The organism is Caulobacter sp. FV1ye6ST (genome assembly GCF_058681225.1).
On record NZ_CM178733.1, the window covers coordinates 1,729,568 to 1,952,184 of the forward strand.

General features: G+C 67.3%; 227 protein-coding genes, 2 tRNA genes, 3 pseudogenes and 1 riboswitch (1 of these 233 cut by a window edge). Of the genes and pseudogenes, 131 read left to right on the forward strand and 101 right to left on the reverse strand.

All coding sequences use genetic code 11. The annotated features are described in order from the left end of the window. Window positions 1–2: 2 nt before the first annotated feature. The 5 genes and pseudogenes from ACW175_RS08670 to ACW175_RS08690 form a co-directional block, all read right to left on the reverse strand. A pseudogene (locus ACW175_RS08670) lies at window positions 3–135 on the reverse strand (hypothetical protein). Window positions 136–225: 90 nt separating this feature from the next. Further along, window positions 226–411, reverse strand: a complete 186-nt coding sequence (locus ACW175_RS08675; RefSeq protein ID WP_492104166.1) for a hypothetical protein — start codon at window positions 409–411, stop codon at window positions 226–228. Between the two features lie 127 nt (window positions 412–538). Further along, window positions 539–1,537 carry a DUF2891 domain-containing protein gene (locus tag ACW175_RS08680; RefSeq protein WP_492104167.1) on the reverse strand — a complete coding sequence of 333 codons (999 nt, stop codon included), beginning with the start codon at window positions 1,535–1,537 and terminating at the stop codon, window positions 539–541. Further along, entirely contained in the window at window positions 1,534–2,490 is a 957-nt protein-coding gene (locus ACW175_RS08685) for a DUF979 domain-containing protein (RefSeq protein ID WP_492104168.1), read from the reverse strand. The genes ACW175_RS08680 and ACW175_RS08685 overlap by 4 nt, the downstream gene beginning before the upstream one ends. Then, window positions 2,487–3,146 (reverse strand): DUF969 domain-containing protein, encoded by a 660-nt coding sequence (locus ACW175_RS08690; RefSeq protein ID WP_492104169.1) that lies wholly within the window; start codon window positions 3,144–3,146, stop codon window positions 2,487–2,489. Before ACW175_RS08690 ends, ACW175_RS08685 begins: the two co-directional genes overlap by 4 nt. Before the next feature lie 144 nt (window positions 3,147–3,290). On the opposite strand from ACW175_RS08690, the gene ACW175_RS08695 reads away from it, so the two are divergent. From ACW175_RS08695 to ACW175_RS08715, 5 genes are all read left to right on the forward strand, one after another. Next, complete coding sequence (locus tag ACW175_RS08695; RefSeq protein ID WP_492104170.1) at window positions 3,291–4,067, forward strand: class II aldolase/adducin family protein; 777 nt, start codon at window positions 3,291–3,293, stop codon at window positions 4,065–4,067. A gap of 98 nt (window positions 4,068–4,165) precedes the next feature. Beyond that, window positions 4,166–4,855 (forward strand): hypothetical protein, encoded by a 690-nt coding sequence (locus tag ACW175_RS08700; protein ID WP_492104171.1) that lies wholly within the window; start codon window positions 4,166–4,168, stop codon window positions 4,853–4,855. Between the two features lie 115 nt (window positions 4,856–4,970). Next, a complete protein-coding gene (locus ACW175_RS08705) occupies window positions 4,971–6,107 on the forward strand; it encodes an efflux RND transporter periplasmic adaptor subunit (RefSeq protein ID WP_492104172.1) in 1,137 nt (378 codons plus the stop codon). Next, entirely contained in the window at window positions 6,107–9,244 is a 3,138-nt protein-coding gene (locus ACW175_RS08710) for an efflux RND transporter permease subunit (protein WP_492104173.1), read from the forward strand. Before ACW175_RS08705 ends, ACW175_RS08710 begins: the two co-directional genes overlap by 1 nt. A 14-nt stretch (window positions 9,245–9,258) precedes the next feature. Beyond that, the gene (locus tag ACW175_RS08715; protein ID WP_492104174.1) at window positions 9,259–11,622 is read left to right on the forward strand and encodes a thiamine pyrophosphate-binding protein; all 2,364 of its coding nucleotides are present in this window, start codon (window positions 9,259–9,261) and stop codon (window positions 11,620–11,622) included. Here ACW175_RS08715 and ACW175_RS08720 read toward each other — a convergent pair. From ACW175_RS08720 to ACW175_RS08735, 4 genes are read right to left on the reverse strand one after another with little or no spacing between them, the layout of a single operon-like run. After that, a complete protein-coding gene (locus ACW175_RS08720) occupies window positions 11,619–11,975 on the reverse strand; it encodes a nuclear transport factor 2 family protein (RefSeq protein WP_492104175.1) in 357 nt (118 codons plus the stop codon). The genes ACW175_RS08715 and ACW175_RS08720 overlap by 4 nt on opposite strands. After that, window positions 11,972–12,343, reverse strand: a complete 372-nt coding sequence (locus ACW175_RS08725; RefSeq protein WP_492104176.1) for a nuclear transport factor 2 family protein — start codon at window positions 12,341–12,343, stop codon at window positions 11,972–11,974. Before ACW175_RS08725 ends, ACW175_RS08720 begins: the two co-directional genes overlap by 4 nt. After that, complete coding sequence (locus ACW175_RS08730; protein WP_492104177.1) at window positions 12,340–12,693, reverse strand: nuclear transport factor 2 family protein; 354 nt, start codon at window positions 12,691–12,693, stop codon at window positions 12,340–12,342. The genes ACW175_RS08725 and ACW175_RS08730 overlap by 4 nt, the downstream gene beginning before the upstream one ends. Window positions 12,694–12,725: 32 nt before the next feature. Then, window positions 12,726–13,250 carry a c-type cytochrome gene (locus ACW175_RS08735; protein WP_492104178.1) on the reverse strand — a complete coding sequence of 175 codons (525 nt, stop codon included), beginning with the start codon at window positions 13,248–13,250 and terminating at the stop codon, window positions 12,726–12,728. A 279-nt stretch (window positions 13,251–13,529) separates the two neighbouring features. Here ACW175_RS08735 and ACW175_RS08740 point away from each other — a divergent pair, with 279 nt between their 5' ends. The 3 genes from ACW175_RS08740 to ACW175_RS08750 all read left to right on the forward strand — a co-directional run bounded on the left by ACW175_RS08740 (window position 13,530) and on the right by ACW175_RS08750 (window position 14,974). After that, window positions 13,530–14,033 (forward strand): GcrA family cell cycle regulator, encoded by a 504-nt coding sequence (locus tag ACW175_RS08740; RefSeq protein ID WP_492104179.1) that lies wholly within the window; start codon window positions 13,530–13,532, stop codon window positions 14,031–14,033. A gap of 63 nt (window positions 14,034–14,096) precedes the next feature. Next, window positions 14,097–14,309: a hypothetical protein gene (locus tag ACW175_RS08745; RefSeq protein WP_492104180.1), complete on the forward strand. Its 213-nt coding sequence runs from the start codon at window positions 14,097–14,099 to the stop codon at window positions 14,307–14,309. Window positions 14,310–14,446: 137 nt separating this feature from the next. Then, window positions 14,447–14,974: a MarR family winged helix-turn-helix transcriptional regulator gene (locus ACW175_RS08750; protein WP_492104181.1), complete on the forward strand. Its 528-nt coding sequence runs from the start codon at window positions 14,447–14,449 to the stop codon at window positions 14,972–14,974. Between the two features lie 4 nt (window positions 14,975–14,978). Here ACW175_RS08750 and arfB read toward each other — a convergent pair whose 3' ends face one another. The 4 genes from arfB to amaB form a co-directional block, all read right to left on the reverse strand. After that, window positions 14,979–15,401, reverse strand: coding sequence for an alternative ribosome rescue aminoacyl-tRNA hydrolase ArfB (arfB, locus tag ACW175_RS08755; RefSeq protein WP_492104182.1), 423 nt, complete (start codon window positions 15,399–15,401; stop codon window positions 14,979–14,981). After that, window positions 15,398–15,859, reverse strand: a complete 462-nt coding sequence (locus tag ACW175_RS08760) for a YaiI/YqxD family protein (protein WP_492104183.1) — start codon at window positions 15,857–15,859, stop codon at window positions 15,398–15,400. The genes arfB and ACW175_RS08760 overlap by 4 nt, the downstream gene beginning before the upstream one ends. A 37-nt stretch (window positions 15,860–15,896) precedes the next feature. After that, window positions 15,897–15,971, reverse strand: a tRNA-Thr gene (locus tag ACW175_RS08765). Between the two features lie 61 nt (window positions 15,972–16,032). Further along, window positions 16,033–17,556, reverse strand: coding sequence for an L-piperidine-6-carboxylate dehydrogenase (amaB, locus tag ACW175_RS08770; RefSeq protein ID WP_492104184.1), 1,524 nt, complete (start codon window positions 17,554–17,556; stop codon window positions 16,033–16,035). Between the two features lie 96 nt (window positions 17,557–17,652). Here amaB and folD point away from each other — a divergent pair, with 96 nt between their 5' ends. From folD to ACW175_RS08785, 3 genes are read left to right on the forward strand one after another with little or no spacing between them, the layout of a single operon-like run. Further along, entirely contained in the window at window positions 17,653–18,546 is an 894-nt protein-coding gene (gene folD / locus ACW175_RS08775; RefSeq protein WP_492104185.1) for a bifunctional methylenetetrahydrofolate dehydrogenase/methenyltetrahydrofolate cyclohydrolase FolD, read from the forward strand. After that, window positions 18,543–18,899, forward strand: coding sequence for a c-type cytochrome (locus tag ACW175_RS08780; RefSeq protein ID WP_492104186.1), 357 nt, complete (start codon window positions 18,543–18,545; stop codon window positions 18,897–18,899). The genes folD and ACW175_RS08780 overlap by 4 nt, the downstream gene beginning before the upstream one ends. 13 nt (window positions 18,900–18,912) lie before the next feature. Next, on the forward strand, window positions 18,913–20,316 hold the full coding sequence (locus tag ACW175_RS08785; protein WP_492104187.1) for a D-arabinono-1,4-lactone oxidase: 1,404 nt from the start codon (window positions 18,913–18,915) through the stop codon (window positions 20,314–20,316). Window positions 20,317–20,320: 4 nt separating this feature from the next. Here the strand turns inward: ACW175_RS08785 and ACW175_RS08790 are convergent, their stop codons facing one another. From ACW175_RS08790 to ACW175_RS08800, 3 genes are all read right to left on the reverse strand, one after another. After that, a complete protein-coding gene (locus tag ACW175_RS08790; RefSeq protein WP_492104188.1) occupies window positions 20,321–20,806 on the reverse strand; it encodes an Hpt domain-containing protein in 486 nt (161 codons plus the stop codon). A gap of 103 nt (window positions 20,807–20,909) precedes the next feature. Then, complete coding sequence (locus ACW175_RS08795; protein ID WP_492104189.1) at window positions 20,910–21,692, reverse strand: NAD kinase; 783 nt, start codon at window positions 21,690–21,692, stop codon at window positions 20,910–20,912. Window positions 21,693–21,748: 56 nt separating this feature from the next. Continuing rightward, the gene (locus tag ACW175_RS08800) at window positions 21,749–22,837 is read right to left on the reverse strand and encodes a DUF2336 domain-containing protein (protein WP_492104190.1); all 1,089 of its coding nucleotides are present in this window, start codon (window positions 22,835–22,837) and stop codon (window positions 21,749–21,751) included. 160 nt (window positions 22,838–22,997) lie between these two features. Here ACW175_RS08800 and glpK point away from each other — a divergent pair, with 160 nt between their 5' ends. The 3 genes from glpK to ACW175_RS08815 all read left to right on the forward strand — a co-directional run bounded on the left by glpK (window position 22,998) and on the right by ACW175_RS08815 (window position 26,722). Then, on the forward strand, window positions 22,998–24,500 hold the full coding sequence (gene glpK / locus ACW175_RS08805) for a glycerol kinase GlpK (RefSeq protein WP_492104191.1): 1,503 nt from the start codon (window positions 22,998–23,000) through the stop codon (window positions 24,498–24,500). Between the two features lie 69 nt (window positions 24,501–24,569). Beyond that, entirely contained in the window at window positions 24,570–25,604 is a 1,035-nt protein-coding gene (locus tag ACW175_RS08810) for an SMP-30/gluconolactonase/LRE family protein (protein ID WP_492104192.1), read from the forward strand. Next, window positions 25,511–26,722, forward strand: a complete 1,212-nt coding sequence (locus tag ACW175_RS08815) for a Gfo/Idh/MocA family protein (protein WP_492104929.1) — start codon at window positions 25,511–25,513, stop codon at window positions 26,720–26,722. Before ACW175_RS08810 ends, ACW175_RS08815 begins: the two co-directional genes overlap by 94 nt. On the opposite strand, the gene ACW175_RS08820 is transcribed toward ACW175_RS08815, so the two are convergent. Both ACW175_RS08820 and ACW175_RS08825 read right to left on the reverse strand, forming a co-directional pair. Beyond that, a complete protein-coding gene (locus ACW175_RS08820; RefSeq protein ID WP_492104193.1) occupies window positions 26,719–27,396 on the reverse strand; it encodes a uracil-DNA glycosylase in 678 nt (225 codons plus the stop codon). The two genes, ACW175_RS08815 and ACW175_RS08820, sit on opposite strands and share 4 nt — an antisense overlap. 1 nt (window position 27,397) lies before the next feature. Beyond that, window positions 27,398–27,994 (reverse strand): LabA-like NYN domain-containing protein, encoded by a 597-nt coding sequence (locus tag ACW175_RS08825; RefSeq protein ID WP_099577043.1) that lies wholly within the window; start codon window positions 27,992–27,994, stop codon window positions 27,398–27,400. A 48-nt stretch (window positions 27,995–28,042) separates the two neighbouring features. On the opposite strand from ACW175_RS08825, the gene folK reads away from it, so the two are divergent. The 5 genes from folK to ACW175_RS08850 all read left to right on the forward strand — a co-directional run bounded on the left by folK (window position 28,043) and on the right by ACW175_RS08850 (window position 33,879). Then, window positions 28,043–28,531, forward strand: coding sequence for a 2-amino-4-hydroxy-6-hydroxymethyldihydropteridine diphosphokinase (gene folK / locus ACW175_RS08830; RefSeq protein ID WP_492104930.1), 489 nt, complete (start codon window positions 28,043–28,045; stop codon window positions 28,529–28,531). A 93-nt stretch (window positions 28,532–28,624) separates the two neighbouring features. Continuing rightward, window positions 28,625–30,682 carry a M13 family metallopeptidase gene (locus ACW175_RS08835; protein WP_492104194.1) on the forward strand — a complete coding sequence of 686 codons (2,058 nt, stop codon included), beginning with the start codon at window positions 28,625–28,627 and terminating at the stop codon, window positions 30,680–30,682. Between the two features lie 136 nt (window positions 30,683–30,818). Beyond that, on the forward strand, window positions 30,819–31,178 hold the full coding sequence (gene rpoZ / locus ACW175_RS08840) for a DNA-directed RNA polymerase subunit omega (protein WP_099577049.1): 360 nt from the start codon (window positions 30,819–30,821) through the stop codon (window positions 31,176–31,178). Between the two features lie 110 nt (window positions 31,179–31,288). Beyond that, on the forward strand, window positions 31,289–33,508 hold the full coding sequence (locus tag ACW175_RS08845; protein ID WP_492104195.1) for a RelA/SpoT family protein: 2,220 nt from the start codon (window positions 31,289–31,291) through the stop codon (window positions 33,506–33,508). Continuing rightward, the gene (locus ACW175_RS08850; protein WP_492104196.1) at window positions 33,508–33,879 is read left to right on the forward strand and encodes a DUF6869 domain-containing protein; all 372 of its coding nucleotides are present in this window, start codon (window positions 33,508–33,510) and stop codon (window positions 33,877–33,879) included. The genes ACW175_RS08845 and ACW175_RS08850 overlap by 1 nt, the downstream gene beginning before the upstream one ends. Here the strand turns inward: ACW175_RS08850 and ACW175_RS08855 are convergent. Beyond that, window positions 33,876–34,280 (reverse strand): NUDIX domain-containing protein, encoded by a 405-nt coding sequence (locus tag ACW175_RS08855; RefSeq protein ID WP_492104197.1) that lies wholly within the window; start codon window positions 34,278–34,280, stop codon window positions 33,876–33,878. The genes ACW175_RS08850 and ACW175_RS08855 overlap by 4 nt on opposite strands. Window positions 34,281–34,361: 81 nt before the next feature. Between ACW175_RS08855 and pyrE the strand changes: the two genes are divergently transcribed. Then, window positions 34,362–34,943: an orotate phosphoribosyltransferase gene (pyrE, locus tag ACW175_RS08860; RefSeq protein ID WP_492104198.1), complete on the forward strand. Its 582-nt coding sequence runs from the start codon at window positions 34,362–34,364 to the stop codon at window positions 34,941–34,943. 9 nt (window positions 34,944–34,952) lie between these two features. On the opposite strand, the pseudogene ACW175_RS08865 reads toward pyrE, so the two are convergent. Then, window positions 34,953–35,047: pseudogene (locus ACW175_RS08865) on the reverse strand (hypothetical protein); the annotation flags it as partial. A gap of 3 nt (window positions 35,048–35,050) precedes the next feature. Further along, on the reverse strand, window positions 35,051–36,679 hold the full coding sequence (locus ACW175_RS08870) for a M20 family metallopeptidase (protein ID WP_492104931.1): 1,629 nt from the start codon (window positions 36,677–36,679) through the stop codon (window positions 35,051–35,053). 171 nt (window positions 36,680–36,850) lie between these two features. Here ACW175_RS08870 and ACW175_RS08875 point away from each other — a divergent pair, with 171 nt between their 5' ends. The 11 genes from ACW175_RS08875 to ACW175_RS08925 all read left to right on the forward strand — a co-directional run bounded on the left by ACW175_RS08875 (window position 36,851) and on the right by ACW175_RS08925 (window position 47,363). Continuing rightward, the gene (locus ACW175_RS08875) at window positions 36,851–37,609 is read left to right on the forward strand and encodes a pyridoxine 5'-phosphate synthase (RefSeq protein ID WP_492104199.1); all 759 of its coding nucleotides are present in this window, start codon (window positions 36,851–36,853) and stop codon (window positions 37,607–37,609) included. Beyond that, a complete protein-coding gene (acpS, locus tag ACW175_RS08880; RefSeq protein ID WP_492104200.1) occupies window positions 37,606–38,010 on the forward strand; it encodes a holo-ACP synthase in 405 nt (134 codons plus the stop codon). Before ACW175_RS08875 ends, acpS begins: the two co-directional genes overlap by 4 nt. A gap of 189 nt (window positions 38,011–38,199) precedes the next feature. Further along, window positions 38,200–39,045, forward strand: coding sequence for a signal peptidase I (gene lepB, locus ACW175_RS08885; protein WP_492104201.1), 846 nt, complete (start codon window positions 38,200–38,202; stop codon window positions 39,043–39,045). Window positions 39,046–39,066: 21 nt separating this feature from the next. After that, entirely contained in the window at window positions 39,067–39,762 is a 696-nt protein-coding gene (gene rnc, locus ACW175_RS08890; RefSeq protein ID WP_492104202.1) for a ribonuclease III, read from the forward strand. 88 nt (window positions 39,763–39,850) lie between these two features. After that, entirely contained in the window at window positions 39,851–40,453 is a 603-nt protein-coding gene (locus tag ACW175_RS08895) for a DsbA family protein (protein WP_492104203.1), read from the forward strand. Window positions 40,454–40,467: 14 nt separating this feature from the next. Beyond that, window positions 40,468–40,977 (forward strand): GNAT family N-acetyltransferase, encoded by a 510-nt coding sequence (locus ACW175_RS08900; RefSeq protein WP_492104204.1) that lies wholly within the window; start codon window positions 40,468–40,470, stop codon window positions 40,975–40,977. A 47-nt stretch (window positions 40,978–41,024) separates the two neighbouring features. Then, complete coding sequence (era, locus tag ACW175_RS08905; protein WP_492104205.1) at window positions 41,025–41,975, forward strand: GTPase Era; 951 nt, start codon at window positions 41,025–41,027, stop codon at window positions 41,973–41,975. Beyond that, entirely contained in the window at window positions 41,968–42,819 is an 852-nt protein-coding gene (locus ACW175_RS08910) for an arylamine N-acetyltransferase family protein (protein ID WP_492104206.1), read from the forward strand. Before era ends, ACW175_RS08910 begins: the two co-directional genes overlap by 8 nt. Further along, window positions 42,816–43,553 (forward strand): DNA repair protein RecO, encoded by a 738-nt coding sequence (gene recO / locus ACW175_RS08915; RefSeq protein ID WP_492104207.1) that lies wholly within the window; start codon window positions 42,816–42,818, stop codon window positions 43,551–43,553. The genes ACW175_RS08910 and recO overlap by 4 nt, the downstream gene beginning before the upstream one ends. A 122-nt stretch (window positions 43,554–43,675) precedes the next feature. Further along, window positions 43,676–45,955 (forward strand): DNA topoisomerase IV subunit A, encoded by a 2,280-nt coding sequence (gene parC / locus ACW175_RS08920; RefSeq protein ID WP_492104208.1) that lies wholly within the window; start codon window positions 43,676–43,678, stop codon window positions 45,953–45,955. A gap of 10 nt (window positions 45,956–45,965) precedes the next feature. Further along, complete coding sequence (locus ACW175_RS08925) at window positions 45,966–47,363, forward strand: serine hydrolase domain-containing protein (protein ID WP_492104209.1); 1,398 nt, start codon at window positions 45,966–45,968, stop codon at window positions 47,361–47,363. A gap of 67 nt (window positions 47,364–47,430) precedes the next feature. Here ACW175_RS08925 and ACW175_RS08930 read toward each other — a convergent pair whose 3' ends face one another. Further along, window positions 47,431–48,867: a hypothetical protein gene (locus ACW175_RS08930; RefSeq protein ID WP_492104210.1), complete on the reverse strand. Its 1,437-nt coding sequence runs from the start codon at window positions 48,865–48,867 to the stop codon at window positions 47,431–47,433. A gap of 205 nt (window positions 48,868–49,072) precedes the next feature. Here ACW175_RS08930 and ACW175_RS08935 point away from each other — a divergent pair, with 205 nt between their 5' ends. From ACW175_RS08935 to ACW175_RS08950, 4 genes are read left to right on the forward strand one after another with little or no spacing between them, the layout of a single operon-like run. Further along, a complete protein-coding gene (locus tag ACW175_RS08935; protein ID WP_492104211.1) occupies window positions 49,073–50,386 on the forward strand; it encodes a serine hydrolase domain-containing protein in 1,314 nt (437 codons plus the stop codon). Window positions 50,387–50,427: 41 nt separating this feature from the next. Beyond that, the gene (locus ACW175_RS08940; RefSeq protein ID WP_492104212.1) at window positions 50,428–51,390 is read left to right on the forward strand and encodes a quinone oxidoreductase family protein; all 963 of its coding nucleotides are present in this window, start codon (window positions 50,428–50,430) and stop codon (window positions 51,388–51,390) included. An 8-nt stretch (window positions 51,391–51,398) separates the two neighbouring features. After that, the gene (locus ACW175_RS08945) at window positions 51,399–52,334 is read left to right on the forward strand and encodes an NAD(P)H-dependent flavin oxidoreductase (RefSeq protein WP_492104213.1); all 936 of its coding nucleotides are present in this window, start codon (window positions 51,399–51,401) and stop codon (window positions 52,332–52,334) included. A gap of 11 nt (window positions 52,335–52,345) precedes the next feature. After that, window positions 52,346–53,113 carry an SDR family NAD(P)-dependent oxidoreductase gene (locus ACW175_RS08950; protein ID WP_492104214.1) on the forward strand — a complete coding sequence of 256 codons (768 nt, stop codon included), beginning with the start codon at window positions 52,346–52,348 and terminating at the stop codon, window positions 53,111–53,113. 111 nt (window positions 53,114–53,224) lie between these two features. Here the strand turns inward: ACW175_RS08950 and ACW175_RS08955 are convergent, their stop codons facing one another. Beyond that, window positions 53,225–54,064, reverse strand: coding sequence for an arginyltransferase (locus ACW175_RS08955; protein WP_492104215.1), 840 nt, complete (start codon window positions 54,062–54,064; stop codon window positions 53,225–53,227). Window positions 54,065–54,166: 102 nt separating this feature from the next. Further along, on the reverse strand, window positions 54,167–55,066 hold the full coding sequence (locus ACW175_RS08960; RefSeq protein ID WP_099577092.1) for a flagellar motor protein MotB: 900 nt from the start codon (window positions 55,064–55,066) through the stop codon (window positions 54,167–54,169). 11 nt (window positions 55,067–55,077) lie between these two features. On the opposite strand from ACW175_RS08960, the gene ACW175_RS08965 reads away from it, so the two are divergent. Beyond that, entirely contained in the window at window positions 55,078–56,034 is a 957-nt protein-coding gene (locus tag ACW175_RS08965; RefSeq protein WP_492104932.1) for an NAD(P)-dependent oxidoreductase, read from the forward strand. On the opposite strand, the gene bioD is transcribed toward ACW175_RS08965, so the two are convergent. Next, window positions 56,023–56,679 carry a dethiobiotin synthase gene (gene bioD, locus ACW175_RS08970; RefSeq protein WP_492104216.1) on the reverse strand — a complete coding sequence of 219 codons (657 nt, stop codon included), beginning with the start codon at window positions 56,677–56,679 and terminating at the stop codon, window positions 56,023–56,025. The genes ACW175_RS08965 and bioD overlap by 12 nt on opposite strands. Beyond that, the gene (gene bioF / locus ACW175_RS08975) at window positions 56,676–57,818 is read right to left on the reverse strand and encodes an 8-amino-7-oxononanoate synthase (protein WP_492104217.1); all 1,143 of its coding nucleotides are present in this window, start codon (window positions 57,816–57,818) and stop codon (window positions 56,676–56,678) included. Before bioF ends, bioD begins: the two co-directional genes overlap by 4 nt. A 71-nt stretch (window positions 57,819–57,889) precedes the next feature. On the opposite strand from bioF, the gene ACW175_RS08980 reads away from it, so the two are divergent. Both ACW175_RS08980 and ACW175_RS08985 read left to right on the forward strand, forming a co-directional pair. Next, window positions 57,890–59,152, forward strand: a complete 1,263-nt coding sequence (locus ACW175_RS08980) for an adenosylmethionine--8-amino-7-oxononanoate transaminase (protein ID WP_492104218.1) — start codon at window positions 57,890–57,892, stop codon at window positions 59,150–59,152. Between the two features lie 43 nt (window positions 59,153–59,195). Further along, window positions 59,196–60,110, forward strand: a complete 915-nt coding sequence (locus ACW175_RS08985) for a DMT family transporter (protein WP_492104219.1) — start codon at window positions 59,196–59,198, stop codon at window positions 60,108–60,110. Here the strand turns inward: ACW175_RS08985 and ACW175_RS08990 are convergent. Beyond that, window positions 60,100–60,591 carry a hypothetical protein gene (locus ACW175_RS08990; protein ID WP_492104220.1) on the reverse strand — a complete coding sequence of 164 codons (492 nt, stop codon included), beginning with the start codon at window positions 60,589–60,591 and terminating at the stop codon, window positions 60,100–60,102. The genes ACW175_RS08985 and ACW175_RS08990 overlap by 11 nt on opposite strands. A 44-nt stretch (window positions 60,592–60,635) precedes the next feature. Continuing rightward, window positions 60,636–61,172: a superoxide dismutase[Cu-Zn] gene (gene sodC, locus ACW175_RS08995; RefSeq protein ID WP_492104221.1), complete on the reverse strand. Its 537-nt coding sequence runs from the start codon at window positions 61,170–61,172 to the stop codon at window positions 60,636–60,638. A gap of 124 nt (window positions 61,173–61,296) precedes the next feature. Here sodC and gyrA point away from each other — a divergent pair, with 124 nt between their 5' ends. From gyrA to ACW175_RS09025, 6 genes are all read left to right on the forward strand, one after another. Next, entirely contained in the window at window positions 61,297–64,053 is a 2,757-nt protein-coding gene (gyrA, locus tag ACW175_RS09000; RefSeq protein ID WP_492104222.1) for a DNA gyrase subunit A, read from the forward strand. A gap of 30 nt (window positions 64,054–64,083) precedes the next feature. Then, complete coding sequence (gene coaD, locus ACW175_RS09005) at window positions 64,084–64,575, forward strand: pantetheine-phosphate adenylyltransferase (protein ID WP_099577112.1); 492 nt, start codon at window positions 64,084–64,086, stop codon at window positions 64,573–64,575. 79 nt (window positions 64,576–64,654) lie between these two features. Next, window positions 64,655–65,305 (forward strand): glutathione S-transferase family protein, encoded by a 651-nt coding sequence (locus ACW175_RS09010; protein ID WP_492104223.1) that lies wholly within the window; start codon window positions 64,655–64,657, stop codon window positions 65,303–65,305. A 107-nt stretch (window positions 65,306–65,412) separates the two neighbouring features. Continuing rightward, the gene (locus ACW175_RS09015) at window positions 65,413–66,243 is read left to right on the forward strand and encodes a peptidylprolyl isomerase (RefSeq protein ID WP_492104224.1); all 831 of its coding nucleotides are present in this window, start codon (window positions 65,413–65,415) and stop codon (window positions 66,241–66,243) included. 1 nt (window position 66,244) lies between these two features. Further along, window positions 66,245–67,114, forward strand: a complete 870-nt coding sequence (locus ACW175_RS09020) for a peptidylprolyl isomerase (protein ID WP_492104225.1) — start codon at window positions 66,245–66,247, stop codon at window positions 67,112–67,114. A gap of 93 nt (window positions 67,115–67,207) precedes the next feature. Then, window positions 67,208–67,675 (forward strand): peptidylprolyl isomerase, encoded by a 468-nt coding sequence (locus ACW175_RS09025; protein ID WP_492104226.1) that lies wholly within the window; start codon window positions 67,208–67,210, stop codon window positions 67,673–67,675. Between the two features lie 51 nt (window positions 67,676–67,726). Here the strand turns inward: ACW175_RS09025 and ACW175_RS09030 are convergent, their stop codons facing one another. Continuing rightward, the gene (locus ACW175_RS09030) at window positions 67,727–68,710 is read right to left on the reverse strand and encodes an endonuclease/exonuclease/phosphatase family protein (RefSeq protein ID WP_492104227.1); all 984 of its coding nucleotides are present in this window, start codon (window positions 68,708–68,710) and stop codon (window positions 67,727–67,729) included. Window positions 68,711–68,834: 124 nt separating this feature from the next. Here ACW175_RS09030 and queA point away from each other — a divergent pair, with 124 nt between their 5' ends. Together queA and tgt are read left to right on the forward strand one after the other, a co-directional pair. Beyond that, a complete protein-coding gene (queA, locus tag ACW175_RS09035) occupies window positions 68,835–69,932 on the forward strand; it encodes a tRNA preQ1(34) S-adenosylmethionine ribosyltransferase-isomerase QueA (RefSeq protein ID WP_492104228.1) in 1,098 nt (365 codons plus the stop codon). Between the two features lie 2 nt (window positions 69,933–69,934). Continuing rightward, window positions 69,935–71,050 (forward strand): tRNA guanosine(34) transglycosylase Tgt, encoded by a 1,116-nt coding sequence (gene tgt / locus ACW175_RS09040; RefSeq protein ID WP_492104229.1) that lies wholly within the window; start codon window positions 69,935–69,937, stop codon window positions 71,048–71,050. Window positions 71,051–71,059: 9 nt separating this feature from the next. Here the strand turns inward: tgt and ACW175_RS09045 are convergent, their stop codons facing one another. Further along, a complete protein-coding gene (locus ACW175_RS09045; RefSeq protein WP_492104230.1) occupies window positions 71,060–71,797 on the reverse strand; it encodes a hypothetical protein in 738 nt (245 codons plus the stop codon). A gap of 127 nt (window positions 71,798–71,924) precedes the next feature. Here ACW175_RS09045 and ACW175_RS09050 point away from each other — a divergent pair. The 5 genes from ACW175_RS09050 (at window position 71,925) to ACW175_RS09070 (ending at window position 75,511) form a co-directional block, all read left to right on the forward strand. Beyond that, window positions 71,925–71,999 (forward strand) — tRNA-Lys (locus tag ACW175_RS09050). Between the two features lie 289 nt (window positions 72,000–72,288). Then, the gene (cysT, locus tag ACW175_RS09055) at window positions 72,289–73,161 is read left to right on the forward strand and encodes a sulfate ABC transporter permease subunit CysT (protein WP_492104231.1); all 873 of its coding nucleotides are present in this window, start codon (window positions 72,289–72,291) and stop codon (window positions 73,159–73,161) included. Continuing rightward, window positions 73,158–74,012 carry a sulfate ABC transporter permease subunit CysW gene (gene cysW / locus ACW175_RS09060; protein WP_492104933.1) on the forward strand — a complete coding sequence of 285 codons (855 nt, stop codon included), beginning with the start codon at window positions 73,158–73,160 and terminating at the stop codon, window positions 74,010–74,012. The genes cysT and cysW overlap by 4 nt, the downstream gene beginning before the upstream one ends. A 15-nt stretch (window positions 74,013–74,027) precedes the next feature. Continuing rightward, window positions 74,028–75,047, forward strand: a complete 1,020-nt coding sequence (locus ACW175_RS09065) for a sulfate/molybdate ABC transporter ATP-binding protein (RefSeq protein WP_492104232.1) — start codon at window positions 74,028–74,030, stop codon at window positions 75,045–75,047. Window positions 75,048–75,154: 107 nt separating this feature from the next. After that, window positions 75,155–75,511: a PilZ domain-containing protein gene (locus tag ACW175_RS09070; RefSeq protein WP_492104233.1), complete on the forward strand. Its 357-nt coding sequence runs from the start codon at window positions 75,155–75,157 to the stop codon at window positions 75,509–75,511. Between the two features lies 1 nt (window position 75,512). Here the strand turns inward: ACW175_RS09070 and ACW175_RS09075 are convergent, their stop codons facing one another. From ACW175_RS09075 to ACW175_RS09085, 3 genes are all read right to left on the reverse strand, one after another. Then, window positions 75,513–76,490 (reverse strand): transglutaminase family protein, encoded by a 978-nt coding sequence (locus tag ACW175_RS09075; protein WP_492104234.1) that lies wholly within the window; start codon window positions 76,488–76,490, stop codon window positions 75,513–75,515. A 72-nt stretch (window positions 76,491–76,562) separates the two neighbouring features. Continuing rightward, window positions 76,563–77,510: an alpha-E domain-containing protein gene (locus ACW175_RS09080; RefSeq protein WP_492104235.1), complete on the reverse strand. Its 948-nt coding sequence runs from the start codon at window positions 77,508–77,510 to the stop codon at window positions 76,563–76,565. Beyond that, window positions 77,507–79,030, reverse strand: coding sequence for a circularly permuted type 2 ATP-grasp protein (locus ACW175_RS09085; protein WP_492104236.1), 1,524 nt, complete (start codon window positions 79,028–79,030; stop codon window positions 77,507–77,509). Before ACW175_RS09085 ends, ACW175_RS09080 begins: the two co-directional genes overlap by 4 nt. 256 nt (window positions 79,031–79,286) lie before the next feature. Here ACW175_RS09085 and ACW175_RS09090 point away from each other — a divergent pair, with 256 nt between their 5' ends. The 7 genes from ACW175_RS09090 (at window position 79,287) to ACW175_RS09120 (ending at window position 90,934) form a co-directional block, all read left to right on the forward strand. Beyond that, complete coding sequence (locus ACW175_RS09090) at window positions 79,287–81,071, forward strand: autotransporter assembly complex protein TamA (protein ID WP_492104237.1); 1,785 nt, start codon at window positions 79,287–79,289, stop codon at window positions 81,069–81,071. An 83-nt stretch (window positions 81,072–81,154) separates the two neighbouring features. Continuing rightward, window positions 81,155–85,285 carry a translocation/assembly module TamB domain-containing protein gene (locus tag ACW175_RS09095; protein ID WP_492104934.1) on the forward strand — a complete coding sequence of 1,377 codons (4,131 nt, stop codon included), beginning with the start codon at window positions 81,155–81,157 and terminating at the stop codon, window positions 85,283–85,285. A gap of 102 nt (window positions 85,286–85,387) precedes the next feature. Beyond that, window positions 85,388–86,647 carry a hydrolase gene (locus tag ACW175_RS09100; protein WP_492104238.1) on the forward strand — a complete coding sequence of 420 codons (1,260 nt, stop codon included), beginning with the start codon at window positions 85,388–85,390 and terminating at the stop codon, window positions 86,645–86,647. Further along, the gene (locus ACW175_RS09105) at window positions 86,648–87,652 is read left to right on the forward strand and encodes an arginine N-succinyltransferase (protein ID WP_492104239.1); all 1,005 of its coding nucleotides are present in this window, start codon (window positions 86,648–86,650) and stop codon (window positions 87,650–87,652) included. Further along, window positions 87,649–89,100 carry a succinylglutamate-semialdehyde dehydrogenase gene (astD, locus tag ACW175_RS09110; RefSeq protein ID WP_492104240.1) on the forward strand — a complete coding sequence of 484 codons (1,452 nt, stop codon included), beginning with the start codon at window positions 87,649–87,651 and terminating at the stop codon, window positions 89,098–89,100. The genes ACW175_RS09105 and astD overlap by 4 nt, the downstream gene beginning before the upstream one ends. Next, a complete protein-coding gene (gene astB, locus ACW175_RS09115) occupies window positions 89,097–90,437 on the forward strand; it encodes an N-succinylarginine dihydrolase (protein ID WP_492104241.1) in 1,341 nt (446 codons plus the stop codon). Before astD ends, astB begins: the two co-directional genes overlap by 4 nt. Continuing rightward, entirely contained in the window at window positions 90,434–90,934 is a 501-nt protein-coding gene (locus tag ACW175_RS09120) for a GNAT family N-acetyltransferase (RefSeq protein WP_492104242.1), read from the forward strand. The genes astB and ACW175_RS09120 overlap by 4 nt, the downstream gene beginning before the upstream one ends. Here ACW175_RS09120 and ACW175_RS09125 read toward each other — a convergent pair. Next, complete coding sequence (locus ACW175_RS09125) at window positions 90,931–91,731, reverse strand: LytTR family DNA-binding domain-containing protein (protein WP_492104243.1); 801 nt, start codon at window positions 91,729–91,731, stop codon at window positions 90,931–90,933. The two genes, ACW175_RS09120 and ACW175_RS09125, sit on opposite strands and share 4 nt — an antisense overlap. Window positions 91,732–91,866: 135 nt before the next feature. On the opposite strand from ACW175_RS09125, the gene ACW175_RS09130 reads away from it, so the two are divergent. Then, window positions 91,867–93,084: an acyltransferase family protein gene (locus ACW175_RS09130; RefSeq protein ID WP_492104244.1), complete on the forward strand. Its 1,218-nt coding sequence runs from the start codon at window positions 91,867–91,869 to the stop codon at window positions 93,082–93,084. Here ACW175_RS09130 and phhA read toward each other — a convergent pair. Beyond that, on the reverse strand, window positions 93,039–93,923 hold the full coding sequence (gene phhA, locus ACW175_RS09135) for a phenylalanine 4-monooxygenase (RefSeq protein WP_492104245.1): 885 nt from the start codon (window positions 93,921–93,923) through the stop codon (window positions 93,039–93,041). The genes ACW175_RS09130 and phhA overlap by 46 nt on opposite strands. 81 nt (window positions 93,924–94,004) lie before the next feature. Next, window positions 94,005–94,334, reverse strand: coding sequence for a heat shock protein HspQ (hspQ, locus tag ACW175_RS09140; protein ID WP_099577162.1), 330 nt, complete (start codon window positions 94,332–94,334; stop codon window positions 94,005–94,007). A 163-nt stretch (window positions 94,335–94,497) separates the two neighbouring features. On the opposite strand from hspQ, the gene ACW175_RS09145 reads away from it, so the two are divergent. The 9 genes from ACW175_RS09145 (at window position 94,498) to ACW175_RS09185 (ending at window position 104,146) form a co-directional block, all read left to right on the forward strand. Further along, window positions 94,498–95,607, forward strand: coding sequence for a Ppx/GppA phosphatase family protein (locus tag ACW175_RS09145; RefSeq protein ID WP_099577165.1), 1,110 nt, complete (start codon window positions 94,498–94,500; stop codon window positions 95,605–95,607). Further along, entirely contained in the window at window positions 95,604–96,314 is a 711-nt protein-coding gene (locus tag ACW175_RS09150; protein WP_099577167.1) for an RlmE family RNA methyltransferase, read from the forward strand. Before ACW175_RS09145 ends, ACW175_RS09150 begins: the two co-directional genes overlap by 4 nt. Continuing rightward, a complete protein-coding gene (locus tag ACW175_RS09155) occupies window positions 96,311–97,357 on the forward strand; it encodes a potassium channel family protein (RefSeq protein WP_492104246.1) in 1,047 nt (348 codons plus the stop codon). Before ACW175_RS09150 ends, ACW175_RS09155 begins: the two co-directional genes overlap by 4 nt. Window positions 97,358–97,504: 147 nt before the next feature. Further along, window positions 97,505–97,702, forward strand: a complete 198-nt coding sequence (locus ACW175_RS09160; RefSeq protein ID WP_492104247.1) for a hypothetical protein — start codon at window positions 97,505–97,507, stop codon at window positions 97,700–97,702. Between the two features lie 129 nt (window positions 97,703–97,831). Continuing rightward, a complete protein-coding gene (guaB, locus tag ACW175_RS09165; protein ID WP_492104248.1) occupies window positions 97,832–99,295 on the forward strand; it encodes an IMP dehydrogenase in 1,464 nt (487 codons plus the stop codon). 3 nt (window positions 99,296–99,298) lie between these two features. Then, complete coding sequence (locus tag ACW175_RS09170; RefSeq protein WP_099577179.1) at window positions 99,299–99,694, forward strand: MAPEG family protein; 396 nt, start codon at window positions 99,299–99,301, stop codon at window positions 99,692–99,694. Continuing rightward, entirely contained in the window at window positions 99,694–100,971 is a 1,278-nt protein-coding gene (locus tag ACW175_RS09175) for an RsmB/NOP family class I SAM-dependent RNA methyltransferase (protein ID WP_492104249.1), read from the forward strand. The genes ACW175_RS09170 and ACW175_RS09175 overlap by 1 nt, the downstream gene beginning before the upstream one ends. Window positions 100,972–101,013: 42 nt before the next feature. Then, complete coding sequence (guaA, locus tag ACW175_RS09180; RefSeq protein WP_492104250.1) at window positions 101,014–102,573, forward strand: glutamine-hydrolyzing GMP synthase; 1,560 nt, start codon at window positions 101,014–101,016, stop codon at window positions 102,571–102,573. A gap of 316 nt (window positions 102,574–102,889) precedes the next feature. Continuing rightward, complete coding sequence (locus tag ACW175_RS09185; RefSeq protein ID WP_492104251.1) at window positions 102,890–104,146, forward strand: tyrosine-type recombinase/integrase; 1,257 nt, start codon at window positions 102,890–102,892, stop codon at window positions 104,144–104,146. Window positions 104,147–104,205: 59 nt separating this feature from the next. Here ACW175_RS09185 and ACW175_RS09190 read toward each other — a convergent pair whose 3' ends face one another. The 11 genes from ACW175_RS09190 to ACW175_RS09240 form a co-directional block, all read right to left on the reverse strand. Further along, entirely contained in the window at window positions 104,206–104,505 is a 300-nt protein-coding gene (locus tag ACW175_RS09190) for a helix-turn-helix transcriptional regulator (protein WP_492104252.1), read from the reverse strand. A gap of 148 nt (window positions 104,506–104,653) precedes the next feature. Continuing rightward, a complete protein-coding gene (locus ACW175_RS09195; protein WP_012286257.1) occupies window positions 104,654–104,932 on the reverse strand; it encodes an HU family DNA-binding protein in 279 nt (92 codons plus the stop codon). A 54-nt stretch (window positions 104,933–104,986) separates the two neighbouring features. After that, the gene (locus ACW175_RS09200; protein WP_492104253.1) at window positions 104,987–105,454 is read right to left on the reverse strand and encodes a hypothetical protein; all 468 of its coding nucleotides are present in this window, start codon (window positions 105,452–105,454) and stop codon (window positions 104,987–104,989) included. A 187-nt stretch (window positions 105,455–105,641) separates the two neighbouring features. Then, window positions 105,642–105,830 (reverse strand): hypothetical protein, encoded by a 189-nt coding sequence (locus ACW175_RS09205; RefSeq protein WP_125157513.1) that lies wholly within the window; start codon window positions 105,828–105,830, stop codon window positions 105,642–105,644. 52 nt (window positions 105,831–105,882) lie between these two features. Then, window positions 105,883–106,530 carry an alpha-ketoglutarate-dependent dioxygenase AlkB gene (locus ACW175_RS09210; RefSeq protein ID WP_492104254.1) on the reverse strand — a complete coding sequence of 216 codons (648 nt, stop codon included), beginning with the start codon at window positions 106,528–106,530 and terminating at the stop codon, window positions 105,883–105,885. After that, window positions 106,527–106,901: a hypothetical protein gene (locus tag ACW175_RS09215; RefSeq protein WP_492104255.1), complete on the reverse strand. Its 375-nt coding sequence runs from the start codon at window positions 106,899–106,901 to the stop codon at window positions 106,527–106,529. Before ACW175_RS09215 ends, ACW175_RS09210 begins: the two co-directional genes overlap by 4 nt. Further along, the gene (locus ACW175_RS09220) at window positions 106,894–107,214 is read right to left on the reverse strand and encodes a hypothetical protein (protein ID WP_492104256.1); all 321 of its coding nucleotides are present in this window, start codon (window positions 107,212–107,214) and stop codon (window positions 106,894–106,896) included. The genes ACW175_RS09215 and ACW175_RS09220 overlap by 8 nt, the downstream gene beginning before the upstream one ends. A 74-nt stretch (window positions 107,215–107,288) precedes the next feature. After that, complete coding sequence (locus tag ACW175_RS09225; protein ID WP_492104257.1) at window positions 107,289–108,101, reverse strand: sulfite exporter TauE/SafE family protein; 813 nt, start codon at window positions 108,099–108,101, stop codon at window positions 107,289–107,291. Between the two features lie 73 nt (window positions 108,102–108,174). Further along, window positions 108,175–108,891 (reverse strand): sulfite exporter TauE/SafE family protein, encoded by a 717-nt coding sequence (locus ACW175_RS09230; protein ID WP_492104258.1) that lies wholly within the window; start codon window positions 108,889–108,891, stop codon window positions 108,175–108,177. Between the two features lie 10 nt (window positions 108,892–108,901). Continuing rightward, window positions 108,902–109,324, reverse strand: coding sequence for a DUF190 domain-containing protein (locus tag ACW175_RS09235; RefSeq protein WP_492104259.1), 423 nt, complete (start codon window positions 109,322–109,324; stop codon window positions 108,902–108,904). Between the two features lie 38 nt (window positions 109,325–109,362). Then, the gene (locus ACW175_RS09240) at window positions 109,363–110,760 is read right to left on the reverse strand and encodes a voltage-gated chloride channel family protein (RefSeq protein ID WP_492104260.1); all 1,398 of its coding nucleotides are present in this window, start codon (window positions 110,758–110,760) and stop codon (window positions 109,363–109,365) included. Window positions 110,761–110,786: 26 nt separating this feature from the next. After that, a riboswitch (Fluoride riboswitch) is annotated at window positions 110,787–110,865 on the reverse strand. A 581-nt stretch (window positions 110,866–111,446) separates the two neighbouring features. On the opposite strand from ACW175_RS09240, the gene ACW175_RS09245 reads away from it, so the two are divergent. From ACW175_RS09245 to ACW175_RS09255, 3 genes are all read left to right on the forward strand, one after another. Beyond that, the gene (locus ACW175_RS09245) at window positions 111,447–112,550 is read left to right on the forward strand and encodes an ArdC family protein (RefSeq protein WP_492104261.1); all 1,104 of its coding nucleotides are present in this window, start codon (window positions 111,447–111,449) and stop codon (window positions 112,548–112,550) included. 145 nt (window positions 112,551–112,695) lie between these two features. After that, a complete protein-coding gene (locus ACW175_RS09250; RefSeq protein ID WP_492104262.1) occupies window positions 112,696–114,573 on the forward strand; it encodes a ParB/RepB/Spo0J family partition protein in 1,878 nt (625 codons plus the stop codon). 775 nt (window positions 114,574–115,348) lie between these two features. After that, the gene (locus tag ACW175_RS09255) at window positions 115,349–115,675 is read left to right on the forward strand and encodes a DUF736 domain-containing protein (protein ID WP_492104263.1); all 327 of its coding nucleotides are present in this window, start codon (window positions 115,349–115,351) and stop codon (window positions 115,673–115,675) included. An 89-nt stretch (window positions 115,676–115,764) separates the two neighbouring features. Here ACW175_RS09255 and ACW175_RS09260 read toward each other — a convergent pair whose 3' ends face one another. Then, window positions 115,765–116,055 (reverse strand): hypothetical protein, encoded by a 291-nt coding sequence (locus ACW175_RS09260; RefSeq protein WP_492104264.1) that lies wholly within the window; start codon window positions 116,053–116,055, stop codon window positions 115,765–115,767. On the opposite strand from ACW175_RS09260, the gene ACW175_RS09265 reads away from it, so the two are divergent. The 5 genes from ACW175_RS09265 to ACW175_RS09285 are packed head-to-tail and all read left to right on the forward strand — an operon-like array spanning window position 115,970 to window position 119,526. After that, on the forward strand, window positions 115,970–116,677 hold the full coding sequence (locus ACW175_RS09265; protein ID WP_492104935.1) for a type IV secretion system protein: 708 nt from the start codon (window positions 115,970–115,972) through the stop codon (window positions 116,675–116,677). The two genes, ACW175_RS09260 and ACW175_RS09265, sit on opposite strands and share 86 nt — an antisense overlap. Beyond that, window positions 116,677–117,363 (forward strand): conjugal transfer protein TrbF, encoded by a 687-nt coding sequence (gene trbF, locus ACW175_RS09270; protein ID WP_492104265.1) that lies wholly within the window; start codon window positions 116,677–116,679, stop codon window positions 117,361–117,363. The genes ACW175_RS09265 and trbF overlap by 1 nt, the downstream gene beginning before the upstream one ends. Further along, window positions 117,360–118,154 carry a P-type conjugative transfer protein TrbG gene (trbG, locus tag ACW175_RS09275; RefSeq protein ID WP_492104266.1) on the forward strand — a complete coding sequence of 265 codons (795 nt, stop codon included), beginning with the start codon at window positions 117,360–117,362 and terminating at the stop codon, window positions 118,152–118,154. The genes trbF and trbG overlap by 4 nt, the downstream gene beginning before the upstream one ends. Next, complete coding sequence (locus ACW175_RS09280) at window positions 118,151–119,305, forward strand: TraB/TrbI/VirB10 family type IV secretion system protein (protein ID WP_492104267.1); 1,155 nt, start codon at window positions 118,151–118,153, stop codon at window positions 119,303–119,305. The genes trbG and ACW175_RS09280 overlap by 4 nt, the downstream gene beginning before the upstream one ends. Next, on the forward strand, window positions 119,302–119,526 hold the full coding sequence (locus ACW175_RS09285; RefSeq protein ID WP_492104268.1) for a DUF2274 domain-containing protein: 225 nt from the start codon (window positions 119,302–119,304) through the stop codon (window positions 119,524–119,526). The genes ACW175_RS09280 and ACW175_RS09285 overlap by 4 nt, the downstream gene beginning before the upstream one ends. A gap of 4 nt (window positions 119,527–119,530) precedes the next feature. On the opposite strand, the gene ACW175_RS09290 is transcribed toward ACW175_RS09285, so the two are convergent. Together ACW175_RS09290 and ACW175_RS09295 are read right to left on the reverse strand one after the other, a co-directional pair. Further along, window positions 119,531–119,941, reverse strand: a complete 411-nt coding sequence (locus ACW175_RS09290) for a helix-turn-helix domain-containing protein (RefSeq protein WP_492104269.1) — start codon at window positions 119,939–119,941, stop codon at window positions 119,531–119,533. A gap of 91 nt (window positions 119,942–120,032) precedes the next feature. Further along, the gene (locus ACW175_RS09295; protein WP_492104270.1) at window positions 120,033–120,911 is read right to left on the reverse strand and encodes a S1/P1 nuclease; all 879 of its coding nucleotides are present in this window, start codon (window positions 120,909–120,911) and stop codon (window positions 120,033–120,035) included. Between the two features lie 135 nt (window positions 120,912–121,046). Here ACW175_RS09295 and ACW175_RS09300 point away from each other — a divergent pair, with 135 nt between their 5' ends. Further along, window positions 121,047–121,385: an MmcQ/YjbR family DNA-binding protein gene (locus ACW175_RS09300; protein WP_492104271.1), complete on the forward strand. Its 339-nt coding sequence runs from the start codon at window positions 121,047–121,049 to the stop codon at window positions 121,383–121,385. A gap of 21 nt (window positions 121,386–121,406) precedes the next feature. On the opposite strand, the gene ACW175_RS09305 is transcribed toward ACW175_RS09300, so the two are convergent. Next, window positions 121,407–122,303, reverse strand: a complete 897-nt coding sequence (locus tag ACW175_RS09305) for a DUF4238 domain-containing protein (protein ID WP_492104272.1) — start codon at window positions 122,301–122,303, stop codon at window positions 121,407–121,409. Window positions 122,304–122,740: 437 nt separating this feature from the next. Between ACW175_RS09305 and ACW175_RS09310 the strand changes: the two genes are divergently transcribed. Next, window positions 122,741–124,513: a reverse transcriptase family protein gene (locus ACW175_RS09310; RefSeq protein WP_492104273.1), complete on the forward strand. Its 1,773-nt coding sequence runs from the start codon at window positions 122,741–122,743 to the stop codon at window positions 124,511–124,513. Window positions 124,514–124,562: 49 nt separating this feature from the next. Here the strand turns inward: ACW175_RS09310 and ACW175_RS09315 are convergent, their stop codons facing one another. Genes ACW175_RS09315 through ACW175_RS09325 form a run of 3 tightly spaced genes read right to left on the reverse strand, consistent with a single transcriptional unit; the run spans window position 124,563 to window position 126,984 of the window. Next, window positions 124,563–125,912: an FAD-dependent oxidoreductase gene (locus ACW175_RS09315; protein WP_492104274.1), complete on the reverse strand. Its 1,350-nt coding sequence runs from the start codon at window positions 125,910–125,912 to the stop codon at window positions 124,563–124,565. A 12-nt stretch (window positions 125,913–125,924) separates the two neighbouring features. Next, the gene (locus ACW175_RS09320; protein ID WP_492104275.1) at window positions 125,925–126,422 is read right to left on the reverse strand and encodes an arsinothricin resistance N-acetyltransferase ArsN1 family A; all 498 of its coding nucleotides are present in this window, start codon (window positions 126,420–126,422) and stop codon (window positions 125,925–125,927) included. A 58-nt stretch (window positions 126,423–126,480) separates the two neighbouring features. After that, window positions 126,481–126,984: a MarR family winged helix-turn-helix transcriptional regulator gene (locus tag ACW175_RS09325; RefSeq protein WP_492104276.1), complete on the reverse strand. Its 504-nt coding sequence runs from the start codon at window positions 126,982–126,984 to the stop codon at window positions 126,481–126,483. A 115-nt stretch (window positions 126,985–127,099) separates the two neighbouring features. Between ACW175_RS09325 and arsH the strand changes: the two genes are divergently transcribed. From arsH to ACW175_RS09340, 3 genes are read left to right on the forward strand one after another with little or no spacing between them, the layout of a single operon-like run. After that, a complete protein-coding gene (arsH, locus tag ACW175_RS09330; RefSeq protein ID WP_492104277.1) occupies window positions 127,100–127,840 on the forward strand; it encodes an arsenical resistance protein ArsH in 741 nt (246 codons plus the stop codon). After that, window positions 127,837–128,295, forward strand: a complete 459-nt coding sequence (locus ACW175_RS09335) for an MFS transporter (RefSeq protein WP_492104278.1) — start codon at window positions 127,837–127,839, stop codon at window positions 128,293–128,295. The genes arsH and ACW175_RS09335 overlap by 4 nt, the downstream gene beginning before the upstream one ends. Window positions 128,296–128,310: 15 nt before the next feature. Further along, window positions 128,311–128,991, forward strand: coding sequence for an MFS transporter (locus tag ACW175_RS09340; RefSeq protein ID WP_492104279.1), 681 nt, complete (start codon window positions 128,311–128,313; stop codon window positions 128,989–128,991). A 25-nt stretch (window positions 128,992–129,016) separates the two neighbouring features. Here the strand turns inward: ACW175_RS09340 and ACW175_RS09345 are convergent, their stop codons facing one another. Continuing rightward, window positions 129,017–129,232, reverse strand: a complete 216-nt coding sequence (locus ACW175_RS09345; RefSeq protein ID WP_492104280.1) for a hypothetical protein — start codon at window positions 129,230–129,232, stop codon at window positions 129,017–129,019. A gap of 91 nt (window positions 129,233–129,323) precedes the next feature. Here ACW175_RS09345 and ACW175_RS09350 point away from each other — a divergent pair, with 91 nt between their 5' ends. The 5 genes from ACW175_RS09350 (at window position 129,324) to ACW175_RS09370 (ending at window position 133,141) form a co-directional block, all read left to right on the forward strand. Then, window positions 129,324–129,695: an ArsR/SmtB family transcription factor gene (locus ACW175_RS09350; protein ID WP_492104281.1), complete on the forward strand. Its 372-nt coding sequence runs from the start codon at window positions 129,324–129,326 to the stop codon at window positions 129,693–129,695. Continuing rightward, window positions 129,692–130,228, forward strand: a complete 537-nt coding sequence (locus ACW175_RS09355; RefSeq protein ID WP_492104282.1) for an arsenate reductase ArsC — start codon at window positions 129,692–129,694, stop codon at window positions 130,226–130,228. The genes ACW175_RS09350 and ACW175_RS09355 overlap by 4 nt, the downstream gene beginning before the upstream one ends. 36 nt (window positions 130,229–130,264) lie before the next feature. Beyond that, a complete protein-coding gene (gene arsC, locus ACW175_RS09360) occupies window positions 130,265–130,681 on the forward strand; it encodes an arsenate reductase (glutaredoxin) (protein WP_492104283.1) in 417 nt (138 codons plus the stop codon). A gap of 26 nt (window positions 130,682–130,707) precedes the next feature. Beyond that, window positions 130,708–131,748 carry a substrate-binding domain-containing protein gene (locus tag ACW175_RS09365; RefSeq protein ID WP_492104284.1) on the forward strand — a complete coding sequence of 347 codons (1,041 nt, stop codon included), beginning with the start codon at window positions 130,708–130,710 and terminating at the stop codon, window positions 131,746–131,748. Window positions 131,749–131,851: 103 nt separating this feature from the next. After that, entirely contained in the window at window positions 131,852–133,141 is a 1,290-nt protein-coding gene (locus tag ACW175_RS09370; protein WP_492104285.1) for an arsenic transporter, read from the forward strand. A 12-nt stretch (window positions 133,142–133,153) separates the two neighbouring features. On the opposite strand, the gene ACW175_RS09375 is transcribed toward ACW175_RS09370, so the two are convergent. After that, window positions 133,154–134,221, reverse strand: coding sequence for an ArsO family NAD(P)H-dependent flavin-containing monooxygenase (locus ACW175_RS09375; RefSeq protein WP_492104286.1), 1,068 nt, complete (start codon window positions 134,219–134,221; stop codon window positions 133,154–133,156). A gap of 372 nt (window positions 134,222–134,593) precedes the next feature. On the opposite strand from ACW175_RS09375, the gene ACW175_RS09380 reads away from it, so the two are divergent. Then, complete coding sequence (locus ACW175_RS09380) at window positions 134,594–135,433, forward strand: EcsC family protein (RefSeq protein ID WP_492104287.1); 840 nt, start codon at window positions 134,594–134,596, stop codon at window positions 135,431–135,433. A gap of 75 nt (window positions 135,434–135,508) precedes the next feature. Here ACW175_RS09380 and ACW175_RS09385 read toward each other — a convergent pair whose 3' ends face one another. The 7 genes from ACW175_RS09385 to ACW175_RS09415 all read right to left on the reverse strand — a co-directional run bounded on the left by ACW175_RS09385 (window position 135,509) and on the right by ACW175_RS09415 (window position 144,204). Further along, a complete protein-coding gene (locus ACW175_RS09385) occupies window positions 135,509–136,537 on the reverse strand; it encodes an ArsJ-associated glyceraldehyde-3-phosphate dehydrogenase (protein WP_492104288.1) in 1,029 nt (342 codons plus the stop codon). A gap of 14 nt (window positions 136,538–136,551) precedes the next feature. After that, entirely contained in the window at window positions 136,552–139,386 is a 2,835-nt protein-coding gene (locus ACW175_RS09390) for a heavy metal translocating P-type ATPase (RefSeq protein ID WP_492104289.1), read from the reverse strand. A 12-nt stretch (window positions 139,387–139,398) separates the two neighbouring features. Then, on the reverse strand, window positions 139,399–139,605 hold the full coding sequence (locus tag ACW175_RS09395) for a hypothetical protein (RefSeq protein ID WP_492104290.1): 207 nt from the start codon (window positions 139,603–139,605) through the stop codon (window positions 139,399–139,401). 105 nt (window positions 139,606–139,710) lie between these two features. Beyond that, a complete protein-coding gene (locus ACW175_RS09400; protein ID WP_492104291.1) occupies window positions 139,711–140,181 on the reverse strand; it encodes a hypothetical protein in 471 nt (156 codons plus the stop codon). Window positions 140,182–140,230: 49 nt separating this feature from the next. Further along, window positions 140,231–141,970 carry an organoarsenical effux MFS transporter ArsJ gene (gene arsJ, locus ACW175_RS09405; RefSeq protein WP_492104292.1) on the reverse strand — a complete coding sequence of 580 codons (1,740 nt, stop codon included), beginning with the start codon at window positions 141,968–141,970 and terminating at the stop codon, window positions 140,231–140,233. 255 nt (window positions 141,971–142,225) lie between these two features. Next, window positions 142,226–143,371 (reverse strand): inorganic phosphate transporter, encoded by a 1,146-nt coding sequence (locus ACW175_RS09410; protein ID WP_492104293.1) that lies wholly within the window; start codon window positions 143,369–143,371, stop codon window positions 142,226–142,228. Window positions 143,372–143,763: 392 nt separating this feature from the next. After that, entirely contained in the window at window positions 143,764–144,204 is a 441-nt protein-coding gene (locus ACW175_RS09415) for a MerR family transcriptional regulator (protein ID WP_492104294.1), read from the reverse strand. Between the two features lie 85 nt (window positions 144,205–144,289). Between ACW175_RS09415 and ACW175_RS09420 the strand changes: the two genes are divergently transcribed. Both ACW175_RS09420 and ACW175_RS09425 read left to right on the forward strand, forming a co-directional pair. Further along, the gene (locus ACW175_RS09420) at window positions 144,290–144,880 is read left to right on the forward strand and encodes a redoxin domain-containing protein (protein WP_492104295.1); all 591 of its coding nucleotides are present in this window, start codon (window positions 144,290–144,292) and stop codon (window positions 144,878–144,880) included. Window positions 144,881–144,900: 20 nt separating this feature from the next. Beyond that, entirely contained in the window at window positions 144,901–145,644 is a 744-nt protein-coding gene (locus tag ACW175_RS09425; protein ID WP_492104296.1) for a hypothetical protein, read from the forward strand. A 10-nt stretch (window positions 145,645–145,654) separates the two neighbouring features. Here the strand turns inward: ACW175_RS09425 and ACW175_RS09430 are convergent, their stop codons facing one another. From ACW175_RS09430 to ACW175_RS09445, 4 genes are all read right to left on the reverse strand, one after another. Further along, window positions 145,655–146,632: an arsenic resistance protein gene (locus ACW175_RS09430; RefSeq protein ID WP_492104297.1), complete on the reverse strand. Its 978-nt coding sequence runs from the start codon at window positions 146,630–146,632 to the stop codon at window positions 145,655–145,657. 567 nt (window positions 146,633–147,199) lie between these two features. After that, entirely contained in the window at window positions 147,200–147,949 is a 750-nt protein-coding gene (locus ACW175_RS09435; protein WP_492104298.1) for a VWA domain-containing protein, read from the reverse strand. 11 nt (window positions 147,950–147,960) lie between these two features. Continuing rightward, window positions 147,961–148,863, reverse strand: a complete 903-nt coding sequence (locus tag ACW175_RS09440) for a hypothetical protein (protein ID WP_049771801.1) — start codon at window positions 148,861–148,863, stop codon at window positions 147,961–147,963. 8 nt (window positions 148,864–148,871) lie between these two features. Continuing rightward, window positions 148,872–149,525 carry a TerD family protein gene (locus tag ACW175_RS09445; protein ID WP_012286314.1) on the reverse strand — a complete coding sequence of 218 codons (654 nt, stop codon included), beginning with the start codon at window positions 149,523–149,525 and terminating at the stop codon, window positions 148,872–148,874. Window positions 149,526–149,757: 232 nt separating this feature from the next. Here ACW175_RS09445 and ACW175_RS09450 point away from each other — a divergent pair, with 232 nt between their 5' ends. The 17 genes and pseudogenes from ACW175_RS09450 to ACW175_RS09530 all read left to right on the forward strand — a co-directional run bounded on the left by ACW175_RS09450 (window position 149,758) and on the right by ACW175_RS09530 (window position 169,433). Beyond that, entirely contained in the window at window positions 149,758–150,183 is a 426-nt protein-coding gene (locus tag ACW175_RS09450) for a hypothetical protein (RefSeq protein ID WP_492104299.1), read from the forward strand. Window positions 150,184–150,245: 62 nt separating this feature from the next. After that, window positions 150,246–151,508: a TolC family protein gene (locus ACW175_RS09455; RefSeq protein ID WP_012286316.1), complete on the forward strand. Its 1,263-nt coding sequence runs from the start codon at window positions 150,246–150,248 to the stop codon at window positions 151,506–151,508. Further along, window positions 151,508–152,680 carry an efflux RND transporter periplasmic adaptor subunit gene (locus ACW175_RS09460; RefSeq protein ID WP_012286317.1) on the forward strand — a complete coding sequence of 391 codons (1,173 nt, stop codon included), beginning with the start codon at window positions 151,508–151,510 and terminating at the stop codon, window positions 152,678–152,680. Before ACW175_RS09455 ends, ACW175_RS09460 begins: the two co-directional genes overlap by 1 nt. Before the next feature lie 31 nt (window positions 152,681–152,711). After that, entirely contained in the window at window positions 152,712–155,954 is a 3,243-nt protein-coding gene (locus tag ACW175_RS09465; RefSeq protein WP_012286318.1) for a CusA/CzcA family heavy metal efflux RND transporter, read from the forward strand. A gap of 67 nt (window positions 155,955–156,021) precedes the next feature. Next, entirely contained in the window at window positions 156,022–157,344 is a 1,323-nt protein-coding gene (locus ACW175_RS09470) for a calcium:cation antiporter family protein (RefSeq protein ID WP_012286319.1), read from the forward strand. Window position 157,345: 1 nt separating this feature from the next. Further along, entirely contained in the window at window positions 157,346–157,606 is a 261-nt protein-coding gene (locus tag ACW175_RS09475) for a DUF411 domain-containing protein (RefSeq protein WP_012286320.1), read from the forward strand. A 21-nt stretch (window positions 157,607–157,627) separates the two neighbouring features. Further along, window positions 157,628–157,978, forward strand: coding sequence for a DUF190 domain-containing protein (locus tag ACW175_RS09480; protein ID WP_012286321.1), 351 nt, complete (start codon window positions 157,628–157,630; stop codon window positions 157,976–157,978). Between the two features lie 733 nt (window positions 157,979–158,711). Next, a pseudogene (locus ACW175_RS09485) lies at window positions 158,712–160,616 on the forward strand (heavy metal translocating P-type ATPase); the annotation flags it as partial. A 682-nt stretch (window positions 160,617–161,298) separates the two neighbouring features. Next, the gene (locus ACW175_RS09490) at window positions 161,299–161,766 is read left to right on the forward strand and encodes an SRPBCC domain-containing protein (protein ID WP_012286323.1); all 468 of its coding nucleotides are present in this window, start codon (window positions 161,299–161,301) and stop codon (window positions 161,764–161,766) included. A 46-nt stretch (window positions 161,767–161,812) separates the two neighbouring features. Continuing rightward, window positions 161,813–162,157 (forward strand): DUF190 domain-containing protein, encoded by a 345-nt coding sequence (locus ACW175_RS09495; RefSeq protein WP_012286324.1) that lies wholly within the window; start codon window positions 161,813–161,815, stop codon window positions 162,155–162,157. A gap of 65 nt (window positions 162,158–162,222) precedes the next feature. After that, complete coding sequence (locus ACW175_RS09500) at window positions 162,223–162,444, forward strand: hypothetical protein (RefSeq protein WP_150108014.1); 222 nt, start codon at window positions 162,223–162,225, stop codon at window positions 162,442–162,444. Window positions 162,445–162,532: 88 nt separating this feature from the next. Continuing rightward, window positions 162,533–162,904 carry a hypothetical protein gene (locus ACW175_RS09505; protein WP_012286325.1) on the forward strand — a complete coding sequence of 124 codons (372 nt, stop codon included), beginning with the start codon at window positions 162,533–162,535 and terminating at the stop codon, window positions 162,902–162,904. Between the two features lie 56 nt (window positions 162,905–162,960). Then, window positions 162,961–164,190 (forward strand): TolC family protein, encoded by a 1,230-nt coding sequence (locus tag ACW175_RS09510; protein WP_012286326.1) that lies wholly within the window; start codon window positions 162,961–162,963, stop codon window positions 164,188–164,190. A gap of 10 nt (window positions 164,191–164,200) precedes the next feature. After that, window positions 164,201–165,424 carry an efflux RND transporter periplasmic adaptor subunit gene (locus ACW175_RS09515; protein WP_012286327.1) on the forward strand — a complete coding sequence of 408 codons (1,224 nt, stop codon included), beginning with the start codon at window positions 164,201–164,203 and terminating at the stop codon, window positions 165,422–165,424. Further along, on the forward strand, window positions 165,414–165,851 hold the full coding sequence (locus ACW175_RS09520; RefSeq protein ID WP_012286328.1) for a hypothetical protein: 438 nt from the start codon (window positions 165,414–165,416) through the stop codon (window positions 165,849–165,851). The genes ACW175_RS09515 and ACW175_RS09520 overlap by 11 nt, the downstream gene beginning before the upstream one ends. After that, a complete protein-coding gene (locus tag ACW175_RS09525) occupies window positions 165,848–169,090 on the forward strand; it encodes a CusA/CzcA family heavy metal efflux RND transporter (RefSeq protein WP_012286329.1) in 3,243 nt (1,080 codons plus the stop codon). The genes ACW175_RS09520 and ACW175_RS09525 overlap by 4 nt, the downstream gene beginning before the upstream one ends. 1 nt (window position 169,091) lies before the next feature. After that, entirely contained in the window at window positions 169,092–169,433 is a 342-nt protein-coding gene (locus ACW175_RS09530) for a DUF190 domain-containing protein (protein WP_012286330.1), read from the forward strand. 371 nt (window positions 169,434–169,804) lie between these two features. Here the strand turns inward: ACW175_RS09530 and ACW175_RS09535 are convergent, their stop codons facing one another. Further along, window positions 169,805–170,902 (reverse strand): acyltransferase family protein, encoded by a 1,098-nt coding sequence (locus ACW175_RS09535; protein ID WP_012286331.1) that lies wholly within the window; start codon window positions 170,900–170,902, stop codon window positions 169,805–169,807. A 144-nt stretch (window positions 170,903–171,046) separates the two neighbouring features. Continuing rightward, on the reverse strand, window positions 171,047–171,451 hold the full coding sequence (locus tag ACW175_RS09540; protein ID WP_012286332.1) for a MerR family transcriptional regulator: 405 nt from the start codon (window positions 171,449–171,451) through the stop codon (window positions 171,047–171,049). Between the two features lie 67 nt (window positions 171,452–171,518). On the opposite strand from ACW175_RS09540, the gene ACW175_RS09545 reads away from it, so the two are divergent. Both ACW175_RS09545 and ACW175_RS09550 read left to right on the forward strand, forming a co-directional pair. Continuing rightward, entirely contained in the window at window positions 171,519–172,175 is a 657-nt protein-coding gene (locus ACW175_RS09545) for a cation efflux transmembrane domain-containing protein (protein WP_012286333.1), read from the forward strand. 51 nt (window positions 172,176–172,226) lie between these two features. Further along, entirely contained in the window at window positions 172,227–174,185 is a 1,959-nt protein-coding gene (locus ACW175_RS09550; protein ID WP_012286334.1) for a cytochrome c/FTR1 family iron permease, read from the forward strand. A gap of 263 nt (window positions 174,186–174,448) precedes the next feature. Here ACW175_RS09550 and ACW175_RS09555 read toward each other — a convergent pair whose 3' ends face one another. Then, window positions 174,449–174,817: a metal-sensing transcriptional repressor gene (locus ACW175_RS09555; protein WP_492104300.1), complete on the reverse strand. Its 369-nt coding sequence runs from the start codon at window positions 174,815–174,817 to the stop codon at window positions 174,449–174,451. A gap of 106 nt (window positions 174,818–174,923) precedes the next feature. On the opposite strand from ACW175_RS09555, the gene ACW175_RS09560 reads away from it, so the two are divergent. Then, window positions 174,924–175,706 (forward strand): helix-turn-helix domain-containing protein, encoded by a 783-nt coding sequence (locus tag ACW175_RS09560; protein ID WP_049771802.1) that lies wholly within the window; start codon window positions 174,924–174,926, stop codon window positions 175,704–175,706. Here ACW175_RS09560 and ACW175_RS09565 read toward each other — a convergent pair. The 3 genes from ACW175_RS09565 to ACW175_RS09575 form a co-directional block, all read right to left on the reverse strand. Further along, window positions 175,658–176,554, reverse strand: a complete 897-nt coding sequence (locus tag ACW175_RS09565; RefSeq protein ID WP_012286336.1) for a sterol desaturase family protein — start codon at window positions 176,552–176,554, stop codon at window positions 175,658–175,660. The genes ACW175_RS09560 and ACW175_RS09565 overlap by 49 nt on opposite strands. A 90-nt stretch (window positions 176,555–176,644) precedes the next feature. Continuing rightward, entirely contained in the window at window positions 176,645–177,148 is a 504-nt protein-coding gene (locus ACW175_RS09570; RefSeq protein ID WP_012286337.1) for a hypothetical protein, read from the reverse strand. 2 nt (window positions 177,149–177,150) lie between these two features. Next, entirely contained in the window at window positions 177,151–177,363 is a 213-nt protein-coding gene (locus tag ACW175_RS09575) for a hypothetical protein (protein WP_150108017.1), read from the reverse strand. Between the two features lie 120 nt (window positions 177,364–177,483). On the opposite strand from ACW175_RS09575, the gene ACW175_RS09580 reads away from it, so the two are divergent. Next, window positions 177,484–178,053, forward strand: coding sequence for a TetR/AcrR family transcriptional regulator (locus tag ACW175_RS09580; protein WP_012286338.1), 570 nt, complete (start codon window positions 177,484–177,486; stop codon window positions 178,051–178,053). Window positions 178,054–178,069: 16 nt separating this feature from the next. On the opposite strand, the gene ACW175_RS09585 is transcribed toward ACW175_RS09580, so the two are convergent. The 5 genes from ACW175_RS09585 to ACW175_RS09605 form a co-directional block, all read right to left on the reverse strand. Continuing rightward, window positions 178,070–180,421, reverse strand: coding sequence for a heavy metal translocating P-type ATPase (locus ACW175_RS09585; RefSeq protein WP_492104301.1), 2,352 nt, complete (start codon window positions 180,419–180,421; stop codon window positions 178,070–178,072). Window positions 180,422–180,658: 237 nt separating this feature from the next. After that, window positions 180,659–181,921 (reverse strand): hypothetical protein, encoded by a 1,263-nt coding sequence (locus tag ACW175_RS09590; protein ID WP_492104302.1) that lies wholly within the window; start codon window positions 181,919–181,921, stop codon window positions 180,659–180,661. A 1-nt stretch (window position 181,922) separates the two neighbouring features. Continuing rightward, a complete protein-coding gene (locus ACW175_RS09595) occupies window positions 181,923–182,426 on the reverse strand; it encodes a hypothetical protein (RefSeq protein WP_492104303.1) in 504 nt (167 codons plus the stop codon). Next, window positions 182,423–182,707: a hypothetical protein gene (locus ACW175_RS09600; protein ID WP_492104304.1), complete on the reverse strand. Its 285-nt coding sequence runs from the start codon at window positions 182,705–182,707 to the stop codon at window positions 182,423–182,425. Before ACW175_RS09600 ends, ACW175_RS09595 begins: the two co-directional genes overlap by 4 nt. A gap of 130 nt (window positions 182,708–182,837) precedes the next feature. Further along, window positions 182,838–184,760, reverse strand: coding sequence for a multicopper oxidase domain-containing protein (locus ACW175_RS09605; protein ID WP_492104305.1), 1,923 nt, complete (start codon window positions 184,758–184,760; stop codon window positions 182,838–182,840). Window positions 184,761–184,939: 179 nt separating this feature from the next. On the opposite strand from ACW175_RS09605, the gene ACW175_RS09610 reads away from it, so the two are divergent. Further along, window positions 184,940–186,220 (forward strand): type II restriction enzyme NmeDI-related protein, encoded by a 1,281-nt coding sequence (locus ACW175_RS09610; protein WP_492104306.1) that lies wholly within the window; start codon window positions 184,940–184,942, stop codon window positions 186,218–186,220. On the opposite strand, the gene ACW175_RS09615 is transcribed toward ACW175_RS09610, so the two are convergent. The 4 genes from ACW175_RS09615 to ACW175_RS09630 all read right to left on the reverse strand — a co-directional run bounded on the left by ACW175_RS09615 (window position 186,217) and on the right by ACW175_RS09630 (window position 188,045). Next, a complete protein-coding gene (locus ACW175_RS09615; RefSeq protein ID WP_099578356.1) occupies window positions 186,217–186,795 on the reverse strand; it encodes an RNA polymerase sigma factor in 579 nt (192 codons plus the stop codon). The genes ACW175_RS09610 and ACW175_RS09615 overlap by 4 nt on opposite strands. Further along, window positions 186,792–187,232, reverse strand: a complete 441-nt coding sequence (locus ACW175_RS09620) for a Spy/CpxP family protein refolding chaperone (RefSeq protein WP_012286346.1) — start codon at window positions 187,230–187,232, stop codon at window positions 186,792–186,794. The genes ACW175_RS09615 and ACW175_RS09620 overlap by 4 nt, the downstream gene beginning before the upstream one ends. Further along, on the reverse strand, window positions 187,229–187,522 hold the full coding sequence (locus ACW175_RS09625) for a hypothetical protein (RefSeq protein WP_012286347.1): 294 nt from the start codon (window positions 187,520–187,522) through the stop codon (window positions 187,229–187,231). Before ACW175_RS09625 ends, ACW175_RS09620 begins: the two co-directional genes overlap by 4 nt. A gap of 130 nt (window positions 187,523–187,652) precedes the next feature. Then, window positions 187,653–188,045, reverse strand: a complete 393-nt coding sequence (locus ACW175_RS09630) for a DUF305 domain-containing protein (protein WP_012286348.1) — start codon at window positions 188,043–188,045, stop codon at window positions 187,653–187,655. 323 nt (window positions 188,046–188,368) lie between these two features. Here ACW175_RS09630 and ACW175_RS09635 point away from each other — a divergent pair, with 323 nt between their 5' ends. Genes ACW175_RS09635 through ACW175_RS09645 form a run of 3 tightly spaced genes read left to right on the forward strand, consistent with a single transcriptional unit; the run spans window position 188,369 to window position 191,714 of the window. Beyond that, window positions 188,369–190,858, forward strand: a complete 2,490-nt coding sequence (locus ACW175_RS09635; protein WP_099578352.1) for a heavy metal translocating P-type ATPase — start codon at window positions 188,369–188,371, stop codon at window positions 190,856–190,858. After that, window positions 190,855–191,286, forward strand: coding sequence for a Cu(I)-responsive transcriptional regulator (gene cueR, locus ACW175_RS09640; RefSeq protein WP_099578350.1), 432 nt, complete (start codon window positions 190,855–190,857; stop codon window positions 191,284–191,286). The genes ACW175_RS09635 and cueR overlap by 4 nt, the downstream gene beginning before the upstream one ends. Continuing rightward, window positions 191,283–191,714, forward strand: coding sequence for a hypothetical protein (locus tag ACW175_RS09645; protein WP_143324384.1), 432 nt, complete (start codon window positions 191,283–191,285; stop codon window positions 191,712–191,714). The genes cueR and ACW175_RS09645 overlap by 4 nt, the downstream gene beginning before the upstream one ends. 26 nt (window positions 191,715–191,740) lie before the next feature. Here ACW175_RS09645 and ACW175_RS09650 read toward each other — a convergent pair whose 3' ends face one another. Next, complete coding sequence (locus tag ACW175_RS09650) at window positions 191,741–192,100, reverse strand: copper-binding protein (protein WP_099578346.1); 360 nt, start codon at window positions 192,098–192,100, stop codon at window positions 191,741–191,743. Window positions 192,101–192,269: 169 nt separating this feature from the next. On the opposite strand from ACW175_RS09650, the gene ACW175_RS09655 reads away from it, so the two are divergent. After that, a complete protein-coding gene (locus ACW175_RS09655; protein WP_099578344.1) occupies window positions 192,270–192,467 on the forward strand; it encodes a heavy-metal-associated domain-containing protein in 198 nt (65 codons plus the stop codon). Between the two features lie 54 nt (window positions 192,468–192,521). Here the strand turns inward: ACW175_RS09655 and ACW175_RS09660 are convergent, their stop codons facing one another. Beyond that, a complete protein-coding gene (locus ACW175_RS09660; RefSeq protein ID WP_099578342.1) occupies window positions 192,522–192,941 on the reverse strand; it encodes a MerR family transcriptional regulator in 420 nt (139 codons plus the stop codon). A 147-nt stretch (window positions 192,942–193,088) separates the two neighbouring features. Between ACW175_RS09660 and ACW175_RS09665 the strand changes: the two genes are divergently transcribed. Together ACW175_RS09665 and ACW175_RS09670 are read left to right on the forward strand one after the other, a co-directional pair. After that, window positions 193,089–193,436, forward strand: coding sequence for an MFS transporter permease (locus ACW175_RS09665; protein WP_099582283.1), 348 nt, complete (start codon window positions 193,089–193,091; stop codon window positions 193,434–193,436). Continuing rightward, window positions 193,433–193,657: a GDCCVxC domain-containing (seleno)protein gene (locus ACW175_RS09670; protein ID WP_099578340.1), complete on the forward strand. Its 225-nt coding sequence runs from the start codon at window positions 193,433–193,435 to the stop codon at window positions 193,655–193,657. Before ACW175_RS09665 ends, ACW175_RS09670 begins: the two co-directional genes overlap by 4 nt. Window positions 193,658–193,661: 4 nt before the next feature. Here the strand turns inward: ACW175_RS09670 and ACW175_RS09675 are convergent, their stop codons facing one another. The 6 genes from ACW175_RS09675 to ACW175_RS09700 all read right to left on the reverse strand — a co-directional run bounded on the left by ACW175_RS09675 (window position 193,662) and on the right by ACW175_RS09700 (window position 201,596). Next, the gene (locus ACW175_RS09675; protein WP_492104307.1) at window positions 193,662–196,811 is read right to left on the reverse strand and encodes an efflux RND transporter permease subunit; all 3,150 of its coding nucleotides are present in this window, start codon (window positions 196,809–196,811) and stop codon (window positions 193,662–193,664) included. Then, on the reverse strand, window positions 196,808–198,349 hold the full coding sequence (locus tag ACW175_RS09680; protein WP_099578336.1) for an efflux RND transporter periplasmic adaptor subunit: 1,542 nt from the start codon (window positions 198,347–198,349) through the stop codon (window positions 196,808–196,810). The genes ACW175_RS09675 and ACW175_RS09680 overlap by 4 nt, the downstream gene beginning before the upstream one ends. After that, entirely contained in the window at window positions 198,346–199,569 is a 1,224-nt protein-coding gene (locus ACW175_RS09685; protein ID WP_099578334.1) for a TolC family protein, read from the reverse strand. Before ACW175_RS09685 ends, ACW175_RS09680 begins: the two co-directional genes overlap by 4 nt. Before the next feature lie 148 nt (window positions 199,570–199,717). Next, on the reverse strand, window positions 199,718–199,963 hold the full coding sequence (locus tag ACW175_RS09690; RefSeq protein WP_099578332.1) for a hypothetical protein: 246 nt from the start codon (window positions 199,961–199,963) through the stop codon (window positions 199,718–199,720). A gap of 123 nt (window positions 199,964–200,086) precedes the next feature. Continuing rightward, window positions 200,087–200,458, reverse strand: a complete 372-nt coding sequence (locus ACW175_RS09695) for a hypothetical protein (RefSeq protein WP_012286360.1) — start codon at window positions 200,456–200,458, stop codon at window positions 200,087–200,089. Window positions 200,459–200,492: 34 nt separating this feature from the next. Further along, window positions 200,493–201,596, reverse strand: a complete 1,104-nt coding sequence (locus ACW175_RS09700) for an acyltransferase family protein (RefSeq protein ID WP_099578330.1) — start codon at window positions 201,594–201,596, stop codon at window positions 200,493–200,495. Window positions 201,597–202,065: 469 nt separating this feature from the next. On the opposite strand from ACW175_RS09700, the gene ACW175_RS09705 reads away from it, so the two are divergent. The 13 genes from ACW175_RS09705 to ACW175_RS09765 all read left to right on the forward strand — a co-directional run bounded on the left by ACW175_RS09705 (window position 202,066) and on the right by ACW175_RS09765 (window position 211,827). Further along, window positions 202,066–202,416, forward strand: a complete 351-nt coding sequence (locus ACW175_RS09705; protein ID WP_199170589.1) for a hypothetical protein — start codon at window positions 202,066–202,068, stop codon at window positions 202,414–202,416. Window positions 202,417–202,554: 138 nt separating this feature from the next. Then, window positions 202,555–203,016, forward strand: a complete 462-nt coding sequence (locus tag ACW175_RS09710; RefSeq protein ID WP_099578328.1) for a heavy metal-responsive transcriptional regulator — start codon at window positions 202,555–202,557, stop codon at window positions 203,014–203,016. Further along, the gene (locus ACW175_RS09715; RefSeq protein WP_233206672.1) at window positions 203,006–203,254 is read left to right on the forward strand and encodes a hypothetical protein; all 249 of its coding nucleotides are present in this window, start codon (window positions 203,006–203,008) and stop codon (window positions 203,252–203,254) included. Before ACW175_RS09710 ends, ACW175_RS09715 begins: the two co-directional genes overlap by 11 nt. A gap of 62 nt (window positions 203,255–203,316) precedes the next feature. After that, on the forward strand, window positions 203,317–203,652 hold the full coding sequence (locus tag ACW175_RS09720) for a hypothetical protein (protein WP_012286365.1): 336 nt from the start codon (window positions 203,317–203,319) through the stop codon (window positions 203,650–203,652). A gap of 23 nt (window positions 203,653–203,675) precedes the next feature. Continuing rightward, complete coding sequence (locus tag ACW175_RS09725; protein ID WP_492104308.1) at window positions 203,676–205,685, forward strand: 2Fe-2S iron-sulfur cluster-binding protein; 2,010 nt, start codon at window positions 203,676–203,678, stop codon at window positions 205,683–205,685. Further along, entirely contained in the window at window positions 205,685–206,413 is a 729-nt protein-coding gene (locus tag ACW175_RS09730; protein WP_099578324.1) for a hypothetical protein, read from the forward strand. Before ACW175_RS09725 ends, ACW175_RS09730 begins: the two co-directional genes overlap by 1 nt. After that, the gene (locus ACW175_RS09735) at window positions 206,410–207,126 is read left to right on the forward strand and encodes a cytochrome c3 family protein (RefSeq protein ID WP_012286368.1); all 717 of its coding nucleotides are present in this window, start codon (window positions 206,410–206,412) and stop codon (window positions 207,124–207,126) included. Before ACW175_RS09730 ends, ACW175_RS09735 begins: the two co-directional genes overlap by 4 nt. After that, the gene (locus ACW175_RS09740; protein ID WP_012286369.1) at window positions 207,113–207,580 is read left to right on the forward strand and encodes a DUF1622 domain-containing protein; all 468 of its coding nucleotides are present in this window, start codon (window positions 207,113–207,115) and stop codon (window positions 207,578–207,580) included. Before ACW175_RS09735 ends, ACW175_RS09740 begins: the two co-directional genes overlap by 14 nt. 13 nt (window positions 207,581–207,593) lie before the next feature. After that, window positions 207,594–208,025, forward strand: coding sequence for a four-helix bundle copper-binding protein (locus tag ACW175_RS09745; protein ID WP_012286370.1), 432 nt, complete (start codon window positions 207,594–207,596; stop codon window positions 208,023–208,025). A gap of 178 nt (window positions 208,026–208,203) precedes the next feature. Further along, window positions 208,204–208,569, forward strand: a complete 366-nt coding sequence (locus ACW175_RS09750) for a hypothetical protein (protein ID WP_012286371.1) — start codon at window positions 208,204–208,206, stop codon at window positions 208,567–208,569. 154 nt (window positions 208,570–208,723) lie between these two features. Continuing rightward, a complete protein-coding gene (locus ACW175_RS09755) occupies window positions 208,724–210,244 on the forward strand; it encodes an aldehyde dehydrogenase family protein (protein ID WP_012286372.1) in 1,521 nt (506 codons plus the stop codon). A gap of 19 nt (window positions 210,245–210,263) precedes the next feature. Continuing rightward, window positions 210,264–211,310, forward strand: coding sequence for an alcohol dehydrogenase AdhP (gene adhP / locus ACW175_RS09760; RefSeq protein WP_099578316.1), 1,047 nt, complete (start codon window positions 210,264–210,266; stop codon window positions 211,308–211,310). 22 nt (window positions 211,311–211,332) lie between these two features. Then, window positions 211,333–211,827 (forward strand): SRPBCC family protein, encoded by a 495-nt coding sequence (locus tag ACW175_RS09765; RefSeq protein ID WP_099578314.1) that lies wholly within the window; start codon window positions 211,333–211,335, stop codon window positions 211,825–211,827. Window positions 211,828–211,842: 15 nt separating this feature from the next. Here ACW175_RS09765 and ACW175_RS09770 read toward each other — a convergent pair whose 3' ends face one another. From ACW175_RS09770 to ACW175_RS09815, 10 genes are all read right to left on the reverse strand, one after another. After that, the gene (locus tag ACW175_RS09770; RefSeq protein ID WP_012286375.1) at window positions 211,843–212,259 is read right to left on the reverse strand and encodes a response regulator; all 417 of its coding nucleotides are present in this window, start codon (window positions 212,257–212,259) and stop codon (window positions 211,843–211,845) included. A 77-nt stretch (window positions 212,260–212,336) separates the two neighbouring features. Continuing rightward, the gene (locus ACW175_RS09775; protein ID WP_012286376.1) at window positions 212,337–212,963 is read right to left on the reverse strand and encodes a response regulator transcription factor; all 627 of its coding nucleotides are present in this window, start codon (window positions 212,961–212,963) and stop codon (window positions 212,337–212,339) included. Next, on the reverse strand, window positions 212,960–214,489 hold the full coding sequence (locus ACW175_RS09780) for a PAS domain-containing sensor histidine kinase (RefSeq protein WP_099578312.1): 1,530 nt from the start codon (window positions 214,487–214,489) through the stop codon (window positions 212,960–212,962). Before ACW175_RS09780 ends, ACW175_RS09775 begins: the two co-directional genes overlap by 4 nt. Window positions 214,490–214,844: 355 nt before the next feature. Continuing rightward, window positions 214,845–215,762: a copper homeostasis membrane protein CopD gene (gene copD, locus ACW175_RS09785; protein WP_492082044.1), complete on the reverse strand. Its 918-nt coding sequence runs from the start codon at window positions 215,760–215,762 to the stop codon at window positions 214,845–214,847. Window positions 215,763–215,766: 4 nt separating this feature from the next. Beyond that, window positions 215,767–216,135: a copper homeostasis periplasmic binding protein CopC gene (gene copC, locus ACW175_RS09790; RefSeq protein ID WP_492082043.1), complete on the reverse strand. Its 369-nt coding sequence runs from the start codon at window positions 216,133–216,135 to the stop codon at window positions 215,767–215,769. A 108-nt stretch (window positions 216,136–216,243) separates the two neighbouring features. After that, window positions 216,244–216,726 (reverse strand): DUF411 domain-containing protein, encoded by a 483-nt coding sequence (locus tag ACW175_RS09795; RefSeq protein WP_099578305.1) that lies wholly within the window; start codon window positions 216,724–216,726, stop codon window positions 216,244–216,246. Window positions 216,727–216,767: 41 nt separating this feature from the next. After that, window positions 216,768–217,379: a c-type cytochrome gene (locus tag ACW175_RS09800; protein ID WP_099578304.1), complete on the reverse strand. Its 612-nt coding sequence runs from the start codon at window positions 217,377–217,379 to the stop codon at window positions 216,768–216,770. Between the two features lie 114 nt (window positions 217,380–217,493). Next, window positions 217,494–217,985, reverse strand: a complete 492-nt coding sequence (locus tag ACW175_RS09805; protein WP_099578302.1) for a YybH family protein — start codon at window positions 217,983–217,985, stop codon at window positions 217,494–217,496. 33 nt (window positions 217,986–218,018) lie between these two features. Further along, complete coding sequence (locus ACW175_RS09810) at window positions 218,019–219,215, reverse strand: copper resistance protein B (protein WP_099578300.1); 1,197 nt, start codon at window positions 219,213–219,215, stop codon at window positions 218,019–218,021. Further along, window positions 219,212–221,047: a copper resistance system multicopper oxidase gene (locus ACW175_RS09815; RefSeq protein WP_099578297.1), complete on the reverse strand. Its 1,836-nt coding sequence runs from the start codon at window positions 221,045–221,047 to the stop codon at window positions 219,212–219,214. The genes ACW175_RS09810 and ACW175_RS09815 overlap by 4 nt, the downstream gene beginning before the upstream one ends. Window positions 221,048–221,280: 233 nt before the next feature. Here ACW175_RS09815 and ACW175_RS09820 point away from each other — a divergent pair, with 233 nt between their 5' ends. Beyond that, window positions 221,281–222,450, forward strand: a complete 1,170-nt coding sequence (locus tag ACW175_RS09820) for an acyltransferase family protein (RefSeq protein ID WP_099578295.1) — start codon at window positions 221,281–221,283, stop codon at window positions 222,448–222,450. A gap of 63 nt (window positions 222,451–222,513) precedes the next feature. Here the strand turns inward: ACW175_RS09820 and ACW175_RS09825 are convergent, their stop codons facing one another. Beyond that, on the reverse strand, window positions 222,514–222,617 hold the end of the coding sequence (locus tag ACW175_RS09825; RefSeq protein ID WP_099578293.1) for a GNAT family N-acetyltransferase. Its footprint extends 1,042 nt past the window's final position; only the last 104 of its 1,146 coding nucleotides appear in the window; its start codon lies beyond the right edge, outside the window; its stop codon occupies window positions 222,514–222,516.

The following is a 222,617-nucleotide window of genomic DNA, read 5'->3' on the forward strand; positions in this document are numbered from 1 at the left end:
GTCTAGCGCAGGCCCATCGCGGCGAAGCCGATGGCGAGGCCCAGGGCGAACGCGCCCGCGCTGACGATCAGAAAAATCCGGACCTCGGTCCGCAGTTGGTGTCGGGTCGTTTGGGCCATGAGCTGGCTCCGGCAAGCCGCGCCTCCGCGGCGCGGCAAATCAGTTTGTGATGAAATGGTAACCTTAACAGTGATGTCGCTTTGTAAAGGATTGTAAAGTCGAGCTTTAAGCGGCCTCGGGAAGCTCATACACCCGCGATCGCACGCCGCGTTCGAACAAGGCGCCGCACATATCGAGCGCACGCTTGTAGGCGGTTTCGCGGTTGTCGAAGAGGCCGGCGGGGCGGCCATTTTCCGAGACGACCCAGCCGTCGGTTTCGGGGGCGATCTCGATGCGGGCGGCGTCGGGCATGACGACGAGCTCCCTGTATGCGACACGCGCCTCTCGTTGGGCGCGAGAACGCTCTTAACGCGAGCTGCTTCGAGTTCATTGTCAAGGAATGTAAACAGTGGGCGGACGGTCGCGCCTTGCCTGAAGCTTAGCCGTTTTCCAGCGCCAGCAGGGCGAAGGTCGCCAGCCAGTGCTCGCCCATATAGTCGCCCGCGATGTGCGGTATGGCCGCGGCCAGGTGGGAGAGCGCCGCGTTGATGGCTAGGGGCTTGGCGGGATCCTCTTCGGGCATGGCCGCCGCGAGCAGCCGCCAGCACCACGCGCGCGACAGGTTCAGGCCGTCCAGGTGGGCGATCTTGCCGTCGCTGCGGTCGCTGACCCGGGCCGGTGAGAACAGGGTCGTGGGCTGTTTCTGGGCGAGGTCGGGCAGGAAGCGCGGGAACCAGGTGTCGAAGCTCTCGCGCGGGAGCAGGCGGCGCATGGCCTCGGCCTCGATCAGGGCGGGCGAGAGGAAGTCGTCGCCCGAGGGCTCCCAAGCCTGACAGGCGGCGTCCTGGCCGTACCAGAGGATGGCGCGGTTCTGCAGCAGGTCGAAGAAGCCCTGATTGTCGGTCATCACCGCATACTCGGTGGCCAAGACCAGCGCGAAGGCGGTGTTGAAGTGCGTGCCGGCGCGGACCGGGTAGTCGGCGATGGGCAGGAAGCTCTCGAAGCGCTGGCGGAAGGCGGCGGCCAGGGGGGCGTGCGTGGCCGCCCAGTGGCGATCCTTGTGGCGCATCAGTTCGGCCTGCAGCATCAGGCTCCAGGCCCAACCATAGGGGCGCTCGAAACCGCGACTTTCGGGGCGGGCCACATAGGCGGTCTCGACCCCGACCTTCTCGGACGTGAAGGCGTCGTCGAACAGAGCGACGATGGTATCGGCCTCTGGCATCTCCGGGCGCTTGCGCAGCAGCGTCGCCAGCAGCCAGTAGCCGTGCACGCACGAGTGCCAGTCGAAACTGCCGTAGAAGATCGGGTGTAGCTCACGCGGCGAGCGGACATCGCCGGCGTCCGCCATCACGTGGTCAAGCTTGTTCGGGTACTCGCGGGTCAGGTGGCCCAGCGCGATCTTGGCGAAGCGCGAGGCGGTGGAGCGGGCGAGGCTCATTTATGAAAGGCCAGGGCGTTCATCAGGACCACATTGACGATCAACATCAGGATCGCGGTCGGCGCCTGGGCGCGGATCACGGCGTAGCGGTTCTTCAACTGCAGCAGCGCGGCCGGCACAAGGTTGAAATTCGCGGCCAGTGGCGTCAGCAGCGTGCCGCAGAAGCCCGACAGCATGCCGATGGCGCAGACCACGGCCGGATCGCCGCCGAAACGGCCGATCACCAGGGGCAGGGCGATGCCGCCGGTCATCACCGGAAAGGCCGCGAAGGCGTTGCCCATCATCACGGTGAAGACCGCCATGCCCAGGCAGTAGGCGGCGATGGCGGCGAATCGGCTGTCGACGGGGGTCACCATCACGGCCAACTCGCCGATGGTCTTGCCGACACCGGCCAGGGCGAAGACCGCGCCCAGGGCGGCCAGCATCTGCGGGAGAAGGGCGGCCCAGCCGACGAGGTCCATCAGCCGCCGGCCCTCCTGCAGCGGCGCGGAGGCCGGCTGACGGAACATGACCTGGGCCAGGATCGCCGCGACGAGGGCGGCCAGGGCCAGCGAGACCAGCGTCGCCTGCTTGGGGTCGATCAGCGGCGCGCCTTGCAGGGTCAGGCGCTTGAACGCCAGGGTTCCGACCAGCACCAGCACCGGAATGACCAGGGCGGGAATGAACAGGCGCGCGCCATAGGTGGCGGCTAGTCCCTCGCGCTCGGCGGGCGAGGTGGTCGCGGGGGCGCCGACGCCGAGTTGACCTGTCCCGGCGATCAGGGCCAGGGCTAGCGCCAGGAAGCCGTTGCCCAGGTCGCCGAAGCGGTCGCCGAACAGGAAGCTCAGCGCGAACAAACCCCAGAAGGCGGCGTTGCTGAAGCGCTTGGGGTTCTCGCGGTCGAGGGCGCTGAGCACCGCGAAGGCGCCGAACATCAGGCCGGCCAGCAGATAGACGAGCGGCAGGCCGATCATTGCTCGGCCTCCGGCTTGGCAAGTTCGCGGTCGAACAGCAGCAGCCGCGCGCCGTGGACGAAGAACGCGGCGATGGCCGACGGGATGGCCCACATCGACAGGTGCAGCGGCTCGACCGTGATGCCGCTCTGGTCCAGGAAGCCGACGATCAGCAGGATCGAGCCGATGGCCAGGAAGATGTCCTCGCCGAAGAACAGGCCGACATTGTCGGTGGCCGCGCTCATGGCTTTCACGTCCTCGCGCCGCTGATCGGAAAGCGGTTCGGACGCCGCCTCCGCCATCGGGGCGAGCAGCGGTCGAACGGTCTGGGCCTGGCCGGCGATCGACACCAGGCCAAGGGCCGCGCTCAACTGGCGCAGGATCAGATAGACCAGCAGGATCCGCCCGGCGCTGGCGGCGCGGATCGAACGGATCGTGGCGCGGGCCTTTTCCTGCAGGCCGGCCCGCTCCAGTAGGCCGATGGCGGGCAGCACCAGCCAGGCGACGGTGACATAGCGGTTGGTGTTGAACGCCTTGCCGAAGGCGGCCAGCACCTCGAGCGGCGGCAGACCGGCCGCCAGCCCCGAGGTGAGGGCGGCGGCGATGACGACCAGCAGCGGATTGAAGCGCAGGGCGAAGCCCAGCACGATCACCGCCACGCCCAGCAGCGTCAGCATTTCGTCTCGATTCCCCCGTGTGCGCGGGGACGGTCCGACGCCGGCGCGCGGTTGGCAAGCGATGAGGTTGGCAAAGGGCCTCTTGACGCTGGAACGCCCCGGCGCGACGCTAAGTCAACAACGATAACTTACGGGAGGCTACCCATGGCCGATGGCGCTCTGCCGATTTCATCCCTGAAGGGCAAGGTCAGCGAAGCCGAATGGCAGGCGCGCGTTGATCTGGCCGCCCTCTATCGTCTCGTGGCCCTGCACGGCTGGGACGACATGATCTTCACCCACATCTCGGCGCGCGTTCCCGGCCCTGAGCACCACTTCCTGATCAATCCGTACGGCATGTTCTTCGGCGAGATGACCGCCTCGTGCCTGGTCAAGGTCGACCTGGAAGGCAATGTGGTCGACAAGACGCCCTACTTCATCAATCCGGCGGGCTTCACGATCCACTCGGCCATCCACGCCGCGCGCGAAGACGCCCATTTCGTCATGCACCTGCACAGCGACCAGGGCGTGGCGGTGTCGGCCCACGCCGAAGGCCTGCTGCCGCTGAGCCAGCACGCGTTAATCGTCTTGCCTCAACTCGCCTATCACGACTATGAAGGCATTGCTCTCAACTTGGACGAGCGGGAACGGCTCGTGGCCGACCTGGGCGATACCAAGAGGCTGATGATGCTGCGCAACCACGGCACGCTGTCGGTGGGCAGCACCGCGGCCGAGTGCTGGTTGGGGATGTTCTTCCTGGAGCGGGCGTGCGCGCAGCAGGTGATGGCTCTGTCGATCGGTCGCGACAACGTCCTCTTGGCGCCCGAGGAGGCCCAGGCGGAGGTCCGCAAGCAGACCGGCATGGGCATGGGCATGATCGGCGGTCTGGCCTGGCCGGGCTGCCTGCGAAAGCTGGACCGCGAGCTGCCCGGCTACGCGGACTAGGCGTCTATTCCTTCTTCACTAGAGCCGTCGCGATCCTGGCGATCGCGGCGGCTTTTTCGCGCCTGACGACCAGCGCCGCGCAAGCCGGCGCCTGGCCGATGGCGCCCGGCCGCACCCAGGTGATCGCCAAGTACGAAAAGTCGGACGCCAAGCAAGGTTACGATCCGGCTACAGTCCTCGTCGACATCGACCCGCGTCGTGACGAGAGCCTGTCGATGTTCGTCGAGCACGGCCTGACGAGCCGCCTGACCTTGCAGGCCAAGGCCGGCGTCACACGGGGGCGCGATCGTTGGGTGGACTACTCGGGGCGCGGACCGATCGAGCTGGGTCTGCGCTGGGCGGCCTTCCGTGACGACCGCTCGTCCCTGGCCGTCTATGTCGGCGCGGGCGAGGCCGGCGCCGGCCGCAACGCCGGCTATGCCGCGCCGGGGCAGGGGAGCCTGGATCTGGAGGCGCGCGTGCTTTACGGCCGCTCGGCCCTATGGAAAGGGCGCGAGGTGTTCGTCGATCTCGAGGCCGCCCGGCTGAAGCGCCAGGGTCTTGCCGACGAAACGCGCATCGACGCCACCCTCGGGGTCAGGCCCGCGAAAAAATGGCTGATCCTGGCCCAGACCTATGCCGGCCAAGCCGATCGGAGCCCAGTCCGTTCGCGCTGGGTGAAGAGCGAGCTCTCGGTTGTCCGCACCTTCGGAGACTGGAGCGTGCAGGCCGGCTGGCGCGATACGCCCACGGGGCGAGAGACCACCCGGGATCGCGGCTTCGTACTCGGTGTGTGGCGGAAGTTGTAGCTTGTTTCAGAATTGCAACATTCGGTCATCCGGCTGTCACTGGACGCCGCTTTAGGCTGCGGTCATATCTTCGCCGAATTCCGCCGACTCCTCCCGGCGTGCTGGAGCCGTTTTCTTGATCCGTAGGCACTTCTTCCTCGTGGTGGCTCTGGTCGCCGTTGTCCTGATGCTGGTCGTCGGGGGGCTGAAGCTGGCCTTCGGCAACAAGGACGCCAGCAAGGCTGGCGGCGGCGGCGGTCGTGCGACCAACGTCTCGCAGATGGTGGTCGGCGAGCGTCCGTTCACCGATCGTATCGAGGTGCTGGGGGCGGCAAAGGGCCGGCAGTCGGTGACGATCACCTCCAACACGCCCGAACTGATCACCGCCGTGCACTTCACGGACGGCGAGACGGTGCGCAAGGGCCAGGTGCTGGTCGAGCTGAAGGCCGACCAGGAAGACGCCGGGATCTCGGAAGCCAAGGCGCGCCTGGCCCAGGCCGAGCGCGACTACGCCCGCTGGAAGACCTTGGCCGACAAGGGCATAGCCCCGCGCGCGACGGCCGAGCAGTATCTGTCGGCCCTGGACGTCGCCAAGGCCTCGGTCGGCACGGCCCAGGCCCAGAAGCTTGACCGCGTGCTGCGCGCGCCGTTCTCGGGCCGCGTCGGCATTTCGGACGTCGCGCCGGGCATGCTGATCGCCGCCGGCACGCCGATCGTCAGCCTGGACGACGCCTCGGTCATTCGCGTCGATTTCTCGGTGCCGGACCGCTATCTACGGACCATCCGCATCGGCCTGCCCATCGCCGCGCGCCCCGACGCCCTGCCGGGCGAGACCTTCCAGGGCAGGATCGCCCAGATCGACACCCGCATTGATCCGTCCACTCGCGCCATCAAGGCCCGTGCCGAATTCCCGAACGCCGGCGGCCGCCTGAAGCCCGGCATGCTGGTCAAGGTCTCCATCGACCAGGGCGAGCGCACCGGCGTCGCCGTGCCGGAAGCGGCCGTGCAGTTCGAAGGAACCCAGGCCTCGGTCTACCGCATCGCCAAGGGCCCGAAGGGCATGGTCGCGCGCCGCACCGATGTCGACACCGGCATCAGCGAAGGCGGCTTCGTCGAGATCCGCGCCGGCCTGAAGAAGGGCGACAAGATCATCGCCGATGGCCTCAACCGCATCCAGGACGGCGCCCCGATCGGCGGCGGCAAGGACAAGCCCGGCGACAAGAAGGGCGACAAGGCCGGCGAAAAGGGCGGCGCTGACCGCAAGGCCGGCTGATGCTGTCCGACCTTTCCGTCCGTCGTCCCGTCTTCGCCGCCGTCGCGGCGATCATCCTCTGCGTCATCGGCCTGGCGGCCTATACCTCGCTGCCGATCCGTGAGCTGCCCAGCGTCGATCCCCCCGTGGTGTCGGTCTCGACCACCTATCGCGGCGCCTCGGCCGAAGTCATCGAAGAGCGCATCACCCAGGTGATCGAGCGCCAGGTGGCCGGCATCCAGGGCATCGATCGCGTGAACTCCAGCAGCCGTGACGGCCGCTCGCAGATCACCATCACCTTCAATCTCGACCGCGACCTCGACGCGGCCGCCAACGACGTGCGCGACGCCGTCAGCCGGGTGACGGCCAACCTGCCCGACCAGGCCGACCCGCCGCAGATCGCCAAGGCCAACGCCGACGCCTCGCCGATCATCATCCTGAACCTGACCTCGACAACGCTGGATCCGCTGCAATTGGCCGACTACGCCGACCGCTATCTGGTCGAGCGGATGTCCACGATCGACGGCGTGGCCCAGGCCCGTCTGTTCGGGGCCAAGATCTACGCCATGCGGATCTGGCTGGACGCCAACCAGATGGCCGCCCGCGGCGTCTCGGTCGACGACGTCGAGAACGCGCTGAACGCCCAGAACCTGGAGCTCCCGGCCGGCGCCCTGGAAAGCGCGGCCAAGGACTTCACGATCCGGGTCGCGCGCGCCTACGCCAAGCCCGAGGACTTCGCCCGCCTGCCGCTTCGTCCCGCCGACGCCAGCGGCTTCGTCCTTCGCCTGGGCGACGTCGCCAAGATCGAGGAGGGCGCCGACGAGCGCCGGCGCGTCTTCCGCGGCAACAATGTCGATCAGGTCGGCATCGGCCTGACCCGTCAGTCCCAGGCCAACGACGTCGCCATCTCCAAGGCCGTCCGCAAGGAAGTCGACTCCATCAACGAGGCCCTGCCGCCCGGCACCAAGCTGGTCGTGGCCGTGGATAACTCGGTATTCACCGCCGAGGCCATCCACGAGGTGTGGATCACCATGGGCCTGTCGATCAGCCTGGTGGTGCTGGTCAATCTGGTCTTCCTGGGCAGCTGGCGATCGGCGCTGATCCCGTCGTTGGTGGCGCCGATCTGCATCCTGTCGACCTTCATCGTTCTTGCGCCGCTGGGCTTCTCTCTGAACCTGCTGACCCTGCTGGCCCTGGTTCTGGCCGTGGGCCTGGTGGTCGACGACGCCATCGTCGTGGTCGAGAACATCCAGCGCCGGGTCGACGAGGGCGAGCCAGCCCTGGTCGCCGCCGAGCGCGGCACGCGCCAGGTCTTCTTTGCCGTCGTGGCCACCACCATCGTGCTGATCTCGGTGTTCGCGCCGCTGATGTTCCTGCCCGGCTACATCGGCCGCCTGTTCGTCGAGCTGGCCGTGGCCATCGCCGCCGCCGTCGGCTTCTCGGCCCTGCTGGCCCTGACGCTGTCGCCGATGATGGCGTCAAAGCTGCTCAAGCCCGCGCACGGCGAAGGCTGGCTGGCCAAGCGCGTCGACGCGGCCATGGACGCCCTGCGCCGGTCGTATCGGGCCTCGCTGGAGGGCATCCTGGGCGGCTGGTCCGCGGCGATCGCCGGCGGCCTGGTGGTGGTGCTAGCGGCCTTCGCGGCCCTGCTGTTCGCGAACCTCCCCAAGGAGCTCGTGCCGTCCGAGGACCGCGGACGGGTCGACGTCTCGGTCAACGGACCGGAGGGCGCCGGCTATGACTACACCCTGGGTATCGGCCTGCGGGTCGAGAAGATCATCGATCGCTATCGTGACGAGGGTATCGCCGACCGCACGATCTTGACCATTCCCCGGTTTGGCGGAACCTCGTTCAACAGCGGCAGCGGCGTGATCGTCATGAAGCCCTGGGGAGAGCGAAAGAAAAGCGCCGACGAGGTCGCCGCCGAGCTGAACAAGGATCTGTCGAAGATCACCAGCGTGCGGGCCATCGCCAGCGTCCGCGGGCCTTTCCAGCGCGGGGGCGGCGGGGGCGGCGGCACCAATGTCGACCTGATCGCCGTCGGCAACGACTACGTCCAGTTGGCCAACTGGCTGAAGCCGATCCTGGCCGAGGCCCAGGCCAATCCAGGCTTCTCGCGGCCCCGGCTGGACTACGAGCCCACCTCGCCGCGCCTATCGGTGCAGATCGATCGCGACAAGGCCGCCACGCTGGGCGTCTCCGCCCAGTCGATCGGCCGGGCGCTGGAGACGATGTTCGGCTCGCGCAAGGCCACGACCTACATCAAGAACGGCCAGGAATACGACGTCATCCTGCAGACCAACCTCGACCAGCGCCGCAGCGTCGCGGACCTGAACCAGCTGCAGGTGCGCACCAGCTCCGGCGCGCTGGTGCCGCTGTCGACGGTGGTGACCACGCAGCTGCGCGGCGACACCCCGGACCGTCCGCGCGTCGATCGCCTGCGCTCGGTCACCCTGACCACCCAGCTGAACCCCGACTACACCGTCGAGGACGCCGTGCGCTTCCTCAAGGACGAGGCCGATCAGCGCCCGACTCCCGGGATCAGCATCAAGTGGGGCGGTCAGGCCAAGGACTATCTGGAAGGCTCGGGCGGCATCGCCGTCGCCTTCTGCCTGGCCCTGCTGCTGGTGTTCCTGGTGCTGGCGGCGCAGTTCGAAAGCTGGATCCACCCGGCCGTGATCATGCTGACCGTGCCGCTGGCGGCGCTGGGGGGGCTGTTCGGCCTGCTGGTGATGGGCTCGACCATCAACACCTACAGCCAGATTGGTCTTATCATCCTGATCGGCATCGCCACCAAGAACGGCATCCTGATCGTCGAGTTCGCCAACCAGTTGCGCGATGAGGGCCTGACCGTGCGCGAGGCGGTGATCGAGGCGGCGGCTTTGCGCCTGCGTCCGATCATCATGACCTCGATCTCCGCGGCCATGGGCGCTCTGCCGCTCATGCTGTGGGCGGGCGCCGGCGCGGGAAGCCGCAAGACGATCGGTTCGGTGATCTTCACCGGCTCGATCTTCGCGACCCTGCTGACGCTGTTCATCGTTCCGGTGTTCTATGACCTTCTGGCGCGCTTCACGAAGTCGCCGGAGTGGACGGCCCGGCAGATCGAAGAGTATGAAGCCCGGGAAAAGAGCGGTGAGGGGCAAACCTCACCGGTATAGACGGGTGAGGAAGCATGGCTGACGGCTCTCTGGCGGCCAAGCGGCAGGAAATCGCTCTGCTGCGGCGCCTTGAGGAACGGATTCTCTGGTTGGCGGCGTGGACCATCCACAACGCCAACCATATTCGTGAAAGCCGCGATGGCCTGAAGGTCGGCGGCCACCAGGCGTCCAGCGCCTCGTGCGCGACCATCATGACCGCCCTCTACATGAAGGCGCTGCGGCCGCAGGATCGCGTGGCGGTCAAGCCGCACGCCAGCCCGATCTTCCACGCCATCCAGCACCTGTTCGGCCGCCAGAGCCTGGCGAACCTGCAGCGCTTCCGGGCGCTCGGCGGGGCCCAGTCGTATCCCTCGCGCACCAAGGACGTGGACGACGTCGACTTCTCGACCGGCTCGGTGGGCCTGGGCGTGGCCATGACCGCCTTCGCCTCGCTGGCCCAGGACTATCTGGCCGCGCGCGGTTCGGTGAAGCCGGAGAAGATGGGCCGGATGATCTCGCTGCTGGGCGACGCCGAGCTGGACGAGGGGAACATCTACGAGGCCCTTATCGAGGCCTGCAAGCACGACATCCGCAACACCTGGTGGATCGTCGACTACAATCGCCAGAGCCTGGACGCGACCACCCAGGACCGGATGTTCACCCGCTATGGCGAGATCTTCGAGGCCGCGGGCTGGACCGTCGAGACCCTCAAGTGGTCCAGGCGCCAGCGCGAGGCCTTCGTCAAGCCGGGCGGTGAGGCGCTGCACGACTGGATCGAGACCGCGCCCAACGATCTGTTCGCGGCCCTGAGCTACCAGGGCGGGGCGGCCTGGCGCGAACGCTTGAACGCCGATCTCGCCGACAACCCCGAGACCCTGGCCCTGATCGCCGGCTACAAGGACGTCGATCTTGCCGAGCTCATGACCGAGCTGGGCGGGCACTGCCTTGAGACCCTGCTGGAGGCCTTCGAGAAGGCGGGTCAGGACGACCGCCCCCGCTTCTTCATCGCCTACACGGTCAAGGGCCTGCGCCTGCCGTTCCAGGGCCACAAGGACAACCACGCCGGCCTGATGACGCCGGCCCAGATCGCCGAACTGCGCGCGCGCCTCGGTGTCGTGGAGGGCGAGGAGTGGGACGCGCTTTCGGGCCTTTCGGCCGCCGAGCGTACGGCGCTGAAGGGCCTGGTCGCCCGCGCCCCGTTCGCCGCGGAGGTCGAGCGTAACCACACGGCGCCGATCATCCAGACCCCGACCGCCGATGAGCTGCTGGCGGCCGTCACGGGCGGCAAGGCTGATGGCGAGCAGTCGACCCAGGCCGCGTTCGGCAAGGTGATGTTCGAGATCGCCGCCCGCAAGGACGAGTTCGCGGGCCACGTGGTCACCACCTCGCCGGACGTGACCGTCTCGACCAATCTTGGCGGCTTCGTGAACCGGCGCGGCGTCTTCCAGCGCCGCGCCCACGAGGATGTGTTCAAGCGTCGCCGCATTCCTTCAGCGCAGGTCTGGTCCAAGGGCGAGACGGGCCAGCATATCGAGCTGGGCATCGCCGAGAACAACCTCTTCATCGCCCTGGCGGCCCTGGGCCTGACCGGCCCGCTGTTCGGCGAGCGCCTGTTCCCGGTCGGGACGCTCTACGACCCCTTCATCGCCCGGGGCCTCGATGCCCTGAACTACGCCTGCTACCAGGACGCTCGCTTCCTGCTGGTCGCCACGCCGTCGGGCCTGACGCTGGCGCCGGAGGGCGGCGCCCACCAGTCGATCAACGCGCCCGTCATCGGCATGGCCCAGCCGGGGCTGGACACCTATGAGCCGGCCTTCGCCGACGAGACGGCGGTGCTGATGGCCCATGCCTTCGAGCGGATCCAGGCCAAGGACGGCTGCTCGACCTATCTGCGCCTATCGACCCGCGCCATCGCCCAGCCCGAACGGACCGACGACGCCTGGCGCCAGGGCGTGGTCGATGGCGCGTACTGGCTGAAGCCTCCCGCGCCCGGCGCGCGCCTGGCCCTGGCCTACAGCGGCGCGCTGGCGCCCGAGGCCCTGGCGGCGTTCGAGGCGCTGGCCGAGGACATGCCCGAAGTCGGTCTGCTGGCCGTCACCTCGGCCGACGTGCTGCACCGCGACTGGACCGCCTCGGGGCGGGCCCGCTGGACGGGGGAGGGGCGCGGGACCTCGACCATCGAGACCCTGCTGGCGCCGTTGGATCGCGACGCGGGACTGGTGACCCTGACCGACGGCGCGCCGCTGGCCCTGTCCTGGCTGGGATCGGTGCGTGGCCAGCGTGTGCGGGCCCTGGGTCTGGAGGCTTTCGGCCAGTCGGGCGACCTGCCGGATCTCTACGGCAAGTACCGATTGGACGCCGAGGCGATCCTCGACGCCTGCGCGGACCTGCTGGCTTAGAAGCCGCCGACGATCGTCATGCCGGCCAGCAGGCGGTCGCGGAAGTGATAGGTCAGGGTCGCGCGCGTGTCGGTCCAGACGTGGCCGTCGGGACTTTCCACCGAGTATTGGGCCTCGACCATCAGGGCGTCGGCGGTCTCTTCCAGCACCCGGATCAGCTGGATGTTGGGCACGATGGTCGCGAAGATGTGGGCGAACTGCGCCATCGCGGCTTCTCGGCCGACGAAGGGGGGGCCGCTTTCCAAGGTGTCGGGCCAGATCACCTCGGGATGCAGCGTCGCGCGTATGCCCGGCAGATTTTGGGCGTTGAAGGCCGTGAAGGCCTCGTCCAGCACCGCCTGAAGCGTGCTCATGGCGCGTTTCCGTCCCGACCGCTGTCGTCGACCTCCTGCTCGACGATCAGCCCCCCTTCGAGACGATACCGGACGATCACCGTGTCGTCCTGCCAGAGCCCCCCGCCGGGACCGCGGGTCTCAACGCGCAGCCGCGCCCGTAGCCGTCCGTCGGGTTCACGCATGAGGTCGATGATGGCGAGCTCGACGCGGACGGTCTCGAACAGTTGGAGGAAGTGGCCCCGGATGGCGTCGAGGCCGTCGAGCACGCCGCCCTCGAGGTCGTCGGCGAAGCGGGCGTGGGGAGCGTAGCAAGACACGGTCGCATCGAGATCGCGGGCGTTGATGGCCGCGTACAGCTCAGCGATGCGATCGTCGTCCGGCGTCATGGGCCTGGGTCCGCGTCCCCCGGGGAAACGACATCCATGCGCCAGATCAGGCCGTCGCGAAGTGTGTAAAAATGCCGCACGCAAAGGTCCGACCACAGCGCGCCCGCACGGTTCCAGATCACCTGGTTGGCGTCGACCACGATGCGACCGTCGTCGGTCACGTGGACCTCGACCGGAGTGATCTCCACGCGGATCGAAGCGTCGTTATAGGTCCAGTATTCGCGGATCTGTTCTGGTGTGGTCAGCCAGCCGCCGCGCGTCAGGTCCGGCCATACCAGCCGAGGCGCGACCAGGGCGCGGAACGCCTCGAAGTCGCGTCGTCCGTTGGCGTCGTAGAGGCGCTGGATCAACGCCTCCACATCTGGCGAGGCCGGGCGCATCCCTAGGGCGCGGGCTTGTAGCCCGTCTCGACCTTCAGATACGCGATCAGGTCGATACGGTCCTTGGGATCGTGAAGGCCCGCGAAGGTCATCTTGGTGCCGGGCAGGAAGCCGCGCGGGTCGGTCAGCCACTTGTCCAGGTGCTCGGCGTCCCAGGTGAAGCCGGCGTTCTGGACGGCCTGAGAATAGGCATAGCCCGGCTTAGAGCCGGCCTTGCGGCCGAACACTCCGTAGAGGTTAGGGCCTGTCAGGTCCGGACCGCCTTCGGTGGCGGTGTGGCACGAGCGGCAGAAGGCGAACTTGCTCTGACCGTTCGACAGGTCGCCGGTGTTGTAGGGCGCGGGGAGGGCGGCCAGGGCCGCGGCCTTGGCCGCGTCGGTTGGGGCCGCGTCGGTCGGCGGGGCGGCAGGGGCCGGAGCATCCGCCGGAGCCGAGGCCGGCGCCTCGCCAGAGCCGCCGCCGTCCTTCGAGCAGGCCGAAACGGCGACGCAGAGAGCCGCGATGGCGGCAAGTTTCACGATACGCATGATGATCCCCGACTGACGTTTCGCCGCAGGTCCTGCGACGGCGCGACGCATTCCAAACCCTTATAAAATCAGGGCCGCGACCCTGTCACGGAACAATGTTCCTTAAGGCTAGCTTGAGCAGGCCCCTGCGACAATCGTTGGTATCTACGTGATTCTTTTCGCAAAAAGTGAAATCGCAAACCGTGGGTCTGCACATAAACGTTTGACGTGCGTTAACCATAAAATCTACCAATTTCCTCACGGAGCGGGCTGGCTCCGGGCTGGGCTGGGAACACGATCATGGACTGGAGCGAAGAGCGCACCGCGACCCTGAAGAAGCTTTGGCTGGAGGGCCTCAGCGCCAGCCAGGTGGCGCGCCAGTTGGGCGGCGTCAGCCGCAGCGCGGTGATCGGCAAGGTGCATCGCCTCGGCATCACGGTCCGCGAAATTCCTGTCCGCCAGCGTACCGGTGGGGTGCGCGCCCCGTCGCGGATCGCGGTCCGCCAGCGTCCGGTCCGCGAGACCACGGCCGCGCCCCACGTCGCCCCGCGCTATGAGCGCACCGAGGAAGACCTGCTGCCGACCTCAAGCATCCTGGAACTGGGGATCCACTCGTGCCGCTGGCCGATCGGCAATCCGGAAGGCGACGATTTCGGCTTCTGCGGCCGTCCGAAGATGACCATGCGCGGCTCCTACTGCGAGCAGCACACCGCCGGCGCCTTCCGCCGCCTTGGCAATGGCCAAGCTGTTGAGGCCTGGGCTCTGAAGGGCCTCAAGGAACGCGTCCAGCCGAGCCCGATGTAAGGCTGGCCGCGCCCGCTTCCTCCGACCGATTTTCCTTCTCACTCGATCCCCGAGCAGAACCCCATGAACATGGTCCTCATCGAGAACGCCGCCGGCAGCAGCCAAGTGATCACCATCATCGAGGAGTTCGCCGGCCACTCGGTGTCGCGCGATCTCAACCCCGGCGACCACGCCAGCATCCCCGTCACCCAGTTCAAGTCGATCACCGTGCGCGAGACCTATCCCGACGACTGGTTGAGCCGTGGCCTGAGCCGAAATCGCGCCGCCGCGGCGTGAAATTCCCGTCTAAATTGAACGAGATGACCCCGCGAAGCCTTTCGCGGGGTTTTTCGTTTTCCCGCAGGCTCCGTAGATTGCATGGCCGTTAACCGTGTGAGACACAGAGCGCCGTTTTGTGGGGGCGGAAAACGACTATGCGTGAGGGGGAAGAGCGGAGGGACCTGGTCGATGACCATGCGCTGCCGCTGCCGAGTTATCTGAGCTATCTACTCTATCAGACCGAACAGCATCGCCGCGCCATGGCGACCGATCTCCTGGCCCGACACGGCCTGACGTTCGCCAAGTGGGTGGCGATGATCTCGTTGCGTCGGTTCGGCAATCTGTCCATGACCCGGCTGGCCAAGCTGGCGGCCACCGACCGCACGACACTGACGCGTTCGATAGACGGCCTGATCAATGACGGCCTGGTGGCGCGCAAGGCCTCGCCCGCCGACCGCCGGATCGTGGTCATCTGCCTTACCGAAGCCGGTCGCATGCTGCTCGAGAAGATCCGCGCCGAGATCCGGCCGCTGAACCGCGACATCTGCGCCAATCTGACCACGGAAGAACAGGCGGCCATGACCCGCTACCTGCAGAAGATGCTGTCGGGTCTGATCGTCGAGCCGGACTGGAAGCAGGACGTGATCGCCTTCTCGGCCCCTGCGCCGCCGGAGATGGTTTAGTCCCTCAGTCGTCGAACTTCACCCGTCCGCGCCCGGACTTCACCGTGCCGCGCTTGGCCTTGCCGTCCAGCCGCTTGAGCTTGCTGGAATAGGTGGGCTTGGTCGGCCGCCGCGGCTTGGGTTTTTCGGTCGCGCGGCGGATCAGGTCGACGAGGCGTTCCTGGGCGTCCTGGCGGTTCATCTCCTGCGAGCGCGAGCCCTGAGAGAACAGGATCAGCACTCCGTCCTGGGTCAGGCGGCTGCCGGCCAGGGCCTCCAGCCGCGCCTTGACGTCCTCGGGCAGGGCAGGGGAGTTCCGAACGTCGAACCGCAGCTCGATCGCCGTCGAGGTCTTGTTGACGTGCTGGCCGCCGGGGCCGGAGGCGCGGGTGGCCTTCCAGACCAGTTCGTCCTCGTCGATCCGCAGCCAGGACGTGATCTCGATCATTTCGGGACCGCTCGCTTGGCCTTGACCACCAGCTGATCCAAAGCTTGCAGGAACCGCGAACGGTCTGCGTTGGCGAAGGCTGCGGGCCCCTTGGTGACCTCGCCCATCGACCGCAGGTGCTCGCCGATCGAGCGCGAGGCCAGGGCCACACCGATCGTGTCGTGGGTGAACACTCGCCCGTTCGGCGCGACGGCCGCGCCGCCGGCCTTCAGTACGCGGTCGGCCAACGGAATGTCGTTGGTCACCACCACGTCGCCCGGGCCGCAGCGCTCGGCGATCCAGTCGTCGGCGACGTCCGGACCGGCGTCGACCACGATCTGCTCGATGACCGGTGTCAGCGGCACGCGGATCCAGCTGTTGGACACCACGAAGGTCTTGAAGCCGTGGCGCGCGGCGACCTTGTAGGCCTCGTCCTTCACGGGGCAGGCGTCGGCGTCGATGAAGAGGATGGCGGTCATCGCGCGGGGCCTGAAGAGAAGGAAGACCTGAGGAAACTGGTGCCGGCGGAGAGGATCGAACTCCCGACCTTCGGTTTACAAAACCGCTGCACTACCGCTGTGCTACGCCGGCATGGGCCTGGGACCCGAGGTGAGGGCTTATGCCGTTTGCGAGGGCGGACGGCAAGGGCGCGCTAAAGATCGAAGCGCACCCCCTGTGCCAGCGGCAGGGCGCCGGAATAGTTCACCGTCGCCGTCTGCCGGCGCATGTACTGCTTCCAGCTGTCCGAACCGCTCTCGCGACCGCCGCCAGTGTCCTTCTCGCCGCCGAACGCGCCGCCGATCTCGGCGCCGGAGGGACCGATATTGACGTTGGCGATACCGCAGTCGCTGCCGGCGGCCGACAGGAAGCCCTCGGCCTCACGGACGTCGTTGGTCATGACGCACGACGATAGGCCCTGGGGCACGTCGTTCTGGATCGCGATGGCTTCGTCGAAATCCGCATAGGGCACGACATGCAGCAGCGGGGCGAAGGTCTCGCGCTGCATGCAGGCGGTCGCGGCCGGCAGGCGCGCCAGGGCGGGGCGGACATAGTAGGCGTCCGGGTGCTCGTCGATCAGCAGGCGCTCGCCGCCGGCGATGGCGCCGCCCTCGGCGCGGACCTGGTTCATGGCCTCGACGAAGGCGTCATAGGCGGCCTTGTCGATCAGCGGGCCGAGCAGCGTCGCGGCCTGGCGCGGATCGCCCACCGGCAGGCGCTGGAAGGCGGTCTCGACCGCGTCGGCTACCTTGTCGACCAGGCTCTCGTGGACGATCAGGCGGCGCAGGGACGTGCAGCGCTGGCCCGCCGTGCCCGCCGCCGAGAAAACGATGGCGCGCAGGGCCAGCGACAGGTCGGCCGAGGGCGTGACGATCATGGCGTTGTTACCGCCCAACTCCAGGATCGAGCGGCCGAAGCGTTCGGCGACCATCGGGGCCACGGCGCGGCCCATGCGGGTCGAGCCGGTGGCGCTGACCAGGGCGATGCGGGGATCGCGGGCCAGACGCTCGCCGGCGTCGCGGCCGCCCTGGATCACGGCGCAGAGGCCGTCGGGGGCGTCCTCGAACCGGGCCAGGGCGCGTTGCAGGATGGCGTGTGTGGCCAGGGCTGTCAGCGGCGTCTTCTCGGACGGCTTCCAGATCACCGGATCACCGCACACCACGGCCAGGCACGCGTTCCAGGCCCAGACGGCGACCGGGAAGTTGAAGGCGCTGATCACCGCCACGGGGCCCAGGGGATGCCAGGTCTCGCGCATGGCGTGGCCGGGACGCTCCGAGGCGATGGTCAGACCGTGCAGCTGGCGCGACAGGCCCACGGCGAAGTCGCAGATGTCGATCATCTCCTGGACCTCGCCGGCCGCTTCGGAGGCGATCTTGCCGGCTTCCAGGGTGACCAGGGCGGCCAGATCCGGCTTGGCCGCGCGCAGTTCCTCGCCGAACAGCCGGACCAGTTCGCCGCGACGCGGGGCGGGGACGACGCGCCAGGCGGCGAAGGCGCGGCAGGCCGCCGAGACCTTGGCCCCGATCTCGCGGGCGTCATCGAAGGTGACGTGGGTCAGGACCTGGCCGTCGATCGGGCCGCGCGCGGCGTGACCGGCGTCGGCGGGCAGGGCCGGGACGCCGAGCCTAGCCAGCAGCTCTTGGGCGTGGGCGGCGGGAGTCGGAAAAGACTGGGTCATGGCCTGAGCACACGCCGGGGCCGAACCGTGGTCAACCCCTCGACATTGCGAGTCTCGCCTCCAGCGTTTAGGGACGGGCCAGGCAGGAGAAGCACCATGGCGCAGGGCAAACTCATCGACGGCAAGGCCTTCGCGGCCGATCTGCGGGCGAAGATCGCCGTGGAGGTCGCCGAGCTGAAGGCGCGGCACGGGCTCACCCCGGGTCTGGCCGTGGTGCTGGTCGGCGAGGACCCCGCAAGCCAGGTCTATGTCCGCAACAAGGGCGAGCAGACCGAGGCCGCCGGCATGTATTCCGAGACCCATCGCCTGCCGGCCGAAACCACGCAGGACGAGTTGCTGGCCGTGGTCGCCAAGCTGAACGCCGATCCGAAGATTCACGGCGTGCTGGTCCAGTTCCCGGTGCCGGCCCACATCAGCCAGATGGACGTCGTGGCGGCCCTGTCGCCGGACAAGGACGTCGACGGCCTGACCGTGACCAACGCCGGCCGCCTGGCCAGCGGCCTGCCGGCCCTGGCGCCCTGCACGCCGACCGGCTGCATGATGCTGCTGAAGGACGTGATCGGGGATCTCTCGGGCAAGACCGCCGTGGTCATCGGCCGCTCGAACCTGATGGGCAAGCCGATGGCCCAGCTGCTGCTGGCCGCCGACTGCACCGTGACCATCGCCCACTCGCGCTCCAAGGACCTGCCGTCGATCGTCCGCCAGGCCGATATCGTCGTCGCCGCCGTCGGCCGGGCCGAGATGGTCAAGGCCGATTGGGTCAAGCTGGGCGCGGTGGTGATCGACGTCGGCATCAGCCGCTTTCCGGCCCGCGATCCCGAAGCCGCCGCGGCCGGCAAGACCCGACTTGTCGGCGACGTCGCCTTCGACGAGGTTCGCGAGGTCGCCGGCGCGATCACGCCGGTTCCTGGGGGCGTCGGGCCGATGACCATCGCGTGCCTGCTGGCCAACACCGTGACGGCCGCCAAGCGCCTGACGGGGATCGCATGATGCGGGTGGCGTTGGTCGTCGCCGCCCTGACCCTGTCGGCTTGCGGGGCCAAGACCGCGCCGCCGCCGACGCCGGAGCAGGCCCTGGCCTTGCGCCCCGCCGACGCGCGTCTCTCGGGCCTGTACGAGACCTCCTGCCACGCCTGCCACGCCATCCCGGGCACGGGCGCGCCGCTGGTCCACGACCGCGCCGCCTGGGACGCTCGCTGGGAGCAGGGCGAGGCCACGCTGCTGGATCATGCGATCCAGGGCTACAACGCCATGCCGGCGACGGGTCAGTGCGCGACTTGCACCCCGGCCGATTTCCAGGCCCTCATACGATTCATGGCGGGGCGCGAAGACCCCGCGAAATAGAGGCGGGGAAGCGATGATCTCCAGGCGCGGAGCCCTGATCGCGGGCGCGACGGGGGCGGTGGTGGTCGCCGGCGGCGGCGTCGCCGCCTACAAGGTCGCCACCGGAGACAAGCCCGAACCGCCGTCGCCGCCCTCGGTCGACGCTCAGGGCAGGCTGCTTTGGCGCAACTGGTCCGGCGTCCAGCACGCCTATCCCGCCGCCCGCCTGGCGCCCAAGGACGAGGGCGAACTGGCCACCGTGCTGAAGGTCGCGCAAGCTCCGATCCGCCCCGTCGGCGCGGGACACTCGTTCACCGCCCTGGCGCCCACCAACGGCACATTGATCTCGCTGGACTCGCTATCGGGCGTGGTCGGCTGGGAGGGTGACGAGGCGATCGTCCGCACCGGCACGCGGCTGGGCGCCCTGGGTCCGATGCTGGCCGGGAAGGGCCGGGCGCTGCCCAACCTGCCCGACATCAACAAGCAGTCGCTGGGCGGCGCGCTGGGCACGGCGACCCACGGCACGGGCGCCAGGATCCAGGCCATGCATGGCAGCGTCACGGGCCTGCGGCTGGTCACGCCCTCGGGCAAGGTCATCGACGCCGACGCGACCAGGAACCCCGAGGTGTTCCAGGCCGCCCGCGTCTCGCTGGGCGCGTTGGGCGTCATCACCCAGGTTCGGATCAAGACCAGCGCCAACCGGCGCCTGCGCCGCCGCGTCTGGCTGGAACCGTTCGAGGAAGCGCTCGCCAAGGCCGAGACGCGCTGGGCCCAGCACCGCAACTTTGAGTTCTACGCCGTGCCGTTCACGGGACTGGCGGCTAATATAAGCCATGACGAGACCGACGATCCGGCCGAACCGCGTGGCCCGGACCAAGACACCGAGTTCCTTCAGGCGCTGCGAGGACTACGCAACCTGCTCGGCTTCGCCACGCCGCTGCGCAAGGCCGCCGCCCACGCGCTGCTGTCGACCGCCAAGCCGGAGACCGCGGTCGACGAGGGCTGGAAGCTGCTGTCGACCGAGCGGCCGGTGCGCTTCAACGAGATGGAGTTCCATCTCCCCGTCGAGAACCAGCTGAAGGCGCTGGAGGAGGTGGTTCGCACCATCGAGAAGGAGCGGCCGGACGTCTTCTTTCCGATCGAGGTGCGCCGCATCGCACCGGACGAGGCGTGGCTGTCGCCATTCCAGGGCGGGCCGCGCGGCTCGGTCGCGGTGCATGCCTACTACCGCGACGACTTCACGTTCCTGTACACCTTGATCGAGCCGATCTTCCGCCGCTACGACGGCCGGCCGCACTGGGGCAAGCTGCACACGCTGAACGGCGGCCAGCTGGAGGCGATCTATCCGCGCTGGAAGGACTTCCTGGCGGTGCGCCAGGCGCTGGACCCGGAGGGCCGGATGCTCAATCCCTATCTCAAGGGCCTGTTCGGCCTTTGAGCGACTACGCCGCGCTGCCCAGATACTCGGTGACGCGGGCTTCCAGCTCGGTGATCAGCGCCTTGCCGACCGGGTGCGTATCGACCTTGATGTCGTCGCGCACGCAGGCCTTGATCGCGTCGATGTGGGCGTCGACCAGGAACATCGGCGCCGACAGGCGGGTGTCCGGATCGTCGATCAGCTTGCAGAGCGAGGCGGCCAGACGGGTGATCAGCGGGAATTCGTAGGTGGCGCCGAGGCCCTTCAGGTCGTGGGCGCGTAGATAGAGGGTCTCGACCGTCTGGGCGTTCAGGCCTGCGGTGCGGACGTCCTGGCGGGCGGCCTCCAGCTTGACGATCTCGTCGTTCAGCCACTGGGCGAAGTTGCCGGACAGGCTCTTCAGCGCCGCCTCGGCCTTCGCTATGGCCGCCATGTCGATTCCGCCACGCCCGCCCACCTTGAGCTTGAGCATGTTCGGCACCTGGATCACTTCAGCGGTCTTATTCGTCACGGGCGCCTCCCCAGCGGCGGATAGTTGGGTAAGCGCTAACATAGCAGGCGTTAATATTAGATGAGACGCCGCTTTCCGCGACCCAACGTCTCAGGCGCCAGACTTAAGCGGAGAACTGCTCGGCCAGAACTCTTTCCTCCAGGCTGCGGCCGGCGTCGAAAAGCATCGACAGCGAGGTGCCCCGGTCTTCGGAGATGTGCACCTCCAGCACGTCGCGGACCTCGAAGTTGTCCGCCACGGCGCTGACGGGGCGCTTGTCGGCTTCCAGGATCTCGAAGGTGACCCGCGAGGACTGCGGCAGCAGGGCGCCGCGCCAGCGGCGGGGACGGAAGGCGCTGATCGGCGTCAGGGCCAGCACCTGGCCGTCGATCGGGATGATCGGGCCGTGCGCCGAAAGATTGTAGGCGGTCGACCCGGCCGGGGTGGCCAGCAGGGCGCCGTCGCAGACCAGCTCGCCCATCCGCACCTTGCCGTCGATCGAGATGCGCAGCTTGGCGGTCTGGCGCGTCTGGCGCAGCAGCGAGACCTCGTTGATGGCCAAGGCCCGGTGCTGCTTCCGGTTCGAATCGATGGCGACCATGGCCAGCGGATGGATGACGGCGCGCTCGGCGGCGTTGATCCGCTCCAGCAGGCCGTCCTCCGAATATTCGTTCATCAGGAAGCCTACCGACCCGCGATTCATGCCGTAGATCGGCGTCTGGCTGGCGATCGCCTCGTGGAGGGTCTCCAGCATGAAGCCGTCGCCCCCCAGCGCCACGATGACCTGGGCGTTCTGGTCGCCGACATCGCCATAGCGGGCCATCAGCCGTTCCCGCGCTTCCTGGGCTTCGGGTCGGTCGCTGGCCTTGAAGGACAGGCGAGTCACGAAGGGTTGCGCTTGGTACATGCGGCCAAGTGGCGGGAAGCCTACGGGCTTGTCAAACGCCGGATCAGGCCGTCGGATCAGGCTTGGCCGACGGCCTGGCGGAAAGCCATGCCGGCGATGTCCGGCGTGAAGGGGCCAAAGGCGCTGGCGGCGCGGCGCACGCCCTCGTCGCCGCCGCCCGGACGTCCGCCGTTCAGCTGGCGGACATGCTCCAGGATGGTCGGGAAAACGCTGCGGTCGATGCCCACGGCCGAGCAGGCCAAGGCCAGCAGCTCGGGACGGCCGCTGTCTATGGCGCGGCGGATCTGGACGGGCTCGAACTTGCCCAGGCGCGCCAGGGCCATGACGAACAGCTGCAGCCGGCCTTCGCGCAGCACGCGCAGCAGGTAGCCTGGACGCAGCTGGCCGGCGGAATCGAGCTTCTCGATCAGCGAGCGCTCCATCTCCTCGCGGTCCTCGTCGAGCTCGACCGGGCCGACCGCCTCGCTGTTGGCGTCGCCGCGATGGGCCGCGTGCAGGGCGTCGTGGACGGCGGCCTGCATCTTGGACGGATCCAGCTGGAAACGCGCCGTCAGGGCGTCGCGCAGCGCGCGGCCGACCAGCAAATAGAGCTGCTCGGCCAGGTCGGTGGAAAGCTTCGGGTGCCGGGCCAAGGGCGAGCGCAGGGCGACAACCTCGCGCGAGCGATTCACCAGCCGGCTCATGGCGTCGGGCGAGATCTGGGCGGTGTCGTTCGAGGCCAGGGCGGTCAGCACGGCGGGTTCGTCGCGGCTGATGATGGCCTCGACCACCTGCGCCTGCAGGTGCGGGCGTCGGGCGATCTCGATCTGGTGTTCCAGCGTCGCCTGGACCAGCAGGCGGATCAGGTCGTGATCCTGCAGCACCGGGCTGCGGGCGATGATCGGGCGGGCAATGTCGATCTCGTCCAGCGCCATGATGTTGATCAGGGCCGAGGGCGCCCAGTCGGCGTCGGCCAGGCGTTCGGACAGCCGGTGGCGGATGTCGCGCTCGGCCTCGACCACCAGGGTCATGAAGATGGAATTGAGCAGGGCCTGGATGTCGGGGTCGGTCGGCTCGCCGCTGGCCTGGCCGGCCTCGCAGAGATCGATGATCCCGGTGAGCAAACGTTCACGATCGCCGGGCTCGCGACTGCGAGCCAGCTTCATGAGCGATGCGATCTCGACGGCTTGGATGGCCCGCTCCTTCGAATCCGGAAGACCCGATCAGGATGACCTTGCGGCCCCCAAATGAAAACATGCTTAAACAGGCCAAGAACGCCGATGCGCCGTTGCGCGTCGAGATGTCGCAAGCTGGAGCGGAGGATACGTGACCCCAGATACCGAAAGGGACCTGATCCTGGCCCTGGACCAGGGCACGACCAGCACCCGGGCCATCCTGTTCGACCGCGCCGGCCAATCCCAGGGCGAGGCCTCGCGTCCGCTCCGCCAGAGCTATCCGCGCGACGGCTGGGTCGAGCACGACGCCGAGGAGATCTACGCCGCCTGCGTCGCGGTGCTGCGTGAAGTGGTCGAAACCTCGGGCAGGGCGGACGCCATCGCCGCCATCGGCATCACCAACCAGCGCGAGACGGTGGTGGTCTGGGACCGCGCCACCGGCCGCCCGATCCATCCGGCCGTCGTCTGGCAGGACCGCCGCACGGCCGAGGTATGCGCGACGCTGAAGGCGGCGGGCCACGAGCCGCGCGTCACCGAGGTGACGGGGCTGCTGCTGGATCCCTATTTCTCGGCCACTAAGATCGCCTGGATCCTCGACCGGGTCCCGGGCGCGCGAGCGCGGGCCGAGGCGGGCGGCTTGCTGTGCGGCACCATGGACTGCTGGGTGATCTGGCGGCTGACCGGCGGGGCGGTGCACGCCACCGACGCCACCAACGCCTCGCGCACCCTGCTGTTCGACATCGGCGCGCAGGACTGGTCGCTCGAGATGCTGGACCTGTTCAAGGTTCCCGCGCCCCTGCTGCCCAAGGTGCTGGACTGTGTCGACGACTATGGCGAGACGAGCGCCGAGCTGCTGGGTCGCCCCGTTCCGATCCGCGGCGCGGCCGGCGACCAGCAGGCCGCGCTGATGGGGCAGGGCTGCGTCGCGCCGGGCCAGATGAAGGCCACCTACGGCACCGGCTGCTTCATGCTGATCAACACCGGCGAGGATCGTCCGGTCTCGCGCTCGCGCCTGTTGACCACGGTGGCGGCGCGGGTCGGAGGCAGGACCACCTATGCCCTGGAAGGCTCGATCTTCGTGGCGGGGGCGGCGATCCAGTGGCTGGGCGAGGGTCTGGGCGTCACCGGCGGCCCGCGCGCGGCCGAGGCCCTGGCCCGGGCGGCCAAGGCCGACCACGGCGTCGTGGTGGTGCCGGCCTTCACCGGCCTGGGCGCGCCCTGGTGGGACGCCAAGGCGCGGGGCGGCATCTTCGGCCTGACCCGCGACGCCGGCCTGCCGGAGATCGCCGCGGCGACCTTCGACGCGTGCGCCTTGCAAAGCCGCGACCTGATCGAGGCCATGCGCGCCGACGCGCCCTCGGCCTTCGGGGAAGCCGCGCAGCTACGCATCGACGGCGGCATGTCCAAGAGCGCCTGGTTCTCGCAGCGGCTGGCCGACCTGACTGGAATGTCGGTGCGCCGCGCCAGCTACCAGGAGACCACGGCCCTGGGCGCGGCCTTGTTCGCCGGCGTGGGCGCGGGGCTCTACGCCTCGGTGGAAGAAGCGGCCGAGGCCAGTCCCGCCGCCGAGACCCTGTCGCCGTCGATCAAGGACCACGAGCGCGAGGCCGCCTACGCCCGCTGGCTGGACGCGGTTCCGCGTGTGCGACTTTAGTCGAACGTTGGTTGCGGTAACATCGACGTCGCCTCATAACCCTCTGACAAAGAAGAAGCGGAGATCGCCATGACCACCCGTCGCGCCGTGCTGGGCGCCGGAGCCGCCCTGATCGCTGGCGGACAGGCCCTGGCCGCTTCGCCGGCCTATCCGAAGATCGGCAAGATCCGCCGCCTCTCGCCGGAGCTGGACGCCATCCTCGACGTCCATGCGCCGATCGAGCAGATCGCCGATGGGATCACCTGGGCCGAGGGGCCGGCCTGGCACTGGGAAAGCAAGTCCCTGCTGTTCTCGGACGTGCCCGGCAACGTCATGTACCGCTGGACGCCCAAGACCGGGAAGACCGAGTTCCTCAAGCCGTCCGGCTATGACGGCCCGCCGACCAAGATCTTCCGCGAGGCCGGCTCGAACGGCGCGATCATCACCCTGGCCGGGGACCTGGTCATCGCCGACTGCGGCAATCGCGGCCTGGCCAAGGTGGATCTGGCGACCAAGAAGAAGACGGTTATGGCCGGCGTCTACAAGGGCAAGAAATTCAACAGCCCCAACGACCTGGTCGAGGTCCGCGATGGGGCGCTGAAGGGCTCGCTCTACTTCACCGATCCGCCCTACGGCTTGGAAGGCGGCGACGCCTCGCCGGCCAAGGAACTGGCGTTTAACGGCGTCTATCTGCTGCGCCCGAACGGTGAGGTGGCGCTGGTCGACGACACGCTGTCGTTCCCGAACGGCGTGGGTCTGTCGCTGGATGGCAAGCGGCTCTACGTCTCGATCTCGGACCCCAAGCGGCCGGTGATCATGGCCTACGACCTGGGCGCGGACGGCCTGCCCAGGTCGTCAAAGGTGTTCTTCGACGCTTCCGAGTTGCTCAAGGCCGGCGGCCCGGGCCTGCCGGACGGCATGAAAGTCGACGCCAAGGGCAACCTGTTCGCCAGCGGGCCGGGCGGGATCATGATCCTGACGCCGGAGGCCAAGCTGCTAGGCGTCATCGAGACCGGCGGGCCGGCCGCCAACTGCGCGTTCGGCGAGGACGGCAAGACGCTGTTCTTGACCTCCAATCACATCGTGGCGCGCGTGCGCACCAAGACTTCCGGCCTGGCCTGGTAGGAGAGAGCGACATGGACGAGATCAGCAAGCGGACATTCCTGGCGGCTGGTCTCGCCGCTACGCTGCCACTAACCGCCCCATCTTTGGAGGCCGAGGCGGCGGAGCCCGGCCGCAAGCTGGGCTACGCGATCCTGGGCCTGGGCTACTACGCCACCAAGATCATCATGCCCCGCTTCGCCGAGTGCGAGCACTCCAAGCTGGTGGCCCTGGTCAGCGGCACGCCCGAGAAGCTGAAGACGTTCGGCGAGCAGTACGGCATCCCGGAGAGCCACCGCTACAGCTACGAGACCTTCGACAGGATCGCCGACAATCCGGACGTCGACATCGTCTATGTCATCACCCCCAACAGCCTGCACCGGGTGTTCACCGAGCGGGCGGCCAAGGCCGGCAAACACGTGATGTGCGAGAAGCCGATGGCGACGAACTCGGCCGACGCCGAGGCGATGATCGCCGCTTGCAAAAAGGCCGGCCGCAAGCTGATGATCGGCTATCGCAGTCGCTTCCAGGCCCACAATATCGAGGCCATCAAGCTTTCGCGGGAGGGGGCCTTCGGGCCGGTGCGGACCATCGTCGCCGACCACGGATTCACGATCGGCGATCCGACCCAGTGGCGGCTGAAGCGGACCCTTTCCGGCGGCGGCAGCCTGATGGACATCGGCATCTACAGCTTGAACGCCGCCCGCTACCTGGCCGGCGAGGAGCCCGTGGCCGTCAACGCCTTCGAGTCCACCGACCGCTCCAACATCCGCTTCAAGGAAGTGGAGGACATCGTCGGCTTCCAGCTGCTGTTCCCGTCTGGCGCGGTGGCCAACTGCAATTCGACCTACACGACCAACGTCAACCGCTACCGCGTCTCGGGGCCGAAGGGCTGGGTCGAGATCGAGCCGGCCACCAGCTACCAGGGCCAGGCGATGCGGGCGTCGCTGAATGGCCAGACCGGCCCACTCGAGCCGACCTCGCAAGCCAAGAACCAGTTCTCGGCCCAGCTGGACCACCTCTCCGAGTGCATCCTCACCGGCCGGGAGCCGATCGTGCCCGGCGAGGAGGGCCTCAAGGACATGCGCCTGATCGAGGCGATCTACCGCGCGGCGCGGGAAGGACGGACGGTGAAGGTCTAGGCGTCCTCGTCCAGATAGGCCTTAACCCGCGCGAACAGGTCCTCGAACATCGGCGTCGTCAGGCGGCCGGTGTTCGTGTTCAGGCGCGAGCAGTGGTAGCTGTTGAAGATCCGATAGGGACCGGCCTGGAACTCCGAACCGTGGCCGGGAACGCCCGCCGAAGCCTTCAGGCCCAGGGCCTTCAGCACATTGCGCCGGGAGACGTCGCCGAGGGTGACGATGGCCTTCAGGTTGGGGAACATCTCCAGCCGCGCGGTGAGGAACGGGCGGCAGTTGTTCTCTTCCGAGGTCTCGGGCTTGTTGCCGGGCGGGGCGCAGCGGACGGCGTTGGTCACCGCCGCGCCGACCAGCTGGAGCGAGTCATCGGGGCGCGCCTCGAACTTGCCGGTGGCGAAGCCGAACTTGATCATCGTGTCGTAGAGCAGCGTCCCGGCATAGTCCCCGGTGAACGGCCGGCCCGTGCGGTTGGCGCCCTTGCGGCCGGGGGCCAGGCCGGCGACCAGCAAGCGCGCATCCTTGTCGCCGAACGACGGGGCAGGGCCGTTGAACCAGTCCGGATAGAGCGCCTGGTTCTCGCGGCGATAGGCCACCAGGCGCGGGCACAGCGGGCAGTCGCGCGGCGGTTCGGCGGGGTTGGGGACGGTCTCGCCGACGATGTTGGAAACCTGGCTCATCTCAATACTCGTCGTCGGCTTCGCGTTCGGCCAGGGTGCGGGTGTCCGCCGCCGGGCGAGGCTGGACCCGCTGCGGGCGGCCGATGATGTTCCCGAGATCGGCGAGGTCGACGAAGTTGTCGGCCTGGCGGCGCAGGTCGTCGCTGGTCATCGGCGGCTGGCTCTTCATGGTCGAGACCACGGTGACGCGGCGGCCCTTGCGCTGGACAGCCTCGACCACGGCGCGGAAGTCGCCGTCGCCGGAGAACAGCACCAGGTGGTCGGCCGTTTCGGCGATCTGCAGCATGTCGACCGCGATCTCGATGTCCATGTCGCCGCGCCAGCGCTTGCGGCCCTGGCTGTCGGTGAACTCGCGGGCTGGCTTGGTCACCAGGGTGAAGCCGTTGTAGTCCAGCCAGTCGACGAGGGGGCGGATGGGCGAATAGTCGTCGTTCTCGGCTATCGCGGTATAGTAGTAGGCCCGGATCAGGACGCCGCGCTTTTTGAACTCGTCGAGCAGCTTGCGGTAGTCGATGTCGAAGCCCAGGGACTTGGCGGCGGAATAGAGATTGGCGCCGTCGATGAACAACGCCAGACGGTCGGTCGGATAGAAGGTCACGGTAATCCCTTGAAAAATCAGGTCGCTCGAAATGACTTGGACGAGGCCGTGATCGTGGCGCTCGGCAGCAATCTGCCCGGACCCTATACGAGTCGCGAGGCGCTGTTGGAAGCCGCGCTAGCGGCTCTGCCGGACGTGGGACTGACGCTGACGACGCGCTCGACCTGGTGGAGCTCGGCGGCGTGGCCAGATCCCGCGGGGCCCGAATATCTGAACGGCGTGGCCATCGTGACCACCGACCTGTCGCCGGACGAGACCCTGGCGGCGCTTCACAGGATCGAGGAGCGTTTTGGAAGGGCGAGGGGAGAGGCCAACGCGCCGCGCACCCTGGACCTCGATCTCATCGCCCACGGCCGGACGGTATTGGACGGCGACCTCGTCTTGCCGCATCCGCGCGCCCAGGACCGGCTGTTCGTGATGGGACCGCTGGCCGAGCTGGCCTCGGCCTGGGTCCACCCCGTCAGCGGCGAGCCGGCCTTCCGGCTAGCGGCGAACGCCAGCGTCGGTCGCGACGCGCGCTCCATTGCCAAGGTTTAATTCCCGTTCGGATGAAGCGTCGCCCATAGTCCGGCCAAATTTCGGCGCCCCATTCCCTGCAAAGCGTCCCGCACGCTCATCTGGACCACGCACATGACCCTGACTCGTTCGCTGCTCGCCTGCGCCGCCGCGTGCGCTCTACTCACCGCCGCGCCCGCCGCCTTCGCCCAGGCCCAAATGGCCGCCAAGAGCGGCGTCGACCTGACCTCGATCGAGAAATCCATCAAGCCGGGCGACGACTTCTGGACCTATGCCAACGACAAGTGGGTCAAGGCCCACCCGATCCCGGCCGACCGCAGCAGCTACGGCATCACCGCGGTGATGGTCGAGGAGGCCAACAAGCGCACGGTCGACCTGATCCAGGACGCCGCCAAGGGCGGGGCGGGCGACGGCAAGAAGGTCGGCGACTACTACGCCAGCTACATGGACGAGGCCGGCATCGAGGCCAAAGGCCTGACGCCGCTGAAGGCCGACCTGTCCCGCATCGCCGCGATCAAGGACAAGACGCAGCTGGCCAAGGTGCTGGGCGGCAATATCCGCGCCGACGTGGACGCCCTGAACGCCACCGATTTCTACACCGACAACGTGCTGGGCCTGTGGGTCTCGCCGTCGTTCGACGACACCAGCAAGTACGCGCCGTTCCTGCTGCAGGGCGGTCTCGGCATGCCCGACCGCGAGTACTACGTCTCGGACAAGCCCTCGATGGTCGAGGCGCGGACCAAGTACCTGGCCCACGTCGAAAAGATCCTGACCCTGGGCGGCGTCGCCAACGCGGCGGCCAAGGCCAAGGCGATCGTGGCGCTGGAGACCCAGCTGGCCCAGGCCTCGGGCACGCGCGCCGACAGCGCCGACGTCCAGAAGGCCAACAACAGCTGGACCCCGGCCGATTTCGCGGCCAAGGCCCCAGGCCTCGACTGGAGCGCCTTCTTCGCCGCCGCCAAGCTGTCGGGCCAACCGCGCTTCATCGTCTGGCATCCGAGCATGGTCACCGGCTTGGGCAAGGCCGTGGCCAGCGTCTCTCTGGACACCTGGAAGGACTACCTGACCTTCCACCTGATGGACCACTACAGCAACGTCCTGCCCAAGGCCTTCGTCGACGAGCGCTTCGCCTTCTACGGCCAGGGCCTGCAGGGCACGCCGCGGCTGTCGCCGCGCTGGAAGCGGGCGGTCGGCTCGACCAACGCCGTGCTCGGCGAGGCGGTCGGCAAGCTCTATGCCGACAAGTACTTCTCGGCCCAGGCGAAAGCCGAAGTGACGGCCATGGTCGACAATATGAAGGTCGCCTTCGAGAAGCGCATCGACGGTCTGGACTGGATGGACCCCGCGACCAAGGCCGAGGCCCGCAGGAAGGTGGCGGTGCTGAAGGTCGGCGTCGGCTATCCGGATGCGTGGCGCGACTACTCGGCCTATGCGGTGGTGCGCGGCGACGCGTTCGGCAACGTGCAGCGCGCGGAAGCCTTTGACTACGCCACCGACCTCGCCAAGCTGGGCCAGCCGGTCGATCGCGGCGAGTGGGTGATGACGCCGCAGACGGTCAACGCCGTGAACCTGCCGATGCTGAACGCCCTGAACTTCCCGGCCGCCATCCTGGCCCCGCCGAACTTCGACCTGGCCAATGACGCCGCCGCCAACTACGGCGCGACCGGGGCCACGATCGGCCACGAGATCAGCCACAGCTTCGACGACCAGGGCGCGCAGTTCGACAGCCAGGGGCGCCTGCGCAACTGGTGGACTCCGGCCGACTTCGACCACTTCCAGAAGGCCGGCGCGGCGCTTGCGGACCAGTTTGACGCCTACAAGCCGTTCCCGGATCTGGCGGTGAACGGCAAGCAGACGCTGAGCGAGAACATCGCCGACGTCGCCGGCCTGGGCGCGGCGCTGGACGCCTATCACGCCTCGCTGGGCGGCAAGCCAGCGCCAGTGATCGACGGCATGACCGGCGACCAGCGCTTCTTACTGGCCTTCGCCCAGAGCTGGCTCGGCTATACCCGTCCGGCGGCCCTGCGCCAGCAACTGATCACCGACGGTCACGCCCCGGACCAGTACCGCGCCTCGACGGTGCGCAACATCGACGACTGGTATGCGGCGTTCGGCGTGAAGCCAGGCGACGCCCTCTACCTGCCGCCGGAAAAGCGCGTGAAGGTCTGGTGATCTGGACTACTCTGGACATTGACTCGCGAAGGGGGCATAAGCGCCCCCTCGCGAAAGCAGGATAATCGTGCGCGGCGTTGCGTGTCGCCGCACACAAGCCTATTTTGCGATTGCTAATCGGCAGCCCGAGGAACTCATGGCCCGCGTCACCGTCGAAGATTGCGTCGAGAAGGTTCCGAACCGCTTCTCGCTGGTTCTGCTCTCCGCGCACCGCGCCCGCGCCATCTCGGCCGGCGCCGCCCTGATGGTCGACCGTGACAACGACAAGAACCCGGTCGTCGCCCTGCGCGAGATCGCGGACGATGTCATCGACCACGAAGGCCTGAAGGAACACCTCATCAGCACGCTGCAACGCGTCGATGAGCACACCGAAGCCGAGGAAGAGGCCGAGACCCTGGCCCTGCTGGCCGATCCGAGCCACATGCAGATGAGCGAACTGGAACTGGTTCGCGCCCTGCAGAGCGACCGCGACGGCGGTCAGGAGGAGCGGTACTGAGCCCCGAAGGCGCAGACCCTCTGACCCTGCGAGCGGCCACTTCGACCGCTCTTTCCGAACGCGCGCCCGACGCCCCCTCTTCTGGAGGGGATTCGGGCGCGTCTTCCTCCGTGGCTCCCGCCGCGGCGACGACGACCGAGGCTCCGAAGCCTCGCCCAAAATTCCTTCGCCAATATGAGCTGATCGAGCGGGTCCACGCCTACGATCCCACGGCCGACGAGGCCCTGCTCAATCGCGCCTATGTCTACGCCATGCGGATGCACGGCTCGCAGACCCGGGCCAGCGGCGACCCCTACTACGCCCACCCGATCGAGGTGGCCGGCATCCTCACCGAGTACCGGCTGGACACCGCGACCATCGTTACGGCCCTGCTGCACGACGTGATCGAGGACACCCCGGTCACCAAGGAAGAGATCGCCAAGCTGTTCGGCGACGAGATCGCCGAGCTGGTCGAGGGCGTCACCAAGCTCAGCAAGCTCGAGCTGCAGGCCGAGCACATGCGCCAGGCCGAGAACCTGCGCAAATTCATCCTTGCCATCTCCAAGGACGTCCGCGTCCTGCTGGTCAAGCTGGCCGACCGTCTGCACAACATGCGGACGCTGCACTTCATCAAGAACCAGGCCAAGCGCGAGCGCATCGCCCGCGAGACGCGCGACATCTACGCGCCCCTGGCCCGCAACATCGGCTGTCACCGCATCTGTATCGAGCTGGAGGAACTCAGCTTCCAGCACACCAACCCGGTCGCCCGCGACGCCATCCTGCGCCGCCTGGACACCTTGCGCGAAGAGCAGGGCGGGGCGGTGGCTCTGGTCAGCCAGGAAATCGCCGCGCGGCTGGAGTCCTCGACCCTGCCGGCCCGCGTCTTCGGCCGCGAGAAGTCGCCCTATTCGATCTGGCGGAAGCTGCAGCGCAAGTCGATCGGCTTCTCGCAGATGTCGGACATCTATGCCTTCCGCGTGATCGTCGACAGCGAGGAAGACTGCTACCGCGCCCTCGGCGTCGTGCACCGGGCCTGGTCCAGCGTGCCCGACCGCTTCAAGGACTACATCTCGACGCCGAAGCGGAACAACTACCGCTCGCTGCACACCACGGTCGTGGGCCCCCGCGGCATGCGCATCGAGATGCAGATCCGCACCGAGGCCATGGACCGCGTCAACGAAGAGGGCGTCGCCGCCCACTTCCGCTACAAGGACGCTTCCTACGGCCTCGACCTGGAAGGCATGGAAGCCGCCGGCGGCCGCGATCCGCTGGCCAACCTGCGCCAGCTGGTCCAGGTGCTGGAGCACGGCGGCGACAGTGAGGAACTGGTCGAGCACGCCAAGCTCGAAATGTTCCTGGACCAGGTGTTCGTGTTCACCCCCAAGGGCAAGCTGGTCAGCCTGCCGCGGGGCGCGATGCCGCTGGACTTCGCCTATGCGGTCCACACCAGTGTTGGCGACACCTGCATCGGCGTGAAGATCAACGGCGAGCTGAAGCCGCTGCGCACGCCGCTGGTCAATGGCGACGTGGTCGAGGTGGTGCGGGGCTCCAAGCCCGTGGTGCCGCCGGACTGGCGCTCGCTGACGGTGACGGGCCGGGCCCGCTCGGCCATCCGCCGTCACATCCGCCAGACCGAGAAGGAAGAGTTCCTGCGCCTGGGCCGCGCCTCGCTGGAGCAGGTCTTCGAGCGCGCCGGCAAGAAGCTGAAGGACGTGTCGCTGCGGCCGATCCTGGAGCGCTTCGCCCTGGAGAACGACGAGACCCTGTTCGACGCCGTCGGCCGTGGCCGCGTCTCGCCCAGCCAGGTGCTGGAAACCGCCTATCCGGGCATGAAGGATTCCGAGCGCGAAGCCGCCACGGCCCGCCGCAAGATCGAAGGCGGACGCGACGCGACGCTCTATGTGGGCGGCGGCGGCCTGACGCCGGGCGTCTCGCTGCACTTCGCTCACTGCTGCAGCCCGGTGCCGGGCGACCGCATCGTCGGGATTTTGCGGGAAGACGGTGAAGGGCTCGACGTCCACACCATCGACTGTCCGCGCCTGGCCGAATACGAGGACCGCGAGGAACTCTGGCGCGACCTGAACTGGACGCCCGAGGCCGAGCGTTCGACCATCTCGTTGACCCGCCTGCACGCCACCATCCAGAACGCCCCCGGCGTGCTGGGCCTGGTCTGCACGATCATCGGCGAGGCCGGCGGCAATATCGTCAATCTGCGTATGCACCACCGGCAGAGCGACTTCTTCGACACTGACATCGACGTCGAGGTGCGCGACGCTAAGCACCTGACCAATATCCAGGCCGCCCTGCGGGCGTGTCCGTCGGTCGAGACCGTGGACCGGACGCGGGGCTGATGCTGGACGCGGACCTGGAAGCGCTGGCCAAGGCCTGCGCCACGACCCATCCGGAGAACGAGTTCGAACTCGACGACGACCCCTGGCAACACCTGTCGGAACTGGTCGAAGACGACGCCGAAGCGGCGCTTTCTGTGGCGCGTCGCATCACCGAGCTGACCGACGACGCGCATATGCTTTCAGCCTTGGGGGCGGGTCCGATTGAGGAAGTGCTGCAGAAGCATCCGGCGGCCGTTGACGCTATCCTGCTCGATGCGCGCCGCTCGCCGAGTTTCCGCAACGCGTTCCGCTGTGTCTGGACAGGAGGCCTGGCGCCTGCGGTGAAGGCCAAGGTCGATGAGGCGATCGCGGTCTACGGGGGCAATCTCTAGGCCCTGAGCGCCGCCACAGCGTCCCGTGTCGCGGCCGTCAGCGGCGAGGGCAGGGCGTCCAGCGGGAACCAGCCCCACTCATGAATCGCGTGGGCTTCCTGGATCGCCGGCTCGCCCTCGAAGCTTTCCACCGCATAGGTGATCGCCACCCAGTGATAGTCCTCGGCGACCATGTCGGTGACGGCCAGGACCCGGCCGGCCCTGATGGCGACGCCCAGTTCCTCGTGGATCTCGCGCTCGGCGCAGGTCCTGGCGGCCTCGCCCCAGTCCAGCTTGCCGCCGGGCACGCCCCAGTGGTCGGCCTCGGGGTTCTTGACCCGCTTGACCAGCAGCAGCTGGCCTTGGGTATCGAGGATGGCCGCGCCGCAGCCGACGCGAGGACGTTGAACTTCTTCGGTCATGAGAGGCGGTAGAGCCCGAAACGCCCTTGCCAGGCAAGCCAGCGCTTGAAGACTCAGCTCCCTGAGCTATACGCAGCGCTCATGACCAACGATGACGTCCTCGACGAATTCCGCGCCGCAGGGGCCCTGCGCGAAGGCCACTTCGTGCTGTCCAGCGGCCTGCATAGCCCGGTCTTCCTGCAGAAGAACCTGGTGTTCATGCGCCCCGAGCGCTGCGAGCGGCTCTGCAAGGCCCTGGCGGAGAAGATCATCGCCACGGTCGGCGCGGTCGACGTCGCCGTCTCGCCGGCCGTCGGCGGCATCATCCCCGGCTACGAGACCGCTCGTCACCTGAACGTGCCGTCGATCTATGTCGAGCGCGAGGGCGGCAGCTTCAAGTTCCGTCGCGGCTTCCACCTGGAGCCCGGCCAGAAGGTCGTGATGGTCGAGGACATCGTCACCACCGGCCTGTCGTCGCGCGAGTGCATCCAGGCCATCCAGGAGGCCGGCGGCGAGGTCGTGGCCGCCGCCTGCATCGTCGATCGCTCGGGCGGCAAGGTCGATGTCGGCGTGCCCCTGATCTCGCTGTGCAGCCTGGAAGTCCCGGCCTATCCGGCCGACGCCCTGCCGCCGGAGCTGGCGGCCATCCCGATCGAAGATCCGGGCAGCCGCCGGCTGCGCTGAGGGGCCGAAACCTCGCCCTTCGACAAGCTCAGGGTGAGGTTTCTACTCGGGCCTCTGCAAGCGTCCTCATCCTGAGCTTGTCGAAGGACAAGGACGACGCATATCCACTAGTTTCCAGCCGGCGGCGTCAGCTGCTTGACCGGCCAGGCGATGCCCAGCTGCTCCAGATAGGTCCCGTACTTGTCGGGGTCGTAGTAGTACTTCTTCATCTCCGGCCGGAAGGTCGCCATGATGTTGGCGTTGATCTGGGTCTGCGGCTTGTCGGTCGCGGCCAGCATCGGCACGTACTTCTGGGTCTTGGTCTGGACGTCGGTGAAGTAGGTCTTGGCCTCGGCCAGCAGCTTGGGCTGGGTCAAGAGGTCCAGCGCCGTCATCGCCACCACCTTCGAGCCGGCCACCACGCCCTTGTGGGCGATGGGCGTGGCCATCGAGATGGCGTTGGCCCAGTGGTGGCCGGGCAGGTCAGGGATGTTCGACGGGTAGTTGATGGTGATCGTGGGCATGATCCACGAGATGTCGCCGATGTCGTCCGAGCCGCCGCTTTCCGGCTTCTCCTCAGGCGGCTTCAGGCCCTTCAGCTTGACGTCGAGGCCTTCCTGCTTGGTCGAGCCGACGTTCTTCTGCACCGCCTTTGCAAAAGCCTGCTCGTCGTCGGTCCATTTGGGCAGGCCGACGGCGTCGATGTTCTTCTGGGCGGCCTCGGCGATCGGCTTGTTGAAGTGGCGCAGGGCGGCGGTGCCGACGATGGCGTAGTCAACCTTGGTGTCGGTCATGTCGGCCGCCGCCTTGGCGATCTTGTTGCCGATGTCCCAGTTCTTCTTGATGGCGTCGAAGGTCTGTTCGCGGAAGTAGTACCAGACGGTCGCTTCCGACGGCACGACGTTGGGCTGGTCGCCGCCGTCGGTGATCACATAGTGCGAGCGCTGCTCGGGCTTGAGGTGCTCGCGGCGCATGTTCCAGCCCATGTCCATCAGCTCGACCGCGTCCAGGGCGCTACGGCCACGCCACGGCGCGCCGGCCGAGTGGGCGGACTCGCCGTGGAAATTGTACTTGATCGAGACGAGGCCCGTGCCCGAGGGCTGGCCCCAGGCGGTCTGCAGGTTCGAGCCGACGTGGGTAAAGATGGTGGCGTCGACGCCGTTGAACACGCCGTCGCGGACCATGTAGGCCTTGCCGGCCACCAACTCCTCGGCGACGCCGGGCCACAGGACCAGCGTGCCTGCGATGTTCTGCTTGGTCATCACGTCCTTGACCGCCAAGGCGGCGACGACATTCAGGGCCTGGCCGGAGTTGTGGCCCTCGCCGTGGCCCGGCGCGCCGGGGACGATCGGATCGTGCCAGGGCACGCCCGGCTTCTGCGAGGCCTTGGGGATGCAGTCGATGTCGCTGCCGAAGGCGATGGTCGGGCCGCCGCTCCCGTGCGTCCAGGTCGCCGTCCAGGCCGTCGGAATGCCCGAGACGCCGCGCTTGATGGTGAAGCCGTTCTGCTCCAGCACCTTGGTGATGTAGGCCGAGGTCTCGACCTCCTGGAAGCCCAGCTCGCCGAACGAGAAGATCTCGTCGTTCATCACCTGAGCCAGCTTGGCGCGGCTCTCGACGCCGGCCACGGCCTCGGCCTTCAGGCTCTTGAGCTTGCCGGCCGAGACGTCGGCGGCGCCCGCCCCAGTGGCCAGCGAGCTCGCCAAGGTGATCGCTAGTACGCCCGCCGTCGCGGCGAGCCAGGTCTTGTTCGAAATCATCACGCCCCTCCCAAATGGTAGAGCGTATACGATTGGGCGCCCGAGCGGCTTTGTCCATGCGCCAGCCCTGGCGCCGGCCCGCGAAATTCCCACCTGCACAGGCGGGCGGCTGGGCTTATAGCTTTCGCCTCGAGTCCTTGAGTCCTTGGGTTTCAGCGGGAAGAGCGGATGAGCTTGCGACTGGGCGTCAATATCGACCACGTGGCCACGATCCGGAACGCGCGCGGCTCGTCGTATCCGGAGCCCGTGCGGGCGGCGGAACTGGCCCTGGCCGCCGGCGCCGACGGCATCACCGCCCACCTGCGCGAGGACCGCCGCCATATCAGCGACGCCGACATCGCCGTGCTGACCGACCTGTGCCACAAGCGCGGCAAGCCGCTGAACTTCGAGATGGCCGTGACCGACGAGATGGTCGCCATCGCCATCGGGGCGCGGCCGCACGCCGCCTGCCTGGTGCCCGAACGCCGCGAGGAGGTGACCACCGAGGGCGGCCTCGACGTGATCAAGGGCCAGAACCGCATCGCCGACGCCACCGCCCGCCTGCGCACGATCGGGGCGCGGGTGTCGCTGTTCATCGAAGCCGATCCCGAGCAGATCCGCGCCTCGGCCGCCGCCGGCGCCCAGGTGATCGAGCTGCACACCGGCGCCTACTGCGACGCCGCCCGCGAAGGCCATGTCGAGCGCGCCGAGGCCATCCTCGAACGGCTGAAGGCCGGCGCGGCCCTGGCCGCGAGCCTCGGCCTCGAAGTCCACGCTGGCCACGGCATCGACTACGCCACCGTCAAGCCGATCGCCGCGATCCCGGAGATCGCCGAGCTGAACATCGGCCACTTCCTGATTGGCGAGGCGATCTTCGTCGGCCTGCCGCAGGCCATCCAGCGCATGCGGGCGCTCATGGACGCGGCAAGGCTGGAGCAAGCCGCGTGATCATCGGCATCGGCTCGGACCTCTGCGACATCCGGCGGATCGAAAAGTCGCTGGAGCGCTTCGGCGAGCGCTTCACCAACAAGGTCTTCACCGAGATCGAGCGCAAACGGTCCGAGCGCAAGCCCGACCGCGCCTCCAGCTACGCCAAGCGTTTCGCGGCCAAGGAGGCCTGTTCGAAGGCGCTGGGCACGGGCCTCAAGCGCGGTGTGCATCTGGCGGGCATGGGCGTGGTCAACCTGCCGTCGGGCAAGCCGACCATGGCCCTGACCGGCGGCGCGCTGGAAAGGCTGAAGGCCATGACCCCAGAGGGCATGGAGGCGGTGATTCACCTCTCCCTGACCGACGACCATCCCTACGCCCAGGCCTTCGTGATCATCGAGGCCTTGCCCAAGGCTTCTTAAAGCCGCTCATCCCCGCTTCCGCGGGGATGAGCGGATAGGGGGAGGCTAAAGCTAGGTAGTGATCCGAGCTGGGTCCAACCTTCGCCTTAAAGCCAAGCTAACGCGCCGCACTTGCCCGGCAGGCCAAGCCCGTCTAGCAAAGCCGAACCGGTTCGCCGGCCAATCATCTTCGAAGAGCTCCGCGCCCGCATGACCGACGCCGCCGACGACCTCACGCCGCCCGAAGAGAAGGGCGTCGTCGCAGAGTTCATCGAGATCATCAAGACCGTCGCCTACGCCCTGGGCATCGCCCTGGTGCTGCGGGTCCTGCTGTTCCAGCCCTTCACCATCCCGTCGGCCTCGATGGAGCCCAACCTTTATCAGGGCGACTACATCATCGTGTCGAAGTTCAGCTACGGCTGGAGCAAGCACTCGATCCCGTTCAGCCCGCCGATCATCAAGGGCCGTATCCTGGGGCGCGCGCCGACGCGCGGCGACATCATCGTGTTCAAGCTGCCGCGCGACAACCGCACGGACTACATCAAGCGCCTGATCGGCCTGCCGGGCGACAAGGTCCAGATCCGCGGCGGCCAGGTGTTTATCAACGGCAAGGCCTTGCCGCGCAAGGAACAGGCCCCGGCCCTGGTCGATACCGGCTATGGCTTCACCCAGCAGGTCCAGCGCTTCCAGGAGACCAACCCGGAAGGCCGCCAGTACAACACCCAGGACTTCGGTCCCGACAGCCGCGGCGACAACACCGGCGTCTATACCGTGCCGGCCGGCTGCTACTTCTTCATGGGCGACAACCGCGACAACTCGGCCGACAGCCGCTTCGACCCGGGCGTATCGCCCTATGCGGAGAGCGCCTGCAAGTGGGACTACGAACTGGACCAGTATATCGGTGACGAGGTCGGGGTAGGCTTCGTGCCCGCCGAGAACCTGGTCGGCCGCGCCCAGATCATCCTGCTGTCGTGGAACGCCGAGGCCAGCCTGTTCAAGCCCTGGACCTGGTTCCTGAACGCGCGTCCGAGCCGCTTCTTCCACGTGCTGAAGTGATCCCCAAGGGACTGACCAGCCATGGATAGACGGGTCGCCGCCGTCGGCGACCTCGAGCGCCGGATCGGCCATCGGTTCAACGACCGCGAATTGCTCGAACGCGCCCTGACGCACGCCAGCGTCGGGGACGGGGCCAAGAAGGTCCGCGACAACGAGGTGCTTGAGTTCATCGGCGACCGCGTGCTGGGCCTGCTGGCCGCCGAGGCCTTGGCCGATCGTTATCCGAAGGCCAAGGAAGGCGAACTGGCGCCGCGCCTGAACGCCATTGTCAGCCGCGAGACCTGCGCCCGCGTCGCCCGCAAGGCTGAACTGGGCCCGGCCCTGCGCCTGTCGGCCTCGTCCAGCAAGATCGGCGGTCGCGAGACCGACTCGATCCTAGCCGGCGCCACCGAAGCCCTGATGGCCGCCCTCTACCAGGACGGCGGACTGGACGCCGCTCGCAAGGTGTTCCTCGACCTGTGGGCCGACGAGTTCGACAAGGCCGGCGAGGGCCGTCCGCGCGATCCCAAGACCGCGCTGCAGGAATGGGCCCAAGGCAAGGGCCGTCCGTTGCCGACCTACCGCGTGCTGGACCGCACCGGCCCCGACCACGCGCCGGTGTTCACGGTCGAGGTTACGGTCGTCGGCGTCGATCCCGCCATCGCCAAGGGCAAGTCGCGCCAGGAAGCCGAGAAGGCCGCGGCCAAGGCCCTGCTGGAGCGCGAGGGGGCGGAGTAGGCTTCTGTCAGGCCTGCGCGGGTTGACCCCCGCCAAGCTTGCGCTCTCTCATGCCGTCCAACGTCCGCGATTCCCGGAGAACTTCCCCATGCGCCGTCTCGCCGTCGCCCTGCTGATGACCCTCGGTCTTGCCGCCTGCAACAAGGGCCAGTCTTTCCAGGCGTTGCCCGACGACATGAGCCTGGGCGCCAAGGACGCCAAGATCACGGTGGTCGAGTACGCCTCGGTCGGCTGCCCGGTCTGCGCGAAGTGGCAGGCGGAGGTCTATCCGGCCTTCAAGGCCAAGTACGTGGATAGCGGCAAGGTCCGCTATGTGTTCCGCGAGATGCTGGTGGGCGACACCTCCGAGGTCACGGTCGCCCAGGCCGGGTTCCTGCTGGCCCGTTGCGCCGGCAAGGACAAGTATTTCCAGGTCAACGATGCCGTGTTCGCCAACCAGATGGGCGTCTTCGCCGCGCCGCGAGAGACCCTGCTGGAAATCGCCAAGTCGGCCGGCATGAACGAGGACAAGTTCAACACCTGCACGTCCGACGAGGCGGCGATCAAGGCGCTGGACGAGCGCGTCCAAAAGAACGCCAAGGAACACGACATCAACGCCACCCCGACCTTCGAGATCAACGGCCGCAAGATGGAGCCCGGCTATCACACCCTGGCCGAGATCGACGCGGCGATCGAGAACGCAGGCAAGTGAGCGCGGGCGCGGCCATGACCTTTGAGCTCGTGACCGCCCGCCTGAAGATGCGTCCGCCGGTTCAGGCCGATCTGGACGGCTGGGCGGCCTTCGACGGCGATCCCCTGGCGATGCGGTTCTTCGGCGGCCCGAAGTCGCGCGAGGCGGCCTGGGACGGCCTGGCCTTGGCGGCCGGCATGTGGTCGCTGCGCGGCTGCGGACTGTTCTCGGTGTTCGAGGCGGAGACCGGGCGCTGGGTGGGGCGCGTCGGGCCATGGGTTCCTGAAGCCCCCAGCCGCGCCGAAGTTGGCTGGGCGATCCTGCCGGCCTTCTGGGGACGTGGCTATGCGAGCGAAGCGGCGGCCGCCGCCGTTGACTGGACCTTCACGCACCTGGGCTGGGGCGAGGCCCGCCATCGGATCGACCCAGGCAATGCGGCCTCGATCGCCGTCGCCGAGCGGATCGGCTCGGGCTGGATGCGGACCGAAACCAACGACGAGGGCCAGCCCGTCGAGATCTATGGACAGGCGCGAAAGAGCCTTTAGTCCTCAGGGGGAGGAATTCCGGCCTCGCTGTGCTACAGGCACGCGCAATGACTGACACCACCTCCCAAACTCGCGCCGGTTTCGCGGCGATCATCGGCGCGCCGAACGCCGGCAAGTCCACCCTGGTCAACCGCATGGTCGGGGCCAAGGTCTCGATCGTGACCCAGAAGGTCCAGACCACCCGCTTCCCCGTGCGCGGCGTCGCCATCGCGGGCGACACCCAGATCGTCCTGGTCGACACCCCCGGGATCTTCAGCCCGCGGCGTCGCCTGGACCGCGCCATGGTCCGCGCGGCCTGGGCTGGCTCGGAAGACGCCGAGGCCACCGTCCACCTGGTCGACGTGCAGGCCGAACTGGCCAGCCGCGAAGACAAGGCCACGCCCGGCGAATACCGCTCGGTCCAGGACGTCCAGACCATCATCGAGGGCCTGAAGGCGGCCGGTCGCAAGGTCATCCTGGCCCTGAACAAGATCGACGGCGTCAAGCGCGATACCCTGCTTCTGGTCGCCAAGGAGTTCTTCGACACCGGCGTCTATTCGGACGTCTTCATGATCAGCGCCTCGACCGGCGCGGGCGTCGAGGACCTGACCGCCAAGCTGGTCTCGATGATGCCGGAAGGGCCGTGGCTCTATCCGGAAGACCAGACCGCCGACCTGCCGGCCCGTCTGCTGGCGTCGGAGATCACCCGCGAGAAGGTCTATCTGCGCGTCCACGAGGAACTGCCCTACGCCGCCATGGTCGAGACCACGGCGTTCGAGGAGCGCAAGGACGGCTCGGTGCGCATCGAACAGACCATCCTGGTCGAGCGCGAGGGCCAGCGGATCATCGTGATCGGCAAGGGCGGCCAGACCCTGAAGTGGATCGGCCAGGCCTCGCGCGAAGAGCTGTGCGACATCCTCGATCGCAAGGTTCACCTGTTCCTTCACGTGAAGGTCAAGGAGAACTGGGCCGAGGAGCGCGGTCTGTTCAGCGATATCGGACTGGACTTCGATGTTTGATGCGCCCGCGCTGACCGTCGATCTGGACGCCTACTTCCGGCGCATCGGCTATGACGGTCCGCGCGAGCCGACCCTGGCGACCTTGCGCGCCATGACGCTGAAGCATCCGGACGCCATTCCGTTCGAGAATCTCGACGTCCTGCTGGGGCGGGGGATCAGCATCGTACCGGCCGACATCGACGCCAAGCTGATCGGCGCCGGGCGGGGCGGCTACTGCTACGAGCAGAACGGTCTGCTCAAGCGCGTGCTGACGGCCCTGGGCTTTCCGGTCGAGGGGCTGATGGCGCGCGTGCAGTGGATGGCCGCCGAAGGCGCGCCGGCCCGGCCGCGCTCGCACATGGTGCTGGGCGTGACGCTGGAGGGCGAGACCTGGCTGGCCGATAGCGGCTTTGGCGGCTGCGTGCTGACCGGACCGCTGCGCCTGTTCTCGGACGACATCCAGGACACGCCGCACGGCGCTTTCCGAATCGTCGATGTCGAGCACGGCGGCGTGGCCGAGCGCCAGGTGCAGGCCAATCTCTCGGGCAAGTGGGCGCCGCTCTACCAGGTGGCCAAGGGCGCTTGGGCCGACATCGACTACGAGCAGGTCAATTTCTACACCTACACCCACCCCAGCTCGCACTTCACCTGGAGCATGACGGTGGGCCGCTCGACGCCGACCGCCCGCTACGCCCTGAAGAACAACCGCTTCACCCATCGCGACGTCACCGGCGCGGTGGTGGAGCAGCGCGACCTGACCGCTGACGAACTGGAAGCGACCCTGCGCGACGTGATCGGCCTGCCCGTCGAGCCGGACTGGAAGCCCGTGCTGGAGAAGGTCGTCGCCTGGGGTACGCCTTCGTGACTACCGAATGGGAGGACGAAGCCTACGTCCTCTCGGCCCGCTCGCACGGCGAGACGGGAGCCATCGTCGAACTCATCACCCAGGATCGCGGCAAGTACGCCGCTCACGTGGCCGGCGCGGCCTCGCGGCGGATGAAGCCCTTCCTGCAGCCGGGCGCGCGGGTCATCGCCCGCTATCGCGCCCGGGTCGAGGGGCAGCTGGGCTCGGCCACGCTGGAGCCGATGGGCGAGGGGCCTTCCAGCCTGTTCGACGACAGCCTGGCGCTGGCGGGATTGTCGTCCGCCGCCTCGATCGCCGCCTCGGCCCTGCCGGAGCGCGAGCCCCATCCCGGCGCCTTCCATGCGCTTGAGGCCCTGATCCGCGTTCTGGAAATCCCCGACATCTGGCCGGCCGTCTATGTGCGCTACGAGGCGGGCCTCTTGCAGGAGCTGGGCTTTGGCCTGGACCTCTCCAAGTGCGCGGCGACCGGCGGCTTCGACGACCTGATCTATGTCAGCCCGCGAACCGGCCGGGCCGTCAGCCGAGGGGCCGGGGCGCCGTACCATGACAAGCTGTTGCCGCTGCCGCCGTTCCTGCTGTCCGCCCAAGGCGGCCTGGCGGAGGGCGACGTGAAAGCCGGCCTGGACATCACCGGCCACTTTCTCGAACAGTTCGTCTTCGGCCCGCTGAACCGGCCGTTGCCCGCGCCGCGGATGTGGCTGATCGACCGACTGACGGAGGCGGGGCGGCTCTAACGGTCGCGTCGCCCGTGAAATGGGCGCGGGAAGCCGGAAAACCGGGGATCATTGAAGCCTAAACCGTCGAATCGTCCGGGGGATTTCTGCTAGGGTCCTGGCCCGGAGTACGAATCCCCTCGATGAACAAGCCTGTCCTACCTCCCGGTGGTCCCGACGACGGCGACCGCATCCTTGACGAGCCGCTGACGGAAGCCCTGTCGCGGCGCTATCTGGCCTATGCGCTGTCGACCATCGGCTCGCGAGCGCTGCCCGACGTGCGCGATGGCCTCAAGCCCGTGCACCGTCGCGTCCTGTACGCGATGAGCAACATGCGCCTGAATCCCGACTCCGCGGCGCGCAAATGCGCCAAGGTGGTCGGCGAGGTCATGGGTAACTTCCACCCCCACGGCGACCAGTCGATCTACGACGCCCTGGTCCGCCTGGCGCAGGAATTCAGCCAGCGCATCCCGCTGGTCGAGGGGCAGGGCAACTTCGGCAATATCGACGGCGATAGCGCCGCGGCCATGCGGTACACCGAGTGCAAGATGACGGAAGCGGCGACGCTTCTGCTGGACGGCATCGACGAGGACGCGGTCGACTTCAAGCCGACCTATGACGGCCAGGACGAGGAACCTTACGTTCTGCCGTCGGGGTTCCCGAACCTGCTGGCCAACGGCTCGTCGGGCATCGCGGTCGGCATGGCCACCTCGATCCCGCCACACAACGCCGCCGAGCTGATCGACGCCTGCCAGCTGCTGCTGGCCAATCCCGACGCGACGACGGAAGACATTCTGGAGAAGGTCCCCGGACCCGACTTCCCGACCGGCGGCGTCGTTGTGGAGCCGCGCGCCTCCCTGCTGGAGACCTACGAGACCGGTCGCGGCGGCGTGCGCATCCGCGCCAAGTGGGAGAAGGAAGACACCGGTCGCGGCACCTACCAGATCGTCGTCACCGAGATCCCGTACCAGGTGAAGAAGTCGGATCTGGTCGAGCAGCTGGCCGACCTGATCGACAGCAAGAAGGCCGCCCTGCTGGGCGACGTCCGCGACGAGAGCGCGGAGGACATCCGTCTCGTTCTCGAGCCCAAGTCCAAGAACGTCGAGCCCGAAGTGCTGATGGAGAGCCTGTTCAAGCTCTCGGCGCTGGAGGCCCGCTTCCCGGTCAATATCAACGTGCTGGACGCGCGCGGCACGCCGGGCGTGATGGGCATCAAGCAGGCCCTGATGGCCTTCCTGGCCCACCGTCGCGAGGTGCTGACTCGCCGGGCCCGTCACCGCCTGGCCAAGATCGAAGCCCGTCTGCACATCCTGGACGGCCTGCTGATCGCCTACCTCAATCTCGACGAGGTCATTCGGATCGTCCGCTACGAGGACAAGCCGAAGGAAAAGCTGATCGAGACCTTCGGGCTCTCGGACATCCAGGCCGACGCCATCCTCAACACCCGCCTGCGCCAACTGGCCAAGCTGGAGGAGATGGAGATCCGCCGCGAGCACGCCGAACTGGTCGAGGAGCGCGACGGCATTCTCGCCATGCTGGCCAGCGACGCCAAGCAGTGGAAGCTGGTCGGCAAGGGCCTGTCGGATGTTCGCGCCACCCTGCTGAAGATCAAGCACCCGCTGGACAAGGCCGGCCGTGTGACGGGCGTCATAGGCCGCTCGATCTTCGCCGACGCGCCGGTCGTCGACGCCGAAGCCGCCATCGAGGCGATGATCGTCCGTGAACCGATCACCATCATCCTGTCCGAGCGCGGCTGGATCCGCGCCGCCAAGGGCAAGGTCGAGGATCCGTCCGAACTGAAGTTCAAGGAAGGCGACAAGCTGGGCTTCCTGGTCCCGGCCGAGACCACCGACAAGCTGCTGATCTTCTCCAGCGACGGCCGTTTCTTCACCCTGGGCTGTGACAAGCTTCCCAGCGCGCGGGGCCATGGCGAGCCCGTGCGGATGATGATCGAGCTGGACGACAAGGTGAAGATCATCGACGTCTTCCCGTTCAAGGCCGGCCGCAAGCGCATTCTGGCCTCGAAGCAAGGCTATGGCTTCCTGATGCCCGAGGAAGAAGCGCTCGCGAACCGCAAGGCCGGCAAGCAGGTCCTGAATGTCGACGCCGCCGGCGCGGCCTTCTGCCTGGAAGCCGTTGGCGACCAGTTCGCGGTGATCGGCGATAACGCCAAGATCCTGATCTTCCCCATCGAGGAGCTGCCGGAAATGCCGCGCGGCAAGGGCGTCAAGCTGCAGGCCTACCGCGAAGGCGGTTTGCGCGACGGCCTGTCGTTCAACGCCGAGACCGGGGCCTACTGGATCGACACCGCCGGCCGCCGTCGCGACTGGGCGGAGTGGAAGGAATGGGTCGGCCGCCGGGCCGGGGCCGGCAAGCTGGCGCCCAAGGGCTTCGCGACCAACAAGCGGTTCAAGCCGAAATGAGCGTGACCCAGTGAGCAAGGGACGGCTGCGTCGCCGCGCGCTGAGCTTGATGGCCGGCGTCTTCGGCTGCGCGGCCGTCGCCGCGTCTCCGGCCCTGGCCCTGCCCAAGGGCAAGCCTGAGGAGCAGGGCTTCAGCGCCGAACGGCTCAGGAAGCTCGATGACCATATGCAGGCCATGGTCGATCGCGGCCAGATCGCCGGCGGCGTGACCCTGCTGGCCCGTCACGGCCGCGTGGTCCACGCCAAGGCCTTCGGCCGAAAGGTCCTGGGCGGCGAGCGGATGCCGCTCAACGCCATCTTCCGCATCCGCTCGGAGACCAAGCCCGTTACGGGTGTGGCGATGATGATCCTGTACGAGCAGGGCCTGTGGAAGCTGGACGATCCGATCAGCAAATTCGTGCCGGAGTTCGCCAATCTTCGCATCGCCACGGGCGTCGACGCGGCTGGCCAGCCCATCCTGGCGCCGGTCACCCGCGCTCCGACCATGCGCGAGCTGATGACCCATACGGCGGGCTTCGCCTATGGCATCGCCGACGATCTCAACAGTCCCGCCGACCAGGCCTACTACCGCGCCGGCGTGCTGCAGTCGGGATCGCTGAACGAGCTGGTCCAGAAGGTATCGAGCCTGCCGATGTTCTCCGAGCCCGGGCAGCTTTGGCGCTACAGCGTGGCGGCCGACATCCAGGGCTACATCGTCGAGAAGCTGTCGGGTGAGAGCCTGCCCGTCTTCATGGAAGAGCACATCTTCGCGCCGTTGGGGATGAAGGACACCGCCTTCTATGTGCCGGCTCAGAAGCAGCCGCGCCTGGCCGCGCTCTATGACGGCGATCCGGCGACGGGCGCTCTGGTCCCGGCCATGGAGGGGGCCTGGCGTGATGTGAGCAAGCCGCCGGCCGCGCCGCTGGGCGGAGGCGGCCTGGTCTCGACGGCCGGCGATTTCGCGCGCTTCGCCCAGATGATTCTCAACAAGGGCGCGCTGGACGGCGTGCGGATTCTCAAGCCCGAGACCGTGGCCTTGATGACCCAGAACCACCTGCCAGCGGGCTTCGTGGTCACGACCAACGGCACCGCGGGCGTGCTCAATCCGGGACCTAAACCGTTCCCCTTCGCGGCGGGCATGGGCTACGGCATCGACATGGCCGTGGCCATCGATCCCGCCGCCTCGGGCGCGCCGGTGGGGCCGGGCACGGTCAGTTGGGGGGGCAGCGCCGGCACCTGGTTCTGGATCGACCCCGTCAATGACCTGTTTTTCGTCGGCATGATCCAGCGTCTGGGCGGGGTGGGACCGGGTCTGGACGCTCAGTCGCGGGCCCTGGTCTATCAAGCGATCGAGCGGCCGCCGCTGCTGGCGGCGTCAACCGGCCAGTTGGCGGCCAAGGCGCCGCTCAACACGACCGCCGCGCGCTAACCCAAAAGGAAAACTCCCCCCGCCGTCCGGCGAGGGGAGCTCCGTCGCGACCTCGGGGGCTGATTTCCTAGGCCGCGAACAGGATATCGGCGACCTGACTGGTCTTGCCGACGCTCAGGCCGGTGACGCCGGCCAGCTTGATCAGGCCGTCGCCGGCGTCCAGCCCGGCCGCGCCGTTCTGGTGGAAGACATAGGTGTCTCCATTCCACTCGAACACGGTGTTGCTGTTGGCGGCGGTCAGGCCGGCATAGGCGGTCAGGGCGTCGTCGAAGGTGGCCGTGGCGACGAAGGCGATCTGGCGCTTTTCGCCGGAGCCGAGCACGCCGGCGAAGGTCAGGGCGTCGAAACCCTTCTGGAAGTCGTCGATCACGGGGATGCCCGTGGCCTTGCCGTTGGCCAGATGCAGGCCGGCGAAGGCGCCGATGTCGATGTTGTCGTGACCCGCGCCGGTGGTGATGCGGCCATCGAACTGTTCGACGAAGATCGAGTCGTTGCCCGTTCCGGTGTCGATCTGGCCGCGCATCGGGCCGTTGTCGACGAAGACGGTGTCGTTGCCGCCGCCGGTGCGGATGTGGCGCCCGGCGTCGAGGCCGCCTTGATCGGCGATCAACGGCCTGAGAACGTCGTTGCCCTCGGTGGCCAGGACATGCGTGTCATCGGCCGCGCCTTGCTGGCGGACGTCGATGTTCCAGTCGTGGGCGAAGCGCGCCGTCTCGCCCGGCAGGCCTGGATCGCTGCCGCCGCCCGCCGCGTAGTCGCCGCCCGGGCCGTAGAGTGACAGAAACGCGGGTGTTGGCGTGGCCTTGCCGTCAACGGCGACATCGGCGAGGTAGGCGCGCATGGCCTCGACGTAGGGACCCTTGTCCTCCTGAACCGCCACGGCCATCAGCCAGCCGACCATGGCCGCGCGCGTGCCGATGCCGAACGAGCCGTCTCCGCCGATGGCCTCGAAATAGGCGAAGCGGCCGTAGGTCCCACCAAGGCCGTCCGGCACGGGCTCGGCGAACAGGGCCAGGACCTCATCCAGGCTCTTCTCGATGCCGAACAGCTTGAAATAGGTCTTCTGGAAGGTGTTGATCGGCGAACCGTTCTCACCGTAGGCGGCGATGAACGCGTCGCGGCCTTCGCCGTTCTTGATCAGGTTGACCGCGAAATTGATGAAGCGGTTCGTCGTGTCGAACTTGGCGTAGTAGGCGCTGTTCAGATTGTTCGCATTGGGACCGCTGGCCGAGACGAGATAGTCGAGCCCAGCCGTGCCGAGGCTGACGTTGGCCAGGAAGCCATAGGACATCACCGCCACTTCGGTCGTGGCCTTGGCGCTGTCCTGGATCCAGCGCACTGCGGAGGCATAGCTCCAGAGGTCGCCAACCATGCCGCCTCTATCGGCGTCGATGCCCTGCGCTATCAGCGTGAGCTGGGTCGAAGCCGACTGGGGGAGTTCCACCTGCGCCGGCACGCGGTGGATGTTGCGGTAGATGGTGATCAGGTTGTCCAGGGTGGCCATGGCCAGCGCCGCCTATGTGAATAGTTCGTAATCCCTCGTGCAGTAAAAAATATACATGAACCCGGTTCGGGCAACCCTGTTCTTCATGAAATAACCTTAACCTTGGGCGTGACGGATCGCTCGTCATCCGGACGTTGAAAAAGCGGGTTTCAACGGCGATGCGCCCGCTCTAAGGTCGGGTCAAACATCTGTTCGGGAGGGCGACTTGGCGTTTCGGAAGTTCATCGCGGCCGCGCTGGTCGCGACGCTGCTCGGCGGCGGCTCGACGGCGGCCCTTGCGGCGTCCAGCAAGCCGGCCATTGTCGCCGCCGCGCCCGAAAGCGTCGGCTTCTCGGCCGAGGGCCTTAAGAAGCTGGACGCCCATATGCAGGGCCTGGTGGACACCGGCCATCTGCCGGGGGTGACCACCATGCTGGTCCGCCACGGCAAGATCGTGAACTACGAGGTTCACGGCAAGAAGGGCTTCGACGGCCCGCCGATGACCAGGGACACGATCTTCCGCATCTATTCGCAGACCAAGCCGGTCACCGGCGTGGCCATGATGATCCTCTACGAAGAGGGCAAGTGGAAGCTGGACGACCCGGTCAGCAAGTACATCCCCGAATTCGCCAGCTTGCGCGTCTTCAAGGGGGTCAACGCCGACGGCTCGTTTGACACCGTGCCGGCCGACCGGCCGCCGACCCTGCGCGAGATCATGAGCCACTCGGGCGGCTTCGCCTATGGTCTGGTCCCGGACAACCCCATCGACAAGGCCTATGTCTCGACCGGTGTGCTCGGCGCCAAGTCCAGCCAGGAGTTCGTCCAGAAGGTCGCCGCCTTGCCGCTGGTCGCTCAGCCGGGGACGCGCTGGAAGTACAGCGTCTCCGTCGATATCCAGGGCCTGCTGATCGAAAAGCTTTCGGGTATGTCGCTGGGCGACTTCATGCAGAAGCGGATATTCACGCCGCTGAACATGACCGACACCGGCTTCTGGCTGCCAGCCCAGAAGATGGACCGCCTGGCCTCGCTCTATCTGTGGGGGCCCAAGCAGCAGAAGCTGGTCCCGGCCGAGGGCTTCATGGTGCTGGACATCACCAAACCGCCGGCTTTGCCGTCGGGCGGCGGCGGCCTGGTCTCGACCAATGCCGACTACGCGCGCTTCGCCCAGATGCTGCTGAACGGCGGCGAGCTGGAAGGCCACCGGATCCTGAGGCCCGAGACCGTGAAGCTGATGCGGACCAACGCGCTCAGCGATGCGATCATGAATTCCAACGATCCGCCCTTCAACACCGCTGCGGGCAAGGGCTTTGGTCTGGATTTCGCGGTGGTGCTGGATAGCGCCAAGGCTGGTCCGTACGGGCAGGGGACCTTCAGCTGGGGCGGCGCGGCCGGCACCTGGTTCTGGATCGACCCGACCAATGACCTTTTCTTCCTGGGCATGATCCACATCCTCAACAAGGGCGGCGATCCGGCCATCAAGGACATCGACGACGACAGCGCCAAGCTGGTCTACGGCGCCCTGATCGAAGCCAAGAAATAACGCCCCTTCAAGAGCCAAGAACAACAACAGGGAGAAACGCCATGAAGGCCGCCGTCTACTACGAGACCGGGGCGCCGGACGTCCTTCGCTACGAGGACGTCGCCGACCCCGTCTGCCATGCCCAGGGCGTGATCATCCGCGTCGAGGCGGTCAGCATCGAGGGCGGCGACACCCTCAATCGCGGCGGCGGCCAGATGGCGGGCAGCCCGCACATCGTCGGCTACCAGGCCGCCGGCGAGATCGTCGAGGTCGGGGCCGAGGTCACGCATCTGAAGGTCGGGACGAGGGTCGTCACCGTGAACGCGTTCGGCTCGCACGCCGAGCTGCGCGCCGTTCCGGCCCGCAACGCCTGGCCGATCCCCGATGGCTTCGCCATTCAGAAGGCCTCGGCCATTCCGGTGCCCTTCGGCACGGCGCACGAGTGCCTGTTCGGCGCGGGCCGTCTGAAGGCCGGCGAGACCGTCCTGGTGCAAGCCGGGGCCGGCGCCGTGGGCCTGGCCGCTATCCAGCTGGCCAAGCAGGCGGGCGCCACGGTGCTGGCCTCGGCTTCCAGCGACCAGCGACTGGAGCGCCTGAAGGCGTTCGGCATGGACCACGGGATCAACTACGGTCGCGACGACCTGGTCGAGCAGGTCATGAAGCTGACCGGCGGCAAGGGCGTCGATCTGGTCGTCGATCCGGTCGGCGGCGCGACCTTGCAGGGCAGCCTCGGCGCCCTTGGCTATCGCGGCCGGATCTCGCTGGTCGGCAATGCCGGGCGCGAGCCGATGAAGGTCGACGTGTCGTCCCTGATGGGCGGAAACCGCTCGCTGACCGGCGTGTTCCTGGGCGCCGAGATCATGACCGACCGTGTCCATGACATGATCCAGGAGATGATCGACCGCGCAGCCAAGGGCGAGCTGGAAGTCGTGATCGACAAGACCTTCCCGCTGTCCGAAGCCGCCGCCGCCCATGCCTATATCGAGAGCCGCCAGGCCGTCGGCCGGGTGCTGTTGATCCCTTGATGGCCAGCATGAGCAACCGTGTCCTGGCCCATACGGGCGCGAAGTACCCGATCATCCAGGCCCCGATGGGCTGGATCGCTCGCTATCCTTTGGCCTCGGCGGTCTCCAGAGCCGGTGGGCTCGGGATCATCGAGACGTCCTCTGGTGAGACCGAGACCTGCAAGGCCGAGATCACCAAGATGGCGGCCAGCGGCCTGCCGTTCGGGGTAAACCTGCCGATCATGTTTCTGCGCGACGACGCCATGCTGCGTTTCGTCTGCGAAAGCGGGGTCAAGTTCGTCACCACCTCGGCCGGCAGTCCGGCCAAGTTCGTCGGGCCGCTGAAGGACGCCGGCATCGTCGTCTATCACGCCGTGCCCACCGTTGACGCAGCGGTCAAATGCGTCGAGGCGGGCGTCGACGGCCTCGTGGTCGAGGGCGCCGAAGGCGGCGGCTTCAAGAACCCGGAGGAGGTCTCGACCCTCGTCCTGCTGCAGGCGATCCGCGCGCGGGTCGACGTGCCTATCGTCGCCGCCGGCGGCATCTGCGACGGACGCGGCATGGCGGCGGCGTTCGCTCTGGGCGCCGAGGCGGTCCAGATGGGCACCCGCTTCGTCAGTTCGGCCGAGAGCCCGGTCCACGCCAACTACAAGGCCGCGATCACGGGCGCCAAGGAGACCGGAACCTGGGTGCTGAACAAGAAGGCCAGCCCCTGCATCCGGGCCATCAAGTCCGAGTTGACCAAGGAAATCCACGACGCCGGGATCATGCCGCCCGACGTGCTGAAGAACATCCTCGGCGTCTATTTTGGCGGCGACATGGAGGCCGCGCCCGCGCTGGCGGGCCAGACCGTCGGCCTGATCGACGAGGTCAAGACCGCCCAGCGGATCATCGACGAGACCGTCGCCCAGTTCCACGACATCACCGGACGCCTCGGCGTCCTGGCCGCCGCCCGCGGCTTCTAGGAGTTATCGACATGCAAGACCTGTTTTCTCTCGAGGGCCGCGTGGCCCTGGTCACCGGCGGTTCGCGCGGCATCGGCGCGATGATCGCCAAGGGCTTCCTCGTGTACGGCGCCAAGCGCGTCTACATCACCGCCCGCAAGGCCGCCGCCTGTGACGCCACCGCCGAGGAGCTTTCCCAGTACGGCGAGTGCGTCTCGCTGCCGGGCGACATCTCGACCATGGAAGGCATCGAGGGTCTGGCCAAGCGGATCGCCGAGCGCGAGGACAAGCTGGACATCCTGGTCAACAACGCCGGCGCCGCCTGGGGCGCGGCCTTTGACGAATTCCCCGAAGCCGGCTGGGACAAGACCGTCGACCTCAACATGAAGACGCCGTTCTTCCTGACCCAGGCCCTGATCGCTCAACTGCGCGCGGCCGCCCAGGATCGCGTCGCCAAGGTCATCAACATCTGCTCGATCGACGGCCAGTCGGTGACCAAGGACGAGACCTATCCCTACGGCGCCTCCAAGGCTGGCCTGTTGCACATGACCAAGCGCATGGCCCTGCGCCTGGCCGCCGACAACATCGCCGTCAGCGCCATCGCGCCCGGCGCCTTCGCCTCGGACATGAACAAGGTCGCCCGCGACCACGCCGAGGCGGTGTCGAAGGCCATCCCGGCCGGCCGTATCGGTTCGGAAGAAGACATGGCCGGTACGGCCATCTACCTGGCCTCGCGGGCCGGCGACTATGTGATGGGCGGCGCGGTCACCGTGGACGGCGGCGTCAGCTTCGCGCGCTGATCCTTAAAGCTAGAGCATTTTCCGACGAAGTGGATACCGGTTCGTCGTCAGAAAATGCGTCAAAACAAGATGCTAGAGCATTTTACCGATCCAATTGGATCGGAAAATGCTCTAGCCGAGGTCTTCGATCTCGGCTGGCTCCGCATCGCTCAGCGGCAGGTCGCACGGATCCTTCGAGCCGTCGCGCATGATGGGCGGACGGGCGCCTCGTTCGCGTGACGACATCAGCGACCAGCCGCCGGGCTTGAGGATCTCCAGCGGCGAGAAGCGCGCCTTGTAGGCCATCTTCTCGCTGCCCGGGACCCAGTAGCCCAGATAGACATAGGGCAGGCCGCTCTGCTGAGCCTGGACGATGTGGTCCAGGATGACGAACGATCCCAGGCTGCGACGGTCCAGATCCGGATTGTAGAAGCTGTAGACCAGCGAAAGGCCGTCGGCGAGCACGTCGACAAGAACGCAGGCGATCAGATCGCCCGGCCCGCGGTCCTCCGACTTGCGGCGATATTCGATCAGGTGGGTGCGGACCGCGGTGTCCTCGACCATGGCCACGTAGTCAGGCCAGGTCATCTCGGCCATGCCGCCGTCGGCGTGACGGGCCAGGAGGTAGCGGCGCAGCAACTCGAACTGCTCCAGCGTCGCCTCGGCTTCGACCAAGTGGCGCTTGAGGTCGTCGTTGCGGTTCAGAACCTTGCGTTCCGAGCGCGACAGCACGTAGTCGGCGGCCGGCGCGCGGGCCGACTGGCAGGCGCGGCAGGTCTCGCAGGCGGGCCGGTAGGCGATGTTCTGGGAGCGACGGAAGCCGACCTGGGTCAGGCTGTCATTGACCGTCGGGCCGTCCGACAACGGGAGGTGAGCGAACACCTTCCGCTCCTCGCGGCCGGGCAGGTACGGGCAAGGCGTGGGCGCCGTCAGAAAGAACCGAAGCTGTCGCGTCGGAAAATGCTGCGTCACTTTTAGGCCCCGTCCCCTTCAGCATGCCTGCCACCCATAGCGGGATTAGGGGGCATAGCGTTCAGTTGCGCAAGCTTCACGAAGCGCTCACGCGGCGAACGGTCACAGGTTGTCCGGAAGGACCGGCTTCTCGCGCAGCAGAATGATCGAGATGCGGCGGTTGCCCGCCAGCGTCGGGTCGTCGGCGTAGAGCGGCTCGGAATTGGCCTTGCCCGAGACCTGGTAGATCCGGTCATCGTCGACCCCGGCGCCGCGAAGCACCACGCGCGAGGCGTCGGCGCGCTCGGCCGAGAGGGCCCAGTCGCCGTCCTGTTTCTTGCCATAGGCGTTGGCGCTGGTGTGGCCCGAGATGGTCACGCGGTTGGGCAGCTGGTTGATCACCTTGGCCACGGCCCGCAGCAGGATCCTGGCGCGGTCGTTCGGCTCGCGCGAGTTCTCCTTGAACATGGTCCGCCCTTCCTGGTCGACCAGCTGAATGCGAAGGCCTTCCGGGGTTTGGTCGATCATGATCTGCTTCGACAGCTCGGCCAGTTCGGGCATGTCCTGCAGCGACTGGCGCAGGGACTGGGCGGCCGAGGCGAAGGCGTCCTGCTCCTTCTTGGCAAGGGCGTCGCGCAAGGCCTGCTCGCTGGCGGAGTCGAGGCTGGCGGTGTTGGTGCTCTGACCATCCTTGGTGACGCTGTCGGGCGCTTCGGGCGCCATCTGCTGGATGACCGACATCTTGCCGTCGGCCTTGGCGCCGTCGTCGCCCAGCGAGGTGCCGCCCAGGATGCCGCCCGATCCGCTGGTCGTGGACGAGATCGAGGCCGGCGCGAAATAGTCGGCGATGCCCTGCTTCTGCTCGGGGCTGGTCGTGTTCAGAAGCCACATCAGCAGGAAGAAGGCCATCATGGCCGTCACGAAGTCGGCATAGGCGACCTTCCAGGCGCCGCCGTGGTGTCCGTGACCGCCGCCCTTCTTGATCTTCTTGATGATGATCGGCTGTTCGCTGTTGACCGCCATCGTGCTTAAGCCTGCTTAACCATGCGCCGCAACGTGCCCAAAGGACGTTAAGATGGGGTTGCCGAAGTCGCCGCCGGCCGCGTAATCGGGGCCTCTGTAGAGGGAGCAGCGACATGAAGACGGCGTTTATCGGCCTGGGCGTGATGGGCTTCCCGATGGCGGGCCACCTGAAGGCGGCCGGTCACGAGGTCGCCGCCTACAATCGCACCGCTGAAAAGGCCCGCCGCTGGGCGGAAAAGCACGGCGGAATGGCTTTCGAGAGCATTGCCGAAGCCGTGGCGGGCGCCGAGATCGTGTTGCTCTGCGTCGGCAACGACGACGACCTCCGCGACGTCGTGGCGCAGGCCCTTCCGGCGCTCGAGACGGGCGTGACGGTCGTCGACCACACCACCACCTCGGCCAAGGTCGCTCGCGAGATGGCTGAACTGCTGGCGCCGCGCGGCTGCGCCTTCGTCGACGCTCCGGTGTCTGGTGGTCAGGCCGGAGCCGAGAACGGTCAACTGACCATCATGGTCGGCGCCGACCAGGCCGCCTACGACCGTGTGCTGCCGGTGATCGAGGTCTACGCCAAGGCCGTCCGTCGGATGGGCGAGGTCGGTTCGGGCCAACTGACCAAGATGTGCAACCAGATCGCCATCGCCGGCGTCGTCCAGGGCGTGGCCGAGGCGCTGCACTTCGCCAAGCGCTCGGGCCTGCCGACCGAGGACGTGCTGGCGGCGATCTCCAAGGGCGCGGCCCAGTCGTGGCAGATGGAGAACCGCTGGCCGACCATGTCCGAAGGCAAGTTCGACTTCGGCTTCGCGGTCGACTGGATGCGCAAGGACCTCGGCATCGCCCTGGACGAGGCCCGCTCCAACGGCGCCCAGTTGCCGGCCACGGCCCTGATCGACCAGTTCTACGCCGAGGTCCAGGCCATGGGCGGCCATCGCTGGGATACGTCCAGCCTGGTGGCGCGGCTAGAGAAATAGGTCGGCGAGCTCGGCCGCGCTCCAGTCCGGATCGCGCGGTGCGACCACGATCGGCGTCTGGCGCTCGAAGGCGCGCAGCATCTCGACGGTCTGGTCGAGGTTCGGCGCATCGAGGCTTTCGCTGACCACTACCGCCGCCACAGTCAGGTCCCGCGCCCGCAGCACCTCCAGCGCGGTCAGCAGGTGGCTGGCCGTGCCGAGATAGCTGCCGGCGACCAGCAGGACGGGCAGGGCGAGGGCGGTCATCAGGTCGAGATTGGTGGCGTCGTCGGTCATCGGCGACATGACACCACCCGCGCCTTCCACGAGGGCGAAGTCGGTCTCACGGCCGTCCAGCCATGTCCGGCAATCAGCGATCAGGTCCGCCATGGCCAGGTTGTCGCCCTCCAGTCGCGCCGCCAGGTTTGGAGCCAGTGGCGCGCGGTAGCGGCGGGGCGAGGTTTCCGCCCAGGCGTCCGGGCGTCCGATGGCGGCGGCGAGACGGGCGGGGTCGCTGGTCTCGGGCGCGTTGGGATCGAAGCCGCTGACGACGGGCTTGAAGGCGTCGACGCGGAGACCCCGAGCGCGAGCGGCGCGGAGCAGAGCGCACGCGACATGGGTCTTGCCGAGGTCGGTTCCTGTTCCGGCGACGAAGAGGGTTTTCATCGCAGCGCCGCCACGGCGTCGGCCAGGCGGATCACGTCGGCGTCGTCATGCTGGGCGCTGAAGGCCACGCGCAGACGGGCCGCGCCCTCGGGCACCGTCGGCGGACGGATGGCGACGGCCAGGAAGCCCCGCGCCTCCAGCGCGGCCGAGGCGGCGAGGGCGGCCTCGGCGCTGCCCATGATCACGGGCACGATCGGGCTCTGGGCGACGGGCAGGCCGAGGTGGCGGGTGAATAGGCGCGCCTTGGCCAGCGGCGCCTCGGTCAGTTCGGGCTCGGATTCGATAATGTCCAGCGCCGCAAGGGCCGCGGCGGCCGAGGCTGGCGGCAGACCGGTCGCGTAGACCAGGGTGCGGGCGCGGGTTTTCAGCAGGTCGATCACCCCCTGGGAGCCACAGACATAGCCGCCGTACGACCCGAGCGCCTTGGACAGCGTGCCCATCTGCAAGGGGATGTCCGCATCCGGGAACAGGGCCGCCGAACCTCGGCCTTGCGCCAGCACCCCGACCCCGTGGGCGTCGTCGCTCAGCAGCCAGGCGTCGTTCTCGGCGCACAGCGCGGAAAGTCGATCGAGCGGCGCGATGTCGCCGTCCATCGAGAACACGCCGTCGGTGGCCACCAGGGCATGGCGGGCCAGCGGGCGTTCGGCCTTCAGCAGGCGCGCCAGGTCCTCGACGTCGTTGTGGGCGAACTTGACGATCCTGGCGCCGGACAACTGCGCGCCGCTCCAGATGCAGGCGTGGGCCAGGGCGTCGACGAAGACCGCGTCGCCGGGACCGACCAGTGTCGGGATCGTGCCCGTATTGGCCAGATAGCCCGAGCCGAACACGCAGGCGGCCTCGGTTCCCTTCAGGCGGGCCAGGCGTTTTTCCAGATCACTCAGCAGCGGATGATCGCCGGTCACCAGGCGGGAGGCCGCCGCGCCGGCGCCGTAGTTCAGCGCCGCTTCGGCCGTCGCCGCGCGCACGAGGTGATGGTGCGACAGGCCCAGATAGTCGTTGCACGAGAACGAGATCAGCCGCTGGCCATCGCGCTCGACCACGGCGCCGTTGTGGCGGCGGGTCGACTTCAGGCGGCGGCGCAGGCTCATGGCGTCAAGGGCGGCCAGCTTCTCGCCGGCGAAGGCGTCGAGGCTCTGCATGTCGTTTCCCTTTGCCGTGGCTGGTGGGCGGGAATAGGCAAGGCGCCCCGAGTCCGCAAACGGAAACCGTCATGTCCGATCCAGCCTGGCTGACCGCTGGCGCGCCGCACGTCTGGCGTCCGTACTGCCAGATGAAGACCGCGCGGCCGCCATTGCCGGTCGTGGCGACGCGGGGCTCGCGGCTGGTGCTGGCCAATGGGCGCGAGCTGGTCGACGGACTGGCGTCCTGGTGGACGGCCTGCCACGGCTACAACCATCCGCACATCGCCGACGCCTTGCGGGCGCAGGTCGAGACCATGCCGCACGTGATGTTCGGAGGCCTGGCGCATGAGCCGGCCTATCGGCTGGCGGCGCGGCTGGCGAAGATGCTGCCCGGCGACCTGGACCACGTGTTCTTCGCCGAGAGCGGCTCGGTCTCGGTCGAGATCGCCATGAAGATGGCGCTGCAATTCCAGATAAATCGGGGTCTGAGGGGGCGGACCAAGTTCCTGGCCTTCCGGGGCGGCTATCATGGCGACACCCTGGCGACGATGACGGTCTGCGACCCGGAAGAGGGCATGCACAGCCTGTTCGCGGGCGTCATGCCCGAACAGGTGATCGCCGATCCGCCGCGCGATGCGGCGAGCGAGGCGGCGCTGGATGTGCTGCTGACCGAGCGCGGCCATGAGATCGCGGCCATCCTCATCGAGCCGCTAGTCCAAGGCGCGGGCGGCATGCTGCTGCATCCGCCTGAGGTGCTGCGGACGCTGCGCCGCCTGGCCGACAAGCACGGCGCGCTGCTGGTGTTCGACGAAATTTTCACGGGCTTCGGCCGTACCGGGACCCTGTTCGCCATGCAGGCGGCGGGGATCGAACCGGACATCGTCACTCTCTCCAAAGCCCTGACCGGCGGAACCCTGCCGCTGTCGGCGGCGGTGGCGTCGCGAAAGGTGTTCGAGGCCTTCTGGTCCGATGACCCGGGCGCGGCCCTCATGCACGGACCGACCTACATGGCCAATCCGCTGGCCTGCGCGGCGGCCAACGCCTCGCTGGATCTGTTCGAGGATGGGGCCTGGGCTGCGGATGTGGCGCGGGTCTCCGCGGCGCTCTCCGAAGGCCTTGAGCCATGCCGGGCAGGACGGGGCGTCGTCGATGTCCGGATTCTGGGGGCGATCGGCGTTGTCGAGTTCGACGCGCCGGTGGCGGTCGGCGATCTCTGCGCGCGCTTCGCCGAACTCGGCGTCTGGATCCGGCCGATGGGCAAGGTCGTCTATCTGACGCCAGCCTTCACGACGCCGGACGCGGATCTCGATCTGCTGACGGCCGCCGTCCGGAACGTGATCGGCGTCGCCTGAAGCTTCATTGACCCGAGGGGCTCGGGATGGTCCAAGCCCGGTCATGTCGTCCAAGTCATCCCCTCTGACGGTCGTGGAGTACCTCGCCATCCTGGCGATCATCCTGACCTGGGGGATCAACAACGCCGCCGCCAAGGTGGCGACTCATTACTTGCCGCCGATGCTGATGGGCGGCCTGCGGTTTGGCGCGGCGCTGGTTTTCCTTTTTCCGTTCGTCAAGCCGCCGTTCCCCGAGCCCAGGAAGCTGCTGACCATCGTGCTGCTGACGGGGCCGATCCATTTCGGCGTGATCTATGTCGCCTTCAGCATGGCCGACGCGCTGAGCCCGCTGGTCGTGGCCAGCCAGCTATGGATCCCGTTCACCGCCATCTTCGCCTGGCGGATGCTGGGCGAGACGATGCGCGCGCCGGCGGTGGTCGGGCTGATGGTCGCCTTCGTCGGCGTGGCCTGGATGAGCCTGGATCCGCACGGGCCGGGCGATCTGCCAGCGATCCTGCTGATCGTCTTCGCTAGCGCCTGCTGGGCCGTGGCCACGGTTCTGGTGCGCAAGACCCCTGGGATCAAGCCGCTGAAGCTGCAGGGCATGACGGCGCTGGTTGCCGCGCCGGTGCTGCTGACCCTGTCGGCCCTGTTCGAGACCGACCAGGTCGAGCGGATGAAGACCGCCCCGCCGATCGCCTGGCTGTGCGTGCTGTTCGCCGGCGTGGTCTCGACGATCGGGGCCAGCGCGCTGTTGTTCTGGCTGGTCCAACGCCGCGAGGCCGGACGGGTGACGCCCTACTTCCTGCTGACGCCGCTGGTCTCGTGCACGATCGGCGTGCTCTTCCTGGGCGACAAGCTGACGACCCAGCTGCTGATCGGCGGCGGCGCGACCATGGTCGGCGTCGCCCTGGTGGCCCTGACCGAGAAACGCGCCAAGGCGGCCGCCGAGGCCCTGGTCGAAAGCGCTAACCCTTAGGTGGGGGACATTCGGCGGCGGGCTCGCGCTTCAGCAGCACCGAGGTCGCCGGGACCTCGCTTTGGCCACCGTCATCGGCATAGACGCCCGTGAGCAGCCTGCCGCTGACGCCCAGCGCCTCGCCAGCGTGGGTCTTGATCAGGAGGAGGCCGTCGAGGTCGTCCAGATGCTCGACGCCGACGAAACCCGCGCCGACCGTCGCATAGCCCTTGATCTTGTCGCCCACGCCCTCGACGATCCAACCGGGCGGCTTGTTGCAGACGGAGACGATCTCGGCGCCCGTCAGTTGTAGCTCGAAGGACTGGAGGTTCTGGTCGCCGTTCGTCGGCCTCCAGGCCAGCGAGACGAGCTCTGTCGATGGCGAGGGCGTGGCGGCGGCCGCTTTTTCCGGCGGCTTGGCGTCCTTGGACGTCTTGGAGTCATGGCAGGCGGCCGTCGCGGCCAGCAGAACGGCGAGAAGCGACAGCCGCCAGATACGCATGGGATCTCCCGCCACGAATAGAACCGTGGCGGAAGCCTAGAGCCTTACTTGAACACGCCGCAAGCCGCGCGCGCGCCGGCGCCGCCGATCGGCTGGCTCTTGTGGTCGTCGGGGCTGGCGTGGACGACGATCGACGAGCCGTCGGCGTCCAGCAGGGCGGGGCGGCCGCCGGCGCCCTTCAGCGACACCAGGGTGGAATAGGCCTCGGCCGTGGCCGACCCGTCGGCGTTGGCGAAGACGTTCGGCAGGTCGCCGCTGTCGTTGGCGTCAGGGTTCAACAGGCCGTGCACCGTGGTGGCGGACGTGTGGACGTGGGCGCCGGCCGACTTGAAGTCCGGCGCGCCGCAGTCGCCCTTTTCGTGGAAGTGCACCGCGTGCCAGCCCGGCGTCAGGCCCTTCAATTCCAGCTTGAGCAGCACGCCGTGCGGCGCCTCGGTCAGCGTGACCACGCCGGCGTCCTTGCCGTCACCGGTCTTCACCAAGGCGGTCGCGGCGGTCTGGGCCCAAGCGGCGCCGACGCCGGACGAAGCGGCGATCATGGCGGCGAGGGCGAGCGTGGTCGCGGCGGGGAAGCGGATCATGCGTTTTTCCTTCGGATTCAAGCCAACAGAGGGGATGCGGCGGCCGGAAAGGTGGCGCCTTCCCCAACCGAATGCTAACTGTTTTCAACGGTTCCGTGTCCGATTCTGACGGCGAAAAATCCCCTTGAGCGACGACCAAAAAACTCTCCCCCCTGATGCTTCGGGCGGGGACGTAGCGCCCATCAACATCGAGGACGAACTGCGTCGTTCGTATCTCGACTATGCGATGAGTGTGATTGTCAGCCGCGCCCTGCCGGACGCGCGCGACGGTCTGAAACCGGTGCACCGCCGCGTGCTGTTCTCGATGCACGAGCAGGGCCAGACGCCGGAGCGTCCTTACGTCAAGTCGGCCCGCGTGGTCGGTGACGTGATGGGTAAGTATCACCCGCACGGCGACGCCTCGATCTACTTCACCCTGGTTCGCATGACCCAGTCGTTCTCGATGGGCCTGGTGCTGATCGACGGCCAGGGCAACTTCGGTTCGGTCGACGGCGATATGCCGGCCGCCATGCGTTATACGGAATGCCGCATGGCCCCGCCGGCCATGTCGCTGCTGGCCGACCTGGACAAGGACACGGTCGACTTCGCCGACAACTATGATGGCAAGGAGCAGGAACCGACTGTCCTGCCGGCGCGGATTCCGAATCTGCTGGTCAATGGCGCGGGCGGCATCGCCGTCGGCATGGCCACCAACATCCCGCCGCACAACCTCGGCGAAATCATCGACGCCTGCTTGCTGCTGATCGACGAGCCGGACGTCACCACCGACCAACTGCTCGACCTGGTCCCTGGCCCCGACTTCCCGACCGGCGGCGAGATCATCGGCCGCGCGGGTCCGCGTCAGGCGCTGTTGACGGGCCGTGGGTCGGTCATCATGCGCGGCGTGGCCAGCGTCGAAGAGATCCGCGCCGGCCGCGAAGCCATCATCGTCACCGAGATCCCGTATCAGGTGAACAAGGCCAATCTGGTCGAGCACATCGCCGAGCTGGTCCGCGAGAAGCGCCTGGAAGGCATCTCCGACATCCGCGACGAGTCGAACCGCGACGGCATGCGCATCGTGATCGAGCTGAAGCGCGACGCATCGGGCGAGGTGATCCTGAACCAGCTCTACCGCTTCACGGCGCTGCAGAGCTCGTTCGGCGTCAACATGCTGGCCCTGAACCGCGGCCGGCCCGAACAGATGGGCCTGCACAAGCTGTTGCAGCTGTTCGTCACCTTCCGAGAGGAAGTGGTCGTCCGCCGGACGAAGTTCGAACTGGGCAAGGCTCGCGATCGCGGCCACGTGCTGGTCGGCCTGACCATCGCCGTCGCCAATATCGACGAATTCATCCACATCATCCGCTCGTCCAAGGACCCGACCGAGGCGCGCGAACGTCTGGTGGCCAAGGCCTGGCCGGCCGGGGACATGCTGCCGCTGGTCGAACTGATCGCCGATCCGCGCACCCTGCAGGAAGCGGGCGGCCTGATCCGCCTGACCGACGAGCAGGCCCGCGCCATCCTGGCTCTGACGCTGTCGCGCCTGACCGGCCTGGGCCGCGAGGAAATCGGCAACGAAGCCACCGCCCTGGCGGACGCCATCCGCGGCTATCTGGACCTGCTGTCCGACCGCGCCAACATCATGGCCGTGGTCCGCGAGGAACTGGTCGAGGTCCGCGAGCGGTTCGCCATCCCGCGCCGCAGCCAGCTGGTCGACGGCGACGCCGACATGGAAGACGAGGACCTGATCGTCCGCGAGGACATGGTCATCACCGTCACCATGAGCGGCTACGTCAAGCGCACGCCGCTGGCCAACTACCGCACCCAACACCGGGGCGGCAAAGGCAAGTCGGGCATGGCGACCAAGACCGAGGACGCCGTCACCCGGGTGTTCTCGGCCTCGACCCACGCGCCGCTGCTGTTCTTCACCTCGGGCGGCAAGGTCTACAAGATGAAGGTGTGGCGCCTGCCGCAAGGCGCCGCCAACTCGCGCGGCAAGGCGTTCGTCAACCTGCTGCCGATCGAGCCAGGCGAGACGATTACCTCGATCCTGACCCTGCCGGAGGACGAAGCCACCTGGGGCGGCCTGGACGTGATGTTCGCCACCCGCTCGGGCAGCGTCCGTCGCAACAAGCTCAGCGACTTCGTGGACGTCCGCCGCAACGGCAAGATCGCCATGAAGCTGGACGAAGGCGACGGCATCGTCGGTGTCGCGGTCTGCAACAGCGACCAGGACGTACTGCTGACCACGGCGGCCGGCCGCTGCATCCGCTTCTCGGTCGACGAGGTGCGCGTGTTCGCCAGCCGCGATTCGACCGGCGTGCGCGGTGTGAAGCTGGCTGGCGACGACACCGTCATCTCGATGGCCGTCCTGCGCAGCGTCGACGCCACCCCGGCTGAACGCGCCGCCTATCTGAAGCACCAGCGCGCCATGCTGCGCGCCGCCGGCGAAGAGGGCGATGACGCCCCCGTCACGGCGGAAGAGGGCGAAGAGGACGGCGACGAAACCACCCTGACGCCGGAACGCATCGCCGAACTGGGCGCGGCCGAGGAAATCCTGCTGACCGTTTCGTCGGAAGGCTTCGGCAAGCGCACCAGCGCCTATGACTTCCGCCGCACGGGTCGCGGCGGACAGGGCTTGGCCGCGCAGGATCTCAGCAAGCGTGGGGGCCGTCTGGTGGGCTCGTTCCCGATCGACGACAGCGACCAGATCCTGCTGGTGACCGACCAGGGGCAGCTCATCCGGGTGCCCGTCTCGCAAATTCGTGTTGCAGCGCGGAATACTCAGGGCGTAACCATCTTCCGCACCGCGCAGGACGAGCATGTCGTCAGCGTCGAGCGCCTCGCCGATTCCGGCGGAGACGACAACCAGGGCGAGGACAGCGGGGCGGACGAGACCCCGTAAACCCTCGAAACCTTAGACGAAGGGGGCTGCATGCGGGTTGGGCTTTATCCGGGGACCTTCGATCCGGTCACCAATGGTCACCTCGACATCATCGGTCGGGCCGTGAAACTGGTCGACAAGCTGGTGATCGGGGTGGCGGTGAACATCGGCAAGGGGCCGTTGTTCTCGCTGGATGAACGGGTCGCCATTCTGGAAAAGGAAACGGCGCACCTGACCAAGATCGCCCAGATCGAGGTCCGTCCGTTCGAGAGCCTGCTGATGCACTTCGCCCGCGAGGTGGAGGCCCAGATGATCGTGCGGGGCCTGCGGGCCGTGGCCGACTTCGAATACGAATTCCAGATGACGGCGATGAACCAGCAACTGGATCGCGAGATCGAGACCGTCTTCCTGATGGCCGACCCGCGCCACCAGGCGATCGCCTCGCGCCTGGTCAAGGAGATCGCGGCGCTGGGCGGCGACATCACCAAGTTCGTGCCGGCCGGCGTGGCCGAGCAACTCCTGGCGAAGGTCGGCAGGGCCTGATCGACGAATTGACCGGGCGGTGTCGGAACGCCGCCCGGTCGTTCGTTCCTCGGGACAGCCACAGCCCGGAGGCCGCCTCATGAACCCGACCATCACCGCCTTCAAGCAATCGCCCGATCGCGGCCGAGGCCTGGCGCGCGACATGGCGGTCCGCTGGGCGCTTGAGGAAGTGGGCCAGCCTTACGACGTCCGCCTGGTCACCTTCCCGGAGATGAAGGCGCCCGCGCACCTTGCTGTGCAGCCGTTTGGCCAGATCCCGACCTATGAGGACGGCGACCTGGTCCTGTTCGAGTCCGGCGCCATCGTCTTCCACATCGCCGAGCGTCATCCTGGGCTGCTGCCGGAGGACGCCAACGCCAGGGCGCGCGCTCTGACCTGGATGTTCGCCGCTGTCAGCACCGTACAGCCGCCGATCGTCGAGTTCGGCATGGCCGCCATCCTGGAGCGCGACAAACCGTGGTTCGAGGCGCGCCAGCCTATGCTGGAACAGGCCGTCCGCACGCGTCTGGACCAGCTCGCCAATCATCTCGGCGAGGCGGATTGGCTAGACGGCGACTTCAGCGCCGGAGACCTGATGATGGTGGTGGTGGTTCGCAGACTCGGCGCATCCGGGATCCTGAACGACTATCCGAGCCTCCTGGCTTATGTCGTGCGGGCAGAGGCCCGTCCCGCCTTCCAGCGCGCCTTCGACGATCAGCTGGCGGTCTTCAAGGCTGCATCGGAAGCGTAGCCGTCGCCCCGTTCCGGCCGGAATCGTGCGGTTGAACGGTCGCCGCACTTGTCGGGGCGGCCTTGGCGTTCTACGCCGACCCCCGACTATTCTGTTCGGGGATTTCAATGAAGCTCGCCATGACCGCCGCCGCCCTGGCGCTTGTCGCTACGACGGCCTCTGTTTCGGCGGCCGCGGCCCAGACGAGTGACTGGCGCACCCCCGACCCGAACAACGTCATCGTCGTCGAGACCAACAAGGGCCGGATCATCGCCGAACTCGATCCGGTCGCCGCGCCGAACCATGTCCAGCGTGTTCGGGGCCTGGTGAAGAGCGGCTTCTATGATGGCCTGACCTTCTTCCGCGTGATCAGCGACTTCATGGCCCAGACGGGCGATCCCAAGAACACCGGCGAGGGCGGTTCGGACCAGCCCAACCTGACGGCCGAGTTCACCTTCCGTCGCGGCATGGACCTGCCGCTGGGCGCGGGCTTCAAGGTCGGCAGCGGCGAACTCGGCTGGATCGGCGCGATGCCGGTGTCGAGCCAGAACTCGGCCCTGGCCGTGATGACCGCCGATCGCAAGGTGGCCAGCTGGGGCAACTTCTGCTCGGGCGTCTTGGGCATGGCCCGCGCCGGCGATCCGGACAGCGCCAACAGCCAGTTCTTCTTCATGCGCCAGCCCAACGCCTCGTTGGACAAGACCTACACCGCCTTCGGCCGCGTGTTGTCGGGTCTGGACGTCGTGCGCAACATCAAGACCGGTGAGCCGGTGCCGAATCCGCAGGACAAGATGATCAGCGTGAAGATGCTGGCCGACCTGCCGGCCGACAAGCGTCCCTCGATCCAGGTGATGGACACCCGTTCGGCCGCCTTCAAGGCGCTGGTGACCAAGCGCCAGGCCGAGATGGGCCCCAGCTTCACCAATTGCGACGTCGACGTCCCCGTGCAAGTTAAGTGACATGATTTTCTCGCGCGCGCTCCTGGCCGGGCTTTGCCTGGCGGCGATTACCGGCTCGGCTCTGGCGGCGACGCCGTCGGCCTCGGCCAAGCCCAGCGAGTCGGCCAAGCCTTCTGAGCAAGATTGGCGCACGCCGTCTCCGGACACGGTGATGGTGATCGACACCAATAAGGGGCGCGTGCTGGTCGAACTGGTTCCGGATGTCGCGCCGAACCACGTGGCGCGCCTGCGGGAACTGACTCGCGCGGGCGTATATGACGGCCGCACCTTTTTCCGGGTCATCGACAGGTTCATGGCCCAGACGGGGGATCCGACCAATACGGGCGAGGGCGGCAGCGACAAGCCGAACCTCAAGGCCGAGTTCACCTTCCGCCGCGGCGCCGAGACGCCGTTCGTGGCGATGGCCGCGCCGGCGGGCCTGGAGGTCGGCTACCTGAAGTCGCTGCCCGTCGTCAGCCAGGCCTGGACCTGGAGCGACATGACCGCCGACAAGAAGGTGTCGGCCTGGGGAACCTACTGCCCCGGCGTGATCGGCATGGCCCGTGACGAGGACAACAACTCGGCCAACAGCCAGTTCTTCCTGATGCGCCAGCCCTATCCGTCGCTGGACAAGCGCTACACCGCCTTCGGACGTGTGATTAGCGGCCTGGACGCGGTTCGCGCCATTAAGACTGGCGAGCCGGTTCCCGCCCCGCAGGACCAGATGCGGAAGGTTCGTCTGCTGTCGGATATCCCCGAGGGCGAGCGCCCGAAGGTGCGGGTGATCGACCCCAAGGGCGCCTGGTTCGCCGCCGAGACCAAGCGTCTTCGCGCACTAAAAGGCGCGGATTTCTCGGTGTGCGATATCGATCTTCCGACCGAGGTTCGCTGAGACCTTACCGGTTTCCGGCCTCAACTTTGTTCACATAGGGGCGTGAACCGCGCTAGAAGCGCGTTCACAACACTTGTCATCCAAGGGAAGACCATGTCGGCCGATCTCGAAAACACCCTGATCCTGACCCTCGAGAGCGGTCCGGTCACGATCAAGCTTCGTCCCGACCTGGCGCCGGGCCACGTCGAGCGGATCAAGGACCTGGTTCGCGAAGGTTTCTATGACGGCGTGGTCTTCCACCGCGTGATCCCGGGCTTCATGGCCCAGGGCGGTGATCCGTCCGGCACCGGCCGTGGCGGTTCGGACAAGCCGGACATCAAGGCCGAGTTCAGCGACGAGCCGCACGTGCGTGGCGTCTGCTCGATGGCCCGGACGCCCGATCCGAACTCGGCTAACAGCCAGTTCTTCATCGTGTTCGACGACGCCACCTTCCTGGACAAGCAATACACCGTCTGGGGTCAAGTGGTTGAAGGCATGGAACATGTCGACGCCCTGCCGAAGGGTGAACCGCCCCGCGCCCCGGGCAAGATCGTCAGCGCCAAGATCGCCGCCGACGCCTAAGGTTCGGTCGCGAGCTGAAGGAACGGCCTCGGACCTCGTCCGGGGCCGTTTCTATTTCGGGCCGCGGCGCAGGGTGATCACGACTGGCCGGTGGTCCGAGCCCACGGCGGGGCCGCGCTCGACGTTCACCGCGTACCATTCGCTGCCCGCATAGACATGGTCGATCGGCAGGAACGGGGCGGGGGCGACCATGACCCGCGAGAACTTGCTGGCCGGCCATGAAGGCATACCGCGGGTCCAGCGACGCAGACCCAGGGCCTTGTCCTGACGCTTCAGGGTGAAGGACCAGGGCGTCGAGTTGAAGTCGCCCGTGATGATCGTGCTCTTGCGGTCGAAGCCGCTGGCGAACTTGACCAGCTTTCGGCTCTGCGCCTGCTGCAGGCCGGGCGGTACGGGCCAGGTGTAGTGGACGCCCACGATGGTAAAGGCGCCCTTGGCGTCGGCCAGGGTCGCCCACGCGCCGGAAAGATATGGCCGATCGAGCGGCATGCCCCCGCGCGCGATCATCTTCTTGCGCGAGAAGATCCAGGTCTCGCATTTGGAGGCCTTGTCGCAGGAAGAGAAAGGATAGGCGGTCTTCAGCGCGGCGATGGCCGGCCAGGCGTCACCGCCGCCTTCCTCGATGATCACCAAGTCGGCGTCCTGGGCCAGGATCCAATCGAGGCTTTTCTCCGGCGTGCGGTTTTCGTGCCAGATGTTGAACTGCACGATCTTGAGGTCGCTTGCCGCCGGCGTTGACGGCTTGAAGCGCCACGACGCCCACAGTTCGGGCAGCATCAGCACCGAACAGGCCGCCAGCGTGGCGACGCCCAGGCCGACCATCACCCAGCGCTCTCCGTCCCGCGCGAAGACGCCGCCCAGCATGATCGCGCCGATCCCCATCGCCAGCCACAACGGCGCGGCATGGGTGAAGGCGTCCAACTTGTCGCTGAAGGCGCCGCCCAGGCAAACGGCCGCCATGCCGAGACCCACGAGGCCCAGCATCAAGGCCGTGCCGCGGACGAGAAGGCTTGAGAGCTGAACGATCAGACGCATGAATCGCCCATAGCACGGCTCCGCTGTCGATGCTTCGCTCTACCCGCCGGAGGATAGAAGAACCTGCGTGCGAAATGGCCTATGTCTTGACCTTGTCGATCCATCGTGCGCTTGAAGCCCGCCCATGCGCCTTTCCGACTTCGATTTCGACCTGCCCGAGGATCATATCGCCCTGCGTCCGGCCGAGCCGCGCGACGCCGCGCGCCTGTTGGTGGTCCGCCCGGGCGAGGACTTCGCCGACCACGTCGTCCGTGAGCTGCCAGACTTCCTGCGTCCCGGCGACGCCCTGGTGTTCAATGACACCCGCGTGATCCCCGCGCGCCTGTCAGGCCTGCGCGAGGGTCGCACGACCGGCGGGGCCGACGGCACGCCCGTAGCCGTCGAGGCGACCCTGCACCGGCGCGTTTCGCCGAACCGCTGGAGCGCCTTCATGCGCCCGGGCAAACGGCTGAAAGCCGGTGATCGCGTCGCGTTCGGCTCGGTCGAGGATCGCGCTCGCGACAGTGATCGCTTGGACGCCATCGTCGCGGAAAAGCATGAGGGCGGGGAGGTCGTGCTGGCCTTCGACGTCTCCGGGCCTGACCTCGACATCGGCATCGCAAAGCACGGCGACATGCCGCTGCCGCCCTACATCGCCGCCAAGCGGGGCGAGGACGAGCGGGATCGCGCCGACTACCAGACCGTCTACGCTCGCGAGGACGGCTCGGTGGCCGCCCCGACGGCCGGCCTGCACTTTACCCCGCAACTGCTTGAGGCCCTCAAGGCCAAGGGCGTCTCCCTGCACTTCGTGACCCTGCACGTGGGCGCCGGCACCTTCCTGCCCGTCAAGACCGATGACGTGTCGGCACACAAGATGCACGCCGAGTTCGGCGAGGTGACGGCGCAGGTCGCCGACGCCTTGAATGCTGTCCATGCCGCCGGCGGTCGCATCGTCTGCGTCGGCACCACCTCGTTGCGCCTGCTGGAGAGCGCTACGGCCGAAGACGGGATCGTGCGGCCGTTCGCCAAAGAGACGGCGATCTTCATCACGCCCGGTTACCGCTTCCGCGCCGTCGACGTGCTGATGACCAACTTCCACCTGCCCAAGTCGACCCTGTTCATGCTGGTCAGCGCCTTCGCCGGATCGGCGACCATGCGCGCGGCCTACGAACACGCCATATCGACGGGCTATCGCTTCTATTCCTACGGGGATGGCAGCCTGCTGTTCAGGAACGAGACTTGAGCATGGCGTTTCCCTTCGAGATCAGCGCCACCGACGGCAAGGCGCGCACCGGCGTCCTGAAGACGCCGCGCGGCGACATCCGCACGCCGGCCTTCATGCCGGTCGGCACCGCCGCGACCGTCAAGGCTCTGACCGTCGACCAGGTCAAGGACACCGGCGCGGACATCATCCTGGGCAATACCTACCACCTGATGCTGCGGCCTTCGGCCGAGCGGGTGGCGCGCCTGGGCGGCCTTCACAAGTTCATGCGCTGGGATAAGCCGATCCTGACCGACAGCGGCGGCTTCCAGGTCATGTCGCTGTCGGGGATCAGCAAGCTGACCGAGGAGGCGGTGACCTTCTCCAGCCACGTCGACGGCTCCAAGCACGTGCTGACGCCCGAGCGATCGATCGAGATCCAGGCCGACCTGCTGGGCAGCGACATCGTCATGCAGCTGGACGAGTGCGTCGCCTGGCCGGCCGAGGAGGCGAGGGCGCGGAAGGGAATGGAACTGTCCGCCCGCTGGGCTCAACGCTCCAAGGACGCCTTCGGGACGCGTGACAGCCAGGTGCTGTTCGGTATCCAGCAGGGCTCGACCTTCGAAAACCTGCGTCGGGAGTCTTCCGACCGGTTGCGCGAGATCAGCTTCGACGGCTACGCCATCGGCGGTCTCGCCGTGGGCGAGGGGCATGAAGCCATGTGCGAGGTGCTGGACTACGCCCCGGGCCTGTTGCCGCGGGATCGTCCGCGCTACCTGATGGGTGTTGGCAAGCCGATCGACCTGGTCGAGGCCGTGGCGCGCGGCGTCGACATGTTCGACTGCGTGCTGCCCACCCGCTCGGGCCGCCACGGCCAAGCCTGGACCTGGGATGGCGCCATCAACCTGAAGAACGCCAAGTTCGCAGAGGACGAGTCGCCCCTCGACCCGGACAGCGACTGCCCGGCCAGCCGCGACTACTCGAAAGCCTATCTGCGCCACCTGTTCAAGGCCGAGGAGATCCTGGGTCAGGTGCTGCTGTCCTGGCACAACATCGCCTTCTTCCAGGCGCTGACGGCGGCCATGCGCGCCGCGATCGCCGAGGGGCGCTTCGAACAGTTCCGCCGCGACTTCCGCGCCCGGCACCTGAGCGAAGGCTAGTTTCCCGGTCTAGTACCGAGGGCCTTGCGGAACCGTGGGCGCCTCTTCCTTGAAGATCGGGAAGCGGGGTTTGCGCGGGCCGTAGGGATCGGGCGGCGGCGGCATGCCCGGATCGACGATCACGGGGGCGGCCGGCGGCTTGTGCTGCGGCGTGGCCGGCGGATTGCAGCCGCGCGCCTCGCCCAGCCCCTTCAGATAAGCCCGCCGCACGGCGCCCGAGGCCACGGCGCTCTGCACCAGGCGGTCATGGCGCTCGGCTCCGGATAATTTCCGCACCCAGCCGCGCATGGGGATCATGTCCTGAGCCGCGCTGGCCACCGCGCCCAGGGCCGCGCCGCCCGCCGCCTTGCGCCCGCGATCCATGAGGTCCTCGTTCTCGGTGGGCGGAGTGCGGTCGATGTCCTCGCCCAGGGCGACGTCCAACGGCTGGACCAGGCTGATCAGGCTGGCGCAGTCCGCTCTGGCGGGGCGCTGATAGGGATCGTCCATCGCCTCCAGCAGCACGCGGGGGATTTTTGTGCGGACGATATTCACGTCACGCAGCGGTGCGGTCATGGCGCCGGTGATCCCGTCGCGATTGGCTTCCGAGGTCGATCTGATTCGTCCGTCGTCGGTCGGCTCGACGGGCGACTCCTGGGATGGGGGCGGGGCGCCCAGCAGCGGCGGCGCCTCTTGTCGCTGACGGGCATTGGCCGTTCCAGCCACCGCCGCGCCGCAAAAGACCGCCAAAAGCAAGGTTGCACGCATGACTCACCCTAACCCGCCCACAGCTTTGCCGTCATCCATCGGAAAAACGGCGAAACCATGCTTGCGACACGGAAGTCCCCCGCCTATGGTCCGCGCCGCTTCCAACCGGCGCCCGCCGGACGTTAGCGGGCCGGTAGCTCAGTGGTAGAGCATTCGACTTTTAATCGAATGGTCGTGGGTTCGAACCCCACCCGGCCTACCAATTTCAAGCCTCTGATCCCTTAGAGGTTCTCGGCGTCGAACGCGCCGGCCACCAATCATTCTCAGACTCGTGCGATTGTAGGTCCTGAGATTTCGACGCGAGCGCCCTTGAGGATGTTGCGCCAGTTTTTCTCCACCCCCGTGCTCCCTTTTCTCGTTTGCCCCATTGGCTCGGTAGAGATTTAAGCGGCTCAGTTTCAACGACGCCGCCGGACCTCGATGGGTCTTGACGCGTTCACATTTTGCCTAGAGCCATGTGGCGAGCCCGGACCCTGGACGACGATCAGACGATGACCGCCGAGACCGCCGCCCGCCGGGCGCCCGCGCCGCCGAGCAGGCGTCCGCTGTTCCGGCGTCGGTCCGCGATTCCGGGCTTTGGCCTGACGATGGGCGTGACGCTGACCGTGCTGTCGCTGATTGTCCTGATCCCATTGAGCGCCGTGGTGCTGAAGGCCGCGCAGCAGTCGCCGGCCGAGTTCTGGACCGTGGCGACGTCGCAGAGATCCTTGGCCGCCTATCGCCTGAGCTTCGGCGCGGCGTTCGTGGCGGCCGTGGTCAACGGTGTGTTCGGCGTGCTGACCGCCTGGGCGCTGGTGCGCTACGAGTTTCCCGGCAAGACCTTGGTCAACGCGCTGGTCGACCTGCCGTTCGCCCTGCCGACCGCCGTGGCGGGCATCGCCCTGGCGACGCTCTATTCGCCGAACGGCTGGGTCGGGCAGTTCCTGACGCCGCTGGGTGTCAAGGCCGCCTATAACCCGGTGGGCGTGACCATCGCCCTGATCTTCATCGGCCTGCCGTTCGTGGTCCGCACCATCGAGCCGGTGTTGCGCGACGCGGCCGAGGACGTCGAGGAGGCGGCCGCCAGCCTCGGCGCGAACCGGATCGACACCATCCTGCGGATCGTCCTTCCTGCCCTGGCGCCCGCGTGGCTGACCGGATTCGCCATGGCCTTCGCGCGCGGGGTTGGTGAATACGGCTCTGTGATCTTCATCGCCGGCAACATGCCCTACAAATCCGAGATCGCGCCGCTGCTGATCATCATCCAGCTTGAGCAGTTCGAATATGCGCGCGCCGCCACCATCGCCGTGGTGATGTTGACGGTCTCGTTCACGATGCTGCTGATCATCAACGCCATCCACGCTTGGGCGCGGAGGTTCGACTGATGGCCGCTGTTTCGCGTCGCCGCGCCACCGACGATCCTCTCTGGGCGAAGGTCCTGGTGATCGGGACGGTCATGGCCTTTCTGGCCCTGGTTCTTATTCTGCCGCTCGTCGCCGTGTTCGCCGAGGCGCTGCGCAAGGGTCTCGACACGGCGCTGCAGGCGATCAACAACGCCGACGCTCTGGCGGCCGTGAAGCTCACCCTGATCACGGCGGCGATCGCCGTGCCGTTCAACGCGGCCTTTGGTCTGTGCGCGAGCTGGGCGATCGCTAAGCACGACTTCAAGGGCAAGGCTCTGCTGATCACGCTGATCGACCTGCCGTTTTCGGTTTCGCCGGTGGTGGCGGGCTTGATCTACGTGCTGATCTTCGGGCTGCAGGGCTGGTTTGGCGACTATCTGGTCGACAACGACATCAAGATCATCTTCGCCGTGCCTGGCATCGTGCTGGCGACCGTCTTCGTGACCTTTCCGTTCGTGGCCCGCGAGCTGATTCCGCTGATGCAGGAGCAGGGGACCGCCGAGGAGGAGGCCGCGGTCTCGATGGGGGCGGGCGGCCTGACGACTTTCTGGCGGGTGACCGCGCCTAACGTCCGCTGGGGCCTGATGTACGGCGTGCTGCTGTGTAACGCCCGCGCCATGGGCGAATTCGGCGCGGTGTCCGTCGTCAGCGGCCACATCCGCGGCCTTACCAACACCATGCCGCTACACGTCGAGATCCTCTACAACGAGTACGACTTCGTCGGCGCCTTCGCCGTTGCGGCCCTGCTTTGCCTGCTGGCCGTGGTGACGCTGGTGCTGAAGACGGCGGTCGAGGCCGCGCAGCCCGGCGTGCGCGGCCGCGGCGGACACTGAACGGACTGAAGACCCATGACCATCTCCATCCGCTCCGTCGAAAAGAAGTTCGGCCGCTATCCAGCGCTGAACAAGGTAGCCCTCGAGATCGCCGACGGCGAACTGCTGGCGCTCTTGGGGCCGTCGGGCTCGGGCAAGACGACGCTGCTGCGCACCATCGCCGGCCTGGAATTCCCCGACGCCGGTCAGGTGCTGTTCGATGGCGCGGACGTGACCTTCGCCTCGGCGGCCGATCGTCGCGTGGGTTTCGTCTTCCAGCAGTACGCGCTGTTCAAGCACATGACCGTGGCCAAGAACATTTCGTTCGGCCTCGACGTCCGGAAGGGCAAGGACAAGCCCTCCAAGGACGAAATCGCGCGTCGTGTCGAGGAGCTGCTGAAGCTGGTGGAGCTGGATGGCCTGGGCAAGCGCTACCCGTCGCAGCTGTCGGGCGGCCAGCGTCAGCGCGTGGCCTTGTCGCGGGCGCTGGCCGTACAGCCCAGCGTTCTGCTGCTGGACGAGCCGTTCGGCGCCCTGGACGCCACGGTCCGCAAGTCGCTCCGCAAGGAGCTGCGCCGCGTGCACGACGCCACGGGTGTGACCACCATCTTCGTCACCCACGACCAGGAAGAGGCCCTGGAATTGGCCGATCGCGTGGCCATCCTCAACAAGGGTTCGATCGAGCAGATCGGCACGCCCGACCAGGTCCACGACCAGCCCGAGACCGCCTTCGTCTGCGGCTTCGTCGGCGAGGCCAACTGCTTCGAGGGGCAAGTTGGCGGCGGGCAGTTCAAGGCAGGCGTCCTGCGCCTGCCGGCCGGGGGCGTTCGCGAGGGCTCGGCCACGGCCTATGTCCGGCCGCACGACTTCGTGCTGGACGACAGCGGCTTCGAGGTGCGGGTCGAGCGCGCCCACGTGCAGGGGGCCCTGACCACTGTTAACGCCACCGCCCTCGATGGTCGACCGATCGAGATCAGCGCCTCGCGCGCCGAGGCGTCCTGTTTTCAGGGCACGGTAAAGATCGCCGCCCGCAAGGCGCACGTTTACGCTGCCTAAGTTTCTACCCGTTAGACAGAGATCGGATGAACGGCGTTCAACGTTGACGCGGGGCCCTGCCGTCCGCGCTAAGGTCGTCGACGACTCGACGGGAGTTCTAAGGTTGCATGGTCATGGTCGAGCCCTCGGGCGCTGAGCGCCGCGCACATGCCCGGATGCCCGCGGCGCGCAAGATTTACATCGTCGACGATCCTCGCTCGTGGAAGTGCTCGTTGCTGGACGTGGCTGAAAAGGGCGCGCGCCTGTCGACCGCCGGCATCGCCTCGCCGCCGGACAAGTTCGTCTTCGTCGACGCGGGCGGCCGCCGGGTGCACCTGGCCCATGTCGTCTGGCGATCGGGGGGCGAGGTTGGCGTGCAGTTCCTGCAGACCGAACGCATGGGTCCCCGCGCCGGGGGCGCTGCGGGCGCTCTGGATATCGCCCGCCGTTTCGCGGCCAACCTGCCGCCCGAAATCCTTCAATAGATCACTGTTGCTGCTGTTGCTGCTGGTGCAGTTCCTGCTTCAACACGGCGTCCGGACGTCGGCGACCGCCGGCGAAGCTTGGGCGGGCCATGCGCAGGAACTCCGGCTCGGCCAGGGCGGCGCGGGCGCGGCGGACGGTGACGCCCACGGCCAGCTGGCTTTCCGCATCCCCCTTGTAGACCCCGCGTGACGGCGTGACGTCGGCATAGTCGCGGCCGACCGCCACACCGACGTGGCGCTCGCTAGTCATCATGTTGTTGGTCGGGTCCAGGCCGACCCAGCGCAGGCTGGGCAGGAAGACCTCGACCCAGGCGTGGGTGGCGTCCGGATCCGATCGGTCGCCCGCGTCGCGGTCGGTGAACAGGTAGCCGGACACGTATCGGGCCGGGACGCCCCACTCGCGGCAGATGGCCAGCATGATATGCGCGAAGTCCTGGCAAACCCCGCGCCCCGCGCTCAGCGCCAGATCTATGGGGCTGTCGGCGTCGGTCACGCCGGGCTGGTATTCGAACGCGCGGTAGATGGTTTCCGACAGCGTGCGGACGGCTGTCAGCGGGTCCTTGCGCCGGAGGGCGTCGAGATCGTGCTCGGCGATGAAGGTCCGCAGGGCGTCGGTGGTCTGGACGAAGCCGTGCGGCCGCAGGAAGTCGAAGCACTCGCCGCGTACGAATTCGCTGCGCAGACGGTCCCACTCGCCCATGTCCAGGTGGTCGGGCCGGTCGCCCGTCGGCTCGGTCTCGACCGCCGAGCGGGCCACGATGGTCAACTTGTCGTGCGGCTGCGGCACGTCGAAGTGGTAGACGGCGTTGCCAAAGCTGTCGGCGTACGAGAACACCTGGGCGGCCGGCTCCAGGTCCAGCTCGAAGCTGACCAGCCGCTGGCGAGCGGTCTTCTGAGGCTGCATCCACAGCTCCATCAGGCTTTCCCGGACGGGCTTCTCATAGTGGTATTGGGTGACGTGACGGATTTCGAGCAGCACGGGAAAAGTCCTTACTTGGTCGCGTGACGGGCGCCGAAACCGCTGACAATTTCGGCTGTCACGCTCCGAATCCTAGGCCGGAAGGCGCGTTTCGAGCGGATAGGCCACGAAGGTCTCGTAGATCGCTTCGTGGATGCGCGCGCACTCGTTGACGACGGTGGTCAGCAGCGGTCCGGCCCCGACAGCCTCCAACTCGTCGACATCGGCAAACTGCAGGCGGGCCTTGAGGCGACCGGCCAGGCGTTCCGGGCCGGGGCGCTCGCCGGTGAAGGCGTTGCGGGCCATGGCCGAAAGGTGCTGTTCGATCTGGGCGGTGGCGAAGCGGATCGAGCGCGGGAAGTCCTCGTCGAAAACCAGGAATTCCAGGATGTGTCGCGGCTCGATCTCGGCGGTGTAGACCCGCAGATAGGGCTCCAGGGCGCAAGCCATGCGCAGCACGCTGACCAGGGCCACGTGGTCGTCGACATGACCGTGCACGGGGCTCTCGGCGAAACACACCTCCAGCAGGCGCGAGACCAGCTGGGCGCGTTCCATGTAGATGCCCAGCATCATGAACCGCCAGCTCTCGCCGTGGCTCATGGTGGTGTCGGCCGCGCCCTTGAACAGGTGCAGGTCGGCGATGACGTCGTGAAGGAAGTTGGCCGAGCCGTCCGAGAATTCCTTGCCGGCGTTCTCGTCGGTGACCTTCAGATAGAGCAGGTTCAGCCGCTCCCAGGTCTCGGTGGTGATCTGGTCGCGGACCTGGCGGGCGTTCTCCCGGGCCCGGGCCAGGGACGAGACGACCGAATTGGTGTCGCTGCGATCCAGAACGAGCGCTTCGGCGGCTTCGAATGAGCCGATGTCCACGCCGTCGGCGGGATCGCCCACCGCCGCCATGGCGATCCGCACCGCGTGCGCGCCGGAATCGGTCTGGTCCAGGGTCGCGTTCATCATGACGCTGGACAGGCGCGAGAGGTGCTCGGCCCGTTCGATGTATCGGCCCAGCCAGTAGAGGCTGTCAGCCACGCGCGCGAGCATCATGGGCGGACGCTCCCATTGCCGGCGCCATTGGTGTGGGCGTTCTCCTCGGCCAGCACCCAAGTGTCCTTGGAGCCGCCGCCCTGGCTGGAATTGACCACCAGCGAGCCGCGCTTCAGCGCCACGCGGGTCAGTGCGCCGGGCGTGACGATGGTCTTCTCGCCGGAGAGGATGAAGGGGCGCAGGTCGACGTGGCGCGGCTCGATGCGGCCGTCGACCAGGCAGGGCGCGGTCGACAGCTGGATGGTCGGCTGGGCGATATAGTTGTCCGGATCGGCCTTGATCGCCTGGGCGAAGGCGTCTCGCTCCTTCTGGCTGGCGTGCGGGCCGACGAGCATGCCGTAGCCGCCCGAGGCGCCGACGGCCTTGACCACGTACTTGTCCAGGTTCTCGAGCACGTGGCCCATCTGCCGGGGTTCACGGCACAGGAAGGTCTCGATGTTCGGGAGGATCGCGTCCTCGCCCAGATAGTAGCGGATGATCTCGGGGACGTAGGCGTAGACGGCCTTGTCATCGGCGACGCCGGTGCCTGGCGCGTTGCAGATCACCACGTTGCCGGCGCGATAGGCGTTGAACAGGCCGGCCGCGCCCAGCGAACTGTCACGTCGGAAGGTGAGGGGATCGATGAAGTCGTCGTCCACCCGACGATAGATCACGTCCACCCGGCGGATGCCGGTCGTGGTGCGCATGTAGACCATGTTCTCGTGCACCACGAGGTCGCGGCCCTCGACCAGCGGCACGCCCATCAGGCGGGCCAGATAGGCGTGCTCGTAATAGGCGCTGTTGTAGACGCCCGGGGTCAGCACCACGACCTGCGGGTCACCGCGCCAGTCGGCGGCCATGCTCTTCAGCGTGGCCAACAGAAGGTCGGGATAGCGCTCGACCGGCCGCACGCCCGCGGCGCGATAGGTGCCGGGGAAGGTCCGCTTGGCAGCGTCGCGATTGGCCAGCATGTACGACACGCCGGACGGGACGCGCAGATTGTCCTCCAGCACCGCGAACTGGCCATCCTGGCAGCGGATCAGGTCGCTGCCGCAGACATTGGCGTAGGCCTTGTGCGGCACATAGACGTGCTGCATCTCGCGACGATAGGACGGCGCGCCCAGCACTAGCTCGCGCGGCACGACGCCGTCCATCAGGATCTGCTGATCGCCATAGATGTCGGCCAGGAAGAGGTTCAGCGCCTGGAGCCTCTGGGCCAGGCCCGCCTCGATCCGCTTCCACTCGTCGGCGGGGATGATGCGTGGGAAGAGGTCGGTCGGCATCACCCGCTCGGTGGTGTTGTCCGCGCCGTAGACCGTAAAGGTGATGCCCTGTAGCAGGAAGGAGCGCTCCAGCGTCCGCTGGCGGCCCGCCAGTTCCTCCGCGCCCAGGGTCGACATACGCCCATGCAGGGGATCGTAGTGCGGCCGGACCTCGCCCTCGGGCGTGAACATCTCGTCGTAGGCGACCCCCGGCAGGTAAGCCGCCTCCGTCATGGGCAACGTCGGTGTATCCTCGAGGGTCTGGGTCTTCGCCGCCACGCTTTTGTCCACGTTTCTCATAACCTTGGGCGCGGACCGGTGAGACCGCGCCATCCCCGACTCTAGAGTGTCGCGACCACCATGCGCGCCGGATTCGACGTCCGCCACGTGGATGCGCATGACTGCTTATCATTTGGGCGCCATTCGCCTGATTTGAGAAGCGCCGCTCGCGGCAGGTCGTTGCATTTCCTGTCGTGACACCGGCGCGACCCCGGACTACAGCAGGGCCGGGGGCGCTTCGCGCGGGGAACGTGATTTGGTGCTTCGGCGGACTACCCTGGCGTTGACGGCGGTGACTTGGCTGATCGCCTCGGCCGCGCTTGCCGACGAGCCGATGGCCCAGATTCAAGGCGTCGACGACAAATACCTGCGCGACGCGATCCAGCGCGCCCTGACCCAATCCAAGACTTCCGCCCAAAGCCGGGCCGAAGCGCGCCGCCGCGCCCGTCAGGCCGGAGAGGACGCCATCGCCGTTTTGCGCGCCGAGGGCTACTACGGATACACGGTCGAGCCCGATGTCCTGGACGGCGAGCCGCCGCGCGCGGTGGTCAAGATCGCGCCGGGTCCTGTGTTCCTGATCGCCGACCCGCGCATCGACTGGTCCGGCGCGCCGCCCGACGAAGGCACCCGGCAGCGCGCGGCCACGGCCATGCGCCTGACCGAGGGCGAGCCGGGACGTTCCGCCGATGTCGTGGGCGCCGAAGGACGTGTCGTCGCACAGGTCGCCAAGCTGGGCTATGCCGATGCGGCCGCCGAACCGCGCGAGGTCATCGTCGACCACGCCGACCACACGGTCAGGCCGGCCTTCAAGATCGCGGCCGGCGAACTCGTGCATCTCGACGGTGTTCAGGTCGTCACCAAGGGGCGCACCAACCCCGCCTGGGTCGGTCGGCTGGCGCCATGGGTGTCCGGCGACGTCTACGATCCCGAGGACGTGGCGGAGCTGGAACGTCGCCTGCGCGACACCAGCGTCTACGACTCGATCTCGGTGTCGCTGGCCGGAACCGACAAGGCCACGGCCGAGGGCTATCGCCCCGTCGTCGTCACTCTGTCCGACCGCAAGGCGCGCACCCTCGAACTGGGCGCTGGCTACTCGACCAGCGAGGGCGCGGGCGTCGACGCGCGGTGGATCCGCTACAACCGCCTCAAGCGCGCCGACACCACGACCTACGCCCTGCGCTTCGCCAAGCTGGAACAGCGGCTGGGCGCGGAGTTGTCGCTGCCGCATTGGCGGCGACCGCAGCAGACGTTGAAGCTGAACAGCGCCGTGTTCCGCAACGACACCGACGCCTATAACGAAACCGGCGCCACGGTCGGGGTGGACCTGACCAAGCGGCGGCAGACGACCGCCTACCGCACCTTCGGCGTCTCGCTGGATATCTCCCAGACCAAGGAGCAGGTGAACCGTGACGGGGCGGTGGCGGGCCGCAAGCTGAACCTGGCGACCTTCGCGGGTTTGGCGGCCTATGCCTGGGACTTCTCGGACAACATCCTCGATCCCAAGCGGGGCTGGCGCCTGGAGGCTCGGGGCGAGCCGACCTACGTGTTCGGCGACACCACCGTGCCCTATCTGAAGCTGACCACGCAGGGCTCGGCCTACATCCCGTTCGGGAAGCAGGCCAGCACCGTGCTCGCTGGTCGCTTGAAGCTTGGCGCGATCGTCGGCGGCGGCGTTCTGGATGTGCCTGCGTCGCGGCGCTTCTATGCGGGCGGCGGGGGTTCGGTACGCGGTTACGCCTATCAGGCTATCGGCCCGCGCCTGGCCGACAACACGCCTCAGGGCGGCATCTCGCTCATCGAGACCTCCGTCGAGCTGCGCCAGAAGATAACCTCGAAATGGAGTGGCGTGGCCTTCATCGACACCGGCGCGATCGGCACGCACAACACGCCGCAGCGCGAGGACTTCCGGGCCGGCGCCGGTCTGGGCGTCCGCTACGACCTTGGCTTTGGCCCGATCCGCGCCGACGTCGCCGTGCCCATGGGCCGGCGCAAGGGCGACCCCGCCTTCCAGGTCTATCTCAGCATCGGGCAAAGCTTTTGAGCGGCGAGCACGACAAGCCTGATCTGACGGAGACCGTCGTCCACGCCGCGGAGGCCACGGGCGAGGCCACGGGCGAGGCCGCGGTGGAGGTCGCCAAGAAGATCGGCTTGGGCGGCGTCGTGCTGATCGCCGCGGCGATCCTGGCCGGAATCCTGGTCATCATGGCCGGCGGCCTGCGCCTCGCGCCCATCACCCCTCAGGGCCGGATGTTCCTGGAGGCCCGCGCCTCGGGCCTGAAGCTGGGCCGCATCGGCAAGCTGCAAATCGAAGGCCTGTCGGGCGACATCTGGAAGAACTTCGGTGTTCGCCGCCTGACCATCTCCGATGAGAAGGGCGTCTGGCTGGAGGCGCATGATCTCCACGTGGCCTGGCGGCCGACCGAGCTGTTTGGCCGCCGCTTTCACGCCGAGAGCATCGATGCGCGGGATGTTGTCGTTCTGCGCCGTCCGACCATGGAGCCCAAGGGGCCGAAATCCGGCGCCGCGCCGGTGTCGGTCGATCTCGACGCCTTCAGGTTCCGCCTTGTCACCCGTCCGGCCTTCAGCGGCAAGGACGGCGACTTCGACGTCACCGGCGCCTATGAGATGGCGCGTCAGGACGGGCAGAAGGGCAAGCTGGGCGTCGCCTCGCGCCTGCACGTCGGCGATCACCTGAGCCTCGATTTCGACCTGGGCCGCTCCAAGAGCCTGCACCTGATCGCCGATGCGACCGAGGCCAATGGCGGCGCGATCGCGGGCGCGCTGGGCCTGCCCGCCAACCGCTCTTTCGACCTGAAGGCCAAGGCCGACGGCACGACCAGCCGCGCGGCCTTCAACGTTCTGGCGCGCTCGGGCCAGACGACGCCCCTGCGGGCCGACGGGGCCTGGACCGAGCAGGGCGGTTCGGCGCGGGGCCGCATCGACCTCACGGCCTCGACCCTGACCGAACGTCTGGCTCACATGTTCGGGCCGGACGCCAACTTCACCATCGATGGCAAGAAGACGGCTCAGGACGGGTTGTCCGATCTGAACTTGGCGATCACCGCCCAGAATCTGACGCTGCGTGGCCACGGCCTGGCGGATCTGGCCAAGAAACGCACGGGTCCCGACGGCGTCGCCTTCAGCGCCCAGATCGGCGCGTTGAAACGCATCGTCACCGTTCCCCAGATGGGCCGCGGCCTGGTCGACGGCGTCTTCCGGCTGGAGGAGGGCGGCTTCTCGGTCGAGGGCGATGTAGACGTCGCCGACATGGAGCTGATGGGCTACCGGCTCAAGCGCGCCAAGGGACCGGCCAGGGTCCGCTGGGCCAAGGGCCAACTGGAGATCAAGGCCCAGGCGAGCGCGTCGGGCGGCGGCGGCGAGGGTCTCCTGGCCCTGCTCGGTCCCAGCCCCAAGGCGTCGTTCGAGGGCGCGCGGGTCAAGGGCGGTCGGTTCCTGATCAAGTCGGCCCGGATCGACGCCCCGAATCTGATCGTCACCGGCAAGGGCGAGCGCGGACCGCTGGGCGGCCTGTCGTTCGACGGCGACATGAAGGTCGCCAGCATGGGCCCCGTGCGCCAGGGCGCTAAGGGGTCTGTCGCGGCCAAGTGGACGGCCTCCAGCACCGCCAACCGCCCCTGGAGCTTTACGGTCGACGGCCGCGCGGCGGGGTTCGCCACCGGCTATCCCGAAATTGACCGCCTGCTGGGCGCGACGCCGCGTCTGAACGGCAAGGCCAGCTGGAACGATGGCGTTCTGGCCATCGCCGACGCCAAGCTGGACGGCGCGAACGCCAGCCTGAGGTCCTCGGGCAAGATGACCGTCGCCAAGGCGTTGGAGCTCGACTTCAAGCTGGACTGGACCGCCACCGGGCCGTTCAGCGCGGGTCCCGTTGAAATATCGGGCAAGGCGGCGGGCGATGGTCATGTCGGCGGCACGCTGGCCGCCCCCAAGGCCGAGCTGAACGCCGACTTCGACAGCATCGACCTGCCCAGGCTGCCGCTGACCAAGGCGCGTCTGACCCTCACTTTCGCGCGCGGACCCAACGCCACCGATGGTGTCGCCGCGCTACAGGCCGACAGCGGCTACGGCCCGGCTAGCGCGCGGACGGCTTTCCGCTTCTCGCCAGGCGGTATCGAACTGAGCGACCTGGACGTCGACGCCGGCGGCGCCAAGGCCAAAGGGGCGATGAGCCTGAGCGACGGCCTGCCGGCCACGGCCGACCTGACCGTCGCCGTCGGTCCCGGCGCCTTCCTGCCCCAGGGCCAGGTCAAGGGCACGGCCAAGCTGGTCGACGCGCCTGGCGGCGGCGGCGCGCGCGCGACTCTGGACCTGACCGCCGAAGACGTCGCCAGCGGGGCCTGGAAGGTCCGTTCGGCGCGGGTCAAGGCGGACGGTCCGCTGGCCCGCCTGCCGCTGTCGATCGACGCGCGGGGCGAAGCGCCGGGAGGCCGCTGGCGCATCGGCGGCACGGGCGCCTTGGCGCAAAATGGCAAGATCTACGACCTCAGCCTCGACGCTGCTGGCCGCATGGGCCGCACCGAGATCAAGACCCGCGAGACCGCCAAGGTCCGGTTCGGCGATGGCCCGACGCAGGCCCGCCTGCGCCTGGCCATCGACAAGGGGCGCGCCGATATCGACGCCGACCTGGGCGGCGCGACGGCTATGCTCAAAGCGGAATTGGCGGGTGTGGCCATCACGGCTTTCAACCCCGATCTCGACGGCGACATCGACGGCTCGTTCAACCTGCACGGCCAGGGCGAAACCCTTGGCGGCGACTTCACCATGCGGCTGTCCAACGCCCGCGAGCGCGGCGCCAAGATCGATCAGTCGCTGAACGCCAAGATTCACGGCGATCTGACCGACAGGCATTTGACCATCGTCGCCGACGGCGACAACAGCCTGGGCCTTAAAGCCGACGCCAACCTGGTCCTGCCGGTCGAGGCCTCGGCTCGACCGCTGCGGCTGGTGATCGACAAGACGCGCGGCGTGCAGGGGCAGTTCTCGGCCAAGGGCGAGATCAAGCCGCTGTGGAATCTGCTGATGGGCGCCGACCGCTCGCTCTCGGGGCGCATCAACCTGCAGGGCAGCATTGGCGGCACGCTCGCCGACCCGCGCCTGCTGGGCTCGGCCACCCTCGACAATGGCGGTTTCGAGGACGGCCAGACAGGCCTGCGCCTGCGCAATGTCGTCCTGCGGACGGCCCTGGCCGACAACGCCATCGATGTCAGTCAGGCCATTGGCGAGGACGGGCATGGCGGCACGATCTCGGGCCTGGGACGGATCAGCCTGGCGCGCGACGGCGTCGGCAACTTCAAGCTCGACATGAAAAGCTTCCGCCTGATCGACAACGATCTGGCCTCGGCGGTCGCTACCGGCCAAGCTTCGGTGAACCGTTCGGCCGACGGCAAGATCAAGCTGACAGGCACGGTGACGCTCGACCGCGCCGATGTCTCGGCCCAGAGCAAGACCCCGGTCGGCGTCGTGGCCATGGATGTGATCGAGCGCAACCGCCCGCAGGATTTTGACCAGGGCCTTCAGCGCAGGCCGACGACCGGCGGCATGATCCTCGACCTCGACCTGAAGGCGCCGCGCCGGGTGTTCGTGCGTGGCCGCGGCCTGGACGTCGAGCTCTCCTTGGCCGCCCATGTCGGCGGCACGTCCCTGGCTCCGCAGCTTTCTGGTGTCGCCCGCATGGTTCGCGGCGAGTACGACTTCGCCGGCAAGCGGTTCGAGTTCGACGACGATGGCGTGGTCTATCTGTCCAGCCAGCTGGATCGTATCCGGCTGGACCTTTCCGCGACACGCGAGGACACCTCGCTGACGGCGGTGGTCAAGATCAAGGGCACGGCCGCCAAGCCGGAGATCACCCTGACCTCCAAGCCTGAACTGCCCAGCGACGAGGTGCTCAGCCAGGTGCTGTTCGGCGCCTCGGCCGCGCAGCTGTCGCCTATCGAAGCGGCCCAACTGGCCTCGGCTCTCGCCTCGCTGGCGGGCGGCGGCGGCTTCGACGTGATCGGAAATCTGCGCAGCTTCGCGCGCCTGGACCGCCTGGCCTTCGCCGAAAGCGCCACGGGCATGACGGTGTCAGGCGGCAAGTACGTGACCGACGATGTCTATGTCGAGATCATCGGCGGCGGCCGCGAAGGGCCGGCCGCCCAGGTCGAGTGGCGCGTTCGCCGGACCTTGTCGCTGGTCTCGCGCATCGGCGGCCAGAACGACGCCAAGCTTTCCGTTCGCTGGCGAAAGGACTACTAAAGTAGCAAGGCTGTTGCGCGGGTGACCGGTTTCCTCAGGTGAGGTGACAACGTTTTACCCCGCGGCCCTTGGTTATCGTGACTGAGGGAGGACCGGCTTTTCATGCGACTCAATTCAGAAGATCGCGCGGTTCTGGATCGCATCGCCCGCGATGGCGGCCTGATCGTCGACCGCGCCGTGGACTGGTGCGCCATCAACTCCGGCAGCCGGCACCTGGCCGGACTGGAGCGCCAACGGCAGGTTCTGCTCGACGCCGCCGCGGCGGGCCTGCCCGCGGCGCCGATCGAGACACCGCTGTCGCCTTCGCGCGAGATCACCGCCGATGGCCGCGAGACCGAGTTCCACCATCCGCCCTCCCTGGCCGTGGTGGTGCGTCCCGAAGCGCCAGTTCAGGTCGTGCTGACCGGCCACTACGACACGGTCTATCCCGAGACCAGCCCGTTCAAGGTCGTGCGCACGCGCCCCGACGGCGCGCTGCACGGCCCGGGCATCGCCGACATGAAGGGGGGCATTTCGGTCATGCTGGCGGCGCTGGAGGGGTTCGAAGCCCACCCGGACGCGCGCAATGTTGGCTACCGCGTGCTGCTGTCGCCGGACGAGGAGATCGGCTCGATCGCCTCCGGGCCCGTGCTGGCGGACTTCGCGCGACGCGGCCACGTCGGCCTGACTTATGAGCCGGCCCTGGCCGACGGGGCCTTGGCCTCGGCGCGCAAGGGCTCGGGCAACTTCCACATCGTCATCCATGGCCGCGCGGCTCATGCCGGCCGCGACTTCGCCGCCGGCCGCAACGCCATCATCGGCGCCGCGCGGGTTGCCGAAAAGCTGCACGGCCTGAACGGCCAGCGCGACGGCGTTACCGTCAATGTCGCCCGCATCGACGGCGGGGCGCCGCTGAACATGGTGCCGGACGTGGCGGTGGTCCGCTTCAACGTCCGCTTCCCCGAAGCGCAGGCCGCCGCCTGGTTCGAGGCCGAGGTCGCGCGGATCGTCGGCGAGATCGGTGACGACCTGCACGCCCACCTGCACGGCCTGATCACCCGCGCCGCCAAGCCGTTCAACGCCGCCCAACAGCGCCTGTTCGGGGCGGTGAAGGATGTCGGCGCGCTGCTGGGCCAGGACATCGCCTGGAAGCCGTCCGGCGGCGTCTGCGAGGGCAACAACCTGTTCGCCTCGGGCCTGCCGAACGTCGACACCCTGGGTGTGCGCGGCGGCGATATCCACAGCGAGGCCGAGCACGCCTTTCCCGAAAGCTTCGTCGAGCGCGCCCAGCTCTCGGCCCTGATCCTGATGAAACTGGCCAGCGGCGAGATCGACGCCAGAGCGATCCGCGCGGCCATGCCGTCCCTTGAGGGGGGAAACTGAATGCTTGTCGTCCGTCCCGCCGGCTCCGCCGACTTCGACGCCCTGATGGAGCTGGCCGTGCTGTCCGGGCGCGGCTTCACCAGCCTGCCGGAAGACGAGCCGACCCTCCGCGCGCGTCTCGCCCTGTCCGAAGCCAGCTTCCAGTCCGGCGTCGCGCCGCCCGAAGCTTGGTACACCCTGATGCTGGAGGACCTGGACGCCAACGACGTGATTGGCGTCGCCGGGGTCAAGGCGGGTGTGGGGCTGAAGCGACCGCACTTCTCGTTCCGGGTGGTCACCCTGGCTCAGTCCTCGCCGACCCTGGATAAACGCTTCGACCACCGGGCGCTGGTGCTGGTCAACGAGTGCGCCGGCTGGTCGGAGGTGGGGTCGCTGTTCCTGCGCCCGGAGCGGCGCATGGGCGGGGCGGGGCGTTTGCTGGCCCAGTCGCGTTACATGCTAATCGGCCTGGAGCCCCAGCGTTTCGCCGAGATGGTGCTGGCCGAACTGCGCGGTTGGTTCGACGAGGACGGCGGCTGTCCGTTCTGGGATCACGTGGCCAGCAAGTTCTTCCGCCTGGAGTTCGACGAGGCCGACATGATGAGCGCCTCGACCGACGGCCAGTTCATCCTCGACCTGGCGCCGCGCCATCCGATCTATGCCGAGCTGCTGCCGAAGGAGGCCAGCGAGGTGCTGGGCCGCGTCCACCGTGAGGGCGAGGCGGCGCGGGCCATGCTGGAGACCGAGGGCTTCCGCTATCAGGGCCTGATCGACATTTTCGACGCCGGACCGACGGTGGCCGCGCGCCGCGACGACATCAAGACGGTGCGCGATGCGCGCAGCCTGCGGTTGAAGATCGGCGAGGACGCCTTTGGCGAGGAGGCCCTGGTCTCCACGGGCGCCTTGGCCCGCTTCCGGGCCGTGCGCGCGCCGGTGTTGGTCGATGGCGAGAGCGCGATCCTGGGGCGGGAGGCGGCGCGGGCTTTGGGCGTGCATGAAGGCGACATGGTGCGGGTGAAGGCATGAGCGGGCTCTATATCGACGGCAAGTGGCGCTCCGGGCGTGGCCCGGAACTGGTCTCGACCGATCCGGCGACCGGCGAGGCGGTGTGGCGCGAGGGGACCGCGAACGCGGCCGACGTCGCCGAAGCGGTGGACGCCGCCCGCCGAGCCTTCCCGGCCTGGGCCGTTCGTCCGCGCGACGAGCGGGTCGCCATCCTGCGCCGCTACAAGGAGATCCTGGTCGAGCGCACGGCCGCCTTCGCCGAGGCCCTGAGCCGCGAGACGGGCAAGGCGCTGTGGGAGACCAAGGCCGAGCTGGGCTCGATGGCTAGCAAGGTCGACCTGTCGGTCCGCGCCTACGACGAGCGCACGGGCGTCACCGAGACCGCCATGCCGTTCGGTCGCGCCGTGCTGCGCCACCGCGCCCACGGGGTCATGGCGGTGCTGGGACCGTTCAACTTCCCGGGCCACCTGCCTAACGGCCACATCGTGCCGGCCCTGCTGGCGGGCGACACCGTGGTGTTCAAGCCGTCGGAAGAGACGCCTCTGGCGGGCCAACTGATGGTCGAGGCGCTGGAGGCGGCCGGCGTACCGGCGGGTGTGGTCAATCTGGTCCAGGGCGGCCGCGAGACCGGCCAGGCGTTGATCACCCAGGAGATCGACGGTCTGCTGTTCACGGGCTCGGCCGCCGCCGGGACCTTCTTCCGCCGTCACTTCGCCGACCGGCCGGACGTGATCCTGGCCCTGGAGCTGGGCGGCAACAATCCCTTGATCGTCTGGGACGCCGATGACGCCGAGGCCGTGGCGGCGCTGGTGGTGCAGTCGGCCTTCATCACCACGGGCCAGCGCTGTTCGTGCGCCCGGCGGTTGATCGTGCCTGACGACGCCTTCGGCCGGACGGTGATCGAGGCGACGGCGGCTCTTGCCGACCGGCTGTCGATTGGACCGTGGAACGGGGAGGGCGAGGCCTTCATGGGGCCGCTGATCTCGGCTCGAGCCGCCACGGCCGCCCGCGCGATCGCCGATACGATGGGCGGGCATCGCATTCGCGCGCTGGGTCAGGTGGAGGGGCTCAGCGAGGCCTTCGTGACGCCGGGGGTTGTCGATGTCACCGGCGTCGGCACGCCCGACGAGGAGCTGTTCGCCCCGTGGCTGCAGGTGCGCCGTGTGTCCAGCTATGACGACGCCCTGAAAGCCGCCAACGCGACGCGCTATGGCCTGTCGGCGGGGCTTATCTCAAGCGAGTCAAGGCGCTGGGATCAGTTCCTGAACCGCATACGCGCGGGCGTGGTGAACTGGAACCGCCCGACGACAGGCGCGGCGGGGTCGATGCCGTTCGGCGGGCTTGGCGCCTCGGGGAACCACAGGCCCAGCGCCTACTATGCCGCCGACTACTGCGCCTATCCGGTCGCCAGCTTCGAGGCCCCTCTGATCACCGACACCCTTAGGGACATCAAGGGGTTGCGCGGATGAGCCTGGCGGTCGAGGCCAATTGCGATGGCCTGGTCGGGCCGACCCACAGCTATGTCGGTCTCTCGCCCGGCAACCTGGCCAGCCAGAGAAACGCCGGCGAGGTGTCGAACCCGCGCGGCGCGGCGCTGGAAGGCCTTTCGAAAATGCGCCAGTTGGCGGATCTGGGCATCCCTCAGTTCGTGCTGCCGCCCCATGAGCGGCCAGCGGTAAATCTCTTGAAATCGCTGGGCTTTTCCGGTTCGGACGCGGCGGTGATCGAACGGGCCTGGAAGGATGCGCCAGCCCTGGCCGCCGCCGCCTGTTCGGCCTCGCCGATGTGGGCCGCCAACGCCGCCACCGTGACGCCCAGCGCCGACGCCGCCGACGGCCGTGTCCACTTCACGCCGGCCAACCTGTTGACCAACCTGCATCGCAGCTTGGAAGGGCCGCAGACCACCCGCGCCCTGCGCCGGCTGTTCCCGGACGAAGCCCGCTTCGCCGTCCACGACCCGTTGCCTGCCCAGCCACACTTCGCCGACGAAGGCGCGGCCAATCATGTGCGTCTCTGCGCCGAGCATGGCGCGCCGGGCGTCAACCTGTTCGTCTGGGGGCGCGAGGCCTGGGACCATTGGGATGGTCAGTTCCCGGCCCGCCAGACTCGCGAGGCCTTCGAAGCGATCCAGCGTCGCCACGGCGCGGCGCGGGCCGCTTTCGCGCGGCAAGGCAAGGCGGCGATCGAGGGCGGGGCGTTCCACAACGATGTCGTCTGCGTCGGCACGCGCGAGTGCCTGTTCTTCCACGAGCGCGCCTTCGAGGATCGCGCTGGGATGGAGCGAGACGTTCGCGCCGCCGCCGACGGGCTGTTCGAGCCGGCCTTCGTCGAGGTCTTGGAAGCCGACCTGCCGATGGCCGATCTGGTGGCCAGCTATCTTTTCAATTCGCAGCTATTGGTCGTTCCTGGCGCGGATCGCCTGGTCCTGCTGGCCCCGGCCGAGACCCGCGACAATCCGCGCGCCTTCGCCGTGGCCTCGAGCCTGGCCTCGTCCAACGGCCCGATCGGGCGCGTGGAGTATGTCGACGTCCGCCAGAGCATGCGCAACGGTGGCGGTCCGGCTTGCCTGCGTCTGCGGGTGGTGCTGACCGAAGCCGAGCTGGACGCGACCAATCCGGCGCAACGCTTCACACCCGGCCTGCACACGACGCTCGCCGACTGGATCACCCGCCGCTATCGCGACCGCCTGGCCCCAGCGGACCTGGCCGATCCCGACCTTTTGATCGAATGTCGGGAGGCTTTGGACGAACTCAGCCAGATCCTGGGCCTGGGCAAAGACTTCTATCCATTCCAGAGGGTGTCATGAGCATCACCATCCGGCAGGCGAGCCTCGACGACACCTCCGGGATTTTGGCCGCGCACAGAGCCGCGGCGGTTCAGCCAGGGCGATTGGCGCGCACACCCGACGAAATCACGGAAGCCTATGTTCGCGGCGTGATCGAGACGCCAGGCGGGGTTTGCCTCGTGGCGGTCGATCAGGAAGGGGGCGTCCGCGGCGAGATTCACGCGCGCAGGGAGCAAATCGCGCTCTTCTCCCACGTGCTGGGCGGGGTGACGGTCGCGGTCCAGCCGGATCACCAGGGGCGAGGCATCGGCTTCAAGCTTTTCATGGCCTTGATCGCCGAGGCTCGCACCATGAGCCCTCCGGTGCTGCGCATCGAACTCGCGGCCGGGGCGGGCAATCCGGACGCCATCCGGCTCTACGAGCGCCTGGGCTTCCAGCAGGAGGGGCGGCAGGTCGCGCGGGGCCGGTTTCCGGATGGTCGGTTCGAGGACGACATCCTGATGGGCATGTTGCTCTAGCTTTTCAGAGCCGCCAGGGCCTCGGGATAGCGCCGCGACAGCGGGACCTCCAACGCGCCCAGCTCCACGGCATAGTCGCCGGAGCCCTCGGGCTTCAGCCCCGTGACCCGTGAACGATTGACCAGCCAGGATTTGTGGCAGCGCACGAAGCCGTGCGCGGCGAGACCGTCGAGCACGGCGCTCAGCGACGAGCGCATCAGTGGCCGGCGCTCGTCAGCCAGGACGAATTCCACGTAGTTGCCGGCGGAGCGCACGGCCGCGATATCGGCGATGGGCACGCGGATCAGCCGCGCGCCATCCTGGATGTCGAAGGTGGCGGGCAGGGCAGGGGCTTGGACGCCGACCGGCCCCTGGGCGCTGCGCCGCAAGGCCAACCAGTAGATGATCGTGGCCAGGCCGTACGACATCATGTCCTTGCGGAACTCGTAGGGAAACTCGCTCGAGAGCGGCCCAAAGTCATAGCCTTCATGCAGAATGACGGCGTGGCCGAGCTTGCGGAGAGCGACGAAGCTCGAAACGTGCACGACGGAGTAGACGAAGACGGCGACCAGGTGCGCCGGGACGGCCTGCCACCACCGCGGCTGTTGCCGCACCATCCAAAGGGCCATGGCGGCCGGAATGCCGAAGATGACCATGGTGACCAGCGCGCTGCTGACTTCCCAGATCGCCGGCCGGATCACGCCCAGTCTTGGTGCGTCGTGCTGGATGGTCAGGACGTTGACCACCGTGATCGCGGCGATAAGGCAGGCTCCGAGAATCCAGGCGCGGGTGAGCCAAAGACGCTCCTCGCCGGTCATCCCGAAAAGCCCGCCGCTTGTCCCTGGAGCTTTTCCGCTCGTCCCAGCCAGCGACCGTTGATCCCCGGACGCTTGGCCGGTAGGGGCGCGCTGCGTCAGGTCCTTGGCATCGCTTTTCAAGCCGGACGCCTCTTCATGACCACGACTGCCTTACCCTTTGAGCGGCGCTATGACCTCGATTGGATTCGGGTCGGCGCATTCTTCCTGCTGATCCTCTATCACACAGGCATGTTCTACGTGCCTTGGGAATGGCACGTGAAGTCGCCGCGGATCATCGAGGGCCTGATGCCCTTCATGCTACTGACCAATCCGTGGCGCTTGACGCTGTTGTTCCTGGTGTCGGGCGCGGCGACGCGGTTCATGGCTGACAAGACGCCGGTCGGGAAGCTGACCTGGGCCCGGATCGCGCGCCTGCTGCCGCCGCTGCTGTTCGCGATGTTCGTGATCGTGCCGCCGCAGTCCTACTATCAGGTGGTCGAGTACATCGCCCTGCATCCGAACAGCGGTCTCACGGTCGACAACTTCTGGGTCCGCTACGTCACCGCCTCAGGGCGCTGGTGCGGGACCGACGGCGAGTGCCTGACCACCCCGACCTGGAACCACATGTGGTTCGTGGCCTATCTCTTGTTCTACACCTTGGTCTTGGCCGTCATGCTGCTGGTCTGGAAGAAGGCTGGCCAGCACATCCAAAAGGCCGCGGAGTGGACGCTGAAGGGCGTCGGTCTGTTCGCCTGGCCGATTCTGTTCCTGGGCATGCTGCGCGCCACGCTGTACGCCAAGTATGGCGAGACCCATGCGCTGGTCGGCGACCACTATGTCCATGCGGTCTCGTTCAGCGCTTTCCTGCTGGGCTTTGGTCTGGCCAAGTCCGAAGTGCTGCGCGATCGCCTGACCGCCATGCGCTGGCCGGCGCTGGCGGTGGCTTTCACGGCCTGGGCGGCCTGGAGCGTCTATGTCTGGACCTATCGCGGCGACAGGGCGGTTCCGCCGCCTCAGCTGAAGCTGGTCATGCGCTTCGTGTTCGCCACCGACACGTGGTGCGCCATCGTCGCCATCCTGGGCTTCGGGGCCAAGCACCTGGCCAACAAGGGCGGCCCGGTGCTGCGCTACCTGACCCTGGGCGTCTTTCCCTTCTACCTGGTCCACCAGACCCTGATCGTGGTCATGGCCTATCACCTGGCCAAGCTGGGACTGCCTCAGGGCCTGGAAGGCGCGATCCTGGTCGTGGCGACCTTCGCCGGTTGCTTCGCCACCTACGAGATCGTGCGGCGAATCCCGGGTGTGCGGATCCTGTTCGGCCTGAAGGGTCAGCCGGCCGTGGCTGAAGCCAAGCGTCCGCCGGCCTTCGCATAGGCCTGGCTGCCGCGCGTGATGACGGTGTCGCTGGGAAGGATCTCGGCGACACCGATCTCGCTGGCGCCGGCCAGGCGTTCATAGAGGCCGCTAAAGTCGCGCAAAGTCACCGCCTGCAAGGTCTGGATCGAGTCGATCACGAAATAGGCCTGCTGGAAGTCGTCGATCCGGTAGTTGGTGCGCATCACCCGCTCCAGCTCGAAGCCGATGCGGTTGGGCGAGGGATCGTCGAGCGCGAAGATCGACTCCGCCCGCGACGAGACGATGCCGGCGCCGTAGATGCGCAGCCCCGCTGGCGTGTTCATCAGACCGAACTCCACCGTGTACCAGTAGAGGCGGGCGAGGTTGGTCAGGCGGCCCAGGCCCAGCGCGCGCTGACCGCCCTGACCATAGGCCTGCATGTAGTCGGCGAAGACCGGGTCGGTCAGCATCGGCACGTGGCCGAAGACATCGTGGAAGATGTCCGGCTCCTGCAGATAGTCCAGCTCGTGCGGCTTGCGGATGAACTGGCCGGCGGGGAAGCGGCGATTGGCCAGGTGATCGAAGAACACGTCGTCGGGCACCAGGCCCGGCACGGCGACCACGGTCCAGCCGGTCAGCCGCTGGAGTTCCTCGTTGATGCGCTTGAAGTCGGGAATGCCGGTGCGGTGCAGGTCCAGGGCGTCGAGGCCACGCATGAAAGCCTCGCAGGCGCGGCCGTGCAGCATGTCGGCTTGGCGCTCGTACAGGGTGATCCAGACGTCGTGCTCGGCCTGGGAATAGGTTTCCCAGCCCTGGTCGATCGTCCAGTCGAGACGCGCGCCGGGGGGCGGTCCGTTGCTAAAGCCATCTCCGCTCATGCGACGACGCTACGCCCCGGATCAGGCAAATGCTGTTCGGAGTTTGCGCCGAAAACGCTGTTCGGCGGAGAAGCGTGCCGCCTAGTGGGAAATTCGGGGCCGAAGCTTGTAAAGCCCGTGGTCGAACGACTCGAAGATCACCGCGGTTTGCGGGTGACCGACGGGCTCGCCGCTGTCGTCCGGCAGCAGGTTCTGCTCCGACACATAGGCGACGTAGCTGTTGTCCTCGTTTTCGGCCAGCAGGTGGTAGAACGGCTGGTCCTTGGTCGGCCGGATGTCCTCGGGGATGGACTCCCACCACTCGTCGGTATTGGCGAACACGGGGTCGACGTCGAACACCACGCCCCGGAACGGGAAGATGCGGTGCCTGACGACCTGTCCGATCGCGAATTTAGCGAGTCTCGAGTTCATGGCGTTAGGAATAGCCGGGCGGACCTGACTGAATCCTGAACGTAGAGGTCAGCACGCGGAACACAAGCGGGCGCCTTCCAGTGGGCGAGTCACATGATATGGTCGAGTCGAAGTGAGGTTTCGCGACCGTTCGCGAACACCTGCGAGACAGGTAGTAGAGACCATGTCGGAGGCGCCGCGTGCGCCCGGCGCGCCACAAGGCCGGCGCCGGAGGTCTCAGGAGGAGTCCGTCGCTTGTTACGCGGCGCTCGACCTGGGGACCAACAACTGCCGCCTGCTGGTGGCCACGCCCACGCCGCGCGGGTTCCGCGTCGTCGAGGCCTATTCCCGCATCGTGCGCCTGGGCGAGGGCCTGTCGCAGACCGGTCAGCTGTCAGAGGCCGCCATGGAGCGCTCGCTGGCGGCCCTGAAGGTCTGCGCCGAGAAGATTCGCCGCCGCAAGGCGATCCGCGTGAAGGCCGTGGCGACCCAGGCCTGTCGGGGTGCGACCAATGGTCCCGACTTCGTCAGGCGGGTGCAGGAAGAAACGGGCCTCAAGCTGCAGATCATCAGCCCGCGCGAGGAAGCCCAGCTGTCGGTGGCCGGTTGCATGAGCCTGTTCGACCGCGAGCAGGACGCGGCCCTGGTGGTCGATGTCGGCGGTGGCTCGACCGAATTGTCCTGGGTCGACCTGAAGGCGGGCGGCCTGGACGCCAAGCCGCGCCAGTTCGCCGCCTGGAAGCTGCCGATCAAGGCCTGGCTGTCGATCCCGGTGGGCGTCGTCACGCTGGCCGAGCGCTTTCCCGAGGGTGAGCGCGCCGACGAAGGCTGGTTCCGGGCCATGGTCGACGATGTGAAGGCTCGCATCGAAGCGTTCCCGCACGCCGAACCCATGCGAGAGATCTTCGCCGAGGGCAGGGCGCATCTGATCGGCACCTCGGGCGCCATCACCAGCCTGGCGGGCCTTCACCTGGGCCTCCCGCGCTATGACCGCAACATCGTCGACGGTCTCTGGATGGACCGCGCCGACTGCGACGCCGCGTCCGAGCGGCTGCAGGGCCTGACGGCGGCCGAGCGTGCCCTGGAGCCGTGCATTGGCGCGGATCGAGCCGATCTTGTCCTCGCGGGGGCGGCCATTCTGCAGGCCGTTCAGGAGCTGTGGCCATGTTCGCGCGTGCGTGTCGCCGACCGAGGCCTTAGAGAGGGCCTTCTGATGTCCCTGATGTCCGACCAGCAGAAGCGCCCGCGTCGGCGTCGTCGCGGCGGATCGTCCAAGAAGCCGGTAGCCGCATGAGCGATGAAGAGCCCCCCCGCAAGCGCATGGTCAAGCCGCCAGCCGGCGGCACTGAAGGCGGTCGCGCCAAGCCCGCGCGCCTGAAGACGGCTTATGGCCGCACGCCCAGCCAGCAGGCGTGGCTGGAGCGCCAGATCAACGACCCGTTCTCGGCCAAGGCCCGCGCCCTGGGCTATCGTAGCCGCGCTGCGTTCAAGATTAGCGAGATCGACGACAAGTTTCGCTTCTTCCACAAGGGCGCCAAGGTCATCGACCTGGGTTGCGCACCGGGCGGCTGGCTGCAGATCGCCGTCGAGCGCGGCGTGACCCAACTGGCCGGCATCGACCTGCTGCCGGTTGATCCGGTCGCCCCGGCGCACCTGCTGGAGATGGATTTCACCGCCGACGACGCGCCCGGCAAGCTGCTTGAGCTCCTGGACGGCGCGCCCGACGTCGTCCTGTCCGACATGGCGCCCAATACCGTGGGCCACCGCGAAACCGACCACCTGCGCATCGTCGGCCTGATCGAAATCGCCGCCGAGTTCGCGATTGATGTTCTGAAGCCGGGCGGCGCCTTCGTCGCCAAGGCCTTCCAAGGCGGCGAAACGGCCGAGGTCATAGGGCGTCTCAAGCGCCACTTCGACAAGGTCCAGCACTTCAAGCCCAAGGCTAGCCGCGCCGACAGCTCGGAGGTCTTCCTGGTCGCGACGGGGTTCAAGGGACGGTGAGCCGGCCGGGGGGCGCGATCGGGGCGCTGGTCGCCCGGCCGTTCCGCAATCTGGCGATCTCGGTCGCTTTCGTTTTCCTGGTCGGCCTCTTCGCCGTCGTCGGCTATCTGAGCGCGGGCTGGTCATTCGACGACGCCATCTACATGGTCACCCTGACCATTTTCACGGTGGGCTACGGTGAAGTCAGGCCGATAGACACCGGCTACTTGCACATGATCACCATGGCCACGATGGTGTTCGGGTGCACCGGGGTGATCGTGGTCACCGGTTCGCTGGTTCAGGCGCTGACCCAGTCTCAACTCGAACAGTTCTTCGGAAAGCGCGTGGAACGCGATATCGACCGGCTCGAGGGCCACATCATCATCTGCGGTTTCGGCCGCATCGGGCTCATGCTGGCCGGCGAGCTGGCCTCGGCGGCCGAGACCTTCGTCGTCGTGGAGCGCGACGAGGCGCGCTGTCAGGAAGCGCGGGATCTCGGCTATCTTTGCCGTCATGCCGATGCGACCGACGAGGACGTCCTGCGCGCGATGCGTGTCGAGAGGGCCAAGGTCCTGGCCACGGTCCTGCCAGACGACGCGGCCAATGTGTTCATCACCCTGTCGGCCCGCAGCCTCAATCCCAAGCTTGAGATCATCGCCCGCGGCGAGCGTCCTACGACCGAACGAAAGCTGATCCAGGCCGGCGCGGACAAGGTGGTCATGCCCACCCACATCGGCGCGGAGCGGATCGCCGAGATCATTCTCTACCCGAGGCTGGCCAGCTTTCTGCGTGGCGCACAGTCCGACACGGGCCAGCAGGAAGCGCGCTTGGCGACCTTGGGGCTGGATCTCAGCGTCGTGACCGCGCCCGCGTCCTTCGCGGCCCGGCGTGTGACGGTCGGGGAGTTCGAGCGTCGCGGCGGCGGGCTGCTGGTGGTTCGAATCGACCGCGTCGATGGCCGCGTGGTCGACGCCCCAAAGCCGGAAGAGCTCATCGACGCCGGGGACGGTGTCTCGATCGTCTCGAAGCTAGGCCGCGTGGGCCTTTCGGCGCTCGCCGACTGAAGTTGCTATCGCCTGGATTGCGAAGGTGGCAAAAGCAATCCTAAATAGTTGAATAAGCAGGGAAATTTACAATTCTCCCTCTTGTCAGCGGTCGGCCTCCGCACGAGCGTCTGAAATGCGCGTTTCGCGTCCACCAAGAGGCTACCCATGTTGAAGTCCCTGAGCATCGTCGCCGCCTTTGCCATCGCCTTGTCGGGCGCCAGCGTCGCCTCCGCCGCGCCCTGCAAGGACGCCAAGGGTAAGTTCATCAAGTGCCCGGCCGCCGCGCCGGCCAAGCCGACCAAGTGCAAGGACGCCAAGGGCAAGTTCGCCAAGTGCGGCACGCCGGGCGCCAAGCCGGTCTAGGATCCCCTGCGGCGGCGTTCCCGACGTCGCCGTTCTTCCCTGAGAAAAATTCATCTCCATTTCGCACTTGCGGCGGGTCGACAACCGGCGGCCTCGCGGCTACATACGCGCCGCAAAATGGAGACTCCGATGGAGATTCGCGAAGGGCTCACCTTCGACGACGTTTTGCTCGAACCCGGCCCGTCCGACGTCATGCCTACTCAGGTGACGACCGAGACCCGGTTCACGCGTGAAATCAGTCTGAACATACCGCTCGTGTCCGCCGCCATGGACACGGTGACCGAAAGCCGCCTCGCCATCGCCATGGCGCAAGCCGGCGGCCTGGGCGTCCTGCACCGCAACCTCACCAACGAGGAGCAGGCCGACCAGGTGCGCGAGGTCAAGCGTTACGAAAGCGGCATGGTCATCAATCCGCTGACCATCCATCCCGACACCACCCTGGCCGAGATCCGCGAGATCACGGCCCGCCGCAAGATCTCGGGCTTCCCGGTGGTCGAGCGTGGCACCGGCAAGCTGGTCGGCATCGTCACGAACCGCGACATGCGCTTCGAAGGCGACGCCAATGTCCCGGCCTCGGCGATCATGACCCGTGAAGGGCTGATCACGGTGGGCGAGGGCGTCGACCAAGTCGAAGCCCGTGAGCTGCTCCGCAAGCACAAGATCGAACGCCTGATCGTCGTCGACGAGGCCTATCGCGCCGTCGGCCTGGTCACGGTGAAGGACATCGAGAAGGCCCAGGCCCACCCCCTGGCGGCCAAGGACGACAAGGGCCGCCTGCTGGTCGGCGCGGCCTCGACCGTCGGCGACGCCGGTTTCGAGCGCTCGATGGGCCTGGTGGACGCCGGCGTCGACGTCGTCGTCATCGACACCGCCCATGGCCACTCCAGCCAGGTCGCCCAGGCCGTCTCGCGCCTGAAGCGCGAAGCCAACCGCGTCCAGATCGTGGCCGGCAACATCGCCACCTACGACGCCGCCCGCGCCCTGATCGACGCCGGCGCCGACGCGGTGAAGGTGGGCATCGGCCCGGGCTCGATCTGCACCACCCGCATCGTCGCGGGCGTGGGCGTGCCGCAGCTGACCGCGATCATGGAAGCCGTGCGCGCCGGTCGCGAGAGCAACACCCCGATCATCGCCGACGGCGGCATCAAGTATTCGGGCGATCTGGCCAAGGCCATCGCGGCCGGGGCCTCGACCGCCATGATGGGCTCGATGTTCGCGGGCACCGAAGAGGCGCCGGGCGAGGTGTTCCTGTACCAGGGTCGCTCGTACAAGAGCTATCGCGGCATGGGCTCGGTGGGCGCCATGGCCCGCGGCTCGGCCGACCGCTACTTCCAGAAGGAAGTAACGGACAGCTTCAAGCTGGTGCCCGAAGGCATCGAGGGCCAGACCCCGTTCAAGGGCCCGATCTCGCCGGTGCTGCACCAGTTGGTCGGCGGTCTTCGCGCGGCCATGGGCTATGTCGGCGCACCGACCATCCCCGAGCTGCAAAAGCGCGCCAAGTTCGTGCGCATCACGGGCGCTGGCCTGCGTGAAAGCCACGTCCACGACGTGATGATCACCCGCGAAGCCCCGAACTATCCGAGCGCGGTTTAGGCGATGCGGATGGCCTTCGAGCTGCAGATGCTGGCGGCGGCGGTCCTGATCGGGATCGTCCACCTGCTGTGGGCGGCCGCGGCAGCCCAGCCCCAGCGCGGCTTGAAATGGAATGCGGGGCCCCGCGACGAGCCGGTCGTACTGACCGGCGTCGCGGGGCGCCTGGAACGCGCCTTCGCCAATTTCCGCGAGACGTTTCCGTTCTTCGCGGCCCTGGTGCTGGTCGATTATCTCGGCGGTCGCCTGGGCGAACTCACCTCGCTGGGCGCGCTGATCTATGTGGCGGCGCGCGCTGTCTACATCCCGCTCTATGCCTTCGGCGTGCCCTATGTGCGCAGCTTGACCTGGGTCGCCTCGATGGTCGGGATCTTGATGCTGCTCGCGGCCCTGGTGGTCTGATGCGCGACGGCGGACGGGTTTCAGCGGCGATCGAGGTTTTGACCGAGATCGAGACGCGGCATTTTCCCTCGAAGATGGCCTTGAAGCGTTGGGGCGAGACCGCGCGCTACGCCGGCTCCAAGGACCGCGCCTTCGTTTCGGGCCTCGTCCTGGATGCTCTGCGCCGCAAGCGTTCGCTGGGCTGGATGATGGGCGACGCGAGCGCGCGCGGCGTCGTTCTGGGCGTGCTGGCGATCACCTGGAAATGGACGCCTGAGCGGATCTCCGAAGCGGCCGCGGAAGAGCATGGCTTCGGCCCTCTGACAGACGCCGAACGCGAGCGATTGGCCAACCCCGTCTCGCTGGACGCCGCTCCGGCCCCGGTGGCCGGCGACTATCCCGACTGGCTGGAAGAGCGCCTGGTCCGGGCGTTCGGCGCCGACCAGACGGTCGAGATGCAGGTGCTGTCGGAGCGCGCCCCGGTCGACCTGCGCGTCAACACCCTGAAGACCGACGCCGAGCGCGGCGCCAAGGCCCTGGCGCCGATCCATGCCGCGCCGGCGGGGATCCTGCCCAACGCCTTCCGCATCCCTGCGCCCGCCGCCGCCGACCGCACGCCGTCGGTCGAGGCCGTACCGGCCTTCTCCAAGGGCTGGTTCGAGGTCCAGGACCTGGGCTCCCAGATCGCCGCCGCCGTGGCCGGCGAGGTCAAGGGCAAGCAGGTGTTGGATTTCTGCGCGGGCGGGGGCGGCAAGACCCTCGCGCTCGCCGCGGCCATGGGTAACACCGGCCAGATCTTCGCTCACGACAGCGACGCCCGACGCTTGGCCGACTGTATCCGGCGCGGCCAGAGGGCAGGGGTCCGCAACCTCCAGATCCGCTCGCCGATCGAGGCGACGCCCTTGAAGGGGCTGGAAGGCAAGATCGATGTGGTCTTCGTCGACGCCCCCTGCACCGGGTCTGGCACCTGGCGCCGGCACCCCGACGCCAAGTGGCGGCTGTCGCCCGATCAACTGGCTAAGCGTCAGATCGAGCAGGACAGCGTGCTGGAGGACGCCTCGACCTTCGTGAAGGCCGGCGGCCGCATGGTCTACGTAACCTGCTCGCTGCTGGTCGACGAGAACGAGGATCGCGTCGCCGGCTTCCTTGAGCGCCACCCAGAATTCACCGTGAAGCCGATCGCTCTGGACGGCGTCGATCACGTCACGCCGGAAGGCTATCTGCGCCTGACCCCTCATCGCGCCGGGACGGACGGCTTCTTCGCCGCCGTGCTGGAGCGGTCGTCCTATACCCCCTGACCTGACCGCCCGATCGAAACAAAGACCGCTGGAGACTTGCCGATGACCACCGAAACCGAACACCAGCGCGTCCTGATCGTCGACTTCGGCAGCCAGGTGACCCAACTGATCGCCCGTCGCGTGCGCGAGGCCGGCGTCTATTGCGAGATCCATCCATTCGATAAGGCCGAGGCCCTGGTCGACGAGTACAAGCCCTCGGCCATTATCCTGTCGGGCGGACCGGCCAGCGTGCTGGAGGACGACAGCCCCCGCATCGGGCGCAAGCTGTTCGACCTCGGTCTGCCGATGCTGGCCATCTGCTACGGCCAACAGCTGCTGTGCGACGTCCTCGGCGGCAAGGTCGAGGGCGGCCACGCGGGTGAATTCGGTCGCGCTGAACTGACCATCGGCAAGACCAGCCCGCTGTTCGACGGCTTGGCCGGCGTCGGCGAGCTGGAAACCGTCTGGATGAGCCATGGCGACCGCGTCACCGCCATTCCGGAAGGCTTCGAAGTCATCGCCACCTCGACCGGCGCGCCGTTCGCGGCCATCGCGAATGACGCCAAGAAGATCTACGCCGTCCAGTTCCACCCCGAGGTGGTCCACACGGTCAATGGCGGCAAGATCTACAAGAACTTCCTGGCCCTGGCCGGTCTGAAGGGCGACTGGACCATGGCGGCGTTCCGCCAGGAAATGGTCACGAGGATCCGCGACCAGGTCGGGACCGGCAAGGTGATCTGCGGCCTGTCCGGCGGCGTCGACAGCTCGGTGGCCGCCGTTCTGATCCACGAGGCGATCGGCGACCAGCTGACCTGCGTCTTCGTCGACACCGGCCTGCTGCGCAAGAACGAGGCCGACCAGGTCGTCACCCTGTTCCGCGACCACTACAACATCCCGCTGATCCATGTGGACGCCGGCGACCTGTTCCTGGGCGAACTAGCCGGCGTCAGCGACCCGGAGACCAAGCGCAAGATCATCGGCCGCCTGTTCATCGAGGTCTTCGACAAGGAAGCGGCCAAGATCGACGGGGCCGAGTTCCTGGCCCAGGGCACGCTCTATCCCGATGTGGTCGAGAGCGTCTCGGCGCGTGGCGGCCCCTCCGCCGTGATCAAGAGCCACCACAATGTCGGCGGCCTGCCGGACTACATGAAGCTGAAGCTGGTCGAGCCGCTGCGCGAGCTGTTCAAGGACGAGGTCCGCGCCCTGGGCGTCGAGCTGGGCCTGGCGCCGGCCTTCGTCGGCCGCCACCCGTTCCCCGGCCCGGGCCTGGCCATCCGCATCCCTGGCGAGATCACGCCCGAGAAGGTCAAGGTCCTGCAGGACGCCGACGCCATCTATCTGGAAGAGATTCGCAACGCCGGCCTCTACGACCAGATCTGGCAGGCCTTTGCCGTGCTGCTGCCCGTGAAGACGGTCGGCGTGATGGGCGACGCCCGCACCTACGAGAACGTCCTGGCCCTGCGCGCGGTGACCTCGACCGACGGCATGACCGCCGACTTTTTCGAGTTCCCCTGGCCGATCCTGGGCAAGACCGCCACGCGCATCATCAACGAGGTGCGCGGCGTCAACCGCGTCGTCTACGACGTGACCAGCAAGCCGCCTGGCACCATCGAGTGGGAATGATTCAGGGCCTTTCGGGGACCTTCGCGGACCATCGCGAATATCGGTTAAATCATTGAAATAATAAGTGTTCTGGCTCTCCAACGATCGGCGACGATCGAGGGGGGCCAGTTCAAATTTCGTGCGATTGACGGTACGCCCGCGACCTTGCTCGCGAGGGCGAGCGGCTGATACCGTCAGGCAAGTCAGGCCTGACGGTATTTTTTCCAACATCAAGCCCTTGAATTTCCTCAGAAAAGGCGATCCCGACATGCCGTTTTTGGCGTGACGGTATTTTGCGGCCTTTTCCTTGGTTTTCGGGGCAAGACGGAGGCCGTTCATGCTCACCGATGCAGCACTCAAGTTTCTGAAACCAAAGAAGAAACCGTACAAGGTCGCGGACCGTGACGGTATTTACGTCGTGGTCTCTCCCGCGGGCTCCATCACCTTCCGGCTTGACTACCGGATCAACAACCGCCGGGAGACCCTGACGCTAGGCCGCTATGGGCGCGATGGCGTCAGTCTGCTCAAGGCGCGCGAGCTTGGGATGGAAGCCCGGCGCAGAGTGAGGGAAGGGGTCTCGCCGGCCATCGAGAAGCAGCGTGACAAGGCGCGCATCAAGGCGGCCAAGACCTTCGCCGACTTCGGGCGCAAGTGGATCGAGGAAGGCCGCATGGCCGACAGCACTCGCGCCATGCGCCGCGCCATCTATGAGCGCGACGTCGAGCCGGCCTTCAAGAACCGAATGCTGACCGAGATCGAGCCGGGCGACGTTCGCGCGCTCTGCCAGCTGGTGAAGGATCGCGGGGCGCCCGCGACCGCCATCCACATCCGAGATCAGATCAACCTGATCTTCGCCTTCGCGCGCCTGCACGGCGAGAAGGTGGAAAACCCCGCCAAGGACGTCAGCCCGTCGTCGATCTGGTCTTTCACGCCGCGCGAGCGGGCGTTGTCGCCTAAGGAGATCCGGCTGCTCTATCCGCTCCTTGAGCAGGTCCCGACCTTGCCGACGATCCGGCTTGGCATGAAGCTCATCCTGCTGACCCTGGTGCGCAAGAGCGAGCTGCAGGACGCCACCTGGGACGAGGTCGACTTCGTCAACGCGATCTGGAGCATTCCCGCAGCCCGTATGAAGGCCAGCCGGGCCCACAACATCTACCTGTCGACCCAGGCCCTCGACATCATGATCGCGCTAAAAACCTGCGCTGGGAATTCGCCCTATCTGCTGCCTTCGCGCTACGAGGCCGACCAGCCGATGTCACGAGCGACGTTCAACCGCGTGACGATGTCGATCGCCGAGCGGGCCAAGGCGCAGGGGCTCCCGCTCGCGCCGTTCACGGTCCACGACCTGAGACGGACCGGATCGACCCTGCTGAACGAGATCGGGTTCGAAAGCGACTGGATCGAGAAGTGTCTGGCCCACGTCGATCGCAGGACCTCTCGCCGGGTCTACAACGTCGCCGAATACGCCCAACAGCGGCGCCACATGCTCCAGGAGTGGGCGGACATGATCGACGCCTGGGTGCGGGGCGAGCGGCATGTCCCGACCTTGAAGCCGGCGGACATCCACGGGGTCACCCTGGATCCACGGACCTGAACGTCGCCCCGACCCTCTCGGTGTAAACGAGAGGGGCTGGGCAAGGCGGGGCGATTAGGTCAGCGGCTTCGCACCGGCCTGGTCTTGCGATCGCGGACATCGGGCAGGGGCGCGCGCTCTTGGGTTCCTTCCTGAGCCTGGCGCTTGCGCTCGGCCAGCCAGGTCTCGACCTCCGCCAGATCCCAGACCACGCAGCGGCGGGTCAGGGCGAAGCGGCGGGGGAATTCGCCGCGCCGCTCCATCTCGTAGATGGTCGTGTCGGCCAGCGGGACGATCTTGTGGAGCTGGGCGCGGCGGATCGCCCGCAGGGGCGGGCCGTCGGCGGTTCGGGCTTTGTCAGGGGATGGGGTTTGGGTCATGGCGTCCTCACGCCGTGACCCTGCTGCGCCGCCGATAGATCGCGCAACCGACAAGCGGCCATCGGCGCGCGCCGGAAATCAAAGGCAACAAGACGGCGGGGCGACACGACCGCGGTCCGTTCGGGACCTGGGTCGCGTCGCCGTATCGTCAGCCGTTGACGGCGTCTTTCAGCTGCTTGGCGGCCGTGAAGGCGACCTTCTTGCTGGCGGCGATCTCGATCGTTCCGCCCGTGGCCGGGTTGCGGCCGGTGCGCGCTGGCTTGGCCTGGACCTTGAACTTGCCAAAGCCCGGGATCGAGACCTCTTCGCCCTTGACCGCCGCATCGCTCAGCGCCTTGAAGACGCCGTCGATGAGGGCCTTGGCCTGGGTCTTGGTGAGTTTGGGCTCGGCGGCCACGGCGGCGTCGACCAGGTCCGAAACGTTCATGGGAAAGCTCCTGCGCTATAGGGCCGGCCAAACTGGGCGCGTCGCGCTGGCTTGTCATCCCTGTATTGGACGCGCCCGTTGGGGCGGAGGCCGGCGCTCAGCTTCAGTCCTGGTCCAATGGGCGTCCGCCGTAGATCGCGGCCGGATCTGCCCGTCCCGGATGGCGATGCGGTTACGGATGCCTTTGGCCATCTTCTCGTCGAGCTTGGGCGTGTTCCAGCCGGCCGCGCCGCCCAGCTGGATGGGCTGATCGGGGAAGCTGAGGAAGGTGAAGACCCGATTGGTGACCTCGATCATCCAGGCCTTCATCTCGGGGTCGGAAATTCGCGAGGCTTCAAGATAGGGGATCTCGCCCGTCGGGGTGACGATCTTCACGTCGCTGAAGTCGCCGGCGGGGCTGATCACCTCGCGGCCGGCGTGCCAATCCTCGATCTTGGTGTTGCGCACGCAGGTCTCCACCAGGGCCAGCGCCGCACGGGCCAGGGCCCGGCGTTCGGTTTCAGTCCACGGAGCCTCGGTCATGGGCGATCCTCTTCTGGGCGGTCTGTTGTCCGCCAGGGCCGATCGGAGGTCAAAGGTCGCGACAGGGCTGGGCGCCTCGCGCGCAACGCGCGCGACTGGGCTCTACGGCGTCATGCGCGGCGCGAATGATCGCCGACGAGCCCCTTCGGGTCTCGTCCCATGCGGGTGACGATCCCGGGCGCGGACTTCAGGCCTGGATCGGCTGGAAGTTGCCCGGGTCGAGTCCTTCGGGGATGCCGCGCACATAGAGGCCTTCGGCGTGATGGCGCGCGAAATCCTCCACCTCGTAGACCTGGCCGTTGAAGATCCCCAGGTGCGGAAGGTCGGGGCCGGTGCGCATCACCGGCTGGCCCGGTTCGAAGGCGTGCTCGATCATAAGAGGTCTCCCGTCCTGGTCGCCGGCACTGTCAGGGCGGCGGCGGCGCGGTTCAAAACACGTGTTCGTCAGCAGCGTTGGCGCGAGCTGGCGCGGGCTTGGGCACGGTGCGGAATGTCACCGAGTAGCGCAGGGCCTCCACCGGCGGGATGCTGTGCTGCCATTGGCTGCGCGAGGGGCCGCTCATCAGATAGGCCGAGCGCGGCTCAGCCTCGATCGAGGCCCGGTCCCAGGCTTGGCCTGACCGACGACGCAGGCGGAAGGTGCAGGGCGACAGCAGCGAGACCCCGGCGATGGCGATGGCCGGCGGCCGGTCGCGATGCCAGCCGATCCCCGCGCCGGGCGCGTATTCGGTGACCAGGGCGTGGGCGAAGGTGTGGCGGGCGAACCCCGTGAAGACCGCGACCTTGTCCAGCAGCGGGGCGAGGAAATCGGGCAGGGGCTCGCCGGTCTCCACCAGCGCGCCGTCCGGTCCGCGTCGCCAGCCAAACCCAGCGACCCGCCTATGGCCCAGATAGCCTTTGTGCTCGTAGGGCTGGAAATCCAGGTCCGCGAACCGCGCGACCAGGGCTTGCTCCTCGACCGGGGTGATCAGCTCGGTCTGGTGACGAAAACCCTCCGGCAGGGGCGTCTTGGGGGCGATCGGCAGGTCAAAGAGACTGGGCTGGAAATCGATTGCGCGGGACGAGCGGGCGGTCACAGGCCGACCTGTTCGGGCAGAACCCCGGCGTCGAGCAGCATCGTCACCAGATGAGCTCGCTGTGCCGCAGGCGTGTCGGCTTGAGCATCCTGATAGCCGCCTTGCATCAGGCGCACGATCGGCCAATGACCGCCGCAGCCGCGCTGGGGGCAGAACACTCCGGCCTGGACCTGGGCGATGGTGCGGGCCAGGCGCTTGCGCAGGCGCTGGCCGAGAAACTCGCGACGCCCCCAGGTCCGCTCCATGCCGCAGTACTGGCAACGGAACTGGACGTCCCAGCCACGCTCCAGGCAATCGACCAGGCGCGTGCCGGCCATGGCCGGCTGTAATCGGGCGGCCTTGCGCCGGTCGCTCTCGCTAGGTTCAGGCATCGGCCGGCGGCTCCACCTGCCGCACCGCTCGCCACCACGGCCATTGGTGGCCGCCGCCGCGCTCGGTTTTCTCGACCTCGAACCAGGCCACGTCGCCGTCGAAGTCCGGCACATGCTGCGGATCGACATAGTCAGCGCGGCTGCTCAGGCCCCGATCGGTGTGCAACAGGAAATGCAGCGTGCGCCGGGTCCTGGTCTCGCCATAGCCCTCATGGACCGCGATCCGGGTGAGCCGGGCGATCGTCCGAAGATAGACCCGCGGCGGCCTGGAGACGTGAAGCCGCGCGCGCTGACCGGCGCGTTGGGTTGGCATATTAGGCTCCTAGATGTTCCTAATATGTTCTCATTCTTGGAGGTGACGGAGTCAATAGCTGAACCCGCGTGGCGCTATTTGTGACGCCAGACCTTCCAGGAGGAGATGAGAAGGATCGCCGCCAACATCGGCAGCAGGAACGCCGTCGGCACGACTCCGAGCAACCGGCCGCCAATGAAGGTTCCGACAATCGAGCCCGCGGCCATGGTGAGCACGAACCCGGTGTGACGTCTCAGGACGGAGAAGCTCCGATCGCGGCTATATCGCGCGAACCCCATCAGCATGGTCGGAAGACTGACGGCCAGCGACAAGCTGCCCGCGAGCTTGAGGGGGACGCCGAAGAGCAGGACCAAGGTGGGGATCAGCAGCTCGCCGCCGGCGACGCCCATCAGGGCGGCCACGATGCCGATGCCGAGGCCCGCGACGACACCGGCCGCGATCTGCGCGGGCCCAGTGAGCAAGGGCCGCGCATCGCCGTGGCCATGGCCGATCAACAGTACGATGGCGATCACCACCAGGAGGGCGGCGATCACCTTGTAGAGCGTCGCCGACTTGACCCGGGTGGCCCAGCCCGCGCCCAGCCAGGCGCCCAGAAGGCTGCCCGCCAGGAGGTTGAGAAGGATGGGCCAGCTGGCGATGACCGCGCTGAGCGGGACGCTTTGAGCGCGGAACGGCAGGGCGCTAGCCACGACGATCAGGCTCATCGCCTTGTTGAGGATTACCGCCTCGAGCGCGGCGAACTGGAAAACGCCGATCAGGACCGGAAGCCGAAACTCGGCGCCACCAAGGCCAATCAGGCCTCCCAGGGTGCCGATCAATCCCCCGGCGCCGAACGATAACGCCTTGGATCGCGGCTGGTCGGCCGCCTCGCTCAAACCTTCGGTCATCCTTGCCCCCGGGGCCGATCGGCCATCTCATGGCCTGCCCGTGCGGCGTTGTCGCGTCAAGCGCGCGCCAGGCTTAGGGGCGCCAGATCATCTGCAGCGCCACCAGGATGAGGAGCGCGCTGACGGCGCGCTCGAAGACGATCTTGGGTAGTCGGTCGATGACCAGCTTGGCGGTCCAGGTTCCTGCGAACATCGCCGCGCCCATGGCCAGCGCTAGCGGCCAGAATGTCGGGCCTAAGTGCAGTTGCCGCTGATAGACCACCATCTTGGTCAGGTGCATGCCAATGGCCGTGACGGCCTCGGTCGCGACATACGCGGCGGGTGCGAGGTTCATCGACAGGACGATCGCCGCGCCGAGTGGCCCGGCGCTACCGACCAATCCCGACAGGAATCCGACCAGGGCGCCGCCGATCGTCAGAGTCGGAAAGCCGCTCCTGAAACTCAAGATGCCGGTCAATCTCGCCAGGACGAAGAGTAGGATCGCGACGCCTAGCAGGCGGATGATCAGATGCGTAGGCGCTCCAGCGAAACAGAAAGCGCCGACCGCGGCGGCTGGCACGGCGGTCAGCAAGAAGACGCCGGCCAGCTTCCAATCGACGACCTGCCATCCCAAGCCGACCCGCGACAAGTTCCCGACCAACTGCGCCATGGTGAGCATCGGCACGGCCTGTTCGACGCCGACGACATGGGTCAGGAGCGGCAGGAGCAGGAGCGCCCCGCCAAAGCCCGCCGCCCCTGAGATCAACGCCGCGAAGAACGCGCCAGCCAGAAGCGTCACGGTCATCAGCATGGAGGCGCCCCTAGCCAGCGTGCTTGGCGGCGGTTGGGGCGATTTCGCTGGTCTCGACCCCGTCATCGGCGAGCCGCCATTGTTCCAGGTGCTTGTAGACGATCACCTTGTCGCGCAGCAGGTCGCCGTGCGTGCGGCAGAAAGCTTCCAATTGGTCGCGAGGGCCGATCAGCTCGACACACATCGTTAGGTCGGGATTGCCGATCTCGACGCCCTCGTCCTGCAGGCGACCATGGTTGCTGTAGCCATAATGCGTGTGATGGGCGACGGCGTTCATGACGCCCGCGACCTTGGCCTGTTCCACAAGTTGGCGATAGAGCGGCTTGGCGTTGAAGAAGGTCTTCAACTTGGGCTCGCGGGCGTTGTCGCGCGGCTTCATGTAGATGCGGATCATGCCGACCTCATGGGTCGTTACGGCGTGCTTGAAGGTCATGAACGGGCCTTGGGAGCTGGAATTGTGGGGAACTTTGCTCAGCCGAGCGGTGGGGGCGACCCGTCAACGGACCTTGCGGCGCGCAATTGGCGGGCTTGGCGCAGAGCGATGTCGGGTGGGAACTCGTCGCGGTCGGTCTTGGCCACGCCAAGGCGTTGCGACAGGTAGATGCCCGAATGTCCGCTACAGAGGTAGGCCGTGAAGCAGGCCACGGCGATGTAGGCGGTGTGCTCGCCGCCGAAGAGCTCTACCCCCATGATCGTGCAGGCTAGGGGAGTATTGGCCGCGCCCGCGAAGACCGCCACGAAGCCCAGTGCGGCAAAGAGATCGGTCGGCGCGCCCAGCAGCCAGGACAGGGCGTTGCCGAGGGCCGCGCCGATGAAGAACAGCGGCGTGACCTCTCCGCCTTTGAACCCCGCGCTCAGGGTGATGACCGTGAAGCCGATCTTCAGCAGCCAGCTCCAGTGATCGATGCGGTCAGGGCTGAAGAAGCCAAGGATGGTGGCGTCGGCCGGATTGGGCGACCAGACGCCCAGGCCGAGATATTGGCGGGTGCCCATCGCGAAGACCAGGGCGATGATGACCACGCCGCCGATCAGCGGGCGCAGCGGCGCATAGGGGACCAGGCGCTTGAACTGGGCGCTCAGGCGATGCTGCGCCTCGGAAAACAACAGGCCGACCAGACCGAAGGCGACGCCTGCCAGGGCGACCTTGGCCAGCAACATCGGATCGAGACGGAAGGCGCCAGGGGCGGCGTGATAGTGGATGGCGTAGGCGGTGTGCTCGATTCCCCAGGCGTGACAGGTCCAGTCGCCGATCAGGGCGGCGACCAGGCAAGGGATCAGGGCCTCATAGCGCACCTGTCCGATGGTTAGCACTTCCAGAGCAAAGACAGATCCAGCGACCGGGGTCCCGAACACAGCGCCGAACCCGGCGGCGATGCCGGCCATCAACAACACGCGGGTCTGATCCGCATCGAGCCGGAACAGCCTGCCAAACGCGCTGGCAAGACTGCCGCCCAGTTGAACGGCCGTCCCTTCGCGGCCCGCCGATCCGCCAAACAGATGGGTGATCACGGTCGAGACCAGAATCAGCGGCGCCATCCGCAGAGGCACGCCGCCGCCCGGCTCGTGAATCTGTTCGACGATCAGGTTGTTGCCGCCTTCGGCCGGTTTGCCCACCCAATGATAGACCAGTCCGACCGCCAGGCCGGCGACGGGCAGGCCAAACAGCAGCGCCGGATGGGCGAACCGTGTGCGGGTGGCCTCGTCGAGCGCCCACAGAAAGAGGGCGCATAGCGAGCCGATGGCCGCCGCCGTCGGCGTCAGGATCAGCGCCCATTTGAGGCTTGTCGACAGATGCGCGAGCCGCGCCCGCACGAACAAGCGCAGACCGGAAACATTGATGCGGGCCAACAGGGGCGATAGCTCAGACACGATTCCTCTTTCTCGCGGCATGCCGCGTCAAAGTAGGAATCATCGGCTCCTTCCCGAGGAGCGGTTCGGCATGACGCCAGGCGGAAATCCATCGCCAAGTTCGGCTTCTAGGGGGGCGGGGGTGGCGGTGTCAACCCGCGCCCCAGAGTGTCATCAACCAGGGTCGCTCGGTTCGCCGCCCACGACGCGCCAAGGTGAAGACCCGATTGGTCCCCTTGGTCATCCAGGTCCGTCATCTCAGCGCGGAAATCAGTGTTCCCACGAGCCGCCCACGGGGCCTAGCTCGTGGGAGCGCTTATGCTCGCGTTGAGGCGAGTCGACCAAGGCGCCTCGCGGCTAACCGCGTTCGCGCTCTATGGCTGCGGCCGCCGAGCCCGGAAGGTGGGTCTCGTCCCATGCGGGTCACGATCACTGGCGCAGGGGCGGGCCGTTGGCCCGCATAAGGCCATCGCGCTGCGCGCGATGACTCTCTTGAAAATCCTTTCTCCAAAAAGGGGGGTGGGCGACGCGCCCTTCTAGGCCCGCCACGGACGGCGGCAACCGGCCTTCGGCCGGTCCTCCACTGACGTTGCGGCCCTTCGGGTGCCGCCGCCCGCTGCGGCGGGCCTCTCCGGTCGCTCATCGCCGCCCACCCCCCTTTCCGGCGAAAGGACGCGGGGTTTTGGGGCGGGGATGGAGGCCACCTCATGCGCTCTTCCCGGAAAGGCCGTCAGGGAACGGTCAAGCTTGCGTCAAGGACGTCCGCCGCCGCCTCGGCGGCCCGGCCGGGGGACGTCGCCCCGGCCTCCGCTTCGGACGGGGAGCCCGCTGGTGACGCGGTCCCAGAGGGCCGCGAAGCCGAGCCCGAGCGCTCGCGCGCCAGCCTCTATGACGAGGTCACCGGCCGGATCATCGGCGAGCTGGAGGCGGGGCGCCTGCCTTGGGTCAAGCCGTGGGGGAAGGTGGGGAACAAGGTCGGCGGGACCGGGCCGGGCCTGCCGCGCAACGCCGCCACCGGGCGCAGCTATTCGGGGGTCAACATCCTGCTGCTGTGGGGCGCGGTCATCGAGCATGGCTACGAGACCCAAGGCTGGCTGACCTACCGCCAAGCCCAGAAGGCGGGCGGGCAGGTTCGCGGGGGCGAGCGCGGGACCACCGTCGTCTTCGCCGACAAGTTCACGCCCAAGGCCGAGCAGGAACGCGCCGCGCGCGAGGGCGAGGCGCCCGGCGCGGTGCCGTTCCTCAAGCGCTTCACCGTCTTCAACGTCGATCAATGCGAAGGCCTGGAGACCTTGGCGGCGGCGCCCGCGCCCTTGCCCGAGCGTCAGATCGTCCCGCACGTCGAGGCCTTGATCGCCGCGACCCACGCCGATTTCCGGATCGGCGGCAACGAGGCCTATTACGCCCCGGCCCTGGACTATGTCCGCGTGCCGCCGCAACCGGCCTTCCGCCAGCAGATCGATTACTACCGCACCGCCCTGCATGAGCTGTCGCACTGGACGGGCCATCCCACGCGCCTGAACCGTGACCAGTCGGGGCGCTTCGGCTCCAAGCCCTACGGCTTCGAAGAACTGGTCGCCGAGCTGTCGGCCGCCTTCGCCTGCGCCGCCTTGGGCGTCGTCCCCACCGTGCGTCATGCCGATTACCTGGGCGCTTGGCTGGCGATCCTGAAGGAGGACAACCGCGCGATTTTCCGCGCCGCCTCCAGGGCCAGCAAGGCGGCCGACTACCTGCTGGCCTTCGCCCCCGACCGAGCGGGCGAAGGCATGGACCCGCTGGCATCCGCCCCCGCCAAGGACAGCCCGTCCTGATCCGCTTTCCGCCCTTCCGCGCGCCGGGGCGTCAAAGCCCCGCGACGGACGACCGCGCCAATCCCGGCGCACCACCGGTCCCGCCCTTCGCCTTGGACAGCATGACGGGCGGGACCGGCTTCCCCCTGAAAACAGGAGCCACCCCATGAGACTCTCCCACGCCGACCCGCGCAAGCTGGTCATCTCACCGCTCAACATGCACTTCGACGAACCCGCGCCCGACGTCTCCGACATCATCGGATCGGTGCGCCAGCACGGCGTTCTGGAAACCCTCCTGGTGCGCGAGACCTTCCAGGACGGCGTCCTGGTCCCCGAGCATTTCGAGGTGGTGGCCGGGCGTCGGCGATGCTTCGCCGCCCAGGCCGTGGCGGGCGAGGGGATCGACATCGATCCCGTCCCCATCGGCATCCTCGAACCGGGCGATGACGCCGCCGCCCTGGAAATCTCGCTGATCGAGAACATGGCCCGCCTGCCGCCCAATGAGGTGGCTTGCTGGGAGACCTTCGTGAAGTTGATCCGCGCAGGCCGCACGCCCGAATATCTGGCCGCCACCTACGGCAAGACCGAAGCCGTCATTCACCGCGTGCTGGCCTTGGGCAATCTCCTGCCGCGCATCCGCAAGCTCTACCGCAAGGAGGCCATCGACGTGGCCACGGTCCGTCAACTGACCCTGGCCAGCAAGAGCCAGCAGAAGGACTGGCTCAAGCTCTACGACGATCCGGGGCAGCGCGAGCCACGCGGCGCCAGTCTCAAGGCCTGGCTGTTTGGCGGCGAAGCGATCCCGACCAGCTTGGCGATCTTCGCCTTGGAAGACTATCCCGGCGCGATCATCGCCGACCTCTTCGGCGAGGAGGCTTATTTCACCGACGCGGCGCTGTTCTGGACCCATCAGAACCAAGCCGTGGCGGCCAAGGTCGAGGCCTTGCGCGGCGAGGGTTGGAGCGACGTCGAGGTGATGGAGGTCGGGCAGACCTTCTATGGCTACCAGCACGTGGCCGTCCCGAAGGCCGAGGGCGGAAAGGTGTTCATCGCCGTCAGCCGCCGGGGCGAGGTGACCGTGCATGAAGGCTGGCTGACCACCAAGGACGCCCGTCGCGCCGAGGCCGCCGCCCGCGCCGCCGCGCAGGGCGGCGACGGCGCGGGCGGCTTGGGCGCCGGTGGGGACGGGGGCGGCAAGGCCGAGCGCTCGGAGGTCACCGCCAACCAGCAGGCCTATATCGACCTGCACCGGCGGGCCGCCGTTCGCGCGGTGCTCACCGACCACCTGGACGTGGCCTTGCGGCTGCTCGTCGCCCACGCCGTGGCCGGGTCGCGCTACTGGCGCGTGGAGACCGATCCGCTGGGCGCCGGATCGCAGATGGCCGCCGACAGCCTCAAGACCAGCCCCGGCGAAACCCTGTTCGCGGCCAAGCAGTCCCAGGCCCTTCGGCTCCTGGGTCTGGTGGCCGCTGGCGATGTGGTCGGGCGCGGCCACGCGGGTGGCGCGGCGGCGGTGTTCGCCCGGCTGCTGTCGCTCACCGACGCCGAGGTCATGGCCGTCGCGGCGGTGGTCATCGGCGAGACCCTGGCGGCTGGGAGCGCCGAGGTCGAGGCGGCCGGGACCTATCTTCAGGTCGACATGGGGGACTTCTGGCGGCCCGACGAGGCCTTCTTCGACGGCATCAAGGACCGCGAGACCGTCAACGCCATGCTCAAGGAGGTGGGCGGCAAGAAGGTCGCCGACGGCAATGTCAGCGAGAAGGTCCGCACCCAGAAGGGCATCTTGCGCGACTTCCTGGCCGGGACCAACGATCGGCCCAAGGTCGAGCGCTGGACGCCTCGCTGGCTGACCTTCCCGGCCCAGGCCTATACCCGTAGGCCTTTCGCCACGGCCCAGCGGTCCAAGGCCGTCGCGCCGCTGCTGCGCCGGGTGCGCCCGCCGCAGAGTGGAGCGGAGGCACCGGAGACCGTCCAACCCGACGCGGGCGAGGGCCAGACCCCCGCGCGGGTTCAGGCGGGCGCGGAGGCCTTCGCCGCCGAGTGACCCGGCGTCCTGTGGCGTCTGCCTTCAGGCCCCCGCGCTCGCGCGGGGGCTTTTCCTTTGGCTCTCCGACAGGGGCTGGCGCGGACGTGCGCGGCGTGACCTGGGGCTTGGTCTTGCCCTTTCGCTGGCGGCCAAAGCCCCCGCGCCTTGCGGCGTGGGGGCGCGTGGACCTTAGCCCTCGGGGTTCCAGATCAGGGCGAAGACATCGTCGTCGTCCAGGCCGGCGCGCGGGCCAGATGGCCCCTGATGGCGCGCGGGCCAAGGTCGGATGGGCTAGGGGCGGGCCGATATATTCTCGCCCCGAGATCTGGCCGACGTTCACCTGCCGACCCCAAGCTCCACACCGCTCGAATAGACGCGGTCGCCGGGATGAAAGGCTTGGGGCTTGCCCTGCGCCGACGCGATCTCGACGTCAACGCGCAAGCGGACGGCGCTCAGCCGCACCTTGAAAACCCCGGTTCGATGCCGCTCGCGACATTGCCCAACGAAGGCATGGCGGCGTCCTCGTCCGTCATCCGCCCGCGTGTCGATCCCCGGACTATGGCTTGAACCCTATAGGCGTGCGCTCCGCCCACAAACCCTCGCGTCCGGCTTTTTTCCCCGCCGCCTTCGAAGAAGGACGGCTCCTCGCGGCGCTGCGCTTCAAAAAAGACCGTTCGCTCGGGTCCTTCGCTGGCGCTGCGGCCCTGCGGGTTGGGGGCGGCGCGGCCCGCCCATCACGGGGCGCCTGTCGCCGGGGATCGGCCCCGACGGATCACAGACAAGGAACACCACCATGGCTTCTCTGGGCAACGTCACCCGCAGCACCGAAACCGGCGCCTTCAAGGGCGAGCTGCGCACCACCCGCTTCCGCGCCGACATCGAGATCGTGCCGGCGCACGACAAGCCCTCGGCCTCCCATCCCGACTACCGCGTCTATTCGAACGGCGTGGACCTGGGGGCCGGCTGGCTCAACGTCGGTCAGATCTCGGGTCGCGAATATATCGGCCTGACCCTGGCCCATCCCGACCTCGGCCCGCGCGCCATCAAGGTCACGCTGGGCCGCGCCGCCGGCCAGGACGATGACGATGTCTTCGCCCTGATCTGGAACCCCGAGGACTAAGGTCCGCGCGCCCCCGCGCCGAAAGGCGCGGGGGCTTTGGCGCGCTCAGGAAAGGGCCAGACCAAGCCCAGGGTCACGGGCGCGTCGGATCAGGCCGCCTGGTCGGCGGCGCCGGCGCCAGGCTCGGCCGGCTCGACGGATGTCTCGTCGGCCTCCTGGAACAGGGCGTAGCGGATCGGCGGATAGGCCGCGCCGGGCTCGATCTCGCCGGGGACCTGCTGCGATCCCGCCCTATGCACCAGCAACTCATTCAAGCTGGCCACCCTGGCCGGGTTCGTCCTCGTCCCGTTTGGCCTGTTCGGACGCACCGCCTTCCTGGCCGAACGCGTCCTGGGGGCGGTCATCGCCTCGGGCGTCAAGGTCATGGTCTTGGCGGTCATCGTCGGGATCGGCTCAAGCCTTTTCTCGGAATTCAACAGCACCGCTGCGGGCCAACCGACCCTTGAAGAGGTCCTGGCCATGGCCTTGGCGGCTCTGACGCTCCTGGGCCTGTCGATCTTCGGGCCGGGCATCGCCTCGGGCCTGGTGTCAGGCGCGCCGCAGCTGGGCGCCGGCGCGGCCGTCGGCACCGGCCTCACCGTGGCGGGCATGGCCATGGTCGGGGCCGGCGCGGCGCAGATGGCGGTGCGCGGTGGGGCCGGTCTCGCCACGGCGGCTTCCGCCGCCGGCGGCGCCGGCGGTCCGCGTTCTGGACCGGGCGCGCCAGCCCCTAGCAGCCCAGGCGGTGGCCCCGGCCCGGGGCAGGGTCCGGGTGGCGGATCGGCGCAGCCGGCCGGCAGCGCGCCGCCCGCTGGATCCAACACTTCGAGCGGCGGTGGGTCCGGCACAGGCTCCGCGCCGGCCAACCTGGGCCAGGCCCCCGCCGCCGAGGCGCCGGCCTGGGCGCGCGATCTCAAGCAACACCAGGCCTTGGCCCATGGCGCGAGCCTGGCCGCCCACGGCCTGGCCAGCGGCGACGACCACAGCGGCGGCGCCAGTCCTTCTCTCTCGGAGCAAAGCTGATGAACCCCTTCAAGGGTCCCTCGCGCCTGGGCGCGACACCCGTTCCTGAGACCCCCTACCAGCGCGCCGGCCAAGCCTGGGACGAACGCATCGGCTCGGCCAGGGTCCAGGCGGCCAATTGGCGGCTGATCGCCCTGGGTCTGCTGGCCAGCAACATCGTCCAGTCCGGCGGCATGATCTGGCAGACCGCGCGCGGCACGGTCACCCCATGGGTCGTCGAGGTCGATCGTCTCGGCCAGACCCTGGCGGTCGGTCCCGCGGTTCGCGGCTATCGTCCGCCCGACCCGGTGATCGCCTGGACCCTGTCGCGCTTCGTCGAGAACACGCGCGCCGTACCGGCCGACCCGGTGGTGCTGGGCCAAAACTGGCGGCGCGCCTACGACTTCGCCGATGCGGCGGGAGCCGCCGCCCTTTCGGACTACGCGCGCGGGGCCGATCCCTTCGCTCTGGTCGGCAAGGCGCAGGTCTCGGTGGATGTCACCAACGTGGTGCGCGCTTCGCCCGACAGCTTTCGCCTAGCCTGGGTGGAGCGCCGCTATGTCGACGGCCAGTTGGCTTCGACCCAGCGTTGGAGCGCCATCCTGACCCTGGTCATCGCCGCGCCCACCTCGCCCGAGGCCTTCGTCAAAAACCCGTTCGGGATCTTCGTGCGCGCGATTTCCTGGTCTCGGGAGTACGGAGCATGACCCGGGCGATCGTTGCGATCGCATTGGCCGGGTTTGTGACCCCCGCGGCTGGCTTGGCGTCTCCGCCCCGCAAGGCTGCCGAGCGGCCGGTGGAGGCGGTGGGGGCCACCGAATATCTCTTCGCCGAGCGCGGCGTATTCGAACTTCTCGCCGCGCCGGGCTGGATCACTGACATCGTGTTGGAGCCAGGGGAGACTCTGGTCGAGACCAATCCGATCGCCGCCGGCGACACCGTCCGTTGGATCATCGGCGACAATGCGAGCGGGGAGGGCGCGAGCCGCCGGGTCCACGTCCTGGTCAAGCCGGCGACGGCGGGTCTATCGACCAACCTGATCATCAACACCAACCGGCGCAGCTATCACCTGCGGATGCGCGCCTCGCCGCGCGCCTATCTCTCGCAGGTGGCTTGGCGCTATCCGCCGGCGGCGAACGCGGCTTTGACGATCCCCGTCAGGCCAGCTGCCCTTGCGCCTGTTCCGCCTGCGCCAACGCACATCAACCTCGGCTATCGGATCAAGGGAGCGGCGCGCTGGCGGCCAGAGCGCGCCTATGACGACGGCGCGCGGACCTTTGTAGAGTTTGGCCGCGCCATCGCGCTGTCGGACCTGCCGCCACTCTATGTCCTCGGCGTCGACGGCAAGACCTCGGAACTGGTCAACTATCGCGTCGATGGCCGCCGGCTGGTGGTTGATCGCCTGTTCGACCGGGCCGAGCTGCGTTTTGGCCTCAGGCGGTGGGAGCGGCGCGTCCGGATCGAGCGAACGACGCCGCCACAGGAGGTCGGCCAATGACCCAGCCCGTCGATCAAGAACAACAGGCCATCGCCAGAACCCTCCGTCTGAGAGGACCCGCCAAGCCGGTGGCCCGCGTCTCGCGAAAGGCGCTGATCGTGACGGGCGGCGTTCTGGCGATCGGCGTGGCCGCCGCCCTGGCCTGGTCGCTACGCGAACGGGAGCGGTCCGTCGCTCAGCCGGTGTTCCAACCCGCCGCCTCGCCGCCGGAGGCGATCACTGGATTGCCGCGCGACTACTTGCGGCGCGGCGAGGCTCCGGTGCTCGGGCCGCCGCTGCCTGGTGATCTTGGTCGGCCGATGCTCAGCGCCCAGCGCGCTCGCGGGCTAGAGCCTCCGGCCTTGTCATCAGACCCCGCGATGTCTCAGCCGCCGCCAATCCCGAGGCCGGCGGACAGGGCGATGTCGCCGGACAAGGCCGTCCAGGCCCGGGAGGCGGCGCGGGCGGCGGGTCTGTTCGCCACGGCCGCCGCGCGGCGCGGCGAACCGCCATTGCCCGCCGCGCCCCTGGACGCCGCGGGGGCCAGTGTCGCCGACGAGCGCGCGACCAGTCCCGAGCGCCTGCAGGCGCCGGCTTCGCCCTACCTGCTTCAGGCCGGATCGATCATCCCCGCCGCCCTGGTGACGGGTTTGCGGTCGGACGCGGCGGGCCTGGCGATCGCCCAGGTCAGCCAGGATGTCTTCGACAGCCTGGGCGGCCATCACCTTCTGATCCCGGCCGGCTCCCGGCTGATCGGCCAATACGAAACCGCGACCCATGTCGGCCAGAGCCGCCTGTCGGTCGGGTGGACCCGACTGATCCTGCCATCGGGCCGCTCGATCATGCTCGACAAGTTGCCGGGCGCCGACGCCCAGGGCATGGCCGGGCTGGAGGACGGCGTCGATCGGCATGGCAAGGCGGTGCTCGCCGCCGCCGCGCTCAGCACGGTCCTGGCCCTTGGCGCGGAGGCCGGGCAGTCCAGCGGTGGCGATGATCTGGAACGGGCGATCCGCCGCGGGGCCAGCCAGTCGATCAGCGATGTCGGACAACAGGCGGTCGGGCGGACCCTTGCCTTGACGCCGACCCTGACCATTCGACCCGGCGCGCCGCTGCGGGTGCTGCTGTCGCGTGATCTGGTCCTTGAACCCTATGACGAGGAGGCGCGTCCATGAACAAGCTCAAGCTTGGTCCGATCGAGGACGAAACGCCGGTGAAGGTCACAGTCGATCTCCCAGCGGCCGTGCATCGCGATCTCGTCGACTATGGCAAGCAGCTCGCGGCGGAGACGGGCTCGAAGGTCGCCGAACCGGGCAAGCTGATCGTGCCGATGGTGGCGCGATTCATGGAGAGCGACCGGGGTTTCACGCGCGGACGCAAGGCCAAAAAGGCCTGAACGTTCAAGTGTCTTGCGCAAACTCCTCGTCGGCCGCGAGGGTGCGAACCAGGGCGAGGATCTGATTGCGCTGGCCAGGACGAACCCCTGGAAAGGCAAACGCCAGCTCCAAGCCCTCGCGAGTGGCTAGGAATGCGTCCACGGCCGCTTGCCGTCGATTGATGACGGTGTTGTCAGCAGCTGGCTCTTCAAGGCCTTCGAAGAACCAGCTGATCGGGACCTGCATATGCAGCGCCAGGGCATGGAGTTTGGAGGCGCTGATCCGATTGGTCCCACGCTCGTACTTCTGCAACTGCTGGAAGGTCAGCCCCAGGGCCTCGGCCACCTGCGTTTGGCTGGCGCCCACCAGCTTTCGGCGCAGGCGGATACGTTGGCCGACATGGAGGTCGACAGGATGAGGGGAAGAGTTGGTCAAGGCGGAGCGCTCCAGGAGGGTTGACCGATCTGAGACGAACCGGCGGGCCGGACGGGACGCTTGAGCGCGGACTATTTTTTTTTGCGCTCGCCTAGTCGGCGCTGGAAGGATCCAGGGCGCGGTTCAACTCGAGCGCCAGACGCACGCCCGCCTTCTTCAACTGTAGCGCCACAGCGGCCTGCGCGGCGGCGTCATAGCCGACGGGCAGGGCGATGGGCGCGGTGTCGCTGGCGCAGCCAGGCTTAGAGCCGATCGTGTAGACGGCGGACTTTGCCACTGCATAGCTTTCCCACGCCCAGGCCTTGGTGTCGCCCTTGCGCCAAGCCGTTAGATCGGCGGGCGTGATCTCGGCGGAGAGCTTGGTCGCCAGCTTGATGGGATCGGGTTCGATCGCCTCGACCGCGACCGTATCCCAATAGCTATGCAGGTTGACCGTGCGCGGGCCTCCCAGGGCCAGCGGCACGCAGTTGCCGCCCCGGTCCTGATTGTCGGCCGCGTGCAGCGGCTGGTGCAGGTCGCCGACGAAATGAAGCACGAACTTGAAGGCCAGCAGGCGTTCGGCCGGGTCGGTCTTGGGATCGGCCAGCGCCTTCTCGAAAGCGTCGAGGCGACCGACGACGCAATCCTTCTCCGGTCCGGCGCTGGCCGGCGTGGCGCTGGCCGGAAAGCCGAAGCAGGCCTCCGTCAGATCCGGATGATCCAGCTCGATATCGACGAAGTGCCATTCCGTCGTCTCCCGGTGATCCTTTCGCCAAGCGTCGGCCCAGGAAGCCCGCGCCCCGAGATCGGGTGGGGTCAGGGTGTCTGTATCGGCCGCGAGTAAGGCGTCCACCGCGGCGGCGGCCTTGGGCGTCAGGTAGCCGCGGGCGATGTCGGCGACCACGGCGTGGCCGGTGCGCCCCCAGGCCAGAGCAGAGCCCGGCAGGGTGGCGAGCGTCAGCAGGGTGGCGGCCAGGATCTTCGAACGCATGACGATTCCTCGAAACAGAGCTTGGCCTGATGCGCGTCCGGGCGGTTCGCTGCAAGAGGCCTCGCCGCGTTTCGTGGGCCGACGACTCATGGTTTCGTTCCGGCGGTCGATCCGAGGGCGGAGGAGCACGTGAGTATGACGCCGGACGCTTTCGTCGCCGTCGCCAGCGGTCTGGCCATGGTCAAGGCCAAGACCGTGCTGGGCGCCGTGCGCCTGGCCGTGAGCGGGAAAACCTTCGCCACGGTGGGTTGGCCCGAGGCCGGTTGGGCGGTCGTGAGGCTGACGCCGGACGACCAAAGGGGGTTGATGACGCTCACCAGCGCCCTGGCGCCGGAGCCGGGCCAGCGCGGACGCAAGGGCGTCACCCTGGTTCGCCTGGCGAAGATCGACGAGCCGGCGGCAAGCCGGCTGCTGCTGGCCGCCTGGCGCTTTGCCCAGGGGCAGGCAGGCGAGGTCACCGCCCGCGCGAGCTAAGCGCGTTGCGTATCCGGGCGGCTAATCCTGGCGACGAAAGACGATCTTGCGGTCGGTTTTGGCCTGCAAGGCGTAGGGACCCCAGACCATGTCCTCAACGAGATCGTCGGCCCCAGTGATCAGGTGTCGGATTGGCTCGAACTTGGCAAATTGACCCAAGCGCTGGCGGTTGAATCCCCGCGCCGTGATGTGGTCGAGGCGTTGGCTCGCGACGGCGCCCCCAAAGTCGCCCATGGTCAGGGAGACCATGAGATGCGGCGTTAGAGGCAGAACGTCCATATAGGGCGTCATCCCGGGCGCGGGCATCGACAGTCGAGGATCTTCGGGGATCCGCACGGCCATGACCGGCGCGGTCGAGGTGCGCAGGGCGGTCGTTGAATGGAAGATCCCAATCAGGCAACTGGCGAAGGCGCGCGGGTCCCACTCGGTGTCGAGGGTCAACCGGTTCTGATGAGCCTTCGCGCCGCCCGGAGACGCGGCGATCTCGGCGTACATGCGCCGCTCGTGCTCATCGAACGGGATGGAACTGTCGGGCGAGGCCGCCATGGCGCCGAGCTCCAAACTCGTGGCCAGGGCATGGGGCGTGCGCATCTTGAGGTGGCGCACCAGGGCGTAGAGCACAGCACGATCGGATCGATCGAGCGCCGCGGGCTCCTCGCGGATCTTACGCCAAGTCTGGCTGGTCGAAATCGGGGTTTCGATCCGCTGGTTGATCAGGGTCTCCACTGACACCGGCGCGCCGTCGACCATGTGGACGTAGAAGTCCCGCTCATAGCCGATCGTCTCGATGGACCGCTGCGTCCACACCGCCGTCTGGCCGCTCTTGCCGACGGTGTGGATTTTCAGCCCCTCCGGGTCGGCGGCGAAATTCCGCAAATAGAACTGCGGGGCATAGTGATGGTCTCTCGGCTCGGCCATGCCTATGCGCTCCCTAGCTTGGACTGCGGCGGCGATGGCCGCCTACCGTTCCGTGTCCAGATCCCAGTAGCGTCCGCCAGCGTCGGTTTCGGTCGCAAGCCGGCTGATTGGCCTGCCTAACGTCGATCGAGGAGCGTCACCAGGCTAAGCCCGAGCGCGCCAGCAAACCCGATGATAGCCAAAATCCCCGCCCAGCCTGTCGGCGTCAGCAAGCGAGCATTGGGGCGGCGGCGAGGCGACATGAGGTGAACCTTAAGCAAGTCGAGCGATGCGCGCTATTGGCCGTTGCGCGCGGCGCTTGTGAAGCGGGCGCCTTGCCACTAGCTTCGCTGTTCGGGGGACGGAAATGGCGACAAGGTTTAAGGCGCGAGTCGCGCCTGCTGATCTCAGTACCACTTGCTCCGTGTGCTCGTCCGTCCCCCAGCTGGCCCGCTGACGTGGTCCCGCGCTACGATCTCACACGCCTGAAAACCAGAGAGCACTTCATCGGGTTTCTCGGCTCCACCGAGGCGCTCTTGGCGTTCTCGTTAGACTTTAAGCCGCCGCCCGATCCCGCGCCCGAGCCGGAACCGGACGAGAACGGCAAAATCATCAAGGCCGATATTCCGGCCTTCTTCCGCCACAAGATCCCTAAGAAGAACAAGGCGAGGGGGTTTCGCGTCGCATGGGAACCGTCGCTTCTAAAATCCGAGTACAAGAAGTTCGCGCGGCTCCTTGGAAAGTTCTTCGAGTACAAACTCGTCGGGTTTCCTCACCCTGCGGCGCACGGTTACATCGGCGGCCGCAGCATCAAAGGCAACGCCCGGGTCCATTGCGGGCACAAGCACCTGCTGGCGACCGACATCGCCGAGTTCTTCCCGTCCATCGATCGCGACAGGCTTCAGGCCTTCTTTTTGGACTGCGGCTTCAGCGACGAGATGGCCGATCTGCTGGCGCGGTTCGTCACGATCGACGGTCGGCTGCCGCTCGGGTTGCCGACGAGCCCGGTATTGTCGAACGCGATCTTCCTGCCCGTAGACCTTGAACTTCAGGCGCTGGCCGTGTCGCTTGGGGCGACCTATTCCCGCTATTCCGACGATATGAGCTTCTCCAGCGACGGCCCTTTGCCAGAGGTGGAAGACATAGGCGCGATCCTCGCGCGCCACGGGTTCGCCCTGGCTGCGGCGAAGACACGCCGCTCCGTTCGGGGCCAGGCACACTACGTCACGGGGCTTAGCATCAGCGACCCCGCCGCGCCCCATGCGCCCCGGCACATGAAGCGTCGACTACGCCAGGAACTCTACTATGCCCAGAAACATGGGCTGAACGACCACTTGCTTCGATTGGGCGTCAATGACGCCGATGTCGCCCAGCAGCAGCTCAACCGCCTCGACGGCACCGTCAAATACGTCTCGTTCCACGAGCCGGGTCTGGCCTCGCGGATCAAACCCCAATGGCTGGAGATCCTTCAGGCGGAGGGCGAAAGGCCCAGCTATCCGCCGAGGAGCCAGAACAGCGCTGCGCATTGCATCTGTATCGACGAGGCCGAGTACGCTTCGCGCGACGGACCGGTTCTGGCGCTGGGGTTATCGGTCAGCCAGCATCAGGGGGAGGTTATGACGGCCGCCAACGATGTGCTTCAGGACGCGCTCTCCGATCTATGGGCCGCGGGCGACCCTACCAAGCTCGAAAAGAAGGGCCTCCATTTCGCGGACGCGACGATGGATCTGCGTCTGCGCTACGCCGATCGGCTTAAGGCGATGCCGTTCGAAGGCTACGTCGTCATGGGGCGGCTGCAGCGGTACGAGGATTACGAGGCGACCTATCTTAAGCTTCTCGGCGCGGTCATCCGGCGTCGGCTGATGGCGGCCGAGAGTCGATCGGCGCTGTTCCTGATCGAGAAGAACAACAAGATCGCCGAAGACAAGGTTCGGGGTCTGATCCAGGACACCTTGAATTCGCTCAAAGCGGAGAACAACCGGCGTCCCATCGCCGCGCCCGTGCAGTTCGTCGCCAAGCCGAACTTGTCGATCAGCGTGCCCGATTTCCTGTTGGGAATTCTCGGCCTCTATCTGCAGACTCCGGATGCGCCTTCAGGTCGTCCCGAGCCCTGGAACCATGTCCTGTTCGAGCGCATCCGCGACAAATGCCGGCTGATCCTCGATATCGACACGAGAACGGAATACTCGCGCCGCCGGCCGATTTCGCCGTGGGCCGCAAGCCCTGAGTAGCTGGCCCCGAACTGGCTTCGTCAACTGGAGCCGGCGTTGGTCGAGCCACTCAGCGACAGCAGCTCGATACCTTGGGACCGCAGTCTCCCTGCGTTGACGCCGTCGCGCCGCCGGACGGGGAACAGGTGGCTTTGAGGCTTGAGGGGCCATCACCTCTCGGAGCGGTGTTGCAGACGCCGGTCTCGGGCAGCACCAGTTCGACGCGCCGGGCGGCCTCGTGGTCGCCATCGATCGCGGCGGCGACGGAGCGGACCTGCTCGTATCCGGTCAACATCAGGAAGGTCGGCGCGCGACCGTAGCTCTTCATGCCGACGATGTAGAAGCCAGGCTCCGGATGCCGCAGTTCGACCGCGCCATGGGGGCGGACCGTGCCGCAGCTGTGCAGATTGGGATCGATCAGCGGGCCGAGCGCCAGGGGGCTCTGGGTCCCGGCGTCCAGCGACAGTCTCAGTTCGTCGAGCATATGCAGGTCGGGGCGAAAGCCGGTCGCGCCGATGATTTCATCGACCGGGGGCAGCGCGGCGTCGCCGTGCCACGCCGTCAGCCCGTCCGGGGTCTGCGTCAGCCGGTCCAGCTGAAAACCGGTGTGCAGGACGATGCGTCCGGCGGCGACGAGCTGGGCCACCTTCAGGCCCAGAGCGCCGCGTTCCTTCAGCTGGTCGTTCTCGCCCCCGCCGGCGACGCTGGCCAGCGACGCCTTGCGGATGGCCCAGTGAATGGGCGTCGAGGCGGTGTCCGCCTGGAGTTGGGCCAAATCGACCAAGGCGTTGAACGCCGAGTGGCCGCCACCGATGACCAGCACCCGCTTGCCGGCGTAGCGATCGCGGTGCGCGGCCAGCATGTCCGGGATGCCGTACCAAATCTGGTCCATGGCGGCGCGTTCGCCGATCGCCGGGACGCCGGCCGCCCCGATGGGATTGGGCGTCTCGAAGGTGCCGGACGCGTCGATGACCGCCCGGGCCAGCAGGTCGTGCTCCTGGCCGTGCTGCTCGTAGCGCACAACGAAGGGCGTCTCTTCGCGCCCGTCGTCCTTCATGCGATCGCGCCGCTCCCGGCTGATGGTTCGCACCCGGGCGCCGAGCCGCAGGACGCTGGCGATGGCCGGCGCCTTCGCCAGTGGCTCCAGGTACGCCTCGATCAGCTCGGCTCCGGTCGGAAAATGCTCGTCGTCTGGAGCCTGCCAGCCGTTGGTTTGCAGCAGGGCTTTGGCCATCGCGTCAATGTTGTATTTCCAGGGCGAGAACACCCGCACATGGGACCAGCGCCGCACATTGGCGGCGACGTCGTCGCCGGCCTCCAGCACGAGCGGCTCGATACCGCGGGCAAGCAGGTGGGCGGCCGCGGCCAGGCCGACAGGGCCGGCCCCGATGATCACGACGGGAAGCGATGACAGGGTCATGGCGGTTTCCTTTCAGTCGAAGTTTTCAGGGATCAGGCGCTCGACGATCACGACGTCGAGCCAGCGGCCTTCAAGCTGGCCGTGCTTTTCGTAGAACCCGACTTCCCGGAAGCCGTTGGCGGCGGAGAGCTTGCGGCTGGCCTGGTTGAACGTGAAAATGCGCGACAGCATCTTCCAGTAGCCGCGCGACGCCGCCTCGCGGGCGAGACCCTCCAGGAGCGGGCCGCCGTGGCCTTTTCCGCGGGCGCTGCGGTCGATGTAGATCGAGAACTCGGCGATCCCGGCGTAGCAGGCCCGAGGACGGTAGCTGCTCAGCGACGCCCAGCCGACCACCTGGCCTTCGGCGTCCGTGCTGACGACGGTGGGATAGGCCGATTGGTCGACAAGCTTGGCTTCGATCTCCGGGACCTCACGAGGTTCGGTCTCGAAGGTCGCGCACCGTTCCGCGATGCCTTGGTTGTAGATCGCGGTGATGGCGGCGGCGTCTTTGGCTTCAGCGAGGCGGATCATGCGTGGTCCTATGTGGTTGTTAGTAGCAACTAAATGCCCAAGAAAAAGCGGCGGCAGGTCACTCTAGCGCCGGCGCGCAGACTCCGACGCTGACCCCGGAGACGAACCGGGCGGAGGCCGCGGTGGCCAGGCGGCGGACCACCTCCGTCACGCCCTGGCGGATGGAAGGATCAAGGTCGCGCAGCAATTCGGCCTGCTGCGCCACCAGGCCCTCGTTGATCTTGCCGTAGAGCGCGCGGCCGGTGGCCGTGATGGTCAGCGCCAGGGCGCGCGCATCCTCGGCGTCGGCGCGTCGCTCGACATAGCCCTTGCGCACCAACGCATCGACGACCCGCGTCGTCGTGCTTTTGTCCAGCATGAGCCGGTCGGCGAGCTGTTGGCTGCGCAACGGGCCCGTCTCCGCCAGCATCTCCAGCGCGTAGCACTGGGTCACCGAGACGTCGTAGCAGCAGATCCGATCGCGATCGCGAAACTGATAGACCCGCACCAGGTCGCCGACCGCGGCGTTGAGGGCGGCGGCGTCGGCGAGCAGCATGTCGGGGGCGGAGGAGGCGGGTTTCACTCTTGTCACTCGTTGCTAGTAGCAACTATATTCTCGATCGAACGAGGGTCAAGCGCGGGATTTTCGAAGCCGTCTCCGCGTCCGCGCCCCCTCAGAGCAAATCCCTGGAGCCCGCGTGTCCGATTTTCCCGCCTTGAACCCCGAGTTCGCCGATCGTCCGACGCTCGAGAAACTGGAGCCGCCGAAGGTCTCGACCCATCCGCCGCGCATCCTGCTGCTCTATGGCTCGCTGCGGGAACGTTCCTTCAGCCGGCTGCTGATCCTGGAGGCGCAGCGCATCCTGGAGTTGATGGGCGCGGAAACCCGCGTCTTCGATCCAGCCGGCCTGCCGCTGCCCGACGCCACCACGCCCGACCACCCCAAGGTCCAGGAACTGCGGGACTTGTCGCTGTGGTCGGAAGGCCAGGTCTGGTGCAGCCCCGAGCGTCACGGCGCGATCAGCGGCATCATGAAGGCGCAGATCGACTGGATCCCCTTGGAGATCGGCAGCGTCCGCCCGACCCAAGGCCGGACCCTGGCGGTGATGCAGGTCAGCGGCGGCTCGCAGTCGTTCAACGCCGTCAACACCCTGCGCCTGCTGGGGCGCTGGATGCGGATGATCACCATTCCCAACCAGTCGTCGGTCGCCATGGCCTACAAGGAGTTCGATGATCACGACCGGATGAAGCCGTCGGCCTATTACGACCGTGTGGTCGACGTCATGGAGGAGCTGTTCAAGTTCACCCTGCTGACCCGCGACCGCGCCGACTACCTCGTCGACCGCTATAGCGAGCGCAAGGCGTCCGGCCGCATCCCCGAGCACGTCGCCCTGGGCGAGGCGGCCATGTCCCACGAGCGCCCCGCCCAACCGGCATGACCAGCCTGCTCGCCTGGGGACCTCGCCGCGCGGGCCTGACCCTCGGCGTCACCCAGACGATCGCCTATGCCGCCAGCAGCTACCTGCCGGCCGTCCTGGCCACGCGGATGGCCGTCGACCTGAAGGTCGCGCCAGCCTTCGTGTTCGGGGCCTATTCGGCCGCGCTCCTGCTGCTGGCCGTCCTTGGTCAGCCCCTGGGGCGGTGGGTCGACCGGGTCGGCGGTCGGGGTCTGCTGGTGGCCTCGAGCCTGGTCTTCGCCGCGGGGCTGGTCGGCCTGGCCGTTTCCCGCACGCCGCTGCAGTTCTGCGCGGCCTGGATGGTCATGGGCCTGGGCATGGCCACGGGCCTCTACGACATCGCCTTCGCCGCCCTGGTCGACTGGTTCGGGACGGAGGGGAGGCGGCCGATCACCGGCGTGACCCTGATCGCGGGCTTCGCCAGCACCATCGGCTAGCCCCTGACCACCTGGGTGGCTGATCACCACGGCTGGCGCGGCGCCTGCCTCTTCTGGGCCGGCGCGCACCTGCTGGTCGCCTTGCCGCTGCACCTGAGCCTTCCGCGCGGCGGCGCCCGGCGCCTTCCTGCGTCAGCGCCCGCGAAGATGGAGGGTGCGGCGGGCCAGACCCGCGTGATGATCCTCCTGGCGACGGCCTTCGCGGCTATGGCGGCGGTCGGATCGGCGATCTCCGCCCACCTGCCGCCGCTGCTGGTCGCCGTAGGCGCGACGCCGGTCGCGGCGCTGGCGGCCGCCGCCCTGGTCGGCCCCGCCCAGGTCGCCGCCCGTCTTGGTGAATTCGTGATCGTCCGCCGGATCCATCCGCTCGACTCCGCCCGCCTGGCTCTGGCGCTCTTTCCGCTCGGGGCGGCGCTGCTGAGCGGCGGGGCGGCCTTCATCGCGCCATTCGCCATCCTCTATGGCTGCGGCAATGGCCTGATCACCATCGCCCGGGGCAGCGTGCCCCTGGCCTTGTTTGGTCCAGACGGCTACGGCGCGCGCCTGGGTCTGATCTCCATTCCAGGACGGATCGCTCAGGCCGCCGCGCCCTTCGTTTTCGCCCTGCTGATGCAGGTGTCTCTGTCCTTGGCCGTCGCGGTCTGCGCAAGTCTGTGCATCGTGGGGCTGGGATGCCTGGCGATGATCCGGCGTTGACGGGGCCTCGCCTTGCGCCGCCGGGTCAGGCGTCGTCGCCCTGGTCGAGCGCCGAGGCGATCCTGGCCACCAGGATCATACCGATCCCGATGACGATCGCGGGACCGCAGATGAAGGTGACGATTGCGTCGGCATATTTCTGCAGACGGCCGGTCTCTTCGACAAGCATAACGACCATCGTCGCGATGTAGGCCAGGGCAAAGCCCAGGCCGACGAAAACGCTGTGCCGATGCTGTGTCATCGGACCCTCCGCTACAAGAAAAGCAGCGTGCCCGTTGCACTTAGGCTCGCCTTGTCTTAGTTCTGTCGCATATTTCCAGTAAGGTAGAAATATGGAATCGAAAGCCGCCGCTTCCGCGCTCAGCGCTCTGGCCCACGAGGGCCGGCTGGGCATTTTCCGAATGCTGGTTCGCAAGGGCGCCGAAGGCATGGCCGCCGGCGAGATCGCGCGGGCCGCCGGCATCTTGCCCAATACCTTGTCGGCCAGCCTCAACATCCTGAGCCACGCGGACCTGATCGTCTCGCGGCGTGAAGGGCGCTCGATCATCTACACCGCCAACTACGGCGTGATGACCGGGCTGCTCGGCTTCCTGATGGAGGACTGCTGCGGCGGCAATTCGGAAATCTGCGGTCCTTTGAACGAGATCCTCGCCAAGGCCGCCGACTGCGACGGAACCTGCCTTACCGAACTGGAGACGGCATGAGCGACACCCAAAGCACCGTGAAGAACGTCCTTTTCCTCTGCACCCACAATTCGGCGCGTTCGGTCCTGGCGGAGTCGATCATGAACCGGGTCGGGGCAGGGCGCTTCAAGGCCTATTCGGCTGGATCCATGCCCAGCGGGGTGCTCGATCCGCGCGCCATCAGCCTGTTGCAGCACCTCAACTACAAGACCGACCACCTGCGCTCCAAGGCCTGGGACGAGTTCTCCAAGGCCACCAATCCCGACGCGCCAGACCTCGATTTCGTCTTCACCGTCTGCGATAACGCCGCCGGCGAGGTCTGCCCGATCTGGCCCGGTCAGCCGATGAGCGCCCACTGGGGCATTCCTAATCCGGGCTCGACCGAGGGCACCGAAGCTGAGGTCGCCCTGGCCTTCGCCGAGGCCTACCGCCAGCTCAACAGCCGCATCACCCTGTTCTGCGCGCTTCCGATGGCTTCGATCGACCGCCTCTCGCTGCAAAGACGCCTCGACGAGATCGGCAGATCCAAAGCTCCCGACGAGTCCGCCGCCTAGGCGGTCCCTCTGCATTCTTTCCTGACCTGGTGACCTATGTCTGACGCCGACTTTCCGATCGTGATCTTTCACAACCCCGCCTGCGGCACGTCGCGCAATGTCGTGGCGATGGTTCAGGCGGCAGGCTACGAGCCCAAGATCGTCGAGTATCTCAAGGCCGGCTGGAGCCATGATCAGCTGCGCGAGCTGGCGGGCGAGGCTGGCCTGACCCTTCGCCAGCTGATGCGCGAGAAAGGGACCCCGGCGGCTGAGCTGGGTCTTCTGGCCGACAGCGTCACCGAAGATCAGATCCTCGACGCCATGGTCGCCCACCCCATTCTCGTCAACCGGCCGCTCGTGGTCACGCCTAAGGGCGTCAAGCTCTGCCGGCCCTCCGAAGTCGTGCTCGATCTTCTGGATCGCAAGCCGACGAGCTTCACCAAGGAAGACGGTGAAGTCGTTTCCCTGACCTAGTCCCCCGAACGATCAGGAACACCCTCATGAAAAAGCTCCTAGGCGTCGCCGCGGCGACCGCCCTGATGACGTGCGCCTCGACCGCACACGCCGCCCGTGACTACGTCTGGGCGGCCGGCTCCTCCACCGTCTTCCCGTTCACCACCCGCGTGGCCGAAAACTTCTCCAAGAAGACCGGCAAGAAGTCGCCCAAGGTCGAGAGCCTGGGCACCGGCGGCGGCTTCAAGATGTTCTGCGGCGGCAACGGCGAAGCCTTCCCGGACGTCGCCAACGCCTCGCGGCCGATGAAGAAGTCCGAGTTCGAGGCCTGCAAGGCCAAGGGCGTCAAAGACATCGTCGAGATCAAGATCGGCTTCGACGGCATCGTCATCGCCATGGACAAGAAGGCGCCGGACTACAATTTCAAGCTCGAAGACCTCTATCAGGGCGTGGCGCAGAACGTTCAGCGCAATGGCCAGTTCGTCGCCAATCCCTTCAAGAACTGGCGGGAGGTGAGCGCCAGCCTGCCGAGCAACCGCATTGTCGTCTATGGACCGCCGCCGACCTCCGGCACGCGCGACGCCTGGGTCGAGCTGGCCATCGAAGGCGGCGCCAAGCGCATCCCGAGCGCCAAGGCCCTGCACGACAGCGACGAGAAGACGTTCAAGGCCAAGGTCGATCCGATGCGGACGGACGGCGGCTGGATCGATGCCGGCGAGAACGACAACGCCATCGTCGGCACCATCACCAAGACCCCAGGCGCGCTTGGCGTCTTTGGCTATTCGTTCCTCGAAGAGAACGGCAACCGGATCAAGGGCGCCAGCGTCAATGGCGTCAAGCCGACGGCGTTGACAATCTCCAACGGGACCTATCCGGTGTCACGGTCGCTCTACATCTATGTCAAAAAGGCCAATGTCGGCGTGACGCCGGGCCTGAAGGATTTCATCAAGGAGTACGTCTCCGACGCGGCGACCGGTCGAGGCGGCTATCTGGCCGATCGCGGCTTGATCCTGCTGCCGCCGGCCCAGCACCAAGCCGCCAAGTCCGTGGCGGAAAAGCTGCCAGCAATGGCCGCGCCGAAGAGCTGACGTCGGGGGAGGGCGGCGCGCCGCCCGACCGACCATAATGATGCGGCGGACAAGCAAAAGCCTGTCCGCCGTCTTTGTCTTTTCTCCAGATTGAGCGCCGCCCGTGATCCTCGCCCTGCTGATCTTCCTGCTCACCATCACCCTGGTCATCTGGCAGCCCAAAGGTCTCAGCATTGGCTGGAGCGCGACCCTCGGCGCCGTCCTGGCTTTGCTGACGGGCGTCGTCCATCTGGGCGACATCATCACCGTCTGGCACATCGTCTGGAACGCCACCGGCGCCTTCATCGCGGTGATCATCATCAGCCTGCTACTCGACGAGGCGGGCTTCTTCGAGTGGGCCGCCCTGCATGTGGCCCGCTGGGGCGGCGGCAAGGGGCGGCTGCTGTTTGCTTCGATCGTGCTGCTGGGGGCGGCGGTGTCGTCCCTGTTCGCCAATGACGGCGCGGCTTTGATCCTCACCCCGATCGTCATCGCCATGCTGATGGCGCTGGGTTTCAAGGATAAGGCGACCCTGGCCTTCGTGATGGCGGCGGGCTTCATCGCCGACATGGCCAGCCTGCCGCTGGTGGTCTCCAACCTCGTCAACATCGTCTCGGCCGACTTCTTCAAGATCGGCTTCAGCCGTTACGCCCTGGTGATGATCCCGGTCGACATCGCCGCCATCGCCGCCACGCTCGGGGCGCTGATGCTCTATTTCCGGCGCGACATCCCCAAGACCTACGACGTCGGCCAGCTGAAACCGCCGCGCGAGGCGATCAAGGACGCGGCGACCTTCAAGGCCGGCTGGGTGGTCCTGGCGCTGCTCCTCATCGGGTTCTTCGCCCTGGAACCGCTCGGCGTCCCGGTCAGCGCCACCGCCGCCGTCGGCGCCCTGGTCCTGCTGGTCATCGCCGGACGCGGACACATCATCAGCACCCGCAAGGTGCTCAAGGGCGCGCCCTGGCAGGTCGTGGTGTTCTCGCTGGGCATGTACTTGGTGGTCTATGGTCTGCGCAACGCCGGCCTCACCGACCAGATCGCGGGGCTGCTCAACCACTTCGCCAAGGGCGGGGTGTGGGGCGCGGCGTTCGGCACCGGCGTGCTAACCGCCCTGTTGTCCTCGGTGATGAACAACATGCCCACGGTCCTGGTCGGCGCCTTGTCGATCGACGCCAGCGGCGCCACCGGCGCGGTCAAGGAGGCGATGATCTACGCTAATGTCATCGGCAGCGACCTTGGTCCCAAGATCACCCCGATCGGGTCGCTGGCGACGCTCCTGTGGCTCCACGTCCTCGACGCCAAGGGGATCAAGATTTCCTGGGGCTACTATTTCAAGGTCGGGATCGTGCTGACCACGCCGATCCTGCTGATCACCCTGGCGGCCTTGGCGCTGCGGCTCACGCTCGCACCGTAAATCGACCTTGGACTAGCCGCTGCTCGGTTCTGGCGACGGCTCGTTCGCCGCCAGCGCCTGGCCGATTTCCAGCGCCGTTTGCCGCGCGCCGCGCAGGACGCCCACCAGGGTGGCGGACGCAAAGCCTGTCCATTCGCCATAGCCGACCAGCCACAGCCGGGGCTCTTGGATCGAACGGGTCCCTTCGACGGCGACCTTGCCGTCGGGATTGACGACGCCCAGCAGGGCCAGATGTCCCAGCGCGGGCCGAAAGCCGGTGCACCAAATGATCGCGTCGACGGGGGTCTCGGTCCCATCGCCCCAGACCACGCCCGTTTCCGTGAACCGGATGAAGGGCCGCACCGCGTGCAGCACGCCGCGTGCTCGCGCCTCCTGAACGGCCGGGATCATGACGATGTCGCCCAGGCCGCCGGGCGGCGGTCCTGCCGGACCCGTCCCTTCCTGAGCTTTCCAGCGCGCCGTGGCGCGTTCGAACAGGACCCGTCCATCGACATCGTCGGAAAGAAAGATCGGGGGCTGCGGCGTCACCCATGTCGTCCGCGCGACTTTGGACACCTCAGCCAGAATCTGCGCGCCGCTATTGCCGCCACCGACCACGAGCACGGTCTGACCGGCGAACGATTCTGGGTCCTGATAGTGGGCCGAGTGGATCTGCCGACCCTGGAACTGGTCTTGGTCTGGATAGGCGGGAATATGGGGCTTTCGCCAGGTGCCCGTGGCGCTGACGACGGCGCGCGCGCGCCAAGCCCCCTTGTCGGTGGCCACGTCCAGGCCCGCGGAACCCTCCGAGACGCTCAGGACCTCGATGGGGCGCTCGACCTGTAGATCGTAGCGGGCCTCGTAGTTGGCGAGATAGTCGACGACATTCTCCTTGGCGGGGTAGGCGGCCTGCGTCGGCTGCATTGGCCAACCCGGAAGAGAACTCCATTGAGCCGGAGAAAATAGCCGCAAGGACGACCAGGCGTGGCGCCAGGCGCCGCCAGGCCCAGGCTCGCTATCCAGGATCGCGAACGACAAGCCGCTACGCCGAAGGAAATAGGCGGTGGCCAACCCGGCTTGGCCGCCGCCCACGATGATCACGTCGCGTGTCTGTGGGGCAGGGGGGATGGCCGCTCTCCAAAAGAATTTCCTTGGCTATGAATATCCCAAAGACGGCGCCTGGACTTGATCCAAGTCAGGCGTTCGCGCCGCGAGCCATTTGCGCCGCGTGGGCGCAGGCTGGGGCTGTCGTGGAGCTTTTTCAAAATCGGTCACGACCCGCTGTTCGGAACAGCAGGACGAGCCAAGACATCGTCACTTCACCATCATCCACCGTGCTGGCCGTTGGTCGCTCATGTCGACGGGAGTGCGAAAAGCGCACAATCTCGCGCCTGGCCCACATCGTTCGGCATGACGCACAGCTTCCGCGCTAGGATCATTCCAGCGCGTATCGCGTGAACGAAAGGGCAGGGCATGGCCGAACGCGATTGGAGCGCCGAGGACGAGGCGTCGCTGGCCCTGGCGGTCGGGTTGTTGGAGAAGGAAACCCTCACCGACACCCTGCTCAGCATCGCCGGGGCCGCCGGCAGGATCGGCATGAAGGGCGTCAGTGCGGTCGTGCCGGCCAAGGTCAGCGAGGGCCTAGGCGACAGGCTCGCCCAGATCCTGCAGTTCACCTTCGACAAGGTGCTCCTCACCGTCGATCGCGACGCTTCTGGCCTGACCTCGTCGAGCTGGTTCGCCCGCATCAGCGTCGCTTTGAGCGGCGGGGGCGGGGGCCTGGCCGGCCTGCCCGGGACGCTCGTGGAGCTTCCCGTGACCACGGCCCTGCTGATGCGCAGCATCGCCCAGGTCGCCGTCCGCGAAGGCGAGGACCTGTCGACGGCCGAGGCCAAGCTCGAGTGCTTGAAGGTCCTGGCGTTCGGCGGGCCGGGCGCGGCCGACGACCAGGAGGACGAGGGCTATTTCGCCACCCGCGTCTCCTTGGCGGCGGGCCTGCCGCGCCTGGCCGAGAAGTCGATCGCCGACATCGTTCCGGCGCTGGCGGCCCGGGTCTCGGGTCGTTTCGCGCCGCTGGTCAGCGCCAAGCTGGGAAGCCAGGGCATGGCCATCGTCGGGGCGGTCGCCGGTCTGATCGTCAATTCCGCCTTCGCCGACCATTTTGAACGCAAGGCCAAGGGGCACTTCATCGTTCGCCGACTGGAGCGGACCCATGGCGATGCGGCCGTGCATGCGCGGTACGAGACGCTGAAGGCCAGCGCGCCGTCGAAGGGCCGCGCCGCGCCGTCCAAACCCCCGGCGGCGGACGCCTGAAGACGTCCGCCCGGCGCCGATGGTGGGGATCATCCGGCGCCGCGGCGCGCCTTGCGGGCGCGCCGGCTCGCGTGGCTATTCGGCCGCCAGCCTGCTGAGGCCCAGTTCCCGGCCGACCTTCTGGGTCAGCTCGAGCATCCGGCAGACATAGCCGATCTCATTGTCGTACCAGCCCAGCACCTTCACCTGGGTTCCGGCCACGACCATGGTGGAGCCCGCGTCGATGATCGCCGAGCGCGTGTCGCCCTTGAAGTCGACGGAGACAAGCGGCAGCTCCTCGTAGCCGAGGATCCCTTGCAGGGACCCTTGCGCGGCCGCCTTGAATAGGCCGTTGACCTCTTCGACGGTCGTCGGCCGCTCGACCTCGAACACCGCGTCGGTCAGGGAGGCGTTGAGCAGCGGCACGCGCACGGCCAGGCCGTTCAACCGTCCGGCAAGCTCGGGATAGATCAAGGTGATCGCCGTCGCCGAGCCGGTCGAGGTGGGGATCAGCGACAGGCTGGCGGCCCGGGCCCGTCGCAGGTCCGAAAGCGGGGTGTCGGTCACCGCCTGGGTGTTGGTCATGTCATGGATGGTGGTGACCACCCCGTGGCGGATGCCCAGGTTCTCGTGGATCACCTTGACGATCGGCGCCAGGCAGTTGGTGGTGCAGGAGGCGGCGGTGACGATGTGATGGGCCGTGGGATCGTAGCGGTGATCGTTGATCCCCATGACGATATTGAGCACGTCGTCCTTGACCGGGGCCGAGACGATGACCTTGCGGACGTCGCCGGAAAGGTGCGGCCGCAACGACGCGGTCGTGCGAAACTTGCCGCTGCATTCCAGGACGACGTCGACGTCGCGCCAGTCGATGTCCTCTGGCGTCGCCGCGTCGCTGAAGGCGACGGATTGACCGTTGATGACGATGGCCTCGTCGGCGGCTTCCACCTCATGGGGCCAGCGGCCATGAACGGAATCGAACTTCAGCAGGTGCGCCGAGACGCCGGCTCCGCCCTTGGGTTCGTTGATCTGGGTGAATTCCAGATCGGGATTGTCCCAGCCGTGGCGCAGGGCAAGCCGGCCCATGCGCCCAAAACCGTTGATGCCAACTCTCGTCTTCATCATTGCCCCCTCAATCTTCAGCTGGCATGCGCGGTCGAACTGAAACCGATCCGCTTGGCGTTCTCCGGATGCGACTCCCCGCCCGGAAAGCGCTGCTCAAGGTCGCGCATCAGCATTTCGGCGAAGCGGAGCGCCTGGGCCCGGGTCTGGGGAAAGCGGCTCTGAACCCATCGATCCAAGGCCGACCCGCCAGGCTTGGCGGCGGACTTCAGGGCCACCGCGACGATCAGCAGCGGCCATCCGGGTATGCCCGGCAAGACGAGGCCAGCGAGGCCTGCCCAAATGAAGAACGATGCGCTTTTGCGGATGGCCGGCGATCTGGCGATGAGCGCGCTCAGGCTATTGGCCTCGACGACCGCTTGAGAGGTCGCGCCGGCGTCGTGCCGGCCTCCAGGCAGATAGCGCGCGAGCGCCTTGGCCGTCCGCGGCACGATCGACAGGCGAGGGGCCGATTGAGCGTCGATCGCCTCGGCGTACATGCCGCGCGGTCGCAGCCCGTTGGCCAGGGCGGCGATCGCCGCGACATTGTTGGCGAGCACGGACGCCATAACGCCGAAGCCGAGGAAGAACGCCCCGCCGATGCAGAGCAGGTTCGGCACGAGAATGATCTTCCAGCTCAGGTTCACATTCTTGTCGAGCTCATGGGAGATGTCCTTGAACTCGCAGAGCTTCCAAAGATCGTTCTCCATGAAGACCAGTTGCGCCGTGTCGGTGGCGACGGTCGAAGCGCCCCGCAACGACACCGAGACGTTGGCCCGCTTGAGGGCGATGGAGTCGTTGATGCCGTCGCCGACGAAGCAGACCTTGCGGCCCTCGGCCTGCAAGAGTTCGACGTAGCGGGCCTTGTCCTGGGGCAGGACCTCGGCGAAGTAGCGGTCCACGCCCAGGCTTTCGGCCAGCTTGCGGGTCGGCTTGTCGTGGTCACCGGAAATGATGACGATCTGGCGCACCCCCCGGGCCCGCAGCCCCGCCATGACCTCGCGCACGCCGGCCCTCAGCTTGGGCGCCAGTTCAATGGCGCCGACCACCTCGCCGTCGACCGCCACGAAGACGATCGAATGACCCTCCTCGTGCGCGTCCAATTCGATCTGGTTGACGCTGGCGGGTGTCGCGGCGTTTTCCAGCGTCATGAACCGGCTGCTGCCGACCAGCACGGGCTTTGAATCGATGTGGACGCTGATGCCGTAGCCGATCTTGAACGACGACTGGTCGGTCTTCAGGAACGGCTTGCCCAGCTGGCGGAAGCTCTCGACGATGGCCGCGGCGATCGGGTGTTCGAGCCGCTGCTCGGCGGCGGCGGCATAGGTCAGGACCTGCTCTTCGTCGAGCTGGCCAAAACAGTGGACCCGGTAAAGCTCGGGGCGTTCGTGCGTCAGCGTGCCGGTCTTGTCGAAAAGGACCGTGTCGACGCCCTCCATCTCCTCCAGGGCGCGGCCGTCCTTGATAAGGATGCCCCGTCCCGCGCAGACCGACAGCGAGCTGAGCAGCGCCAGCGGCGCGGCCATCCGGATCCCGGTGCCAAAGTCGCAGTTGACGATGGCGGTCGCGCCTTGCAGGCCGACGAAGCCAAGGCCCAGGGAGGCCAGGCCGAGGGTCGGGAAGACCGCCTTGTCGGCCAGTTCCTCACCCTTGGACTGGGACGTCAGGCGGAATGCGGCCGTATCGTTGAGGATCGCGCTGATCTTGGCGGTGGCGGTCTCCCGGCCGGCATTCTCCACGGTGATCAGCAGCCTGCCGCCGATGACCAGGGTCGAGGCGTAGACCTTGCTCCCGGTTTGCTTCTCCACTGGAACGGACTCCCCGGTGAGGGCGTGCTGATCGACGAGGGCGTCGCCTTCCCAGACGATGCCGTCGGCGGCGATGACCTCGCCGGTGTGGACGGCGATGATGTCGCCAGGACCGATCTGATCCAGGGAGACCATGACCTCGACGCCGTCTCGATAGAGATAGGCGGTGCGGGGTTGTTTTCCGAACACGTTGATCAGGCGACGGCGCGAGTCCTCCTGCGCCCGATCGAGCAGCACCCGGCCAAAGCTCAGGCACCAGGCCAGGACCGCGCCGGCGAAGATCTCCAGGGTGAAGAGGCAGATCACCACGACGATGGCGTCGAGCACATCGACGCCGATCCTTCGCTCCTTGAAGATGGTGTCGCGCGCGCCGATCATCGTCGGGATGGCGCAATAGGCGAAGAGCGCCGCCGCTGGCAGGAGAAGCACGGGCGCGGCGAATTGGGCGACGGCGGCAAGGCCGGCGGCCGCCGTGCAGATCAAGAGTTCGTGGTTGTTCTTGTCGGGCGAGGGATAGGCGTGGGCGTTGCGCAACGCCTCCTCGAGAAATTCCAGGAGCTGCCAGCGGTCGATCGCGGCGGGATCGAAGTGGATCAGCACCGAGCAGGTCTGCGGGTTGATCTTGAAGCGATCGACGCCGAAGACGGTCATCAGCTCGCGTTCGATGTCCTGGCAGAGCTGCTTTTTGCGAAACAGATGGGTGTTTCGGAACCGCATTCGGCCGGGCATCTCGCTGGCGATCGACCAGGTCGAGACGATCGAGCCGTAGCGATGCAGCCGCACGCGCCCCTTCGGATCGGGCGACAACACGGGGAGCTTGGCGTGCTCGTCCAGATCGCGCACGACGACCTGCGAGCCCATCCTGTGGGCCATTTCCGCCGGAGCCAACGGTTGGTCAAAGATGATCTCGGCGCAGGCCCGGTCCGCCGCGATGTCCACCGTCCGAACGTCCGGCATCCGAAACAGGGTGGACAAGAAGCGCTTGGCCTCCTGGCTTTCGGGCTCGGCCAGGAAGCCAAGCTCGGAGATCCGGAGCGCGCCGTCGCGGGGGTAGGAAACCTGCATGATGCTGGGCGATCAGCGGCTGTGGACGCCGCGGGCCTGCCGCAAAGCTATGCGGTCTTCCAGGTACTCGACCTTTTGGCCGACATCGCGGGCCACCTCCGAATAGAGCTTGTCGAAGCTGGCGGAGGCCGCGTCGGAAACCGGATCGATGGCGCGTTGGAAGCGACGCCACTCCTTGCCCAGGATGAAGCCGGCCGCCAGGACGATCAGATAGGGCATGACTGTTTCCTTGAGGGCTGCGGCCTCGCGGCCGGAGCGGGTGACGGCGATAGGAGCGGCCCGAAGCTTCGGGCGAGGCCGAGGCTTCGGGCCGGGAGGCGATGGCTAGGCCGCTTGCGCCAGGCCGCTGGCGCTCTTGTGCTGGGCGTGGGTGGCCTTGGCCGCCTCCGCGCCGTCGCTGAAGCCGTGGCGGATGGGCGAGTCTTCGGGAACGACGGTCATGGCCAGTTCGGCCGAATAGACGACGCCGAAGGCCAGGTAGTAGCAGAACATGTAGGCGCCCTTGGCGGCCGCACGCTTGATGCCGGGGGCGGCCTTGGCGGCCGCGGCGATGGCGTCGTCGCGGCCCTTCTCGAAGGCGCGGAAGACGTCTTCGGCCTTCTCGCCCGTTGCGGCGTCCCTGTGCAAAGGCTCGCCAGCCGGAGCAGTGGCGGCCTTGGGAGGCTCCTGGGCAGGCGGGGGTTGGGCGGCGCGCGCGGCTTGGGCCGCTTGGGCGTCTGGCGCGCCAGCGCCCGGGGCAGCGTCGCCCGGCGCGGCGGTGTTCTGGGAGGACGTGTCCTTGGGGGGCTTCGACATGGTGGCTCCTCGGTTTTCGTCGCCTTCAAGAGGCAAGGTGGGTTGTCGACTAGGCAGGGACGCTGGCGTGGCCGAGCGCCAGCTGGCCCTGGCGGGCCGAGCCGATCGCTCTGCGGTCTTCGGGAAGAGAGAGGCCCGTGGAGATCAGCGCGGCCGATCCGACGAAGACCGCCGACAGCCACAGACAGGCGACGATGCCGCCCGCATATTGATAGACGAGGCCAGACAGCACCGTGCCGGCCAGGCGGCCGCCCGCGTTGGCCATGTAGTAGAAGCCGATGGTCATCGCGACCTTCTCGGATTCCGCATAGTTGACGATCATGTAGGAGTGGACGGCGGAGTTGATGGCGAAGACGACGCCGAACACCGCCAGGCCCGCGACCAGGGAGAAGCCGGGAAGAATGCCCGCGCCCAAGGCCAGAGCGATGACGACCGGCACGGCCGTCAGGATCGCCGACCACAGGAAGACCGTATAGCCCTTCGGCGCTTCGCCCGGCTTGGAGGCGATGAACTTGGGAGCGAGCGACTGCACGATCCCGTAGCCGATGGTCCACAGCGCCAGGTACGCGCCCACCACCATCGGCGACCAACCGAAGACGGCCGCCATATAGACCGGCAGCGCCACGACGAACCACACGTCGCGCGCGCCGAACAGGAAGAAGCGGGCCGCCGACAGGATATTGATCCGCCGGTCCATCGAGAACATCGAGGTGAACTTCGACTTCTGCTTGGTTCGGCCAAGGTCGTCGGGCAGATGGCGCCACAGGCTGGTGAGGACGAAGAGCAGGCCCGCGGCCATGATCAGCAGCGACAGGTTGAAGCCGGTCACTGTCAGCAGCAGCGCCCCGACGAAGAAGCCCACGCCCTTCAGGGCGTTCTTCGAGCCGGTCAGCAGCGAGACCCAGCGGTACATGGTCGAGTCCGCGTCCTTGGGCACGACCGCCTTGATCGCGCTCTTGGAGCTCATCTTGGTGAGGTCCTTGGCGATGCCCGACAGGGCCTGGCTGGCCATGACGTAGCTAATCACCAGCCAGGTCGGCCAAGCCGGATTGAGCAGGGCCAGCATGGCCAGCGCCACCACTTGGATCCCGAGGCCGCCGAACAACGTGACGCGCAGGCCGAAGTTGGCGCCGATCCAGCCGCCAAACAGGTTGGTCAGGACGCCGAAGACTTCATAGAACAGGAACAGCGAGGCGATCTGCATCGCCGAATATCCCATCAGGTAGACCTGGAAGAGGATCAGCATGCGGATCGCGCCATCGGTGATGGTCAGGCCCCAATAGGCCAGCGTCACCAGCGCATATTCCTTGATGCCGTCGCCGCCCGACGATAGCGCCGCTACCAGCGCTCGCAGACGCTCCCTTATCGCTTCGTGTTTGCGCCGCAGCCAGTCCAGGGCCGCTCGCATCAGCCCTCCGATCGAGCCCAGGTCGGCCGGCGGGGCGGGCTTGGGCGGCGTGATGTTGAGCGGGGCCTTCGGTTGCGGGCCGCGCATCGCTGGCCGGGTGGGCCGGCGGGCATGGCTTGGGCTGGTGCGTGCGCCACGCGACGGCGCCGGGGGTGGCGGCGGCTCCTCGACCTTGGGCTTGGCCACGACCAGGCTCTTGACCAGCTTCGTCGCGAACGCGATCGCGAAACCCGCGGCGTAGGACGCCTCGCTGGCCGCTGAAGGCCCGGTCGCGCCCGGGCGCTTGCGGTAGGAATGTTCATGGCGCCGATCACGGGGCGCGCTGTCGCTGGGCGGGGTTATGCGACGTCGATAGGGGGTTTCGTGCGGCACGGCGCTCATGACGAGGGGCCGCCTTTCCGCACGGTACAAAGAGGCCCGCCCATGCTCGCCAATTCAATCGTCCCCACGCTGTCCAGCGTTCGAAAACCGCGCGAGATCTGCTGTAACAGTCTCGGTTGCGCGGCATCGAAACACAACGAATAGACGAACCTTAACCGAAGCTGGAGAGCTTGCCCAGATGCAATCTTGCCGCGTATTCGTCCGTAACGACCCAGCATCGGGCGTGGCGTTCAAGGCCATGAGCCTGTCCCGTTCCTAGGCGAGCGCGCGCAAGGCGAAAGCCATTACCGCGCCCAGGACCGCGGCGATCGGCAGCGTCATCAGCCAGGACGCCAGGATGCCGGAGATCATCTTGCGGTTGGCCGATCCATTGAGCAGGCCGATCCCGGCGATGGCGCCGACGCTGACCTGGGTGGTGGAGACCGGCATGCCCAGGCGGCTGGCGACGATCACCAGAAACGCCGTGACCAGATTGGCCGACAGGGCCTGCCCGTCGTTCATGCGCGAAATCCCTCTGCCCATGGTCTGGGCCACCTTGCGGGCGTTGAGCAGGCCGCCAATGGCCATGGCCACAACGATGGCGACGGCGCCGAAGCGGATGTCGAGCACCTTGGCGGCCAGCAGCAGGGCCAGCATCTTGGGTGTGTCGTTGAGCCCGCGGGCGAAACTGACGGCCGCGCCGCTTGCAATGTGCGCGGCGTCGGTGACCTGCTGAACGCGCAGACCCAGGATCTGCCCGCCATACTTCTCGACGCACTGCTCGGCCGAGGCGACGGTGATCAATTGGCCGGTGTGTTGGGTGTAGGCGGTCGCGAAGCCTTCCGTGCCGGCCAGCACCGGTTGCAAGATGCTGACCGGGGTCAGGCGCACGCCGTCCAGGCAAACGCAGGTCTCGCGCTTGAGCCCGGTGCGGCGAGAGACTTCGTGCAGCACGCCGTAAACCAGCATCGTCAAGCCGACGGCGACCACCGGACTGATGATCAACGGCAAGGCGAAGCTCTTGCCCAGCAGCGCCAGGTTCAGATGGGGCCCGACGAACACTAGCCCCGCGCCGATGATCGCGCCGGTCAGGCCGTGTGTGGTCGATACGGGCAAGCCTAGCATGGTGGCCAGGATGATGGTGGCGGCCGTGGCCGCCGAAATAGCGGCCAGGAAGGTGGGCAGGGCCGCGACCTCGGCGGGCACGACGCCCGCGCCCGAGAACATCTTGATCAGGCCCGTCGCCACCAGCATCGAGGCCAAGCCACCCAGGAAGGTGGCCGTGGTGCCCAGCAGCAAGGCGCTTCGATAGTCCAGGCTGTAACTTCCATAGAGCGTCGCCACGCCCTTGAAATTGTCGTTGGCGCCGTTGGCGTAGGCCAGGAACAGCGTCGAAATCAGCAGAAAGCCCGACAGGATCATGAGTGCCCCCCAAGTGCGAAAACGTCATCGAACGCATACGAACCGACCAGAGCTCGAACTGGCGCTTTTCGCGCCGGCGCGGCCAACGGCAATCGCCGCTTGGTCGTGACACTTTCGTGACACTACTATGAAGGGAAGTTCTGCCTAGTCAGAAATACAACTGTGGGTGAAAAAACTTCACCGTTAAATCATGACGGCATTGGCGGGTGGATCGGGCAACATGGCGATGGCTTGACGCGAGCGAGCTGGACGCTCAATCGCGACGCCGACGGTCCGTAGTGCGGGCATGGCTGTTCGACAGCGAAGGACTGCGTGGTAAGCCGTCGTGCGAGGTCCGCTTCAAACCACTCACCGACGTCTTGGACATGCCGCTCTGCGACCATGAGACGAAGTTAGCCAGCGCCACCGCAGCAGCCCTTGGCTGGCTTGCTCGTTACGAGGTCTTCGAAAATCACGCACGCCGACCCTGGGCCGCCGACGCAGGCGGCGTCGCAGTCGTCGACGAGTTTGGCCAAGCTGAGTTCCAGTTCCCGCAGCTCGGCCATCTTGGCGCGCACCGCATCCAGTTGATCGCGGGCGAGGTCACGCGCTTCGAGGCAGGAGCGGTCGTCGTTCTCGAAGAGATCGACCAGTCCGCGAACCTGCTCGATCGGAAAGCCAAACTGCCGGCATCGGCGGATGAAGGTCAGTCGGCGCACGTCGGCGTCGCCATAGGCGCGCTGGCCGCCGTCGCGCCGATCCGGTCGCGGCAGCAGACCGATCTCTTCGTAGTAGCGGATCGTCGGCGCATTGGCGCCGGTGCGGGCGGCGAGCGCGCCGATCTTCAGTCCCATGGCTTGGCTCTCGAAATAGTCCTTGAACCTCAAGTTACTTGAAGGTGCACGGTCTGGCGAGTTGAACCGGGAAGACCTTATCGTGATGAACCGCCAGACTCTCACGCGCGCCCTGGGCGCGCTGGCCGTCACCGCCGCACTCGTCGGCGGCGCCGGCTATGTTTCAGCCGCGCCGGCGCCGGGCGCCGCGCCGGATTTCACCGCCAAGGGCAGCGACGGCAAGGTCCATCGGCTCAGCGACTATCGCGGCTCGATCGTCGTGCTGGAATGGACGAGCCCGGTCTGCGGACCGACCAGGCATCAGTATGAGACGGGCGCGATCCAGAAGTTGCAGGCCCAGGCCGCTCAGAAAAAGATCGTCTGGCTGACCATCGACACGGCCGCCCCCGGCAAACCCGGCTACTTGACGGGCGAGGGCGCCCAGGCCCTGACCAAGGCGCGCGGCGCCAAGATCAACGCCTTCCTCTTCGATCCCGACGGCAAGATCGGGCGGCTCTACGGCGCCAAGGCCACGCCGTCGGCCTACATCATCAACGCCAAGGGCGCTCTGGTCTATCAAGGGGCGATCAGCGGCGCTGACGGCGCCTATGTCGAGACCGCCCTGGCCGAAGTCAACGCCGGCAAGGCGGTCACCACGCCCTTCACGCCGCAGCGCGGCTGTCCGGTCGAATATTAGGTCACAGCGAGTTGTCCCACATGACCCTCGAACCTGAACCCGCGCCGATCGCCTGCACGCTGGGCGCTGGCGACTACAAGGCGCGCCAGGCCTGGATCGCCGGCCTGAACGCCGCTTCCCTTCAAGAAGTGGAGCAGGACGATCTGCGGCTCGCGCTCACCTATGCGGCTTCCGCACGCGAGGCCGTTCTGGAGTTGGCGCGGCGCGAGCAGGACTGCTGCGGCTTCCTGAGCTTCGTTGTCAGCGAGTTGCCCGGTCAGGTGCGGCTGACGATCACCGCGCCCGAGCGCGCGCGAAGCGGGGCTGGCGATGTTCGAGACCTTCAAGTCGAAGACCTCAGGTCCCGGCCCTGGACCCGACGTCGGCTGTGGCTGCCAGGGCGTTTGCGCATGAGCGCGCCCAAGTCCCAGGCCGCGCCCAAGCCGAAGGATCGGGTGGTTGGCGCGACGGCCGCCATCGTCGCGGCCGGCGCGGTGTCATGCGGCGTTTGCTGCGTGCTGCCCTTCGCGCTTCCGGCCGCCGTCCTGGCGACCAGCGGCGGCGTGTTGGCTTGGTTTGCCCGTATCCAGGGCTGGGCCACGCTGTTGGCGGTCGTGGCCGTGGTCGGCGCATGGGCTTGGATCGGTCTGCAATCGTGGAGAGCCCGGCGCGATCCGGCCCGCTCGACACTGATCACGCTGGGCCTGGCGACACTACTGTTGGCCGCCGCTCTGGCGTGGCCAAGGATCGAACCCCTGGTCGTTGGGTTGCTTCGGCAGCGGTAGGCCTACCGCCTCAGGTTTCTGGTCCAGCGGTCGCGCCAAGCCTGGGCATCAGCCGGATATAGACCAGCTCGGCGACCAGTTCGACGAGGGTCTGGGCGACGATGACAGCCGGTAGCAGCGGCACCGCGCCGGGCACCGCCAAGGCCAGCGGCAGGACGACCAGGGAGTTGCGGGTGGCCGCGCTGAAGGCGATGGCGCGACCGGCCGGGGCCTCCAGCCTGACGACGCGTGCGACGCCCCAACCCAGGACCGGGGCGATGACGGCGAAGGCGACGTAGAGGGGCACGACCTTCAGGGTCGCTTCCACCGCCAGGCCCAGTTGCGGCGTCACCGCGGCGACCACGATGAAAAGCACGGCTGCGGTCGCCGGCACCGGCAGCAGGCCCAGGACGTTGGCGCTCTTCTCGCCCGTTTTGCTCTTGGCGGCCCAGGCTTGAACGAGGGCTGCCAGGACGAAGGGGATGGCGATCAACCAGACGAAGGCGTGGACGAACGGGCCAAGCTGCACATAGGCGGCCGCCTGGGCGCCGAGAAACAGGCGCAGATAGACCGGCAGCAGCACCATCTGGACAATCAGCAAGGCCGGGGTCGAAGCCAGCAGCAACCGCGCGTCGGCGCGACCCAGGTGCGAGAAGGTCACGACATAGTCGATGCACGGGCAGAGCAGGACCATCAGGACGCCCAGGCGCAGCATTGGCGACGCGGGCAGGACCTGGATGAGCGCGGCGACGAGCAACGGCACGACGACGAAGTTGACGGACAGCAGGGCGCCAAGGAAGCGCACGTCCTTGAGCGCTTGGCCCAGGGCCGCGACCGGCACCTGCAGGAAGGTGACGAACAACATCAGGGCCAGGGCGGGATTGATCGCCGGCTCCAGCGTTGTCGACCCGGGGACTAGAAGGCCCGCGATCCCCGCGATGATGACGGCGGTAAAATAGATCCAGACCTGTCGGCCTTCGAGCGCGTCTCTGAGGTCCGACTGGGTCACCGTGCTTTTCTTGCTCGCTCGCGGCGGCGCCGAACGCCGGCAGGGCCCCCTTCATAGCGTCAAGTTGGCCGCTCGCGAATGGGGTGTCAGGGCGTGCCGACGCTCAGCCGCTGATCAACCGACGAAGCGCCAAGGCTGCCAAGGTGACCAACAGGAAATCTTGATCGCCCTGGTTCCGAGGACGAGCAGCCACAGCAATCTTGGCGTCGAGGTTTGCTGGTCTGCGACGAGGAGGCCAGCCGTATATTCGCCGACGACCGGCCGCGGCGCTCAACGCTTTTCCGTCTTTGTGCGGCAGGTGCGGGCGCTCGGCGGATATGAGTTCACCCAAGCCAACACCAATGGCTTCCTGGCTAGGCTCATCGCGCAAGCCGGGTTCAGCAGGTCGAGGACGACGCGTCATGCCGACCCCGACCGGGACGACACCGCTCCATTGGAACGAGCGGCCAGCCTAGTCCGTACGGCTGGCGGACGCGCGGCGTTCCGCGTCGACGAACGCCGCTCGCATAACCTTCGCAGTGCGACGCCGCCGTCATTTCACAGCTCAGCCTGATCCCCGCGCCGTTTTCAGGCCTTCAGCCACGCAATCAGTTCCGGCCCGAGCAACTGCGCGTTCAGCTGGTCGTCCGACAGCTCCACGAAGGCGTCGAGGTCGCGGATGATCACGACGCCGGTGTTCTTGAAGCGCGCGGCGATCGTGCGCAGGAACCCAAAATCGACGTCGTGCTCGCACGCGCCGACGAAGAGGAAATAGACTTGGTCGCCACGCTGTTCGGACTCCTCGAGGATCCTCGTCGTGCGGACGTGATCGCTAGTGCTGTTCTCGCCGTCCGTGACGAAGATGACGATCGAGCGCTTCTTCGCTCGGACTTCCGGCGTCTTGGGACGGCCCAGGAACCGGCTCAGGAAGCCGCCGGCCTCCGGAGACGCCGGTAGCCACCCGAAATGTTGGAGGTTGCGCTCCAGCACGTAGCTGTAGTCGGTGCCGCCGTTCCAGCCGATCACGCGCCCGACGACTTTGCGGACGATATAGTCCTCGCAATCGTCGGGCGTGACCGTGCCGACGTGGGTGACGGTGTGCCGGCCGTCGCTGAACGTGAACACGTCCATCTGGCCGTCCGGATCCAGCTCCATGCCGTAGGGTACGAGACGCGCGATCAGCTTGCTGGTCGTGCCTTCCTCGTGCTCATGCTCGAAGGAGCCCGACACGTCCATGTCGAAGATCAGCTCGGCTTTCACGGTCTGCGCGACGCCGGCCTTGTCGAGCGAGAGACGCAGCGAGCGCGCCGATTTCTGTAGGTCGAGTTGCAGGGCCATTGAGATCGATCCTATGCGTCGAGTTTTCGAAGAAGGGTGCGGAGGCGGTGCTGGAGTTCCCCAGCTTCAGTGGGGTTGAGGCGGTGACGGGCGCGGCTGAGGGCTTCTAGGCACTCGGGCAGGTCTACGAGGACGACGGCCTGGATCGTGGTCATAAGCGCGCGCGGCGCCTCGCGCTGGCTGTTCCGCTCGAACTCGCCGCCGCGGATTTCCAGGGCTGTTCGCGTCAGGCTGATCTCGCGCAAAAGGAAGCCGCGAGACAGGTCGGGACGTGAGGATGTCAAATATTCGGAGAGGAACAACGCCGCCAGTGCGGCAGCCTCAATCTCGAGCCTAGCCTCTTCGAGGCGGCGCGCATGGCCATCCAGCGCGGTCTTGAGGTTCTCCAGAGGCGCAAGCGTCGCCTGGGCAAGGCAAACCAGTTTCTCCAACTCGGCGCGCGCGGCCGTGAGCTTGCGCGACGGCTCGATGTCGATCGCCGCCAGGAGTTCGACGATCCGCCCGACATAGCCGCGGGCCTGGCCCGCCACATCGGCCTGCGGAACTTCGGGCGCCTCGAGGAGCGCGGCGCCGCGCTGCTGCGAGGCCTGTCCCCATTGGACGACATGGTCCTCCCGGGCGTCCTCGACGACGAAGCCGTCGACGAGCCGCACCGCGCGCGCGGCCGTACGCGGTTCCACGCCAGGGGACAGTCGCTTCATATCGGCCGACCTGACCGCGATACGTCTGCGCGCGACGCCGGGAAGCACGGTCGGCCTGTTCACCTTGGGCGCTGAGGTCTGGGGGCGGGGCGCGTCTGGTGTCGCCGCGACGCTCTTCAAGCGTTTTGCGGGCGGCGCGATGATGGTCGGGCGCAGCTGTTTCGGCGCCGCGCCCGGCTTGGCGTCCGTCTTGGCTTTGGAGTCGTCCGACACGCGTCTGGTCAGGAGAAGTGCGCGAGCACGTCGTTGAAGTCGCCGTTGAACCCACGGCCGACCGCCGCGTATTCCCAGCCATCGGGACCCAGCAGGATGCTGCCGAACTGGACGACGTTGAAGTCCCTGAACTCCGACGACAGCTGATAGGCCGCAAGCTCGCGCCCGCTGTCGTCCGTCAACGTGATCACGCACAAGTCTATGTCGCCGAACGCCGGCTCGTCCTCGTCCTCATCGCCGCCATCGTGCCCGTCACTGTGGTCGGCCTCATGGACCGTCACCAGGATGGGGATCTCGTTCACCCCGACCGGGATCTTTGAACCGTCGATCGTGATGGATTCCGAATTGTTCTGCACGCGCATGTCGCCACTGTGCGCCAGCCCGCCGCTGGGGGTCTGGAACGACCCGTCGGGATTGGTCGCCAGCACGCCGCTGCGCGGGTTCATGCGGGTGGTGTTATAGGTGGACAGCACGGCGGTGAGCTCGGTCACTTTCGCGCCGGAACCGTCATTCACCGCCTCCAGCGCATGCACATCGACATCGTCGGCGTGATCGGCGTCGCACTCCCACCGCACCTGCACGGTGAAGCGCGCGCCTTTGTTCAACGAGAGCTGAAGTTTGGGCCGTGCGACGCCGGGCTTTTCGAGCGGCAAGGTGAGCATGCTGGGGCGGGTCCTGTCCGGCATCGAGTCGAAGCGAATGCAGGGGCGACATTAGACAAGCGGCGGTTGACTGCCAATCGCCACGAACTGCCCCGATGCGACGGACCGACCATCTGGCAAGCGTGATCTTGTAACATATTTCCACCGGCTGCTCTGACGAGTATAGACCCAAGTCATGGTAGGGACGGCGTTCCGACAACATCTTTCCGGTACGGTCGCCGGCCCGAGACGCGTGCGTCTGGGGGCAGCGTCCTTCACCGTTGATGTCGGCGTGCTGCGCAGTGAAATTCGCGGACTTCTCGGCGCCGCCACGGCCCTGTCCCTTCGTCAGCTTTTGACGGCCGCTCTGGTGCTGGCCTTCGTGTTCGGCACGATTATGTCTACCCCAGCGGCGCACGAGTGGTTCGAAGCCGAACCCGCCGCCAGCGTTCAAACCCTCGATGATGCCGGCGCGCTGGCGACCAATCAGAAGGCGCCGTTCAAAAAGGAGGCCGGCCGCCTGTGCACCGGCCACTGCGTCGCCCATACCCTGACCCTGCCGGCTTCCTACGCGCTGGCCGTCGCGCCGGTCTTGCAGCGGGCCATTTGGGGCCTGTTCCAGGATCAGCGGCTGCAAGCCGCCCGTCCAACCCTGTTGGATCGACCACCTAGAGCCTGATGCGTCACCGCCGCCGTTGATCGGCGGCCCGACTGCATCTGAAACTCTAGGATACCAACTTCATGACACTCATCATGCGTGGACGGCTGCGATATGCAGCCGCCAGCGTAGCTGCGATCCTGGGCGCGTTGGCGTCCGGGCGCGGCGCGGCGGCCGATCCGGCCCCGCTCTTCAAGGATCTGCTCGCCCAGGCCCAGTCCAACGCGCCTCGCCTTGCCGAAGCCGCCGCTTCGGTGCGCCAAGCCGAAGGGCTGGCTAGGCAAGCCTCGGCGCGGCCCAATCCCACCGTGGATGTCGGGGTCGAGAATTTCAGCGGAAGCGGAGTCTATAGCGGCGCCAACAACGCCGAGACGACGTTCTCGCTCAGCCAGCCGCTGGAACTGGGCGGCAAGCGCGGCGCGCGCATCGCGGCGGGCCGGGCAGGCCTGGACGCGGCGCGGGCGCGTCTGGTGCAATCGAAGGCCGACTACGCCTTCACCCTGGCGGACGCCTACGCCCAGGCCGAAGCAGCCGAACGCCGCGTCGCGCTCGCCCAGGAAGCGGTGACCTTGTCGGACGAGACCGTGCGCGCCTCGCGCGCTTTGGTCGATGCGGGCAAGGAAGCCGAACTGCGCAGCCTGCAAGCCCAGGCCGCATTGACGTCGGCACGCGCCTCTCTCGACGAGGCCCGCGCCGAACGGACCGGGGCTTTCGCGCGTCTGACGGCGCTGGCCGGTTCGGCCGCGCCGTTCACCTCGCTGACCGACAGCCTGCTGACCGCCTCCCAGTCGGCATCTCTGAACCGCGATATCGACGTCCTGGCCACCCCCGCCGTCCTGGCGGCCGAAGCCGAACGAGAAGCAGCGGCCAAGCGCGTTCGGATCGAACGCATTCGGGCCGTGCCGGACGTGACCGTCTCGGCCGGCGTGCGCCGGTTCAGCGGTGACGATTCCACGGCGCTGGTGGCAGGGGTTTCGATCCCGATCCCGGTGTTCGACCAGAACCGCGGCAACATCACCGCCGCGCAGGGCGAGCTTCAGGGCGCCGAGGCGCGGCTCAGCGCAGCGCGCCTGGACGCCGAAGCCGACGTCCGCACCGCTCTCTTCCAGATTGACGCCGCCCAGACGAGGGTCGGCGCCGCGACCGAGGGCGAAACGACCGCTGCCGAGGCCTACCGGCTAACGCGCATCGCCTACGAGGCCGGCAAGTCGCCGCTGGTCGAACTCATCAACGCGCGCCGTTCGCTGGCCGAGGCGCGCGCCCAAACCATCGAAGCCCAATTGGCGCGCCTTCGCGCCGAAGCCGGCCTGGCGCGCCTGCAAGGCCGCCCCTTCGGAGATCGCTGATGCTTCGCAAATCTTCTTCCTCAAATCGACAGTGGCTGATGGCGGGCGTGGCGCTCGCCGCGGTCGCTGTCGTGGCCTTCTCGGTCGGCAAGTTTTCAAGCGGTAAACCCGAGACCGCCCAAGAGGCCCCGGCCGCCGCTCCGGCCGAAGCCGCTCACGCCGACACCCTAACCATGGGCCCAGAACGCATCACCGCGTCAGGTGTCCAACTGCAGACGGTTACGGTCGGCGGCTTGGCCTCCGAGGTCGTCGCTCAAGCGACGGTCGAGGCCGAGCCGACCGGCCAAGCTGTCTTGACCGCGCGGGCTGCCGGATCGATCACCCAGATCACCAAGCGTCTGGGCGACCCCGTGCGTGCTGGCGAAACCTTGGCCCTGGTGTCCAGTCGGGACGCGGCGCAGATTTCGGCCGATCGCAGCGTGGCGACCGCCAAGGCCGATCTGGCGCGCAAGGTCCTGGCGCGGGAAAAGCGGCTCTACGAACAGAAGGTCAGCCCTCGGCAGGACTACGAGACGGCCCAGTCCGAACTGGTGGTCGCCGAAGCCGAATCGCGACGCGCCGCCAGCGCCGCCGGAGCCTCAGGCGTCTCGCGCGATGGTCGCTATGTGGCCGTCACCAGCCCGATCAGCGGTCGCGTGACGTCGATGGCCGCCAGTCTCGGCGCCTTCGTCCAACCGGAGACTGAACTTTTCCGGATTTCCGATCCGGCCAAGATCCAGGTTGATGCTTCGGTGACCGCCAACGACGCGCGGCGCATCCAGCCGGGCGACCAAGCCGTGATCGAGACCAACACTGGCGAGACCCGCACGGCGGTCGTCCGGGCCGTGACGCCGGGCGTCAGCGAGGAAACGCGCAGCGCCACCGTCGTCCTGACCCTGACCGGCGGGGCCGGCGCGCTGCAGCCGGGCCAGTTGGTACGGGCCCGCATTACCTCTCGGCAATCGACCTCGAGCGGGATCGTGGTGTCGGAGGAGGCCGTGCAGACCGTCGAGGGGCGAGACGTGGTCTTCGTGCGCACCAAGACCGGCTTCAAGGTCCAGCCCGTGACCGTTGGCCAGCGCAGCGGCGGACGAGTGGTCATCACCCAAGGCTTGCGGGGCGGGGAGAGCCTGGCCGTCAAGAACGCCTTCCTGCTGAAGGCTGAACTCGGCAAGAGCGCGGAAGAAGAATGAGCCCCTCGATCAGTTCAGGAGACACGCCGAAATGATCGGTCGCATTCTCTCTATGTCGGTGAAGGGGCGTTGGTACGTCCTGCTGCTCACCGTCATCATCGCCGCCCTCGGCGCTTGGCAACTGACCAAGCTGCCCATCGACGCGGTTCCCGACATCACCAACAAGCAGGTGCAGATCAACACCGTGGCCGGCGCCTTGTCGCCGATCGAAATTGAAAAGCGGGTCACCTTCCCCGTTGAGACGGCCCTGGCGGGCATCCCCGGCCTGGAAACCACGCGCTCGATCTCGCGCAACGGCTTTTCCCAGGTCTCGGCGATCTTCACCGAGGGCACTGATCTCTATTTCGCCCGCCAGCAGGTGGCTGAGCGGCTGACCCAGGCCCGCGACACGCTCCCAGCCTCGGTCCAGCCGCAGATCGGTCCTGTAACGACCGGCCTGGGCGAAGTCTTCATGTACTCGGTCGAATACGCCAATCCGGGCGGAAAGGGCGCCAAGCCACGCGACGGCGTCCCCGGCTGGCAGACCGACGGGGCCTATCTGACCGCCGAGGGTGAACGCCTGGCCGACGCCGTCTCGCAGGCCGCCTATCTGCGAACCGTGCAGGACTGGGTCATTCGTCCGCAACTGCGCAGCGTCAAGGGCGTCGCTGGCATCGACTCTATCGGCGGCTACGAGAAGCAATACGTCGTCGAGCCCGATCCGGCCAAGCTGGCCGCCTATGGCGTGTCCTACACCGATCTGGCCAAGGCCCTGGAGTCGGCCAACCTCTCGGTCGGCGCCAACTTCATCCAGCGGGCGGGCGAGGCGTATCTGGTGCGCGCCGACGCCCGGGTTCGCACGCTCGACGAGATCCAGAACGCCATCATCGCCACCCGGCGCACCGTGCCGGTCGCCGTCAAGGACGTCGCCGCCGTGCGCGTCGGTGGCGACCTGCGCACCGGCGCGGCCAGCAAGAACGGCGACGAGGTCGTTGTCGGCACCGCCCTGATGCTGATCGGCGAGAACAGCCGGTCGGTGGCCAAGGCGGTTGGTGAGAAGCTGACCGAGGTCAAGAAGTCGCTGCCGCCTGGCGTCGTGGTGACCCCGACCCTGGACCGTTCGGTCCTGGTCAACGCGACGGTCAAGACCGTCGAGCGCAACCTGACCGAAGGCGCGATTCTGGTGGCCGCGACCCTGTTCCTGCTGCTGGGCAATGTCCGCGCCGCCTTCATCGCCGTGCTGATCATCCCGCTGTCGTTCCTGATGATGGCCATCGGCATGAACGAGATGAAGGTGCCCGGAAACCTGATGAGCCTGGGCGCGCTCGACTTTGGTCTGATCGTCGATGGCACGGTGATCATCATCGAAAACTGCCTGTTGCGACTGGCCGAGCGACAGCATCATCGAGGTCGGCTGCTAAGCCTTCCCGAGCGCCTGGAAACCGTGCTGCACGCGGCCCAGGAAATGATCCGTCCGACGGTCTTTGGCCAGGCGATCATCTTCCTGGTCTTCGCGCCGCTGCTGACCTTCACCGGCGTCGAGGGCAAGACCTTCTCCCCGATGGCCATCACCATCATGCTGGCCCTGGGCGCGGCCTTCATCCTGTCGCTGACCTTCGTCCCGGCCATGGTCGCGATTCTGATGCGCGGCAAGGTCTCTGAGAAGGAGGTCAGGGTGATCGCCTACTCTAAACGCCACTATGACCCAGTGCTCAAGCGCGCCATCGAGCGGCCCTGGCCGTTCATCGCCGCGGGCGTGGCGCTCTTCCTGGTGGCCGGCGTGGTCTACACCACCCTGGGCCAGGAGTTTATTCCGCAACTGGACGAGAAGAACGTCGCGATGGGATCGCTGAAGATCCCCTCCACGGCGCTGGAACAATCGCGCACCATGCAGCAGCAGGTGGAGAAGGCCGTCAGCGGATTGCCGGAAGTGGAGATGATGTTCTCCAAGACCGGCACGGCCGAGGTCGCCACCGATCCCATGCCGCCCAACCTTTCGGATGGGTTCATCATCCTTAAGCCGCAGAAGGACTGGCCCAAGGGCGTGGACAGCAAAGCCAAGGTCGTCGAGCGCATCGAGGCCAAGGTCGCGCCGCTGCTGGGCAACAGTTTCGAGGTGACCCAGCCGATCCAGATGCGCTTCAACGAGCTCATCGCCGGCGTGCGCGGCGACGTCGCGATCAAGCTCTACGGCGACGATCTCGACAAGATGGGCGTCTCCGCGGCCAAGATCGGCGCGGTCCTGGAATCCATTCCCGGGGCAGACGGCGTCCGCGTCGAGCAGACGGCGGGCGCCCCGACCCTGGACGTGCGGTTCGACCGGGCGGCGATCGCGCGCTTTGGCCTGACCGTCGAGGAGGTCGCCGACACGGTGGCCGCCGCGATGGGCGGCCGCGAGGCGGGCGATGTCTTCGAGGGTGACAAGCGCTTCGACATCATCGTCCGCGTGCCGATGGCCCAACGCGACGATCTGGAGGCCATGGGCGCCTTGCCGGTGATGCTGCCGTCGGAAGGCGGCGGCGCTCAACGCTCGGTGCCGTTGCGCGAGCTGGTGCAGTTCCGGTTCGCCGATGGTCTCAACCAGATCAGCCGCGAGGACGGCAAGCGCCGGGTGGTGATCCAGGTCAATGTGCGAAACCGCGACATCGGGTCGTTCGTCAACGAAGCCAAGGCCAAGGTCGAGGCCGTGCCCTTGCCCACCGGCTCGTGGCTGACCTGGGGCGGACAGTTCGAAAACCTCAAGGCGGCCACGGCCCGGCTAGCCTTGGTGGTGCCGCTCTGCTTCGTCCTGATCTTCCTGATCCTGTACATGGCCCTGGGGGGCGTGGGCCCCGCCGCCTCGGTGTTCGCTGCGATCCCGTTGGGACTGTCGGGAGGGGTCTTCGCCCTGGCCCTGACGGGGATCACCTTCTCGATCTCCGCAGCGGTCGGCTTTATCGTCCTGGCCGGCGTGGCGGTGCTGAACGGCCTAGTGGTGATGTCGAGCGTTCGCCAGCGGCTCGACGAGGGCTTGCCGGTGGCGCAGGCCATCTATGAGGGCTCGATCGAACGCTTTCGGCCGGTGTTGATGACCGGTTTGGTGCCCGCCATCGGGTTCATCCCCATGGCCCTGGCCCACGGGACGGGCGCGGAGGTCCAAAAGCCCCTGGCGATGGTGGTGATCGGCGGCCTGGTCACCGCGACGGCGGTCACGCTCGTCGTGCTGCCGGCCATCTCCAGGCTGATCCTCCAGCTGGGGCGCGGTCGGACCGCCCCGGACGAGAGCCCGGCGGTGTCAGCCCCCCTGACGACCTGAGCCGGGGCGCCGGCGTGGTCCCGTCCCCCAGCCACGCCGGCGCGTTCCTCTTTCCAAAGGAGCTTGCATGTCCCTGAGTTCTTCCCAAGCCCGACAACTCTGGATCCCGGTCGGGCTGGCGGTCGCGGTAATGCTTCCAGCGCTGGCCTTGCGGATCGCCGGCTGGCGGCCCAATCCCGTGCTCGACATCGGTGTGTTCGGCGCGGCGATCCTAGCGGCGGGATTCCTGCTTTCCTGGGGTGCCGAGGCGGCCGAGAAGTATCTGTCCCAAGGCCTGATCCTGGCCGCCGTGGCCTTGGTCACGGTGCTGCCCGAATACGCGGTCGACATCTACTACGCCTTCCAGGCGGGGCGTTCGCCAAGCGAGGGCTATGTCGCTTTTGCGGCCGCCAACATGACCGGCGCCAACCGATTGCTGATCGGCCTGGCCTGGCCGGCCATGGTCCTCCTGCACTGGTGGAAGAACCGCCAGCGCGGCATCGAACTGGCGCCCGTCAACGCCATCGAGATCGTGGTCCTGGCGCTGTCCAGCGCCTACGCCTTCGTGATCATTCTGAAGAACACCATCAGCGCCTGGGACGCCGTGGTGCTGGTCGGGCTGTTTGGCCTCTATCTGTGGCGCGTAAGCAAGCTTCCCAAGGCCCAGGACGAAGACGAAGGCGAAGAGCCTGGTCCGGGCGCGGTCATCGCCAAGCTGTCGAACACGACGCGCTGGACGGTCATGATCGCCATGACCGTGGTCGCCGCGGGCGTGATCCTGGTGGTGGCCGAACCGTTCGCCGAGTCGATGATCGACGGCGGCCGCGCGCTGGGCATCGACCAGTTCCTGCTGATCCAGTGGCTGGCGCCGATCGCCAGCGAAGCGCCAGCCGTGGTCATCGCCGTGCTGTTCGTGCTGGCGGGGCGCGCGGCGGCCGGTCTTGTGGCGATGATCAGCGACAAGATCAATCAATGGACCCTGCTGGTTGGCATGTTGCCCCTGGCGATGAGCCTTGGCGCGGGTCAGCTGAGGGCGTTGCCGCTCGACGCACGCCAACACGAGGAGTTCTTCCTCACTGCCGCCCAATCGCTGTTTGGGCTGGCGTTGCTGCTGCGCCTGCGTCTGTCGGTCATCGGCGCGATCGCCTTGCTGGGCCTGTTCGTCGCTCAGCTGATGATCGCCCTGAGCCTGCGCCAGGACGAGGCGCGCGACATCGCCGCGCTGACGGCCGTGGCCTGGGGCTACCTTGTCCTGGCCGGCCTGCTGTTCGCCCTCAACTGGCGCGCCATCGCCGGTTTGCTGTCCACCGCTTTTAGCCTGACGGCCAACCTCGAGACCGTCGCCGATCCCCATTTGGCTCGACCGACACCTAGCCCGGAGCGCGCCCGTGACGATGCCCAGGAACACTGACTTGAGGCCGGGCCCGCTCTGGCGGGCTACGGTCGCCGCTGCCTTGGGCTGGGTCACCTTCGCCAGCGCCGGCCCCGCCTTCGCGGCGCGGGCGGAACGCGCGCTGATTTTGGAAGCGACCGCGCCGCGTGCCGTGGGCCTCGCCGTACCCGGCATGCCGATCGGCTCTGCAGGCATGACCTTGGCCGGCGCCGCCTCCCAATCCTACTCGACCCTGCTGCTGCTTTCGGGCAGCCGTCGGCAAGTTTTCGCGCGCCATTGAACCGCCCTTGAGGAGACAACCATGCAGATTCCCGGACAAGCCGTCCTGCTTCGCATCTACACCGACGAGAGCGCGCTAGTGGGCGACCGCTCCTTGATGGACGTGATCGTCCAGCGGGCCAAACAGGCGCGATTGGCCGGCGCCACCGTCCTGCGCGGCCGCAAAGGCTTTGGCGAGTCGGCGCGCATGCACGAGTCCCGGCCGCTCGACTTCAACGACAATCTGCCCGTGGTCATCGAGATGGTCGACGAAGAAGTGCGTCTTCGCGCGTTCCTGACCACGTTGAACGACCTCAAGGGCATTGGCCTGGTCACCTTCGAAAAGGTCGAAGTGCTCCGCTACGGCGGCCATCACGTCGAGCCGCACCAGTAAAAGCAGGAGAAGCGCCATGACCGACAAGCTCCGCCTCGAATTGCCGATCCTCCTGCCCCAGGCGGCGGACGCGTGCGACCGCTGCGTCACAAGTCTGATCGCCATACTGAAAGGGCGGCCTGGCGTGACCGAAGCCCATGTCGAGATGGGCGAAGCGGGTGAAGGCGTCCTTTGCGTCCACTACGACGAGACCCAGATCCGACTGGGCCAGCTGCGAGCCTTCGCGCTGCAAGCCGGCGCGACCCTGAGCGGCCGCTTCGGTCACTTCAACTTCGAGCTTGCCGGCGCCGTTCATGCCCGGAACGCTCGGCGCCTAGCCGAGACCTTGCGTGAACAGCCTGGCGTTCTAGCCGCGGAGATCGGTCCGTCCGGCCGAGGATTCGTGGAGTTCGACCTGCAGAAGACAAACGACGAAGCGCTGCGCGCAGCTGTCCGAGACGCCGGCGGCCGGTTCTCGGATCTCGGGGCCAGCACTGGCCAGAAGCGCGGCCGCCACGCCGCGCACGACCACGCCCATAGCGACGATGGCGCCCATGGCGGTGAGGAGGGTCATGACCACGGCGCTGGCCATGACGCAGCCGATGGGCACGGCCATGACGAGGCCAAGCAAGAGCCGTCAAGCGGCGCGACGAAACCCCACGCGCACGCAAAGCCCGGCAAGGGCCACGAGGGACATGATCACGCCGCTGGCGAACACGATCATGCTCACGGCGGCATCTTTGGCGAGCGCACCGAACTGATCTTCGCCGTTCTGTCAGGGGTGATGCTCCTCGCCGGCTGGCTGATTGGCCAGCGGGTGCAAGGCGTCGTTCCGCTGCTCTTCTACGGCGCGGCCTATGTGTTCGGTGGCTATTTCACGCTGAAAGAAGCTTTCGAGAATCTACGCAAGCGCCGGTTCGAAATCGACACCCTCATGCTGGTGGCGGCCGCCGGCGCGGCCGCGCTTGGACAGTGGGCCGAAGGCGCATTGCTGCTGTTCCTCTTCAGCATCGGCCATGCCCTGGAGCACTACGCCATGGGCCGGGCCCGTCGGGCGATCGAGGCCTTAGCCGAACTGGCGCCCGAACGGGCCACGGTGCGGCGCGGCGACAAGACCGAAGATATCGCCGTCGAAGCGCTCGAGATCGGCGACATCGTCCTGGTCCGCCCCAACGAGCGGATCGCCGCCGATGGTGTCGTCGTGGTTGGGGAAAGCAGCGTCAATCAGGCGCCGGTGACCGGCGAAAGCGTTCCGGTCGACAAGCGCGCCGCCGCCCAGGTCGATCTGGATTTCGGCAAGGCCAGCGCCGAGCACCGGGTGTTTGCCGGTACGATCAATGGCTCGGGCGCGCTTGATATCCGGGTCGCCAAGAAGGCGTCGGAAAGCACTCTGGCGCGCGTCGTCAAGATGGTCGCCGAAGCCGAGGCCCAACGCTCGCCGACCCAGAGGTTCACCGACCGGTTCGAGCGCATCTTCGTTCCCGCCGTTCTTGTCGGCGTCGGCTTGCTGATGCTGGCTTTCCTGGTGATCGACGAGCCGTTCAGCGCCAGCTTCTATCGCGCCATGGCCGTGCTGGTGGCCGCCAGTCCCTGCGCCCTGGCGATCTCCGTGCCGAGCGCCGTTCTCAGCGGCGTCGCCCGCGCCGGCCGAGGCGGGGTCCTGGTCAAGGGCGGCGGCCCGCTGGAGAACCTGGGCACCTTGACCGCCCTGGCCTTCGACAAGACGGGCACGCTCACGGAAGGCAAGCCTCGACTCACCGACGTGGTCCCGGCGGAGGGCGTTGAGGAGCATGAACTCCTGGCCGTGGCCGTGGCGGTCGAGGCCTTAAGCGATCACCCCTTGGCCGCGGCCGTTGTCCGCGATGGCGAGGAAAAGCTGGGCCAGGCGGCCCGCCTGAAGGCCGAGGGCGTCAAGAGCCTGACGGGGCAGGGCGTTCAGGCCCAGGTGTCTGGCAAGGCAGCGGTGATCGGCAAGCCCGGTCTCTTCGAAACCGGCGAAGGCGACAAGCCGCCTGCGGCCGTGTGGAGCGAGGCTCAGAGACTTGAAAGCGCCGGTCGCACCGTTGTCGTGGTCCGACACGGCGACCGTTATCTGGGCGTGTTGGGGTTGATGGACACCGCGCGCCCCGCCGCCAAGGGCGTGATCCAGCGCCTCAGAACCCTGGGGATCAAGCACATCATCATGCTGTCGGGCGACAATCAGTCGGTCGCCAGCGCCATCGCCAAGGAACTGGGTCTCGATGACGCCAAGGGCGGTCTGATGCCCGAGGACAAGGTCGCGGTGATCAAGGCCTTGAAAGAGAAGTTCGGCAAGGCGGCCATGGTGGGCGACGGCGTCAATGACGCGCCGGCCATGGCCAACGCCACCGTCGGGATCGCCATGGGCGCGGCGGGATCGGACGTCGCGCTGGAAACCGCCGACGTGGCGTTGATGGCAGACGACCTGACCCACCTGCCGTTCGCCGTGGGCCTCAGCCGCCGGACCAGCGGCATCATCAAGCAGAACCTCTGGGTAAGCCTGGGCATGGTCGCTTTCCTTATCCCCGCAACGTTACTGGGGCTGAAGATCGGCGAGGCGGTGATTTTCCACGAGGGTTCAACCTTGCTGGTCGTGGCCAATGCGCTGCGCTTGCTGGCCTATCGGGACAGAACCGCGTGATCTGCGATCGCTTCAACGACACCGGCGACGACGCGTGAGGGCATGGTTGCGCGTGATCCTCGCACGGACCCATCCCGGCCCAGACCCAAGACCGGTCGCCCATCGTTATGGGCCGTCGTCGCCCTGATCGCGTCGCTACTCTTCCTGGCTCTAGCGGTCGCGCTTCTCCTTATTGAATTTGGACGGTCAACATGAAGATCCGCGGACCAAGATCCCTGATCGTATCCATAGGCTGGTTGCTCGGCGTGGGCGTCCCAACAGCGTTGGGCGGTTGCGTCGCCCTGGCTGGAACAACCTACCTCCCCATGCCCATCGCGACGAGCGCGCCGAGAGGGTTCCCTCTAAAGTCGGTCGTGGCGATCCAGGAGCCGGACGGCGTCCGGTTCCACGGCGCGGCCTGCCGAAGAACCTTTTCACCGCCGCCGCTCCGCATTCGGGTCGATCGCATTGACGCCTCGGGCCAATTGGTAAGCTCGACCTCGCGGATGTTGTCGGGCCTGGGCGGCCATGCGCGCCACTGCACCTTCTTCGACGTGCCGACGCCCGGCGATCCGAGCCCTGGGGAAAGCGCTCGCGTATGCGCTCAGCGAACCGTGGGACCGTGTCCCGCCGCATCGAAATAGCCGAAGGCTCCGCGCCGCTCTTGGCCTCGACGAGGCGGCGGGCATTTCTAGGACTTGCCATGATTTTCGAAACCGAGATCGATATCGCAGCGCCACCCATGAAAGTCTGGCGCGCACTCACCGACTTTCCCGCCTATCCCAAATGGCATCCATTCCGCACCGTGGCGGGCGAACTGGCCTTGGGCCAGAAGGTGAAGATGCTGGTCAAAACCACGTCCGATCGCCGGCGCAAGGATTCGGGCCGCATCACCCAATTAGTTCCAGGCGAGGCCATCACCTTCACCACGGGCAACCCGATGCTGAAACACACGGAGTGCTACACCCTGACGCCAAGCCGCAGGGGTGTGTTGGTGCGCCATCGCACCGAAATGACGGGACCGGCCGAGTTCCTGTTTCGGTTCGCCAAACCCTTCGTCGCCAACATGCGAATGGCCAGCGAAGTCACCGACAAGGCCCTGGACCGTTATTTGACCACCAACGCTCCGGTCACGAGCGGGGCGCGCAAGCGTCCGCGCACCCGGATCTGATAGCGGGTCGCCACAACACCCTTCGCAACGACAAGGCGCAACTCCAATGACCACCGACGGCCAGCACCTGCTGCGAATTTACTTCGACGCCGCGCTCATGTTTCAGGGCCAGGCTTATGACGGCGTGCTTCTCGCGAGGGCTCGCGAGATGAAGATCGCTAGCGCGGCGGTTCTTCGCGTCAAGCAAGCCTACGGCGACACGGCGATTGTGCACGGCGCCCAGGCGAGAGACTTGGCGCCGGACAAACACCTCATCGTCGAGTTGCTGGACACCCAGCCCAAGCTCAAGGCTTTCGTGGAGACCCTTGAGCTGTCCGTCGAGATCGGCTTGGTGACCTTGGAAAAGGTCCAGGTCGTCGGTTATGGCGGGCATCGCCATCACGGCATGTGAACGCGGATGTCGCCCGTGGGGAACATTGCCCTGATCAAAGACTTCCTTGCTCAAGGAGCTTACTCATGAACACCGCAGCAGCGTCCAACGATCCCTCCGGCCCGGCCGGTCCCAAGCCAGGCGCGCGCCCTGAGCCGTCGCCCGCCGATCCAAAGACCACGCCAGACCCCGCCGATGATAAATCCGGCGGTATGATCGGCGAGGGTGAAGCAAACAACGCCAACGTCGAAGGCGTCGAGAGCGAGACGGAGACGCGCCGCGACGGCGGCATGATCGGCGAGGGGTGAGCGCCCTGCCGGCGGGCCAGCACGGCGCGACCACCGTGACTATGTAACACGTTCCCATGTTGCAGCGCGAAAGCTATAGGTCGCGGCGATGACGACCGTGACGACATGGCTGAAGCACTTGGCGAGCGCGCTGTTCGCTTGCCTGCTGTTGGCTAGTTTCGTGACGCCGTCCGTCCGCACCGGCCTCTGTGCAGGCGACCCCGCCATGGCTGCGATGCAAGTCTTGGCCGCCGAAGCCGCGGGACAGGGCGACTTGGATCTCGAAGCGTTCGCCAACCAAGAGGAGGGCGCTGGCGAGATTTGTCTCGAAGGCCATTGCCATCACGCCTCGCCGTTGATCGACGGCGCCGTCGTTCAACACGCAGTGTTGCAACGCGATGGCGGCAGGTTGGTCCCGCCTTCTTTGGGCATGCCGCCATCTCTCGAACCCGACAGCCCTAGCGAGCCTCCCCGCGCCTGACCTGACCGCGCTCATGCGCGTGTTCGCCATTGTCAGAACGCACATAGGGACTCTCCATGTCACCCCCATACGCCCGGCCCGCCGCCTTGTTCGGCGCGGTCTTGGCCCTCGTGAGCCTCGGCGCGCCTGTGCGCGCCGCCGCCGCGCCCGTTACCCTCGCCGCCGCGCTTGAACGCGCCCAGGCGCAATCTCCGCTGATCACCGCCGCCAGGGCCGCGCTTGCGGCTGAGCAGGGGCGGGCGCGCCAAGCGGGCTTCTCGCCCAATCCTGAAGCCAGTCTGCAGAGCGAGAATATCGCCGGCTCTGGACCCTATGACGGGTTCGCGTCTGCCGAAACCACGCTGGCGATCGGCCAGAGGCTGGAGCTTGGCGGCAAGCGGCGAACCCGGGCTGCGGCCGCCAAGGCCGTGGTCCGCGCCTATGAACTTCGCTTAAGCATCGCCCAAGCGGACCTAGCTCAGGAGGTTCGGACCCGATACGCCGAAGCGCTGTACGCCGACGCCAGGCTTGCCTTGGCCACCGAAGCAGCCGAGCGGGCCGAAAGTCTGGCCGGCATCGCCGCCACCCTAGTCGATGCGGGGCGCGAGCCCCCCCTGCGCGCCTTGCGCGCCCGCACCGCCAGTCAGGAAGCGGCCAGCGCCGTGCTAACCGCGCGGGCGGAGGCGGCCGCGGCCCATCGGGCGCTGGCGACGCTATGGTCCGACCCCGAGCCAACGCTTGAACTGGTCGAACCAGAACGCCTTGAGCGGCCTGCCACGCCCGCCGATCCCACGGCGGCCTTGGACGTGCGCTTGGCGGACGCTGAGCGTGGAGCCGCCGAGGCCGCAATCGACCGTGAACGCGCCGCCGGCCGGCCGGACCTCACCGTTCAAGCGGGTGTGAGACGGTTCGAGCAAACAGGCGATCAGGCCTTGATCGTGGGCTTTACCGCCCCGATCCCGATCCGTGATCGCAACCAGGGCAACGTCGCCGCCGCTCGGGCCGACGCCACGGCCGCCGAGGCGCGACAGCGGCTGGCCTTGGCGCGGGTCGTCCGATCGGTCCGCGACGCGCAGGCAGCGCTTGCCGCCGCCGAAGCGCGGCTCGAGGTGTTGCAAGCCAAGACCGTGCCCCAGGCCGAGGAGGCTGTCCGGCTGTCGCGAGACGGCTTCCAGGCCGGGAAGTTCTCCCTGCTCGACGTGCTCGACGCCCAAGGCGCTCTCTCTGCCGCTCGAAACGATCTCATCGCCGCGCGCCTGGAGCGCGCCAAGGCGTTGGCCGCGCTCGAACGCGCCGCCGCTCAATAGGACCCTGACCATGCCCAAGACCACGGACAAAAAGACATTGCTGGCCGCCGTCGCTGTCAGCGCGCTGCTAGCGGCGGGCGCTGGCGCTCTGATCGGCCGCACCTGGCTGGCGCCCAAGACGCCGTCCGCCGCAGCCGCCAAACTGGCCCCAGCGGAAAACGCGGAAGCTGGCCACAACGAAGAGGCCGGCCATGCCGAAGGCGAGAAGGAGGAGGAAGGCCATATCGAGATGAACGCCGAGCGCCTGGCGGCTTCCGGCATCAAGCTTGAGATTCTCACGCCCGGGAGCCTCGGCGCGGCGATACTGGCCCAGGCCACCGTCACGGCCTCGCCTGCCGGCGCCGCGGTGCTGGCCGCGCGCGCCGATGGCGCGGTCGTGCGGATCAACAAACGGCTGGGCGATCCGGTGTCCGCCGGGGAAGCCTTGGCGCAGATCGAAAGCCGTGACGCCGCCACCATCAGCTCGGAGCGCTCCTCGGCCGCGGCCAGGGCCACCGCCGCGCGTCAGGCCTATGCCCGCGAAAAGCGTCTGTTCGACGCCAAGATCACCGCACGCCAGGACCTGGAAAGCGCCCAGGCCGAGGTAGCGATCGCCGAGTCCGAACTGCGCCGCGCCTCCAGCGCCAGCGCCGCCGCCGGCGTCAGCGCCAACGGTCGCTATATTACGGTGGCCAGCCCGATTTCCGGACGGATTACCGCCGCGCCCGCTGTGCTGGGTTCCTATGTGATCGCCGGCGCGGAACTGTTCCGCATCGCTGACCCGGCCCGTCTGGAAATCCAGGCGTCGCTGCCGTCGGCCGACGCCGCGCGGATCAAGCCGGGCGATCAGGCGATCGTCGAAACCGCCCAAGGCTCGGTCCCGGCCTCCGTGCGCTCGGTTACGCCGGGCGTCGATGTCGCCAGCCGAGCGGCCACCGCGGTGCTGACCCTCGCGCCGGGCCAGACGCAACTCGCGCCTGGCCAAGCGGTCCGCGTTCGGATCACGCCGCGCGGCGCAGCCAGCTCCGAACGTTTCTCTGTGCCCGAAGAAGCGGTCCAGGCCGTGGAAGGCGCCGACACGGTGTTCGTGCGGACCAAGGACGGGTTCGAGGCCCGGGCGGTGAAGGTCGGCCGCCGTGGCGGCGGCCGCATCGAGATCCTGTCCGGCGTCGCCGCTGGCGAACAGATCGCCGGCCAGAGCGCCTTCCTGCTGAAGGCCGAACTCGGCAAGGGGGAGGCTGAGCATGGGCACTAGATCAAACGGTGTGCCGCTAACCGGGCTCGTGGGCGGGTTAGTCATCTTGATCGGGCTTGGCGTGAGCGCGCTCGCGGCCCAGGCTCAAACGCCAGCGCCTTCCGTTGGTCTCTATAGCCAAGGCCGTCTGAAGATCCTCACCGGTACGGTGAGGCCAGAGAAGGACGGCGTCCGTGTCTTCGGACTGGTGCGCCGCGCTGCGCTTTGGCGCGGCGGCGTGGACGGTCATCTTGACATTGATCTCTACGACTTGTCCGGCCGACGCGTCGAACACACCAGCGTCAAGTGGAATGGACGGCTGGGGAGCGGACATGCGGCCCGATACCAGGCGGCGTTTCCGACCCTGAAAATCGAACGCGTGGCGCGTGTCGATGTGACCTACAGCCCCGTCGCCGATGGCGCGCAAGTTTCGGAGGCCGCGCGATGATCGGCAGGATTCTCGACTTCTCCGTCCGCGCGCGCTGGGCGGTCATCGGCGTGGTGGCGCTGATCGCCGCGCTGGGCGTCTACAACCTGGTTCGGCTGCCGATCGACGCGGTGCCCGACATCACCAACAAGCAGGTGCAGATCAACACCGTCGTTCCGGCCTTGGCTCCAGCCGAGGTCGAGAAACTCGTCACCTTCCCGGTCGAAACGGCCATGTCCGGCATCCCCGGCCTGGAAAGCACGCGCTCGATTTCGCGCAATGGCTTTTCCCAGGTCACCATCGTCTTTAAGGAAAAAACTGACCTCTACTTCGCCCGTCAGCAGGTCTCAGAACGCTTGACGGGCGTTGGCCAGACCCTCCCCGAAGGCGCACAGCCATCCATGGGCCCGATCTCCTCGGGTCTGGGCGAGGTGCTGATGTGGACGGTCGCCTATGATCATCCCGGCGGGCGCGGAGCCAAGGTCAAGGACGGCAGCCCGGGCTGGCAGTCTGACGGCGCTTACCTGACCACGACCGGGGAGCACCTGGGGGACGCCACGGCGCAGGCGGCATACCTGCGGGAGATCCAGGACTGGATCGTGCGCCCGCAAATGCGCAGCGTCGCCGGCGTCGCCGGCGTCGATTCCATCGGTGGCTATGAGAAGCAGTTCGCCGTGCAGGCCGACCCCTCGCGCATGGCCGCCTATGGTGTGTCGTTCAGCGAACTGGCCAAGGCGCTGGAAGCCGCCAATATCGCCGTGGGCGCCAACTTCATGGAGCGCGGCGGCGAGGCGTTTCTGGTCCGGGCCGATGCGCGCGTCCGCACGGTCGATGAAATCGGCAACGCGACCGTCGCCAATCGCGACGGCGTGTCGGTGCGCGTTCGCGACGTCGCCACGGTCAAGGTCGGTGGCGGCTTGCGCACTGGCGCGGCGTCGGAGAACGGCGAAGAGGTCGTGGTCGGCACCGTCCTGATGTTGACCGGCGAGAATAGCCGCACCGTGGCTGGCGCCTCGGCCGAGCGCTTGCAGGAGATCGCCAAGAGCCTGCCCCCAGGGGTCAAGGTGCAGATCACCTATGATCGCTCCAAGCTGGTCAACGCCACCATCAAGACCGTCGAGAAGAACCTCGTCGAAGGCGCCTTGCTGGTCATCGTGGTGCTCTTCCTGCTGCTGGGGAACTTCCGAGCTGCGCTGATCACCGCCTTGGTCATTCCGCTGTCGATGCTGATGACCGCCATCGGCATGAACAAGCTGGGGGTGTCGGGCAACCTGATGAGCCTGGGCGCCCTGGACTTTGGCCTGATCGTCGATGGCGCCGTGATCATTGTCGAAAACAGCCTGCGTAGGCTGGCCGAGCGGCAGCACCATGAAGGGCGCTTGCTGACCCTCTCGGAACGTCTGGGCGAGACGCGTGAAGCCGCCCGTGAGATGATCGCCCCGACCGTCTACGGCCAGGCGATCATCCTGCTGGTCTACGCGCCGCTGCTGACCTTCACCGGCGTCGAGGGCAAGACCTTCTCGCCGATGGCCATCACCGTGATGCTGGCCCTGGCCGCGGCCTTTGTACTGTCGCTGACCTTCATCCCGGCGATGATCGCCTTGCTTATTCGCGGCAAGGTCGCCGAGAAGGAAGTGGCCATGGTCCGCTGGACCAAGGTTCGCTACGAGCCGCTTTTGCGCAAGGCGGTCGCCAAGCCGTGGCCGGTGATCGGCGCGGCCGTGGGCATGTTTGTCCTGGCCATGGTCACCTTCTCGTTCCTGGGCCGTGAGTTCACGCCCCAGCTCGACGAGAAGGACCTGGCCGTGCAGGCGCTGCGGATCCCATCGACCTCGCTGGAGCAGTCGCTGCGGATGCAGCGGCAGATCGAGCGGACCATCGCCACCTTCCCGGAGGTGCAGTTCGTCTACTCCAAGACCGGCACGGCCGAGGTGGCCAGCGATCCGATGCCGCCCAACGCTTCGGACAGCTTCATCATTCTCAAGCCCCAGGATGAGTGGCCCAACAAGAAGGAGACCAAAGCCGAGCTCGTCACCCGCATGGAAAAGAAGCTCGAGGGCCTGACCGGCAACGTCTACGAGTTCAGCCAGCCCATCCAGATGCGGTTCAACGAACTGATCGCCGGCGTGCGCGGCGACGTGGCCATCAAGGTTTATGGCGACGACCTGGACGCCATGACCAAGAGCGCCGGCGAGATCGCCACGATCCTGCAGGGCGTCAAGGGCGCGGCTGACGTCAAGGTCGAACAGACCTCTGGCTTCCCGACCCTGGACGTCTCGCTGGACCGCGACGCCATCGGGCGCCTGGGTCTGACGGTGGAAGAGGTCGCCGACACCCTGGCGGTGGCCATGGGCGGGCGCGAGTCCGGCCTGGTCTTCCAAGGCGACCGGCGCTTCGACATCGTCGTTCGTCTGCCCGACGCCACGCGCAACGACCTGGACGCGGTCGGAGCGCTGCCGGTAATGTTGCCGGAACGGGCCGGCGGCGGCGCGCGCCTGTCGGTGCCGTTGCGCGACGTGGCCCGCTTTTCCTACTCGGAAGGTCTCAATCAGGTCAGCCGGGAGAACGGCAAGCGTCGGGTGGTGGTCCAGGCCAATGTGCGTGGCAACGACCTGGGCTCGTTCGTCTCCGAGGCTCAGGCCAAGGTCGATGCGCAAGTCAAGCTGCCGGCTGGATCATGGGTTGAATGGGGCGGGCAGTTCGAGAACCTCAAGGCCGCGCAAGCGCGTCTGGCCCTGGTGGTCCCGCTCTGCTTCCTGCTGATCTTCGCCCTGCTCTACATGGCCCTGGGGGGCTTCGCGCCAGCTTTGGCGGTGTTCTCGGCCATCCCGCTGGCCCTCGCTGGCGGGGTGTTTGGCCTTGCGCTTCGAGGCATCCCGTTCTCGGTCTCGGCTGCGGTCGGGTTCATCGCGCTCTCGGGCGTGGCCGTGCTCAACGGGCTGGTGATGATGACCGCCATCCGCCAGCGGCTCGCCCAGGGTTTCGAGCTGGAAAAGGCGATCATCGACGGGGCCATGGAGCGGCTGCGTCCGGTGATGATGACCGGTCTGGTCGCCTCCCTGGGCTTTGTGCCGATGGCCCTGGCCACCGAAACCGGCGCCGAGGTCCAGCGACCGCTGGCCACCGTGGTCATCGGCGGCCTGATCACCGCCACCGCCCTGACCTTGTTTGTCCTGCCGGCGATCTGCCGGTTCGTCTTGCGCAAGACCCCCAAGGCCTCGATGGGGCCTTCCGCGCCGTCCCAAGGGCAAGGAGCCTAAGATGACCCCGGGCCAAGCACTGCTGCTACGGATCTACACCGACGAAAACGCCATGACCGGCGATCGCCGCTTCTTCGACATCCTCGTCGAACGGGCGCGGTCAATGGGCCTGGCGGGCGCCACCGTGCTGAGGGGACTGCGAGGCTTTGGAGCCTCCAGCACCCTTCACGGCGGCCAGCCCTTCGACTTGGCGCCGAACCTGCCGGTCGTCGTGGAAATCGTCGATGAGGAGGTCGCACTTAAGGCCTTCATCGACACCCTGACGCCAGACGACGAAGTGGGTTTGGTGACCTTGGAGAAGGTCGAGGTGGTCCGCTACGGCGGCCATCGTCGCCCTTACTAGGCCATAGGCGGCGCGCCGGCTGCAACCGGCGCGCCGTTCGTTCAACACCCGATCCTCACGGGGCGCCATGGGCGCCTGACACGACCCCGGCGATCTTAAAAGGCAGAGAATCGTTCATCCTGGCTCCAAGCCGGCGGGCACGTCGCTGTGTCACCGCAAGGAGATGATCGGGCCGATGAATCTTCTGTTGCGCTTGACGTCTCCGTTCGTCGCCAATCTCAGATCGGCCAACGAACGAGGGCGTCGAACGCGAAGCGCAGACGCGACGTGATGCCGGGGTTCGGTCGCGGGCCAGTCGTCGCTGAGCAACGGGCCTCTGCCAGCCATGTAGAAGTCATGGGCGCGGAGGTCGGATCCGCGCTCTGGCCCGGCTAGGACGGTCTGCTCCATAGCGGAGGCAGGACGCCAAGCCGCAGGGTCAAGGGATGGCGGCGCATGGCTTCGCGGGCGGGGCGCTCGACGAGGTGGTGCGCCAGCATGCCCATGGGAATGACGCCCAGCACTAGCGCGATCCAGATCGGCCACGGCAGGGCTTCCGGCGAGACGCCGAGCAGGCGCGCAACGAGCCGGCCCGACACCAGCTGCCACGGGATGCAAACCATGTAGATCGAGAAGCTGATCTCCCCCAGATACACCCAGGCCGGGGCGGTGAGCCGGCGGGAGCCGCTGCTTGAGAGGGTCGCCAGCCCGAAGATCAGGCCGCCGAACGTCAGGACGATCAGCCAGTCTGGCGCGCGCGATGCGCCCGCCGCGGTCGCCAGTCCCACGCAGAGCAGGGCGAACAGGCCGGCGACCCGGGAGGAGGCGACCTGATTGGCCCGCCACAACAGCCACACAGCGCAACCGAGGCCAAAACACGGAATGATGCGCAGGGCGCCCCAGGCGATGGTCGCGCGGCTGAGCAACTGGCCCGTGACCTCCTGGAAGCCAAGGCTGATGGCAGCGAGCGCGAGGGCCGCCAGCCCCACCGCAAGGCGCGGGCGCGCACGCAGCGGCCAGAGGGCGGCGGCGAACACGGGAAAGCCCAGATAGGCGAACCACTCGGCCGAGATGGACCAGGACGGATGATTCCAGCCGCCGTCCAGACCCAGGCCCCAGGCGTGGGTCAACGTCAGTTGGGCGGGCAGGGAGGACCAAGCCAAGATCTTGTCGCCGACGTCCAGACCGAAGACTCGGGCGCATCCAACGACCAGCCCTAGGCCGACCAGGGTGGCGATATGGACGGGATAGATTCGCGCCAGTCGGGCCCAGAGGAACGCGCCATACTGAAACTGGCCCGTCCCAAGGCGCTCCATATAGACGTGGCTGATGATGAAGCCTGACAGCACGAAGAACAGTTCGACGCCCAGATAGCCCTTGGCGATCACGGCCGGCATGCCCAGTCCCAGGCTCGGCGTGAAATCGAACAGCACCACCCACATCGCCGCGAAGAAACGCAACGCGGTCAGCGGCTTGAGATCCTGTGGCATGGCGCTCCCCATCCGGGATGAGCGTCCACGCTAACGGAGTGAGTCCTAAGATAGTGCGACGGGGCGACCTAGTGGCCATGACGCGCACATACGGATGCTGCGGCGAGCTATGAGCGGCCCCGCAGGGCCTAGCTAGATCTTGGTCTAGACGCTCATTTGCCCCGCTAAGGCTTCGATCACCCGACAATCGGCGGCCTGACCCATGCAAGCCGCATCGACCATGCGGCGTAGCTCGCCGCGAAGCGTCTCCAGCTGCGCGATCTTGGCCTCGACGTCTTGAAGCTGTTGCGCCGCCAGGCGGTTGGCCGCGCCGCAATGGCGATCGGGATTGTCCGAAAGATCCAGCAGATTGCGGATCGCTTCGACCGAGAAGCCCAACTGCCGGGCGTGGCGAATGAAGGCCAGACGGCGGACGGCGGCGGCGTCATAGACGCGCCGGTCGTTGGCGGTCCGGATCGGTTCCGGCAGCAGACCGATCTCTTCGTAGAATCGGATGGTCGGGACCTTGACGTCCGAGGCCTTGGCCAGTTGGCCGATCGATAGGGTCATGGGATTTCCTCACCCGACGCAAATAGGCCCTTGATCCTCTAGTGGCTAGAGGATGCACGGTGGCGTCATGAGCGACTCTTGTTCCAGCAAGCCGGTCGCCTCGGGCTGTGGTTGCGGCGCCGAGGTGAAGTTCGACGGCGCTACCCCAGCCTATCGCCGCGCCCTGGCGTGGGTGATCGCGATCAATCTGGTCGGCTTTGTCGTCGTGCTGATTGGTGGCCTGATCCAGGGCTCGGCCGCCTTGTCGGCCAACGCCCTGGACTTCCTGGCCGACAGCGCCACCTACGCGATCAGCCTGTGGGCCATCGGACGCTCCGTGGCCGTTCGCACGGGCGCGGCGTTGTTCAAGGGCGTCAGCCTCGGTGTGGTCGCCCTATCCGTTGTCGGGTTCGCCGCGTGGCGCGCTTGGAGCGGCGCGGCGCCGTCCGGTGAGGCGATCTCGGCCCTAGGGCTGTTTGGCGCCCTGGCCAATCTGGTCGCCGCAGGGCTCCTGGTTCGCTACCGCGACGGCGACGCCAACGTCCGTTCGGTGTGGCTCTGCACGCGCAACGATCTGATCCAGTGCCTGGCCGTCGCCGCAACCGGCGTTCTGGTCTGGCTGACCGGCTCGCGCTGGCCCGACCTGATCGTGGGCGTGCTCCTGGCTGGGGTCTTCCTTATGTCCGCCTACCAGATCATCCGCCAAGCCCTCGACGAACACCGCGCCGACCTCGCGACCTCCTGACACATGCTCAAGCTCTTGCCACATGCGCCGCTTTGCGCCCATGGATTGATAATGATTACTGAACTCAAGGGCCGCTTGGCCTCGATGTTTGCCGGTCTGTTGGCGGTCCTGGTTTTCGCGGTCGCGCCGATGGCCCATGCCCAGGAGGCGACCTCGTCCCAGACCGCCTGGCGGCTGCTGGACTACCTGTCGGTTGACTACGCCGGGGCGGTCAAGGACGGCAAGGTCATCAGTCCGTCCGAATATGCCGAGATGAACGAGTTTGCCGGCCAAGTGCGCGAGCGCATCGCCGGCCTACCGGCCACCAAAGCCCAGCCCGCCCTGGTGTCCAAGGCCGAAAGCTTGCAAGCCGCGATCGCCGCCAAGCAGGCGCCCGATGTCGTCTCGGCCAAGGCCCACGCCCTGGCCAACGCTCTGCTGGCCACCTATCCGACGCCCCTGGCTCCGACCCGGGCGCCGGACCTGGCGCGCGGCGCGGCGCTCTATGCCGAGAACTGCTCGGCCTGCCATGGCGAGACCGGCAAGGCCGACGGTCCCAATGCGGCGGGTCTGGATCCGCCGCCGATCGCCTTCGCCGACGCCGAAAGGGCGCGCCAGCGCAGCGTCTTTGGCCTCTACCAGGTGATCCAGCAGGGTCTCGACGGCACGGCCATGGCCAGCTACGCCCACCTGCCGTCCGACGATCGCTGGGACCTGGCCTTCTATGTCGGGCGCTTTGCGTTCAGCGACGCCGAGGCCGCCGAGGGCGAGAAACTCTGGAACGGAGACGCCGCCGTGCGCGCCCATTTCGCCAATCTCCAGGCCCTGACCCAGGAGACGCCCGGCGCCCTGGCCAAGACCGTCGGCGAGACCAAGGCGCGCGCCCTGACCGCCTATCTGCGCCGCCACCCGGAGGTCGTCACCCGCAAGGACAGCGGCTCGCTCGAAGTGGCCCACCAGAAGCTGGCCGCCAGCCTCAAGGCCTATGAGGCCGGCGACCGCAAGGCCGCCGCCGACCTGGCCCTGGCCGCCTATCTCGACGGCTTCGAGCCTGTCGAACCGATCCTGGGCGCGCGCGACCCGGCCCTGATGCGCCGCATCGAGGGCGCGATGGGCGACGTGCGCGGGGCGATCGGCAAGGCCGCGCCAGCCAGCGAGGTCCGCAGCCAGATCGAGCGCCTGGACGCCCTGTTCGCCACCGCCGGTCGGGCCCTGGCGCCGGAGAAGGCCAGCCGCCTGTCAAGCTTTGCCGGCGCCTTCACTATCCTGCTGCGCGAGGGTCTGGAGGCCCTTTTGATCGTGGTCGCCATGATCGCCTTCCTGCGCAAGGCCGAGCGAACCGATGTCCTGCCTTACGTCCACGGCGGCTGGATCGCGGCCCTGGCGGCCGGCGGCCTGACCTGGGCGGCGGCGACCTTCGTGATCTCGATCAGCGGCGCCAGCCGCGAACTGACCGAAGGGTTCGGCTCGGTGATCGCCGCGGCGGTGCTGATCTCGGTGGGCCTATGGATGCACGGCAAGGCCCAGGCCGACGCCTGGCAGGTCTATATCCGCGAGAAGCTCTCCCACGCTCTTTCCAAGCAGTCGGCCTGGTTCCTGTTCCTGCTGGCCTTCATCGTCGTCTACCGCGAGGTCTTCGAGACGATCCTGTTCCTCACCGCGCTGTGGACCCAGAGCGGCGCGACGGCCGTGCTGTCGGGGGTGGCCCTGGCCGTCGTCGTGCTGGCCATCATCGCCTGGGCCATGCTGCGGTTCTCCAAGCGCCTGCCGATCGGCCAGTTCTTCGAATACAGCGCCAGCCTGATGGCGATCCTGGCGGTCGTCCTGGCCGGCAAGGGCGTCGCGGCGTTGCAGGAAGCGGGCCTTCTGGACCTGCATCCCTTGGCTCTGCCGCGCATCGAACTCCTGGGCTTCTTCCCCACGATAGAGGGGGGCGCGGCCCAGGCGTTGACGCTCGCGATCCTGGTCATCGGGTTCTGGTGGTCACGGCGTGGGGCGAGCGCGGGCGGGCAGGCAGGCGACCCAGCGTGATCTTGTAACGCATTCACGGATCGATCCTCCAAGGCTGTAGGGCGAGCACGAAGCAGCTGAGAACATGGTGGCGCGGTGTGGGAGGGCTCCTGTTGCCCTTCCTGCTGGCGCTCATGGTTCTCTCGCCCGCGATCGACGCTGCGGTCGGCTTTGGCGACAGCGGCGCGACTTCCGCGCCGGTCGCCGAGTCGCCTCGACGGCCAAGCCGGACCAAAGCCCTCCGATCACCGCGACGCCGGCGATGTCTGCCCGAACGGGCACTGTCACCACAGCGCGCCGATGCTGATCGCCCAATTGGAAGATGAGCTGATCCATGCCCTGGTCCAGCCCCTGCATCCGGCGCTCGGAGCCAGGGCCGCGCCGGCCCCGGCCGGACCCGAACGCCCTGCACGCGCCTGACGGACTGCGCGCGAATCATCCTCGGCCGCATGGGCCAGGCAGTGATCGATATGGTCGTGGATCAAGGTCTTTTTGGCGGCGGCGACCGCCTTCTCGATGGCGTGCAGTTGCTGGGCCAGGTCCAGGCACGTGCGGCCCGCCTCGATCATGGCGATGGTCTTGCGCAGATGTCCTTCGGCGCGCTTGAGCCGATTGACGATCTCGGGATGGGTTTCGTGGACGACGTGAGCCATGCAAAGGTCCCATCCCCTAGGAGGGGGTGGAGTCCAGCCAGTTTCGGACGACCGTCCGTGCCTGCAGGCGGGCGTACCGCTTGACTGCTGAGGCGCCGGGGCCAGGATGCGCAACGAGGTGACGATGACCGCGATGCGACCGCACGGCGCCGACCTTCTTGAAGATGAGCCGCCCTCATGGCGAGGCGATCTGGTGGTCGGCGACCTTTGGGCCACATGGCGCGGCGCCGCCGGCGACGCCGCCCCGCATCGCCATCTGGCGGCTCAGGCCGTGATCGCGCCGATGGGCGCGCGCGTCGTCGATGGCGAAGGCGAGCAGCATGGCGCGACCGTGATCCTCATCGATCCGCTTGCCAGCCACGCGCTCTTGCCCATCGTGGAGGCCCAGATCCTGTTCGTGGAACAGGGCGCGATCGGCGCGCCCGCCGTCGCCCCGCTGCTCGAGAGCATCAGGGCGGCGCGGGACACGATCGCCATCATTGGCCCGCCCGAGGCGGGCTTCTGGCGCGCGTGGCTCGACGGAGAAGCGCGATCGTCGCCTTGGCCGCCATCCGGTTCGGAACGCCTTTCCGATCTGATCGATCGGCTCGCGCCGCTCGGGCTGCTGCGCCTCGAAACCGCCGCCTCGGCGTTTGGGCTTTCCAGCTCTCGGTTTCGGCATCGCTTTTCCGAAAGCTTTGGACTGCCGTTCCGCCGGTATGTCTTGTGGCGACGACTACGTCTGGCGGCCGTCGCCATGATGCAAGGGGCGGATGCGACCGACGCCGCCCACGCCGCGGGCTTCGCAGACCAGTCCCATTACGCCCGGACCCTGCGAGCGATGTTCGGCGTGACCGCCGGTCAGGCCTTGTCGAAGCCCCGGCTGGCGCCTGGGTCGCGCCTATCCTGAGCCCCGGTCTGCGGGTGAAACGGCTCGACGAGTTGGCGGACATAGCCAGACGGATAGTCGGGGCGTTCCTCGATCCCCAGGTCCCGCGAGGTAAAGCGGCGCTGGGCATCGAAGACCGCTGTTCCCAGCAGGTGGTCCCAGATCGTCGTGAACAGGCCGAAATTGACATTGCCCAGGCGAGCGCTGCTCTGGTGGTGGAAGCGATGCACCGGCGCCAGCGCCAGCATGCGGCGCAGCGGCCCGATCCGCATGTCGACGTTCGAATGCTGCAGGAGCAACTGGATCGCCACGGCGAAGGCCAGCAGGGCGCCGATGTTCAGCGGCAGGCCGATCAGGATCAGCGGCGCGACCCCCATCGTGGTTTCGACGGCCTGATGCACGGGATGTTTCATCAATCCGTTGAGCCCGTAGAGACGGCGCGCTGAGTGGTGGACGGCATGGAAGCGCCAAAGCCAGCTGATCTTGTGGCTGGCATAGTGGGTCAAGGTGATGCCAGCGTCGGCGACCAGAATGGCCAGGAGAAGCTGGAGCGCAAGCGGCAGGTTCGCCGGCCACAGGGCCTTGAACGGCGAGATCAGCGTCAAGAGGGGGATAAGGCCGAGGGCAAGGCTATTACTGGCTTCATTGACCAGGGCATGAGCGAGGTCGCGACCGCGATCGTGATGGTCGTGGTTCCAGTCAGGGTGATAGGGCGCCAAGCGCTCGGCCAGGAACGAGGCGCCGATCGCCGCGACGAGCAGCGGCGCCAGCAGCCATAACGGCGCGCCTCCGGCGACCAGGGCGATGGCCAGGCCGTTGAAGCCCAGCAGCATGGCTGGGGCATAAAGCAGGGTGAGCGCGGCGCGCATGGCAAGCCTCCGAGCGGATGATCCGTCGTCCGGACCTTGGCGTTGTCCGGGGCTTACCGCTTGAACGTAGGGGCTAGGTCCCTAAAGCCGTTACAGCGCGTGCTGCCGACGCGCGCCGTATCGCGTCAGGCCTTGCGGCTTGTAGATCGACAACACCGCGGGCACGAGCAACACCAGCAGGCCGCCCGCTGCGTGGACGAGAAGCTGGATCCCCACGACCCGAAGGTCCGCCCTGGCCAGGATCGTCTCGGAGGCCAGACGGGCGGCCTGGTCGATCAAGTCGAGCTTCACCAGCAGTACGGCGGTGGCGAACAGGGTCATCAGCAGCTTGATCAAGACCCAGTAGTGGCGAAACAGCCCCCAGGCGGTGCCCAGCGATTGGATGAGCCCGGTGGCCAGGGCCGCCAGGGCCAGGGGCGTCACGACCAGCCGGGCGATCAAAGCCATGGCCGGATAGGCGGCGCGCACCATCTGAGGGTCGCGGCCGGCCAGGCCGGCGACGGACAGCGCCAGGAAGGCGGCGATGGCGCCGAGCAGGCCGACCGATGCGGTGACGTGGACGGTGAGCGCCAGCTTGCGCAGGCCCGGCGACATGATCACGACGGTCGAGGTCCGTGATCTATGGCGGCGGACGGGTTTCGGCCCGAACCACCAAGGCCGTGCCGCGGCGCCAGCCCGGTGAGATGCAGGACGACGAACAGCAGGACGAGGACGACGCCGACCACCTGAAAGGTCCTCACCCAGGCCGGCGTGCGATGGGGCGGCGGCCGGCCGGATGCGCTATCGCCGTCGGGAGAGGGGCTGGACATATTGGTCCTCGACGATGGGGCCGACGGAGGCGGGTTCTCCATTTATCAATACATAGTGTCTCGATAGAGTCAAGGTGTCTCGGCCTTGGACATCGTTCTGGATCCGCCTATGCTGGGCGGATGCCGAAGCTGTGGGACGAGACGATCGAGACGCATCGCCTGGCGGTGCGCGAAGCCACGCTGGACACCACGGCGGCGCTGGTCGCTGAGCACGGGCTGGCGTCGGTGACGATGTCGAAGATCGCCGCGCAGACCGGCATCGGTCGCGCGACGCTCTACAAGTACTTCCCCGACATCCAAGCGATCCTGATGGCCTGGCACGAACGGCAGGTCGGCCACCACCTTCGACAGCTCGCCGCGGTGCGCGACCAGGCGGGCGATCCTGGCCAGAAGCTGCAAGCCGTCCTTGAGGCCTTCGCGCTGATTTCCCATCAGCGCCACGATGGCGAGCTGGCGGCGCTGCTGCATCGTGGCGATCATGTCGTCCGGGCGCACCAGCAACTACATGACCTCATTCGTGATCTGGTGATCGAGGGCGCGAAGACCGGGGCGCTGCGCGACGACATCGCGCCGGATGAGCTTGCGACCTATTGCCTGCACGCCCTGACGGCGGCCAGTAGTCTTGCGTCCAAGGCCGCCGTTCAGCGGCTCGTCGCCGTCACCCTGGCGGGCTTGCGCCCGCAACCCTGACCCCGTCCACCTCGGCTCAGAGCTTCACGACCCGAAGCCGCAGGGCGTTGCTGATCACGCTGACCGACGACAGCGCCATGGCCGCCGCGGCGATCTGCGGCGAAAGCAGCCAGCCGAACATGGGATAGAGCGCCCCGGCGGCGATCGGGACTCCGGCCACATTGTAGATGAAAGCGAAGACCAGGTTCTGGCGGATGTTGCGCATCACCATCCGCGACAGGCGGCGCGCCCTGACGAGGCCCTGCAGGTCACCCTTCAGCAACGTCACCCCGGCGCTTTCGATGGCCACGTCCGAACCGGCGCCCATGGCGACGCCGACATCGGCGGCGGCCAGCGCCGGGGCGTCATTGACGCCGTCGCCGGCCATGGCCACGACGCGGCCTTCGGCGCGCAGCTTCTGGACGACCTTGGCTTTGTCCTGCGGCAGCACCTCGGCTTCGACATCCTCGATGCCCAAGCGCTTGGCGACGGCCAGCGCCGTGGTGCGATTGTCGCCGGTCATCATCACCAGCCGGACGCCGTCGGCCTGCAGGGCTCGCACCGCCTCCGGCGTGGTCGGCTTGATCGGGTCGGCGATGCCAAGCACGCCCGCCAGGCGACCGTCGATCGCCGCGAAGACGGCGGTCGTCCCGTCCTGGCGAAGGGCTTCGGCCTGCGTCAGCAGCGCGGTTAGGTCGATGCCCTGCTCGGCCATCAGCGGCGCGCCGCCGAGCACGATCTTCTTGCCATCGACCATGCCGATCACGCCCCGGCCGACCGGCGAGTCGAAGTCGGCGGCCTCCGATAGGGACAGGCCGCGATCCTTGGCCGCGCGCAGCACCGCGTCGGCGAGGGGATGCTCGCTGCCGCGCTCCAAGCTGGCCGCCAGCCGCAGGAGTTCGCCTTCATCGATGCCGGCCACGGTCTCGATGGCGGTAACGGCCGGCCGACCCTCGGTGAGGGTGCCGGTCTTGTCGATCACCAGGGTGTCGATCTTCTCGAAGCGCTCGAGGGCTTCGGCGTTCTTGATCAGCACGCCGGCCTGCGCGCCCCGGCCCACCCCGACCATGATCGACATCGGCGTGGCCAAGCCCAGCGCGCAGGGGCAGGCGATGATCAGCACCGAGACGGCGGCGACCAGGGCATAGGCCAACCGGGGGTCTGGTCCGACGATCGCCCACGCGGCGAAGGCGACGGCCGCCACGGCGATGACAGCGGGCACGAACCAGCCGGCGACCTGATCGGCCATCCGCTGGATCGGCGCGCGGCTGCGCTGTGCGTCGGCGACCATCTGCACGATGCGCGAGAGCAAGGTGTCGGCGCCCACCTTCTCGGCCCGCATCACGAAGGAGCCGGTCTTGTTGATCGAGCCGGCGATGACCTTGCCGCCCGGCTCCTTGGTCACCGGCATGGATTCGCCCGTCACCAGGGACTCGTCGATCGACACGCGGCCCTCGACGATCTCGCCATCCACCGGCACCCTCTCGCCCGGACGGACCCGCAGTCGGTCGGCCACGAGGACGAGGTCGAGCGTGACCTCTTCGTCGGTCCCGTCATCGCGGATGCGCCGCGCGGTCTTGGGAGCAAGGTTGAGCAGGGCCTTGATCGCCCCACTGGTCCGTTCGCGGGCCCGCAGTTCGAGGACCTGTCCCAGGAGCACCAGCACGGTGATCACGGCCGCCGCTTCGAAATAGACCGGGACCGCGCCCGCGGCGTCGCGGAAAGCGGGCGGGAAGACGCCGGGAGCCAGCACCGCCACCATGCTGTAGAGCCAGGATACGCCGACGCCCATGGCGATGAGCGTGAACATATTGAGCTGGCGCGTTCGCAGCGAGGCCCAGCCGCGCACGAAGAAGGGCCAGCCGGCCCAGAGCACGACAGGCGTCCCCAGCGCCAGCTGGATCCAATTGGACGTTTGGCGGCTCATCAACATCATCAGGCCGCTGAGGTGGCCGCCCATCTCCAGCGCGAAGACCGGGGCGGTGAGCGCCAGGCCGATCCAGAACCGCCGGGTCATGTCGTCGAGTTCGTGGCTTGGCCCGGACTCCGCCGTCACCGTCACCGGCTCGAGCGTCATGCCGCAGATCGGGCAGGAGCCGGGACCGACCTGCCGGATCTGCGGGTGCATGGGACAGGTGTAGATCGTCCCTTCGGCCGCGGCGGGCGCGGCCTGCGTGGCCGTCGCCAGATAGCGCTCGGGGCTGGCGATGAACTTGTCGCGGCAGCCCGCCGAACAGAAGGAAACCGTCCTGCTCCCATGCTCGACATGGTGGGGCGTTTTGCGCGGATCGACCGTCATGCCGCAGACGGGATCGATGGCCGGATCGGCTTGGGGCGATACGCTCGTCTGCGCCCCATGGTCGTGATCGTGACTCTGGGCGCGGGTCATGTCGTCCCTATCTAGCCTCGCGGCGGCTTCGCAAATCGTGTGGACGCGCGCCCATATGCGCAATGGAGAATGGGCGAGACGCCTTCGCGGGGTATATGCCGCAACGTCACAGCTGGGGATTTGATCCAGGACAAGAAGCCAGGCCGTTCAGTCGCCTGAGCCACATGAAGGGCCTGGCGCGCGCCGCGGCCGGCGGTCCAGGACGATCGCCACGGAGACGACTTGCGACGGCCGCCATCAGATGACGAAGACCGGCGCGAAGCCCCCTCCCGGCGTCCTGAAGTTGGTTGTCTGTCCCTGGTAGACGCGCGCGGCCATCAAGAGCGGCGAACCGGCATAGGTGTAGAGGCGCACGTCCAGCTTCAGCGACTTGGTCTCGCCGTCGATCCTGATCCGCCGCTCGCCGGGCGCGGCGAAGGCCTGGGCGATGTAGCCGCCCCGCCGGATATCCTCCCAGACGCCTCGCGTGACCTTGTCGCCGCGATAGACCGCCTTGCCCCCATAACCCGCCGCCGGCTTGAAGAAGTAGCGCTTGCGCGCCGTCCAGAGTTGGTCGGCATTGTCGGCGGTGATCATTCGGGTCGCGGGCACGGCCGCCAGGCTTTGCCGCTGAACGGATGTGATGGCCCACCCGCTCGTCGCGCCCGGATCCGAGAGCAGGGTCAGGTTGCGCTTGTCGGCCAGGAGCGCGTGGTTGCGAGGATTGGGGGTGAGGACAACGGCGCCCGCCAGATAGGCTTCTCGTAGCGGTTGATGGCCGTCGTCGCTCAGGGCGAAGTCCACAAGGCGGTTGTAGACAAGGTCGACCGTCTGGCCTTCGAACGCCAACCGGCCGTCGGCGAAGCGGAGCTCCGTAGGATCGACCACCCAGGCCTCCAGGTCGTGGCGCTCAAAGAAGCGTTGCGCCAGCAGGAACTCGGGAAACAGGTACTGCTCCCGCGGTCGATCATCGACGATGGCGATCGTTCGCGGTTGTCCCGCGCGACCTTGCGCGCGCCACTCCGCCAGGAACATCTCCCAGGCGACCGTCTCGAATTGACCTGGCGGCGCGCCACGCATCGCATCGTCCGCCTCGCGGCAGCAGGCTCTTTGCGCGCGCGCCAGCATGGCGTTGAGGAAGGCGCCGCCCGCATTGGTGTTGACCTCGATGAGCTTGGGCCCGTCTGCGCCGAGGTGAAAGTCGTAACCCATGAAGACCCCGCGCGGGCCAAAGTCCTGTCGCGCGATCGCCGGCGCCCAGCGCAGGACCGCCGCTTGGTAGGCGGGGTCCTGGACGGCGGCTTCGATAGCCCCGACAATATCCAGCATCGCCGCCAGATCACTCTTGGCGATGAACACCGGTCCGCCGGAGAACAGATTGGGTCGCGCGGCCATCAGGGTCGCGACGAGGCCTGGTTCCGGCGCTTGCGCCTGGATCGCGGCCAGCAGGCCGGCGCTGTCGAGCGTGATGCAGAAACACTCCCTGTTCAGCACCGCGTCGCGATCAGGGGAACGATCCATCTCAGCGCTCATTCAGGCGGCCCGCGTCGCGCGCGGCCAGGGCGATGGCGACGGCCCAGGCCGCGACGGGAAGGATCAGCAGCCATCGGAAGTCGGACGCCAGGACAAGGTTCACCACGCTCATCGTTCCCACCGACAGCGCGCCCGCGCCGCCAAGCAAAGCAAGTTCGCGCCGATCCGGCGCATGGCCCCGGCTTAGGCGCAATGCAAGCGCCGCGGTCAACACCCCCAGCGCCGCCATCTGCCCGCCCAGCACGACGAACACCAACTGCAGCCAGCGCTCCAGCCTTGGCGCCGCCGCCGTGAGCGCTCCGGACGCGGTCCCGAGGAACCGAAGATCCTCCGCAAGGAGTGGCGGGCGGAGCATGGCGAAGTAGAGGCCGATCGCCAGTTGATAGGCCGCGCAAGCGCCCAGCAGCAGGGCGGCGAGGCGATGGGGGCTCGCCGACGCTGCGCCGGGATCTGGGGGCTGGTGGTCAGCCGCATGGGAGGGGCGATCGATCAACGTTCCAGGAACGAAAGCGCATTGTAGGCCAGCGCGAGCAACGCGCCGACCAGGGTCCCAAAAGCCAGCGACCAGCAAAGGCCCATCGCCAGGGCCGCCACCGATCCGGCGGGCTCCACCGTGAAAATCGCAACGTACATGTGGCTGGCGCTGAGCCATCCGATCGCCGCGCCGCTCCAGCACAGTAGGAACACCGCCCCCAGCGTGGCGGCGACCGCGAGCGCGCTACGAAGAACGGGGAGCCGCCCACGGATAGCGCGGGTGTCGCCGGAGTTCGCCATGACCAGGGGAGTCCTTCCGAGAGTCCAAGCCGCCGCGTCCGCAATGGTTCCACGCGTTCAGGCCTCCTTCACCGCCGATGGCTCCCCGACCAAGGTTTCAGGGTGAAAAGGCCAGGCGCCACGCCCGCAGCTAGCGGACGTCGATCACCATCATCAGGCCGCCGCCGCCCTGGGTCTCGACGTTGTTGTTGGTCGTGTGGTGGCCGATATGGCAGTGGATCAGCCATTTTCCGGGCTTGAGCGCCGTCCAGATGACGTCGTAGCGCTGACCAGGTCCGATATTGATCGTGTCGGCCTTGAAGCGGGCCGAGGGCTGCAGGGTCTCGCCGTCGCGGGCCACCACCTCGAATGGACCGCCGTGGATGTGAATCGGGTGGATGAAACCGTTGTTGGAGCCGATCATCCGGACCTTGAGGGTTTCGCCCACCCTCATGTGAATGGTGTCGGTTGCCGGAAACGCCTTGCCATTGAAGGTGAAGAAGTTGGGCTGGCCGCCGTCCATGGGCATCGCCGGGTAGGTCAGGCCCTCGCGCTTCAGCCATTCCTGCAATTGCAGCACATATTCGTGGTCGGCCCTTAGACTGGGGTCGGGCGTCTTGGGGTCGATGATGAGCGCGCCGTAAAGCCCAAGCCCCTGCTGGCGGTCAACATGGTCGTGCGAGTGATAGAGGTAGGCGCCGCTCTGCACCGCGGTGAAGGCGTAGCGATAGGCCTTCCCGTTCTCGATCGGCGCCTGGGTGATCATCGCCGGGCCGTCCATGATATTGGGCAGGATCAACCCATGCCAATGGACAGTGGTGGACTCTGGAAGTCGATTGGTCACGTCGATCCGAACCTTGTCGCCCTCGTTGAAGCGGATGGTCGGGCCCGGGACCTGGCCGTTGAAGCCATAGGCGTCGACCGTGACGCCCGGCAGGATCGTCCAGCGGAACACCGAGGTCTCCAATTCGAAAATCTTGACGCCGTTCTCCAGGCGGAAGGGCAGGGGGCGGGCTCCGCGCACCTCCACGCCGTAGGTCGCCTTGACCTGACGCGGATCGACCGCCGCCATGTCGATCATCGCCTCGGCCGGCGTGTCGCGATCCATGATCATGCCTGGCGGCATGATCGCGCCGCCGACCTGGTGGGCCGACAGTGTCATGTTGATCCAGTTCCAGGGTGCGATCATCCCCGCGACCAGGGCCAGACTCGAGACGATGCCGAGCGTGGCAATCTGGGCCGAGGTGGCGTCGGACGCCATACCGGGGCTGTCGGGGGCCATGGTCGCGTGGGCGCCATGATCCGGATGTTCGCCGCCGGCCATCGCCTTGGCCATCTTGTGGCCGGCATGCGGGTCGGCGGTCGCCTTCGCCTTGGCCTGGGACCCAAGGTCGAACTTCGCGCCCGATTTGCGTTCGGTCATCAGGCCGTGTTTGAGGGCCTTGGAGACCAGCCAGACATTGGACGGAAAGGCCAGGGCGAAGCCGGCGACGACGCCCAGGCTCATCACGCCCCAGAAGATCAGTTCGGTCGGAACCATGGCCCGCATGTCGCGGCCCATCATCAGGAAGCTCATCACCGGAGCCATGCCGGCCATCATGAAGTTCATGCTGATCAGTTCGGGAATGAAACTGCGGCGGACATTCTGCCAATAGGTCCCGCCCATCATCGACTTCATGAACAGGGCCTGGAAGATGAACAGGCCGAACGCGAAACCGAAGGCGTATTCGACCAGGAGGTCCAGCCACATCGGCAGGCCCAGGGTCGCGGTGATCACCGCCGCCAGAATGATCCCCGTAGCGTCGCCGGCGATGCAGTGGATGGTCGAGCCGACGCCCTGCTTCCACAACGGCTTGACGAAGGCTTCGTGCTCACCGGGACGGGGCTCCTTGTCGGCCAGCACGTACAGCAGCAGGCCGATGGGCCCCGTATAAAGAGTCACCAGGATGAAACCCCACTTCATCACAACCGGCTCGGGGTTGTTGCGATACTGGTCGACGGCGACATAGACCGTGCAGAGCGCGGCGACGGAAAACCAGCCCACCAGGAAGTAGTCGATCGGTTGGATTAGCATCGGTGCTTCCTGCCGGAATAAAGATTCCAATGATGGGAAGGATATCGACCCGGTCAAATTCATTGGGACCAGCCATCGACACGACAACGGCGAATGAGCGGTCGAGGTTGCCCGCTTCTTGACTTGGAAAGCAAGGCGTCGCCGCCTATTGACCAAGGGTGCGGCCGGGGAGAGATGGATTGTCCGACGACTTGATGCGCGATCTTCTGCGGCGCTGGCGCGACGATCCGCGCGGCGCCTATCGCACCTGGTTTCTCTGGGAAGACCGGATCAAGAACTTCCGTTCTATCCGGCGCGGCGTGCAACAGGTCGCCGAGGAGATAGCCGAGGGACGGTTCGGCGTGGCCTATCGCGGCTCCTCGCTCGAGACCGTCGTCCACTCGATCGCCGAGCAGCGCCAGGTCTTCAAGGGCGCCGACCACGCTTTCCTGTGGAAGCCCAAGCTGCGCATTCCCGACATCTACGAGCATCCCGGCAACCAGCGGGCCTTCGGGCGCCTGCTGGACGCTTGCGTCTGCTGCGACACCGCCGAGCATGTCCTGGCCGAAATCCATCGGATCGACGCCCTGCAGATCAAGGGGCTCGGACCCGCCGTCGCCAACATCCTCTACTTCCTGCACCCGACGATCGCCCCGCCGTTCAACACCGCGATCGTCCGCGGCTACAACGCCCTGTTCGGGGCGAATGTGAAGCTCGGGCGCTGGGAGCAGTACCTGGCCATGCGCCAAGGCTTGATCGCTTTCAACAGCAAGCATCGAGATCTGCTCTCCAACGATCTGGGCGCGGCCGCCGCCTTCTGCTTCGATATCGGCATGGGTCTCTATGCGCCGCCGCCACGTCAGGACGACGTCGCCGCCCTGGCGTCTTGGCGCGAGGATCTGGCCAAGGTTCGGGAAGCCGCGGCCCTTAAGCCCGGGGTCGAACAGGACGAGCGCACCCATACCCAGGTCCAGGGCTGGCTGCGCGATCTGGGCTTGGCCCTGGGCTACAAGGTGTTCATCGCCCAGAACGATCAAGGGCGTCTGCACGAGGGCGGCAAGCTGGGCGAGGGGTGTCTGACGCGGCTGGGTGGCCGGCTGGAAGCGGCGCCCGGCGCGGACGCCGTGCGGCTGATCGATGTGTTGTGGCTGTCGGGCCCGGACACGATCATCGCGGCCTTCGAAGTCGAGCACAGCACCTCCATCTATTCGGGCATCGTGCGGATGCTCGATCTGGCGCTCGGCGGCGCGGCCGGCAGCCTGCATGCGCTCTACCTGGTCGCCCCCGACAAACGGGAAGTCGATGTTCGCGCCCAGATCGCCCGGCCGGCCTTCAGCCGGATCGGGGATCTGTCGGTTCGCTACCTGCCCTATGGCGAACTGGACAAGCATCGCGAGGCCATTGGGCGGTTCGGAACGGGTATCCAGGCGCTGGAATCGGTGTCCCATCGGCTTACCCCTGGCGAGGGGGTGTCGCGCTAGCGATCGCGAAAGGCTTCCGGATCCAACGACGCCGCCAGGGCTTTGCGCGCCCGATAGACGCGGGTCTCGACGGACTTGGGCGAGACGCCCAGGATCGCGGCGGCTTCATGATGTGACAGGCCTTCGAAGGCGGTCAGCACGAGCGGCGCCTTCAGGGCGTCGGGAAGTTTCGCCACCGCCTGGTTGAGAAGACCCATCGACTGGTGTTGGCGCAGCTGGTCGTCGGCCAGCGCACCGGGATCGACGGCTTGGGCCAGGGCGTCATCGGGCGCGACAGACCCGAAAAAGAAGCGCCGCACGGCCATTTTCCGCCCGCGGTCTCGCGCCTTGTTGATGGCGATGGTGCGCAGCCAGGAGCCGAAAGAGCGCGAGGGGTCATATCGGCCCAAAGCCGCCCAGGCCGCGATGAACGCTTCGTGGGCTGCTTCATAGGCCTCATCGGCATCGCCCGTATAACGCCGCAGCAGGCGGTAGAGACTTTCCTTGTGTCGGCCGACCAGCTGCGCGAACGCGCGCTCGTCACCCCTCGCGGCCTGCGCCGCGAGCGCTTCGTCGGTGGGCGTCGCCGCGATCACTGCGCCTGTTCGGTCAGGTTCTTGACGACGGTGTCGTCGAAACGGGCGGCTTGTTGCGGGGTCAGCACGGCGCGCATGGCGATAACGTGCTGGATGCTTTCCTTCTGCAGGGCGCCCATTGCCATGTGGAAGCGGTCGATGGCCGCCTGGACCTTGGGCGTATAGCTGTGCTGCTCCTGAATGGCCTGGGCGAGCTCGGCGTTGGCGGCGCGCATTTCGGCCTCAAGGACCTTGCGGCGCGCCGCGTAGTCACGCTCCAGCCCGTCGATCCGCCGTTCCTGATCCGGCGTGAGGTTGAGCTTCTCATGCACCAACTGATGCAGGGGCGTGGCGTGGTGCATCCGGCGCACGACATACTGTCCGCCGCCCCAGGCGCCGATCGCCGCCGCCAGGGTCGAAAGCACTAATGTCAGAATGATGCTGCGGGTAACGCTCACTGATCACCCTCGAGCAGGGTGGACGGCGCCAGATGAGCCGAGACCGAAAAGGTGCTGAACTGCTGTGGCGCGGAGACGGTGCTGGCCGCGGCCAAGCCGCCGGCGGTGACGCCCATCGCCAGCGCCAGACCGACCGATGCGACCCGGATCGGCGCCAGGGCGGCCCCTGTCTTGAGGTCGGCGCGTCGACGGGCAATGCCGCGCGCCACGTCCCATTCCAGGCCGTCCAGCGATCTGTCCAGCGGCTGAGCCGCCAGCTGATCGACCAAGTCATCCAAGTTCAGAGTCATGCTCGGTCCTTCGCCCCCGGAGGTGTCCCGCTGACTATACGCAGCAGAACCCCTTTATCCCGCAAGTCTGGAACGCGCGCGAAAATGACGCGCGGCGCAAGGTGCGCCGGCGCCAGTTTCTACAGGCAGCCTATCCGCCGTGCTTGCGGACGAAAGCCTCCAATTCGGCCTTGGCCTTGGTGTTTTCGTCGATGGTCATCTGCGCCATGCGCTTAGCCTCGGTGTCGCCGCCGTGCTTGAGCAGCGATTGGCTCATGTCGATCGCGCCTTGGTGATGAGCGATCATCTTCTTGGCCCACAGCACGTCGAAGTCGGCGGCCTTGGCCGCCATCATCGCTTTGCTCATCCGCATCTCGTCCATCTTCAAGGCGTCGCGGCCCATCTGAGCGTGACCCTTCATGCTGGTCTTGGACATATCCATGCCCTTCATGTCGTGCCCGGCCATGGACTGAGCCGAGGCGCCGACGGCGCCGACGGCGCCGAGCAGGCCCGCCACGCATAACGTAGTCAAAATCTTGCGCATTTGTTCGTCTTCCAGAGTGCTGCTGATCCGGTCGCGCCAAGAGCGGCGCTGGTCGCCCGACTAGAACAGCAATCGAAGGTATTCGTTGCCGAATACGAGCGCACATACATCCATCGAACATTCCCATCATTGTAGGTATGGATTGGATGATTTGGATCGGCTGTCGTGTGTGTGGTGAGTGTTTTTCGACTTGCAGAGAAACCTTCCGATGAGGGGAAGCCCTGGGCCGGCGCGTACACCTCTCGGGCGCCGCCAAACACCGCCTTGACCTTCCCATGATGGGAGGGATCACAAAGCTGGGCATCGAGAACAGGAGACAGTCGATGCCCGACCAAAACCTCAACATCCTGGACCTGCCCGTGGTCGGAATGACCTGCGCGTCCTGCGTGCGGCGGGTCGAAATGGCGGTTGCCGCCGTGCCGGGCGTGACGTCCGCCAGCGTCAATCTCGCGGCCAAGCGCGTTCACGTTGAAGGCGGCGATCCCATCGCGATCGGCGCCGCGATCCGCCAGGCCGGCTATGATCTCGTCGATCAGACGATCGATCTGCGCATTGTCGGCATGACCTGCGCATCTTGCGTCTCTCGCGTCGAAAAGGCGTTGCTGAAGGCGCCTGGGGTTGAGCGGGCGGTGGTCAACCTGGCCACAGAACGGGCTAGCGTCAGCGGCGCGCGCGGCGCTCTGGACCCCGATGCGCTGATCAAGGTAGTTGCCGAGGCGGGATACACGGCGAGCCTGGCGCCAGACGCCAGCGGCGACGCCGGCGACGACGAAGCCAAGGCCCGCGAGGCGGAGATCGCTGGCCTCAAGCGCGCGGTTCTGATCGCCGCCCTGGCCACCGCGCCGCTCTTCGTCGTCGAGATGGCCCGCCATTTCGTCCCAGGCGCCCACCATCTGCTGGCGGCGACGCTAGGCGAGCAAGCCTGGCGGCTGATCAGCCTGGTTCTGGCCAGCATCGTGCTGTTCGGGCCTGGACTGCGCTTCTATCGCAAGGGCGTCCCAAACCTGCTGCGCCTGACGCCCGACATGAACAGCCTGGTCGTGCTCGGCGCGAGCGCGGCCTTCGGCTATTCGCTGGTCGGGACCCTGGCGCCGGGCCTGCTGCCGGCCGGGACGGACGGCGTCTACTACGAGGCCGCCGCGGTCATCGTCACCCTGATCTTGATGGGTCGATGGTTCGAAGCCCGGGCCAAGGGCGCGACGAGCCAGGCGATCAAGCGGCTGATGACCCTGCAAGCCAAGACCGCGCGGGTCGAACGCGATGGCCAGGCCGTCGAGGTCGCCATCGGCGAGGTCGTGCCCGGCGATCTGGTGCTGGTCCGTCCTGGTGAACGCCTCCCGGTCGATGGCGTCGTTATCGACGGTGTGTCGTTTGTCGATGAGGCGATGATCACAGGGGAGCCGATCCCCGTCGAGAAGTCCGTCGGGGCCTTGGTGGTCGGCGGCACGGTCAACACCACCGGCGCCTTGCGGTTCAAGGCGACCAAGGTCGGCGGCGACACCCTGCTCGCCCAGATCGTGCGCATGGTCCAGGCCGTGCAGGGGTCCAAGCTCCCAATCCAGGCCTTGGTCGACAAGATCACCGCTTGGTTCGTGCCCGCCGTCATCGCCGTGGCCGTCGCGACCTTCCTGGCCTGGCTGGTGTTCGGCCCGTCGCCCGCCCTGGGCTTGGCGCTCGTTCACGCGGTGGCGGTGCTGATCATCGCCTGTCCATGCGCCATGGGTCTGGCCACGCCGACCTCGATCATGGTCGGGACCGGCAGAGCCGCCGAGCTGGGCGTTCTGTTCCGCCGTGGCGAAGCCCTGCAGGCGCTGCAGGACGCCAAGGTCGTAGCGCTCGACAAGACCGGCACCCTGACCAAAGGCCGGCCCGAACTGACCGATTTGATCCTCGCGGAAGGGTTTGGCCGGGGCGAGGTCCTGGGCCTGGCGGCCGCGGTCGAGGCGCGTTCCGAGCACCCGATCGCCCAGGCCATCGTCTCCGCGGCCAAGGCCGAAGGCGCGACGCTCGGCGCGTTGAGCGATTTTGCCTCGACGCCAGGGTTTGGAGCGCAAGGGATCGTGGCCGGCCACCGCGTCGAGATCGGCGCCGATCGCTACATGCTGCGCCTGGCGCTGGACGTCGGGCCCTTCGCCAGGGACGCCGCCCGCCTAGGGGACGCCGGCAAGAGCCCGCTCTATGTGGCGCTCGACGGACGACTGGCGGCCATTCTCGCGGTGTCCGATCCCATTCGCGAAACCGCGCCGGCCGCCATAGCCGCCCTGCACGCCCAGGGCCTGAAGGTGGCGATGATCACCGGCGATAATCGCCGCACCGCCGAGGCGGTCGCCAAAATCCTCGGTATCGACGAGGTCGTGGCCGAGGTGCTGCCCCAGGGCAAGACCGAGGCGATCGCGGCGCTGCGCGCCCGCCATGGCGCGACGGCGTTCGTCGGCGACGGCGTCAATGACGCGCCGGCCCTGGCCAGCGCCGATGTCGGCCTGGCCATGGGGCAGGGGACAGACATCGCCATCGAGAGCGCCGACGTCGTGCTGATGGGCGGGGATCTGCGCGGCGTGGTCAACGCCTTGGCGCTGAGCCGGGCGACCTTGCGCAACATCCGCCAGAACCTGGTCTGGGCCTTCGGCTACAACGTCGTCCTGATCCCGGTGGCGGCGGGCGCGCTCGCGACGACCTTTGGTCTGTCGCTTTCGCCGATGGTGGCGGCCGGCGCGATGGCGCTGTCCAGCGTCAGCGTCCTGTCCAACGCTTTGCGCCTGCGCGCCTTCACCTCGCCTCTGCCCGCCGCCAAGCCAAGGAGCACGCACGCATGAACATCGGACAGGCGGCCAAGGCGTCCGGGGTCTCGGCCAAGATGATCCGCTACTATGAGCAGATCAAACTGATCACGCCCGCCGGCCGCACCGACAGCAACTATCGCAGCTTCAGCGAGCGTGAGGTCAATGAGCTGAGGTTCATTCGCCGCGCCCGTTCGCTGGGATTTTCGGTCGAGGAGATCACTCACCTGTTGTCGCTCTGGCGCGACCGTGTCCGGCCCAGCCGCGAGGTTAAGGCGATCGCCGATGGGCATGTCCAGGCACTAGAGGCCAAGATCGTGGAGATGCAGGCCATGGCCGACACGCTACGCGACCTGTCTCGCGATTGCGCGGGCGATGATCGGCCCGACTGTCCGATCCTGGCCGACCTCGGTTCGGGCGCGCCGCCACGGCGCGAGCCAGCTCCGTCCCGGGGCTTTCGGTGAAGCGGCCTCTGGCTTGGCTGTCGGGTGTCTGCCTGATGGCGGGGCCGCTGGCTGGCAACGCCGCCGACTACAGGTTCGAGGCCGTTTCGCCAAACCTGACCCGCGGCGTGGCGACGACCATTATGGTGAAAGTCACTCCCGTCGAACCCGCCCGCATTATGCCGCGATTGTCGGCGCGCGACGCCACGGTCAGCTTGACCTCGGGGCGTGGAACAGCGGTGTTTCCCGCCTTTTTCGAGCCTTCGCTCGACTATGACCAGCTTCGGTTCCGCGCCGACCTGCCCATGACCGGCGACTGGGTGCTGGCCTTCACCCTTCAGCCCGTCGGTGAACCGACCAAGGCCGCGAGCGTCAACCTCAAGGTCGCCGATCCGCCGCGCGCCGCGGGGCCGTCGCCGGCCACCGGACCTGTTCGCCCGCCGCGTTGATGCGCCGGGCGAACCGTCCTGAAGTGCTACTTGGCCGACATCGCCACGACTTCGGCCGCAGCGCCCATCGGCTTGAGCTTGAAATTGACGGCCTGACCGACCTTGAACGACTTGAGAACGTTCGGAGCGGCCTTGAACTTCATGGTCATGGCCGGCCACTTCAGCGCCGGGATCGGTTGGTGCTGCAAAGTCACCGTGCCGCCCTTGGCGTCGATCGCCTTGATCACGCCCTGGCCGTCGGCCGTCTTGGCCGGGGCGGGCGCGGCGTCGTGCTTCATGCCCGCCATATCGCCCATCTTCATATCGCCCATCTTCATGTCGGATTGAGCAAGGGCGGGGCCGGTGAGGGCCAGGAACAGGGCGCCGGCGGCGAGGAAGGTCTTCATCGATTTTGTCTCCTGTCGGTGCGGATCGACCGGAGAGGGCCGTCCTGCGCCAGAGAGATACGCGCCGGCCCAGGCCGATCCCTCAGCAGGATTTCGGCGAGGCGCCTCTTGACCTTGCCATGATGGGAAGCCCCATCTGTTGCAGCGAAGTCGAACAAGGACGAACAAGATGCTTCGCTACACCATCGAGAACATGACCTGCGGCCATTGCGTCGCCACCGTCACCAAGGCCGTGTGCGGCGTGGACGCCCATGCCAAGGTTCGGGCCGATATCGCAGGGCGACGACTGGAAATTGCCACGGCCGCGGCTTCGGACCGCATATCGGCAGCGATCGCCGCCGCCGGCTATCGTGTGACTCCGGCTTGACCGCTTGGCCACCCCGACCTTTGGCGCGGACGACCAAGTCCGCCGGGGCGGCCGTCACGCCTGCAAGGCGACAGGCTTCGCATAAAGCGTCTGGATCAGCGGGCAGCCGGACTCGCGCCCGGCGTCGCAGGCTTGCACCGAGGAAGTCAGAACCGCTTCCATCCGTCTCAGATCCGCGATCCGCGAACGCACGTCATTCAGGTGCGCCGCCGCAAGGTCTCGCACATCGGTGCATGCGCCCTGCGGCCCAGCCGAGAGGTCCAGCAGCACGCGCACCGTCTCCAAGGTAAAGCCCAACTGCCGCGCGCGACGCACGAAACCCAGACGCGCCACGTCACCATCGCCGTAGCTTCGGTAGCGGCCCTTGCGTGGCGGCGTCAGCATCAGGCCGATGCGCTCATAATAGCGGATCGTCTCGATGTTGCAGCCGGTGAGGCGAGATAGCTGGCCGATCTGTATCGTCTGGGGGGACATCGGAGGGCCTTGCGATTGGGGCTTGAGTCTGTAGCCGCTACAGATGGCATCCTGGTGGCGCACGCGCCAGGAGACGACGATATGACGACCAAAAGCGGTTCTCGCCCCGAGACCGGCGACAGGACCCGCCGCGTAGCGGAGAACACCTTGAGCGGCGCGGCGGTTCTCGCCGCGTTCGGGGCCGTTTTCGCATGGTCCGCGTGCTGCGTTCTGCCTTTGTCCCTGGCGTTGGCGGGTTTGGGGCTGGGCGGTTTGAGCTGGGCCGCCGGCCAGCGCGTCTGGCTCACGCTCGCGGCGCTTGGCGTGATCGCCGCCGGCTGGATCGTGACTTGGCGGCGGAGCCGGCCGCGTCGAGGCGACTGCACGGACCGCGCGCCGTCGCGGCTGGCGATCGGCCTGCTCAGCGCGGCGACGCTTCTTGTTCTCCTCGCCTTGGCCTGGCGCCCGATCATCGAGCCTTGGGCTTTGACCCTTATCCGAAGCGCTCGCGCATGACCCGCAAACCGATCACGCTTGGATCCACGCTGACCTGCCCGCATTGCGGCCATCGCGAGACCGAAACCATGCCGACGGACGCTTGCCAGTATTTCTACGACTGCAAGGGTTGCGGTGTGGTGCTCAAGCCAAAGCGGGGCGATTGCTGCGTCTACTGCTCTTACGGCGACGTCGCCTGCCCGCCGATCCAGGCCGGGGATGGCGGGCCATGCTGCGGTTAGCCGGCTATCCATGAGCAATGGTGGGGCCGCGAGGCCGACTAAGACGCCGACGTTCGATGAGCAGATAGGCGGCCGGAACCACGAACATCGACAGCAGCGGCGCGCTGAGCATGCCGCCGATCATCGGCGCGGCGATCCGGCTCATCACCTCCGAGCCGGCGCCGTGGCCGATCAGGATCGGGATCAGCCCCGCCAGGATCACCGCCACGGTCATGGCCTTGGGCCTGACCCGCAGCAAGGCGCCCTCGCGGATCGCTTGGCTGAGGTCGGCGTCGCTCAGAACACCCTGGCGCTCGGCCAAGGCCTGCTTGAGATAGATCAGCATCACCACCCCGAACTCGGCCGAGACGCCCGCCAGGGCGATGAACCCGACCCCGGTGGCCACCGACTGGTTGAAGCCCAATAGGTAGAGCGCCCAGAAGCCGCCGGTCAGGGCGAAGGGCAGGGCGCCCATGATCAGGGCCGCCTCGTCGAAGCGGCGGAAGGTCAGGTAGAGCAGCACGAAGATGATCAGCAGCGTCGCCGGCACGACGATCTTCAGCCGCTCGACCGCCCGCTGCAGATATTCGAACTGACCCGAATAGCTGATGGTCACGCCGGTGACCGGCTTGATGTCCTTGGCCACTGCCCGCTGCAGATCGGCGACGACCGAAGACAGGTCGCGCCCGCGCACATCGACATAGACGAAGGTGGTCGGCCGCCCGTTCTCGCTCTTGAGCATCGGCGGGCCCTCGCTGATCGCCACCTGGGCCACCGTGCCCAGGGTGATCTGCTGCAGGGACGGGGTGAGGATCGGCAGCGCCCTCAAGGCCTCCAGATCGCCGCGCACCTCGCGCGGATAGCGCACGCTGATCGGATAGCGGGCCAGGCCCTCGACGGTCTCGCCCACCGTCTGGCCGCCGATCGCGCCCGAGACGATAGCCTGGACGTCGGCGATGTTGAGGCCGTAGCGGCCGGCGGCGGCCCGATCGATGCGGACATCGACATAGCGCCCGCCGGTCAATCGCTCGGCCAGGGCCGAACTGACCCCTGGCACGGTCTTGGCGACTTGGGCGATCTGCTGGGCGACCCGATCGAGGTCATCAAGGTTCGCGCCCGACACCTTGACCCCGATCGGGCTCTTGATCCCGGTGGCCAGCATGTCGATGCGGTTGCGGATCGGCGGCACCCAGACGTTGGAGAGTCCCGGCACCGCCACCGTGCGGTCCAATTCCTCGACCAGCTTTTCCGGGGTCATGCCGGGGCGCCACTGGTCGCGCGGCTTGAAGCGGATGGTGGTCTCGAACATCTCCAGCGGGGCCGGATCGGTCGCCGACTCCGCGCGGCCGGCCTTGCCGAACACGCTGTCGACCTCGGGCACGGTCTTGATCAGCCGATCGGTCTGCTGCAGCAGCGCGCTGGCCTTGGCGGCCGACAGCCCGGGCAAGGCCGAGGGCATGTAGAGCAGGTCGCCCTCGTCGAGGGTCGGCATGAACTCGCCGCCCAGCCGCGACAGCGGGACCAGGGTGGTGGCGAAGACCAGGGCGGCGATGACCAGCGTGGTGCGCGGACGCCCAAGCACCCAGTCCAGGGCCGGGGCGTAGAGCGCGCTCAGCGCCCGATTGATCGGGTTGGCGGTCTCGGCCGGGATCCTGCCGCGGATCAGATAGCCCATCAGCACTGGGATCAGGGTGATCGACAGCAGGGCCGCGGCCGCCATGGCATAGGTCTTGGTGAAGGCCAGCGGCGCGAACAGCCGCCCCTCCTGGCCCTGCAGGGTGAAGACCGGGATGAACGAGAAGGTGATGATCAGCAGGCTCAGGAACAGGGCCGGGCCGACCTCGACGGCGGCGGCGGCGATCTCGTCCCAGCGCTCGCGATCGCCGATCGTTTGGTCGGGATGGTCGTGCGCCCAACGTTCGAGATGCTTGTGGGCGTTCTCGATCATCACCACGGCCGCGTCCACCATGGCCCCGACGGCGATGGCGATGCCGCCCAGCGACATGATGTTGGCGTTGACGCCCTGGGCCCGCATGACGATGAAGGCGGCCAGCACGCCCAGGGGCAGGGCGATGATCGCCACCAGGGCCGAGCGCAGATGCCAAAGGAAGAGCGCGCAGACCAGGGCGACGACGATGAACTCCTCGAAGAGTTTGGATTTCAGGTTGTCGATGGCGCGGTCGATCAGGCCCGATCGGTCGTAGGTGGTGACGATCTCAACGCCTGGCGGCAGGCTGGCCTTGAGCGTCTTCAGCTTGTCCTGCACGGCCTTGAGCGTGGCGCGCGCGTCCTCGCCCGAACGCAGAACGACCACGCCGCCGGCAACCTCGCCCTGACCATTGAGTTCGGCGACCCCTCGGCGCATCTCCGGTCCGATCTGGATCGTGGCGACCTGACCCAGGGCGATCGGCACGCCGCCGGCCGCGGTCTTGACCGGTACGGCGGCGAAGTCGTCCAGGCTGCTCAGATAGCCGCTGGCCCGAACCATGTATTCGGCCTCGGCCATCTCGACGACGGAGCCGCCGGCTTCCTGGTTGGCCCGGTTCAGCGCGTCGACCACGGCCTGGTGGGTGACCCCGTAGGCCGCCAGCTTCTGCGGGTCGAGCACCACCTGGTACTGACGCACCATGCCGCCGATACTGGCCACCTCGGCCACGCCCGGCAGGGTCTTGAGCTCATAGCGCACGAACCAGTCCTGCAAGGATCGCAGTTGGCTGAGGTCATGGCGGCCGGTTCGGTCGACCAGGGCGTATTCGAAGATCCATCCCACACCCGTGGCGTCGGGACCCAGGGCAGGGCGGGCCCCGGCCGGGAGCCGGCTCTGGACTTGGCTCAGCGATTCCAGGACCCGCGAGCGGGCCCAATAGGGATCGGTCCCGTCGGCGAACAGCACATAGACGAAGCTGTCGCCGAAGAAGGAATAGCCGCGCACGGTCTTGGCGCCCGGCACCGACAGCATGGTGGTGGCCAGCGGATAGGTGATCTGGTCCTCGACCAGGCGCGGCGCCTGGCCCTGGGCTGGCGTGCGGATCACCACCTGGACGTCGGAGAGATCAGGCAGGGCGTCGAGCGGCGTTTCGCGCAGCGCCACCAGCCCGCCGGCCAGCAGGACCAGGGCCCCGAGCAGCACGAAGAAGCGGTTGCCCAGCGACCAGCGAATGACGGCGGCGATCATCGGCTGGCCTCCACGCGGCGAAGGCTGCGCACGGCGGGCCCGTCAGGACGTTGTTCGAAGCCAAACGCCGCTTGGTCGCCCGCCTTCAATCCCCGAGCCAGGCTTGGCGGATCGAGCTTGAAGGTCATGGTCATCGCCGGCCAGCCGATCGCCGGCACCGGTCCATGGCTCAGGGTGATGGTATCGGCGGTGATCTCCTCGATGCGTCCCTCCGCTTGCAACAGCGCCTTGGCGGCGGCCGGCGCCGGCTTCATCGCCGGCGCGGCGGACTTCGTGGCCGGACCCGCCGGCATTGAGTTCACCGGTTCATCCGCCGACAGCGGCCTGGGTTCCAAGCCGGCGAGGCTGGCTTCCGAGTCGAGCAGGAACTGGCCGGAGGCCACGACCTGATCGCCAGCCTTCAGGCCGCCGAGGATTTCGGTGCGACCGCCGGCCTGTCGACCGACACGGACCTCGGCGGCCTGGTAGCGGCCGCCGCCCTGGGCCAGCATCACCAAGTCCCGACGGCCGGTGCGGATCACCGCCTCGCTGGGGACGGTCAGGACCGGCGCCGCATCACTCCCGAGACTGGCCGTGGCGAACATGCCCGGCCGCAGCCGGCCGTCGCGATTGGCCAGTTCGACCCGTACCTGCAGGGTGCGGCTGTCGACTTGGGCGGAAGGCAGGATGGCGCTGACCCGGCCGTTGAAGGTCTCGCCAGGAAAGGCGGCCAACTGGGCGGAAACCGCCTGGCCGATCTTGATCAGTCCGGCCTGGGCCTCGGGGGCCGACAGGATCAGCCAAACGCTCGACAGGCCGCTGATCTGCGCCAGGGTCTGGCCCGAGGTCAGGCTCATGCCGGCCCGGACGTCCAAGGTCTGAATCACCCCGCCGATCGGCGCGCGCACCGTGGAGATCGGCTGGACCCTGCCGCCGCGCTCGACCGCGGCGATCAAGGGCTCGCTCATCCCGGCCAAGACCAGGCGTGAGCGCGCCGCAGCCGTCAGGCGCGGATCGCCGACGCGGCGCACGGCCAGATATTCGGTCTGCGCGCCGGCCCAGTCGGGATTGAGCAGGTCTGCGATCGGCGCGCCGGCCGCGACGATGTCGCCGGGGGCGTGGCCATAGACACGCTGGACGAAGCCGGCGGTTCGGGTCTGGACGATGGCCAGGTCACGCTGATTGAAGTCGATCGACCCCGGGACGGTCAAGCCAGAGGCGAGCGGCGTCATCTCGGCGCGGGCCAAACGCAGGCCCAGGGTCTGGGCGCCGCGCGGATCGACGGCCACGCCAGGCGACGCCGCGCTCGCGGCTTCGTCCGCGTAGCGGGGGACCAGCTGCATGTCCATGAACGGCGACTTGCCCGGCTTGTCGAAGCGTTGGGCCGGCACCATCGGATCATACCAGTAGAGAACCTTGCGGCCGGGCGCATCGCCCGCCGCCGGGACGGGCGCCTTGCGCCACTGGCCCAGGCCATAGCCCCCGGCCGCAGCCAGAAGGGCGATGGCGGCGGCGCCCGCGATCAGGGATCGGGGCGAAAGGGTCGTGGCGCGGCTCATGACGCGGTTCCATAGGTCAGGTTGATCTTGGCGCTGTCGCGCGTGACGAGGGCTTGGCGGTCGAGGATCGAAAGCTTGGTCTCGGCCAGATCGAGCAGAGCGCCGAGCACGTCGGTCAGGCTGGCGCGGCCGGCGCCGTAGCTGGCGGTCTCCAGGTCGGCGCGCTGCTGGGCCAGCGGCGCCAAGGTCTCTTGGGCCCTCGCCAACTGCTCATGGTGCATCTGGTGGTCTGCGAGGTCGCTCTCCAGCGCGGCGAGAAGTTGGCGCGCGCCCGCCGCCTTCTGGCTCTCCGCGCCGCGAACCCGCGCGCTCTGGGCGGCGATTAGCGGTTCGCGCCGGGATTGGCCAAACAGCGGTAGGCCGAAGGTCACTCCTAGCGACACCATGTCGCCGTAGGCGCCGTCGCGCTTCTGATAGGCGATGTCCCAACTGGTGTCGGGATGGGCCTCGGCGCGGGCCTGGGCCAGCTGGGCTCCGGCCATTTGGCGCGCCGCATCCAGCGCCATGAGGCTGGGATGGTCGGGGAGGCCGGCGCGCAGCGTCTCGGGGTCGATGGGAAAATCGGGCGCCGGTCCGATGGGTTGTGGCCCTGGCTCTCCGGTCCAGCGGGTCAGTTCGGCGGCGGCGCGGGCGCGGTCGGCCAGCAGTTCGCTGCGCCGATCGGCCAGCAGGGCCAGCTTCTGTTGCGCTTCCAGGGTCTGGCCCGGGCGAGCGTCGCCAGCCGTCAAGGCAGCCGGCGCGGTGTCGCGCAGCGGCGTGATCGCTTTCTCGACCGCGGCGAGCGCGGCCAGCTTCTGGTCGGTGTAGTAGAGATCGATCCAGGCCAGGGCGACGGCCAGCCGCGTCTCGCGCGCCACCAGCGCCTGGCGGGCGCCGGCGGTCGAGACCTCGGCCGAAGCGGCTCGACGCGCGGCCTCGCGCTTGGCGGCGCTGGGCCGATCCTGCATCAAGCCGACGCTGACCATGGTCATGCTGTCGCCGCCGAACGTCCCGGCCGGCGGTCCGGAGATCGGGGCATTGTCCAGACCCAGCCGTAACCTGGGATCGGGCAACTTGCCGGCCGCCCGTCCCTGGGCCTTGGCGGCCTCCAGATCGGCGGCGGTTCCATCCAGAGCCGGTGACTGCAGGGCCAGCCGCTGAGCGGCTTCGAAGGTCAGAGGGCCAGCCTGGGCCGCGCTGGCCAGGCTAAGGCTGCCCGCCAGAAGCAGTATGAAGCGCATTGAACAGAAGATCCTGTCGCGTAGCGCGCGGCGTCGGCCGCCGCGCGAGAAGGGGAGAGGCGCTCCGGCGGAGCGGTTGCAGCCAGTCCGCCGGAGCCGACCGAGCGGGCGACGGGAGGGGATTGCCCGCCGCCCGGTTCAGCCGATCCTAGCGGGTCGGGCCCGTGGCTTCAGGCTTGGCCGGGGAAGCCGGGCCGGCCATCATCGACATCATCCCGCAGTTGGCCGGCATGTCGCAGATGCGCAGGGCGGTCCGGAAAACGTCCTTGGGATTGGACGGCGGGGACTGGGCCTGCAGGTGGCTGCAAGGCGCGGGCTTGGCGGCCAGGGCGGCCGAGGCGGCGAAGGTCAGGCCGGCGGCCAAGGCGGCCAGCATCGTGGTGCGAAGAGTCATGGAATCGTTCCTTGAAAATCGTGATCTGAAGCGCCCGCGAGCGGGCAAGCGACCGCGCGCTTGGCCGGGTGTGGGATGCACGACGGCGGGCGCGGAAGCGTCAGACCGGCGCTTGGCCGGTCGCTAGATCAGCGATCTTGGAGGAGGATCTTCCGGGATGGGATCGTGGGTCTGGCCGCTGGTGTTGGACCAACTGACCTCGACGCGGTAGACGATCGGCGAATGGCTGATCGCCGCGTCGCCGGGCACCCCGACCGCCAGCGCGCAACTGGTGGCGCAGGCCTTGGCGCAGTCCTTGGCCGACATCGCCTTGCCGTGGTCGCAACAGGGGTCTGGCTGGGCGGTGTCGGGGGCGGTTTCAGCGGCGGGCATCGTCATGCTCATCGCGCTCATGTCCATGCCGGCCATGTCGCAATCAGCCTGCGCGGCGTTGACCGCCAGCGGGCTGAACGCGACGGCCATGGCGGCCAGGAAAGCGAGCGCATGTCTCAGCATGGCTTCACCCTAGTCTGTTTACGCGACCCCGTCATCAGGCGTTGGCCGGGGCGGGGCTCGCCGCCCTGGCGCGGCCGAAGGGCGGACCATGGCGGCGCATCAGCGTGCGCATCGGCCGCTCGACGGCGTGATGCAAGACCATGGCCACGGGGATGACCCCAACATAGAGCGCCAGCCACAAGCCTATGGGCATATGGGAGGGCTCCAGCCCGATGACCTTGCCCAGGCCTTGGGTGAAGACCGACTCCCAAGGAATGCAGACCATGTAGACGGCGAAGCTGACCTCGCCGAGATAGACCAGGGCCGGTTGGGCCAGGAATGACGAGCCTGAGGTGGAGATCGCCGCCAGACCCAGGATCAGCGCGCCAAACAGCGCCACGGCGACAAAGTCCGGGGCCTGCAAGAGCGCCGCGGCCACGACGCCGGACAGCGCCATGAGAGTCAGGCCGAGGCCCGAGGGTTTGCCGGTGACCAGATCAGCGCGCCAGGCCAGCCAGATCGCGCAGCCGAGCGCGAAACACGGCACGATCCGCAGGGCTCCCCAGAGCAAGGTAGCCTTGGTCAGGGGAAAGCCGGCGACGGCCGGGAAGCCGATATTGAGCGCCACCACCAAGCCCAAAGCCAGGACCAGGGCCAGTCTTGGCCGGCTGATCAGCCGCCAGGCCAAGAACGCGAAGACCGGGAAGCTCAGATAGGCGAACCATTCGGCGGAGATCGACCAGGACGGATGGTTCCAGCCGCCCAGCGGCGACAGGCCCCAAGCCTGGGTCAGGGTCAGTTGGGCTGGCAGGGATGGCCAGATCAGCAGCTTGTCGCCCGCCGAAACGCCCATCATGGCGGCCGTCGCGATCAGCAGCATCAAGCCCAACAGAACCGCCAGATGAACCGGATAGATCCGCGCCAGGCGAGCCCAGAGGAACTCGCGGTAGTCGAACCGACCCTGGCCAAAATTTTCCAGGTAGACGTGGCAAAGGATGAAGCCAGAGAGCACGAAGAACAGCTCAACGCCCAGATAGCCCTTGGCGATTACGGCGGGCATGGCCAGGCCGAGGTTGGGCCAAAAATGATAGGCCACGACCCACATGGCGGCGAAGAACCGCAGGCTGGTGAGGGATTTGAGGTTCAGCGGCATGGTCATCGGGCCTGGTGTCGCGGCGCTGGGCCGACGGTCATGGCCAAGCCTAGCGCCGAACTACCTAACAGCTTGAGAATCGCCTTTGGTTTCAAGACCTTGCCCATTATGGGAAGGTTCGCGCCGCAGCCCCGCCCAACCGGCCGACGCGCACCTGGCTGGGCGGGGCTACGCGCGCTGGCGCGTACTGCAGCTGGGTGGGTGAGGCCGCGGACCATCGAGCTCCTGCCCCGCAGTCGTGGCCCGTTGCCGACGCGCTCCCTTTGGCGACGACCATTGGCGACGACGAAACCACCGGCGAAAGCAGCTTGAAAGATCGGTGAGGCTCGCCGGCGCCATTTGAAGAGATCCTCGAAAAATACGCGATGTGACATCTACGTATTCAGACCCGGGACCCGGGACCTTAGTCCTGGTGGGGAAGGAAACCTCATTCCCCTCGGTCTCTCCGAGCGGCTCAACTTCAAAGGAGACAATCGTGAAAAAGTCGATCGTAGCGGCTCTGGCTGGCGTCGCGATGCTGGCCGCCACCCCCGTCCTGGCCCAGGGCATCGGCCACACCTTCTTCATGCGGGGCTCGATCGTCCAGGCCGACAGCACCGGCACGGTCATCTGCATCGGCAAGGCCGATGGGGCTGAAGTTGGCCAAAGCCTGGAGGTCTATCGGGTCAAGACCCTTCCGGGCCCAGCAAAGGGTCCCCCGTCGTATCGCCGTGATCTCGTCGGCCACGTGACGATCGACCATATCTTCGACGAACACTTCGCCCATGTGCGCGTCGCCGACGGCGCCGCCGCCAAGCACGACATCGTCGAACTCGTTCGCAACTGATCCATCGGGGGGCGGCGTCCGCCCCCCCTTCCGCCGAGCAGGACATCGACCGGGGCCTTAGCTCAGAAACCTTGAGCAAACCCCGCATGCCTCGCTTGACCTTGGACCACGGTCCAACCTGCAGAAGGGGCGGATGCCATGGGAAAGTTTAAAATCGGCGAACTGGCTACGGCCGCGGGTGTCAGCCGCGACACCATTCGCTACTACGAACGGACGGGTTTGCTGCTTTCGCCGGGTCGGTCGGGCGCGGGCTATCGGCTCTACGGCGACGACGATCTTCTCCGGCTCAGATTCATCCGTTCGGGACAGGGGTTGGGCTTCACGCTCGCCGAAACCAGCGAGCTTCTCACCCTACAGACGTCTGACACCGCCAGAGCTACGGCTGTGCTCGCGATCACGTGCGACAAGATCCGCCAGGCGGAGACGCGCGTGGATGAGCTCAACCTTATCCGAACGATTCTAGAGGGGCTGGCTGCGGCGTGTCCGGGCGAGGCCCCAACCCGCGACTGCCCGATCCTGGCCTTCATTTCGGCGAGGCCCCGCGCCCGCGCCGCGGCGAAGCCAGAAACGACGAGGGGGGAGAAGAACCGTGAAACCTGACAGCGAAGGAATGACCATGAAGACTTATGCAGTTGCTGCAGCCCTTGCAGCCGCCACGCTTCTCAGCGCTTGCGCCACCACGGCGCCGACCGAGAGCCAGATCGCCAGCTGTCGTCAGATGGAGAGCGATATGGGGGTCGCCGACCGACACGATCACTCGGAGATGAAGGGACAGGGGCGCAACCCCATGAACCTCTCGCACGATCGCTGCCGGCAGATCCTGCGGCAGTCGAAATGATCGGCGCCGGGTGATCAGCGCTCTGGTCACCCGGACCACACGTTCGCAAAAGGAAGACCTTGATGACAATCAACGGCAACTGCCGATCGCTGCTGATCAGCGGCGTGGCGGTCATGGCGGGACTCGCACTCGCCGGCTGCAACCGCGACAGCTCAACCTCGACCGCCAACACACCGGCGGCCGCTACCGCGAGCACGACGAACCCCGTCGGATCGACGCCGCCGCCTTCGCCCGCTGATGCGTCGGCCCAGCCCGCCGATGGGACCGGCAACGAGGTCGCCGACATGGAACATCATCACAAACAGGCGATGGATCATGCCGACATGCGCGCGGGCGCCGCCAAGCCCGACGCGCCGCCGCCCGCCGACAGCCCGCCCGCGCCGATGAAGCACATGTGAGCCTTGGGGGGCGGGGGCCATCGATGCGCTTACCGACAACCCTTTCAGGTCTGCTCGCGGTCGCGCTTTTGGTCGTCGTCGCCGCCGCCGCGGCGCCGGCGCCGGCGCAGGACGCTGACGAGCACGCCGCCCATCATCCCGTGGCCGCCGACCCAGCCGCGCCTGGCGCGATGGCGCCCGCGTCCGCCTCCGCCATGCCGACACCCGCCATGCCAACCACCGCCATGCCGGGGGCGGGCGCGCCCCAGGACGCCGCCATGGCGGGGATGGGGGGGATGATGGAGAAGATGGACCAGATGGCGGGCTGTTGCGGCCCCGGCCAGAACAACGGTCCGTTCTTCTCGCGCCTGCTGGGCCTACCAGGCCTCGATTCTGAGGCCCGCCAAGCGCTGGCGCGAGACACGGAGGCGCGGGTCCACAACGGCCTTGTCCTCGCGGGCGAGGGCGCCGCCGAAGGCATGCACGCCTCCAATTCGACCGCCCGTGCGGCGGCGGCGCGGAAGCTTCGAGAGGGCGCCGATCTCTACGCCAGCAGCGCGGCCGCGAAGAGCGCTCTGGAAGGCGAGACCTCGGGACCGAACGTTGCGACCAATTGGTTCCGGACGCAGCTTTCGGTCGGCACGGTCCTGTCGGGCGAGCACGCCGCCCATCCGTTCGGGATTTCGCCGGCGCATCTGCTGCTGATGTTATTTCTGACGCTCGTCAGCGCCAGCCTCATCGCCCTGCAACTGTTTCGCCTGCAACGCATCCGCAAGATCGTCGCCGGGGCGCCGGCTGCGCCAGGCGCCACGGCGGTCTCGGCCGCGGCTGGAAACGACCGAAAAGCCGCCGCGCCGGCTCCGGCCGCGACCGTCGCGCCAGGCGGGGCGAAGGCTGTGGCCCCAAGCAGCGCCTTGGACCCGTCCGGCGCGACGCCGCGCAAGCCAAGAAGCTGGACCGGCGCGTTGCGAGTCGCGCAGATCCTGCGCGAAACGCCGACCATCTTGACCTTCCGGCTCGCCGACCCGGCCGCCGACCGGCTGCCGTTCGACTTTCTTCCCGGGCAGTTTCTCCAGGTCGAGGTGGAGCCCGAGCCTGGCAAGACCGCGCGCCGGTCGTACACCATCGCCTCATCCCCGACCCAGCGCGCCCATGTCGAACTCTCCGTGAAGCGCGAAGAGCAGGGCGCTGTCTCGCGCTTTCTCCACGATCACGTGAAGGTCGGAGAGTTAGTCAAAATCTCTGGCCCCTTTGGCGCCTTCACCTTCACGGGGACCGACGCTGACAGCGTCGTGCTCATCGCCGGCGGCGTCGGGATCACGCCGATGATGTCGGTCCTGCGCTATCTCACTGACACCGCCTGGCCAGGCGAGATCTTCTTCCTCTACGGCGCACGGTCGACCGAAGAATTTGCCTTCCGCGAGGACATCGAGCGCCTCGAACGCCGCCACGAGAACCTGCACGTCTTCGCCGCCATGCACCGGGCGCCCGGCACCGTGTGGCATGGGGCCGAAGGGCCGATCACCAAGGAGATGCTCACCAGCGTGGTCCCGGACCTCGCGCGCCGCCGCATTCACCTTTGCGGTCCGCCGGCCATGATGGCGGCCATGAAGGCCCAACTCGCCGAGCTTGGCGTCCCCGAGGCGCAGCTCCATACCGAGGCGTTCGGGCCGGCGTCCCTGCCGATCGATCCGCTCGAGCCGCCGGCCCAAGCCGCGACCGTCGCCCCGGCCGTGGGCAAGCCCGGCCCGACGCCAACGCCGCCGCCCGCAGGGGGGGCGGAAACCTTAGCCGCCACCATCACCTTTTCGGTTTCCGGGGTCTCGGCGCCGCTGCCCGCCACCCAGACGGTGCTCGAAGCCGCCGAAGGCGCGGGAGTCGAGATTCCTTACTCCTGCCGTGTCGGCGAATGCGGCGTCTGCGTCACCAAGCTCATCGACGGCGAGGTCACCATGGCCGTTGAGTCCGGCCTCGCGCCGGAGGACAAGGTCCAGGGCTACATCCTCGCCTGCCAGGCTAAGACGACCGGCAAGCCGCTCGTGGTCGAAGCCTGATGCGCGAGCGTGGCGACATCCTCGTGGCGCTGCTCGCGGGCTTCATCCTCGTCTTCCCGCTGGGGTTCATGATCCACGTCTCGTCGCGGTTTCCGGGCAGCTTCGCCGGCGGCATGCTTGGCGTTCTCGCCGTGCTGATGATGTTGCTGACGCTCCCCTATGTGGCGGCCAAGCACATCGGCGCTGTCGACCGGTTCCTGTCGAGATTTGTGGCCAAGCCGACCCTCTTGGCGGTCCACGTCTACGCCGGCGTGCTCGCGCCGCTGCTCGCCCTGCTTCACGCGGCGCACAAGCTCGACAGTCCCCTCGGGGTGATGCTGACCGGCCTCCTGCTGCTCACCGTCCTGAGCGGGTTCGTTGGCCGATTTCTCCTGGCCGAGCTGGCGCGGGCGCTGCGCGGGCGCAAGACCGAGCTGGCCTCGCTCAAGGCGGCCTATCTGAACCTGCCGCCGCCGCCCACGGGCGTGGAGCCGCCGCCGCGCCAACTCGGTCGGCTGGCCCGCTTGTTGTTCAGGCCGGGTGACCCGCCCGCGGCGCCGGCGCCCGCCGACAAGGCGACGCTGGCCGCCGCGCTGTCGGACAGCGAATACGCCGTTCGGGCGGAAGCCGCGACCAGTTCGCTGTTCGCCAAGTGGCGCCTGCTGCATATCGTGGCCGGGGTCATTCTCTATGGGCTGATCCTGCTCCACGTCGGGGCGGCCCTCTATTACGGGCTGCGTTGGCTATGAAGCGATCGACGCTGTTCTATGGCCTGTTCATCGCGGCGCTGCTGGTCGTTGTGGTCGGCTTGCCGGCGGTCATGCGGACGAATACGCCGGCCAACAGCGGCATGATCGAAGGTCTTGTTTCACCAGGGCCGCTCTCCGCAGCCCACCAGACCTTCGCCGGTCAATGCACGACCTGCCACACGCCGCTGAAGGGCGTGGAGACGAAAACCTGCCTGAGCTGCCATGCCGGGCAGGATTTCGGCGGCAAGCAGTCGACCCAGTTCCACGCGACCGTCGCCGAGTGCACATCGTGCCACGTCGAGCACGACGGCGGCCGTAGTCTCGCCCGCATGAACCATCCGGCGTTGTTGGATCCGAAGGTCTGGAAGCATCCGATGGGGATTCCGGCGGTGGCCAGGAATGCCGGGACCGCCGGCCTGGACTGCGCCAGCTGCCATTCGATCCGGGACCCGCACCAGGGATTGTTCGGAGAGACCTGCGCCAGTTGCCACAGCGTGACCAGTTGGCGCGTCGAGGGGTATCGGCATCCCTCGGTCAACTCGACCCAATGCTCCGAATGCCACAAGCCGCCGCCCAGTCACCAGATGATGCATTTTAGCATGGTGTCGCAACGGGTCGCCGGGGAGAAGGCGCGCGTCGATCAATGCTCCGCCTGTCACACGACCGACAGCTTCAACAACATCCGCAAGCGAGGCTGGTATGATCACCACTGATTTTACCGGCGACATCCTCAGCGCCTTCTTCAAGCTGGCCGTGGTCGTCCTCGAACTGGCCGGCGCCCTGACGATCTTGGCCGGGGCCGCCCTGGCCACCTTCCTGTTCCTCAAGCGCGCCTGGCGCGCCGACCATTCCGAGGCCTACAGCCCGTTCCGCTCGGCCCTGGGCCGCAGCATCCTGCTCGGTCTCGAATTCCTGGTCGCGGGCGACATCGTCAAATCGCTGGTCATCAACCCCACCCTCGATGACCTGATCGTGCTGGCCGGACTCGTTCTGGTGCGCACCTTCCTCAGCATCTCGCTCGGGGTCGAGATCAACGGCCATTGGCCCTGGCAGGACACGCGCATGGCCCGGGAGGCCGTCGCGGCTTCGTCCCAAGCACCGGGGGCGACCAGGGGGCGCAGGCCTGGAGCATCGTCGACGCCGCCCGCCGCCGCCTCGTCAACCTGATCGGAGACACCCTATGCAAGACCGACGCGGACTTCTCGTCTCGAGCTTGGCGCTCGCCGCCGTTGCCGCCGCTGCCCGGGCCCAGCCCACGACCATGGCCCCTGGTCAGGGCGCCATGTCGATGCAGGCCTGCATCGACGCCTGCCTCGCCACCTATCGTCTGTGCATTGAGACGTCCCGGCATAGCCTGGAGAAGGGCGGCGCCCACGCCGCCCCGGGCCATATCGCGATCTTGCTGGATTGCGCCGACCTCTGCCAGGCGACGGCGACGTCGATGATGCGGGGATCGCCGATCCATACGGTCCTCTGCGAGGCCTGCGCCAAGGCCTGCGAGGCCTGTTCGAAGGACTGCGCCGGCTTCGACGATGTGCGGATGCAGCGATGCGCGGCCAGCTGCCGCGACTGTGCGGCCAGCTGCGCGATGATGGCGATGACCAGTCGTTGAGAGGCGACGGCCGGTTCGCCGCCGTTGCTCTGGCGACGAACGGTAGGACGAGCATCGTCGATGTGAACTCCACGTATATGGCCGCCGATCGCCGCCACGCATGCTGACCGCAAGCTGGCCGAGGGCGAAAACCATGCTCCCTCAGCCTAGAACGGCCCCTTTTTCTTGGAGAAACCCAATGCGCAAGACGTCACTCTTGATCGCCGCCCTCAGCCTTCTTGCGCTGGGATCGGCGGCACACGCCGACGACGACATGAAGATGCCCATGCCGGCCAAGCCGGCCGCCGCCGCCAAGCCGACCCCGCAGCATCAGCAAGGGATGCAGCACGGCGGCGACCAGATGCACGAACAGATGATGAAGGACCATGCGGCGGGCATGGCGAACATGGCTGGCATGCCGCCCAAGAAGGACCCGCCGGCCTCGTCGGGCATGAAGATGGGCTGCAGCGACGGCTCCGGCTGCAAGGGCAAGACGATGCCCGCCATGCCCGCCATGCCCGCTGATAAGCCGGACGCGCCCATGCCGATGAAAGACCACATGTAAAACGGCGTTGATGAGGAGGAAAGGCCCGCCCCGGTGATCGGGATGCGGGCTTTTCTTAAGTCAAGGTTGGGGGGTGAGTTCTGCGGACTCTACCTATTCACTCCCCGCCTGGCTGACAAATACCGTTCGATCTCACCATTGGAGGAGCGGCGTCATGTTCGAGCAAGCCATCAAGACCGTCAAATCCACGCCGCTCTTCCGCGAGCGCTACGACAACTGGATTGGTGGACGATGGGTCGCGCCGCTCGGCGGCGCCTCATTCACCGACCATAGCCCAATCAATGGCCGCGCCATCGCCACCTTCGCATCGTCCGGGCCTGAAGACGTGGAACTCGCCCTCGACGCCGCTCACGGCGCCAAGGCGGCCTGGGCCCGGGTCTCGCCCTCGGATCGCGCCCGAATGCTCAACCGCATCGCCGACCGGCTGGAGGACAATCTCGAATTCTTCGCCCTCGCCGAGACGATCGACAACGGCAAGCCCATCCGCGAGACGCGCGCCGCCGACGTTCCCTTGGCGATCGACCACTTCCGCTATTTCGCCGGCTGCATCCGAGCGGAGGAAGGCGCCATCTCGACCATCGACGACAACACCATCGCTTACCATTTCCGCGAACCGCTCGGCGTGGTCGGCCAGATCATCCCATGGAATTTCCCGCTGCTGATGGCGGCGTGGAAAATCGCCCCGGCGCTGGCGGCGGGCAACTGCACCGTGATCAAACCTGCCTCTCAGACGCCGCTGACCCTGCTGTTGTTCGCCGAACTGACGGCTGACATCCTGCCGCCGGGCGTCCTCAACGTCCTGACGGGTCCCGGCGGGACCGTCGGTCGCGCGATCGCGGAGAATCCGCGGATCGCCAAGGTGTCCTTCACCGGGGAGACGACGACCGGGCGCCAGATCATGCACTACGCCGCCGACCATCTGATCCCCCAGACGATGGAACTCGGTGGCAAGTCGGCCAACATCTTCCTGCCCGACGTGATGGATCAGGACGATCGCTTCCTCGACAAGGCCCTGGAGGGGTTTGCGCTGTTCGCCTTCAACAAGGGCGAGGTCTGCACCTGCCCATCACGCGCGCTGGTGCATGAATCGATCTTCGACAGGTTCATGGAAAGGGCGCTCGGCCGCGTCGCGGCCATCCGTCAGGGCGACCCGCTGGATCCGGTCACTCAGGTCGGCGCGCAGGCCTCCGAGGACCAACTGCGCAAGATCCTCGGCTATGTCGAGATCGGCAAGGCCGAGGGCGCCGAGTGCCTGATCGGCGGAGAGCGAGCGCTTCCGGGCGGCGAGCTGAACCAGGGCTATTTCGTCCAACCGACCGTGTTCGTCGGTGAGAACCGCATGCGGATCTTCCAGGAAGAGATTTTCGGCCCGGTGCTTTCGGTGACGCGGTTCAGCAGCGTCGAAGAGGCGATCGATATCGCCAATGACACGCCCTACGGCCTTGGCGGCGGTGTCTGGTCGCGCAACGGCAACAACGCCTACCGCGTCGGCCGCGCTCTGCAGGCTGGGCGGGTCTGGACGAACTGCTACCACGTTTACCCGGCCCACGCCGCGTTCGGCGGCTACAAGGCCTCGGGCTTTGGCCGTGAGAACCATAAGATGATGCTGGATCACTACCAGCAAACCAAGAACCTCCTCGTCTCCTACGACGAGGCGCCCCTGGGTCTGTTCTGACCGGCTGCTGAGGACACCCATGGAAAAGACAATGAAGGCGGCCGTGGTCCGCGCCTTCGGCCAGCCGCTCGTGATCGAGGAGGTGCGGGTTCCGCAGGTCGGCCCCGGCCAGATCCTGGTCAAGATCGCCGCCGCCGGGGTTTGCCACACCGATCTGCACGCCGCGCAGGGCGATTGGCCGGTCAAGCCCAATCCGCCCTTTATTCCAGGCCATGAGGGCGCCGGCCATGTGGTCGCCGTGGGCGCGGGCGTCACCCATGTCCGGGAAGGAGACCGCGTCGGCGTGCCCTGGCTCTACTCCGCCTGCGGTCACTGCGTTCATTGCCTCGGCGGCTGGGAGACCCTCTGCGAACTGCAGCAAAACACCGGATATTCGGTGAACGGCAGCTTCGCTGACTATGTGCTCGCCGATCCCAACTATGTCGGCCACTTGCCCGACAACGTCGGCTTCGTCGAGATCGCCCCCGTGCTGTGCGCGGGCGTCACGGTCTATAAGGGCCTCAAGATGACCGAGGCCAAGCCGGGCGACTGGGTGGCCATCTCTGGCGTCGGCGGCCTTGGGCACATGGCTGTCCAATACGCTAGAGCGATGGGATTGAACGTCGCCGCCGTCGATATCGATGACCAGAAGCTGGCCCTGGCGCGCGCTCTTGGTGCGACCGTGACCGTCAACGCGCTCCACGCCGACCCGGTGGCGGTGCTCAAGAAGGAGATCGGCGGCGCCCACGGCGTCCTCGTGACCGCCGTCTCGCCAAAGGCCTTCGCCCAGGCGCTGGGCCTGGTGCGCAGAGGCGGCACCGTCGCCCTGAATGGATTGCCGCCGGGGGATTTCCCCCTCTCCATCTTCGACACCGTGCTCAACGGGATCACCATCCGCGGTTCGATCGTCGGCACGCGGCTGGACCTGCAAGAGGCTCTGGCCTTTGCCGGTGAGGGAAAGGTGCGCGCCACCGTCTCGACCGATCGGCTCGAGAACATCAATGCAGTTTTCGACCGCATGCGTCGCGGCGAGATCGAGGGCCGGGTCGTGCTCGACCTGTCGGATGGACCCCGCAGTGGTTCATGACTCGCCGTCCGGAAGAACGACGATGCCGACAAACCTAGAGACCCTGGTCCATATCGCGGCGCCGGCGACCGCTGTCTTCGCCCGACTCGACGATCAGACTCGGCTGGGCGCGCACATGGAACAGCCCTCCGCGATGATGGGCGGCGGCCGCATGACCTTTGAGTTCGATGGGAGGCGCGGTCAGGCCATAGGCTCCCACATCAAGATGGGCGGCTCGGCGTTCGGAATCTCCCTCTACGTGGACGAAGTCGTGACGGAGCGCGAGCCGCCGCGCCGCAAGGCCTGGGAAACGGTCGGCCACCCACGCCTACTCGTGGTCGGCGCCTACCGGATGGGCTTCGACATCACACCGGTGGCTGGTGGTTCGGACCTGCGCGTCTGGATCGCCTACAACCTTCCGCCGGGCCTGCTCGGCCGCTGGCTAGGCCCGTTCCTGGCGCCATTCTACGCCAAGTGGTGCGTGGGCCAGATGGCGCGCGACGCGGCGACCTATTTTGCCCAGTCCCATTCACTCTAGGCGCGCTCCGAGCGATCAGGCGCTACCAGCGAGGCGTTGCTGATCATTCGAGTGTCGCGCCACAGCGTCAAGAACAGCCCTGAAAATGATCGGCTTTGCGATCACATCGTCAAAGCCGGCCTCTTGCGCCCGCTTTTCCAGCCGCGGGTCATAATAGGCGGAGATCATGATGGCGCCGCCCCGCCAGCCCTTACTCCTGAGACCCTTGAGAAGCGCCAGGCCGTCGATGTCGGGCATCCGGTAGTCGACGATGAGGCAGTCGGCGCACAACGACTGGGGATCGGCCAGAAGGGCGCGCCCGCTGGTATATCCCCGCACGTGATAGCCACGGGCCGTCAGCATCAGCTGGATCGACCGGCGCACCCCATGATCGTCATCCGACAGCAGGATCGTAAAGCGCTGCTCGGCCGTATAGCCGGTGGTCGGGGGCATGGTTTGGGTACGCTCGCACAGGGCAGGGGTAGAGATACGATCTCAGACCCGCCCCGCGCAGTCGCTACGTAAACGTCCTAGCGCTTGGAGGACGCCCCCATACCGGCCGCAAAGGCGATCCTCAGCGCGTCGGAAAGGCAGTGAACTCCCAATTTCGTCATCAAGCTCGCGCGGTGAACTTCCACGGTGCGCGAAGACACGCCCAGATCATAGGCGATAGTCTTGTTGGGGTAGCCTTGGGCCAGACCCTCCAGGATTTCCTGTTCGCGCGGCGTTAGCGCTGCAACGCGCACCAGCGCTTCGGCCTCTTCCGTCGCTCGAATGTCGGCATTGTCGAGCCGGGCGAACGCCCGCGCGACGGCGTCGAGCACGGCCGCCTTCTCGAAGGGCTTCTCAAGGAAGTCGATGGCTCCGGCCTTCATCGCCTGCACGGCGATCGAGACGTCTCCGTGTCCGGTGACCACCACAACGGGCATGTTGACCCCACGAGCGGCCATCTCGGTCTGCACCTGAAGCCCGTCCATGTCAGGCATCCGGACATCGAGAAGCACGCAACCGACCTCGGCGTTCCGGGCGACCTTCAGGAACTCTACGCCGGACGCGTAGCTATGGACGAGATAGCCCGAGGACCGCAGCAGGAACCCTGCGGACTTTCTTATGGCCTCCTCGTCGTCGACGAGATGGACGATCCGCTTGTCTCTCATTTCTCTTCGTCCGCCCGCCCATGAATGAGTGTGAATCGGAAGGCCGTGCCGCCGCCCGGCAACGCGTCGGCCAAGATGCGTCCGCCATGCGCCTCGATGATCGTTCGGCAGATCGACAGGCCAAGACCCATGCCTTCGGCCTTGCTGCTGACGAAAGCCTGGAACAGTCGAGGCGCGATCTCGTCGGAAATGCCGGGCCCCGTATCCTCGACCGACACCTCGATCGCGCCGTCGGGCCGGAGCAAGGTCGACACGGTCAGTTCTCGCACCTCTGATTCCGCCATGGCCTCTACGGCGTTGCGCATGAGGTTCACGAGGACTTGCTGGATCTGCACGCGATCGACGAGGGCCGGCGTAGCCTCGAGATCGAACCTGAAAAAGCTCCTGACGCCGCGCTCTCGCGCACCGACCAGAGCCAGATTGCCGGCTTCCTCGATCAGCCGGGGTAGGTCCTCGATGCTCTTGTCCACGTCGCCGCGCGCGACGAAATCCCGAAGCCGGCGAACGATAAATCCTGCGCGCAACGTCTCGCTCGCGGCTTCCCCAACGGCCTCGCGCAATAGGGAGCGGTCGATCTCGGCGTCGCCGATCAGCAGATCGCGGATTGTCTCAAGGTAGTTGGCCACCGCCGTCAAAGGCTGGTTGATTTCGTGGGCGAGGGTGGAGGCCATAGTGCCCATGGCGCTCAGTCGCGAGACGTGAACGAGTTCCGCCTGCAGTTCCTTGAGCCTGAGCTCGTCACGCTCCTTCGCGGTCAGGTCCCGAACGAAGCCGGTGAAGATCCGGCTGCCGTCCTCGCCGGCCTGGCCGACGGATAGCTCCATGGGAAAGGTGGTCCCGTCACGGCGCTGGCCCACCACCACGCGACCCATTCCGATGACGCGGCGCTCGCCGGTTTCGAGATAGTGGGCGATATACTGGTCGTGGCGGCCGCGGTCAGGCTCCGGCATGAGACAGGAGATGTTCCTGCCGAGCAGCTCGCTTTCCCCGTAGCCGAACAGGCGCTCGGCCGCCGCGCTGAACGAGGTAATCGTACCTCGCTCGTCGATGATGATCATGGCGTCGGGAACGGTGGCGAGTATGGACTGCAGATGCTGCTCTCGGGCCTCGATCGACGCCCGCACGGCAACATCCACGGTGATGTCGCGCGCGATGCAGCTAAAGCCCCGCAGGACGCCGCTCTCGTCCCACAGCGCGTTTATCGTCAGCCGTGCAAGATACTCGGAACCGTCGTGACAAACGCGCCAAGCGTCACGTTCCAGGAGGCCGTCCTTCACCGCGGCAGACAGATCGGCCGCGGGCCGTCCCTCGGCAATTCCGTCGGGCGGGTAGAAGAGTTCGTGGGAACGCCCACGCACTTGTTCGGGAGGCCAATATCCGACGACCTCGGTCGCGTTGTTCATATCGAGGATGACGCCTTGCGGATCCAGCAACACGATGGCGTAGCCGCTCGCCTGGCGCATCATCAGGGCCCCAAGCGCGCTCGCCTTCGAGGCCGCGCGGGCATTCCCATCGCTAACGCTCATGCCAATCTCCGCGCGTGATCAAGCCGCTGGGATGGACGAGGGGGGCGCTTCATCAGTGTTTTGCCGGCGCTGCGCAGGCTTGGAACACCCCACTGCCGTAAAGCCGCCGCCCGCTGACGCGCCACAGCTTGGAGTGTCCCGTCGTGTAAGCACCGGCCATGCATCAAGAGGTCTCACAAGGAAACGCTTCGAGGGATACGCGTCCGGTTGGGTCTATCCCTCAAGCAATCGGCCCAAGGCGATTTCGAAGCGCCCTGATGCGGCAAGGCCCCAAAGAACGGAGCCGAGCAGGAGGTGACCGCCGAGCCCGCCGAGTGGCCGCCCTTTGCCGGCCATATCCATTGTGCGGTAGAGTCTAGAGGGCCGCTGGCGGGGCCAACGTGCCCAGCCAGGCGACGAGCGCGAGCACCCCGAGCCCGGCGGCCGATTCCAGCGCCACGCTGCGTTTGAGCGCGGAAAGCGCTGAGGTCCCCCTGGCGCGGGCCATATCCCGCTCCAGCCGAGGCGTGAGCGCGAAACGGTTGAGCGCGGCCAGGCTGAGCATCAAGCCAAAGACGACCAGCTTGGCCAGCAGCGCCACGCCCCACGCGGTCGAGGCCGCCAAGACAATTTGGCTCGGCCCGACGAGGAACCAGACATTGACCAGGCCGGTCAGCACCAGGGCCGCGACGACCAGCGAACCGACGCCGGAAAACCCCTCAAGGGCCTGGTGGAGTTCGCGCAACGACGTCTCGCTCGGGGTGCGAGCGCCAAGGATCAGGGCCGCCAAGGCCGCCAGGGCGCCCAGCCAGACACCGGCCGCCAGCAGGTGGACGATGTCGGCGACCAGCTTGAACGCGCCGCTCAGGCCCGCGCCGTCGGCGCCATGTCCGCTCCAGGCGAAGCTGCCCAGGGCAATGGCGCCCAGGGCGGACGCGGCCGACCACAAGGCGCGCGAGGGGCGGCCGCCCAGGGCGACAATCACGGCGGCGAGACCCGCGATCAAGCGGACGATCACCGACAGGCCAAATTGCGTGCCGGTCGCGACCATCGCCAGGGTCTCGCGATCAAAGGCGTCGGCCGCGCTTCCGGCCATCATCGCGGTCTGGGCCAGCAGGGCGAGACCCGATCCGATCATCACGGCCACGCCGCCAGCCAGGACCAGGCGTCTCGGCCAGATCATCGTGACCCCGCCACTCGCCAAGCCATAGAGACAAAAGAGCGGCGATCCGAATAGGACCGCCGCGCCGATGTACTGGACCAGGCGCGCGAGAACGACGGCCAGTTCGATCATGGGCCTAGCGCACCGTGAAGGTGTAGGCGCCGTTCATGCGGTGCGCGTCGGCGGTGACGGCGTGCCAGGTGACCTTATAGGCGCCGGGCGCCAGCGGAGCGGCCAGCGCGCCCTCCAGACCCATGCCGTCGGCGGCGACCGTCGTCTTGATCGAGACAGCCGCGCCGGCGGCGTTGGCGATCTCGAAGCCCGAAAATTTCGGTTCCAACTTTTCGCTGAACTTCAGGTTCAGCGCCTTGGGGGCGGCGACCGTGGCGTTGGGCGCCGGATTGGCGGTCACCAGCTTGGCGTGGGCGAGCGCCTGGGACGCACCCAGGAGCATGGCGCCGGCGGCGATCGTCGCCAGCAGGGTCGAGGTGGTCTTGGTGGTCATGACTTGTCTCCAGGAGACGACGCCCCGGTCGCCCGATGATGATACGCGCCATTCAGAGCCGAGCCCTCGCGACGCCGTGAAGAATTCTCCCGATCGCGAAGTCCGCGGTCAGCCATGGCGCGCGAAAACGCGTGTGGAGCCCTTGGCGTCCAGCAGCAAAAGAGTGGCATAGGGTTCGGAGGGCGCTCCCGCGATTTCCATACCGGGCGAACCGATCGGCATGCCTGGCAGCACCAGGCCCAGCGCCTTGGGCCGTTCTCTCAGCAGCCGCAGGATATCGGCCGGTGGAACATGGCCTTCGATAGTGTAGCCGCCGATCCGCGCGGTGTGGCAGGACGACAGCGCGTCGGGCACTCCATAGGTCGCCCGCACGCTCGTCAGATCGTTGAGAACCGATACCCGCGGCTTGAGGCCGGCCGACGCCAGGGCGTCGATCCACTTACCGCAGCAGGCGCAGACCGGCGTCTTGTAGACCTGAATGGCGAGCGGGTCGGCGGCTTTGGCGCAGCCGGCGAGCAGGGTGGCCGCCGCAGCCGCGCCCAGCAGAACGGTGCGCCGGGCTATGGGCGAGACCGGGGTGAAACGTGTCATTGGGAGGTCCTGCGGTTCCAAGGCCAAGGCGCCGGGCGAGGCTAAGGTTTGCCGGCGGGCATCGGCATGTTCGACATCCCCGGCATGTCACGCATCATCGCGTCGTGATCTTCCGGGGCGCTCTTGATGGCGGCCTGGTATTGTTCGGGCGACATCGATGGCAATTGTCGCACGAAGGCGACCATGTCCCACATCAACTCGTCGCTGTGGGTGCGGCCCCAGGCCGGCATGGCGGTCATCTTCACCCCATGCTTGATCATCCAGAACTCCTGGGCCGGGCTATGACCCAAGGTGCGGTAGAGTTCGGGCGCTTGCGGGTAGAGACCCTGGCTGATCTCGGTCTTCTCAAGCCCTGGTCCTAGATGGCAGCCGCTGCACATCTCGGTGTAGAGGCCCGCGCCGACGGCGATGCGCTTGGGGTCATTGAGGTCGGCCGGGACCTTGATGTTGCGAGCGCGCACGGCGATGGAGCGGTCGCGGAGGCTTTGGATCATCCAATAGGTCGGCTTTGTGTGCGGAACATCGGCGCCGATATTGTAGAGCCCGGCGTAGAGACCCGCGCCGACGATCCCGCCAATCAACAGGGCCGCGACCGTGACGAAGGGCAGGCTCGGAAAGTGCCGCTTGAAATCGAGACGCTGCTTCTCGGTCATCGTTCGGCTCCGCGAAACGATCGGCGGCCAGGACGCCGATCTTGGATGTGATCCTTGCAACGTCTACGCGCCAGCCGGCGTCCATCCCTCGCCGCACCGTGATTGTGCCTGAGGCTATTTGGGTTTGGCGGCGCGCGACGACCAATGGATGTGGACGATCTTCCATCCCGCGGGTCCGTTGCGCAGCATCATGGATTCGGCTGACAGCCTGTCCACCGGCTTGCCGTTGTAGGTCCCGGTCATGCGGCTCTCGGTGACGATGTAGGCCAAGTCGCCGATCGCCTCACCGGTGCTGGCCAGCGGCGTGCTGGGCACCGCGTGGGTGAAGGCGGCGTCGGCCGCCAAGTGATGGCTGGCATATTCGGCCCGCGAACGCTCCGCGCCGCCCTCCTCGACGATGAGGACATCAGGCGCCAGATAATCCAAGGCCCGTTGCGTCTCGCCCGCGGCCAGAGCCGCGTGGAACCCTTCCACCGCCTGTCGAGCGGCGCGGGCCGACGGCGACACCTGGCCTGATGGGGCCGCTGTCTTGGCCGGTTCGTGGGCCTGCGCGGCGCTCGCCGCCACAAGCACGACCGCGGCTAAGAGCGATATCGAACGTGTCATTCAGATCTCCAACCGATGGGCGCTGAGGCCGTTCTAGAACCAGGCGCGAAGGCCCAGTACGACGCGGGCGTCTTCGACATCCTCGCCGCCGGTTCGGGCGTAGTCGGCGGTCTTGCCGAACTTGCGGTCGTAGGTGACGCCGACATAGGGCGCGAACTCGCGGCGGATCTCGTAACGCAGGCGCAGGCCAAGCTCGACATCCGACAAACCGGAGCCGACGCCGGTCGCCCGGTCGTTCGAGGCGGCGAGATTGAGTTCGGCGCGCGGCTGAATGATCAGGCGCTGAGTCAGGCGCTGATCGTAGTAGCCCTCCAAACGCGCCGACAGGTCGCCTTTGTTGGACAGGAACGCCGCGCCGCTGACCTCGAACCAATAGGGCGCGAGGCCCTCGAAGCCGATAGTCGCATAGGTCCGTGAAGGCCTGGGCTCGAAGTCATGGCGCACACCGGCCTGGAGATTGAAGTACGGCCCGACGCTGCGCGAATAGAGCGCTTGAAGTTCGGCGCGGTTCAGCCCATCGCCACTGAGGCCTTCGCCTTCCGATTTGAGCGTCAGGCGGTTGATGTCGCCGCCAAACCAGGCTTCGCCCTCCCAGCGATAACTGTCCTTGCCCGACCGTGGCGCCCATTCGGCGAAATTGGCCATCACCAGCGAGGTGATGCCACCGCCGTGCTCCTTACGCAGCAGCGCGCGCGCCTTGGCCATGCCCGTCGGGTCAAAGACATTGTCGGCTGCATGGTCGGTGGGCGCGGGCGGCGGCGGCGTATTGGGAATATCGCCCATGTCAGCCATCGAACTCATGGCCTGGTCCGTGTTCATCCCTGGCATGGGCATCGCGGCCATGTCGTGGCCGGCGTGCGGATCGGCGGACGTGGCAGGCATCGGCATGGCCCCCATGTCCTGGCCCGTCGGGGCGGCGGGCATGGCCATCGTGCTCATGTCGTGGCCCGCGTGGGGATCGGCGACCTGGCCGCTGGCGGGCGATGGCATGGCCATCGCGCCCATGGCGCGCCCGGCGGCGGGCTTGGCCGTCGTCCGTGGCGCAGCGGCCTTCCGAGGGGCCGCCTTCTTCTTGACAACCGGCTTCTGGGCAGGCGGTTTTTTGGCAACCGGCTTGGCCGTGGGCGCGGGCATCTGCATGCCCGGCATCATCGAATGGTCCATGGTCTGAGCCAGCGCCGGCGCGCCCAACATCAGCGGCAGGAGGCCGATCAAAGCTGCGGTCTTCATGCTGCGGCTCCTTCAAGCGGCCGCACGCTGAACACTTGGAACATGCCCGCGTGCATGTGGTAGAGCATGTGGCAGTGGAAGGCCCAATCACCCGGGTCGGCTGTGAAGTCCCACGACACCTTGCCGCCCGGCAGCACGATGACCGTATGTTTTCGCGGGCCGTAGCCGACCGGCGCATGGGTCAGCTCGAAGAAGTGGCCGTGTAGGTGGATTGGGTGGGCCATCATGGTGTCGTTGACCAGGGTGACCCGGACTCGCTCGTTCTTTTCGAAGGCGTAGGGCTTGGTGGTCTCGCTGAACTTCTGCCCGTCGAACCCCCACATGAAACGCTCCATGTTCCCGGTCAGCCGGATCTCCAGCGCCCGCGTCGGCGCGCGCACGTCGGGGTTTTGTGTCAAGGCGACGAGGTCCTTGTAGACCAGCACCCGATGGCCGACGCTTTCCAGGCCCTGCCCAGGCTCGCCGGTGCGATCCATGGGCATCGGCGCGATCGTCTGGACCCCGGGGCCGAGCTTGATCTGGGGCGCGTTGGCCCCGTCCCGCATCGACATCTTCATGCCGCCCATATCGCCCATGGCGTCCGAGCCGCGGGGTTTGGGCGCGGCCATACCCGGTGGCGGACTCATGCCCGCCATCTCATGACCCATGGCGGCGTGGTCCATCCCCTGCATCGCGCCTGGACTGCTCATATCCATGCCGCCCATGTCCATGTTGCCCATGTCCATGCCCATGTCCTTCATGGTGGCCAGGGGCCGCTCGCGCAGGGGCGGGACCGGCGCGGTTATCCCCGCGCGCGGTGCCAGCGTGGCGCGCGCCATGCCCGAGCGGTCGACGGCCTCGGCGACGAGCGTGAAGGCCTTGTCCTCGGTGGGTTGGACGATGACGTCGTAGGTCTCGGCGTTGCCGATCTGGAACTCGTCGACTTCGACGGGACGCACCGTCTGGCCGTCGGCGGCCACCACGGTCAGCTTCAGGCCGGGAATCCGCACGTTGAACATCATCTGGGCGGCGGTGTTGATGAACCGCAGGCGCACCCGCTCGCCCGGCGTGAACAGGCCGGTCCAGTTGTCGGCGGGGCCGTGGCCGTTGACCAGGAACGTCATCACCGCGCCGGTGACGTCGGAAATGTCGGTGGGGTCCATGCGCATCTTCCCCCACTCCATCCGCTCCTGGAGTGTCTGGTCCTTGCCGGCCATCAGGCTGGAGAGGGTCTGCTTCTGGTAATTGAACACGCCGGCCTGCTGCTTCATGCGCTTGAAGATCAGGTGGGGGTGCATGAAGCTGAAATCGGAGAGCACGATCACATGCTCACGATCATAGGCGACCGGATCGGGCCCGGCCGGCTCGATGACGAGGGGGCCGTAGTGCCCCTCGGCCTCCTGCAGGCCCGAATGGCTATGATACCAGTAGGTGCCCGATTGCTTGACCGGGAATTCGTAGACGAAGGTTTCGCCGGGCGGAATGCCGGGGAAGCTGACGCCTGGCACGCCGTCCATCTGGAAAGGCACGAGCAACCCGTGCCAGTGGATCGAGGTCTCCTCGTCTAGGGTGTTGGTCACCGAGAGCCGGACGGTCTGGCCTTCCTTCAGGCGGATCAGGGGGCCGGGCACCGTGCCGTTGATGGTCACCGCGTGGCTCGTCTTACCGTCGATCGTTACCTCGGAATGGCCGATGGTCAGCTTGATATCCTGTCCCGAAACCGTGGGCAGGGTGGAGCCGAGGCCCTGCGTCGCGCTCTGCGCCCAGGTCGGGAGAAGAGCCCCGGTCGCCAGGCCCGCGCCCACCGCGGCGGCTCCGCGCAACAGCTGCCGACGGTCAAATTGAGTCATCATCCGAGATCCTGCGACTGGTGACCAGGATGCGGCTAGAGCAATCCCGTCCTGGTCACTACGTTTCAACACGATCATAGCCCTCGCCGATCCAGCCGATTTTTGCCGCATGCTCAATATTCGGGACCTCGCCGCGCCTTCAGCGGCGCTGAAGACCGTCGGGCTCGCGGCCGAGCAGGAAGGATGAGGGCTGACCTCTCCCCCGCGCGTATGGACACGACAGGGTGGGGACCAGAATGCGATCAGCCAAGCCGCTTAAACGCGAAGCTACGCCCTTCCCGAACGATCTGCCCGCGCTGACCTCGGTCCGCTTTGCGCTCGCCATGGGAGTGGTGCTCTTCCACTACCAACTCCAATGGTCTTGGGACGCCATGGCCTCGACAGGGGTCCTTGATCGAGCCGGGCTCGGCGTCGATGCGTTCTTCATCTTGTCCGGCTTCGTCCTCACCCATGCCTATCGTCAGGCGCTGGTAGAAAGGCGGCTGAACTACCGCCGCTTCTTGACGGCGCGCTTCGCACGCGTCTACCCGGCCCACATCGCCGTTTTGGGGTTCGTGCTGGTGATGGTTGGCGCGGGAACCCTGATCGGCGCTGAGTTTGATCGGCGGCTCTACAATCCTCTCGGTCTGCTCACGACCGTCCTGCTGGTGCATGCTTGGTTGCCTGAAACCGTCGTGGCGGAATGGAACGGCCCCTCATGGTCGCTCTCCGCCGAATGGTTCGCCTATCTCGCCTTTCCCGCCTTTGCCTGGATCGGCCTCGTTCTGGCCCGTCGACCATGGATCCTGCTCGCCCTGTCGGCGCTGGTCTTCCTGGCGCTGGATTTGATCTACCAGGCGGTGTTTGGCGACCTGGTCGTCCACGCCCAACTGAACATGGGTGTGCTGCGGATCATACCCGAGTTTCTCTATGGCATAGGCCTCTACCGGTTGGGACAGCGGATGCGGCTCACACGGCGCCAAGCGATCGGCGCGGCCTGGCTGTCGGCGATCATTCTGTTGCTGCTCATGCACTTCAAAGCGGACGAGCGGATCGTGGTGGCTGCGGCGGGGCCCTTGGTCCTCAGCCTGGCCCTTCTGTCGAAATCGGGCGCTGATCGCGCGGTCGCCCGGCCATCGATGCTGGCCGCAGGCGAGGCCTCCTACGCCTTGTACTTGGTCCACATGCCTATTCTGATTGGATGGAAGGGCGTCAATTCCGCTCTGACGCAGCGGCCGAGCGCCTATGTGCTGGCGTGGTGGGAGGTATCGTGCCTGCTCATGCTCACGCTCGTTGCCGCGTTCGCTGTGCATGTCTTCGTCGAGAGACCCGCGCGAACATGGATTCGGCGCGGCGCCGACCGTTTGCTGCCGGTGACCGGCGCAAAGGCGATCATGGGGTCCGGATCGCAGCCTCCGGACGTCTAGGCAGGACTGCGCGAGCCGCTGTTGGGATGCGCCGCATCGTCGTCCGCGCCGGCCCAGCCCGGTTCACGGCTGCTCGCGTTCGGTGGCGCGGCGGCGGCGTCCCTGGCTCGCCACGGCGAAGGCCAGGCCCCGCACGCGGCCGGCCAAGGTCAGATCGACGCTGGCGA

Coding starts and splice junctions, on each gene's coding strand:
- ACW175_RS09775 (WP_012286376.1), bottom strand. CDS start 212,963: ATGAGAGACAAGCGGATCGTCCATCTCGTCGACGACGAGGAGGCCATA.
- ACW175_RS09480 (WP_012286321.1), top strand. CDS start 157,628: ATGCAGATTCCCGGACAAGCCGTCCTGCTTCGCATCTACACCGACGAG.
- ACW175_RS09150 (WP_099577167.1), top strand. CDS start 95,604: ATGAGCGATGAAGAGCCCCCCCGCAAGCGCATGGTCAAGCCGCCAGCC.
- ACW175_RS09010 (WP_492104223.1), top strand. CDS start 64,655: ATGAACCCGACCATCACCGCCTTCAAGCAATCGCCCGATCGCGGCCGA.
- ACW175_RS09425 (WP_492104296.1), top strand. CDS start 144,901: ATGACCCTCGAACCTGAACCCGCGCCGATCGCCTGCACGCTGGGCGCT.
- ACW175_RS09260 (WP_492104264.1), bottom strand. CDS start 116,055: ATGACCGCCAAGACCATGACCTTGACGCCCGAGGCGATGACCGCCCCC.
- ACW175_RS09225 (WP_492104257.1), bottom strand. CDS start 108,101: ATGACCGAAGGTTTGAGCGAGGCGGCCGACCAGCCGCGATCCAAGGCG.
- queA (WP_492104228.1), top strand. CDS start 68,835: ATGCGCCTTTCCGACTTCGATTTCGACCTGCCCGAGGATCATATCGCC.
- ACW175_RS09195 (WP_012286257.1), bottom strand. CDS start 104,932: ATGAACGTTTCGGACCTGGTCGACGCCGCCGTGGCCGCCGAGCCCAAA.
- ACW175_RS09245 (WP_492104261.1), top strand. CDS start 111,447: ATGCGCTCTTCCCGGAAAGGCCGTCAGGGAACGGTCAAGCTTGCGTCA.
- ACW175_RS09500 (WP_150108014.1), top strand. CDS start 162,223: ATGAACACCGCAGCAGCGTCCAACGATCCCTCCGGCCCGGCCGGTCCC.
- ACW175_RS08680 (WP_492104167.1), bottom strand. CDS start 1,537: ATGAGCCTCGCCCGCTCCACCGCCTCGCGCTTCGCCAAGATCGCGCTG.
- ACW175_RS09470 (WP_012286319.1), top strand. CDS start 156,022: ATGTCCCTGAGTTCTTCCCAAGCCCGACAACTCTGGATCCCGGTCGGG.
- ACW175_RS09700 (WP_099578330.1), bottom strand. CDS start 201,596: ATGACCATGCCGCTGAACCTCAAATCCCTCACCAGCCTGCGGTTCTTC.
- ACW175_RS09300 (WP_492104271.1), top strand. CDS start 121,047: ATGACGCCGGACGCTTTCGTCGCCGTCGCCAGCGGTCTGGCCATGGTC.
- ACW175_RS08855 (WP_492104197.1), bottom strand. CDS start 34,280: ATGACCGAAGAAGTTCAACGTCCTCGCGTCGGCTGCGGCGCGGCCATC.
- ACW175_RS09675 (WP_492104307.1), bottom strand. CDS start 196,811: ATGATCGCCGCCGTCATTCGCTGGTCGCTGGGCAACCGCTTCTTCGTG.
- ACW175_RS08715 (WP_492104174.1), top strand. CDS start 9,259: ATGGCTGACGGCTCTCTGGCGGCCAAGCGGCAGGAAATCGCTCTGCTG.
- ACW175_RS09080 (WP_492104235.1), bottom strand. CDS start 77,510: ATGATGCTCGCGCGCGTGGCTGACAGCCTCTACTGGCTGGGCCGATAC.
- ACW175_RS09625 (WP_012286347.1), bottom strand. CDS start 187,522: ATGACTCTGAACTTGGATGACTTGGTCGATCAGCTGGCGGCTCAGCCG.
- ACW175_RS09795 (WP_099578305.1), bottom strand. CDS start 216,726: ATGACACGTTTCACCCCGGTCTCGCCCATAGCCCGGCGCACCGTTCTG.
- ACW175_RS09720 (WP_012286365.1), top strand. CDS start 203,317: ATGACAATCAACGGCAACTGCCGATCGCTGCTGATCAGCGGCGTGGCG.
- ACW175_RS09805 (WP_099578302.1), bottom strand. CDS start 217,985: ATGACACGTTCGATATCGCTCTTAGCCGCGGTCGTGCTTGTGGCGGCG.
- hspQ (WP_099577162.1), bottom strand. CDS start 94,334: ATGAACTCGAGACTCGCTAAATTCGCGATCGGACAGGTCGTCAGGCAC.
- ACW175_RS09600 (WP_492104304.1), bottom strand. CDS start 182,707: ATGGCGAACTCCGGCGACACCCGCGCTATCCGTGGGCGGCTCCCCGTT.
- ACW175_RS09335 (WP_492104278.1), top strand. CDS start 127,837: ATGACCAGCCTGCTCGCCTGGGGACCTCGCCGCGCGGGCCTGACCCTC.
- ACW175_RS09220 (WP_492104256.1), bottom strand. CDS start 107,214: ATGCCAACCCAACGCGCCGGTCAGCGCGCGCGGCTTCACGTCTCCAGG.
- ACW175_RS09230 (WP_492104258.1), bottom strand. CDS start 108,891: ATGCTGATGACCGTGACGCTTCTGGCTGGCGCGTTCTTCGCGGCGTTG.
- ACW175_RS09130 (WP_492104244.1), top strand. CDS start 91,867: ATGACCACGACTGCCTTACCCTTTGAGCGGCGCTATGACCTCGATTGG.
- ACW175_RS09490 (WP_012286323.1), top strand. CDS start 161,299: ATGATTTTCGAAACCGAGATCGATATCGCAGCGCCACCCATGAAAGTC.
- ACW175_RS08710 (WP_492104173.1), top strand. CDS start 6,107: ATGCTGTCCGACCTTTCCGTCCGTCGTCCCGTCTTCGCCGCCGTCGCG.
- arsJ (WP_492104292.1), bottom strand. CDS start 141,970: ATGAGCGCCGTGCCGCACGAAACCCCCTATCGACGTCGCATAACCCCG.
- ACW175_RS09015 (WP_492104224.1), top strand. CDS start 65,413: ATGAAGCTCGCCATGACCGCCGCCGCCCTGGCGCTTGTCGCTACGACG.
- pyrE (WP_492104198.1), top strand. CDS start 34,362: ATGACCAACGATGACGTCCTCGACGAATTCCGCGCCGCAGGGGCCCTG.
- ACW175_RS09320 (WP_492104275.1), bottom strand. CDS start 126,422: ATGATCCGCCTCGCTGAAGCCAAAGACGCCGCCGCCATCACCGCGATC.
- ACW175_RS08685 (WP_492104168.1), bottom strand. CDS start 2,490: ATGATCGGCCTGCCGCTCGTCTATCTGCTGGCCGGCCTGATGTTCGGC.
- ACW175_RS08785 (WP_492104187.1), top strand. CDS start 18,913: ATGATCTCCAGGCGCGGAGCCCTGATCGCGGGCGCGACGGGGGCGGTG.
- ACW175_RS08990 (WP_492104220.1), bottom strand. CDS start 60,591: ATGCGTATCTGGCGGCTGTCGCTTCTCGCCGTTCTGCTGGCCGCGACG.
- ACW175_RS09175 (WP_492104249.1), top strand. CDS start 99,694: ATGCGCGACGGCGGACGGGTTTCAGCGGCGATCGAGGTTTTGACCGAG.
- ACW175_RS09280 (WP_492104267.1), top strand. CDS start 118,151: ATGACCCAGCCCGTCGATCAAGAACAACAGGCCATCGCCAGAACCCTC.
- ACW175_RS09510 (WP_012286326.1), top strand. CDS start 162,961: ATGTCACCCCCATACGCCCGGCCCGCCGCCTTGTTCGGCGCGGTCTTG.
- ACW175_RS09585 (WP_492104301.1), bottom strand. CDS start 180,421: ATGACCCGCGCCCAGAGTCACGATCACGACCATGGGGCGCAGACGAGC.
- ACW175_RS09685 (WP_099578334.1), bottom strand. CDS start 199,569: ATGCGCTTCATACTGCTTCTGGCGGGCAGCCTTAGCCTGGCCAGCGCG.
- ACW175_RS09315 (WP_492104274.1), bottom strand. CDS start 125,912: ATGACCCTGTCATCGCTTCCCGTCGTGATCATCGGGGCCGGCCCTGTC.
- ACW175_RS09590 (WP_492104302.1), bottom strand. CDS start 181,921: ATGGATCGTTCCCCTGATCGCGACGCGGTGCTGAACAGGGAGTGTTTC.
- ACW175_RS09255 (WP_492104263.1), top strand. CDS start 115,349: ATGGCTTCTCTGGGCAACGTCACCCGCAGCACCGAAACCGGCGCCTTC.
- cysT (WP_492104231.1), top strand. CDS start 72,289: ATGACCGCCGAGACCGCCGCCCGCCGGGCGCCCGCGCCGCCGAGCAGG.
- ACW175_RS09545 (WP_012286333.1), top strand. CDS start 171,519: ATGAGCGACTCTTGTTCCAGCAAGCCGGTCGCCTCGGGCTGTGGTTGC.
- guaA (WP_492104250.1), top strand. CDS start 101,014: ATGACCACCGAAACCGAACACCAGCGCGTCCTGATCGTCGACTTCGGC.
- ACW175_RS09215 (WP_492104255.1), bottom strand. CDS start 106,901: ATGCCTGAACCTAGCGAGAGCGACCGGCGCAAGGCCGCCCGATTACAG.
- ACW175_RS09580 (WP_012286338.1), top strand. CDS start 177,484: ATGCCGAAGCTGTGGGACGAGACGATCGAGACGCATCGCCTGGCGGTG.
- ACW175_RS08720 (WP_492104175.1), bottom strand. CDS start 11,975: ATGAGCACGCTTCAGGCGGTGCTGGACGAGGCCTTCACGGCCTTCAAC.
- ACW175_RS09065 (WP_492104232.1), top strand. CDS start 74,028: ATGACCATCTCCATCCGCTCCGTCGAAAAGAAGTTCGGCCGCTATCCA.
- ACW175_RS09750 (WP_012286371.1), top strand. CDS start 208,204: ATGCGCAAGACGTCACTCTTGATCGCCGCCCTCAGCCTTCTTGCGCTG.
- ACW175_RS09125 (WP_492104243.1), bottom strand. CDS start 91,731: ATGACCGGCGAGGAGCGTCTTTGGCTCACCCGCGCCTGGATTCTCGGA.
- ACW175_RS09400 (WP_492104291.1), bottom strand. CDS start 140,181: ATGTCGAAGCCCCCCAAGGACACGTCCTCCCAGAACACCGCCGCGCCG.
- ACW175_RS08675 (WP_492104166.1), bottom strand. CDS start 411: ATGCCCGACGCCGCCCGCATCGAGATCGCCCCCGAAACCGACGGCTGG.
- ACW175_RS09605 (WP_492104305.1), bottom strand. CDS start 184,760: ATGCTAATCCAACCGATCGACTACTTCCTGGTGGGCTGGTTTTCCGTC.
- ACW175_RS08740 (WP_492104179.1), top strand. CDS start 13,530: ATGGACTGGAGCGAAGAGCGCACCGCGACCCTGAAGAAGCTTTGGCTG.
- ACW175_RS09815 (WP_099578297.1), bottom strand. CDS start 221,047: ATGATGACTCAATTTGACCGTCGGCAGCTGTTGCGCGGAGCCGCCGCG.
- ACW175_RS08725 (WP_492104176.1), bottom strand. CDS start 12,343: ATGACGCCGGACGACGATCGCATCGCTGAGCTGTACGCGGCCATCAAC.
- ACW175_RS09020 (WP_492104225.1), top strand. CDS start 66,245: ATGATTTTCTCGCGCGCGCTCCTGGCCGGGCTTTGCCTGGCGGCGATT.
- ACW175_RS09070 (WP_492104233.1), top strand. CDS start 75,155: ATGGTCATGGTCGAGCCCTCGGGCGCTGAGCGCCGCGCACATGCCCGG.
- ACW175_RS09205 (WP_125157513.1), bottom strand. CDS start 105,830: ATGATCGAGCACGCCTTCGAACCGGGCCAGCCGGTGATGCGCACCGGC.
- ACW175_RS09350 (WP_492104281.1), top strand. CDS start 129,324: ATGGAATCGAAAGCCGCCGCTTCCGCGCTCAGCGCTCTGGCCCACGAG.
- ACW175_RS09680 (WP_099578336.1), bottom strand. CDS start 198,349: ATGAGCCGCGCCACGACCCTTTCGCCCCGATCCCTGATCGCGGGCGCC.
- ACW175_RS08960 (WP_099577092.1), bottom strand. CDS start 55,066: ATGGCGGTCAACAGCGAACAGCCGATCATCATCAAGAAGATCAAGAAG.
- ACW175_RS09520 (WP_012286328.1), top strand. CDS start 165,414: ATGGGCACTAGATCAAACGGTGTGCCGCTAACCGGGCTCGTGGGCGGG.
- folD (WP_492104185.1), top strand. CDS start 17,653: ATGGCGCAGGGCAAACTCATCGACGGCAAGGCCTTCGCGGCCGATCTG.
- adhP (WP_099578316.1), top strand. CDS start 210,264: ATGGAAAAGACAATGAAGGCGGCCGTGGTCCGCGCCTTCGGCCAGCCG.
- ACW175_RS08820 (WP_492104193.1), bottom strand. CDS start 27,396: ATGAGCCAGGTTTCCAACATCGTCGGCGAGACCGTCCCCAACCCCGCC.
- ACW175_RS09820 (WP_099578295.1), top strand. CDS start 221,281: ATGCGATCAGCCAAGCCGCTTAAACGCGAAGCTACGCCCTTCCCGAAC.
- ACW175_RS09560 (WP_049771802.1), top strand. CDS start 174,924: ATGCGCAACGAGGTGACGATGACCGCGATGCGACCGCACGGCGCCGAC.
- ACW175_RS08940 (WP_492104212.1), top strand. CDS start 50,428: ATGAAGGCCGCCGTCTACTACGAGACCGGGGCGCCGGACGTCCTTCGC.
- lepB (WP_492104201.1), top strand. CDS start 38,200: ATGACCGACGCCGCCGACGACCTCACGCCGCCCGAAGAGAAGGGCGTC.
- ACW175_RS09465 (WP_012286318.1), top strand. CDS start 152,712: ATGATCGGTCGCATTCTCTCTATGTCGGTGAAGGGGCGTTGGTACGTC.
- ACW175_RS08900 (WP_492104204.1), top strand. CDS start 40,468: ATGACCTTTGAGCTCGTGACCGCCCGCCTGAAGATGCGTCCGCCGGTT.
- ACW175_RS09045 (WP_492104230.1), bottom strand. CDS start 71,797: ATGCGTGCAACCTTGCTTTTGGCGGTCTTTTGCGGCGCGGCGGTGGCT.
- astB (WP_492104241.1), top strand. CDS start 89,097: ATGAGCCTGGCGGTCGAGGCCAATTGCGATGGCCTGGTCGGGCCGACC.
- ACW175_RS09765 (WP_099578314.1), top strand. CDS start 211,333: ATGCCGACAAACCTAGAGACCCTGGTCCATATCGCGGCGCCGGCGACC.
- ACW175_RS09420 (WP_492104295.1), top strand. CDS start 144,290: ATGAACCGCCAGACTCTCACGCGCGCCCTGGGCGCGCTGGCCGTCACC.
- guaB (WP_492104248.1), top strand. CDS start 97,832: ATGGAGATTCGCGAAGGGCTCACCTTCGACGACGTTTTGCTCGAACCC.
- rnc (WP_492104202.1), top strand. CDS start 39,067: ATGGATAGACGGGTCGCCGCCGTCGGCGACCTCGAGCGCCGGATCGGC.
- trbG (WP_492104266.1), top strand. CDS start 117,360: ATGACCCGGGCGATCGTTGCGATCGCATTGGCCGGGTTTGTGACCCCC.
- ACW175_RS09495 (WP_012286324.1), top strand. CDS start 161,813: ATGACCACCGACGGCCAGCACCTGCTGCGAATTTACTTCGACGCCGCG.
- amaB (WP_492104184.1), bottom strand. CDS start 17,556: ATGACCCAGTCTTTTCCGACTCCCGCCGCCCACGCCCAAGAGCTGCTG.
- ACW175_RS08875 (WP_492104199.1), top strand. CDS start 36,851: ATGAGCTTGCGACTGGGCGTCAATATCGACCACGTGGCCACGATCCGG.
- ACW175_RS09120 (WP_492104242.1), top strand. CDS start 90,434: ATGAGCATCACCATCCGGCAGGCGAGCCTCGACGACACCTCCGGGATT.
- ACW175_RS09650 (WP_099578346.1), bottom strand. CDS start 192,100: ATGAAGACCTTCCTCGCCGCCGGCGCCCTGTTCCTGGCCCTCACCGGC.
- ACW175_RS09445 (WP_012286314.1), bottom strand. CDS start 149,525: ATGCTCACCTTGCCGCTCGAAAAGCCCGGCGTCGCACGGCCCAAACTT.
- ACW175_RS08700 (WP_492104171.1), top strand. CDS start 4,166: ATGGCGCCCGGCCGCACCCAGGTGATCGCCAAGTACGAAAAGTCGGAC.
- sodC (WP_492104221.1), bottom strand. CDS start 61,172: ATGATCCGCTTCCCCGCCGCGACCACGCTCGCCCTCGCCGCCATGATC.
- ACW175_RS09105 (WP_492104239.1), top strand. CDS start 86,648: ATGCTTGTCGTCCGTCCCGCCGGCTCCGCCGACTTCGACGCCCTGATG.
- ACW175_RS09305 (WP_492104272.1), bottom strand. CDS start 122,303: ATGGCCGAGCCGAGAGACCATCACTATGCCCCGCAGTTCTATTTGCGG.
- ACW175_RS08745 (WP_492104180.1), top strand. CDS start 14,097: ATGAACATGGTCCTCATCGAGAACGCCGCCGGCAGCAGCCAAGTGATC.
- bioD (WP_492104216.1), bottom strand. CDS start 56,679: ATGAAAACCCTCTTCGTCGCCGGAACAGGAACCGACCTCGGCAAGACC.
- parC (WP_492104208.1), top strand. CDS start 43,676: ATGAACAAGCCTGTCCTACCTCCCGGTGGTCCCGACGACGGCGACCGC.
- ACW175_RS09380 (WP_492104287.1), top strand. CDS start 134,594: ATGGCCGAACGCGATTGGAGCGCCGAGGACGAGGCGTCGCTGGCCCTG.
- ACW175_RS09535 (WP_012286331.1), bottom strand. CDS start 170,902: ATGCCACAGGATCTCAAGCCGCTGACCGCGTTGCGTTTCTTCGCGGCG.
- ACW175_RS08795 (WP_492104189.1), bottom strand. CDS start 21,692: ATGTACCAAGCGCAACCCTTCGTGACTCGCCTGTCCTTCAAGGCCAGC.
- bioF (WP_492104217.1), bottom strand. CDS start 57,818: ATGCAGAGCCTCGACGCCTTCGCCGGCGAGAAGCTGGCCGCCCTTGAC.
- ACW175_RS09735 (WP_012286368.1), top strand. CDS start 206,410: ATGAAGCGATCGACGCTGTTCTATGGCCTGTTCATCGCGGCGCTGCTG.
- cueR (WP_099578350.1), top strand. CDS start 190,855: ATGAACATCGGACAGGCGGCCAAGGCGTCCGGGGTCTCGGCCAAGATG.
- ACW175_RS08895 (WP_492104203.1), top strand. CDS start 39,851: ATGCGCCGTCTCGCCGTCGCCCTGCTGATGACCCTCGGTCTTGCCGCC.
- ACW175_RS09755 (WP_012286372.1), top strand. CDS start 208,724: ATGTTCGAGCAAGCCATCAAGACCGTCAAATCCACGCCGCTCTTCCGC.
- ACW175_RS09800 (WP_099578304.1), bottom strand. CDS start 217,379: ATGACCGAGAAGCAGCGTCTCGATTTCAAGCGGCACTTTCCGAGCCTG.
- ACW175_RS09395 (WP_492104290.1), bottom strand. CDS start 139,605: ATGCCCTATCTGATCGTCCTGGCGGCCGGCTTCATCCTGGGCAAGGAG.
- ACW175_RS09460 (WP_012286317.1), top strand. CDS start 151,508: ATGCTTCGCAAATCTTCTTCCTCAAATCGACAGTGGCTGATGGCGGGC.
- ACW175_RS09565 (WP_012286336.1), bottom strand. CDS start 176,554: ATGCGCGCCGCGCTCACCCTGCTTTATGCCCCAGCCATGCTGCTGGGC.
- ACW175_RS09235 (WP_492104259.1), bottom strand. CDS start 109,324: ATGACCTTCAAGCACGCCGTAACGACCCATGAGGTCGGCATGATCCGC.
- ACW175_RS08835 (WP_492104194.1), top strand. CDS start 28,625: ATGACCCTGACTCGTTCGCTGCTCGCCTGCGCCGCCGCGTGCGCTCTA.
- ACW175_RS08780 (WP_492104186.1), top strand. CDS start 18,543: ATGATGCGGGTGGCGTTGGTCGTCGCCGCCCTGACCCTGTCGGCTTGC.
- ACW175_RS08930 (WP_492104210.1), bottom strand. CDS start 48,867: ATGGCCACCCTGGACAACCTGATCACCATCTACCGCAACATCCACCGC.
- ACW175_RS08750 (WP_492104181.1), top strand. CDS start 14,447: ATGCGTGAGGGGGAAGAGCGGAGGGACCTGGTCGATGACCATGCGCTG.
- ACW175_RS08950 (WP_492104214.1), top strand. CDS start 52,346: ATGCAAGACCTGTTTTCTCTCGAGGGCCGCGTGGCCCTGGTCACCGGC.
- ACW175_RS09100 (WP_492104238.1), top strand. CDS start 85,388: ATGCGACTCAATTCAGAAGATCGCGCGGTTCTGGATCGCATCGCCCGC.
- ACW175_RS09145 (WP_099577165.1), top strand. CDS start 94,498: ATGTCGGAGGCGCCGCGTGCGCCCGGCGCGCCACAAGGCCGGCGCCGG.
- ACW175_RS09540 (WP_012286332.1), bottom strand. CDS start 171,451: ATGACCCTATCGATCGGCCAACTGGCCAAGGCCTCGGACGTCAAGGTC.
- ACW175_RS08735 (WP_492104178.1), bottom strand. CDS start 13,250: ATGCGTATCGTGAAACTTGCCGCCATCGCGGCTCTCTGCGTCGCCGTT.
- ACW175_RS09570 (WP_012286337.1), bottom strand. CDS start 177,148: ATGTCGCCGGGCCTGCGCAAGCTGGCGCTCACCGTCCACGTCACCGCA.
- ACW175_RS09745 (WP_012286370.1), top strand. CDS start 207,594: ATGCAAGACCGACGCGGACTTCTCGTCTCGAGCTTGGCGCTCGCCGCC.
- ACW175_RS09390 (WP_492104289.1), bottom strand. CDS start 139,386: ATGCAGGTTTCCTACCCCCGCGACGGCGCGCTCCGGATCTCCGAGCTT.
- ACW175_RS09200 (WP_492104253.1), bottom strand. CDS start 105,454: ATGACCGAGGCTCCGTGGACTGAAACCGAACGCCGGGCCCTGGCCCGT.
- ACW175_RS09630 (WP_012286348.1), bottom strand. CDS start 188,045: ATGCGCAAGATTTTGACTACGTTATGCGTGGCGGGCCTGCTCGGCGCC.
- ACW175_RS09810 (WP_099578300.1), bottom strand. CDS start 219,215: ATGAAGACCGCAGCTTTGATCGGCCTCCTGCCGCTGATGTTGGGCGCG.
- ACW175_RS09345 (WP_492104280.1), bottom strand. CDS start 129,232: ATGACACAGCATCGGCACAGCGTTTTCGTCGGCCTGGGCTTTGCCCTG.
- ACW175_RS09410 (WP_492104293.1), bottom strand. CDS start 143,371: ATGATCCTGTCGGGCTTTCTGCTGATTTCGACGCTGTTCCTGGCCTAC.
- ACW175_RS09550 (WP_012286334.1), top strand. CDS start 172,227: ATGATTACTGAACTCAAGGGCCGCTTGGCCTCGATGTTTGCCGGTCTG.
- ACW175_RS08695 (WP_492104170.1), top strand. CDS start 3,291: ATGGCCGATGGCGCTCTGCCGATTTCATCCCTGAAGGGCAAGGTCAGC.
- ACW175_RS09695 (WP_012286360.1), bottom strand. CDS start 200,458: ATGCTGAGACATGCGCTCGCTTTCCTGGCCGCCATGGCCGTCGCGTTC.
- ACW175_RS08760 (WP_492104183.1), bottom strand. CDS start 15,859: ATGACCGCCATCCTCTTCATCGACGCCGACGCCTGCCCCGTGAAGGAC.
- trbF (WP_492104265.1), top strand. CDS start 116,677: ATGAACCCCTTCAAGGGTCCCTCGCGCCTGGGCGCGACACCCGTTCCT.
- ACW175_RS08800 (WP_492104190.1), bottom strand. CDS start 22,837: ATGAAGCTGGCTCGCAGTCGCGAGCCCGGCGATCGTGAACGTTTGCTC.
- ACW175_RS09030 (WP_492104227.1), bottom strand. CDS start 68,710: ATGCGTCTGATCGTTCAGCTCTCAAGCCTTCTCGTCCGCGGCACGGCC.
- ACW175_RS09780 (WP_099578312.1), bottom strand. CDS start 214,489: ATGAGCGTTAGCGATGGGAATGCCCGCGCGGCCTCGAAGGCGAGCGCG.
- era (WP_492104205.1), top strand. CDS start 41,025: ATGACTGACACCACCTCCCAAACTCGCGCCGGTTTCGCGGCGATCATC.
- ACW175_RS09365 (WP_492104284.1), top strand. CDS start 130,708: ATGAAAAAGCTCCTAGGCGTCGCCGCGGCGACCGCCCTGATGACGTGC.
- phhA (WP_492104245.1), bottom strand. CDS start 93,923: ATGAGCGGAGATGGCTTTAGCAACGGACCGCCCCCCGGCGCGCGTCTC.
- ACW175_RS09505 (WP_012286325.1), top strand. CDS start 162,533: ATGACGACCGTGACGACATGGCTGAAGCACTTGGCGAGCGCGCTGTTC.
- arfB (WP_492104182.1), bottom strand. CDS start 15,401: ATGATCGAGATCACGTCCTGGCTGCGGATCGACGAGGACGAACTGGTC.
- ACW175_RS09285 (WP_492104268.1), top strand. CDS start 119,302: ATGAACAAGCTCAAGCTTGGTCCGATCGAGGACGAAACGCCGGTGAAG.
- ACW175_RS09710 (WP_099578328.1), top strand. CDS start 202,555: ATGGGAAAGTTTAAAATCGGCGAACTGGCTACGGCCGCGGGTGTCAGC.
- ACW175_RS08980 (WP_492104218.1), top strand. CDS start 57,890: ATGTCCGATCCAGCCTGGCTGACCGCTGGCGCGCCGCACGTCTGGCGT.
- ACW175_RS09295 (WP_492104270.1), bottom strand. CDS start 120,911: ATGCGTTCGAAGATCCTGGCCGCCACCCTGCTGACGCTCGCCACCCTG.
- ACW175_RS08910 (WP_492104206.1), top strand. CDS start 41,968: ATGTTTGATGCGCCCGCGCTGACCGTCGATCTGGACGCCTACTTCCGG.
- ACW175_RS09635 (WP_099578352.1), top strand. CDS start 188,369: ATGCCCGACCAAAACCTCAACATCCTGGACCTGCCCGTGGTCGGAATG.
- ACW175_RS09515 (WP_012286327.1), top strand. CDS start 164,201: ATGCCCAAGACCACGGACAAAAAGACATTGCTGGCCGCCGTCGCTGTC.
- ACW175_RS08850 (WP_492104196.1), top strand. CDS start 33,508: ATGCTGGACGCGGACCTGGAAGCGCTGGCCAAGGCCTGCGCCACGACC.
- ACW175_RS09385 (WP_492104288.1), bottom strand. CDS start 136,537: ATGATGAAGACGAGAGTTGGCATCAACGGTTTTGGGCGCATGGGCCGG.
- ACW175_RS09435 (WP_492104298.1), bottom strand. CDS start 147,949: ATGGCCCTGCAACTCGACCTACAGAAATCGGCGCGCTCGCTGCGTCTC.
- ACW175_RS09725 (WP_492104308.1), top strand. CDS start 203,676: ATGCGCTTACCGACAACCCTTTCAGGTCTGCTCGCGGTCGCGCTTTTG.
- ACW175_RS08945 (WP_492104213.1), top strand. CDS start 51,399: ATGAGCAACCGTGTCCTGGCCCATACGGGCGCGAAGTACCCGATCATC.
- ACW175_RS09655 (WP_099578344.1), top strand. CDS start 192,270: ATGCTTCGCTACACCATCGAGAACATGACCTGCGGCCATTGCGTCGCC.
- rpoZ (WP_099577049.1), top strand. CDS start 30,819: ATGGCCCGCGTCACCGTCGAAGATTGCGTCGAGAAGGTTCCGAACCGC.
- ACW175_RS09660 (WP_099578342.1), bottom strand. CDS start 192,941: ATGTCCCCCCAGACGATACAGATCGGCCAGCTATCTCGCCTCACCGGC.
- ACW175_RS09670 (WP_099578340.1), top strand. CDS start 193,433: ATGACCCGCAAACCGATCACGCTTGGATCCACGCTGACCTGCCCGCAT.
- ACW175_RS08810 (WP_492104192.1), top strand. CDS start 24,570: ATGACCACCCGTCGCGCCGTGCTGGGCGCCGGAGCCGCCCTGATCGCT.
- coaD (WP_099577112.1), top strand. CDS start 64,084: ATGCGGGTTGGGCTTTATCCGGGGACCTTCGATCCGGTCACCAATGGT.
- ACW175_RS09690 (WP_099578332.1), bottom strand. CDS start 199,963: ATGACTCTTCGCACCACGATGCTGGCCGCCTTGGCCGCCGGCCTGACC.
- ACW175_RS09730 (WP_099578324.1), top strand. CDS start 205,685: ATGCGCGAGCGTGGCGACATCCTCGTGGCGCTGCTCGCGGGCTTCATC.
- ACW175_RS09160 (WP_492104247.1), top strand. CDS start 97,505: ATGTTGAAGTCCCTGAGCATCGTCGCCGCCTTTGCCATCGCCTTGTCG.
- ACW175_RS09575 (WP_150108017.1), bottom strand. CDS start 177,363: ATGTCCAGCCCCTCTCCCGACGGCGATAGCGCATCCGGCCGGCCGCCG.
- copC (WP_492082043.1), bottom strand. CDS start 216,135: ATGACCACCAAGACCACCTCGACCCTGCTGGCGACGATCGCCGCCGGC.
- ACW175_RS09170 (WP_099577179.1), top strand. CDS start 99,299: ATGCGGATGGCCTTCGAGCTGCAGATGCTGGCGGCGGCGGTCCTGATC.
- ACW175_RS09355 (WP_492104282.1), top strand. CDS start 129,692: ATGAGCGACACCCAAAGCACCGTGAAGAACGTCCTTTTCCTCTGCACC.
- astD (WP_492104240.1), top strand. CDS start 87,649: ATGAGCGGGCTCTATATCGACGGCAAGTGGCGCTCCGGGCGTGGCCCG.
- ACW175_RS09185 (WP_492104251.1), top strand. CDS start 102,890: ATGCTCACCGATGCAGCACTCAAGTTTCTGAAACCAAAGAAGAAACCG.
- ACW175_RS09415 (WP_492104294.1), bottom strand. CDS start 144,204: ATGGGACTGAAGATCGGCGCGCTCGCCGCCCGCACCGGCGCCAATGCG.
- tgt (WP_492104229.1), top strand. CDS start 69,935: ATGGCGTTTCCCTTCGAGATCAGCGCCACCGACGGCAAGGCGCGCACC.
- ACW175_RS09530 (WP_012286330.1), top strand. CDS start 169,092: ATGACCCCGGGCCAAGCACTGCTGCTACGGATCTACACCGACGAAAAC.
- ACW175_RS09555 (WP_492104300.1), bottom strand. CDS start 174,817: ATGGCTCACGTCGTCCACGAAACCCATCCCGAGATCGTCAATCGGCTC.
- copD (WP_492082044.1), bottom strand. CDS start 215,762: ATGATCGAACTGGCCGTCGTTCTCGCGCGCCTGGTCCAGTACATCGGC.
- ACW175_RS09740 (WP_012286369.1), top strand. CDS start 207,113: ATGATCACCACTGATTTTACCGGCGACATCCTCAGCGCCTTCTTCAAG.
- ACW175_RS08690 (WP_492104169.1), bottom strand. CDS start 3,146: ATGCTGACGCTGCTGGGCGTGGCGGTGATCGTGCTGGGCTTCGCCCTG.
- ACW175_RS09770 (WP_012286375.1), bottom strand. CDS start 212,259: ATGCCCCCGACCACCGGCTATACGGCCGAGCAGCGCTTTACGATCCTG.
- ACW175_RS09525 (WP_012286329.1), top strand. CDS start 165,848: ATGATCGGCAGGATTCTCGACTTCTCCGTCCGCGCGCGCTGGGCGGTC.
- ACW175_RS08985 (WP_492104219.1), top strand. CDS start 59,196: ATGTCGTCCAAGTCATCCCCTCTGACGGTCGTGGAGTACCTCGCCATC.
- ACW175_RS09250 (WP_492104262.1), top strand. CDS start 112,696: ATGAGACTCTCCCACGCCGACCCGCGCAAGCTGGTCATCTCACCGCTC.
- ACW175_RS09455 (WP_012286316.1), top strand. CDS start 150,246: ATGACACTCATCATGCGTGGACGGCTGCGATATGCAGCCGCCAGCGTA.
- ACW175_RS09025 (WP_492104226.1), top strand. CDS start 67,208: ATGTCGGCCGATCTCGAAAACACCCTGATCCTGACCCTCGAGAGCGGT.
- ACW175_RS09190 (WP_492104252.1), bottom strand. CDS start 104,505: ATGACCCAAACCCCATCCCCTGACAAAGCCCGAACCGCCGACGGCCCG.
- arsC (WP_492104283.1), top strand. CDS start 130,265: ATGTCTGACGCCGACTTTCCGATCGTGATCTTTCACAACCCCGCCTGC.